The 230686-nt window shown below is 53.7% G+C and carries 161 protein-coding genes and 1 pseudogene; 76 read left to right on the top strand and 86 right to left on the bottom strand.

Going from position 1 to position 230686, the window contains the following annotated elements; translation table 11 throughout:
• The first annotated feature begins 274 nt into the window (after positions 1–274).
• From sufB to ABD851_RS05850, 6 genes are all read left to right on the top strand, one after another.
• Positions 275–1720 carry a Fe-S cluster assembly protein SufB gene (gene sufB / locus ABD851_RS05875; RefSeq protein WP_344976927.1) on the top strand — a complete coding sequence of 482 codons (1446 nt, stop codon included), beginning with the start codon at positions 275–277 and terminating at the stop codon, positions 1718–1720.
• Positions 1721–1782: 62 nt separating this feature from the next.
• Positions 1783–2544 (top strand): Fe-S cluster assembly ATPase SufC, encoded by a 762-nt coding sequence (gene sufC / locus ABD851_RS05870; RefSeq protein WP_344976923.1) that lies wholly within the window; start codon positions 1783–1785, stop codon positions 2542–2544.
• A 91-nt stretch (positions 2545–2635) separates the two neighbouring features.
• The gene (gene sufD, locus ABD851_RS05865) at positions 2636–3979 is read left to right on the top strand and encodes a Fe-S cluster assembly protein SufD (RefSeq protein ID WP_344976921.1); all 1344 of its coding nucleotides are present in this window, start codon (positions 2636–2638) and stop codon (positions 3977–3979) included.
• A 54-nt stretch (positions 3980–4033) separates the two neighbouring features.
• Complete coding sequence (locus tag ABD851_RS05860; protein ID WP_344976918.1) at positions 4034–5284, top strand: aminotransferase class V-fold PLP-dependent enzyme; 1251 nt, start codon at positions 4034–4036, stop codon at positions 5282–5284.
• Positions 5281–5715, top strand: a complete 435-nt coding sequence (locus ABD851_RS05855; protein ID WP_344976915.1) for a SufE family protein — start codon at positions 5281–5283, stop codon at positions 5713–5715. Before ABD851_RS05860 ends, ABD851_RS05855 begins: the two co-directional genes overlap by 4 nt.
• A 54-nt stretch (positions 5716–5769) precedes the next feature.
• Complete coding sequence (locus ABD851_RS05850) at positions 5770–6117, top strand: iron-sulfur cluster assembly protein (protein WP_344976911.1); 348 nt, start codon at positions 5770–5772, stop codon at positions 6115–6117.
• On the opposite strand, the gene ABD851_RS05845 is transcribed toward ABD851_RS05850, so the two are convergent.
• A complete protein-coding gene (locus tag ABD851_RS05845; protein ID WP_344976908.1) occupies positions 6110–7318 on the bottom strand; it encodes a DUF763 domain-containing protein in 1209 nt (402 codons plus the stop codon). The genes ABD851_RS05850 and ABD851_RS05845 overlap by 8 nt on opposite strands.
• A gap of 81 nt (positions 7319–7399) precedes the next feature.
• Here ABD851_RS05845 and murI point away from each other — a divergent pair, with 81 nt between their 5' ends.
• Positions 7400–8221 (top strand): glutamate racemase, encoded by an 822-nt coding sequence (gene murI / locus ABD851_RS05840; RefSeq protein WP_344976905.1) that lies wholly within the window; start codon positions 7400–7402, stop codon positions 8219–8221.
• 74 nt (positions 8222–8295) lie between these two features.
• Here murI and ABD851_RS05835 read toward each other — a convergent pair whose 3' ends face one another.
• Positions 8296–9120 carry a DUF4382 domain-containing protein gene (locus tag ABD851_RS05835; protein ID WP_344976902.1) on the bottom strand — a complete coding sequence of 275 codons (825 nt, stop codon included), beginning with the start codon at positions 9118–9120 and terminating at the stop codon, positions 8296–8298.
• Positions 9121–9456: 336 nt separating this feature from the next.
• Between ABD851_RS05835 and ABD851_RS05830 the strand changes: the two genes are divergently transcribed.
• The 9 genes from ABD851_RS05830 to ABD851_RS05790 all read left to right on the top strand — a co-directional run bounded on the left by ABD851_RS05830 (position 9457) and on the right by ABD851_RS05790 (position 17022).
• Positions 9457–9648 (top strand): cold-shock protein, encoded by a 192-nt coding sequence (locus tag ABD851_RS05830; protein ID WP_344976899.1) that lies wholly within the window; start codon positions 9457–9459, stop codon positions 9646–9648.
• Between the two features lie 91 nt (positions 9649–9739).
• The gene (locus ABD851_RS05825) at positions 9740–10015 is read left to right on the top strand and encodes an Rdx family protein (RefSeq protein WP_344976896.1); all 276 of its coding nucleotides are present in this window, start codon (positions 9740–9742) and stop codon (positions 10013–10015) included.
• Positions 10016–10266: 251 nt separating this feature from the next.
• Positions 10267–10479 (top strand): hypothetical protein, encoded by a 213-nt coding sequence (locus tag ABD851_RS05820; RefSeq protein WP_344976893.1) that lies wholly within the window; start codon positions 10267–10269, stop codon positions 10477–10479.
• Positions 10480–10610: 131 nt separating this feature from the next.
• The gene (locus ABD851_RS05815; RefSeq protein ID WP_344976890.1) at positions 10611–11987 is read left to right on the top strand and encodes a dipeptidase; all 1377 of its coding nucleotides are present in this window, start codon (positions 10611–10613) and stop codon (positions 11985–11987) included.
• Positions 11988–12471: 484 nt separating this feature from the next.
• Complete coding sequence (lysA, locus tag ABD851_RS05810; RefSeq protein ID WP_344976887.1) at positions 12472–13695, top strand: diaminopimelate decarboxylase; 1224 nt, start codon at positions 12472–12474, stop codon at positions 13693–13695.
• A 36-nt stretch (positions 13696–13731) separates the two neighbouring features.
• Entirely contained in the window at positions 13732–15135 is a 1404-nt protein-coding gene (locus tag ABD851_RS05805) for an MBL fold metallo-hydrolase (protein ID WP_344976883.1), read from the top strand.
• A 105-nt stretch (positions 15136–15240) separates the two neighbouring features.
• Positions 15241–15645 carry a hypothetical protein gene (locus ABD851_RS05800; protein ID WP_344976880.1) on the top strand — a complete coding sequence of 135 codons (405 nt, stop codon included), beginning with the start codon at positions 15241–15243 and terminating at the stop codon, positions 15643–15645.
• 133 nt (positions 15646–15778) lie between these two features.
• Complete coding sequence (locus tag ABD851_RS05795) at positions 15779–16522, top strand: hypothetical protein (protein WP_344976877.1); 744 nt, start codon at positions 15779–15781, stop codon at positions 16520–16522.
• 89 nt (positions 16523–16611) lie between these two features.
• Entirely contained in the window at positions 16612–17022 is a 411-nt protein-coding gene (locus tag ABD851_RS05790; RefSeq protein ID WP_344976874.1) for a VOC family protein, read from the top strand.
• Between the two features lie 13 nt (positions 17023–17035).
• Here ABD851_RS05790 and ABD851_RS05785 read toward each other — a convergent pair whose 3' ends face one another.
• Positions 17036–17887, bottom strand: coding sequence for a class I SAM-dependent methyltransferase (locus ABD851_RS05785; protein ID WP_344976871.1), 852 nt, complete (start codon positions 17885–17887; stop codon positions 17036–17038).
• 275 nt (positions 17888–18162) lie between these two features.
• Between ABD851_RS05785 and ABD851_RS05780 the strand changes: the two genes are divergently transcribed.
• The 5 genes from ABD851_RS05780 to ABD851_RS05760 are packed head-to-tail and all read left to right on the top strand — an operon-like array spanning position 18163 to position 20552.
• Positions 18163–18486: an ArsR/SmtB family transcription factor gene (locus tag ABD851_RS05780; protein WP_344976868.1), complete on the top strand. Its 324-nt coding sequence runs from the start codon at positions 18163–18165 to the stop codon at positions 18484–18486.
• A 6-nt stretch (positions 18487–18492) separates the two neighbouring features.
• Entirely contained in the window at positions 18493–18960 is a 468-nt protein-coding gene (locus ABD851_RS05775; protein WP_344976865.1) for an SRPBCC domain-containing protein, read from the top strand.
• A gap of 7 nt (positions 18961–18967) precedes the next feature.
• Complete coding sequence (locus tag ABD851_RS05770) at positions 18968–19366, top strand: DoxX family protein (RefSeq protein ID WP_344976862.1); 399 nt, start codon at positions 18968–18970, stop codon at positions 19364–19366.
• A complete protein-coding gene (locus tag ABD851_RS05765) occupies positions 19363–19953 on the top strand; it encodes a YdeI/OmpD-associated family protein (RefSeq protein WP_344976859.1) in 591 nt (196 codons plus the stop codon). Before ABD851_RS05770 ends, ABD851_RS05765 begins: the two co-directional genes overlap by 4 nt.
• A gap of 35 nt (positions 19954–19988) precedes the next feature.
• A complete protein-coding gene (locus ABD851_RS05760; protein ID WP_344976856.1) occupies positions 19989–20552 on the top strand; it encodes a DUF4256 domain-containing protein in 564 nt (187 codons plus the stop codon).
• A 5-nt stretch (positions 20553–20557) separates the two neighbouring features.
• On the opposite strand, the gene ABD851_RS05755 is transcribed toward ABD851_RS05760, so the two are convergent.
• The 3 genes from ABD851_RS05755 to ABD851_RS05745 all read right to left on the bottom strand — a co-directional run bounded on the left by ABD851_RS05755 (position 20558) and on the right by ABD851_RS05745 (position 23316).
• Complete coding sequence (locus ABD851_RS05755; protein WP_344976853.1) at positions 20558–21166, bottom strand: UbiX family flavin prenyltransferase; 609 nt, start codon at positions 21164–21166, stop codon at positions 20558–20560.
• A gap of 279 nt (positions 21167–21445) precedes the next feature.
• Positions 21446–22318, bottom strand: a complete 873-nt coding sequence (locus ABD851_RS05750) for a hypothetical protein (RefSeq protein ID WP_344976850.1) — start codon at positions 22316–22318, stop codon at positions 21446–21448.
• A gap of 80 nt (positions 22319–22398) precedes the next feature.
• The gene (locus tag ABD851_RS05745; protein WP_344976847.1) at positions 22399–23316 is read right to left on the bottom strand and encodes a collagen-like domain-containing protein; all 918 of its coding nucleotides are present in this window, start codon (positions 23314–23316) and stop codon (positions 22399–22401) included.
• Positions 23317–23680: 364 nt separating this feature from the next.
• On the opposite strand from ABD851_RS05745, the pseudogene ABD851_RS18010 reads away from it, so the two are divergent.
• From ABD851_RS18010 to ABD851_RS05735, 3 genes and pseudogenes are all read left to right on the top strand, one after another.
• A pseudogene (locus ABD851_RS18010) lies at positions 23681–23833 on the top strand (two-component regulator propeller domain-containing protein); the annotation flags it as partial.
• 363 nt (positions 23834–24196) lie between these two features.
• Positions 24197–26701, top strand: coding sequence for a sensor histidine kinase (locus ABD851_RS05740; RefSeq protein WP_344976843.1), 2505 nt, complete (start codon positions 24197–24199; stop codon positions 26699–26701).
• Between the two features lie 8 nt (positions 26702–26709).
• The gene (locus ABD851_RS05735) at positions 26710–27474 is read left to right on the top strand and encodes a LytR/AlgR family response regulator transcription factor (RefSeq protein WP_344976839.1); all 765 of its coding nucleotides are present in this window, start codon (positions 26710–26712) and stop codon (positions 27472–27474) included.
• A gap of 103 nt (positions 27475–27577) precedes the next feature.
• On the opposite strand, the gene ABD851_RS05730 is transcribed toward ABD851_RS05735, so the two are convergent.
• Positions 27578–28435 (bottom strand): RNA polymerase sigma factor, encoded by an 858-nt coding sequence (locus tag ABD851_RS05730; protein WP_344976836.1) that lies wholly within the window; start codon positions 28433–28435, stop codon positions 27578–27580.
• A gap of 94 nt (positions 28436–28529) precedes the next feature.
• Positions 28530–29333: an SDR family NAD(P)-dependent oxidoreductase gene (locus ABD851_RS05725; protein ID WP_344976833.1), complete on the bottom strand. Its 804-nt coding sequence runs from the start codon at positions 29331–29333 to the stop codon at positions 28530–28532.
• A gap of 213 nt (positions 29334–29546) precedes the next feature.
• On the opposite strand from ABD851_RS05725, the gene ABD851_RS05720 reads away from it, so the two are divergent.
• The 3 genes from ABD851_RS05720 (at position 29547) to ABD851_RS05710 (ending at position 32654) form a co-directional block, all read left to right on the top strand.
• The gene (locus ABD851_RS05720) at positions 29547–29966 is read left to right on the top strand and encodes a DoxX protein (RefSeq protein ID WP_344976830.1); all 420 of its coding nucleotides are present in this window, start codon (positions 29547–29549) and stop codon (positions 29964–29966) included.
• A 241-nt stretch (positions 29967–30207) separates the two neighbouring features.
• A complete protein-coding gene (locus ABD851_RS05715; RefSeq protein ID WP_344976827.1) occupies positions 30208–30759 on the top strand; it encodes a dihydrofolate reductase family protein in 552 nt (183 codons plus the stop codon).
• Between the two features lie 224 nt (positions 30760–30983).
• A complete protein-coding gene (locus ABD851_RS05710) occupies positions 30984–32654 on the top strand; it encodes a sulfatase family protein (RefSeq protein WP_344976824.1) in 1671 nt (556 codons plus the stop codon).
• An 18-nt stretch (positions 32655–32672) separates the two neighbouring features.
• Here ABD851_RS05710 and ABD851_RS05705 read toward each other — a convergent pair whose 3' ends face one another.
• Positions 32673–33095, bottom strand: a complete 423-nt coding sequence (locus ABD851_RS05705; RefSeq protein WP_344976821.1) for a VOC family protein — start codon at positions 33093–33095, stop codon at positions 32673–32675.
• Between the two features lie 506 nt (positions 33096–33601).
• Here ABD851_RS05705 and ABD851_RS05700 point away from each other — a divergent pair.
• A complete protein-coding gene (locus tag ABD851_RS05700) occupies positions 33602–34096 on the top strand; it encodes a sugar O-acetyltransferase (protein WP_344976819.1) in 495 nt (164 codons plus the stop codon).
• Positions 34093–36777 carry a carboxylesterase family protein gene (locus ABD851_RS05695; RefSeq protein WP_344976816.1) on the top strand — a complete coding sequence of 895 codons (2685 nt, stop codon included), beginning with the start codon at positions 34093–34095 and terminating at the stop codon, positions 36775–36777. The genes ABD851_RS05700 and ABD851_RS05695 overlap by 4 nt, the downstream gene beginning before the upstream one ends.
• A gap of 21 nt (positions 36778–36798) precedes the next feature.
• On the opposite strand, the gene ABD851_RS05690 is transcribed toward ABD851_RS05695, so the two are convergent.
• The 3 genes from ABD851_RS05690 to ABD851_RS05680 all read right to left on the bottom strand — a co-directional run bounded on the left by ABD851_RS05690 (position 36799) and on the right by ABD851_RS05680 (position 38695).
• Positions 36799–37332, bottom strand: coding sequence for a carboxymuconolactone decarboxylase family protein (locus tag ABD851_RS05690; protein ID WP_344976813.1), 534 nt, complete (start codon positions 37330–37332; stop codon positions 36799–36801).
• A gap of 97 nt (positions 37333–37429) precedes the next feature.
• Positions 37430–38299 (bottom strand): AraC family transcriptional regulator, encoded by an 870-nt coding sequence (locus ABD851_RS05685; protein WP_344976811.1) that lies wholly within the window; start codon positions 38297–38299, stop codon positions 37430–37432.
• A 9-nt stretch (positions 38300–38308) separates the two neighbouring features.
• Positions 38309–38695 (bottom strand): winged helix-turn-helix transcriptional regulator, encoded by a 387-nt coding sequence (locus ABD851_RS05680; RefSeq protein ID WP_344976808.1) that lies wholly within the window; start codon positions 38693–38695, stop codon positions 38309–38311.
• Positions 38696–38805: 110 nt separating this feature from the next.
• Here ABD851_RS05680 and ABD851_RS05675 point away from each other — a divergent pair, with 110 nt between their 5' ends.
• Complete coding sequence (locus tag ABD851_RS05675; protein ID WP_344976806.1) at positions 38806–39402, top strand: FMN-dependent NADH-azoreductase; 597 nt, start codon at positions 38806–38808, stop codon at positions 39400–39402.
• 16 nt (positions 39403–39418) lie between these two features.
• On the opposite strand, the gene ABD851_RS05670 is transcribed toward ABD851_RS05675, so the two are convergent.
• The 17 genes from ABD851_RS05670 to gyrA all read right to left on the bottom strand — a co-directional run bounded on the left by ABD851_RS05670 (position 39419) and on the right by gyrA (position 69036).
• Positions 39419–40396, bottom strand: coding sequence for a PorP/SprF family type IX secretion system membrane protein (locus ABD851_RS05670; protein ID WP_344976803.1), 978 nt, complete (start codon positions 40394–40396; stop codon positions 39419–39421).
• A gap of 26 nt (positions 40397–40422) precedes the next feature.
• Positions 40423–46212: an Ig-like domain-containing protein gene (locus tag ABD851_RS05665; RefSeq protein ID WP_344976800.1), complete on the bottom strand. Its 5790-nt coding sequence runs from the start codon at positions 46210–46212 to the stop codon at positions 40423–40425.
• Positions 46213–46618: 406 nt separating this feature from the next.
• Positions 46619–47434: a 3-keto-disaccharide hydrolase gene (locus ABD851_RS05660; protein WP_344976798.1), complete on the bottom strand. Its 816-nt coding sequence runs from the start codon at positions 47432–47434 to the stop codon at positions 46619–46621.
• Positions 47435–47486: 52 nt separating this feature from the next.
• Positions 47487–48638, bottom strand: a complete 1152-nt coding sequence (locus ABD851_RS05655) for a Gfo/Idh/MocA family protein (protein ID WP_344976795.1) — start codon at positions 48636–48638, stop codon at positions 47487–47489.
• Positions 48639–48678: 40 nt separating this feature from the next.
• Positions 48679–49437 carry a 3-keto-disaccharide hydrolase gene (locus ABD851_RS05650; RefSeq protein WP_344976793.1) on the bottom strand — a complete coding sequence of 253 codons (759 nt, stop codon included), beginning with the start codon at positions 49435–49437 and terminating at the stop codon, positions 48679–48681.
• The gene (locus ABD851_RS05645; protein WP_344976790.1) at positions 49434–50480 is read right to left on the bottom strand and encodes a sugar phosphate isomerase/epimerase family protein; all 1047 of its coding nucleotides are present in this window, start codon (positions 50478–50480) and stop codon (positions 49434–49436) included. The genes ABD851_RS05650 and ABD851_RS05645 overlap by 4 nt, the downstream gene beginning before the upstream one ends.
• Before the next feature lie 43 nt (positions 50481–50523).
• Positions 50524–51732, bottom strand: a complete 1209-nt coding sequence (locus ABD851_RS05640) for a hypothetical protein (RefSeq protein ID WP_344976788.1) — start codon at positions 51730–51732, stop codon at positions 50524–50526.
• Between the two features lie 24 nt (positions 51733–51756).
• A complete protein-coding gene (locus tag ABD851_RS05635; RefSeq protein ID WP_344976784.1) occupies positions 51757–52818 on the bottom strand; it encodes an aldose 1-epimerase family protein in 1062 nt (353 codons plus the stop codon).
• Positions 52819–52849: 31 nt separating this feature from the next.
• Entirely contained in the window at positions 52850–55549 is a 2700-nt protein-coding gene (locus ABD851_RS05630; protein WP_344976781.1) for a c-type cytochrome, read from the bottom strand.
• A 151-nt stretch (positions 55550–55700) separates the two neighbouring features.
• Positions 55701–57206: a RagB/SusD family nutrient uptake outer membrane protein gene (locus tag ABD851_RS05625; RefSeq protein ID WP_344976779.1), complete on the bottom strand. Its 1506-nt coding sequence runs from the start codon at positions 57204–57206 to the stop codon at positions 55701–55703.
• A 135-nt stretch (positions 57207–57341) separates the two neighbouring features.
• Positions 57342–60452: a SusC/RagA family TonB-linked outer membrane protein gene (locus ABD851_RS05620; RefSeq protein WP_344976777.1), complete on the bottom strand. Its 3111-nt coding sequence runs from the start codon at positions 60450–60452 to the stop codon at positions 57342–57344.
• 387 nt (positions 60453–60839) lie between these two features.
• Positions 60840–61694, bottom strand: coding sequence for a glycoside hydrolase family 16 protein (locus tag ABD851_RS05615; protein WP_344976774.1), 855 nt, complete (start codon positions 61692–61694; stop codon positions 60840–60842).
• A gap of 54 nt (positions 61695–61748) precedes the next feature.
• Complete coding sequence (locus ABD851_RS05610) at positions 61749–62774, bottom strand: cytochrome d ubiquinol oxidase subunit II (protein WP_344976771.1); 1026 nt, start codon at positions 62772–62774, stop codon at positions 61749–61751.
• Positions 62775–62780: 6 nt separating this feature from the next.
• The gene (locus tag ABD851_RS05605) at positions 62781–64091 is read right to left on the bottom strand and encodes a cytochrome ubiquinol oxidase subunit I (protein ID WP_344976766.1); all 1311 of its coding nucleotides are present in this window, start codon (positions 64089–64091) and stop codon (positions 62781–62783) included.
• Positions 64092–64268: 177 nt separating this feature from the next.
• Positions 64269–64952 carry a rhomboid family intramembrane serine protease gene (locus ABD851_RS05600; RefSeq protein WP_344976763.1) on the bottom strand — a complete coding sequence of 228 codons (684 nt, stop codon included), beginning with the start codon at positions 64950–64952 and terminating at the stop codon, positions 64269–64271.
• Positions 64953–65213: 261 nt separating this feature from the next.
• Positions 65214–66503: a hypothetical protein gene (locus tag ABD851_RS05595; RefSeq protein WP_344976760.1), complete on the bottom strand. Its 1290-nt coding sequence runs from the start codon at positions 66501–66503 to the stop codon at positions 65214–65216.
• Positions 66504–66522: 19 nt separating this feature from the next.
• The gene (gene gyrA, locus ABD851_RS05590; protein WP_344976757.1) at positions 66523–69036 is read right to left on the bottom strand and encodes a DNA gyrase subunit A; all 2514 of its coding nucleotides are present in this window, start codon (positions 69034–69036) and stop codon (positions 66523–66525) included.
• Positions 69037–69429: 393 nt separating this feature from the next.
• On the opposite strand from gyrA, the gene ABD851_RS05585 reads away from it, so the two are divergent.
• Positions 69430–70755 (top strand): saccharopine dehydrogenase C-terminal domain-containing protein, encoded by a 1326-nt coding sequence (locus ABD851_RS05585; RefSeq protein WP_344976754.1) that lies wholly within the window; start codon positions 69430–69432, stop codon positions 70753–70755.
• Between the two features lie 6 nt (positions 70756–70761).
• Here the strand turns inward: ABD851_RS05585 and ABD851_RS05580 are convergent, their stop codons facing one another.
• The 5 genes from ABD851_RS05580 to pdhA all read right to left on the bottom strand — a co-directional run bounded on the left by ABD851_RS05580 (position 70762) and on the right by pdhA (position 74546).
• The gene (locus ABD851_RS05580) at positions 70762–71172 is read right to left on the bottom strand and encodes an EVE domain-containing protein (RefSeq protein WP_344976751.1); all 411 of its coding nucleotides are present in this window, start codon (positions 71170–71172) and stop codon (positions 70762–70764) included.
• Positions 71173–71291: 119 nt separating this feature from the next.
• Positions 71292–72023: a (Fe-S)-binding protein gene (locus tag ABD851_RS05575; RefSeq protein ID WP_344976748.1), complete on the bottom strand. Its 732-nt coding sequence runs from the start codon at positions 72021–72023 to the stop codon at positions 71292–71294.
• 141 nt (positions 72024–72164) lie between these two features.
• A complete protein-coding gene (gene ribH, locus ABD851_RS05570) occupies positions 72165–72650 on the bottom strand; it encodes a 6,7-dimethyl-8-ribityllumazine synthase (protein WP_344976745.1) in 486 nt (161 codons plus the stop codon).
• Positions 72651–72715: 65 nt separating this feature from the next.
• Entirely contained in the window at positions 72716–73399 is a 684-nt protein-coding gene (locus tag ABD851_RS05565) for a tetratricopeptide repeat protein (RefSeq protein ID WP_344976742.1), read from the bottom strand.
• A 49-nt stretch (positions 73400–73448) separates the two neighbouring features.
• Positions 73449–74546: a pyruvate dehydrogenase (acetyl-transferring) E1 component subunit alpha gene (gene pdhA / locus ABD851_RS05560; protein WP_344976739.1), complete on the bottom strand. Its 1098-nt coding sequence runs from the start codon at positions 74544–74546 to the stop codon at positions 73449–73451.
• Between the two features lie 124 nt (positions 74547–74670).
• Here pdhA and recF point away from each other — a divergent pair, with 124 nt between their 5' ends.
• Both recF and ABD851_RS05550 read left to right on the top strand, forming a co-directional pair.
• Positions 74671–75804, top strand: coding sequence for a DNA replication/repair protein RecF (gene recF, locus ABD851_RS05555; RefSeq protein WP_344976737.1), 1134 nt, complete (start codon positions 74671–74673; stop codon positions 75802–75804).
• A 16-nt stretch (positions 75805–75820) separates the two neighbouring features.
• Entirely contained in the window at positions 75821–76111 is a 291-nt protein-coding gene (locus ABD851_RS05550) for a DciA family protein (protein ID WP_344976735.1), read from the top strand.
• A 1-nt stretch (position 76112) separates the two neighbouring features.
• Here the strand turns inward: ABD851_RS05550 and ABD851_RS05545 are convergent, their stop codons facing one another.
• From ABD851_RS05545 to ABD851_RS05525, 5 genes are read right to left on the bottom strand one after another with little or no spacing between them, the layout of a single operon-like run.
• Positions 76113–76640 carry a DUF4252 domain-containing protein gene (locus tag ABD851_RS05545; protein ID WP_344976732.1) on the bottom strand — a complete coding sequence of 176 codons (528 nt, stop codon included), beginning with the start codon at positions 76638–76640 and terminating at the stop codon, positions 76113–76115.
• 5 nt (positions 76641–76645) lie between these two features.
• Positions 76646–77176, bottom strand: coding sequence for a DUF4252 domain-containing protein (locus ABD851_RS05540; RefSeq protein ID WP_344976729.1), 531 nt, complete (start codon positions 77174–77176; stop codon positions 76646–76648).
• A gap of 18 nt (positions 77177–77194) precedes the next feature.
• Positions 77195–77746, bottom strand: coding sequence for a hypothetical protein (locus ABD851_RS05535; RefSeq protein ID WP_344976726.1), 552 nt, complete (start codon positions 77744–77746; stop codon positions 77195–77197).
• Positions 77733–78245, bottom strand: a complete 513-nt coding sequence (locus ABD851_RS05530) for an RNA polymerase sigma factor (protein ID WP_344976723.1) — start codon at positions 78243–78245, stop codon at positions 77733–77735. Before ABD851_RS05530 ends, ABD851_RS05535 begins: the two co-directional genes overlap by 14 nt.
• Positions 78246–78294: 49 nt before the next feature.
• Positions 78295–79257 (bottom strand): helix-turn-helix transcriptional regulator, encoded by a 963-nt coding sequence (locus ABD851_RS05525; RefSeq protein ID WP_344976720.1) that lies wholly within the window; start codon positions 79255–79257, stop codon positions 78295–78297.
• A gap of 225 nt (positions 79258–79482) precedes the next feature.
• On the opposite strand from ABD851_RS05525, the gene xerD reads away from it, so the two are divergent.
• Positions 79483–80388: a site-specific tyrosine recombinase XerD gene (gene xerD / locus ABD851_RS05520; RefSeq protein ID WP_344976717.1), complete on the top strand. Its 906-nt coding sequence runs from the start codon at positions 79483–79485 to the stop codon at positions 80386–80388.
• Here the strand turns inward: xerD and ABD851_RS05515 are convergent.
• From ABD851_RS05515 to ABD851_RS05475, 9 genes are all read right to left on the bottom strand, one after another.
• Positions 80385–80900 carry an outer membrane beta-barrel protein gene (locus ABD851_RS05515; protein WP_344976714.1) on the bottom strand — a complete coding sequence of 172 codons (516 nt, stop codon included), beginning with the start codon at positions 80898–80900 and terminating at the stop codon, positions 80385–80387. The two genes, xerD and ABD851_RS05515, sit on opposite strands and share 4 nt — an antisense overlap.
• A gap of 48 nt (positions 80901–80948) precedes the next feature.
• Positions 80949–81554, bottom strand: coding sequence for a PIN domain-containing protein (locus ABD851_RS05510; protein WP_344976711.1), 606 nt, complete (start codon positions 81552–81554; stop codon positions 80949–80951).
• Positions 81551–82006, bottom strand: a complete 456-nt coding sequence (locus ABD851_RS05505) for a helix-turn-helix domain-containing protein (RefSeq protein ID WP_344976708.1) — start codon at positions 82004–82006, stop codon at positions 81551–81553. The genes ABD851_RS05510 and ABD851_RS05505 overlap by 4 nt, the downstream gene beginning before the upstream one ends.
• Before the next feature lie 106 nt (positions 82007–82112).
• A complete protein-coding gene (locus ABD851_RS05500) occupies positions 82113–83639 on the bottom strand; it encodes a TolB family protein (protein ID WP_344976705.1) in 1527 nt (508 codons plus the stop codon).
• 78 nt (positions 83640–83717) lie between these two features.
• Entirely contained in the window at positions 83718–84020 is a 303-nt protein-coding gene (locus ABD851_RS05495; RefSeq protein ID WP_344976702.1) for a DUF1330 domain-containing protein, read from the bottom strand.
• Between the two features lie 2 nt (positions 84021–84022).
• Positions 84023–85738, bottom strand: a complete 1716-nt coding sequence (locus tag ABD851_RS05490; RefSeq protein ID WP_344976698.1) for a sodium:solute symporter family transporter — start codon at positions 85736–85738, stop codon at positions 84023–84025.
• Complete coding sequence (locus ABD851_RS05485) at positions 85735–85869, bottom strand: hypothetical protein (protein WP_344976694.1); 135 nt, start codon at positions 85867–85869, stop codon at positions 85735–85737. Before ABD851_RS05485 ends, ABD851_RS05490 begins: the two co-directional genes overlap by 4 nt.
• 41 nt (positions 85870–85910) lie before the next feature.
• On the bottom strand, positions 85911–86075 hold the full coding sequence (locus ABD851_RS05480; RefSeq protein ID WP_344976691.1) for a hypothetical protein: 165 nt from the start codon (positions 86073–86075) through the stop codon (positions 85911–85913).
• Between the two features lie 45 nt (positions 86076–86120).
• Entirely contained in the window at positions 86121–88586 is a 2466-nt protein-coding gene (locus tag ABD851_RS05475) for a PIG-L family deacetylase (RefSeq protein WP_344976686.1), read from the bottom strand.
• Between the two features lie 267 nt (positions 88587–88853).
• On the opposite strand from ABD851_RS05475, the gene ABD851_RS05470 reads away from it, so the two are divergent.
• From ABD851_RS05470 to ABD851_RS05460, 3 genes are all read left to right on the top strand, one after another.
• Positions 88854–91604, top strand: coding sequence for a DUF1553 domain-containing protein (locus ABD851_RS05470; protein ID WP_344976682.1), 2751 nt, complete (start codon positions 88854–88856; stop codon positions 91602–91604).
• Between the two features lie 3 nt (positions 91605–91607).
• On the top strand, positions 91608–93101 hold the full coding sequence (locus ABD851_RS05465) for a DUF1501 domain-containing protein (RefSeq protein ID WP_344976679.1): 1494 nt from the start codon (positions 91608–91610) through the stop codon (positions 93099–93101).
• 99 nt (positions 93102–93200) lie between these two features.
• Positions 93201–94634, top strand: coding sequence for a c-type cytochrome domain-containing protein (locus ABD851_RS05460; RefSeq protein ID WP_344976676.1), 1434 nt, complete (start codon positions 93201–93203; stop codon positions 94632–94634).
• Between the two features lie 89 nt (positions 94635–94723).
• Here the strand turns inward: ABD851_RS05460 and ABD851_RS05455 are convergent, their stop codons facing one another.
• The 23 genes from ABD851_RS05455 to ABD851_RS05345 all read right to left on the bottom strand — a co-directional run bounded on the left by ABD851_RS05455 (position 94724) and on the right by ABD851_RS05345 (position 136759).
• The gene (locus tag ABD851_RS05455) at positions 94724–96859 is read right to left on the bottom strand and encodes a sulfatase-like hydrolase/transferase (RefSeq protein ID WP_344976672.1); all 2136 of its coding nucleotides are present in this window, start codon (positions 96857–96859) and stop codon (positions 94724–94726) included.
• Positions 96860–96971: 112 nt separating this feature from the next.
• A complete protein-coding gene (locus tag ABD851_RS05450) occupies positions 96972–98624 on the bottom strand; it encodes a RagB/SusD family nutrient uptake outer membrane protein (RefSeq protein WP_344976667.1) in 1653 nt (550 codons plus the stop codon).
• A 13-nt stretch (positions 98625–98637) separates the two neighbouring features.
• Complete coding sequence (locus tag ABD851_RS05445; RefSeq protein WP_344976664.1) at positions 98638–101535, bottom strand: SusC/RagA family TonB-linked outer membrane protein; 2898 nt, start codon at positions 101533–101535, stop codon at positions 98638–98640.
• Between the two features lie 29 nt (positions 101536–101564).
• Positions 101565–103322 (bottom strand): RagB/SusD family nutrient uptake outer membrane protein, encoded by a 1758-nt coding sequence (locus ABD851_RS05440; protein ID WP_344976661.1) that lies wholly within the window; start codon positions 103320–103322, stop codon positions 101565–101567.
• Between the two features lie 19 nt (positions 103323–103341).
• A complete protein-coding gene (locus tag ABD851_RS05435; protein ID WP_344976658.1) occupies positions 103342–106773 on the bottom strand; it encodes a TonB-dependent receptor in 3432 nt (1143 codons plus the stop codon).
• Positions 106774–107045: 272 nt separating this feature from the next.
• Positions 107046–108104, bottom strand: a complete 1059-nt coding sequence (locus ABD851_RS05430; protein ID WP_344976655.1) for a FecR family protein — start codon at positions 108102–108104, stop codon at positions 107046–107048.
• Between the two features lie 124 nt (positions 108105–108228).
• Complete coding sequence (locus ABD851_RS05425; protein WP_344976652.1) at positions 108229–108807, bottom strand: RNA polymerase sigma-70 factor; 579 nt, start codon at positions 108805–108807, stop codon at positions 108229–108231.
• A gap of 109 nt (positions 108808–108916) precedes the next feature.
• Entirely contained in the window at positions 108917–110317 is a 1401-nt protein-coding gene (locus ABD851_RS05420) for an arylsulfatase (protein WP_344976647.1), read from the bottom strand.
• Positions 110318–110430: 113 nt separating this feature from the next.
• Positions 110431–111747, bottom strand: coding sequence for a Gfo/Idh/MocA family protein (locus tag ABD851_RS05415; RefSeq protein WP_344976645.1), 1317 nt, complete (start codon positions 111745–111747; stop codon positions 110431–110433).
• Positions 111748–111778: 31 nt separating this feature from the next.
• Positions 111779–112654, bottom strand: a complete 876-nt coding sequence (locus ABD851_RS05410; RefSeq protein WP_344976642.1) for a sugar phosphate isomerase/epimerase family protein — start codon at positions 112652–112654, stop codon at positions 111779–111781.
• Between the two features lie 26 nt (positions 112655–112680).
• The gene (gene pafA / locus ABD851_RS05405; RefSeq protein WP_344976639.1) at positions 112681–114396 is read right to left on the bottom strand and encodes an alkaline phosphatase PafA; all 1716 of its coding nucleotides are present in this window, start codon (positions 114394–114396) and stop codon (positions 112681–112683) included.
• A gap of 10 nt (positions 114397–114406) precedes the next feature.
• Complete coding sequence (locus ABD851_RS05400; RefSeq protein WP_344976636.1) at positions 114407–116752, bottom strand: sulfatase-like hydrolase/transferase; 2346 nt, start codon at positions 116750–116752, stop codon at positions 114407–114409.
• Positions 116749–118389 carry a RagB/SusD family nutrient uptake outer membrane protein gene (locus ABD851_RS05395; protein WP_344976633.1) on the bottom strand — a complete coding sequence of 547 codons (1641 nt, stop codon included), beginning with the start codon at positions 118387–118389 and terminating at the stop codon, positions 116749–116751. The genes ABD851_RS05400 and ABD851_RS05395 overlap by 4 nt, the downstream gene beginning before the upstream one ends.
• 25 nt (positions 118390–118414) lie before the next feature.
• Complete coding sequence (locus tag ABD851_RS05390; RefSeq protein WP_344976630.1) at positions 118415–121882, bottom strand: TonB-dependent receptor; 3468 nt, start codon at positions 121880–121882, stop codon at positions 118415–118417.
• A gap of 206 nt (positions 121883–122088) precedes the next feature.
• On the bottom strand, positions 122089–123630 hold the full coding sequence (locus tag ABD851_RS05385; protein WP_344976627.1) for a sulfatase family protein: 1542 nt from the start codon (positions 123628–123630) through the stop codon (positions 122089–122091).
• Between the two features lie 76 nt (positions 123631–123706).
• Positions 123707–124552: a 3-keto-disaccharide hydrolase gene (locus ABD851_RS05380; RefSeq protein WP_344976624.1), complete on the bottom strand. Its 846-nt coding sequence runs from the start codon at positions 124550–124552 to the stop codon at positions 123707–123709.
• 108 nt (positions 124553–124660) lie between these two features.
• Positions 124661–125896, bottom strand: a complete 1236-nt coding sequence (locus ABD851_RS05375) for a CehA/McbA family metallohydrolase domain-containing protein (RefSeq protein WP_344976621.1) — start codon at positions 125894–125896, stop codon at positions 124661–124663.
• 35 nt (positions 125897–125931) lie between these two features.
• Positions 125932–127443 (bottom strand): sulfatase family protein, encoded by a 1512-nt coding sequence (locus ABD851_RS05370; protein ID WP_344976619.1) that lies wholly within the window; start codon positions 127441–127443, stop codon positions 125932–125934.
• A 54-nt stretch (positions 127444–127497) separates the two neighbouring features.
• Positions 127498–129624, bottom strand: coding sequence for a prenyltransferase/squalene oxidase repeat-containing protein (locus tag ABD851_RS05365; RefSeq protein WP_344976616.1), 2127 nt, complete (start codon positions 129622–129624; stop codon positions 127498–127500).
• A gap of 241 nt (positions 129625–129865) precedes the next feature.
• Positions 129866–131380 (bottom strand): RagB/SusD family nutrient uptake outer membrane protein, encoded by a 1515-nt coding sequence (locus ABD851_RS05360; RefSeq protein ID WP_344976613.1) that lies wholly within the window; start codon positions 131378–131380, stop codon positions 129866–129868.
• Between the two features lie 19 nt (positions 131381–131399).
• Positions 131400–134918 carry a SusC/RagA family TonB-linked outer membrane protein gene (locus tag ABD851_RS05355; RefSeq protein WP_344976610.1) on the bottom strand — a complete coding sequence of 1173 codons (3519 nt, stop codon included), beginning with the start codon at positions 134916–134918 and terminating at the stop codon, positions 131400–131402.
• A 180-nt stretch (positions 134919–135098) separates the two neighbouring features.
• Positions 135099–136055, bottom strand: coding sequence for a FecR family protein (locus ABD851_RS05350; protein WP_344976607.1), 957 nt, complete (start codon positions 136053–136055; stop codon positions 135099–135101).
• 125 nt (positions 136056–136180) lie between these two features.
• A complete protein-coding gene (locus ABD851_RS05345; protein WP_344976604.1) occupies positions 136181–136759 on the bottom strand; it encodes an RNA polymerase sigma factor in 579 nt (192 codons plus the stop codon).
• 215 nt (positions 136760–136974) lie between these two features.
• Between ABD851_RS05345 and ABD851_RS05340 the strand changes: the two genes are divergently transcribed.
• The 29 genes from ABD851_RS05340 (at position 136975) to ABD851_RS05200 (ending at position 190657) form a co-directional block, all read left to right on the top strand.
• Positions 136975–138072, top strand: coding sequence for a formylglycine-generating enzyme family protein (locus ABD851_RS05340; RefSeq protein WP_344976601.1), 1098 nt, complete (start codon positions 136975–136977; stop codon positions 138070–138072).
• A 13-nt stretch (positions 138073–138085) separates the two neighbouring features.
• The gene (locus ABD851_RS05335; protein WP_344976598.1) at positions 138086–139360 is read left to right on the top strand and encodes a hypothetical protein; all 1275 of its coding nucleotides are present in this window, start codon (positions 138086–138088) and stop codon (positions 139358–139360) included.
• 104 nt (positions 139361–139464) lie between these two features.
• Positions 139465–140049, top strand: a complete 585-nt coding sequence (locus ABD851_RS05330; RefSeq protein ID WP_344976595.1) for an RNA polymerase sigma factor — start codon at positions 139465–139467, stop codon at positions 140047–140049.
• 89 nt (positions 140050–140138) lie between these two features.
• The gene (locus ABD851_RS05325; RefSeq protein WP_344976592.1) at positions 140139–141317 is read left to right on the top strand and encodes a FecR family protein; all 1179 of its coding nucleotides are present in this window, start codon (positions 140139–140141) and stop codon (positions 141315–141317) included.
• A gap of 299 nt (positions 141318–141616) precedes the next feature.
• Positions 141617–144928, top strand: coding sequence for a TonB-dependent receptor (locus ABD851_RS05320; protein ID WP_344976589.1), 3312 nt, complete (start codon positions 141617–141619; stop codon positions 144926–144928).
• A gap of 11 nt (positions 144929–144939) precedes the next feature.
• Complete coding sequence (locus ABD851_RS05315) at positions 144940–146790, top strand: RagB/SusD family nutrient uptake outer membrane protein (RefSeq protein WP_344976586.1); 1851 nt, start codon at positions 144940–144942, stop codon at positions 146788–146790.
• 55 nt (positions 146791–146845) lie between these two features.
• Positions 146846–149719 (top strand): DUF2961 domain-containing protein, encoded by a 2874-nt coding sequence (locus ABD851_RS05310; protein WP_344976583.1) that lies wholly within the window; start codon positions 146846–146848, stop codon positions 149717–149719.
• A gap of 33 nt (positions 149720–149752) precedes the next feature.
• On the top strand, positions 149753–151921 hold the full coding sequence (locus ABD851_RS05305) for a DUF6259 domain-containing protein (protein ID WP_344976580.1): 2169 nt from the start codon (positions 149753–149755) through the stop codon (positions 151919–151921).
• Positions 151922–151945: 24 nt separating this feature from the next.
• The gene (locus tag ABD851_RS05300; RefSeq protein WP_344976577.1) at positions 151946–152878 is read left to right on the top strand and encodes a U32 family peptidase; all 933 of its coding nucleotides are present in this window, start codon (positions 151946–151948) and stop codon (positions 152876–152878) included.
• A 24-nt stretch (positions 152879–152902) separates the two neighbouring features.
• Entirely contained in the window at positions 152903–154012 is a 1110-nt protein-coding gene (locus ABD851_RS05295) for a mandelate racemase/muconate lactonizing enzyme family protein (RefSeq protein WP_344976574.1), read from the top strand.
• 20 nt (positions 154013–154032) lie between these two features.
• Positions 154033–154998, top strand: coding sequence for a Gfo/Idh/MocA family protein (locus ABD851_RS05290; RefSeq protein ID WP_344976571.1), 966 nt, complete (start codon positions 154033–154035; stop codon positions 154996–154998).
• The gene (locus ABD851_RS05285; RefSeq protein ID WP_344976567.1) at positions 154995–155867 is read left to right on the top strand and encodes an amidohydrolase family protein; all 873 of its coding nucleotides are present in this window, start codon (positions 154995–154997) and stop codon (positions 155865–155867) included. Before ABD851_RS05290 ends, ABD851_RS05285 begins: the two co-directional genes overlap by 4 nt.
• Positions 155864–157195 (top strand): sugar porter family MFS transporter, encoded by a 1332-nt coding sequence (locus ABD851_RS05280; RefSeq protein WP_344976563.1) that lies wholly within the window; start codon positions 155864–155866, stop codon positions 157193–157195. Before ABD851_RS05285 ends, ABD851_RS05280 begins: the two co-directional genes overlap by 4 nt.
• Positions 157196–157230: 35 nt before the next feature.
• Positions 157231–160773, top strand: coding sequence for a PVC-type heme-binding CxxCH protein (locus ABD851_RS05275; protein WP_344976561.1), 3543 nt, complete (start codon positions 157231–157233; stop codon positions 160771–160773).
• A 2-nt stretch (positions 160774–160775) separates the two neighbouring features.
• On the top strand, positions 160776–161963 hold the full coding sequence (locus tag ABD851_RS05270; RefSeq protein ID WP_344976558.1) for an FG-GAP-like repeat-containing protein: 1188 nt from the start codon (positions 160776–160778) through the stop codon (positions 161961–161963).
• A 219-nt stretch (positions 161964–162182) separates the two neighbouring features.
• Positions 162183–165308 (top strand): SusC/RagA family TonB-linked outer membrane protein, encoded by a 3126-nt coding sequence (locus tag ABD851_RS05265; protein WP_344976555.1) that lies wholly within the window; start codon positions 162183–162185, stop codon positions 165306–165308.
• 21 nt (positions 165309–165329) lie between these two features.
• On the top strand, positions 165330–166820 hold the full coding sequence (locus tag ABD851_RS05260) for a RagB/SusD family nutrient uptake outer membrane protein (RefSeq protein ID WP_344976552.1): 1491 nt from the start codon (positions 165330–165332) through the stop codon (positions 166818–166820).
• Between the two features lie 57 nt (positions 166821–166877).
• Complete coding sequence (locus tag ABD851_RS05255; RefSeq protein WP_344976549.1) at positions 166878–168509, top strand: sulfatase family protein; 1632 nt, start codon at positions 166878–166880, stop codon at positions 168507–168509.
• 54 nt (positions 168510–168563) lie between these two features.
• On the top strand, positions 168564–170474 hold the full coding sequence (locus ABD851_RS05250; RefSeq protein ID WP_344976546.1) for a sulfatase-like hydrolase/transferase: 1911 nt from the start codon (positions 168564–168566) through the stop codon (positions 170472–170474).
• A gap of 53 nt (positions 170475–170527) precedes the next feature.
• Positions 170528–171844, top strand: coding sequence for a glycoside hydrolase family 27 protein (locus ABD851_RS05245; RefSeq protein WP_344976543.1), 1317 nt, complete (start codon positions 170528–170530; stop codon positions 171842–171844).
• 29 nt (positions 171845–171873) lie between these two features.
• Entirely contained in the window at positions 171874–173433 is a 1560-nt protein-coding gene (locus tag ABD851_RS05240) for a sulfatase family protein (protein ID WP_344976540.1), read from the top strand.
• A 5-nt stretch (positions 173434–173438) separates the two neighbouring features.
• Positions 173439–174728 carry an MFS transporter gene (locus ABD851_RS05235; RefSeq protein ID WP_344976537.1) on the top strand — a complete coding sequence of 430 codons (1290 nt, stop codon included), beginning with the start codon at positions 173439–173441 and terminating at the stop codon, positions 174726–174728.
• A gap of 86 nt (positions 174729–174814) precedes the next feature.
• The gene (locus ABD851_RS05230) at positions 174815–175405 is read left to right on the top strand and encodes an RNA polymerase sigma-70 factor (protein ID WP_344976533.1); all 591 of its coding nucleotides are present in this window, start codon (positions 174815–174817) and stop codon (positions 175403–175405) included.
• Positions 175406–175617: 212 nt separating this feature from the next.
• A complete protein-coding gene (locus ABD851_RS05225; RefSeq protein ID WP_344976530.1) occupies positions 175618–178884 on the top strand; it encodes a SusC/RagA family TonB-linked outer membrane protein in 3267 nt (1088 codons plus the stop codon).
• 18 nt (positions 178885–178902) lie between these two features.
• Positions 178903–180624, top strand: coding sequence for a RagB/SusD family nutrient uptake outer membrane protein (locus tag ABD851_RS05220; RefSeq protein ID WP_344976527.1), 1722 nt, complete (start codon positions 178903–178905; stop codon positions 180622–180624).
• 251 nt (positions 180625–180875) lie between these two features.
• Positions 180876–182069 carry a FecR family protein gene (locus ABD851_RS05215; RefSeq protein ID WP_344976524.1) on the top strand — a complete coding sequence of 398 codons (1194 nt, stop codon included), beginning with the start codon at positions 180876–180878 and terminating at the stop codon, positions 182067–182069.
• 207 nt (positions 182070–182276) lie between these two features.
• Positions 182277–185639: a TonB-dependent receptor gene (locus tag ABD851_RS05210; RefSeq protein WP_344976521.1), complete on the top strand. Its 3363-nt coding sequence runs from the start codon at positions 182277–182279 to the stop codon at positions 185637–185639.
• A 9-nt stretch (positions 185640–185648) separates the two neighbouring features.
• On the top strand, positions 185649–187445 hold the full coding sequence (locus tag ABD851_RS05205) for a RagB/SusD family nutrient uptake outer membrane protein (protein WP_344976518.1): 1797 nt from the start codon (positions 185649–185651) through the stop codon (positions 187443–187445).
• Between the two features lie 152 nt (positions 187446–187597).
• Positions 187598–190657 carry a PVC-type heme-binding CxxCH protein gene (locus ABD851_RS05200; protein ID WP_344976514.1) on the top strand — a complete coding sequence of 1020 codons (3060 nt, stop codon included), beginning with the start codon at positions 187598–187600 and terminating at the stop codon, positions 190655–190657.
• Between the two features lie 24 nt (positions 190658–190681).
• Here ABD851_RS05200 and bglX read toward each other — a convergent pair whose 3' ends face one another.
• The 9 genes from bglX to ABD851_RS05155 all read right to left on the bottom strand — a co-directional run bounded on the left by bglX (position 190682) and on the right by ABD851_RS05155 (position 208593).
• Complete coding sequence (bglX, locus tag ABD851_RS05195; RefSeq protein ID WP_344976511.1) at positions 190682–192973, bottom strand: beta-glucosidase BglX; 2292 nt, start codon at positions 192971–192973, stop codon at positions 190682–190684.
• A gap of 281 nt (positions 192974–193254) precedes the next feature.
• Positions 193255–194880, bottom strand: coding sequence for a glucoamylase family protein (locus ABD851_RS05190; protein WP_344976508.1), 1626 nt, complete (start codon positions 194878–194880; stop codon positions 193255–193257).
• Positions 194881–195132: 252 nt separating this feature from the next.
• A complete protein-coding gene (locus tag ABD851_RS05185) occupies positions 195133–196674 on the bottom strand; it encodes a RagB/SusD family nutrient uptake outer membrane protein (protein ID WP_344976505.1) in 1542 nt (513 codons plus the stop codon).
• A gap of 23 nt (positions 196675–196697) precedes the next feature.
• Positions 196698–199715 carry a SusC/RagA family TonB-linked outer membrane protein gene (locus ABD851_RS05180; RefSeq protein WP_344976502.1) on the bottom strand — a complete coding sequence of 1006 codons (3018 nt, stop codon included), beginning with the start codon at positions 199713–199715 and terminating at the stop codon, positions 196698–196700.
• A gap of 243 nt (positions 199716–199958) precedes the next feature.
• The gene (locus tag ABD851_RS05175) at positions 199959–202823 is read right to left on the bottom strand and encodes a helix-turn-helix and ligand-binding sensor domain-containing protein (protein WP_344976498.1); all 2865 of its coding nucleotides are present in this window, start codon (positions 202821–202823) and stop codon (positions 199959–199961) included.
• Positions 202824–202880: 57 nt separating this feature from the next.
• Positions 202881–203825 carry a dihydrodipicolinate synthase family protein gene (locus ABD851_RS05170; RefSeq protein ID WP_344976495.1) on the bottom strand — a complete coding sequence of 315 codons (945 nt, stop codon included), beginning with the start codon at positions 203823–203825 and terminating at the stop codon, positions 202881–202883.
• Positions 203815–205386 carry a sodium:solute symporter family protein gene (locus ABD851_RS05165; protein WP_344976492.1) on the bottom strand — a complete coding sequence of 524 codons (1572 nt, stop codon included), beginning with the start codon at positions 205384–205386 and terminating at the stop codon, positions 203815–203817. Before ABD851_RS05165 ends, ABD851_RS05170 begins: the two co-directional genes overlap by 11 nt.
• Before the next feature lie 71 nt (positions 205387–205457).
• Positions 205458–206576: a sialidase family protein gene (locus tag ABD851_RS05160; protein ID WP_344976490.1), complete on the bottom strand. Its 1119-nt coding sequence runs from the start codon at positions 206574–206576 to the stop codon at positions 205458–205460.
• A 55-nt stretch (positions 206577–206631) separates the two neighbouring features.
• A complete protein-coding gene (locus ABD851_RS05155) occupies positions 206632–208593 on the bottom strand; it encodes an FG-GAP repeat domain-containing protein (RefSeq protein ID WP_344976487.1) in 1962 nt (653 codons plus the stop codon).
• A gap of 207 nt (positions 208594–208800) precedes the next feature.
• Here ABD851_RS05155 and ABD851_RS05150 point away from each other — a divergent pair, with 207 nt between their 5' ends.
• On the top strand, positions 208801–209673 hold the full coding sequence (locus ABD851_RS05150) for an AraC family transcriptional regulator (protein WP_344976484.1): 873 nt from the start codon (positions 208801–208803) through the stop codon (positions 209671–209673).
• Positions 209674–209687: 14 nt separating this feature from the next.
• Here the strand turns inward: ABD851_RS05150 and ABD851_RS05145 are convergent, their stop codons facing one another.
• Positions 209688–210017 (bottom strand): DMT family protein, encoded by a 330-nt coding sequence (locus ABD851_RS05145; RefSeq protein ID WP_344976481.1) that lies wholly within the window; start codon positions 210015–210017, stop codon positions 209688–209690.
• Positions 210018–210168: 151 nt separating this feature from the next.
• Between ABD851_RS05145 and ABD851_RS05140 the strand changes: the two genes are divergently transcribed.
• The 9 genes from ABD851_RS05140 to ABD851_RS05100 all read left to right on the top strand — a co-directional run bounded on the left by ABD851_RS05140 (position 210169) and on the right by ABD851_RS05100 (position 225971).
• A complete protein-coding gene (locus ABD851_RS05140) occupies positions 210169–211185 on the top strand; it encodes a zinc-binding alcohol dehydrogenase family protein (protein WP_344976477.1) in 1017 nt (338 codons plus the stop codon).
• A 58-nt stretch (positions 211186–211243) separates the two neighbouring features.
• A complete protein-coding gene (locus ABD851_RS05135; protein ID WP_344976474.1) occupies positions 211244–212800 on the top strand; it encodes an alpha-L-fucosidase in 1557 nt (518 codons plus the stop codon).
• Positions 212801–213319: 519 nt separating this feature from the next.
• Positions 213320–216409, top strand: a complete 3090-nt coding sequence (locus tag ABD851_RS05130) for a SusC/RagA family TonB-linked outer membrane protein (RefSeq protein ID WP_344976471.1) — start codon at positions 213320–213322, stop codon at positions 216407–216409.
• A 54-nt stretch (positions 216410–216463) separates the two neighbouring features.
• Complete coding sequence (locus ABD851_RS05125) at positions 216464–218353, top strand: RagB/SusD family nutrient uptake outer membrane protein (protein WP_344976468.1); 1890 nt, start codon at positions 216464–216466, stop codon at positions 218351–218353.
• Between the two features lie 85 nt (positions 218354–218438).
• Complete coding sequence (locus tag ABD851_RS05120) at positions 218439–219620, top strand: Gfo/Idh/MocA family protein (protein ID WP_344976465.1); 1182 nt, start codon at positions 218439–218441, stop codon at positions 219618–219620.
• 8 nt (positions 219621–219628) lie between these two features.
• Positions 219629–221722 (top strand): DUF2961 domain-containing protein, encoded by a 2094-nt coding sequence (locus ABD851_RS05115; protein WP_344976462.1) that lies wholly within the window; start codon positions 219629–219631, stop codon positions 221720–221722.
• A gap of 171 nt (positions 221723–221893) precedes the next feature.
• Positions 221894–223900 (top strand): discoidin domain-containing protein, encoded by a 2007-nt coding sequence (locus tag ABD851_RS05110; protein WP_344976459.1) that lies wholly within the window; start codon positions 221894–221896, stop codon positions 223898–223900.
• Between the two features lie 276 nt (positions 223901–224176).
• Positions 224177–225025, top strand: coding sequence for a 3-keto-disaccharide hydrolase (locus ABD851_RS05105; RefSeq protein ID WP_344976455.1), 849 nt, complete (start codon positions 224177–224179; stop codon positions 225023–225025).
• A gap of 7 nt (positions 225026–225032) precedes the next feature.
• Positions 225033–225971 (top strand): sugar phosphate isomerase/epimerase family protein, encoded by a 939-nt coding sequence (locus ABD851_RS05100; RefSeq protein WP_344976452.1) that lies wholly within the window; start codon positions 225033–225035, stop codon positions 225969–225971.
• Between the two features lie 36 nt (positions 225972–226007).
• Here the strand turns inward: ABD851_RS05100 and ABD851_RS05095 are convergent, their stop codons facing one another.
• The 5 genes from ABD851_RS05095 to ABD851_RS05075 form a co-directional block, all read right to left on the bottom strand.
• On the bottom strand, positions 226008–227687 hold the full coding sequence (locus ABD851_RS05095) for a GMC oxidoreductase (RefSeq protein ID WP_344976449.1): 1680 nt from the start codon (positions 227685–227687) through the stop codon (positions 226008–226010).
• A 38-nt stretch (positions 227688–227725) separates the two neighbouring features.
• Positions 227726–228439, bottom strand: a complete 714-nt coding sequence (locus ABD851_RS05090) for a 3-keto-disaccharide hydrolase (RefSeq protein ID WP_344976446.1) — start codon at positions 228437–228439, stop codon at positions 227726–227728.
• 166 nt (positions 228440–228605) lie between these two features.
• Complete coding sequence (locus ABD851_RS05085; protein ID WP_344976443.1) at positions 228606–229574, bottom strand: YeiH family protein; 969 nt, start codon at positions 229572–229574, stop codon at positions 228606–228608.
• A 222-nt stretch (positions 229575–229796) separates the two neighbouring features.
• Entirely contained in the window at positions 229797–230321 is a 525-nt protein-coding gene (locus ABD851_RS05080) for an NADPH-dependent FMN reductase (protein WP_344976440.1), read from the bottom strand.
• Between the two features lie 47 nt (positions 230322–230368).
• On the bottom strand, positions 230369–230686 hold a 318-nt coding region (locus tag ABD851_RS05075), incomplete at its 5' end, for a hypothetical protein (RefSeq protein WP_344976433.1).

Genomic DNA, 230686 nt, shown 5'->3' with positions numbered 1-230686 from the left:
TACCGGAGGCGGCGGATTCCACCCAAAGATGCCGGCCGGGCGTCCCGGCGACATACCGGCCGCTTTGATCCGGTAGTCAGGACCCGGCTGGCCGGCAGACAGGCGTGGAGGAAGCCCGCGCTCGATCTCCGGGCAACCCGTTTTTTGCAAAAAACCGTTTTCCTGTTTTCGCAAGCGGGAAATTCCCTGATCCGATCCGGTAATATTTTCAAAAAAACAAAGTTACGGATGGTTTGTAGTAGTAATAAAGCTAAAATAGCGGTAAATTTGCACCATGAGCGAACAGCAGACCATATTAGACGAAATCACGCAGTCCGAGTACAAATACGGGTTCACCACCTCCATCGAAATGGAGCGTGCACCCCTCGGGCTGAATGAGGATACCATTCGCTTTATTTCGGAGAAAAAAGGAGAGCCGGCCTTTATGCTGGAGTGGCGACTGAAAGCCTTCCGGCACTGGTTGAAAATGGAAGAGCCCTCCTGGGCGAACATCCATTATCCCCCGGTGGACTACCAGCAGATATCCTATTATGCCGCCCCGAAGAAGAAGCCCAAGCTCAGCAGCATGGACGAGGTGGACCCCGAGCTGAGGGCCACGTTCGAAAAGCTGGGCATTTCCCTGGACGAGCAGAAAAGGCTTTCCGGCGTGGCTGTGGACGCGGTATTTGACTCCGTTTCCATCGCCACCACCTTTAAGGAAAAGCTGAAGGAAGCGGGGGTGATCTTCTGCTCGGTAAGCGAGGCGGTAAAAGAGCACCCCGACCTGGTCAGGAAATACCTGGGGTCGGTAGTGCCGTATTCTGATAATTTCTTTGCCGCCCTGAATGCCGCGGTGTTCTCGGACGGCTCTTTTGTATACATCCCCAAAGGGGTGCGCTGCCCCATGGAGCTGTCCACCTACTTCCGCATCAATGCCGAAAATACCGGCCAGTTTGAGCGGACCCTCATCATCGCCGACGAAGGCGCCTATGTGAGCTATCTGGAAGGCTGTACCGCCCCGATGCGGGACGAGAATCAGCTGCATGCCGCCGTGGTGGAGATCGTGGCGCTGGAGCAGGCCGAGGTGAAATATTCCACCGTGCAGAACTGGTATCCCGGCGACAAGGAGGGAAAAGGCGGCATCTACAACTTTGTCACCAAACGGGGCATCTGCGCCGGGGCCCATTCCAAGATATCCTGGACGCAGGTGGAAACCGGCTCCTCCATCACCTGGAAATACCCCAGCGTGATCCTGAAAGGGGATTATTCGCACGGCGAATTCTACTCCGTGGCCGTTACCAACAACCGGCAGCAGGCCGATACCGGCACCAAGATGCTGCATATCGGTAAAAATACCCGCAGCCGCATCGTTTCCAAGGGCATTTCCGCCGGCAGGAGCAACAATTCATACCGGGGGCTGGTGCGGGTCAGCAAAAAGGCGGAGAAAGCGCGGAACTATACCCAGTGCGACTCCCTGCTGATCGGCGACAAATGCGGAGCCCATACCTTTCCCTATATAGAGGTGAAAAACAAAACGGCGCAGATCGAGCACGAAGCCACCACCTCCAAGATCGGGGAGGACCAGATCTTTTACTGTAACCAGCGGGGCATCGGTCCCGAGGAAGCCGTCAGCCTGATCGTAAACGGCTACGCCCGGGAAGTACTGAACCAGCTGCCGATGGAGTTTGCGGTGGAAGCCCAGAAGCTGCTGTCGGTAAGCCTCGAAGGAAGCGTGGGATAAGCACAACTTTACGGGCAGGACATGCCCGGCAAAAATCAAAAACAGAGAAGCAAGCGATAATTATGTTAGCCATTAACAACTTACAAGCAGCAATCGGAGAAAAGGAAATCCTGAAAGGCATCAGCCTGACCGTGAACCCGGGTGAAGTGCATGCTATCATGGGACCGAACGGATCGGGCAAAAGCACCCTCTCTGCCGTGTTGGCGGGCCGCGATACCTACGAGGTGACCGGAGGACAGGTTACCTTCAACGATAAAGACCTGCTGGAGCTGCCCCCCGAAGACCGGGCGCGTGAAGGCATTTTCCTGGCCTTCCAGTATCCGGTGGAGATACCCGGCGTCAGCACGACCAACTTTCTGAGAACGGCGGTGAACGAAAAACGCAAATACCGCGGCGAAGCCCCGCTGGACGCCGTACAGTTCCTGAAGCTGATGAAGCAGAAGATGGACCTGGTAAAGATAGACCAGTCGCTGCTGAGCCGCTCCCTCAACGAGGGATTCTCCGGCGGCGAAAAAAAGCGCAACGAGATCTTCCAGATGGCTATGCTGGAGCCCAGCCTGGCGATCCTCGACGAAACCGATTCCGGACTGGACATCGACGCGCTGCGTCTGGTGGCCGGCGGGGTCAACCAGCTGCGCAGTAAAGACAACGCCTTCATCGTCATCACACACTACCAGCGTTTGCTGGAATATATCGTTCCGGATTTTGTACACGTCCTTTACAACGGCCGTTTTGTAAAATCCGGCGGCAAAGAGCTGGCGCTGGAGCTGGAAGAACGGGGTTACGACTGGATCAAGGAGGAGGCCGACGCCCTCATCTCCTGAAAACAGGAGACGTCCTGCCCGGATTTTATATCCGCTCCGCCAACCGGCCGCAGCGCGGCAGGATACCATCAAACGTATAAAACAGGAAGAGGTGAACCAGATAGAAACTGCATTGAACCTGAATAACCAGGCCAAAGGCTGGTGGAATGAGCTGCAAAAGACCAGCGGACTGGGTACTGCGGAAGCCAGGACCCGCAAATCCGCTTTCAGCCGCTTTCAGGAGCAGGGATTCCCCACTACCCGGCAGGAAGACTGGAAATATACCGACGTACACCGCATACTGGACATACCCTATGCCTGGCCGGTAAAAGATGAGCAGGAGCTCAGCGCGGAAATATTCAGCCGCCTGCCCCTGTCCCCGCTGACCGGCGAGGACGGGTATCATATGGTGTTTGTGAACGGCTACTTTATGCCCGACTACAGCACCCTGCCGGCTGAAAAAGCCAAAGGCATCACGCTGAAGCCGCTGCGCAAAGCCTCGGGAGAAAAGGCCTGGCAAACCCATCTGGCCACCGTAGCGGAAACCGCCACCGGCTTTATCTCGCTGAATACCGCCCTGCATACCGACGGGGCATTTCTTCACCTGGAAGCCGGTGCGACGCTCGACAAGCCGCTGTTTCTCTGGTTTGTCGCCCAGTGCGAACAGGATGCTTACTTTATACAGCCGCGCAACCTTATCGTGGCCGAAGCCGGCGCATCCGCAAATATCGTCGAGCTATTCGTATCCGCAGGGGAGGAGCCCTCGCTGACCAACGTGGTTACGGAGATCGTGGCCGGAGAGCAGGCAAAGGTAGACTATACCAAGCTGCAGCTGGAGACCCACCAGAATTATCATGTGGGCACCGCGCACGTGTCGCAGGAGCAGGGCAGCCGGGTAGATACCCATCTTATTTCCCTGGACGGCGCCTTTATCCGCAATAACCTCAACTTTTCCATGAAGGGCAAAAGCTGCTCGTCCATCCTGAACGGGCTGTACCTGCTGCACGACGAGCAGTTCCTGGATAACCATACCCGCGTGGATCACGCCCGCCCCGAGTGCTTCAGCGACCAGCTGTACAAGGGCATCATGGACGACAAGTCCACCGGCGTATTCAACGGCAAGATCTATGTGCACCCGGATGCGCAGCAGACAAACGCCTACCAGCGCAACGTAAACATCCTCCTGTCCGACGACGCCGCTATCAATACCAAACCCCAGCTCGAGATCTATGCGGACGATGTGCGTTGTACCCACGGCGCCACCACAGGCTACCTGAACGAAGAAGCCATCTTTTACCTGCGCTCGCGCGGCATCGGGGAAGAAGAGGCCCGCCTGCTGATGATGAACGCCTTTGCCGGGGAGATCGTGGAGAAGCTGAACATAGCGGCGCTGAAAGAACCGCTTACCCGGCTGATCGCCGACAAGCTGCGCAACCGGCAGGAGCTGGCCGGATAAGCCGGTCCGCCGCGCAATCTGTTTTTGCCAAAAGCCAAACAAAAGTCTTATACCATGCAGGATACCACCACATCCAATGCCCCGTCAATAGATATCACGGCCGTGCGGGCCCGGTTTCCCGTACTGCATCAGCAGGTGAACGGTTATCCGCTGGTTTACTTCGACAACGCTGCCACCACTCAGAAGCCGCAGCAGGTGATCGACGCGCTGACGCGGTATTACAATGACTACAACGCCAATATCCACCGCGGCATCCATACCCTGGCGGAACATGCCACCGCCGATTTTGAAGCCACCCGTAAAGCTGTACAAGCGTTTATTCATGCCCGTGAGGCAGAAGAAATCATCTTTACCAGCGGCACCACCGGCGGTATCAACCTCGTGGCGCAGACCTACGGCCGCACTTTTCTCAAAAAGGGCGACGAGGTGATCATCTCCACCATGGAGCACCATTCCAATATAGTACCCTGGCAGCTGGTTTGCGAGCAAACCGGCGCGGTGCTGAAGGTGATCCCCATCACCACCTCGGGAGAGCTGATCCTGGATGAATACAAAAAGCTGCTGAGCGATAAAACGCGCCTGGTTTCCGTGGTCTACGCTTCCAATGCGCTGGGGACCGTGAATCCGGTCAACACCGTTATCCGCCTGGCGCACGAGGCCGGGGCGAAGGTGCTGATCGACGCCGCCCAGGCAGTGGTGCACTGCCCGGTGGATGTACAGGAGATGGATTGCGACTTCCTGGTCTTTTCCGGACATAAGCTCTACGGCCCTACCGGTATGGGCATCCTCTACGGCAAACGCGAGCTGCTGGAAGCCATGCCGCCGTATCAGGGCGGGGGAGAGATGATCAGCGAAGTCACCTTTGCCCGGACCACGTTTAACGAGCTGCCCTATAAATTCGAGGCCGGCACTCCCAATATCGGGGATGTCATCGCCATGAAACGCGCCCTCGAGTTTGTCAGCAACCTCGGCAAGCCGGCCATTGCCGCGCATGAGGCACAGCTGCTGGAGCGAATAACGGCAGGTCTGCAGGACATTCCCGGCATCCGCATCATCGGAACCGCCCCGCATAAGATCGGCGTGGTATCCTTTGTGGTGGAAGGGCTGCATCATTTCGACCTGGGCATGATGCTCGATGCAAAGGGCATCGCCATCCGCACGGGTCACCACTGCACACAGCCGCTGATGGACTTTTTAGGCATCGAAGGCACCAACCGTGCCTCCTTCGCGGTGTATAATACCCCGGAAGAAGTGGATTATTTCCTGGACACGGTGGGCCAGATTGTGAGAAAGCGAAAAAAATGAACCAGACGATCAACGATATCCAGGATGAGATCATAGATGAATTCTCACTGCTGGGCGATGATATGGAAAGCACCATTTTTTATATCATGGAGCTGGGCGGCAAGATGCCTCCCCTGGAAGAAAAATACAAGACGGAAGAAAATATTGTAAAGGGCTGCCAGTCCAAGGTATGGCTCACCACCGCCCTGGAAGACGGGAAAGTGCATTTTATGGCAGACAGCAATACCGATATCACCAAGGGCCTCATCAGCCTGCTGATCCGGCTGTGGGATCGCCGCACGCCCGGCGAGATCCTCGGTTCGGACCTTTACTTTATCGACAGGATCGGCATGAACCGCGTGATCGGCTCTCAGCGCTCCAACGGCTTTGCCGCGATGATCAAAAAGATGAAGCTTTACGCCCTCGGCTACCGGCAGCAGCTGGAAAAGTAAAAACCGGCAGGCAGCGACCGGATAAAAACCGGAACGCGCCGCCCCAAAAGCATCATGGAAGAACAAACGAAAAATACAGCAGCAACCGGCAGAAGCGGGGACCAGATCAGGGATGAAGCCATTTCTCTGATCCAGACCTGCTATGATCCGGAAATACCCGTCAACATCTGGGAGCTGGGCCTGATCTACGAGGTCAATATCGGCGAACACAACAGCATTCAGGTGGTGATGACGCTCACCTCGCCTTTTTGTCCCGCCGCACAGAGCCTTCCCGAGGAAGTAAAAACCAAGCTCCAGGGTATCTATGATGCCGGGGAAGTAACGGTGGACATTGTCTTTGACCCGCCCTGGACCCAGGACATGATGAGCGAAGAAGCGAAGCTGCAATTGGGGTTTATGTAAATAGCGACAGCTGTCCGCCCGGTGGCTGCGCCTTTCCCATCACCGTTCTTCCGCCATACCGGTAAGACTCCCGTCGTTCACGCTCCACCAGCTCCCCAAACCGTTCGTTGGGCACAAACTCTTTTTCTACCTCCTGCGCCATCCCGTGCAGCTTATGAATCGCATCCTGCTTTTCCCGGTCCCCGATACGGGCTTTCCGGATACCGGTTTCCAGCACGCTGATCGTTTCGTCATACGTTTTCAGGGGCACCGGGAAAGGATGTCCGTCCTTGCCGCCATGTGCAAAGGAAAAACGCGCCGGGTCCCGGAAACGGGAAGGGGTGCCGTGGATGACTTCACTGACCAGCGTCAGCGACTGCAGCGTACGGGGACCTACACCCGGCAGCAACAGCAGCGCGGAGAAATCGCCGGGAGGCTGCGCCTGCGCCAGGGCCAGCACTGCGCCCAGCCTTTTGAGGTTTACATCTCCGGCCCGGACGTCGTGATGCGCCGGCAACCGCATGCGGGGTATCTCGCTGAGCAGCTGCTCCGGCGGCATCTCCGTAAGGGTCTGCAGGATACCCTGCTGCGCCGGCAGGGCGGCGTGGTCCACCAGGTTGAGGATAGGATGTCCGGCGGGACGGCCGAAAACGGCTGCATGGGGCGTATCGGTAAATGAACGGATACCGGCAGAATGCCAGTGGTAGCGCCGGGCCAGCCCGGTAGCGCCGTTCATACCCTGCTGTACGACCGCCCACTCGCCCTCACGGGTAAGGATAAACGAATGCAGATACAGCTGAAAACCGTCCTGTATGGCCGTATTGTCCACCTTAGCCGCCAGCCGGCTGCAGTGCACCAGCCGGTCACCGTCCAATCCCGTCCGACCGGCAATCCGCAAAAGCTCTGCCGGCGTATCCCGGGAATGCTGTCCCCGCCCGCCGCAGATATAGATGCCAAGCTCCGCGGCCCGGGGATTGAGCGCTTTTTTCAGCGCGCCCATCACCGAAGTGGTGATGCCCGAAGAATGCCAGTCCATCCCCAGCACACAGCCAAGCGACTGGAACCAGGCAGGATGGCTGATCCGTTCCAGGAAGGCCGAAAGACCGTACTCCATCACCACCGCCTCCACAATAGCGCCGCCAAGCCGGGCCATGCGCTGGGCCAGCCAGGGAGGCACCTTGCCATAATGCAGGGGCAGGTCGGCAGTTCCGGAATGTCTCATCAATGGGATTTTGCTAATGAAATTAGCAAAAATAAAGCAGCCGCCAAACAGATGACGGCAGAAAAATGCTAATTTGCAGCCATGACAGCGGGACCTATAGGCGTTTTTGATTCCGGCTACGGCGGTCTGACCGTGCTGAAATCCTTTATCCGGCACCTACCGGAATACGATTACCTGTATCTGGGCGATAATGCCCGGGCGCCCTACGGCACCCGCTCCTTCGACACGGTTCACCGCTTTACGCTCGAATGCGTAAAATACCTTTTCGAACAGGGCTGCCACCTGGTGATCCTGGCCTGCAATACGGCTTCTGCCAAGGCACTGAGGACCATACAGCAGCGTGACCTTCCCCTGCTGGATCCCTCCCGCCGGGTGCTGGGCGTAATCCGGCCTACCGCCGAGATCGCCGGCAACCTGACGCGCAGCCGGCAGATAGGGGTGCTGGCCACGGCAGGGACCGTCGCCTCGGGATCATACCCGATAGAAGTCGGTAAGTTCTTTCCCGATATACAGGTCTTCCAGGAAGCCTGCCCCATGTGGGTGCCCCTCGTGGAGAATGGCGAGGCGGAAAGCGATGGCGCCGATTATTTTATCCGCAAAAAGCTCGATGACCTGCTCGGGAGCGCTCCCGGGATAGACGCACTCCTGCTGGGCTGTACCCATTATCCCCTGCTGCTGCCCAAGATAAAGCAGTATCTGCCGGAAGGAGTAGAAGCCTATGCTCAGGGAGATATCGTAGCGGCGAGCCTGGCCGATTACCTGGAACGCCACCCGGAAATGGCGGCCCGCTGCAGCCGCGGGGGCACCCGTACCTTCTGCACCACAGACGACCCTGTCATGTTTGACCGGCAGGCGGAGATATTTTTCGGTGCAGCTACCCGGTCTGTCCACGTAGACCTATAAAAAAGTCTGCCCCGGCAACACCGGGGCAGACCTGATCAAATTTCTATTCTTGTCTCGCTTTAAAGCGCCAAAACTCAACGGGTCAGCCAAACCGTATCGGCAGTAGTTACCTCCCCGGTATTCACCTGGACGCCGGAAAGGGTATCGCTCCGGAAACCGGTAGCGGTATCTGCGGCAAAGATAAGCTGATAGCTGCCCGCCGGTATACCCCACAATTTATAGGCCCCTGCATCATCCGGTATTGTACCGAGGGTATCCGTACCCACAACAGCCGTAACCACCGCATGGGCAGAATCGGGAAGCACCACGCCTTCAATAGCCCCTCCGGCTGCTTTGGCAAAGGTCCTGATCACGGGTTTGAGGAGATACTGTCCGCTCTTTCCGGCCGATACGATGGATCTGGCTGCATCGAAATCCAGCACCAGGGCATAGGGTATACCGGGGGTAAGATCGGCATTCACATTCAGCTTCAGCCCGGACTGTTGTGCCGAAGGTGTTTTCAGGGGTACTTCCGTGCCGTCCTTGAGAACCAGCAGGTTGCTATCGCCCAGCACCAGCCTGATCTGCGAGATCCGCCCGGCGGGAAGGTCTACAGCAGCCAGGATCGTATCCGTACCGTTGCGGAGATCAAGCAGGTTGTAAAGACCCGGACGGAGCAGGGGAGCCTCAACCCACCCGCTGCCTTCATCTGAAGTATCACTGGAGCTGTTCACCATTACCTTTTGTACATCAATCCATACCGCCTGATAATCTCCAGGGGAATCCGTCAGATAAATCTCCAGACGGGAATTCCCGCCCTGATCTTCCGATTTCTGACAGCCCGTTATACCGGAGATCGAGACAGCCGTCAGTAGCAGGAAAGCCGCAGCTCCCCATGCTGTAAGCGTTTGCTTTTTCATGGTCGATGTTTTTGTGTTTTAATGGCCGCATGAAACCTCCATAAACTAAAATATCCCCATAGTATAGGGATATCAGACTCGGTTTCATACCAACAGGCTTATATAACGCATGCCCTTTTGCAAACATTGTGCCTATTCTTCCAGCCCCCCCGGGGGCAGCCCCTTCCGGATGTCTATTTCCCTTAAAACGCCGTTTTTCTTTTCTCAGGCCGGGACCGTCGCGCTGGGGCCAGAGACGTATGCCCGGCAACAATTTCCCGGAACCGCAATAAACATTTGGACGGACCGGTTTTTTTAACCTATCTTTGCTCCTCATTTTTTTATCAAATTTTTATAATGCAACAAGGAATCGTAAAATTCTTTAATGACGCCAAAGGTTATGGCTTTATTAAGGACACCGCCTCCGGAAAAGAGTACTTTGTACATGTATCCGGTCTGGTTGAAGAAATCAGAGAAAACGACGAAGTAACATTCGAGCTGCAGGAAGGCAAAAAAGGCCTGAATGCCGTGAATGTGAAACTGGCATAAAAGCATTTATGCAAAGCGTTTTGTTTTTAGTCCCGCCTGAGGCGGGACTTTTTTTATGAAATGATTTATCTTTAAGGAAACCATACTCCCGATGCCCAACCAGATCGTTATAGAATACTGTCCCAAATGCGGATGGCTGCTGAGAGCCGCCTATATGGCGCAGGAGCTGCTGACTACCTTTACCACGGAGCTGGACAGCGTAACCCTCAAACCCAGCGCAACCGGCGGCCGCTATCATATCTACCTGAACGACGCCCTCCTTTTTGACCGGCATGAAGCCTCCGGCTTCCCCGAGATCAAAACGCTGAAGCAATGGGTGCGCGACCGCATCAGCCCCGGGAAAGACCTGGGTCATTCGGACCGGTAAAGAAGGTAAAAGGGTAAAGGCGAAAGGTGAAAGGCATTTTAAGTTTAAAGTTTAACGTCTAACGTCTAAGGTTCCATTCCAGGCAAATCAACTTTAGACTTTAGACGTTAAACTTCAGACCAATAAAACCGGAAACTGAGAAACCAGAAACTTCAAACCCGCATTAACGACCCGTTAACGCTTCTTAACAGGTACTTAACGCCGGCATATCCGGAGGCATCCTACCTTAGTATCATCATTATCACCCAAAAATGTTTATGATGAAAAAGATCATGTTGCTCGTAGCCTTTACTGCCTTTGTGGGGGCTACTGCGTTTGCCCAGACCGGCACTCAGCAGGCAAAGAAAGCCAAGGCCACCACAACGCAGGTAGCCAAAAAGCATCACGCCAAGACGCACCACAAAAATGCGCAGAAGACGGCGAAGAAAGCTTCTAAAAGCGACGCTGCAGGAAGCGGCAAGTAGGCAGGCAAAACATCAACCGGAAAGCCATCGTTCTCCCGAACGGTGGCTTTTGCTTTAGGAAGGGGTGTTTATTTTTTTATTTCTCCCAAATCCGTTAAACTTGCCCGTCTCTTTACCAAAACATCTCCATTATGCAAGCCTGGAAAACCTATCAGGAAAAAAACAAGGACCGCTTCCTGCAGGAGCTGCTCGAGCTGCTGCGCATCCCTTCGGTAAGCGCAGACAGCCGTCACCGTGAAGATACCCGGCGCTGCGCCGAAGCTGTAAAGAAGCGCCTGCTGGAAGCGGGGGCCGACAAGGCGGAAATCTGCCCTACGGCCGGCCATCCCATCGTCTATGCCGAAAAGATCATCGGTCCCGGACACCCGACCATACTCGTGTACGGACATTACGATGTACAGCCGCCGGACCCGCTGGACCTATGGCACAGCGGTCCTTTTGAGCCGGTCATCAAAGACGGCCGTATCTATGCCCGCGGGGCCTGCGACGACAAGGGGCAGTTTTATATGCACGTCAAGGCCTTCGAAACCCTGGTACAGACCCAGACCCTTTCCTGTAATGTCAAATTCATGATAGAAGGAGAGGAGGAGGTGGGCTCCGAAAGCCTGCCGGACTTTTTACGGCAAAACAAGGAAAAGCTGCAGACCGATATCGTGCTGATCTCCGATACCTCCATGCTGAGCATGGAACACCCTTCACTGGAAACGGGACTGCGCGGACTGGCTTATATGGAAGTGGAAGTGAGCGGACCCAACCGCGACCTGCACAGCGGCGTCTACGGCGGAGCGGTCGCCAACCCGGCCACCGTGCTTTGCCAGCTCATCGCTTCGCTTCACGATGAAAACAACCGCATTACCATCCCCGGTTTTTACGACGAGGTAGCCGAGCTGAGCGCGGCAGAGCGGGCAGCGCTGAACAAGGCTCCCTTTGATGCGGAGGCCTATAAGGAAGATCTGGGCATAAAAGCGCTCTGGGGCGAAAAAGGCTATACCACCCTGGAGCGTACCGGCATACGGCCGACGCTTGAAGTAAACGGCATCTGGGGCGGCTATACCGCGGAAGGCGCAAAGACGGTGCTGCCGGCCAAGGCTCATGCCAAGATATCCATGCGCCTGGTGCCCAACCAGACCTCCCATACCATCGAAAAGCTGTTCACCGATCATTTCAACCATATCGCCCCGGAAGGGGTCACCGTAAAGGTGAAGGCCCTCCATGGGGGAGAACCCGCCGTAACGCCGGTGGATTCCGTGGCTTACCGGGCGGCCGGCAAAGCCATCGAAACCACTTTCGGGAAAGAACCTATCCCTACCCGCGGAGGCGGCAGCATACCCATCGTGGCCCTTTTTGAAGAAGTATTAAAGACAAAGAGCGTGCTGATGGGCTTTGGCCTGGACAACGACAATCTCCATTCGCCCAATGAGAAATTCGACCTCTTCAATTATTACAAGGGCATCGAGACGATTCCCTATTTCCACCGGTATTTTGCCGAGATGAGCAAAGAAGGATAACAAGGCGGGATAACAACGGCATACAATAAAAAGAGGGCGACCTTTTCAGGCGCCCTCCTTTAATACATTTAAGGCACAATTGCTTAGAGACCGCCCAGAGCTCCGCCCAGCAGGCCGGACAGGGTAGCCAGAATAGCAGCAACCAGTGCTTCAACATTCAGGTTTACGTTAACCATGACAAAAAAATTAACTGTTACGCCTACTCTAATACTGGTTTTCGGCATTCCCAGCAGTCATGACCCCGAAACTACTACCGATAGGGCGTGGCCATAACTTGGTCGTAAAGATAACTTTGCTTCCCCTGTAGCGTCTATTCATTCTGTTCAGTTCTGCACCCTTCAGGGCTTATGGCTTTTTAGTCACAGGATTGATGTCCGGCGCCGTAGGCTGCTTACCGTTCAAGATCGGGGGCTGAAGCGCCCGTCTGTAAAAAATTGCCTCAACTGTCTCGTTTTTAGTAATTTCGCGCCAAATTATCGGACGAATGTCACATCATACGGATACCCTGTCTGACCGGCAGCTGGTAAAACTGGCAGAAAAATACGGAACACCACTATATGTGTACCATGCGGAAAAGATAATGGCACAGCAGACCCGCCTGCAGCAGGCCTTCAGCAAGACGCGCGTGCGCTTTTTTTACGCCGCCAAGGCGCTGACCAACATCAATATCCTGAAGCTGATGCAGCAGGCCGGCTGCGGACTGGATACGGTATCCATACAGGAAGTACAGCTGGGGCTGAAGGCCGGCTTTGCTCCCCAGGATATTATCTTTACCCCGAACAGCGTGGCGCTGGATGAAATACTGGCAGCCAAAGACCTGGGGGTACGTATCAATATCGACAACATATCCATCCTGGAGCAGTTCGGCAACCGTTTCGGCCGTTCCTACCCGATATCTATCCGGCTGAACCCCCATATTATGGCCGGGGGCAATTACAAAACCTCCACCGGACATGTGGACAGCAAATTCGGCATTTCCATCCATCAGCTACGGCATGTGGAGCGGATCATCAAAAGCACGCATCTGCACGTCAACGGACTGCACCTGCATACCGGATCGGAGATCAAGGACGTAGATGTGTTTATCCGCGGCGTGGAGATCATGTTTGAGATGGTGCAGCATTTTGAAGAGCTGGACTTTATCGACCTGGGCAGCGGCTTCAAGGTGTCCTACCGGCCCGGGGATATGGCTACGGATGTGGAGCTGCTGGGAAAAAAGCTGACCACCGCTTTCAATGACTTCTGTAAAAAATACAAGCGTCCCCTGGAGATGTGGTTTGAGCCGGGCAAGTTCCTCGTGAGCGAGGCCGGTTATTTTCTCGTACGGGCCAATGTCATCAAGACCACCACGGCTACCGTCTTCGTGGGTGTAAACTCCGGGTTCAACCACCTGATCCGGCCCATGTTTTACGACGCCTTCCACCTGATCCGGAATATTTCCAATCCGAAAGGAGTGGAACGCATCTATACCGTGGTCGGCAATATCTGTGAAACGGATACCTTTGGATGGGACCGCAAGCTGAACGAAGTGCGGGAGGGGGATTACCTGGTATTCCATAATGCCGGAGCATACGGATTTGAGATGTCTTCCAACTTCAACTCCCGACTGAAGCCGGCTGAAGTGCTGATAAAAGACGGAAAATCCTACCTCATCCGCGAAAGGGATACGCTGGACGACCTGCTCCGGAAGCAGGTAGAGGTATTGTAAGCGCATATTTAACAACAATATAACGCCACCGTACATATGAAAATCGCCTTCCACGGAGCAGCCCGCACGGTTACCGGCTCCAAGCATCTGCTTACCTTAAAGAATGGTAAAAAAATACTGCTGGATTGCGGTATGTTCCAGGGACTGGGCGACGATACGGCGCCGCTGAACAAAGAATTCGGATTCGAGCCTGCCGAGATCGACTGCCTTGTATTATCCCATGCCCATATCGACCATTCCGGACTGATCCCCAAACTGGTCAAGGAAGGGTTCGAAGGACCTATCTATTGTACCCCCGCCACACACGACCTCACCCGGATACTGCTCTTTGATTCGGCAGAGATACAGGAGTCGGATGCCCGTTTCCTCAACAAGCGGCTGTCACGCGAAGGCCGTCCTTCGGTAGCTCCCCTGTACCGCGAGGCCGATGTGCAGCGGGCCCTGTCACTCATACGGGAGGTAGATTACCAGCATCCCTTCTCCATCATGGATGGGGTGGAGCTGCTGTTTACCGATGCCGGTCATATCATCGGCAGCGCGGCCGTCCACTTAAAGATACAGGAGGAGGGGAAAGAGGTCCGGCTTAGCTTCAGCGGGGACGTGGGACGGTACAAAGACATCATCCTGCGCTCTCCGGAGACCTTCCCGCAGGCCGATTTTATCCTGCTCGAATCTACCTACGGCAACAGCCTTCATCCGGCTCCGCAACCCGCCCGCGAAGCGCTGCTGCAGCATATTATCGAAACCTGTGTAGAACGGAAGGGCAAGCTGATCATCCCGGCCTTCAGCGTTGGCCGCACCCAGGAGCTGCTGTACGACCTCAACCGGCTGCAGCTTGAAGGCAAGCTGCCCCGCATCCCCTTCTATGTGGACAGCCCGCTGTCTATGGAAGCCACCGAGGTGGTAAAGCGCCATCCCGAATGCTTTAACAAAACGGTGGCCAAGCTGCTGGAGATAGACGACGATCCCTTCAGCTTCCCCGGTCTGCGCTACATTAAATCGGTGGATGAGTCCAAGGCCCTGAACTATCATAAAGACCCTTGCGTGATCCTGTCGGCATCCGGTATGGCGGAAGCCGGAAGGGTAAAACACCATATTGCCAATAATATCGACGATCCCCGCAATACCATCCTGATCGTCGGCTATTGCGAGCCCCATTCCCTGGGTGGCCGGCTGATGCGGGGTGCCCAGGAGGTCACAATATACGGGGAACGCTATTCCGTCAACGCCAATGTCGGCGTGATCCGCTCCATGAGCGCGCATGGCGACTATGAAGACCTCTGCCAGTTCCTCGCCTGCCAGGATCCCCGCGCCGTACAGCGCCTGTTTCTTGTCCACGGGGAGTATGAAGTACAGCAGGATTTCCGCGATCGGCTGATCAAAAAAGGTTTTACGGACGTGGTGATCCCGGAGCAGCATCAGGAGTTCGGGCTGGGATAACGAAGGGGGAAAAGGAGATCAGAGAACGGGGGATGTAACATTTTTCTAAAATTATGTAACATCATATCATCGCGGTTCTCATAGCTTTGGTAAAAACTTTTTCCCATGAAACTCCAAACACTATTTACGATCGCTTCGGTCTACATGATGCTCGTAGGCCTGGGCTTTATCCTGTTTCCTCACGCCTTTGGCAAAGGCGCCGTCCCCGAAGATGCTTCCCCCGCACTGATCGCCTATCTGAGGCTCTGGGGCAGCCCCCTGCTGGGCATTGCCGTCATGGACTGGATGGTCAGAAAAGCGGGCCCTTCCAGCACACGGAACGCTATCATCGTCGGCAACACGATCGGCTTCGCCGTTATAGGCCTCCTCGATGCATGGGGCACGTTCAGCGGCGGCCGGCCGGTCACAAAGATATTCGTGGTCGTTCACCTGCTCCTCGCCGTGGTTTTTATCCTGGTAGGACGCAAGAACTGGTCCACCCAAAAAGATCAGCAAGACCTGTCGATATAAACCCTGCGGGATGCTTTCAGCAAGATAATATTGTACTTTAGTTTCCAGAACCACAGGCAGGAGCGGATATTGCCGGCGAGATCACCAGAGACGGCGTTCAGACACCGCCTTTATAATTAAATTGAAAGGAAACATGCAAGAGGAAACAGTCCCGGAGGGAAAGTTGCGGCAAGAAGCTTTCCGGTTTCCCGGCCGCTGGGTAGGCGGCACGTCTATGATACTCGCGCCTTTGCTGCTACTTGCCGGCATACTGTTGCGGATGCATTATCCCTTCTTTTATACCTATCAGCTGACGGCCTTCAGGGAACAGCCGGCCCTTATCACCACTTCATACAGTCTTTTTGCCCTGGGGAATGTATTGCTTGGACCGGCCATTATTACCCTTGCCCAACGGATCGGAACCCGCAGACCAGTCTGGGCCGTTTGGGGTGCCACCTTAACCCTGCTGGGGCTGTTTGCCCGCACTTTCCACGCCGGTGTGGATCACCTTGCATTTCAGCTGACCCGTTCCGAGAGTTTGGAAGAGGCCACACGGCAGATCGGCGATGCCTATGGCGCTTTTCATGTATTTCATGCATTCAACCTCTTCATCCTTTGCGGATGGATAGTGCTGGCAGCAGGCGCTTACCTGTCGCGTACACTGGGCCTCATCGGCGCTATCGCGCTGGCATTGATGAGCGTCTTGATGATCGGCGTGCTGAAGGGCACCGGCATTACTTCCATTATAGCTGCTGCAGGACTTTGCATAGCACTGTTGCCATTGGGGATAAAAGTGTTGTGCGAAGGACCGCGACCGTCGTTCAGGTCCCTAACAGGTTGGCTGCTCCTATTGGCTGCCTTGGGTTATCTGTGCTACTTCCTCGGAGAAAAGGGTTAGATAATCGTCAACGCCATTTAAACCTGCCGGGCATTATTTTTGTTTTTAACCTTATTGAAAGACCCTTTTTTAAACAAAAAATCCTCAAAATGGCATTGCTAAAAAAGATCGACGAAAACACCAACGTCGTAACCTGGTTTGAGATCCCTGTGAATGACCTTACCCGGGCCAGAAAATTTTATGAAACCATTCTGGATATTAAAATGACATTGCGGGCCGACGGGAATAACGAGGCCGCCTTTTTCCCTTTTGACCCAAACGTAGTCCAGGCCACGTCCGGCCGGGTAACCGGAGTACTCTCAAAGTCACCTGACAATACCCCTTCGGACCACGGTACAGTAGTTTATATCAATGCAAGCCCTGATCTTCAGACCGTGCTGGACAGGGTTGCGGCAGCGGGGGGTAAAGTGCTGTCTCCCAAGATATCCATTCCCGCCGGGTTTATTGCCATCATTACAGACTCCGAAGGAAACAGGGTAGGGCTGCACGCAGAAAAATGACCGGCTGATCCGGTTATGTTGCGGCCACCAGAAATATTTCCCCGCTGGCAGGAAGAAAACCATCGTTCCGGTTGGCAAAATAGGTTTGTTCCAGATCTTTTGTCGATATCGTTCGGGCGTTCTTGAAACCCGCTTTATCTGCCAAAGCCAATATTTCACCGGGAGCAAAAAAACTTACAAAAGGCGTTCCGGCTTCGCGGGCGCCTTTTTCCGATATCTGCTGCAGAGGCTTATCTTCCTCATCCATCAACTCCATGGGCAGATAAAAGGTCATGGCCAGCGTGGAACCGGGCGCCAGCGACGCCATATGTTTTAAAGTAGCCATGATGGCCTCTTCTGTAAGATACAGGCTGACGCCGGTACAAGCCGCTACAGCGGGCCGCGCGGGATCAAAGCCGGCTTTTAACAGCGCTTCCCACCAGGAGGCCGTTTCAAAATCCACAGAGACGAAATGCAGCCCTTCCGGAATACCCAGGCCGAGTTCGGTTAACCGCTGTTGCTTCCAGGTTTGAGTACCGGGCTGATCAATTTCATAGATATGAAGCCGGGAAGCGATATCCGGTCTGCGCTGGGCAAAGGTGTCGAGCCCCGCGCCAAGAAGGATATACTGACGGATGCCCTGCCGGCTTTTTTCAATAATCAGATCCTCGATAAAGCGGGCACGTGCCACAATAGATGCCCGGAGACGTTTGGTAAATTCCGGATGCATGTCGGGACGTTGCTGCCATCCTTCATCGGGGGCAATCAGCTGTAATCCCACTTCGTCCTCAATGATATGGGGCGGCAGGTCGATCTGTGCGTGCAAAGCCCTCCACAAAGCTGTTCGTACGGCCGTGTTGTCCGGCTGGATGTTATTGGTTTCCATATTATGCTTCAATCTGTTTTCAGGTTTTCCCGTCGTACAACAGGCCGGCTATTCATTTCTTCTCCGACGGTATATTTAGTAAAATTACCCGAATTTGAGAAGGGGGACAACTTTTTGCGAAGCCTGTATGCCCCGGTAAATGAAGGCGGGCGGCTGCCAGGCGCAGCTTGTTTTTGAAAATCCTTTATACCGTACGAGGTAGATCGTAAGATACAGGTAAAAAAATTTGCGTAGTTAAATAACTACACGTATATTTGTAGTCAAATAGCTACGCAATGAATTTAAGACGCGACGTATTTCAGGCCATAGCCGATCCGACAAGACGGGCAATATTGCTGCTGCTGACGTCACAATCGATGACGGCCGGAGCGATCGCCGCCAACTTCGATACGGCAAGGCCGACGGTCTCCAAACATCTTCAGATACTCACCGAATGCTCATTACTTAAGCAGGAGCAAAACGGGAGAGAAATATACTATCACATCAATGCAAAAAAAATGAAAGAAGTAGCCGATTTCATCGAACCCTTCCGCAAAATGTGGGACGACCGGTTCAACAAGCTGGAAGCCATTATGAAACAATATAAAACAAAAAAATAGCAGACCATGGAACAGAAAACAAAGGTCCTGGCCGAAAAAGGCCAGCAGGAAGTCGTCATCACCCGGGAATTTGACCTGCCGGCAGCGCTGGTGTTCAAAGCCTACACCGATCCCGATATCCTTGCGCAGTGGATGGGAACAAAGGTGCTGAAGCTTGAAAGTAAAGATCATGGCAGCTACCGGTTTGAGACCCGGGATAAGGAAGGAAAGACGGTGTTTCAGGCCAACGGCACCATTCATGCCTGCGTTCCGGACCGGAAGATCATCCGGACATTTGAAATGGACAACACGCCTTACGGCGTTCAGCTCGAGATCATTGCCTTTGAGGCGCTGACGGAAAATACCAGCCGGCTGATCATACACTCCGTTTATGAGTCCGTTACCCAGCGGGACGAGGTGATGAAGCTGCCTTTTGCACAGGGCATCAACTGGGCCCATAACCGGCTGCAGGACGTTGTAAGTCAGTTAAAATAAATATACCATGACAAAAGGACGAAAGATCATCTACTGGATCGCCACCCTGTGGCTTTCCCTGGGAATGGTATCCACAGGAGCCGTACAGTTACTCAAAGCAAAGGAGGGACCCGGGGGCGTGGACAGCATGACCCACCTGGGCTATCCGCTTTATCTGGTTACCCTGCTGGGCATCGGGAAGATACTGGGCGTGATAGCCATACTGATCCCCAGGTTTCCTTTGATCAAGGAATGGGCCTATGCCGGTTTTTTCTTTATCATGTCGGGGGCCATATTTTCGCATATCGCCGCGGGCGATCCGGCGACGGAGCTGTTTCCCGCGCTGCTGCTGCTCGTCCTGACGGCCTTGTCCTGGTATTTCCGGCCGGCGGACAGAAGGATTATTTCCCTTAATTTTAACGTATGAACACGACAAACCCCAAGGTTGATTTCTATTTCGAGAAGGACCGGAAATGGCAAAAGGAAATAGAGAAAATGAGGGTAATTCCGCTGGATTGCGGGCTGACCGAAGAATTGAAGTGGGGCTGTCCCTGTTATACATTTCAGAAAAAGAACATTATTTTGATCCATGTATTCAAGGACTATTGCGCGTATTTGTTTTTCAAGGGTGCCTTGCTGCAGGATACCGAAGGCATACTGATCCAGCAAACCGCGCATGTGCAGGTGGCCCGCCAGGTCCGGTTCACTTCCGCGCGTCAGATCGACAAGCTGAAAGCCGTCCTGAGAGCTTATATTTATGAAGCCGTTGCCGTGGAGGAAGCCGGTTTAAAGGTTAAGCTGAAAAAAACTGCAGATTTTGAGGTTCCCGGGGAATTTCAGCAGAAGCTGGACGAGCTTCCGGCGCTGAAAAGGGCGTTTAAAGCCCTGACGCCGGGACGGCAAAGAGCCTACCTGTTTCATTTTGCGCAACCCAAGCAATCCAAAACCCGGGCTTCGAGGGTGGAAAAATCCATTCCGCAGATCCTGAAAGGGAAGGGGTTGAATGATCAATAACTGCCGGCAATTCTTCGGGCCGAAAAAACCGTAACATGGATAGCAAAAAGAAACTGTCTCCCGAACAAGCTGAAGCGCTGCTCAGCACGCTGAAAACCCGCTTTGAGAAAAACATGTCCCGTCATAAAGGTCTGAAATGGGCCGACGTACGGGAAAGACTGGAAGCCGGTGCAAAAAAGCTATGGTCGCTGTATGAGATGGAAAACACCGGCGGCGAGCCGGATGTCGTCGGTCAGGATAAGAAGACGGGGGAATATGTTTTTTGTGATTGTTCGGCGGAAAGCCCCAAAGGCCGCAGAAGCCTCTGTTATGACCGCAAAGCGCAGGAGGAGCGGAAGGAGCACAAGCCGAAAGACAACGCTGTCGATATGGCGGAAGCAATGGGCATTACGCTGCTGACAGAAGAACAATACCGGGCCCTGCAGGAGCTGGGACCTTTCGATACAAAAAGCTCCAGCTGGGTACAAACGCCCGCAGATATCAGGAAGCATGGGGGCGCCGTCTTTTGCGACTACCGCTATGGCAGGGTCTTCCTCTACCACAACGGGGCGGAATCCTATTATGCCGCCCGGGGCTTCCGCGGTACGTTAAATGTGTAAGCGGATCAGTCGCCGGCTTCACCCTCTTCCTTCCACCGGAACATGCCGGGCATTTCCAGGTCAAACAAATCAAGGGTCCGGCCGACGGTATAATCCACAATATCGCCGACCGACTGGGGCTTGTTATAAAACGCGGGAACAGGCGGCGCAATGATGCCGCCGTTTTCGGTAACGGCAAGCATACTTTTCAGGTGCCCTGCATGAAGGGGGGACTCCCGGACGAGGAGCACCAGCTTTCTCCTTTCTTTCAACACGACATCCGCCGCGCGGGTGAGCAGGTTCCCGGTAGCGCCGTTGGCAATTTCGGACAGGGTTTTTACCGAACAGGGGGCCACGATCATGCCCATGGTCTTAAAAGAGCCGCTCGAAATAGCGGCCCCCATATCCTGGACACCATAATTGAAATCCGCCAGCTTTTTCAGCTCCTCGGACGATAGCTCCGTTTCATAGGACCGGGTCATTTCTCCCGGCTTGGTCACCACCAGGTGCGTTTCAACGCCGATTTCCCGCAGCACCTGCAGCAACCGGATACCATAGATGATGCCGGTCGCCCCGCTGATGCCGATGATGATGCGGCGCTTGGGAGTAGGGTGGGGGGTGGAATGTTTGCTCATTTTCTTGATTACACCAGTAGTTAACCTATTTAGTCACAAAATTCCTATAAATTTAGGATAAAAACGAATAGGGGTGACAGACCTGATCATTATAAATAATGAGCTATGGATAAGATTATCGGATATAATGGGAAAGAAATAAGCTTGCATAGCTTAACGCCGCCTGGAAAACTATGCCCCTGCCCAACTAAAATCAATTTACAATAGGGCAGGAGGCATGTACTGATTACAAACAACATAGCGCTTCGCGGGCATTGTCCATAAACCAACCGCGGTTAATTAAAGAATAATGACGGGAGGAAGGACTCCCTTTTTCACATGAACAAAAACCTGGTAATAGCCTGCATTATCTTCAAACTTCCAATCCCATGCAAGCAAATATACCTGACCTGAAATAGTTGCCTGTTGTCTGTTGTTCGCACTGTCTCCCTGGCGCAGGAAAAAAGACCCGTAAACATGCGGCGGGTAATTTTCAGGAACGCGGTCGCCCGGCTTTTTAATCCAACGACCTGTATGGTCGTCATCTCCGCTGGTAAAGGTTCCGCCGGCTTGCGGCAGGCAGACCAATACGCCGCCCTCTTCTCTTGCTTTTAATCCGGAGCCGGGTTCAACGCCGAAAGCATCTCTTTTTTTGGCAGCTGCTCCTGTCGGCTTCAACTTATCCTGGATATATTTTGCCCCTAAGTTTACAAATGCCGTTACTTCCGGATGGCCGTACAAAGTTGCGGCGATGCCTACTCCTTCGCTTATTAAACCAATTATCCCCGAAATAGCCGAATGCCCCGTATCCTTTGAAAAGGAGCAGATACCTGTCGCGCTGGTGATCTCTATCCAATCTCCTGCATGAATGCCGTCTATGTAAATGCCGACAGGGTTTTCCGGACTGATAAATGCGACAAATAAAGCTTCATCAGCTCCTCTGTCCCATACAAAGCCATTGGTAGCATAACCCTCGGGAGGCGTTCCAACGGTGGTGCTGATCAGTTGGGAGTTACCCGCCTGGACAAAAGAAAGCTTGTTGTTGGCCCAAACCGGTTTTAATGCCGGTTTTTTGTTTAGTGGTCCAAACAGCGCCTGGGTATGTTGCAGAAATAAATGGCTTTCCAAACGTCCATTGGCAACAACTTTTTTGATTACATCTTGTTTTTCCATAAAAAACTCCTTGGTTTTAAGTGTTTATAAATAGATAGATGCTGAAAAGGCTGCTCGTTTACTTAAATGCGCTGGTTCGGTTAATCCGCCAGGCGAAACGCTGCTTTTACGGCATTATAATCTTTGAGATTGATAGTGCTTGTCGCTTTTACGCCTCCCGGAATGATCACATAGCGGAACTGATGTGTAGTGGCGATGGCGGTATAAATGTTGTGATCATCTATAAAACGGATTTTGATATTACCCGGTGTAATTAATGCAGACCACGTATCCGTCATCGTTGTTGCTCCCTGAACATACGTAAGCTGTATGGGCAGCTGCGCTACCTGAGAGCCGGGCCATATCGCTGAGTTGTATCCCAGAAGCTTGGCATATACCAGTACGGAACCTTTGTCGATGACTGCTTGTGTAAGCTGCGATACCGGTTTGGTGTAGCTGAATCCCCATATGCCAAACACGGTGTCTTTAGTGTATGAATTAGGAATAAACCAATCAGAATAAATTACATTGGCCGTCCCGCGATCACCTTTATCTCCTTTTAAACCTTTCAGGCTGACCGGAGTTCCCCAACTGCCTGAAGTTTTGGGTCCGTAGAATAAAGAATTGGTTTTATCGAGATAATAATCTCCTGTAGTGCCGAGGCTTAATGCTGGGGCACCGTTTCCGGAAAGTATTGCACTGCCGTTTTTACCTGCCGCTCCGGTGGCGCCGGTTGAACCTTTGTCTCCTTTATCTCCTCTGAGGTTTATAGCGCTTCCCCAGCCTGAGCCAGTTTTGGGTCCGTAGAGTGCATCGGCATTCAGGTCAATATAGAAATCCCCCACATCGCCAACGGATGCAGACGGCGCGCCTTTTCCGGACAAAACGGTATTACCGTCTGCGCCCTTGATGCCTTGCTCGCCTTGAGGTCCCTGAGGACCTATGTCTCCTTTTTTACAGGAGAAAAGAAATGTGAGCAAGCATAACGCTAAGGCAATCGGTTGAATAAAATTTCTCATACAGAATTTTTTATTGAATAATTTCAAGGTTGTTTTCAGGACCGGTCATAACCAGGGCGGGAAAGAAACTGCCAGCCGGCGGACGCTGATAAGTTTGTTATTTTCATAAGTATATTTTTGCCTCCTAAATTATTTACATTACGAACTGCGAGCAACCTCCATCTTGCAAATGGCAGCATTGGGTTTGTAAGTGGCGGGCGGGAATAAACAACCGGTAAAACGCCTGCCGGGAAGAGAGGTAGCGAATAAACAATGTTTCCAAAAAGAATTACCGAGCCGGTCTTTTTTAATACATTTGGGCACTGTTTTGCCTGATCAAAACTGTTGCAAAATGTGCTTTTCTCATTAGATTATTGAACACATTATGCGCCATGTATTGTTATTGATATTATTGTTTAACGCTGCAAGGCTCCGCTCCCAGTCCCTGCTGTTTGAAAATTATTCTTCGGAGCAGGGACTTTCTCAAAATAGCTGCTACAGCATAGCACAGGATGAAAACGGCATTATGTGGTTTGGCACACAGGACGGGCTAAATCGCTATGACGGACAAGAATTCAAAGTGTACCTGCCGCAAAACATCGAAGGAAAAAAGCTTCCGTCTAACTATATTTCTTCGTTGCTTTTTAGCAAAAGCGAAAACCTGCTGTGGGTAGGCACCATGGGCGGCCTGTGCCTTTATCTGCCCATAGGCGATTCGCTGGCCGGTATCGATGAAGTATACCCGTTTGCGAAACCGTTAAAAACAATTTCGATAAAAGAAATTGCTTCATTTGCTCCCAACGAATATTGGATTTCCACCCACAACAGCGGGCTTATCTACATCAATACCAAAACACAGATCCTCCAATTCTATTTTTCCGATACCGGATTTAAAAATCAGGTGAGCAGCGTTGTTTTGCACGAGGAAAAAATTATTGCGGCAACATTGCATCATCTTTTTGTGCTTACTAAAACCGGTAACGGTTTCAGACCGGAAGCATTATTCCCATCTTATTACTTTCCTGAAATAAAGGCCCTGCACTCGTTCAATGGCGCGCTATGGATAGGTACGCTAACAGGCGGCTGCTATTATATCGAAGATCCAATAAACGGTGTTTCCAATATCAAACATTTTAAAACAGGGGCCGGCGGCATAGGTTGCTTTGCCACAGATGACAGTGGAAATTTATGGATAGGCACACGCGGGTTTGGCATTATGCGCTATACCCCTGCAAACAGACAGCTTGTCACAGCCGTGCATAATCGATATGACAGCCGCTCACCCGGAAAAAACTTTGTTCTTTCGCTCTTTACGGACCGGCAGGGCATTATATGGTGCGGCCTCAGCGGTTCGGGTCTGGCAAAATACGATCCGCTCAAATACCAGATACATACTATTCAGAATGAGGAGGGCAACCTGGCATCATTGCCTGATAACATGATATTTAATATTTTTAAAAGCAGCATGGGCCACTACTACGTTGGCACGCAGAATAAAGGTATTGCAGAATGGAACAGGCAAACCGGCTCTTTCATTCAAATTCCCGGCACATCCCGGTTCGGAGCATCGGCGAACACTATTTATGGCATTACCGAAGATGATCAAAAAAATTTATGGATCGCAAGCTGGGCCGGGCTGATGCGGTTAAATCCGCGTACCAAAAGAATTGTTTACTTCAAAGGCAAAGAAAACCTGCCATCGGAAAAATTCTATACCCTCATTAAACTTAAAAATGCCGACAGTCTGCTTCTAATGGGAGAGGAGGGCGCTGCATTTTTTTCACTAAAAGATTATAGCTGGCAGGCCTGTCCGGAAAACACGCTTCATAACAATTTATTTACCGGCCGTTATATTTATGAGGACAGCAAAAATATACTATGGATATGCACCACCGGTGCAGGGCTTGTAAAATATGATACCAGGGATCAGACCTTTGAAATAGTAGAACCGGTAAGGACCATATCTGTTAATGCCAGGTATTTGCTGCAGGATGGAAATCTATTTTGGATCGCTACCGACAACGGCGTCGTAATCTACGATGCAAAAAATAAAACAATAGTAAGGCGTATCCTTCCCGGTAGCGAAAATGCTTCCAACGTATGCTATGCCATTCAAAAAGATAAAAGCGGAGATTTTTGGGTGAGCGCTAACACTGGGCTGTACCGGATATCCCCCAGAGCTTACACCATAGAGAAAAACTACAACCTTGGCAACGGGCTCAGTTTCCTGGAATACAATACAGCATGTGCATTCACCGATGACGACGGCACGCTGATGTTTGGCGGCATTGGCGGCATCACCGAATTTATTCCGTCATCGCTAAAGGAAAACACATTTAGCCCGGCCCCGCTGATTACCGCCATAAAAGTAAATGAAAAATCCGCCCGCATTGCCAATATCCATCTTAAATACAATGAAAATTTTATAACAATCAATTTTACCGCTACCAATTTTTCCAACGAAGCCAACAATCTCTTTATGTGGCGGCTGAAAGGGCTCAACGATAACTGGAGCAGCCCGGCGCCGGTGAACAACGCCATATTCACCAGTCTGCCGCCGGGCGAATATATTTTTGAGCTGCGGGCTGCCAACAGCGATGGTAAATGGGCGAAAAGCATGACTTCATTGCCCATTACCATAAATCCACCCTGGTGGCAAACCTGGGCTTTCAGAATAGCGGCAGCATTGTTATCTGCCATACTGGTATTTTATTTTGTAAGCAGAAGGGTGCAGTCCATTCGCAAGAATGCGGCATTAAAACAGCAAATGGCCGAGCTGGAAATGAAGGGTCTGCATGCACAAATGAATCCACATTTTATTTTCAATTCGCTCAACAGCATTAAGGAAATGATATGGAACAACGATAAGCAAAATGCCAGCCGCTACCTTAGTAAATTTGCACAGCTGATACGTACCAGCCTGGAACAGTCGAGGCAAACTTTTATTACTGTGGAGCAATGTGTTGACCATCTGCAGCAATACCTCGAAATGGAAAAATTGAGGTTCGAAGCGTTTTCTTATTCCATAAATATAGATGAAAAATTAAATATAAGCGAGGTAAAGATAACGCCCATGCTGGTACAGCCCCTGGTGGAGAATGCCTTATGGCACGGACTGAGCAATAAAGAGGGAGACAGACAGCTTTTTATCCGCTTTTTTGGCGATAGCAATAGCCTGACCTGCGAAATCGAGGATAACGGAATAGGCATCAGGCAATCGGTAAAAAACAAAGAAACTGCCATCCGCACCCACCATTCGCTGGGTATTGTGAACATCCAAGAAAGGCTGGTGGTGCTGAATGAAAAATACAACATGAAATGCTCATTAAATATAACGGATAAATCGGATCTGCCTGTTAAAGCCGGGAGCGGCACTATTGCGGTTCTACGATTATCAACTAAATAGATATAATTATGATACGCACAATATTGGTAGATGATGAAACCAGGGGATTGAATGCGCTGAACAGCATGTTGCAGGCGTATTGCCCCGAGCTGAGCGTAGTTGCATCCTGCCGGGATGTTGCCGAAGCAAAAGAAAAAATTCAGCTACTGAACCCGCAATTGGTTTTTCTCGATATTTCCCTGAAGGATAAAACAAGCTTTGACCTGTTGGCCGGACTGGAACACCTCAATTTTGAGATCATCTTTGTTACGGCACATAACCAATATGCCTTACGGGCCTTTCAATACAGCGCTATAGACTATCTATTAAAACCTATTGACGAAGACCTGCTGGCAAGTGCCGTAAAGCGGGCAGCAAAGCGTATATCGGACAATAATACGGCCGGCAACAATATTTCAACGCTCCTGTACAACCTGAACAAAATCAATACACAAAATGAAATGAAGCTGTGCATACCCTCATTGAAAGGATTTGACGTAGCGGATATAAAGGATATTATTTATTGTGAAGCATCCGGTGTTTATACCCATATTCATTTTGCAGGCCAGCCGCTTATTTGCTCATCTAAAGGACTATCCGAATACGAAAAATTATTAACCAGTTCGGGTTTTATCCGGGCACATCATTCTTACCTTGTCAACCTGCTTCATGTCAAACAATATGTAAAAGGTGAAGGAGGCACACTTATTCTTTCAGACAATAAAGAGATTACGGTAAGCCGCCGAAAAAAAGAAAATATTATTAACAGGATGAAAGAATTTTACAAATTTTAATACCTGAGCGCACAGTCTTTAAATTAAAGCCGCGTAATTCTTTTTATCTTTAAAGAACTAAAAGGGTAGAAGCCGACTGATCCTTACCAGTTGCGGAAATGTATTACTCTACTTTATCTGCATCCCGGTCAAAAAAATCACTTTTTTCGCCAATGGCCGTTCTAAGACACCTCATGATTTCCTCATGAAAGTCGGTACCTGCTGCATGCAAGGGATCAATTGCCTTCACCAGTAAGGTTCGCAATGTAAAAAGCTGATCCCGGTTATATTTCTTTGAAGCCTTCACCAATTCCAACTTCATCAGCTCTTCTTGCTGATGCTGTTTGGGGTTGAAAATTTCATTTATATGGCTGCATTGATGGCAAACGCCATTCTTATTGATTAAGGCGCACCTCTGCTCAAAAATATCCGTCATGATATTCCTGGCATCATTCAACAGGTGTTTTATTACCCCTTCCGTCTTATCCAGGATAAGACAAATTTCCTTCACCTGGAAATCGTAGATATGCTTTAAGATCAACGCTACCTGGTTTTCTATAAGCAGGGTTTTTGAAATACAGGTGAAACAATAGTCGATATGTTCTCTCATCTCATATGCCCCGGCAGGGGAGGTATCGTGAACCATCCAAAAGACTTCCCTGATCTCCTCCGAGCCTATGGCCAGGTCCGCCGCCCGGTCCTGGGCATCCGCCTGCCATCTTTTTAATTTCCGTAAATGATCATAGGCAAGGTTGGTGGCTATCTTAAACACCCAGGTCTTCAGAGAAGAATCCCGATTAAAGGTCGATATCCTGGTAAATGCCCTGATAAAGGTATCATGCGTCAGGTCATCTACATCGTCACGATCGGTAAGCAACCGATACAGATAAGATTTCAATTGATTTTGAAATTCAGCAAACAATGTTTGGAATGCATTGATATCACCGGATATAGCCAATTTGAGGATCTCTTCGTTTTCCATTCCATTCAATTTCATCCATGAATAAAAATGAGGTTGCAGCCTTCCGCCGGAGGGCTGCAACCGCGAATGTACCATAAAAGAAATGCTTAATGTATCATAAAATGTTCAACTTACCACAATCGACATCGACAACATGGCTGTTGAAGACCGTCCCTGTTTCAGAGGCAAGAAAAGCCGCCGTTTCACCCACTTGTTTTAATGTCGGGCTCGTCTTTAATATATCAAAAGCCTTATACTGCATGACTAATTGATCCGCAGGTATTTCGTGCTCTTTTGCAAAAGCATTGATCCATCCGGAGATCCTTTTTGTTTCCATTAAGGCACCGGGACAAATGCAGATCACTTTTATACCATTCCCGCCCCATTCTGCGGCCATCACCCGTGTCATGCCTTCAACCGCTGCACTGGCAGCCGTGATGCCTGCTAAATTGGGCATTTTGCTCCTTGATAATGCTGCTGTTAAAAGCAAAATAGTTCCTTCGGATTGCGTTTGCATCATATACTTTGCCGCTACCCTCGAAGTAAGAAACTGTGACCCGCATATCCTTTCCATCGGGGCCATAAATTGTTCAAAAGTGGCTGTTGTTGTAGGTGGACGCCCGCCCATCTCACTATAATCGGCCCCGATACCGTTGAATACAATATCCAACTTTCCATGGTCTGAAACGACTTTCTTTAAAAAGAGGTCAATTTCGGTTTCATTCAGCGCATCAACTTTGGCGGCTTCCGCACTTCCGCCGCCGGCTTTGATTTCTCGGGCCAATGCCTTTACGGCATCAAGGTTCCGGGCGGTAACATATACCTTTGCCCCATGTTGAGAAAACGATTGAGCAACAGCTCCCGCGATATCACCGGATGCGGCAAATACAACGGCTACTTTGTCTTTTAGATTTTTCATTTTGTTTACATTTATCTTTTGACGAATGAGCCGGGCAAAACGGTCGGGACTTCTCAAAAAATAAATATCGGATCATAATTTATTGATTATAAATATTCTTTATACTTTTAGGCATGGCGACAAATCCGGAGAAATAAAAATTTCCTTTTCTGTAGGTAATATCTTTATTTTTCGCTGACTTTTTATATTGAAAGAATCCTATATATTTTAACCATGGAAGCAAAAATCATAAAACTTTTTCTGCGTCTTTCTATTGCTGCCGGATTCCTGTCCGCAGTGGCAGACAGGTTCGGTATATGGTACAAGGAAGTGTCGTCCTGGGGGAATTGGAATGCGTTTTTGGAATATACCCAATCCCTTAATCCCTGGTTTCCGGCGGCCATCATTCCTGTAATCGGGGGAATTGCAACGGCAGCGGAAACCGTTTTTGCGCTTTGTCTGATAGTCGGTTATAAAACTGAATTGTTTGCCAAACTGACTGGATGGCTATTGCTTTTGTTCGGCCTTGCAATGACTTTCTCAATCAGCATCAAAGCTCCGCTTGATTATTCTGTATTTGCGGCTTCCGCTGCAGCTTTTGCTTTGAGTCTGTTAAAGGAAAAGTTCTGCGAAATCGATATCTTGCTTTCTTAAGCTATCGTTAAAACCTGTTTTTTGAAAAATTTACCATAACAAAAAGAAGGGGAGGGGCTCTATTTATCAGTTATTTGTTCTTTTTATACTTAACCAACCTCACTCCCGATCTATAACCTTTCGTCTCTAACAGAATTAATGCGTGCTTTTGTTCCATATTCCGAAAAAGAGATTTTCCCTTTCCCAAGATTACAGGATGTATGGCAAGTCTTATAAAGTTTCTTAATGATAAAAACAAAATATGAAAAAGGTAATTGCAGCATTCAATATGACATTAGACGGATATTGCGACCATACAGCAGGGTTGCCTGATGAAGAAATACATCAACATTATACAGAATTATTGGGTCAGGGAGAGGCTATTTTATATGGCAGAACAACATATCACCTTATGGAATTTTGGCGAACGTTTTTAGAAAATCCGTCGGAAGAAAAATCAATGAACGACTTTGCCAAGGCAATTGACAAAATTCCAAAGATCATTTTCTCTCATACGCTTAAAAATGTAGATTGGAAAAGTGCAACCATAGCAAATCGTGATTTAAAAGAAACTGTTTTAGAACTCAAGCAGCAATCAGGAAACGACATTTTTATTGGCAGCCGCAGTTTAATTATACAATTGATGAACCTTAACTTGATTGACCAATACCAAATTTGTATCCATCCGGTTGTTGCAGGAAATGGTTTGCCTTTATTTGAAAACATAAACGACAGGACTATTCTTAAACTCGTGAAAACTAAAACCTTTACCGGTGGTGCTGTAATTCTTTACTATGAACCGAAAACCGAATAAAAATAACACTGTTCGGCATATTTGACTGGAGAAAGATACCCCGGTGACTGATGCGGTCCTCTCAACTCTAATTCTTGTGGCCGAATTTCGGGAAAGCTTATAAATCAAAATATAGGATATTCAGGAGCTGAAAGCAACCTTCCGCCACAGGAGAAACTACCTGGAAAATAAATATAGTTGGATTAGATCAGCATAAGAAAATTCCAATGGTTATTATGTTAAAAATGAAACTGGACAGGCTATTAAAACGGAGGACGTTTTATCCTTTTGTATTTATCGGATTATTTTCCTGTAATACGATGGTCCATAAAGATACAAGCGGACAAAGCAAACGCCCCAATATCTTATTTGTTATCAGTGATGACCAGGGATATCCTTATGCTTCGGCCTATGGTTGTAAGTTTGTGAATACCCGTAATTTTGACAGCATCGCGCATGCGGGTATACTGTTCACTCGCTTTTTTGTGGATGCGCCTCAATGTTCTCCCTCGAGGGCTTCTATTTTGACGGGAAAACACATATGGCAAATAGGCCCCGCAGGAACGCATGCCAGCATTTTTCCGGCAGGTCTTCCGGTCTATACGGATATATTGAAAGACCACGGTTACCAGGTGGGTTATACCGGCAAAGGCTGGGGGCCGGGAAGTTGGGAAGATGGAGGAAGAGCAACCAATCCTGCCGGTATCCTTTACGAGGATACTGCAGAAAGGTATACTAAAAATTATCCCGAAAAGCGATGGGCAAATGGGATCAGTATGGATAATTATGCAGCGAGCTTTCAAATGTTCCTTTCGAAGAGAGATAAAAATAAGCCCTTTTGTTTTTGGCTTGGCGGCCGTGAGCCTCACAGGCCCTATGAAAAAGGAAGCGGGATCAGGCGCGGCGGAAAATTATCTTCTGTAACGGTGCCCCCGTATCTGCCGGATACCAAAGAGGCAAAAAGCGATTTCCTGGATTATGCCGTTGAAATAAATTGGTTTGACATGCAGGTGGGAAGAGCTTTGGAAGCGCTGAAGAAAGAGGGTGAATTAGATAATACGCTTATCATTTTTATGGGAGATAACGGCATGCCGTTCCCCCGTGCCAAGGCATTTAGCTTTGAAGCCGGAGTGCACACGCCGTTAGCCATTTTATGGAAGGACCATATTAAAAACCCGGGCCGAACTGTGAATGACCTGGTTTGCGCGGTGGATATTCTCCCTACTATACTGGAAGCTGCCGGGGTAAAAGACACCATTTCCAATACGCAGGGAAAGAGCTTACTCAATATTTTTGAAAACGGGAGATCCGGTGTCACCGATCCTGCCCGTAAATATGTCTTTTTCGGGAGAGAGCGCCATTCAGATGCAAGATGGCATACCCTGGGGTATCCGGAACGGGCCGTAAGGACAGATCACTATCTGTATGTATGGAATTTAAAGCCGGAGCGGTACCCGGCAGGCGCACCAAAAAAAATTGTGCGTGATACGCTGGACTGGGCCTATGAGGACATTGACGGTTCCCCGACAAAAACATACATGATCCAACACCGGGATGATCCCTCTTTAAGCCAGAGCATTGAGGTGCCGTCGAAAAGTGCAGGATCGGCTAAACAAGCAGAAAACAGTATTTCTTTATTTAATTTATCATTTGGGAAATTTCCGGAAGAAATGTTATATGATATTCAGAAAGACCCTTATTGCCTTTATAACCTGGCGGGAGATCCCCATTATGATAAGATCAAAGCACATCTTTCTTCGGTACTAAAACAAAAACTAAAAGAAACGCATGATCCCCGTCTCGGAGAAACGCCTGATGTATGGGAGAGCTACAGGCGCTATGGCCCTATGAGAGAATTCCCAAGGCCGGCCTGGGCGGACAGCATTATTAATAAAAGCCATGTTGTAGGTAAATAGTTATTGACTTTCCTAAAATTATTTTTCCTTTTCTCCCTTAAAAATCCACTGAATACCATATTTATCGTAAAACTGCCCATATATTCCAAATGGCAGTTCATGTAATTCCTGTAGCCTTTCATTATTGTTTCCGTCCCTGAGTTTATCAAAAACTGTGCTTAGTTCGTCAAATGTTTTTCCAATAATGAATATGGCAAACGTATTGCCTTTTATCGGTTCAAAATCAGGAGAAGCCATCCAATCTGTGGCTGATATTTCAATATCGCCACTTTTCAGATACGCATTGATAATTCTGTCGTGCTTTTCAGGTGGCAACATGTCTTTCATAGGACTATCACCAAGTTTGGTAAGCGTCAACTCACCGCCAAAACATTCATGATAGAAGGTCATTGCCTCAGCACAATTTCCATCAAACAAAAGGAAAGGCGTACAGTATAACATTTTCTTTTAATTTTTTTGTTGATGTTTTATTAAGATACAAATCTCGTCAACAAATATGGTGTCATTACAGGGCAAATACGACAATATCAGTGGCCGAATACGACAGGTATGGATAGTCCTCTTAAAAATCAATATTTCTGCAATAAATTTGTCCTATAATTAATATTATGTTAAGTAATGTTTATGATTAAGCCTCGTCAATACCATTCTATCCGAGCGACTTGTAATTTCGCTCATCCCCTTCATGCACCTTTGGTACTCAACAATAGAGATCATCTCTTTCCGCATAAGTGAGGCCAGCCTTTTATGGCCGGATGTTCCGGGGCGAACCCCTCCGCCGTAAAACTCGCAGAAGATTCTATATCTCGTAATGGCGGCAGGGAGCATTCCTGAAACGATATAGACTTTATTTTATACCTTGAGCTCATGACAAATCCTGAATTTGAGCAATGGTAAATGACGGTCGCACCAAGATAATTCCCAGGAGAACGCCGGAATCGGCAGCCATGCAGGCCAGCGTCAAACGCGCTATGGCGATCACCGCTAATCTTAACCGTTTGACGTTCGACGATGCGGATGAGATCCGGGCCTTGTTCAGCCACCTCATTGGCAAAAAGGTCGACGACGGCTTTTTACTGATCCCGCCCTTCTACACAACCGGTGGAACCGATATCCGTCTGGGACGCAATGTTTTTATCAATCAGAATTGTACCTTCTATGACCTTGGCGGGCTCGATATTGCCGACGATGTGATGATCGGGCCGAATGTAAGCATCCTCACGTCCGGCCATCCCCTGGAACCGGCTCAGCGGCGCGCCTTTGTCGTCGCAAAGCCCGTCGTGATCGAAAGAAATGTCTGGATCGCCGCCGGCGCAACGATTATCGGCGGCGTAACCATCGGCGAGAACTCAGTGGTTGCAGCGGGTTCGGTAGTCACCAGGGATGTCCCTCCCAATACCCTTGTCGGAGGAAATCCGGCCAAAGTTCTTCGTTCGATATGAAAAAACATGTCTTCATCCTTTTCTCATGGTTATTGCTGCCGGCAACGTCCCTGACCGTAGCGGCCCAAACGACCCTGGTCAGGCTTAATGACGGGCTGATACGCGGCAGCCGCGAAAACAATGCGTTCGTCTTCAAAGGCATCCCCTATGCGCAGCCGCCCACCGGCAAGCTCCGCTTCAAACCGCCGCAACCACCCGAGTCCTGGAACGATACGCTCTCCTGCGAAAAGTTCGGAAGCCCCGCTGCCCAATACGGCGAATCTCAGCACCCGCTGAAAGGAAACGAAAACTGTCTTACGCTCAACATCTATACTCCCAAGCTTTCCGCCAACCTGCCGGTCCTGGTCTGGATCCACGGCGGCGCCATGCTGGCGGGTGCCGGGATGGGCGAAGACGGTCATGCCTTCGCCGACCGGGACAGCATCATCACGATAACGATCAACTACCGCCTGGGCATATTTGGCTTCCTGTATCTTGACGACCTCGACCCTGCCTATCGCTCCTCGGGTAATAACGGTCTGCTGGATTGCATCATGGCGCTGAAATGGATCAGCAAAAATATCCGCCGCTTTGGCGGCGATCCTTCAAAGGTCACCGTTATGGGCGAATCCGCCGGGGCGAAGCTGGCCTCCACCTTGGCCGTTGCTCCTGAAGCAAGAAATTACTTCTCGCAGCTGATCCTCGAAAGCGGAGGTCTGCAATGTATCCGGGATACCGTCACGGCAAAAGCCATCCGGCAACGGTTTATGGAAGCGCTCAATATCCGGGATCCCCGCGCCTTGCTCAGCATGCCCGCTGAAAAGCTGATCGCCGCACAGGGAAAAGTCTGCCAGGGCGCCCAGGCTACCAATTACTTCGGACCGGTTATCGACGGACAGATCATAAACGACGATCCTTATTCATATCTCAAAAAACATCCTCCCTCCGGCATCCGTTTTCTGATCGGCACCAACCGGGAAGAAAGCCGGCTGTTCATGGACATGGATAAACGGCTGTTTCATCCGGATACTACTGTGCTGCAGGCCTGGTTTGGAGATAATTTCCGCTATGTCCTGTCCACCTACCGGCACATGCCGGGCAAAGACAGGACGGCCGCCGCTACCGCTACCCTTTCACAATACATGTACCAGATGCATGCTTACCGGCTGGCAACCCAACTGGCCAGCACCGGCGATCATGTCTGGATGTACCGTTTTGATTACCGCAGCGACGGCCGGCCAGCTACGCATGCCGACGAGCTTCCCTTTGTCTGGTTCCTGCCCGAACGGCATGCTTTTACTCCGGCAGCACTTCAGGTCGGCCGGCAGGTTCATCAGGCCTGGGTACATTTTATCAGGCATGGAACACCGGGAGCAATAGCCGGAAAAAGCTGGCCGCGCTACTCCCCGGCTTCGAAACCGGTTATGGTACTGAATAATGCATCTCATGTCATACGGCTCGACAGCGTATTTGATGATCCCCGCGCTCCTTCTTCCTGTTTTGTAATCAAAAAGCCGGCTCCTCTCCTGCCATCTGCGCAACATACCGGGTGGAAGCACCTTTCCTCCGTCAGCGGAGATCTGCCCGTTCCCGGTAAAAGCACCCAACAGACGGCCCTGGTGGTTCATGATTTTGACCACGATGGGATAAATGATTTTATCATGGGCTTCCGGCAACAGGCTCCCGCCCTGGTCTGGTACCGGAGGATGAACGGAGCATGGAAACGATATGTGATCGACAGCAGCTTCCTGACCATTGAAGCGGGAGGAGCCGTATACGATATCGATGGCGACGGCGATCCTGACCTCGTGTTGGGGGGCGACTGGCAGAGCAACCAGCTCTGGTGGTGGGAAAATCCCTTTCCGCATTACGCTCCTTCCGCAGGCTGGAAACGTCATATTATCAAAAACAGCGGCGGAAAACAACATCATGACCAGGTATGGGGCGACTTTATGCAAACCGGAACCCCTCAGCTTGCCTTCTGGAACCAGGGCAGTAAAACACTCTTTCTCACTTCAATCCCGCATGATGCCACCCGGTCTCCCTGGCCCCTGCAGGTTGTCTTTAAAGGGCCTGCCGGCGCACAAAACTCCTGGTATCCCGAAGGGACCGCAGCCGCAGATATCGACGGAGACGGACATACGGATCTTCTGGCCGGAAACTATTGGTTCAAGTACAAGGGCCAGGGAAAGTTTATCCCCGTGCGTTTTGGTGAAGCCGGCGGCCGGGTAGCCACAGGGAAATTCATGCCCGGGAAAACCAGCCAGATCGTTGTCTCACCCGGAGACGGAAGCGGTTATCTGGAATGGTATTCCTGCACCGGCGATCCGCAAATTCCCACAAGCTGGCAACCGCACCGTCTGATCGATACGCCTCTGATCCATTGCCACAGCCTGGATGTAGCGGATATTGACCACGACGGAAACCTGGATATCTTTGCCGCTGAAATGTCCCAATGGACCGAGGACTCACCGGTTCCCGACCAGCAGGGCCATGCTTTTATCTTCTTCGGCGACGGGAAGGGGCATTTCAGAAAAACGCTTTTTTCAACCGGCTTTGATTTTCATGAAGCCAGGCTGGCCGATCTCGACGGCGACGGAGATATGGATATCATTGACAAGCCCTATACCTGGAAAACCCCGCGCATCGATATCTGGCTGCAAAACGGCACCTCCCCTCCTGCCCGCCCAAAGCGACCTTAGCCTTTTCTCCGGCCTTATCCCTTATAAAGCAGGGGCTGCCGGCCAGTCCACCGGAATATCGGTCAGGGCATGCAGGTAATTGGAGATCATCTTATCGCCGATCACCATCACTACGTCCACCAGGGAACCGTGAGTATAACCGACGCTGTAAAAACTATCGAGCAGCTCCTGCGACGCATGTCCTTGGTTTTCCACAATGCCCTTCACCAGCCCCGCCAGCGCTGCCAAACGCGGGTCAAAGGTAATGGCAGCCCGGCGGATCTCCAGTATCTGCTCTTCGCTGAAGCCGTTCATCTTTGCAATGGCCGTGTGCGCCGCCAGACAATAGACACAATGGTTATACTGGCTGACGACCAGATTGATGACCTCGCGCTCTTTTGCCTTCAGGGAAGTCTTGCCGTTCTGAAAAGCCAGGTAGTTGCCCAGGGCATTTTCGGAATGCGCATAAACGGCAAACAGGTTTGGCACAAACCCTACCATCTTGTTCAGATTGTCAAAAATAGCCTGGTTGGAAGGCGATACCTGGTCTCGTTGCGGAACGGGAAAGTTTTTCATTTGGATAACCTTTTGTGTTTAATGATGAATAACCACGCAAAGGTCATCTTTGGCAAGCCCGGGAAAAATAGAAGGATTTCCCCAATCCTTGTAATAATTAACCTCTATGTATCCGTACAAAGTCTGCCTTGCTTTTCCGGAATGCCAGGGGCGACAGGGATGTGATGCGTTTGAAAAAGTTACTGAAGTAGGCCATATCCTCAAAGCCCAGCTCATAGGCAATCTCCTTGGATGTCTTGTCCGTATAGATCAACAGGCGTTTGGCTTCCAGAATAATCCTTTCCTGGATCACCGTCAGGGGCGATTTGTTATTATACAAAGCAAACAGGTTGGACAACGTTTTTGGGGAACGGTTCAGGCTGCTGGCATAAAATTTTACCTGATGTTCGGTTTTGTAATGGATCTCCACCAGCAAATTATATTCGCGGATAATATCCAGCTTTTCTGCCGTCAGCTCCTCATGGTCTATATACTGCTCTTTGGCAATCCGGGTGATAATGATGACCAGCCGTTTTAAAAGCACGCGCAGCATGTCTTCCTGGATATTATCCACCGTTTCAAACTCTTCCAGAAATACACGGAGCAGCAGATCCGCTTTCTGCTGTCCCCGTTCTTCCAACCGGATAAACATCATTTCCCGGGAGCCATAAAATAAGAAACCAACGCAGCTGACCTCCTTATCGTGCTCCATGATGCAATAAAACTCCCGGTTGAACTGCCACGCTATAATGTCCTCCGGATGCGAAAAGTAAAAAGATTGATTTATCATCAGACAAAGCACGCTGTTCTCCGGAAAATCATAGTCGATGCTATCCACCGACACGGTCTGACGCGGCCCCCGGTTCCAGGCAATGGTCAGCAGCTTATCCCGGCGGTCTTTCCCATAAAAGATCCGGTCCAGCTCCCGTTCATTTGCAACAAGCCTGAACTCTCCCGAGGTTTGGTTATTTTTATAGGTATGCTTCATATCTGTTTTCTATTCCTGGATGGATCTCTCCGTCTGGGCCTGCTTCCGCTTTTTTAAAATATATTTCCGGTGCTGCTGTCCCCACACCACCAGCGAATGGATGATCTCTCTAAGAGAATCGCTGTGCGGGGTAAGCTCATAGGTCACCTTCACCGGGATGCTGTCGTAAACCTTTCTTTCAACAAATTCATTCAGCTCGAGCTCCCGCAGCTCCTTGGAAAGCACTTTTGGCGTAATGCCCTCGATAGAACGCTCTATTTCCTTAAACCGCCTGGGACCTTCCGACAGGGCGATGATGACAAGGATCTTCCATTTTCCGTTAAGGACATACAGCGAATCCCTTACCGCATTTATGCTTGCCTGGCAGGTAGGCGTATCCACTTGCTCTTTTTTCATGTTACTGATTTGACAGGCCGCTATACTGCAGGATACCGGTATCCTTAAGTATAGTAGTATAGTTTGTATACTAAAGGTACATAATTTTGCCTTTACAAAATATCAGCACCATGAAAATATTACATCTGATTTCAAGTCCAAGAGGTAATTCCTCTTTCAGCATCCGTCTGGGTCGGGAAATCGTGGAACGCCTGCTGGAAAAACATCCGGGCAGTACCGTCAAGACCCACAATCTTACCCAAACGCCGTTTCCCCATCTGGAAGAAGTGCATCTTAACTCATTTATGACCATGCCGGAAAGCAGGACACCGGAACTGGCCGCAGCCATCATGCATTCCGACCAGGCGATCACCGAGCTGAAGGAAGCCGACAGCATCGTCATCGGGGTGCCCATGTACAACTTCGGGATACATTCCACGCTGAAGGCCTGGCTGGATCATATCATGCGGGCGGGGGTAACTTTCAGCTACACCACAGACGGGCCGGAAGGGCTGATCAAAAACAAAAAAGTCTATCTGGCCATCTCTTCCGGCGGCATCTATACCGACGGGCCGATGAAGTCGTACGACTTTACCGAACCTTACTTGCGGAAGGTCCTCAGCTTTATCGGGTTAACCGATATCACCACTTACCGGGTGGAAGGGGTTAATCTTCCGGACACAAAGAACCATGCTTTTGAAGATGCCGTTGAGCAGATCGCCGTATGAAAGCGACAGGCAGGGCCTAATCATGCAAAAGCTCAATCTTGTTATGAAAGAGCCGGACATGCACATCGATTTCATATTTTCCTGAAAAATATGTCTTCAGTCCCGAGGTCTGGGTGGTATACAACCCCTGTATGGCAACGGTGGAAGCAATCGTAAAACCTGCTCCTGCGGTAAAATTACCGGAGCTGTGGTACATCCCGAAAAGATTGATCTGGTCGCGAAGGAAAGCGGCGTTCACCCCCATATCGGCAATCCCTTTTATGCCCTTTATCCCGCGGTAGCAGACCTCCGGCTCGAGACTGCTCAGCGCTCCGTCAAAAAAGAACCGGTAGCTTGCTGCTGTGTAAAAGGAGGCTACATCGGCCTGGTTATAAATATTCTTTTTAAAAAAACCAACCAGATTAGGCAGCGCAGCTTGTATGGTCCAGTGGGGATCGGTATAGGCTATTCCGAAGTCTCCTTCAAAATAGGTGCCGTTACGGTTGTACTCCCCCACTTCGGGATCGTCTGCATCGCCCTGTACTTTCTGGGGATCGATACGGGTATTCAACAAAACCGCAGAGATACCCATATGCAGCTGCTGCCGGTCGCTCAGCGGAAGATGATAGGCGTAGCTCAGCGCCACGCGGTTGCGGTTGATCAGCCCGGCATTGTCCTGGTTGACCGTCACCCCCGCTCCCACCCGTTTTCCGAAATAGACATCCGCGGCAAAGGTGGCAACAACCGGCGCACCCGGGATGTCCTGCCATTCGTTCTGATAAGCCGCTGTCAGGTTCAGCGAGGAATCAGCGCCGGCCATAGCCGGGTTCCCGATATAGCGGTTGAGGTAATATTGCGCCCCCGGCGGGTCCATCGGCTCCATCGTAATGCCCGCCCGCTGCGCGAAGACCGGCGATGCGGCGAAAAAGCTCAGTATGATTATCCCTGTAGTGATGCGGAAAACAGGAATGATCCGGCGACTACAGGAGCGGCAATATATTATTAAGTAATGCATGACTTTAGGATTTGACCAGGTAATAATCAAGGGTTATTGCGGATGATAGTGATATAGCCTCTAAAGACTTTCTTACCGGCATCCACGTTCACGATATAATAGTAAGTGCCGGTCTGCAAGGGCTTACCGTTCAACGTCCCATCCCACCGGTTCTGGTAATTTTTCTGATGAAATACCAGCCTTCCGGAGCGGTCATAGATAAACACCTCATTATCCGGATAAACATCCAGGTTGCGGACATTCCAGGTATCATTCCGGCCATCTCCGTTCGGGGTCAGGATGTTGGGGGCCTCGAGCGCCTGGTAATCTGCCTTCACCTGAAGATTGATTTCCTGTCGGGCGCTGCAGCCGTTTGCATCGGTTACGGTTACCGCATAGGTGGTAGGTTCTTCCGGACGCACGGTGAGCACCGCTGTTCCTGCACCGTCCAGTATGCCGTCAGCCGGGCTCCATGCATAAGTGTTGCCGCCGGTAGCGGTCAGATGGACAACGCGGCCCTTCGAGATATCGGTACCCATATCGGAAGTGATGGTAGCCTCGGGAACGGGATTGACAGTCAGGGTAAAGCTGTCGCTGACCTCATCTACGCCGCCGTGATCCGTTCCTCCGTTGTCTTTCACAGTCAGGGTTATCAGGGCCTGTCCGGCCACGTCTTTGCGGAGCTTGTAATGCAGCTTGTTTCCGGACACGAAAATCATATCAAAGAAGTCAGCCTTATCAGCCGCTACCGAAACCGCAGTGGTCTGGTCTTTGTCTTCTCCCGCAGTGATGCTGCCCAGGGTAATTTGCTGCTCATCGGTAGTATAACAGATGGCCAGGTCAGCCGGTACTGTCAGCGTGGGAGCTTCGTTAACGTCAAGGAGACGAATCGTTAAGGCCTGCTCAAAAAAGTCGCCGTGCCGGGTCGTCGTACGCACCCGTATCTTATAGCTGCTCTTCTGTTCATAATCCAGCGAAGATGTGGTTAAAAGACTGTCATTCCGGATACCAAACAAGTGATTGTCTCCTCCCCCTTCACCGCGTACAAGCGTATAGGTGAAAACATCCTGGGGATTGGCGGAAACGGAGCTGAGCACACCTGCCAGGGTCCCGGATGGCCGGTTCTCATACAGGTCTGCGGAACTAAAGCGGATCGCCGTTGGCGCTTCGGGCACATCCTCAAGCTGTATGGTTACCGTTGCAGGTTTGGAAGTATGGGTGCCGTCGCTCACCGTTAATGTCAGTGTATAAGACGGTGTTGTTTCATAATCCAGCTTGCTGCTGTCGGCTACTGTGATCTTGCCGCTGGCTTTATCGATGGCAAACGCATTCCCGGCATTACCGCCGGTGATCGTCCAGTTGCTGAACGTAGTGCCGGCGTCGATATCTGTCGCTTTCACCGCACCTACGATGGCACTGTCGGCACTGTTCTCGTTTATGTCAAAGCGCTGACCGGGGGCAATCACCGGCGCATGGTCATTGACGTCCTTCAGACGGATCGTCACCGTTTCGGGCGTCGATGTATTCACTCCATCGCTCACCGTTAAAGTCAGCGTATAAGACGGCTTTGTTTCATAATCCAGCTTGCTGCTGTCGGCAACGGTTATTTCACCCGCTGCCGCATTGATGGCAAAAGCACTATCTGTATTACCGCCTGTAATCGTCCAGCCCTGCAAGGTATTGACCGAACCAGGATCTGTGGCATTCACCGTTCCGACGCTGGCGCCGGGGGCGCTGTTTTCCTCCACGGTAAATACCTGTCCTGTGGCAATGACCGGTGCCACAGCATCCACCTTCACATCATTTGTGGCGCCGATATGGTGTAATGCCGGATCGGCATTATTGCCCACTGTATCCCTGACGCTTGCGTTGTTCAGCGACAAGTCATTCACCGTAATGCCGTCTGTGTCCAGATCGCCGGCCTGCACCGTATAGCTGAAGACCATGCTGTTCGCATCGGCAGAAACATAGCCCGCCTGTTTTGCAGCGGCGCCGACGATCAGCCTGAGCGTTGCATCTGATCCTGTTACAGCAATATCTTCACTGAAATGCACTGTAAAAGATAATACCTCTCCCGCCTTATAGGTCTTATCCGCCGGCACATCCACCGATGTTACTACCGGCGCGGTACCATCATGAGTGAAGCTGATAACATTGGATGCCGTATTACCGGTACCGGCGATATTCGCGGCTGCGCCGGCCGGCACCTGCAGGGTTATTGTACCGTCTCCCTGCGGAGTAACCTGCAATGTATAGATCGTATTGTTTGTGGTTTGCAGGTTACTGAGATCCGCATTCGTGGTGGTAAGGTCACCTAATGTAAATCCGGTCACCGCTTCGCTGAACGTAACGGTAAGGGTAAACGGCTTATCGGATGATGGGGTACCGGACAACCGTACGGCAGGCCGCTTACTATACACAAAAACATTCCGGGTACTGCCCACGTGGCTCAATACCGGGACAAGATCATTCCCGGCAGCATCCACTAAGGTTCCTCCGTTCAAGGCAAGGTCATTCGTGAGGGCGATCCCGTCCAGATCCTCGTCGCCTTCCTGAACAATGTAGCTGAAAACAAGCGTGGCCGTGCCGCTGCCGCTTAAGGGCGCCCGAACGTGCCGGGTACCGATAACCAGCTCGAGGAAGGGGTTACCACCCGCCGTGTCTATCCGTATCTTCTCACTGAGCCGCACGGTAAAACCAAGCGTATCTCCGGTTTTGTAATAACCATCAGCCGGTACATCCACCGCAGTAACGACCGGCGCTACCGCATCTACAAGCACCGTATTTGTGGCGATGTTTTTCAATTCCGTACCGGCATTGTTACCCGCCGCATCCCGTATGCTTCCGCCATTGGTCTGCAGGCTTGCACCCAGGCGAACGCCATCGTCATCTTCATCACCCGGCGCTACTGTATATTGGAAAGATAATGCGTCGGTGCCGGTACCCGCGGTATAAGCTGCATGTACCGTGTCACTACCTATCACCACTTCCAGATATGGCATACCACTGGCTGTGACATTTTCACTATATTTTGCCGTAAAGTTCAGCACATCACCGGCCTTATAAGTTCCCGTGGCGGGCAAGCTTACCGCCCTGATTTCCGGACGGGTGCCATCATAACCAAGGTTGAGCGTATTAGAACCCGTATTGCCGTTATTCCCGATATTTACCGCCACATCAGCGGGCACCTGCAAGGTTACCGGTCCGTCTGCCAGCGGAACGACCTCCACCGTATAGGTAATATTGTCTGCAGTTTGTAAGTTGCTGAGTCCCGCATTGGTGGCCGCAAGATCACCGAGCGTAAAGCCGGTCACCGCTTCGCTGAAGGTTATGGTTACCGTAAACTGTGTATTCACCAGCGCAGGAGCGTTGGTAGATAAGGTTACGCTGGGTAGAGCGGTATTAACAAATATACCCCGGGTATTGGGCACACCGCTCAGCGCCAGGTTTCCATTATTCCCGGCAATATCTCTGAAGGTACCCCCGTTGAGGTTCAGGCTACTACCCAGCGCGATCCCATCCATATCCATCTCGCCCGGCTGCACGGTGTAGCTGAAGGTCAGGGCATTTGTACCGCTGCCGCCGGTATAACTTGCCTGCACGGTAGCTGTCCCTATTGTGACAGCCAGAGAAGGCGTACCCGTAATAATCACGTTTTCACTGCAATGAACCGTAAAATCAAGCACATCCCCGGCATGATAATATCCATCAGCGGGCACATCTACCGAAGTGATCACCGGTGAGTTCATATCAGTTATATGAAAGAGCACCGTCGCCGTATCGCAGCGGCTTGGCGTGCCGTTATCGCAAACCTGGTAAACCAGGCTGTCGGAACCCACATAGTTCGCATTCGGCGTATAGGTAAAGCTCCCGTCGGCATTCAGCACTACCGTGCCGTTCACCGGCGCGGTGACCAGTGAGGCAGTGAGGGCATTCCCCTCTGCATCCTGGTCGTTCGTCAGCACATTTCCCGTAGCCGGAATATCTTTTGTAACCTGAATGATGTCCGGATAAGCCTCGGGGGCGTCATTGACGTCCTTCACCTGGAAGAGCACCGTCGCCGTGTCGCAAAGACTGGGTGTACCGTTGTCGCAAACCTGGTAGATCAGGCTGTCGGAACCCGAATAGTTTGCATTTGGCGTATAGGTAAAGCTGCCGTCGGCGTTCAGCACTACCGTGCCGTTCACCGGTGCGGTCACCAGCGACGCCGTCAGCTGGTTGCCTTCCGGATCGTGATCGTTCGTTAGCACATTCCCTGTTGCCGGCACATCTTCGTCTACCTGTAGGGTATCCGGATAGGCTTCGGGGGCGCCATTGACGTTCTTCACCTGGAAGAGTACCGTTGCCGTGTCGCAGCGGCTCGGCATGCCGTTATCACAGGCCTGGTAGATCAGACTATCGGCACCGGAATAGTTCATATTTGGCGTATAGGTAAAGCTCCCGTCCGCATTCAGCACCACGGTGCCGTTCACCGGCGCGGTCACCAGCGAGGCCGTCAGCGAGGTACCGTCCGCAGGCTGGTCGTTCGTCAGCACATTCCCTGTAGCCGGAATATTTTCGGTTACCTGTATGGTATCCGGATAGGCTTCGGTGGCATCATAAATCGTATATACTTCCCCGTCAGTGTAGGGTATATTAGAGAGGTTGTTCATGACACCGATGCCGTTTACGCCCAGCTGCAAGGTGCCCGTTCCGGTACCCGTATTTACGGTAACGGTATAGGTGGTTCCGCTACCGGTTACATTTGTTGTATAAGGACGTCTGATGCTGCCGGTAGTGGTGATGCTAAAAGCTGACGCGGTCACATTGGATACCGGCGCGCTGAACTTTACCGTAAAGTCCACGGTTGGCGCAGCCGTAGGGTTGGGACTGGCGCGTGTTACGCTGGTTACGGCAATCGGATCGCTGGTCAGTTTAATGAATTTTCCGGTTCCGGCGTTGGCGGCGGGGTCGTTCACAAATACATTGCCATGGCCGTCAACCGCCAGCCCCCAGGGATAAAGGAAGGGGGCAATGCTGAGGCCGGTATATATTTCCATACCCGACGTAAGCGCCGGCGCGGCATATTTCATCACATGATAAGTGCTTCCGCCCGCGAATTCTGAGGTGTACAGGTTTCCTACAGCATCAATGGCGAGGGAAGAATAATTTTTACCGGAAAGAAGCGTGGTGGGCGTATTATATCCCGGAGCAGCCAGCTTGATCACCCTGCCGTTTGAAGCATTGTAGGGAAAGTCGAGGATATAAATATTATGCTGCTTGTCCGTGACAATCCCCCAGGGATAAGTTCCCGAACCCGCTGCCAGAGGGAGGCCATTGAATAAAATCGTTCTGGCGCCACCGTTGGCATCATATCTTACCACCTGATAATTGTGCGTCGATGAATCGTACTCCATCGTCAGCAGGTTATCATTGGCATCGGTAGTGAGCGCGGTATAATAATTGCCCTTCAGTATGACACTGGGTGTACGGGTGCCGCCCTCCAGCTTGATGACCTCCCAGTTGTCCGATGTATTCGGATTGGTCACATAAATATCTCCGTGACTGTTTACCGCAATGCCCCAGGGAAAATCTACGCCGGGATTCGCTAAATCACTGTAAATAGCACTATGCCCTCCTGTCGACCCTGCCGGATAAAGATCCACCTCATACTTGTCGCTCCCCGCATTGTACGCTACTACATATGCACGATCCTGCCGGTCGGTGGCCACAGCGGTATAAGTTCCGCCGGTTGATATCACAGCGGGAGTATACTGCGCCAGGCTCCGGAAGGACGTAAACAGGCCTCCTGCAATCAACAATAATAAATGTAACCGCTTCGTGTAAAAACGCGTCATAATGATTTAGTTAAACAGGGAAAGAGAATTCTTTGCATCGGCATCCGGCACATGAGCTTCATCGGGCCGGGACAGGTGGACAAAATAACTTGTAGAAAGAAGCTGAGGGGTAGCGTCCACGTCATAGGGTCGTGATGTCGGGTTAATAAATAAAGCAATAAGAGAACAATATTAATATTTAAAAACATATTGTCCGGCTAAAATTAGGAAGACCGGCCAGGGGGACAGTTAATACAAATAACAAATATCGATGATAACAATTTATCCTCAATGTGATATAATTATAAAATTTTTAGTTTATCAGTGATCGATCGCGCCGGCAAGGCCTAAAAAAGCCGGCTTTACTCCGGGTAGCATTCCCAAAATAAAGCCGGCTGAGCTTTACAGGCTGTAAAATATATTGTCCTTAGTCCTGCTTCAGCATAATATTCCGGTACTCCACCTTCATGGGATGGCCGGCATGGATCTGTATGCCGATCAGCCCGGAGGTCTTCCCATTTACCGTATCGTTGTCGGTTACGTCGCTCATCAGCACACCGTTGATATAATGCTGAAGGTGATTCCCCTTGGCCACGATGCGGCAGGTATTCCAATCATCGGCTTTGATCAGGGTTTTCAGGGAGTCTGAGCTGCCCAGCGACCCGTCTACCACGGCAGCCGTCCATGCATTATTCTTGATACCCGACCGCAGGTCGCCTCCGCCATAAGGAGGCAGCGTGGTCTTCTGTCCCCGGTAAGCCAGCGTAGTACGTTTGCGCTCCTCATAGTTCTGACCGGTATAGTTGTTGGCCCCATCCATATCCGCCTGGTATCCTTTCAGGGCGAAGGGGACGCCGTCCACCTCATCGCTCCGGTACTGGATACCGCTGTTGGATTCCGGGGAAAGCTTAAATTCGGCCGTCAGCTCAAAATCGCCGGGGGTACCGCCCTGCCAGATCAGGAAGGAATTCGCCTTCAGCGGGGTTGAGCTCTCGGTCACTTCCCCGATGATCTCGCCGTTCTCCGCACGCCATACGGCGGTATCTCCTTTCCAGCCATTGAGTGTTTGCCCGTCGAAAAGCGATACAAAGCCGCTTTCCGCTGCACCGGCCGCGCTGTCGCCGGCCCCGCTGCTGTCGGCATCTCCGGCAGCGCCGTTATTACCGGCGGAATTACAACCGCCCAGCACCAGGGCGGCCAGCCCGAAAGCCAGGGGAATGTGTTTTACATATCTTTTTAGCATATCAGTTTTTTTACAGGTTACAGATTAAAATAGGGACATCGCTTACCGGGCTTCACTGATCCGCTACGGTTTTCCAGTTGGCCGAGGCTGCCGAGTCCAGCACAGCCTGACATACCTGCTGGGTTTCATAAGCTTCCCTGAAGGTAGGGGAACAGGGTGTTCCCGTTTCCAGGCTTTTCAGGAAATCAGCTACCTGATGGATAAAGGAATGCTCATATCCTATGCTCAGACCGGGCACCCACCACTTGTCCATATAAGGCTGATCGCCGTCGGTGACATGAATGGAGCGCCAGCCGCGCACAATAGATTCGTCCCGGTGATCAAAATATTCCAGCCGGTTCAGGTCGTGCAGGTCCCAGCGGATGGAAGCATGCTCCCCGTTGATCTCAAAAGTATAAAGCGCCTTATGACCGCGCGCATAACGGGTGGATTCAAAAAGTCCCAGCGATCCGTTTTCAAAATGACAATGGAAAATACAGGCATCGTCAATGCCGACCTTCTCGACCTTGCCCGTCAGCTGATGCACACGTTCTTTGATAAAGGTCTCCGTTACCGCAGATACGTCTTTTATGCTGCCGTTCAGCCAGATGGCCGTATCTATGCAATGAGCCAGCAGGTCGCCCGTAACGCCGGAGCCTGCCACGTCGGCATCCATACGCCACAGCGACTCCCCTCCCTGCGGGAGGTCTGCGCTGATGGTCCAGTCCTGCAGGAAATTGGCGCGGTAATGAAAGATGCGGCCCAGCTTTCCCGCATCGATGATCTGCTTGGCGAGGGTCACCGCCGGTATCCGCCGGTAATTGTACCATATGGTATTGTTAACGCCGGCTTTCTCCACCGCCTCTACCATACGGCGTGATTCTTCCAGACCGCGGGCCAGCGGTTTTTCACAGAGCACCATCTTACCGGCCGCTGCTGCAGCGATGGCGATCTCTGCATGCATATTGTTGGGCGTACAGATATCCACCGCATCAATATCATCGCGCGCAATGAGCTTCTTCCAGTCTGTCTCCACAGAAGCGTATCCCCATTGCTCGGCAAACGCCTTCACCTTGTCTTCGCTGCGGGAGCAGACCGCTTGTAAAACGGGCTTATAGGCCAGCTCAGGAAAAAAGTTCCATACCCGGCGGTATCCGTTGGAATGCGTCCTTCCCATGAAGCCGCAGCCGATCAGTCCTATTCTCAGTTCTTTCTTTTTTGACATAACAATAAGCAATTAAAAAGCTTTGATAAAATGTTTGTTGCTAATCCAGCCGCTTCAGCCGTATATTGCGATACTCTACTTTCATCGGCGGTCCTACATGGACCTGAACGCCGAGTAGTCCTGAGGAGCGACGGTGTTCCGGATCATTGTCCGTGACCTCGCTCATCAGCACGCCGTTAACATAATGCCGGAGGTGATTCCCTTCTGCAATAATATGGCATTCATTCCAACCCGGACGGATATACGATTTTAAAGCATCTCCCTTTCCCAGCGAAGCCGTCACCTGTGAAGCGGTCCAGGCATTCTGCCTGACCAGGGCCGCCAGGGACTCTTTTACCGGCGGCAGCACCACCTGCTGCCCGGGATAAGCCAGGATACAGCGGCCGCGTTCCTCATAATTCTGGCCTGTATATACATTCCTGCCGTCTATGTCTTCCTGATACCCCTTCAACGCATAGGACAGACCTTCCACGGGCACGCTGCGGTAGTTGATGCCGCTGTTCCCGTCCTGGGTGATCCTGTACTCCAGCTTCAGCTCAAAATCGCCGGGGGCGCCGCCCCGCCAGATCAGAAAGGTATTCCGCTTCAGCAGCGTGGCGGGGGTAACCACGCCTACAATCTCACCGTTTTCCACGTGCCAGTAGGTGCTGTCTCCCTCCCACCCTTTCAGGGTTTTCCCGTCAAATATCCTGGCGAAGCCATCTTCATCAGGCACGGTCTTACCGGGCTTAAAGCTGCTGACCAGCAATCCCGCCGTTACGCAGACGCAACACAGGCCGATGACGAAGAACTTTTTCATTTCGCATCATGCCAGCCATGCTGACGGCGCACCTCCACCATCGCCGCCAGGATATCGTTCCAGGTTTGCTGCTTCATCATCACCTCGTTGGGAAACATACATCCGTCCCAACAAATATGTCTTACGGCTTTGGTCAGGGAACCGTCTTCATTCCTCAGCCAGTAGCCGGCATCTTTGGCGATGTTCAGCCGCCCGTTCGGATCCGTAGCCAGGCAATGCCGTCCGGTTTTATCATGCGAACCGGTACCGTGTACGGTGCCGTCATTCTGAGCCACGTGGAAGTCGATGGTCCAGGGCCGCAGGGCGCGAGTCAGGGTTTTGAGCCCTTCCTCCAGGGCCGGACGGTCTTCCCACTTGAAATCCGCCGGCAGGATCCGGTCTTCCGGCTCATTATAACCCAGCAGGTAAAGCAGGGTATGCGCCATGTCCGCCTGGAAACCGATATTGGGACGATCCACCGCTTCGAGCGTTTCGATCATGGTTTTCCAGCTGTGCATGCCGCCCCAGCAGATCTCTCCTTCCGCAGCCAGCCGCTCGCCGTAATCGGCAGCCACGTCGCAGGCTTCCCGGAAGGTCTGTGCAATAAGGCGGGTATTGCCGGCAGGGTCTTTCGACCAGCTTTCGGGATTGGTGGCCGAGTCGATGCGCACCACGTTACCATGACGGATGCCCAGCTCGCGCAGCTGTCTGGCTACATGACAGGCCTTGCGAACCTGCTCCACAAAGCTTTTCCGCTCTGCTTCGCTCCCCATGGCCGATCCGCCGTCCGGCGGCCATATCGGCGCCACGATGCTCCCGATCTCCAGGTTATAGGAAGCTACCTTATCGGCCAGCTTTTTGATCCCCTCATCCGAGCTGTTGACATCGAAATGGGGATTGAAAAGACCGATATCGATCCCGTCGAATTTATTACCGTCCACCTCGGCGGCAGCGGTCATTTGCAGCATGGTATCAAAGGGAATCACCGGTTCGGAGCCCTCTCCTTTTCCTACAATGCCCGGCCATGAGGCATTGTGCAGCTTGGGATAATTGTTCTCTTGCATAGCATTCAGTTAATACAGCAATTTAAAAAAATAGTTCCATAACTCATAATACCAGGTCCGGATTCCCGGGACCAAAATGTTTCAGCATGACAATCGGATCCGTGGAGGAAGTGTTGACGATCTTCACGCCTTCCCGGGCAGCCTGCTCGCTGACGAAGAACTCGTCGTAGGTCAGCTGTCCGTAACGGATAAGGGCCGGCGTTTCCACTTCCCAGGCGCCCATCTTTCCATGTCCCTGCATCATGATCATGCCATAAGCGGCGCTGTCCTTTATGGTAACGGTAGCGCCGGGATGAACGGTCAGCTCCTTGGCGCTGAAGGCGTCCGAACGGTAGCAGACCCAGTTTTCGGTATACCCTGTCATCTCTGCGGCCGGCCTTACCGGTTTCGGCGCCATGAACCGCGTTTCCAGGATATTGGGATTGGTATTCAGCTCCCAGTCGATGATATCCATCAGCGCGTCGAAATCTCCTTTCTTATCCTCCGGAACACCCTGCCACAGCAGCTCTTCGGGGATGATAGCTTCATTCACAAGCGATTGGTACATGGCGAACACGTCGGAGGCTTTCTGCGGCTCATAGGTGCAGAGGCTGCCCGGCGCATGGAGCATGCCGGGAGGCACATCCCAGCCGGTGCCGGGCTCGAGGCGGAAGGCCTGGGAATAGTTGGTGATCTTGTTATCGCCCTTGGTAAAATTTACAAGGCATTCCCGGATCTGCTCCTTCGTGGTTCCGGGAGCTATGCCGAAAAAGGTATAGGGAAAATCGCCCCCGTGGTTGTTCAGCTGAGGAGGGAAATAATAAGCTTCGGGTTTTCCCTGCTGACCGATCAGCGCCGCCTTCTCGTCGTTATGATGGATATGATGCGGCAGGGGACCCATGTTGTCAAAAAACTTGGAGTACATCGGCCAGCCGCCGTATGCTTTCCACAAGCGTTCTCCGATGAGCGCGCCCTTCAGCTCGTCAACCGCATCGCGCAGCAGGAGGCGTTCCTCTTTCCCGGATTCGCCGACCATCACGAAGCTCAGCCCTTCGAACTCCCCGGTAAGCGGGCCATTCTTAGCCGGCGTGGTGGAAGAGAACCAGCGTTCGTCAATGCCGCCGCGGACACCGCCCAGTACATAATAATCGTCGGGATGCAGCTTGATTCGCCGTCCCGGCACACAGAATGACCGCGGTACCCAGTTGGGGGCCAGACGCAGAATCCCTTTTCCCTGATCCAATGCCTTTTGCGCTAAACTTAATTTTTCCATAAGAATTTTAATTGAGACTGGTTTTTAATCGGATTGCTTGGTTTCTTTTAAAAACGGGTCAATTTTCGCCTTATCGGTCATCACTTCCATTTCCAGGTCGTAGCTCCGCGACTCTCCCGGCTCAAGCAGGATCAACGTTCCCGCTTCACGGGCCGCCGCCTGTCCTACCGGCGGATGCGTTCCCGGTTCAAGGCCGGTAACGTACTCCCCTTTTCCCCAGTGCTGCCAGTTGGTCAGCCAGGGCAGCTGCGCCTTGCTGAACCGAAGGGCCAGGGCCATACCTTGTCCTGCATTATACAGCCCGCAGGAGCAACGTCCGTCAGCATCGGGCTGAACATCGACAAAGGCGGCTGCCTCTCCGGCACCACTGTGATCCGCCCTCACGGGAGGGCATATACGAAAATTGTTCTCTCCGTTAAAGATGGCTATGCTGGGTTCATCCCTCGGCTTCCAGGAACCCTGCCAGCATATCTCCGTTCCTTCATCAGCCAGGGGCCAGCCAAAGTTGCAATGATAGAGCAGCATATGCGGGGCCAGTGTATTTCCCCGGTTGGTCACCTCATCATGTATCCGGATGACGGCTTCGCCGATGCGTCCGGAGAGAGTCCGCCTCAGCTCCAGGGACGGTCCGAAGATCCGGGTCTGCCGCATAATGCCGGTGATGCTCATCTCCATCTGGCCCCGGAGCGGATCCGGTTGTACCACGGATACGATTTCGGCGGGCAGGTTGCTTACGGCTCCATGCAGACCGCGTTCCCCATGATCATCCTGTTCGGGGCCGCCCACGTGGTCGAGTCCGCAGGTGACCAGCAGTCCGCCGCCGAAGGTGCTCAGCCAGTCCACTCCCCTGCCGGACATCCGCTGGGGAGGCACAACGCCGAGGCTGCTCAGCCAAGACAGGCTATGCCGGTTATAAAAGGCATCGGCGATATCCATGGCCCGGTCGATCACCACCTTATAGCGCAGGCCGGCGCCCGTGTTGATCCATGCTATGCGGGCGCCGCGTCCTGCCCCGTTATCAACCAGGTAGGTTTCTATGCCGCCCAGCTGCGCGGCATGGGATATCTTATCGCTCCAGGTGCTCACAATCGGTTACTCTTTTTATCTACGTCAACGGCTACTGGCCGTTGGCCTGGTATACCTTATTGTTTTCATCGCCACCCGACATCAGATAAGCCATCAGGTCTTTCAGCTCTTCCGGGTTCAGCCGGTTGATGAGACCTGCCAGCATAATCGAGGATTCCGAATTCTTCACGGAAACGACTTCACTCTTCGACACCTCGCGCAGCGTCTGCGGGGCAAAGGGGTTCTGGGAAACATAATATTTCCCGTCGTCCTCCCGCACCAGCCTGCCGAGGACGGTGCTGCCGTCTTTCAGGACAAAATTCTTAGCCGCATACTGGTCGGATATTTCCTTGCTGGGATCGATGATGGATTCCAGGATATCCTTGTCGGAAAACCGGGTACCCAGCTGGGTCAGATCGGGCCCGATAGATCCGCCTTCCCCGCGCATGCTGTGACAGGAGCTGCAGAGGATAGCAGAATACAGTTCCTTTCCTCTTTTAAAGTCCCGTTTGCCCGAAGGATCCTGAACCACCTGCACGGCTTCGTCCAGCTTCCAGTTCCTGCCCGGCCCCTTGGGCGCGCCGGCGGTAACCGCCCTTCTTCTTCCTCTTTCCCCGACTGCTACCAGCGAATCACCTGAAATGGTGTTGTAATGCGCAAGCTGTGCTTTGGGAACGTTTTCCAACGCAGCCTTCCGCGCTTCATCCATATAACCGAGATAGCTGTTCCCGCCTTTGCGGCTCAGGAAAGTACCGTACAGCTTAAAGTATTTTTCCCGGAGCTCAGGCGTCCAGCCGTTCTTGGCCTTGCTGAGCACCGACGCCAGGTATATCTGCTGGGCGGGAGGCGCCTTGGCCAGCATATTGGCCACATCCATCCCGTATTGCGGGTTCCGTAGAATAAGGTCGGAAGAGCGGGTAGCGGTTTTCTGTACCGAATCGTCGTCCTTGGCTTTGGCGATCAGGTCCATCGTTTTGCTGACTACCTGCGGCGCATCCACGAAAACCAGCACCTTGCTCAGCTCGCGGTCCAGCTCGTTTTCATTGGCCGGATAGTTGGGGTCCAGGTACGAAATCAGCTGAGTGCGGGTTGCCGCAGCGGGCTGGCCCATCCGCGAAAGGGTCACTTCGATGGTGCGCACCAGATCTATCTTCTGCGAGGCGGACAGCTGCTTGTAATCGATCGAAGTGAGGGCGCCGATGATCCGGCCTTCGAGACTTTTATCGCCATCGCGTGCCAGCGCCAGCATGGACTGGATCAGCGTTTCAGGGTCTTTTTCAGACAGGGCTTTATCCTGCCACTCGCTTACGGGCTGATGCTCCACCGCTATACGGGCGGCGTACCGGATAAAACGGTCTTCGTCTTTCAGGTAAGGCCATGCCACATCCAGCGCGGTGGGATCCGGCTTTTCCTGGAATGCTTCCAGCTTCTGCCGGGTCTTGCGGGCGTCCATTTCCTTGGAGCTGCCGTTTGAAGACAGGGGCTCGTTCTTCAGGTCGTTATCGCCGTAATAAACCCGGTAAAGATCAGACTGGATACGGCGACCACCGACGAGGAAATAAAAAGCGCCGTCCGGTCCTATGGCGCCGTCGGTCAACGGAAGCGGGGATCCGGAGATAAACTCTTCTGCCTTGGCGGTATAAGAAGCCCCTTGGGGCTCCAGGTCGATGTGATAAATAATGCCGTAGCTCCAGTCGAAGGCGTAGATGCCCCGGCGGTATTTTTCCGGAAAGCGGGCATTGTTGCCGCTCATGACGTTGGTGGGAGAACCCGGCCCGATGTTCAGGACAGCCGGCAGGTTGTCCGGATAGGTGGGCGACCACTTTCCGTCGTTTTCACGGTAACCGAAATCGCTGCCGCTGGGAACATGGCATATCCGGGTGGGGCGGTACCAGGGGGTTCCCATATCCCACTCCATATCCGAGTCATAAGTAAACAGTTCCCCGTCCTCGTTAAAGGCGATATCAAAAGGATTACGGAACCCTGCGCTGATCAGCTCCCATTTTGAACCATCGGCATCGGTCTTGGCGATCCATCCACCCGGCGGTTCCCGGTCGTTACCAAACCCGTTAGGATCCAGCATCAGCGGAAAGAGGTTGTCATTTTTCCAGGTGTTGGGCAGCCGGTAGTTGTCCATCTCGGGCAGATCGGTAAAGTTGCCCGCAACAATGTAAAGCGATTTCTTATCGGGCGATAAGATAACGCTGTGCGGACCATGCTCGCCCTGCCCTTCCAGCCGCTTCATCAGCGTGATCTTATCAAACTGATCGTCGCCGTTAGTATCCTGCAGCCGATAAAGTCCGCTGGGCCGCGTGACATCGGTACCCTCTCCTTCATCGTTCACCGTTACATACAGACTGTTAAACGCATACAGCAGGCCATGCGCCAGACCCATCTTTATCTTTGCATGCGAGGTATCTCCCGGCATGTTGATCTCCAGCCTTTCTACCTTCGGCTTTTCTGTAGTATCGGCGCCAACCGGGGGAAGGGTAACCCGGTAAAGGTAACCGTACTGATCGCAGGCGATCATCCTGCCCTTGTCGTCAAAGGTCATGGCTACCCATGAACCCTGATCGTTATCCGTAGGGCTGTATAGGTGTTCTGCATGGAAGCCCTTCGGTAATTTGAGCTTGGCTACTTTGGGATCCGTCTCCCCCTTATCTCCGGCAGACTGTTTACAGGAAGTTCCGAAAAGGATAAATCCGAAAAGAGCCAGGAATAAAGAGAGCATTGAACTGCTGTACTTGTTCATAAAGCTGTTTATTAAAAGAAATAAGTTTTCAAGACAATAATAATATAAAAATCAAAATAGCTGGCAATTAAATGATGAACGTATTGTAATCGTATTTGCGGTCATACGAAACAGGTCGCCTTTGTACAAGGCGACCTGCCTGATCTGCCGGTCAGAAATACGGGCTCAGGGCTGCCTCATCCGCGGGAAGCGGATAAACGGTCTCCAGCTGGGTAAAGGCATTGTTGGGGGGAACGGATCCGCTCGGATAATAATAATTCTCCGGATGGGATTTCACCCTTTCTCCATAGGCTGTGATGACATCCTGCACACGACCGGTTCTAACCAGATCGAACCAACGTTTGTTTTCAAACGCCAGCTCTACCCTTCTTTCCTTGTAAATGGCCTGACGCATCGCATCCTTGCCGGAAGCGGTCGTGGCCGCCAGCCCTGCCCTCTTCCGCACTTCGTTCAGGTAAGGCGCTGCATCCGAAGTCTTACCCTGCTCGTTCAGCGCCTCGGCGAGGAACAGCAATACTTCCGAATACCGGTATACCGGCCAGTTGGTTCCGGTATTACCCTGGAGCGCATGCTTCTTGGCGTATTTCTTTATGTAGGGAAATACCTTGTTGGTACGCAGGGAGGTGCTCAGGGTGATATAAGCAATGGAGGCGTCCTTTCTTTTATCCCCCGGCTCGTACGCTGCAATGATGTCCGGCGTAGGTATGTTATTTCCTTCTTCGGAAAGCGGCTGGGGGTTGGAGGTCCCGGTAATGGTCTCCACCTCATCGGCCGTCATGGGGCGGGGCAGAAAGCTGTACAGGAAGTTGCCGCTGTATCCGGCCGAACCTTCCATAAACTGTACCTCAAAAACCGATTCCGCATTGTTCTTGTTGCCCGTAGACGTGGAAAAGGCATTGTTGTAATCGGGCATCAGCGAATATTCCTTGCTGTCCACCACTTCTTTCAGGAGCTTCTCGGCTTCGCTCCAGTTTTTCCGGACGATATAAACATTGGCCAGCAGGGTCTTTGCCGCTCCGGAGGTAGCCCTCCCCGCCTGCTGTGTGGACTTGGGCAGCAGCAGCGAACCGGCTTCGCCCGCATCTTTGATGATCTGCATGTATACGGAGTCCACCGACGAAAGGGGCAGTGCCGCATCCTGCCGCGCAGCCACCGGCTCCAGGTGCAGGGGCACTTTCCCGAAATACCGGACCAGCTCAAAATAGGCATAAGCGCGGAGAAAGAGGGCCTGTCCTTTCAGGTTGTTCTTGGCATCCTCATCAAAATCGGCATCATCAATGCTGGAAAGGACCTGGTTGGCTCTCGAAATGATCAGGTAATCCTGCCGGTACTGGTTCAGGACGAAGGAATTGGTGGTGATACCGTTGGCCGTCGGCACGGAAAAGTCGGCCAGGTTCTCGGTATTATCTACCGCGCCGAACAGTGGATTGCGGGCATAATAGCTGTTATCGGAATGCAATTCGCCAAGCCCCCAGGCATAGCTGTTGAAAATGGTACGCAGGGGAACATAGGTGGCATTTACCCCCTGCTCAAAATCTTTTTCCGTTTTAAAAAAGACGACGGAACTTAAAGAGGTTTCGGGAATCACCTCCAGAAACTTGCTGCAACCGGCCATGGTAAAGCCGAGCAGAGCTGTTATGATGATTTTCGTTTTCATCCGTAAATATTTTAATTTATGAACGGTCGGACGAAACCTGGCATAATGAACATCTCGTTGTGCCAAATATGATCATGTCCGGTTTCATCGTATGAGAATAAAAAGGTGAAAAAGATGGATAATGCATCCTGACGATCAGAAGTTCAGGTTAATGCCCAGCGTATAGGTCCGCGGAACCGGATAGTTGGACAGGTCCACGCCCTGGCTCAGGTTGCCGCCGTCGCCCTGACCATCGCCCTGGGCGCTGGTTTCGGGATTCGGACCACCCCAGTATTTGGTGAACACATACACCTGCTGCACCGAGGCATACAGCCTGGCCGACTTGATCGTCTTGCTCTTTAGGCCCAGGTTATAACCGAGGGTGACATTCTTGATGGTAAAGAAGGAAGCATTGGCCACAAAATGACTATTGTTCCAATCCCTTTCCACACCGGTGAAGTTGCCGCCGCCGACCGTAGTGCCGAAGAATCCTTTACCCGGATTTTCTTCGGAACGCCAGCGGTATTTCACCCCTTCCACCATGTTGAACACCCCATCCAGGTTGGCCGTGCTGTACAGGTGGCGTACCCACAGTTCGTTTCCGTAAGAGCCTGAACCTACGATGGAAAGATCGAAGTTGCCGTACTGCAGGTTATTGGTGATACCATAGGTAAACTTGGGGAACGGACTGCCGATAATGGCGCGGTCGTCCTGGTCGCCGCCGTAGGTGATCACACCGTCACCGTTGACATCCTTGAGCTTGATGCTGCCCACCTCGGAGCGGCCCGGGATAACCGGCGAGTTGGCCAGGTCTTCCGCATTCTGGTAAAGGCCTTCGGCCACCATGCCGTAAAACTGACCGAAGGGGTGTCCGACCTCGGTGATATGAAAGGTGCCGTACACCCGGTCGATGCCTTCTGCGAGGGACAATACCATATTACGGGGAAAAGCAATATTGGCGTTAGTGGTCCACCTGAGCCTGCCGTCCGTATTTACGGTGGAGATGGCAAACTCATGACCCCAGAATTTAATTTCGCCGATATTATCATTAAAGTTGGTAAAACCCGACTCCTGAGGCACCTGTACGCTGTACAGGAGGTTGGTGGTATGCTTCAGGTAGTAGTCGTAAGTAAACTGGATGCGGTCGTTGAAAAGACCCAGGTCTATGCCGAAGTCAAACTGCTTGGTAGTTTCCCATCCCAGGTTGGGATTGGCCAACGAGGTAACCGCTGCCCCCGGTGCCTCATCCTCCCCAAACACTGCGTTTACGGTATTGTTGACCAGCGCATACTGGGTATAGTTACCGATGTTGTTGTTCCCGATCACGCCGTAGCTGGTCCTGAACTTGGCAAAGGAAACGGCTTTCAGCGGTTTCATGAAGTTCTCATCAGAGATGATCCAGCCCAGAGAGGCCGAAGGGAAGGTCCCCCAACGGTTGTTCGATCCGAAGCGGGAGGAGCCATCGCTCCGGATAGCCGCCGTAGCGAGGTATTTGCCTTTATAGTTATAAGAAAGGCGGGAAAGGAAGGAGGTCAGCGTCCATTCGTTTACCTGATTATTGGTGCCACCACGGTTAATATTGAGTGCGCCCTGTATGGTCGGGATCCGGTCATCCGTATAGGTATCCGCCTGGATATTGGTGTAGTCCTGCCGAAATTGCTGGTTGGTGAACCCGGCCAGCAGTTCAAAATTATGATCGTTAAAGCTTTTGGTATAGGTAGCCAGGTTTTCATTCAGGATGGAAACCTGCTCAAGGCTCTGCCGGGAGGAAACCGCGGTAGTGGGAATGGGAACGTTCATGGCGCTGGTGGCCGTAGAGGGATTGAAGAAAAAGAAGCGATGACCCTCATATTCCACGTTCATCGTGGATTTCAGTACCAGCCCTTCTATGGGCTGATACTGGATATAGGCGTTGGAAACCAGCTTGGTGGTCTTGGTTTCATTGATCAGCTCATCCGCCGCCCGCACCCAGTTGGGATAGGCGTAAATGTTACCCGTGCTGGCCGGGAACTGGTTGAAGAGGGTAAGCTCGCCGTTTTCATCATAGATGGGCATGATGGGCCAGGTATGCAGGGCGTTGAAGAGGATGCCCGTTCCCCGGTCGCCATCCGTCCGCGGGGTATTGTCAAAAATATAGGACGGGGCCAGGTTAAACCCGAGCTTTATACGGTCGGACAGCTTATAGTCCATGTTCATGCGAAGGGAGTAGCGTTTGTATTTATTGTTCCGCACCACCCCCTGCTGGTCCAGCACACCTCCGATCAGCGCGGCGTTCAGCTTTTCGGTGCTGCTGGTAACGGTCAGGTTGTAGCTCTGTATGGGCGCAGTTCTCAGCAGCGCGCCGTACCAGTCGTTGTTCTTGTTATGGTACTGGGACGGGTCCTGGAATTCTTCCGGGACGGGCTGCCCTTCATCTTCATAGTATTCCTTTTTGAACTGGGCAAACTCTTCCGCGTTCAGCATTTTTATCCGGCCCCGCATCGGTACCTTCTGAATGCCGGCGTAGGTGTTGAAGCTGACGTTCGTTTCCCCGGGCTTCGGCTGCTTGGTCGTGATCAGCACCACGCCGTTGGCCGCCCTGGAACCGTATAGCGATGTGGATGCGGCATCTTTCAGGATGGAGATGTCCTGGATCTCATCCGGGTTCATCGTGGCGATGTTGCCGGTGATCGGAAATCCGTCCACCACGTAGAGCGGATCGCTGCCCGCCGAAACCGACAGCTGTCCGCGGACACGAACAGACATGCCCTGTCCCGGCTTGCCGGTGGTCTGGTTGATCTGCACGCCGGCCAGCTTCCCCTGTAGCTTCTGGGTAATCTGGGTTACCGGGATATCCCGCAGCTTCTGGGCGTCGATCGTCTGGACGGCGCCGGTTACCTCTCTTTTCAGCTGCGTACCGTAGCCGACTACCACTACCTGGTTCAGCAGATTTTGATCTGATTCCAGCTGAATATTGATCTTACCGCTATTGCCTACATGCACGGTTTTCGCCTGATAACCGATAGAGCTAAAGACCAGCGAATCATTGGATGAAGCCGGTATCGCATAACGGCCGTTCGCATCGCTGACGGTGCCCTGGCTGCTTCCCTTGATACCGATCGTTGCACTGGGTATGGGTGCGCCGCTGGCCGCATCGGTAACCTGGCCGGTAACCTTCACCTGCTGGGCAAAACCGGATGTGCAAACAAGAATGAAGAGAAATAAAATTGGTACGGCCCGCATGCAACAGACCAGCCGTTTACAGTAAAAGAGATGGGGATTGAGCATGGAAATAGATTTTGGAGGTTGAGGAAGAATATGATTATTACAAACCTAATAGAACGATTAAGTCTTACCATCCTGTGCTGTCCTGCGCCATCCTGCACTGTCCTGTACTGTCCTGTACTGTCCTGTATCGCCTCTCTTGCCGCGCAAAACCAACAAATTGGAAGACCTGTAGCCGGTACAACCCTACACCGGTACAGCGGGTTCTATGGACGCCGCATCATAGAGCGTCATGTATCACTTCATGCCAGGCGTCAGGCTTTCCGCCGGTGATACGGAGATAGTATGGGGAAGCCGTCGCGTATTATCGCATGGATGCCGGGTCGAACGGGAAGAAGCGCAGTATAACGGCGTTGAATATATTAAAAGTAAAAATCTCCCTGTGACCGGCTAACGGTAGACCCGCACATAATCTATCAGGAAAGACTGCGGAAAGATGGCGTCGTCTATCTCCCGGCCCCAGCTGCCGCCGAGGGCCAGGTTCAGCAGCAGATACTGCGGTTTGCGGAAGGGATTATCTGTTCCTTTCCCGGCCTTGTCCAGCAGAAAGGAATTATATTTTTTGTCGTCGTAGTAGATGTCGATACGTGCGCTATCCCATTCTATGGCATAGACATGAAAATCGTCATACGGATGCGGATCGCTGATCTCAGCGCCGGCGGAAGCGTGCTTTTTATCCACGGGTCCGGCATAATGGATGGTACCGTGTATATGGGTAGGGTCGTGACCCACAAACTCCATGATATCGATTTCCCCGCAGGCCGGCCAGCCCACCTGCTGTTCATTGTCGCCCAGCATCCAGATGGCGGGCCATACGCCAAGGCCATGCGGGATACGGGCTCTTACTTCTATCCGTCCGTATTTCCAGGCGGCTTTCCCGCGGGTGATCAGGCATGCCGAGGTATAGGAGGAGCTGCCGGCCTTTTCGCGCCAGTCGCTGCTTCCCGCGTGGTAAGCGGCATTGGGATAGCTTTCCTTACGGCCTTCGATAACCAGGCACCCGTTTTCCACGCGGGCATTTTCCCGGCGGGCGTAGGTATAGTACTGGGCTTCGTTGTTCCGGACAAAGCCGGTCTCATAACTCCATTTTGAGGAGTCGGGCAGACCGTCGCGGTCAAATTCATCCGACCATACCAGGAGGCGGCCGTTCTTCCCGGCCGGGGTCTGCGCACAGGCGGTTTGCGACAGCAGGAACAGCATCCCGCATAAGATGGGAGCGGCTATAAACTTCCGGTGTGTGGTCATGGCGATGGAGTAATGATGACAAGATAATAAAAATACGGGTGAAGCTACGGCTTCCTATTCCGGCTGCTCCGCCTCCGCCGTTTCTGCACGGGTAAAGTTATAAAACAGGTAACCCAGGAAAGGCAGGATAAACACGCTGCCCGACAACAGGGCCCAGCCCAGCGCCCGCAGGGTGCTGACAGGGGCCGCGTCCTCCCATAGGGACAGGCGGGTACCGTCCTGCAGGATGAGAAAATCCGGGAAGTTATGATGGGCAATGGCCAGCAGGATCATGGTGACCTGAAAGCCGGCCAGCACCCGGAGCCGGAGCTTCCTGCCCTGGAACAGGTAATACCAGAGCAACACCAGGGAGGCGCTGGCGGCCAGGATGGCATAACGGCTTACCGGGTCCCCAAACAACCAGCGCCACAGGGGAATATGCTCCGTTTCCGCCGCCAGGAAAACCAGCCCCCCCGCCAGCACAGCCAGCAGGTTGGTGATGCCGGCTTTGTGAATAAAGCGCCGCTTGTCATAATCATCCTGCGCCTCCCCGATCAGGTAAACGGCAGCCAGAAAACCGCAGAGGGCCACGGTAAACAAACCTACCGCCAGCGAAAAGAGGTTGCACCAGGGCGCCATATAAATGTCATAAAAGCTGCGGGCTTCGGGATCGATCTTTCCGGAAAGCATGGTACCGGCAATCATACCCAGCAAAAGCGGGGTGATAAAGCTGGAATAGACGAATATCTTGTTATAAAGCTTCTGAAAATTGTCCCTGACTGCATCGTAATGCCGGAAGATAAAAGCCGTGCCCCGCGCCACGATACCCAGCAGCATAATCAGCATGGGGATATGCAGGTAGATGGACATGGTAGTATAAATAAGCGGAAAGCCCACAAACAGAATCACGATGGCAATGATCAGCCACATATGATTGGCTTCCCAGACCGGCCCGATGGCACGGTAGGTGATACGGCGGGTACGAGGCTTGTTTTTATAGGAGGTAAACAGCTCGATGATGCCGGCGCCGAAGTCTGCCCCGCCGAGCAGCAGGTACAGCAGGATGGACAGGCAGAGGAATATGACGACTACAAGATGCATAACCCGTTATTCGGTATCATAAAGCACCGGCACCATTTTGATCTGCCGGTAAAACAAAAACACCACCATGGCGGATAACAAAATATAGACTGCAGTAAAAAGGTAAAAAGTATAACGGATGCCGGGCATGGGGGTAACGGCGTCGGCTGTACGCATAATACGATAGATGATCCAGGGTTGCCGGCCCACCTCGGTAACGATCCAGCCGGCTTCGATGGCCAGGAAGCCTGCCGGGATGGCCACGACGCAGGCCTTCAGGAAACGGGGCGACCGGAGCCAGCGCCTGCGCCGCCAGCTGCCGTAAAAGTATACCAGGCCCAGCACCAGCAGCCAGATGCCCAGCGCCACCATCAGCTGGAAAGAAAAATGCACCACGGGCACCGGCGGCTCCTCGTGGTCCGGCACCTGGTCCAGTCCCGCTACAGGCGCCCTGAAATTGCCAAAGGCCAGAAAGCTGAGCCCGCCCGGCACACGCAGCCCGTAACGCACTTCCCGCTTCCGGCTGTCCGGCCAGCCTCCGATGAGCAGCGGGGCGGGCTGTTCGGTATGGTACAACGCTTCCATGGCGGCCAGCTTGGCCGGCTGCCGGCGGGCAATGGACTTTGCGGCAATGTCGCCGCTCAGGGGCTGCAATACGGCTGCAAGTGCGCCAAAGGTGATGGCTATCCGGAACGACTTCCAATGAAAGTCCCGGTTCCTGTTTCGCAGCACCATCCAGGCATGTACTCCGGCCACGGCAAAACCCGTTGCCACAAAAGCCGCAAGGATCATATGCAGGGCCTGCGCTGCCCAGGCGGCATTGAACATGGCTTTCATGGGGTCGATGTTCAGGAACTGCCCGTTTATATAATCAAACCCCGAAGGGCTGTTCATCCAGGAATTGGCCGAGACCACCAGTATACCCGAAGCCAGACCGCTGAGCCCCGTCACCAGACCGGTGAACCAGTGAAACCACCTGTTCAGCCGCTGCCAGCCATACAGGTAAAATCCAAGCGCGATGGCTTCGATAAAGAACGCGGTGCCCTCCAGGGAGAAAGGCATGCCGATAATAGGACCGGCGTATTCCATAAACCGCGGCCAGAGCAGCCCCAGCTCAAAGGAAAGTACGGTGCCGGATACGGCCCCGGTGACAAAAAAGATAGCCACGCCCTTGCTCCAGGCTTTGGCAATATGCAGATAGCGGCTGTTGCCCGAGCGGAGCCACTGATAATGGGCAACGGCCATGAAAAACGGCATGACCATACCGATGCAGGCAAAGATGATGTGAAAACCCAGGGATACCCCCATTTGCGACCGGGCAGCAAGAAAATCGTCCATGGCGGATCGTTTTGTCGTTGATCACACCGGCCGGTCCGGCCTGTGGTACACCGTGTTACGGCGACGCCGCAACACGGCTTACGATAAAGCTGGATAGCCGGCTGTCCGGTCATTTCCGGAATGGAAAAGACCACGTAAAGATACAACAGGAACCGCCGCGGGAAAAATAAAATAAGGTCAGGCTGCCGGAGAAGGCTGGCTTTTTAGCAGGTATACAGCATACTGGTAGCCAAAATACATGCTGATCAGATGAGCGGTAATGCTGGCCAGGTCGTGCTTTATAATCAAAAACAAAGCTGCCGTCAGCGAGATCACATATACCTGCAGCAGGGACACGCTGAACCGTTTTGTAACGCGGAACTCATGATGGCTGAACATCACAACGGCAGCGGTCATCACCCCCAGCACTCCGCAGAAGGTACCTTCAAGCATGCCCTGCTCTCCCGAATAAATGGGAAAGATCACATAGGCCAGCAAAAACACGCCGGCTGCCGCCAGGCAGCAAACGAGATAGAGTCCCAATACCTTCTTAGCCCCCAGCCTCAGAGAAAGGATGTTCCCGAAAAGCCAGAGCATGCTGCTGCTGAGCAGCACCTCCCAGACATTAAAATGAACAAAGGGGTAGGTAAATATGCTCCAGAGATGGGACAACCGGTCTTCCGGATGCGCCGAAAGGGCCAGGCTGTGGCGGGTAACGATATCTGCCTGCGCACCGATGTTGCTCCAGTGCAGGATTTGATAGACCGCAAAAAGGAGGATATGCGCAAACACAAGAATATTAATATCGGTCTTCAACTGTGGCGTAAAGCTGAATACGCGCTCCTGTCTTATATACTTCCTGTCCATATTATCCATCATCATCTGTTTAAGCTATGTTAACTTTTTTTTATTTAATGCAGTTAGCATTATCCTCTTAAAGACAAAAACCAAGCCAGGATACCGGCAAGGCATACACGAAGGACAGGGGCGGTAAGGAAGAAGGGCGAAGAAGGATCAGGAGGTCAAGACGAGGGTCAGGAGGTCAAGACGAGGGTCAGCGTCAGGATGAAGATGAGGGTCAGGGTAAAAAAAGCACGGTCCCGCCTGGGGCGGGACCGTGACCTTTAAAAAGCGGTAGCGGCATTACTGTCCTGCCTTGCTGTCGGCAGCGCTCAGCTTCTGCTTATATTCATCCAGCTTCGTGGAATCGTTCTTACGTGCGGCGATACCCTGCAGACCCATGAGGGTATTTTTATAGATCGCCACTTCATTCTGGGTCAGCTTATCTTTTGCATCGAGCACCTGGTAGGACTTTTCAAGGTAAGGCAGCGCTTTTTCCAGGTACGCGTCTTCCTGTTTCGAAAGGGAATCAGCCTTGGCCATATCTTCCTTGGAAGAGCCCAGCTGACCCAATTGCTTTCCGACGGCGGCGGCGGTGTTGTATTCCATCAGCCCCAGGTTGAAGTTGGCCGCATAATCCTCAGGCTTCAGCGCGATGGCCTTTTTATAGGTTTCAATGGCCTTGTTGTACAGCTCGTCGTAATTGGCCGGCTTCTCCGCCTGGCTGTTTCCGCTGGCATCCTTGGGGTTGGCCATATTATCATAAGTAATGGCCAGGTTCAGCATCATATCATAATTACTCGGGTCTTTCTGCACGGATTCTTCCAGCTTCTTCACCAGCTCGTCCTGCTTGCCGGTCTCGTTGAAGTAGCTGATCTCCTCGTTGTTGAAATCGTTGTCGCTCGGGAAAAGTTCTTTGCCGACAGCCAGGGTCTTCTGATAGTTGGCATCGTCTTTTTTCTCGCGGTAATACTGGAGCAGCACCTTGTAAACGATGGGATCTTCCTTGTATTTGATATCGGCCAGCTGCTGGTATCCCTTGGCGGCTTCTTCCTTCAGGCCGGCGTTAAAGGCTGCGTTGGACATGTTTAAGATGGCCATGGTATCCATGGGAGCGCCCATGCCGGAGTTCACGGAATGCATGTAGTCATTCACCGTTCTTACGTCGTTGAACTTTTCGTAGGCCAGCTTATAGTCTTTGGCATTAAAGGCATCCGCACCCTGCTTGTAAAAAACGGTATACAGGTCGGTAAGGTCCTTATAATTATTCAGCAGCATGCTGGTGAATTTGGGATCCAGCTTCAGACATTGCTGAAAGGCCGCCAGCGCGGTATCGCCCGGATGATCCACCGGTACCGACTTGGCGGAGTCGGCCGCGATAGCGGCATAAATCTGCCCTTTGAGGTACCAGGTTTTGGCTTTGTCGCCGGTTTTGCTGTCTGTGGTGGCGGGGTTGATCAGGTCGCGCGCTTCGGCCAGCTTTCCGTCTTTCAGCGCACTCTCCGCTTTATTGACGTTCTTGTTCTGGGCCAGGGCCACCGTCCCGAAGCCTAAAAGTAACAACAGCGTACCTGATAATTTTTTCGTGTACATGTTATGTATGGGTTTATTTTTACGATCCGGAATTTTCTGCCGCTTCTTCTTCCTGCTCTGCTGCCTCTTCTTTATCGATGCGGGCTACGGCGGCAATCTTGTCTGATTCGTCCAGCCTTATCAGCCTTACTCCCTGGGTGGCCCGGCCTGCTTCGCGGATATCGGATACGGCCATGCGGATGGTGATGCCGGAGCGACAGGTGATCATCAGATCGTCGCTGTCGTCCACATCCTTCATCGCAATGAGCGCTCCTGTTTTTTCGGTGACATTGATGGTTTTCACGCCTTTTCCGCCCCGGTTGGTAATGCGGTAATCCTCGATACCGGTTCTTTTGCCGAAGCCTTTTTCGGAAACCACCAGGATGGTTTTTTCCGTATCCCCCTTTCCTACACAAATCATACCAATCACGTCATCGTGGGCCGTGTCCACTTCTATGCCGCGCACGCCGATAGCGCCGCGACCGGTATGCCGCACCTTTTCTTCCGGGAACCGGATGGCCCGGCCGCTTTTTACCGCCATCATAATATGGGAGGAGCCGTCGGTGAGACGCGCTTCTATCAGCTGATCCCCCTCATTGATGGTGATGGCGTTGACCCCGTTCTGACGGGGCCGTGAAAACTCTTCCAGCAGGGTTTTCTTGATGATACCTTCCCGGGTACACAACACAATGTAATGGCTGGTCACAAAATCCTTGTCGGCGAGGTTCCTGACATCGATGATCGCCCTTATCTTGTCGTCGGGAGGCAGGTTCACCATGTTCTGTATGGCCCGGCCCTTGCTTTGCTTTTCCCCTTCCGGGATCTCATATACCTTCAGCCAGAAGCAGCGCCCCTTCTCGGTAAAGAATAGCAGGGTATGATGCGTGGAGGCCACAAAAAGGTGCTCGATATAATCCTCTTCCCGGGTACGTCCCCCGATAGCGCCGCGGCCGCCCCGCTTCTGCTGCCGGTAGTCGTCTGCGGCGGTACGCTTGATATAGCCGAGGTGGGAGATGGTGATCACCACATCCTCTTCGGCAATAATATCTTCTATACGCATTTCGCTGGCCAGGTATTGTATTTCCGTCCTGCGCTCGTCCCCGAATTTCTTCTTTACATCCAGCAGCTCATCCTTGATGATCTGCATACGCAGGCCTTCATCGGCCAGCACGTTACGGAGGTGCTCGATCAGCTTCATTACCTCGGCATACTCTTCCCGGATCTTATCGCGTTCCATGCCGGTAAGGCGCTGCAGACGCAGCTCCAGGATGGCCTTGGCCTGTATTTCGGAAAGCCCGAACTGGCTCATCAGCCCGTCGCGCGCCTCGTCTGGCGTCTTGGAGCCGCGGATCAGGGCGATGATCTCGTCAAGATGATCCAGGGCTACCAGGTAGCCTTCCAGGATATGCGCCCGCTTTTCGGCTTCCCGCAGCTCATAGCGGGTGCGGCGCACGACCACCTCGTGGCGGAAGTCCACGAACTCCGACAGCAGCTCTTTCAGGTTGAGCTGGCGGGGACGGCCATGTACCAGGGCGACGTTGTTCACCCCGTAAGAAGTCTGCAGCTCGCTGTATTTATACAGCTGGTTGATGATGATATTGGCAATGGCGTCCTTCTTCAGATCGATCACCAGGCGCATTCCATCCCGGTCCGACTCGTCGCGCACGTCGCTGATCCCTTCGATCACCTTATCGTTGACCAGCTGGGCGATCTTCTGATGCAGCACAGCCTTGTTGATCTGATAGGGCAGCTCGTAGATCACCAGGCGCTCCCGGCCGCCCTTGGCGGTCTCCACATTTATCTTGCCGCGGACCACCACGCGGCCCCGCCCTGTTTCAAAGCCCTGTCTTACCCCTTCATAGCCATAGATAATGCCGCCGGTAGGGAAATCCGGCGCCTTTACATGTTTGATGAGCTCTTCTATGGTGATATCCCGGTTGTCGATATAAGCCACCGCTCCGTCCACCACCTCGCTGAGATTGTGGGGCAGCACGTTGGTGGCCATCCCCACCGCAATGCCCGAAGCGCCGTTTACCAGCAGGTTGGGAATGCGTGTAGGCAGCACCGTGGGCTCTTCGAGGGTATCGTCAAAGTTCAGCGTAAAGTCAACCGTCTCCTTGTCGATGTCCTCCAGCATGGCCTCTGCCATGCGCTGCAGGCGTATTTCCGTATAACGCATCGCCGCCGGGGAATCCCCGTCCACAGATCCGAAGTTACCCTGCCCGTCCACCAGCACGTAGCGCATGGTCCAGTCCTGCGCGAGGCGGACGATCGTATCGTAAATGGAAGCGTCTCCATGGGGGTGGAACTTCCCCATCACCTCCCCTACGATACGGGCCGACTTTTTATAGGGCTTGTTGCTGTTGTTGCCCAGCTCCTTCATGCCAAACAGCACCCGGCGGTGCACCGGCTTCAAACCGTCCCGCACATCCGGCAGCGCCCGGCCCACGATCACAGACATGGAATAGTCTATGTAGGCCGTTTTCATCTGTTCCTCGATATTGATCGGGATAATCTTGCCTTCCTGGGAGTTGTCCTGCTGGTTTTCGTCCATCTTTTGTTTTTATAATGTGTGTTCCGCCTGATACCGGATTCCCGCCTGTAAATCAGCGGGTTCCTCAGCGCCTGGATAAACGCAAATATACTGCATTCGACGGGGATTTTTTAGGCCCGTTCCACGAACGGTTACAGATTTTTTTCAAAAAATTTCTTTCATGTATTTGATATATGAAATATATTTAGGCCCTTGTTTCTCCGTGGGATAATGAGAATTGAATTATAAGCTGCTCCTTCTTTTTTCGAAAATAAAATAAAACACATACAGATTTTTTCAAAAAACCAAAGAATTGGAATTTAATTTGCAGTTATACCTATCAATTTTGAAAACCCTGGATTTCGCGATCGCAAGGATCGTGGGTCCGTATCCTTAATCATTAGCTTATTTTTTATGAAAAAAATTTTATTGTTCGGAGCGGGAAAATCGGCGACAAGCCTGATAGACTACCTTATCGAACATGCGCCGCGCCAGAAATGGCAGCTGACCGTTGCGGACCGGGACCTGATGCTTATCCGCATCAAGATCGGGAAATCCTATTACGCCACTCCCGCCGCCTTTGATGTGCATGACGCGGAAACGCGACAGAACCTGATCAGCGAATCGGATGTGGTGATCTCATTGCTGCCGCCGGAACTGCACCTGCTGGTCATCAAAGACTGCATCCGCTACCGGAAACATATCCTGATCGCCTCCTACCTCACTCCTGAAATGTATAAGCTGGAAAAAGAGGTACGGAAAGCCGGCATCCTCTTTATGGGGGAGATGGGTCTGGACCCGGGGATCGACCATATGTCGGCCAAGAAACTGATACATTCCATAGAAAGCAAGGGCGGGACCATCTCCTCTTTCCGGTCCTTCTGCGGCGGTCTGATCCCCCCGGAATGCGACGACAACCCCTGGCATTACAAGGTAAGCTGGAACCCGCGCAACGTTGTGCTGGCCGGCCAGGAAGGCGCTTTATACCGGGAAAAGGGCAAAGACTGCAAGGTGGATTATGCCGATATCTTTTCGCATTCCCGGAATGTAACGGTGCCGGGTCTGGGCAAGATGGACTGGTATCCCAACCGGGACTCGCTGTCCTATGCCGCCCGCTACGGGATCGAAGATGTGCCCACCTTTGTGCGGGGCACGCTGCGCTATCCCGATTTCTGCGAAGGATGGGATGCGCTCGTCCGCCTGGGACTGACGGACAACAAGACGGCCGTCGACACCGATACGCTTACCTACCGGAAGTGGGCCCTGCAGAATTGTAAGGCCTCCAACCGTAAAACACCCGAAGAAGCCCTTATCGCCTGCCTGGATATCAAGGAAAGGTCGAAGGTCATGAAGCAGCTTAAATTCCTTGGACTGACCGACAACCTGCCCATCAACCGGGGCAAGGCTACCAATGCCGAAGTGCTCGGATATCTGCTGGACAATAAGCTGCCGATGAAGCCTGAGGATAAAGACATGGTGGTCATGCAGCATGAGCTCTCCTTTGAGCGGCGCAATTTTTCGGCGCGCATCACCAGCTATATGATCATGATCGGGGAAGACAACCTGCATACGGCCATGTCACAGACGGTAGGCTATCCCCTGGGCATTCTTACGCGGCTGCTGCTGACCGGAAAGGTCAGCACTACGGGTATACATATCCCAATTCTTCCCGAAATATACAATCCGGTGCTCAAGGAGCTGGAGCAATATGGTGTCCGGTTTGCGGAAGCTTTTGAATAGAAGGGCTTATCCAAGACCGGCCAGCCCGAGAATTACCTGCCACTCTTTTTCGGTGACGGGCGATACCGAAAGACGCGGCTGCCGAAGCAGCGCCAGGTGCTCCAGCCGCTTATCGGCCTTCATCTGCTCAAGGGTGACGGGCTTCGGAAGGGTCTTTACCGGCTTCAGGTCTACCGCTACCCAGCGGGGATCCGGGGTGGTAGGGTCCGGGTAATGCGTTTTCGCGACCGCGGCGATACCGACGATCTCGAGGCCTTCGTTGCTGTGGTAGAAAAACACCTCGTCCCCTTTTTCCATATCCCGGAGGTTGTTCCGTGCCTGGTAATTACGGACGCCGTCCCAGAAGGTTTTTTTGTCTTTCCGGAACTGGGTCCAGGAATATTTGAAGGGTTCTGATTTAACGAGCCAGTAGGCCATGGTTGATTTGATGATTTGATGATTTGGAGATTTGGAGATTTGATGATCTACTTCGTGCACAGCACATTATCAAATTAGCACATCATCAAATTGCCCCCTTTTGGGGGCCGGGGGGTGGGTCACCATCCGCTGGCCAGCACGTCGGCAATGTGCATGGTCTTAAGATTGATCCCCTTTTTCTTGATATAGCCTTCCAGGTGCATGAGGCAGGAAACGTCGGTTGAGATCAGGTATTCCGCTCCCGTATCGAGGGCATTTCCCACTTTCTGATCCGCCATACCGATGGAGATGGGCTCATACTTTACGGCAAAGGTGCCTCCGAACCCGCAGCAGGTCTCCACCTGGTCCATCTCCCGCAGCTCCAGGCCTTTTACCTTTTCCAGCAGCTGCCGGGGGCCGGTCTTGATGCCGCATTCCCGCAGCCCGGCACAGGAATCGTGATAGGTGCAGACACCATTGAGCGTGGCGCCCACATCGGTGGTTTTGAGTATGTCCGTAAGAAACTCGGTAAACTCAAACAGGTTTTTCCGGAGCAGCTTTACATCGTTGTGCACGGCGGAATTGTCAAAAAGCTTTCCGTAATAATTCCGTACATACCCGGCGCAGGACGCGCTGGGGGTGACGATATAATCATACGTATGAAAATCCTTGAGGAACTTCTGCCCTACCGATTTGGCCTCGTCCCAGTAACCCGCATTAAAGGCCGGCTGGCCGCAACAGGTCTGATCCGGGTTGTAGTGCACCCGGCATCCCAGCTTTTCCAGCACCTTCACCATATTGAAAGCGGTATCCGGATACAGCTGATCTACAAAGCAAGGTATAAAAAGATGTACGTTCATCGTTAATTTCATCCGTTAATTTCCGTCTTTTAAGTGGTCGGATGACTGGCGAAGCTGCATCGAGACCTACTAAATCAGTTATGCCCGAGATAAACCTCACATATTTAAAATGCCGCTTTGAAATAAGCCATTGTCATGTTCGGTTGCTTGTCTTCAAACGTTCTCGTTGAACCGGATCATCTTGAGCGCCGTAAGGGCGGCTTCATCCCCTTTGTGCCCATGCGCGCCGCCTACCCGGGCCTCCGCCTGCGCCGCGTCATCGACCGTCAATATACCAAAAATTACCGGCACCGGCAAGGTCAGGTTCAGCCGGGTCACGCCATCCGTGACCGACTGGCAGACATAATCAAAATGAGGAGTATCCCCCCGGATCACGCAACCCAGGGCAATGATGGCATCCGGCCTGGGGGCGGGGCTGGTCTCATAGGCCTTTTTGCAGGCAAAGGGCAGCTCGAAAGCGCCCGGCACCTGGAGGACCCGGATCTTTTTCACACCGTATTTTTCAAGCGTGCGTACACAACCGTCCTTTAAGGCATCGACAATAAAGGCATTCCATTCGGTATGGACAATAACGATACTGGCATTCCCCGTATCGGGAATGCCAGCGTCATTCAAAAAGGTATCGTTGTGTACGGACATCTCTTTCTTGTGTTAGCATTTTTCTGCCGCCTTGCCCGGTGAGGGGCGTGGACGGTCCTGCCGCATTATTCCGTATCCCCGGCCCGGGCCAGGTATTTGTCGATATCGTGCCCCTGCAGGCTTTGCGGATATTTTTGCTTGATCTGTCTGTAGATGGCTACGGCTTCCTTGTTTTTGCCGGCCTTTTCGAGGGCCAGCCCGGCGCGCATCAGGTACAGGGGGGCAATCAGATCATTATCGCTGTAATAACCTGCCTTTTTATAGGCCGCAATGCCCTGCCCGGTCTTGTTGAGCTCCATATAGGCATCCCCCAGCAGTCCGTAAGCGAGGGGCTGCATGACGCGGTCTTCCACATGGAATTTCTCCAGCAGGTCAATCCCCTTCTGGTATTCTCCCAGCCGCACATAGCAAATGCCGGCGCTCAGCGCGGCCAGCTTGCCTACCTTGGTGCCGCCATAGCGCTGCATCACCTGCAGATAGCCGTAGTTGTTACCATCCCCCTCGAGGGCCAGCCTCAGGGAATCTTTCTGAAAATACTGCTGAGCCTTGAAGATCATAGCCTGGGCCTTGCCTTCCCGGGGCGCCAGGTAAAGGTATTTATAACCAAAGTATCCTCCGATGAGCAGGATAATGACAATGCCCACGATATTGATGATGCGGGCATTATTCCGGTAATAATGTTCCGCCTTGTTGACGGTGTCCTGTACTTGAAATTGGGTGGAGGGACGTTTTTTCTGCTGAACTGCCATATTGAATGATCGGATAAAAAATAAATAAGGAGCGCTTCGTGCCCCGGTCTTAATCGGTAATGAACGGGTAATCTTCCTGTACGTATACGTCTTTATAAAGTTCGTCATCATCCGGCCAGGGAGATGTTTCGGCAAACTCCACAGCCTCGTCCACCTGCTGTTTTACACGGTCGCTTATGGCCGTCAGCTCTTCCTCGGTGGCGAATTTGTTCTTATGAATGATGTTGAGCACCCAGTTCAGCGGGTCCTGCTCCTTGTACTTTTCCAGCTCTTCCTTGGTGCGGTACTTGGCCGGGTCGCTCATGGAATGCCCTTTATACCGGTAGGTCTTTACTTCCAGCAGGGTCGGACCGCCTTTTTCGCGTGCCCGCTTTACCGCCCGCTCGATACCTTCATGCACTTCCTCGCACTTCATGCCGTCTACCGAATCGCCGGGCATCTCGTAGGCTGCGGCCAGCTTGTAGATGTCCAGCACATTGGACGTGCGCTCAACCGAAGTACCCATGGCATAACGGTTGTTCTCACAGATAAATACTACCGGCAGCTGCCAGAGCATGGCCATGTTAAAGGTTTCATGGAGCATCCCCTGCCGGGCCGCGCCGTCGCCAAAAAAGCAAAGCACCACATCGTCGGTTCCCTTGTATTTCTCCGCAAAGGCCAGCCCCGCGCCTACTCCTATCTGCGCGCCCACAATGCCGTGCCCCCCGTAAAAATGATGTTCTTTTGAAAAGAAGTGCATGCTGCCTCCCTTCCCTTTGGAGCAGCCGGTAGCCTTGCCAAACAGCTCAGCCATACAGGCCTTGGCCGGAATGCCCTTTGCGATGGCGAGGGCATGATCCCGGTAAGCGGTGATAAACTTGTCTTCCGGGCGGGTAGCGCTGATAGCGGCGGCCGCTACCGCCTCCTGCCCGATATACAAATGACAGAATCCCCGGATCTTCTGCATACCGTACAGCTGCCCTGATTTCTCCTCAAAGCGGCGCAGCAGCAGCATTAGCTCGTACCATTGCATGTAGGTTTCCTTGCCGAAACGGGTAGCTTTATTTCCGGAGGACGCAGTCTGCTTATTTCCGGCCTGTTTATTTGATGTAGCTTGTTTATTCTTCGCGGCGGGTTGTTTATTCCGCGTAGCTTGCTTTGTTTGCACGATACCTTAATTTTGCCTGCAAACCTACGTGAATTTTAGCAATTGGTCAATGCTTTTATTGCTAAATTGTCCGTCAGTAAACACATCTAAACCCCTGCCATACATTTTGTTCTGATCCGTGTCCATGCCCGATTCCCGATTGATACCCACCCTGCCCCCGCTGTTCCTCAGCCGGCTTTCCCTCACCCAGTTTAAGAATTACGGGCAGCGGCAGTATGCATTTCACCGGAAGATCACCGGCATTACGGGGCCGAACGGAGCCGGCAAAACCAACCTGCTGGACGCAATTTATTATCTTTCTTTTACCAAAAGCTATTTTAGCGGTAATGACACCCAAAATATTAAATACCAGACAGATGGATTTAGAATACAGGGTGTCTTTTCCCGACAGGAAACCAGCGAGGAGGTCAGCTGTGTCCTGAAGGGCGGGAAGAAGACGGTCGCCCTGAACGAAGCGCCTTATACCCGCTTTTCGGAGCATGTGGGCAGCTTTCCCGCCGTCATGATCGCCCCGGACGACGCGGTAATCATCCAGGGTGGCAGCGAGGAACGCAGAAGGTTCCTCGACAGCCTGCTTTGCCAGCTCCATCCGGACTACCTCCGTCATCTCATTGACTATAATAAGATATTGCAGCAGCGCAACAGCCTGCTGCGCGCCTGCGCCGAAAAGCAGACCGCTCCCGGCCTGCTGCTCGATACACTGGACGAGCAGCTGGCCGCCGAGGGACAGCCGGTGTTCCATTTCCGCGCCTCCTTCCTCCGGGACTTTTCGGACCAGGTACAGTCCTGCTACGATTACCTCTCCGGCAGCGGGGAAACCGTCAGCATCGGTTATGAAAGCGACCTGTCACAGGCCGGCTTCCCTGACCTGCTCCGCAGCAACCGCCAGCGGGACCAGCTGCTGCTGCGCACCAGCGCCGGCATACACCGGGACGATCTGCGGTTCCGGCTGAACGGCCATGCGCTTAAATCTTCTGCTTCGCAGGGACAGCGGAAGAGCTTCCTGTTCGCCCTCAAGCTGGCCCAGTACGCCGCCTTACGGATCCACAAGCAGCTTCCTCCCCTCCTGTTGCTGGACGATCTCTTTGAGAAGCTGGATGAGCAGCGGATGCAGCGGCTTATCTCGATGGTAACGGGGCCGGAATTCGGACAGGTCTTTATTACAGATACCCATGCCGGCCGGCTGGAAGAGGCCTTTAAAGACCATAAGGACCTGTTCCAGCAGATCGATGTTGCAGCGGAAAAGCAAGCCGGTTAATTTGTACATTTGCTTTATGATGAGCCATAACGGGATGAGCATAGGAGACGCGCTGCGGATATATCTGCGCAAAAGCCCGCTGAAACCCAGGCTGGATGAATACCGTATCCAGGAAAAATGGGAAGAGGTGATGGGCAAGACCATTGCGCGCTACACATCGTCCCTGCTGCTCAGGGGCGGACGGCTCATCATTACCACCAATGTGGCCCCGCTGAAGCAGGAGCTTTCCTACTCCAAGGAAAAGATAAAGCAGCTGCTGAATGAAGCGATCGGCGAGCCGGTCGTGCAAGAGGTAGTTGTACAGTGACTTAAAAATGATACATCCCCTTGCCGGCGCGGGACAATGTCCCGATATCATCGGCGGTGACTACTCCCTTGAGCTCCACCATCACCAGATCACTTTCGTCATTGATCAGAATCAGCGGATCCCTGAACTCTTCTTCGCTGCCGCGGGCCCAGATATGAATATGGTCCGCTCCGTCTCTTACGGTCACCAGGGAAGCATAATGATCGCGCTGCAGGGAACGGTCCAGCCGGTCCACGTCGGCCGCATCGAACTTTATCCGCTTCAGGGGAACCGCATGCACCTCCACACCGCGGAACTTACGCAGACAACGGATCAGGGCAGCCGCATCCTCATCATCTTCAGTGGCACGGGCGGCAATGCCCGAACCCCATTTAAAAATCGCGCCGCCCACTTTTACATTCACACCGTCGCCCGCATAGCGGGATTTGAAATCATCCCAGCCGCTGACCTTGCTGGAGGTGCGGCAGGATACCATTAGTAAAATAGCCGATAACAGGCACAGTAATTTGATTGTCACATTATTTTTCATAAAAATTATTTTTTCTTACGCGTGTCTTTTACCTGCTTCAGCTGATCAAACCCATCAATGTTCATGGCTCCTGATATCTGGGAAACTTCTTCGAGATTGATGTTTCCGGTGAGGCTCAGTGCGAAGAACTGCTGCGCCCCTCCGATAAGCATGACCAGCTCGCCGATGTTGCCGTTGGGCAACTCCTTTACCATAAACCGCAGATCGTTATCCTGCTGCCGGACCGTCATCAGCTCTTCATATTCCCCGGAAAGCAGGGCATTGGCCTCTTTGAAGAGCTTTGTGCCGTTACGGGTATGCTCATTGGCCAGGATATGCAGCCCTGTCAGCTTTTTGGCCACATCCATGATCCTGTCGGCTTCCGGGTCGCCGGTCTCCACCTTGCTGAAGAGGCTGAACATTTTCGGGGAAATGGAAATGATGGTAAAGGAAGTATCTTTTTCGTACCGCTGGAAAAAGCGGGCAAGCGTATTTGCCTGCGCCTGGGCGCTTACGTATCCCGTAACAATCAATAAGCTGATAATCAACTTTTTCATATCTCTTATTTTATATTATTAATCAGTTGTCACCCTCTTCTTCGTGGCGGGGGAATCCTGTATTTTTTGTTCCGCTTCATGGAATTTGGACAGCTTTTGCATTTCCTGTTTTCCTTTATTCAGGTTAGCCGCCATCAGCATAAGCACCTCGCGGGTCATCGCATAAGCCTTTTCGGGATCATGATAGGTATCCTTCGCCAGGGGCGCAACCGGCCGCTGGCTTTGGGGAGGACGGGGATGACGGTACAGCAGCCAGCTGCCGGCCAGCAATGCCACGATTACCGCGGCATATTTCCACCAAGAGCGCATTTTTGTCCGGGAGGCCGCCTGCTTCCCGGGCATACCTCCCTCGCGGATAAGCTGCTCCAGCTGCGCGTTCCAAACCGGGTCGGACAGGGTTGCGCCGGCTTCTTCGTACAGGTGACCGAACAGCAGGGCAGCCTCCCTGAGGTCCTCCGGCAGGTCCGGACGGAGCACGCTGAAAAAGCGGCGCAATTCCTCCTCCTCCTCGAGCGAGGTTTCACAGTCCCAGTATCTTTCAACCAGCAAACGTATCTCACGGTATTCCATACAGATCGATTTGGGTCAGTTTTTCTTTTACGGCTTTCCTGGCGCGAAACAGGTTTACCTTTACCTCGTCCAGGCTCATCCCGGCCATGCCGGCAATCTCCTGGTAGCTGTATCCCTCCACATCACGCAGGTGCCATACTATGCGATGCTTTTCTGGCAACATGGCCACCACGCGGCGAAGGTAATCCCGTTGCTGCCGGTACTCGGTCTGCTGCAGCGGGGTTACCGGCGCATGCTCCCGCCGGCTGATCTCGGGGATGGCCGCCTTCCGCACCTTTCCGGCCTTCAGCTTGTCGAGACAGAGGTTCCTGGCCATCCGCATACACCAGGCTTCGACATGATGGTATTCGGGCAGCTGCTCCCGGCTGCTCCAGATCCGCAGCAGCACCTCCTGCACCACGTCCCTTGCCTCTTCCGGATCCCCCAGCAGCTGCAGCGCCAGGCGATATAGCTTATCGCGGGCGGGCAACACCTGCTGCTGGAAAATCTGAAGATGCATACAAAAAGGAAGACGAGCGAACGGATATTTTGTTACAGCGGCAAAAAAATTACCGGCTGCCGGCCATATAATGCGCATGGATTTCCCGGGCCAGGTCCCGCATCTTCTCCTGGAGGGCTTCCGGACCGAGCACGGTGACGCCGTTCCCCCAGGTAAGCAGCCAATGCGCAATTCCTTTGAGGGAGCCGGTCAGGAACTGCATGGTGATGCCGGCGGCGTCCTGCTGCTCGCCGCACCAGCCCCAGAGGTACTTCTGATCGCCGACGTACCGGCTGCAATCCGATGCAAAACGCACTGTGACCTGGTATTTCTGTTCCATGTTCCGGTAATGCGAAAAAAAACCTTCCAGGGTATGGGGATGAGTAGGCGGCAGCATCTCCGCGGTGCCCTCATACTGCCGGATACGATCCAGGCGAAAGGTCCGGTAATCCTGCCGCAACCTGCACCAGCCTGCGAGATACCAGTGGTTACCCTGCTGCACAAAGCCCAGGGGCTCCACTGTGCGGCGCAGCGGCGCATCCCCTTTTACCCCGGCATATTCCATGTTCACCACCTGGCTGCGGTAAAGACATTCCTGCAAAAAGGAAAATACCGTCCCATGGCCGACCGAAGGTTTTTGGCCCGGGATGTGATAGACCTGCATTTTTTTGCGGAGCGTTTCCATAAAATCCCGGTCCGGTCCACGCAGCACAGCACGTACCTTTTCCATGGCCAGCCCGTACTCCCGTTGCAGCAGATCGCTGTTCTGCTTGACGAGGAGCTTCTCTCCGGCCAGCAGGGCGGCGGCTTCGGAGCGGGTGAACATCACCGGGGGAAGGCGGTAGCCCTCCATCAGGGAATAACCCCTGCCCGCCTCCGAAAGCACCGGCACCCCTGCGGCTTCGAGGGAGCGGATATCGCGGTATACCGTGCGAATGCTGATGCCAAAGCGCTCGGCAAACGCTTCGGCCGTATGCCAGCGCCCGCTTTGCAGGGTGGTCAGTATCGTGGTAAGACGGTCAAGACGGTTCATATAAAAAAGGCAAAAGGTAAAAGGCGAAAGGATAAAGGTAAAAGGAAATATATTTGTTACCGCTAACCCCCTGAAGGGGGAATAAGGCGAAAGGTTAAAGGTGAAGGGTTAAAGGCATTATAATTTGATGATGTGCCGATTGCTTCATTATCGAATCATCAAACGCGCAGCGTCCACTGAGACAAATAAAAAATCATTGTGCGCGAAGTAAATCATCAAATCAACATGTGGCATTCCTACATAAAAGGCTTTAAGGCCTACCTGGAGCTGGAACGTTCCCTTTCTGCCAACTCGGTAAAGGCCTACCTGCAGGACGTGGAAAAGCTGACCCAGTATCTTTCCGCCGGGGAACGGACCGGCGCAGGGCCGGAAACGCTGAACCTTGAGGACCTGCAGCTGTTTATCCAATGGGTGGCGCAGCTGGGCATGACGCCCGCCTCCCAGGCCCGCATCATCTCCGGGATCAAAGGCTTCTATAAATACCTGCAGCTGGAACATGTTGTGCAGAAAGACCCCACCCGCCTCCTGGAAGCGCCCCGGCTGAAACGCCGGCTGCCGGATGTGCTGACCTTCGAAGAGATAGAACGGATCATCGGCAGTATCGACCAGAGCAAACCCGAAGGGGGACGGAACCGTGCCATACTGGAAACCATGTACAGCTGCGGACTGCGGGTCAGCGAGGTGATATCCCTCAAAATATCCCATCTCTATCCTGACGCAGGTTTTATCCGCGTTACGGGAAAAGGGGATAAAGAACGGCTGGTGCCCATCGGGAAAGACGCCCTGAAATATATCGGTATCTACTGCGAGCAGATCCGCTGCCACCTTACGGTGCAGGCGGGCAGCAGCGACACGGTCTTTCTGAACCGGAGGGGCGGACCGCTAAGCCGCGTCATGATCTTTCTGATCATCAAAGATCTGACCCGGAAGGCGGGGATCACCAAAAATATTTCCCCCCATACCTTCCGCCATTCCTTTGCCACCCACCTCGTGGAAGGCGGGGCGGACCTCCGCGCCGTACAGCAGATGCTGGGCCACGAAAGCATCACCACCACCGAGATATACACCCATCTGGACCGGGAGTATCTGCGGGATACGCTGCAGCGGTTTCACCCGCGGTTCCTGGCCTAAAAATTATAGCCGGCCTTCAGGCCGAAGAAGCCGTGGGTACCGTCTTTGAACCAGGCTTCGTACTTGGCTTCCACATCCAGCCCGATGATCCGCAGACCGATACCGGGTGCAAAAATAGCTGCAGAACCGTCGTTCTTACCGGTAAAATTGGCTACGCCGCCCTCGACTTTTACATAGAGCAGGGGTATGAATTTGTATTTCAGTCCCACGCGAACCGGCACAGCGGTCAGCGCCGGTACCTTTGCCGTGCTTCCGTCGGATACCTCCACCTCTTTGCCGCCAAAACGCATATAGCCTACCGATCCTGTAACGCCGAGGCCGGCAATCAGCTTCACATCCGCACCCAGCCCCACGCCGATCCCCGTTTTATAAGAATCCCCGAAATCTCCGGCAGGAAAGCCGGCTTCCACATAGGGGCCGATGCTGAATCTTTTCAGCTGCGCGGTGGAAGACTGATGCGAAAAAACGAGCAGCAGGAACGCTGCGGAAATACCGTAAAGGAGCTTTTTCATATAACTGTTTTTGAGGTTGCTGATCCGGGAGTAAATATAGGTATAATTCTATTTATCCGTAGCGGCTTGCTTTGTACTGCGATAAGGAATTATCGTTCGCAATCTGGCTACACTCTTGGTTAATCCGCAACGTGCTAAATTTTCTAAAACCCTTTCTATAGGCATCGGAGGATTTTGCAGCCGTTTAACTTGATTTTCCAAAGCAATAACTGCCCTTTCCTGATCTATATCTATAAGATTTAAGACAAACTTATCCGGATGGCGGGCTACAACAGCATAATCCTGCAATTTAGCAGCCGGAAAGTCCTTTACATTGGCGGTGACAATTACCTGTGCCTTCGCACTAATCGCTGCAGCCAATATGGGCCTATCATCAGGATCCGGCAAGGACAGGCTATTGATCCCTTTTTGATAATAAGCAATATTGGCATCCGGGAAAGCCCTGTCCATTGCTTTTTGGGTCTTTTGTAAATCCTTTCTCTTTAAGTCTTTCCTGTTCTTCAAAAGGTTGTCTATCCATTCCTCTTGAATGTAATCTGTCCATTTAGGTCGGTATAATTCCAATTCTGCCAGATGCAACAAATAATCCCGTAAGGGTGCCGGATATAAGACATTGGCATCTAATACGGCTATCAGGACAACCTGGCGATTCATGAATAGCCCAAGTTAAGGTCCTGGGCCTGCTTGGTGAGGAAATCCAATTGCTTGCCCCGGTTCACCTTAAGCTTTTTCTGGTAAGCGAGCAGATCGTTAAGTTCAATTCTGCGGTGAGTCCCTGCTTTTATAAACGGAATCTCTCCTCTTTCCAGCAGCTTTACCAGATAGGGTCTGGAGATATTTAAATAATCCGCTGCGGCCTGGGTGCTGAGTATGGTATCAGAAGGCATCAATACCATTGATTTTCCTTCCGCCATATTGTTCACAATAACAGATAAGAGGTAGAGCGCCTTTTGGGGAATTTTAACAGATTCACTACTTTGCAGGAATTTTATCTCGACAAATCCCCGAGTATGCTTTAGTTTACCAGAGTTTTTTTTCAGCTTGCCAATGGAGGATTTAGCAATCCGTTGCTCCTCTCTCGTCGTTCTTTCTACAATGGTATCCATAAGTTCATTTTATATTACAAATATACATAAACGAAATAAACGAAACAAATAATCAATAGCCACAGCGTAATAATATGAATATAATTAAACAATACATTATATATAATCACAATGTCGTATAGCTTACAAAAGACAGGTGCCGGCTGTCGGGCGACCAGGAATTTTCATCAAGGCTTCCCTGGCCGCCGTAAAGGTAGGCGATCACCCGGGCTGCACCGCCGGAGACGGGCATCAGCCTGATCGTTACGGAAGCATAGGCAGGGTGCACATTGGGCCTTGTCTCCGGCGGAAATGAGATAAAGGCCATCCACTTCCCATCCGGCGAAATATGAGGGAACCAGTTGTTGTAAGCTCCGAAAGTAAGCTGCTCCTTGCCGCTGCCGTCGGGTCTCATCCTCCATATCTGCATGGTACCGCCACGCTGCGACGCATTGTAGTAAATGTATTTCCCATCGGGCGAGTATTCACAACCGTCTGCAAATTCATATCTTTTGCTGTCTGTCAGCCTGACGGCCTGACCGCCGTTTACCGACTTTTTATAGATATCATATACCGCCCCGGGCATGTCCTTACGCGGCGCCGTAAAAACCACGGCCTTATTATCAGGCGAGAGCCCATGCAGATAAGCCGGCATTTCATTTACCACTGTTTCGGGCGTTCCGCCGCTGAGCGGTAAAAGAAGGATATTGGGCCATCTTCCGTCGCTGTTACCGATGCCGAGCATTTTCCCGTCTGAGGAGATGCAATGGGCTCCGTTAATTCGTTTGGCCAACCCCGTATTCAGCACTTCCGCTGTTGATCCGCCGGCCACAGGAACGGTAAAAAGCAGGCCATCCGCATTGAATAATATTTTCTTCCCGCCGGGCATCCAGTTGGGCGACTCCAGGCGGCCGACGGACTGATATACTATCTTACGTTTCCCGTTAAAAATATCTATGGTTTCCAGACGGCTGCCGACCCGCCATGCGCGGTTGGGGTTGGGATTATTGTTCATGGGAACGGGATCGCATATACGCACATTCGATACGCGGGCTTCCGCTATCGCATTGGAATCATGTGCGCAGACAAACAAACCGACAAGCACCTCTCCCGCCATGTTTTTCATTTCATGATAGCCTACTATCTGCAAAGGCTCGCCGTACCCTGCGGCCCGCATGATAAAGACGTCCCCCCTTCGCTCCAGCTGCATGACCTGCACATTTCGCTTGGAAAAAAATCGTTCGTCCTGCGGGACGAGCATGTTAGCCCCTGCCTCGGGGCGCCATTGCAAAACCGTAAGACCGTCTCCGTGCAGGGCAGTACTGATATGGGCCGATGCAGGATCGCCTTCTTTACGCACCATCCACCCGACCTTGCTCTGGGCATTACCTTCCTTTCCCGTCAGCTCAAAGTTGGCGGTAACAATAAAGTCATACGTCATCTTTTTCCATAGATAACGAAATTCATCCCGGTTGTACCATACATCATAGCCTCCGCCCTTCAGCGTATAGGCCTGGGCAACGCCGTCATATGTGGCAGAGCCCTTCATTTTGGGGCTTCCTATGTCTTTGTTAAACGGGAATATGCCTATTGTATCCTGTGCATGAACGGAGAGGGCAATAAAGGAGGAAAGGAGTAAAAAAAGCTGCTTCATAGGTTAAAGTTTAAACCGGAGGAGTAGATCCGGCGATATCCAATTTAGTCCTTTTTACCCGGTCCGCAAAACGCATTTTCACAGCTTCGTTCCTTGAATTAATACCGAAGCCTTTATGGATTGCTCCTTTAAATATAAAAAATTCTTTCGTTCTTTATCTTGCTTGAAGTTTTCAAAGTCCTGTTCGCTGTCAAACTCAACGATATGTATTTCGTAAGGTCTCTCAAAGCAACCTTCGATAAAAGAATTTTCGTCAGGCCTGATCCGCAATAAAAGTCGTCCGTTGTATTTTGAAATTGCAGGCATGGCAAGCGCTTCAAATTGGTGAAACACCTTTTCCTGCCCTTCTTTAAGATAAATCAATTGCGTTATGTAAATCATTTCTATAACGTTTTATTTTCCTGTCTTCCCGGCAGATTCTTTTTATAAAAATATTGGATCGCCACCGCCAGCAGCAGCACCATGGCGCAGCCGATGACATTCAGCCAGAGAAAGGATACAATATTCCACCAGTAGATCAGGATGATACAGCCCTCCGTGATAAGGGCGGCCCAGAAGGTAGGCGTTCCGGTTACCTTCTTCAGGTAAAAGGCCACCAGGAAAACGCCCAGTATGGTACCGTAAAACAAAGATCCCAGCACATTCACCGCTTCTATAAGGCTCCCCATCCTGTTGGCGAACTGCGCCACGAGAATGCAAAAGATGCCCCAGAACAGCGTGCACCAGCGGGAGACGTTCAGATAATGGATATCTGTGCGGTCCTTCCGGTACAGGCGCTGGTAAAAGTCTACGATAGTCGTCGACGAAAGGGAATTGAGCGCCGCCGCAATAGAGCCCCAGGCAGCCAGGAAGATGATGGCGATCAGCAGGCCCACCAGCCCGGCGGGAAGCTTGTCCAGCACAAAATACAGGAAGATATAGTTCGTATCGTTGGTGTCCGCTGCCGGATCGGCCTGCTTGATAACGTGCTGCGCATCGGCCCTGAGCTGCGCCTCGCGGTCGCGCGAAGCGCCGAGCTGCCGCTGCATGCCGGTTACGGCCGCTTCGTCACCACGGTGAAGGGCCCCGATCATCTGCTGCACCTCCTCCTTTTTTTGCCGCGCCAGCTCGTCGTATTGGCGTTGTATACCATTGAGCTGCCCCGCATAGGGAGAATGCCGGACCTGCTGCAGCTGCGCCTTGTTAAACAATACCGGCGATTCATAAAACTGGTAAAATACCAGCAGCAATGCCCCGATCAGCAGGATCAGGAACTGCATCGGCACCTTGACCACTCCGTTCATCAGCAGGCCGATGCGGCTTTCCCTTACCGACTTTGCCGTCAGGTAACGGCCCACCTGCGACTGATCGGTGCCGAAATACGACAGGGCCAGGAAAAAGCCGCCGATAACGCCGCTCCAGATATTATACTTATCCTTCCAGTCGAAATCGGTGACGATCACATTCAGCTTTCCCAGCTTTCCGGAAACATGCAGGGCGTCGCTGAAGCTTACTCCTTCCGGCAGCAGCTTCACCACCATATACCCCGCCAGGAACATCCCGGCGAAGATGATAAAGAACTGCAGCTGCTGCGTGCGGGCAACGGCTTTGGTGCCGCCGGAAACGGTATAGATGATGAGCAGTCCGCCCATGATCACATTGGTCCAGTATATATTCCAGCCCAGCAGGGAAGAAAGGATGATAGACGGGGCATAGATGCTGATGCCGGTAGACAGGCCCCGCTGCAGAAGAAACAGCAGGGAGGTGAGCGCCCGCGTCTTTATATCAAAACGGTTCTCGAGAAATTCATAAGCGGTAAAGACTTTAAGACGGTGAAAGATAGGTACGAAGGTCACGCACAGCACGATCATGGCCAGGGGCAGCCCGAAATAATACTGCACAAAACGCATACCGTCGGTAAACGCCTGACCCGGCGCGGAAAGAAAGGTGACCGCGCTGGCCTGTGTGCCTACGATGGAGAACAGCACCACATACCAGGGGAGCGACTGGTTACCGAGGAAATAGCCTTCCATGCTCCGCTGTCCCCTGCCCCGCACCACCCCGTAGATGATAATGCCGGCCAGCGTAGCGATCAGTACGATCCAGTCGGTCAGCCTCATGAGAAGTGTTTCGTGAACAGATAAAACAATACGATCAGCAGCCCCAGCCAGCCGGCGACCAGCAGGTACCATATCCCCCAGGCTTTAAATACCGGCGGCTTATCCTCAGTCTTGTTGGGGTCATGGGTCATGGGTCAATAGTTAATGGTCGGCAGGCAAACCGGAAACTCCCCTATCTTCTCCAGCGGCTGATAAGGCCCCCGCCCAGCAGTCCGAAGGCCAGCCCGAGCAACAGGCCCACCTTCATATTCTTGATCACCAGGCTGAGCAGGATACCGACCACCACGCAGAGCCCTGCGCTCATGGAAATCCTCGTATTACTTTCCCTTTTGTTCATAGTTTAAACACTGTATTGATGCGCTGCAGGAGGCAGCTTGTCTTTTTATTTTTCCTGGCTGAGCAAGTTGGCAAACAGCCGGAATGCGCCGGGTATGCCCGCCGGCAGCTCACGGAAGAAATCCAGGCTGGTATAGACATATTTTCCTTTGCCGTAACCGGTGACCAGCAGGGAACCATCCAGCGGGTCTTCGCCGGGATCATGCATGGAAAGCGGTTTCTGGTAATGACTGTCTGCATCTCCCGCAAAGTAAAGCCCGCGCTCCTGTATCCAGTCGTTAAAATCGGCCGGGCCGATCCTGTTGGGCGTGTTCAGCACGGCGGCGTCCGGCTTGAGAAAGGCGACCGGGGCGGTTTCGTCGGTAACCCGGTCCCGCGAAAGACTGAGCGGATAAGGGCCGAGCTGATCGGTAACCAGCCGGCTGTTGGTATTGTACTGCACAACCAGCGTGCCGCCGTTCTTTACATATTCCAGGAGGCGGCTTTGCGTATTCCGCAATACTTCCCGGGTATTGTAGGCACGCACGCCGGTAACGATGGCATCAAAGGACTGCAGATCGCCGCTGCTCAGCTGCGCGTCGGTAAGCAGCGTCACCCGGTACCCCACCTGCCGCAGGGCGTCCGGCACCTTGTCGCCCGCCCCCATGATATAGCCGATGTTGCGACCGGAAATCCGGAGCGGCATGCTTACCACCGCCGCCGTCGCCGGGGGAAACAGGGTGATCGCCGGGATATGATCATAACGGATCTCATGGATGCCGCGGGTATATTCCTTTCCGCCGGCAGACAGGGCTATGGACAAGGTTTCATGCCTGTTCTCCCGGACTGCCGCGGCCGGCCGGATCATAAAATGCACCCACTGCTCCTCTCCCGCTTTCAGCGTAAAGGGGATTTCATTACGCAGCGCTTCAAATCCTTCGGGCACCGTTATCTGCACCTTCCCCGACGTACCGGCAAATCCCCGCAGCCGGACATATACCGCCTGGCTGGCCGTATCGGTAAAAACGTATACCCCGTTCCGTATGTCCGCTGTTACGGGCGGCGTCACGGACAACGGCTGCCGCACCTCTCCCCGTACCGGATCGGTATACCGGTACATCACCGGCTGCTCAACGGTAAAGGGCACGCCCTGCAGCGTAATGTTCCACGCCACCTTTGCGGGCGCAGGATTCCAGGGTTTTCCTACGAGCTGCTGCGCGCCGATATGATAATAGCCGGGGTCATGTTTTTCCTGCAGCCAGTAAGGCTGCGACACCGGAGTATTTTCGGGCAGTGTAAGCTGTTCCGTTACGGTCTTTTCTTCATGGGCTGTCAGCTTATGGCCCTCTTTGTGTACATTGCCGTTAAAGGCCACAGACTGCAGCGTCACGGGGATATCGCTTTGTGACATGATGCGCGACTGTATCTGCAGGGTGCCGCCGGGGGTAACATAAGGACCTTCGGCATCGGCCTCCGTCCATACCCCGGCGCAGTTCAGGATAACGGCCTGCAGCGCTTTTTGCTTTTCCGCTTTCCAGTACCCCTCCGGTAACGCCTGCACGGCCTTGTAGACAGCCAGCAGACCGGATACCGACCGGGCCGGATCATCCACGTCAAAATGCGCCAGCACATCCTTCAGCAGGCGATCTACCTGCTCCCCGCCCTTCAGCCGGCTCCAGCCGATGTCGACCCCGTCCATGAGCGACTTCCGCGGCGGATCTCCGGCGATGGTCTTGAAATATTCCCATCGGTGACCGCGCGAAGGCGATGAGCCCATCCCCTGGCTTTTGTGCATCGAGCGGCTTTCCGCGGCAATTTCCCCGTAGCTCTTACCCAGCAGGGCATTGAAGCCGCCGGCATCGATATGGAACTGGCCGGCGGCCGTCGTATTGTTTCCCCCGAAGTTGAAGGTATTCCAGAGCACACGCCTGGCCTTCCAGGGCTGCACATAGGCCAGCTGTTCGGGAAATTTCGAAGGATCGGCGGCGGCGGTAAAAGCTTCATGCGCCAGGATGGCCGAAGCCCAATGGTGACCGTGACCGGCACGGCTGTCTTCGGGAAAGCGGCAGATGATGATGTCGGGACGGAAGCGCCGGATCACCCACACCACATCCGCCAGGATACGGTCGTGCCCCCATATCTTCAGGGCCTCCGCCGCATTTTTCGAAAAGCCGAAATCATTGGCTCTTGTAAAGAATTGCAATGCGCCGTCATTCTCGCGGGCAGCCAGCAGCTCTTCCGTACGGATGGCGCCCATCTCCTCGCCCTGCTCGTCGCCGATCAGGTTTTGTCCGCCGTCGCCCCGCGTAAGCGAAAGATAGGCGGTGCGGTATTTTTTTTCATTCACCAGCCAGGCCAGCAGCTGGTTGTTCTCATCGTCCGGGTGCGCCCCTACGTAAAGGACGCTGCCCAGCACATCCAGCGTCTCGAGCTGCTGCTTTATCCTGGCCGCATTCCGCTCCGGCAGCGGCTGCGCCCGGAGGGCGGTTGCAAAAAGGATCAGAAAAGCCAGGGTAAGAAAGTGACGTTGCATGTTTGTGAGAACTAATTCGCTCAAAAATAACAAATTAAGCTTTGCATCCTGCACCGTCCGTCACAAAATAACCCCGCCTCCCGTCGACATCCGCACCCGGAAAAAGCATACCCCGCGGGAAAACCCTTAGAAACATGCGGAAAATTTCGTACTTTGCTGACGGTATGCTTCCCCGCACCCGGCCTGCCCGTCCGGATGCACCGGGATTGCATACGGCTGTTTATAGAATCGCAGAAACCATTGCGCTCATCCGTCATTCTAAAAGCGATGCGTCATAAAAGGAAGCTGATCATTACCGCTGCCGCTGTTTTGTGTACCGTGATAGTCATCGGGGTTACCCATAAATCTGAAAAGGTAGATTTCAGTACCGAGGTAAAGCCCATCCTGAACCAACGTTGCATCATCTGCCACGGCGGAGTGAAGCAGAGCGGCGGCTTCAGCGTACTGTTCCGGGAAGAGGCGCTGGGGAAGACCAAGTCGGGCAAGCCCGCCATCATCCCCGGGGACCCTGAGCACAGCGAGTTCATGCGCCGCCTCACCACCCATAACGTGAAAGAGCGCATGCCCTATAAAAATCCTCCCCTGTCCAAGAAGGAGATTTCCATCCTCAGGCGCTGGATAAAGCAGGGCGCCAAATGGGGGAAACACTGGGCCTATGAGCTCCCGGAAACGGTAGCGGTGCCCGGCAGTCAGGGCAAGCAGGCCGGCTTCGGCGGATCCGGCAGCAGCGACTGGGGAGAGAATGAAATAGATGCTTTCGTATTGAACAAGCTGAAGACGGAAGACATGAAGCCTTCGCCCGAGGCCGACAAGTATACCCTGCTTCGCCGCGTATCGCTGGATATTACCGGCGTGCTGCCGGATCAGGCTACAATTAACCGGTACCTCAACGACAAAAGCGACAAAGCCTATGAACGGCTTGTAGATACCTTGCTGGCCTCCCCGCAGTACGGAGAGCGCTGGGCCGCTCTTTGGCTGGACCTCGCCCGCTATTCGGACACCAAGGGATATGAAAAAGACCTGGGACGCAACGTATGGCGGTACCGCGACTGGGTGATCAGGGCATTTAATGCCGATATGCCGTTCGACCAGTTTACCATCAAACAGCTGGCCGGCGACCTGCTGCCCAATGCTACGGACGACGACATGATCGCCACGGCTTTTCACCGCAACACGATGAACAACGACGAGGGCGGAACAGACGACGAAGAATTCCGCACCGCCGCGGTGATCGACCGGGTGAACACCACCTGGGAAGTATGGCAGGGCACGACCTTTGCCTGCGTGCAGTGCCACAGTCACCCCTACGATCCGTTTAAGCATGAGGACTTTTATAAGTTCATGGCTTTTTTCAACAATACCCGCGACGAAGATACGCCCGCCGATTACCCCAACCTCCGGTTGTATGATTCCCTGGATAGAGAGAAGGTGAGGGATATCGTCAGCTGGGTAAAACAATACGGCGAAAAAGAAGAGGATAAAAAAATGCATCTCTTCCTGAAAACCGTTGAGCCCAAGATAAACGCCCATGTGTGCGACGACTACATAAACGGAGCCCTGGTGGATACCAAATACCTGGGTATCCGATCCGACGGAAGCTGCCGCATGAAGCAGGTCCAGCTCGACGGTAAAACGCACCTTCTCATGCGCTACTGGACAGGCAGAAGCGGCGGGTCCATGGAGATACATGCCGACAGCCTGAGCGGGCCGCTGATCCTGCGGACGTCGCTCCAGCCTACAAACGGAGCGCAGATCACCAGCATACCGCTGACCCCTGTTTCCGGTACCCACGATATCTATTTCAGATTTAAAAATGCCGGCATCAACCCCGAAGAATCCGTTTGTAGTGTGGAATGGTTCGCCTTCCGTAAAGATCTTCCCGGGAAAGGACAGCCGGGGTATGCGGAAAAAGAACAGGAAGTGCTGGATCTGCTGAACAGCAGTCCCGACCGCATCCCTGTTATGGTGGATAATCCTGCAGACCAAACCCGTCCTACCTATGTCTTTGAACGCGGCAACTGGATGGTGCACGGCGCCCGCGTTTCACCCGATGTTCCCAAATCGCTGAACCCCTTTCCTGCAGGCGCCCCGCGCAACCGCCTGGGCCTCGCCCGCTGGCTGACGGATCAGAAGAACCCGTTAACGGCGCGTGTAACGGTGAACCGTTACTGGGAGCAGCTGTTTGGAAACGGCATTGTGGAAACGGTGGAAGATTTCGGCTCGCAGGGCTTTGCCCCTACGCATCCCCAGCTGCTCGACTGGCTGGCGCTGAAATTCATGAAGGATTACAAATGGAGCATGAAAAAGCTGCTGAAAGAAATGGTGATGTCCGCTACCTACCGCCAGGATTCAAAGGTAACCCCGGAAATGCTGGAAAAAGACCCCGCCAATCATTTCTTTGCAAGGGGTCCCCGCTTCCGGCTCACGGCCGAAGAGATCCGCGATGAAAGCCTGCGTGCGGCCGGCTTGCTCAGCCATAAGATGTACGGCCCCAGCGTAATGCCCTACCAGCCGGAAGGCATATGGCAGTCCGTATACAGTGGTGCAAGATGGATCAAAAGCAAAGGAGAAGACCAGTATCGCCGCGGGGTATATACCTATATGAAGCGCACCAGCCCCTATCCTTCCATGATCACGCTGGATGCCTCCAGCAGGGAAGTCTGCCTGGCCAGGCGCATCCGGACCAATACCCCGCTGCAGGCCCTCACCACCCTGAACGATCCGGTATTTATGGAAGCGGCCGGACACCTGGCGCAATGGATGGAAAAACAGGGGCGCAAGGATGCCGCCGCCTGTATCCGGGAGGGATATAAAAGAGTGATGGTAAAAGATATCAGCAGCGGGAAGCTGGCGGTCCTGCAGGACCTTTACCGGCAAACCTTGAAGGAATACCGGCAGAAGCCTGCGGAAGCGGCGAAGCTGACCGGGGAGAGCGGCGAAGATGCCCCTCATCGCGCCGCCCTGACCGTGGTGGCCAACGCCCTCCTCAACCTCGACGAATTCATGACTAAATCTTAAATGATGGCGGATAAAATCATCAACGAAGCCAACGAACATTATCTCCGGTATGTGACCCGCCGGCATTTTTTGCAGAACTGCGCAACCGGCCTGGGCGCTATGGCGCTGGGATCGGTATTCGGCGGATGCAACTGGCTCAGCAGCGGAAGCAGCAGTGCTTCCGTAGCGGATGCGCTGAATCCGCTGGCGCCCAAACCGCCTCATTTTCCGGGCCGGGCCCGCAGCGTCATCTACCTGCATATGGCCGGAGCGCCTTCGCAGCTGGAGCTTTTCGATTATAAACCGGAGCTGGCCAAGCTGAATAACCAGCTTTGCCCGCAGTCATTGCTGGAGGGGAAAAAATTTGCATTTATCCGCGGCGTGCCCAAGATGCTGGGCCCGCAGGCTGTCTTTAAGCAACACGGCGAAAGCGGGGCCTGGATATCCAACTACCTCCCCCACCTGGCCACGGTGGCGGACGAGGTAAGCTTCCTGAAAGCGGTGCATACCGACCAGTTCAACCACGGGCCCGCTCAGCTTTTTGTTCATACCGGCAACGCCCGGCTCGGTCGTCCGAGCATCGGCTCCTGGGTCACCTACGGCCTGGGATCGGAAAACAGCGACCTGCCCGGCTTTGTGGTGCTGACCTCGGGCGGCAAAACGCCGGATGCCGGCAAAAGCGTCTGGGGAAGCGGTTTCCTGCCTTCCGTATACCAGGGGGTACAATGCCGTTCCAAAGGCGACCCGGTGCTTTACCTGAGCGACCCGGACGGCATGAGCCGCGATATCCGCAAGATGAGCATCGATGCGATCAACAAGGTCAACCACGAAGAGCATGCTACCTTCGGAGATCCCGAAACCATCGCCCGCATCTCGCAGTACGAAATGGCTTTCAAAATGCAGATATCCGTTCCCGAGGTCATGGATATCAGCGACGAGCCCGAGTATATCCATAAGCTGTATGGCACCGAGCCCGGCCGCGAGTCTTTTGCCAACAATTGTCTCCTGGCCCGCAAGCTGGTGGAAAAAGGCGTAAGGTTTGTACAGCTTTTTGACTGGGGCTGGGATTCGCACGGCACCAACAAAAACTCCGCTATCAACCTGGGCCTGCGCAACAAGTGCCGGGAAATAGACAGGGCGCAGACCGCTCTGCTGGTAGACCTCAAACAACGGGGCCTGCTGGATGAGGTACTGGTGGTATGGGGTGGTGAGTTCGGACGCACGCCCATGCAGGAAAACCGCGACGGAAAAGAGATGCCCTTCCTGGGTCGCGATCATCATGTGGATGCATTTACCATGTGGATGGCCGGCGGCGGCATAAAAGGAGGAGTGAGTTACGGAGAAACCGACGAAATAGGATTTAATGCCGTAAAAGGCAAGGTCGGCGTACACGACGTGCAGGCCACCATTCTGCATATGCTGGGATTAAACCACGAGAAGCTCACCTACCAGTTCCAGGGAAGACCTTTCCGGCTTACGGACGTGGAGGGAAAAGTGATCCAGCCCCTGCTCGCCTGAAAAAAGCCTGATTAAAGTATACCGCATTTGCCGGATAAAAATTTTATCTTGTAACGGATAACCGGAGCGTATACCAAGGCTTTAACAACAATGGATTTTTTGCAGGTTTCCCAAATCGGATGGAACGAAATGATCGGACGTTGGCATCCGCTGCTCGTGCATCTGCCCATCGGCATTTTACTGATTGCCATTATTCTCGAATTCCTGGGAAGGTACAGCCGCTTCCCAGGCCTCAAGGCAGGAGTGCCCGTCGTGCTTTTTATCGGCATGCTCAGCGCTGTGGCCAGCTGCGTCGCAGGCTATTGCCTCTCTTTATCCGGGGGATACGATGAAGCGCTGCTCAGCAGGCACAAGTGGCTGGGTATAGGCGCTGCCGTTATATCCGCGGCCGTTTACCTTCTCTACCGGAAGAAAAACCACCTGCGCTTCAAACGCCTCAATGTGCTGGATACCTCCCTCTGGGTGCTGATGCTGTTCCTGCTGACAGCAGCCGGACATTACGGAGGCTCGCTCACCCACGGATCGGAATACCTGGCAGAGACGTTTCCTTCCTTTCTTCAGAAATGGATCTACGGTCGGGACCTCTCTTCCCGCAGCGCCCGTATCGACAACATACAGGAAGCTTTTGCCTATCGCGATGTAGTGCAGCCCATACTGACCACCAAATGTTACTCCTGTCACAGCGCCGGGAAAGAAAAAGGCGCGCTGCGGCTGGACAGCATAAAATTTATCCGCGAGGGCGGGGAAAACGGGAAAGTGCTCCTCCCCGGCCACCCGGAACAAAGCGAGCTCTTCAAGCGCATTATGCTGGCAGAAGACGATGATGAGCACATGCCGCCAAAAGGCCGCCCCCAGCTTTCCATCCATCAGGCCCTGCTGCTCCGGTGGTGGATCGAACAGGGCTGTCCGTTCGACAAAAAGGTGGGTGAGCTTTCCCAGCCTGCCGACATAAAGCCCCTGCTGGAAGCCCTGCAATCCAAAGGGAACGGGGAATCAAACATCTTTGTCCCGGAAACCACGGTCCCGGAGGCCGATACAAAAGCTATTGCCGCACTGGAAAAAACGGGGATACAGGTGCTGGCGCTTTCGGACAACAGTCCTTATCTGAAAGTCGACGCCATCAATGCCCGTACATTCGATGACGGCCATACCGCCCTGCTGCTGCCGTTGAAAAAGCAGCTGGCCTGGCTGAAGCTTGGCAATACGCAGATAACAGACAAGGGCCTGAAGAACCTTTCCGGGCTATCTTCCCTTACAAGATTAGAGCTGGAAAATACCGCCGTATCAGACAGCGGCCTGACCTACCTTCTCCCGCTGAAGCTCCTCAAATACCTGAACCTTACCGGCACGCGGGTCAGCGACAAAGGCCTGGAGCAGCTTGTCCGCATGAAGCAGCTGACCGAGCTGTATCTGTACCGCACCCGGGTCAGCGCGGAAGGTGTACGGCTGCTACAGCAAAAGCTGCCCAAGCTGTATATCGACACGGGAAATTATCAGCTGCCGGCATTGCCTACGGATACGATAGTTTTTTAACCCAGGCGACTGATCTTCCTTCCGGTTGATTAAGCGCCGGCCTGGAAACCCCGGTTTTAAAAATCCTTCAGGGAATGTTAATCAGATAGCTACCGCTTCCGGAAAAAGACGCCGGCGGGTATCCGTTGCCGTTGTATACCCGGTCCGCTCCATTCCGGATGCGGCAAACCGTCTCCACCCGCAACATAGTATAGCCGGAAGGGATGCAGCCCTGCTTTCAGCAGCAGGCTACCGCTGTGCGCGGCCGATGCAGGGTAATCCGCGTCGATCACTTTCGCATCATGGATACGGAGCACGGCCCTTGCCGAAGGGTCCAGAAAGAAGGTATATGCGCCATCTTCCGGTACCCGGATGTATCCTTCAAAATACAAGAGGCTACCTGCCCGGATGTTGTCCGCACCGGGATAAACGCTGCGCCCGGTGGCTGCAGGCTGAAGCCCCGCCACCTGCGGGATCCAGGAAAAATGTCCGCTATAGCTTTCCCAGCTGATGCCGGGGCGCACCTTTACGTCGACGGCGGGTATCAGGGCGCTGTCATAGGGACGGGCAGCGTCGGTATCCGGCCGTCTCGCCTGCAGGGCTGCCGCTTTCAGCTGCTGTTGTAGAGCTGCAACGGATCTGCCGCCGGCGAGCCTTCCGGTACCGGTGGCAAGATTATGTCGCTGACCGGGGTCCTTTACCACGTTATAGATCTCAAAATCGTCATCCGCGGTTTTTATATCATAGCGCACGCCCACATAATCCCCGAGCCGGATGGTCTGCATCTGGTTACGCTGCCGGCCGCGGTGTCCGGGGGCAAAGTCGGTAAAGTCCGGCGTTTTACCCTTCACATAATACTCGATGTAAATCGGGCGGGAACGCAGTGTCCCGGTGCCGGTAAGCAGGGGCAGCAGGGAACTACCGTCCATGGCGGCAGGCGCGGGCGTACCGGCCATAGCCGTAAAGGTCGGAGCCAGGTCATAGGCGATACAGGGAGTGCTTACCACCTTCCCCGCCGGGATATGTCCCGGCCAGCTGACGATGGCGGGCATCCGTATCCCGCCTTCCCAGTTGTCCCGCTTGATACCGTCGAAGGGGCCAAAGCTGCCGAAAAATACCGGAAGATGCTTTTCCTCCCACTTTTCTTTTTTCAGGTAGGTCTCCACGGAGGGCCCGTTATCGGAGGTATAAACGATAACGGTATTGGAATCGATCTTCAGGTCGCGGAGCAGCTGCATGATATCTCCTACCCCGTCGTCTATACGCCGGTTGGCGGTAGCATAGCGCTTGTAAGTATCCGGCCAGGACACCTCGGGCGTGGCCGCATTATCATCATTGTCGTAAGTAGCGCCGGCATAATCCGGGTATATCCAGGAATCGGGCTGTCCGCCGGCAGTATTGATCATGCGCCCCGGCGTACCTGTCCACTGCAGGCCGCCGTGGAGCCCCCCTCCTTTCGGATAGGCCTGGGTAGGCAGCTCGTCAACGGCATGGGGTGTGTCATAAGCCAGGTAAAGAAAAAAGGGCTTATCCGCATCTTTCTTTTCGTGATCTGTGATGTATTTCTTGGCAGCGGCCGTCCATAAGTCGGCGGTATAGCATTTGTCCAGCCCCGACACGACGTTGGTATAATTCTCCCATACTTCTTTCGGTCCGTCGTATAGTCCTTCTTTGGGATAATGTTCGTGCCCGTCGCTGTGCCGCATATAGCCGTAAAAGAAATCGAAGCCCCGCTTCAGGGGATGGGCCGGCCAGTTTTTACCTTCGGGTCCGTCAAAGCGCTTATCGCCCTGCAGACCCCATTTCCCGACGATGGCCGTGCTGTAGCCCAGCTGCCGGAGCGTGGAGGCCATGTTATAGTTGTTTTCCAGGGCCTTGTCAAACTGGTTATCCCGGACGTTGGCATGACCCTGGCTTTCCCCCAGCATCAGCGAAGCACGTGAAGGCGCGCAGACGGGAGCGGCGCTGTAATACTGCGTCAGGACCGCCCCTCCGGCAGCCAGCCTGTCCAGCTGCGGAGAATATTCCCAGGGCTTACCCCGGTCGGCGGCTTTGGCCCGCTGGTTCTGGAAGAAAACGCCCAGATCGCCGTAGCCCTGGTCATCGACCAGGATAAAGATGATATTGGGCTTTGCGCTCCGGCTTTGTTGCGCCGAAACACGGCCTGCAGATATAGCGGCGAGCACAAACAGTGTTATGCCGGCATATAGACGGTAACGGCATCCCCTGCCAGGTTTGATATTCATCTTTCTTGCTTTTGCAGTGACGTACTTTTTCACCCCACACCTTCCCCCGCTGACCTTTTACCTTTTACCTTTCGCCTTTTACCTTTCGCCTCCCCCTCAGGGGGACTGTGGGTTATTCCCATCCGGGGTTCTGGGTAACAGCCGGGTTTCCGGCTATCTCTTCGTAAGGGATGGGATAAAGATACATTTTTGGTGCAGTAAAGAGGATATCAGATATACCAACGGTCTGGTAAGTAAAAGACCCGTCCGCATTTTTTTCGATCTTCATCCCGTGGAGCGTGCCATCAGCGACATCCCCGGCGATCTTCCAGCGCCGGATATCCCAGAAGCGCTGCTCTTCAAAAGCCATCTCAATGCGACGCTCCAGACGAACGGCCTTCCGCATCTCCTCTTGTGTCATTCCGGCTTTCAGACCATACATCTCATCTGCTCCGGGATCTATGCCGGCCCGTTTGCGTATTGCCTTCAGCTGTTCATACGCTGCATCCTGGTCTCCCAGCTCGTTGGCAGCTTCGGCATAGTTGAGCAGTATTCCGGCATAGCGGAAGATGGGAAAGTTATGATCCTGGTTCCCGTATGCGGTGCTGCCGGAATAATCGGCCAGGAACTTCCGCATGTAATATCCCGTGCGGGTCTGCCGCTGGATGAGGTTGGGCTTATCCAGTCCTCCTTCAAATGTCTCTACCGGACGGCTTAGCCAGGCTGCGCCGTTGTAGAATACCGTGGCGCCCAGTCGCGGATCCCTGCTGGCATAAGGGTTTGCAGGGTCGTAACCTGACGCAGCATCGTCCACCGGCAGCCCGTTCCGCATGGGGAATGCATCCACCAGCTCCTGAGTCGGGCTGACATAGCCGTTGCTCTGGTTGGGCTCCGCATAGCCTACCGGAGCATTATTACGTTCCACGTCGGTGGTCTGAGCCCGCTGATAAGCCAGGATCACCTCCTTGTTCTTGCGTTTGACGAATAGCGATACGTAATTGCTTTCCAGGCTGAATACATGGAGGTCCATTACCGCCTTTGCCGCGTCTGCCGCCTGCTGCCATTTGCCGGGATCATTATCCGGATTATTCAGGGGACTGGCGGCATAGAGCAGCACCCTCGATTTCAGGGCAAGCGCGGCCCCCCGGGTGATACGGCCCAGGTCCAGATCTTGAACCGGATCCTCACGAAGGGAATCGCTGATATGATCCAGCTCATCCACGATATACTGCACACATTCGCCGTAGCTGCTCCTGGGCAGGCTCACTTCATCTTCCTGCGAGAAAAGCTGGTCGCCCAGCAAGGGCACGCCGCCGTACCGCTTGATCAGCTCAAAATAATTCATGGCCCTGATAAAGCGGGCTTCTCCCTTCCAGTACTGCTTTATCTGGGCCGTCACCGGCACATTGTCGATATGAGCCAGGAACTGGTTCACATCACGTATAGCAGCATAACCATCGTACCAGTATCCGTCGGGGTTAGTGCTTACGGCATTTATCCTGGACTTGGAAAGCAATTCAATAGTGCTGTAATTATCCGAGGACACGGCGTCATCGGTGGCCGCATCCAGCACGACATGATCGATCCTGTTGTATCCGTTGGGGAGATAGGTATACAGGTGATTCAGCACCTGTTTGGCATAATCCCCGTTTCTGTCCATCTTATCATATACATAGTTTTTTGTCAGGAACTCCACGGGCTCCGGCTCATATTTTTTGCAGGCGCCCAGCAGCAGGAACAAGGCCAGCGCGGTGGCGCCGCTGTATATATTGTGCTTCGAATACATGATAAGCAGGTTTTTAAAATTTAACGGTGATGCCTCCGTTCACGATCCGCTGCAGGGGATAGCTGCCGGGCAACGTTTCGGGATCGGACTGTTTGAAGGGTGAGATCGTGAGCAGATTCAGCCCGTTGAGAAAGATACGCAGGCGGCTTACCTTGATCTTTCCCAGGCGGATATCATCAAAGGAATAGGCCAGCTCCGCATTTTTCAACCTGACGTAGCTGCCCGTGCGTACCCAGAAGCTGGAAACGATGTCATTGTTCACATTGGTGCCCACGGAAACCCTGGGATAAGCTGCGGTGGAAGCCGTAGCCGGCGTCCAGCGATCCAGGTTATGCTGCCAGGCCTGTCCCTTGCCGTCGTTCTGGAATGCCCATTCTCCGGGGCCGGTCAGTACAATATCGCGATGGGCTGCTCCCTGGATCAGCAGGCTCAAGCTGAAATGTTTCCAGGAAAATCCCAGGTCGGCTCCGTAGAAAAGCAGCGGTTTCTCATTACCAATGGCCTGCTGGTCATACTGGTTGATGATTCCATCGCCATTCAGATCCCTGTACCTGAGGTCGCCCGGTACGCCGCGGTATCCTTCTACTACAGGGCCTTCCTCTGCCTGGGTAACAAATCCATCGGCCACATAACCATAAATCCCGTTTACAGCGCGACCGGTCCGCTCCATCCAGGAGTAGGGATAAGCCGGCTCGTCGTTGAACAGCACCTTGCTGTCGCTCAGGGAGAAGTTACCCGAGATATAATACTGAAAATCGTTTATCTTATCGCTCCAGCCCGCAGACAGCTCCAGTCCCGAATAAAGATCCTTTCCCAGGTTACGGACAATGCTGTTGCCATACCCCAGCGCGGCGGAGCTTTTACCGCGGGATATAACGAGATCAGTCAGCCGGTTCCGGTAATAGTCCACGCTGAAGGCGCCCCTGTTTTCAGCAAAGCGCATGTCCATCCCAACATCCAGCTTCTCCCCTTTTTCCCAGGTAGTGATGTCCCTGGGCTGGTTTTCCGTAATACCGCTCTGTGATGCTGCGGAAGCACCGAAGTAATATCCTCCCGCTCCGACATAATGATCGATATAATCATAATATCCTGCCACGGCATTTCCCGTAAGGCCATAAGTAGCCCTTAGCTTCAGGGTGTTGATGAATCCGTCTTTATTGAAAAAATTTTCCTTGTCGATGTTCCAGCCTATGCCTGCTGCGGGGAAAAACCCGAAGCGGTTCCCCTTTGGATAATAGTTGTTGCCTCCGTAAGAGGCCGACACCTGAACGATGTATTTGTCGCGGATACTGTACTGTACGTTCCCGGCCAATGTTTCAAAGCTTTCCGGAAGCTGGGAGGCGGTCGTGTTGATGGTATTGTGATCCAGGCTGTACAGCAGCATAGCATCCAGGGTATTGCCGTTCCGGCTGTGCGTATATCCGGTGGCGGCTTCCGCATATATCTGATGCTCCCGCCTGGTGACGGTGGAGGTGTTGTTTTGTTCAGCCTTGGTTCCGAAACGCTGGTAAGTGGTGTCGCCCGTTGCGGGATCAATATGCATCTGGAAAGTCTCGAAGGCCTTGCTCCTGTCTATGTTTTGGTATAACGTCAGCACATAAGACAAGGTACCTTTTACCCACCAGCCCTTGAGGACGTCGTCCATATTCCTTTTCAGCACAAGGTCTGCATAACCGTCGCTGAATACGTCCTGGGTATAACCGGACATAATGCTTTGCCCGTACAGGTTATTGCTGTAATTGATATTCCCTCCGAGCGAACCGTCGGGGTTCTGTATGGGATAGGCGTTGGCGGGCGTCGCCAGCAGGGCATCGAAGATGCTCTGTGTGCCGGCGCCGGGAGCATTCTGGTCGCGGATACGCCCAAAGACATTCAGCGACATCGAAAGCCGCCGGGACAGGTTCACGTCTACATTGCTCCGGAAGATATACCGCTGGTATCCGCTGTTGGTGCTGTAGGTATTGATATCGGATTCCCTGAACAGGCCTTTCTGGTTCAGATAGTCCAGGGACACAAAATACCGCATAGCCTTGTTGGCGCCTTCGGCATTAAGGGTGTAACGGCTGAAAGGGGTTTGTTCTTTCAAGATCTTATCATACCAGTTGATATCCGGATGCCCCAGCGGGTCGGTATGGTTTTTATAGGCATCCAGGTCGGCCTGTGTATAAACGGGCGGCCTTCCGTCATTGACCAATGCTTCGTTGTAAAGATTGGCATAGGAATAGGCCGAAAGCGGTTCGGGAAATTTAACCGGAGTGGAAATACCGGTCTGTGCGGTAAAGTCAAGATGGAGTCCCCGCTGCTGTTCTCCTTTCCGGGTGGTGATCAGGATGGCCCCGTTCATGCTTCGCATGCCCAGCATGGCCGTGGAAAGCGCATCTTTCAGCACGGTCACCGAGGCGATCTCCTCGGGGTTTATGGACCAGGGCGGAAGTGTCCGGGGAATACCATCTACCAGTACCAGGGGGCTTCTTCCCCGGAGAGTACCGGAGGCGCCGTCGTTACCCGGCTCTCCGGAAGATTGCTGCAGATAAAGTCCGGCTATCCTTCCCGTAAGGCCGGTACTGATAAATGTCGCCGGGGCGGAGCCCAGGCTTTCCCCTTTGAGGAAACCGATCGCTTCTACGGTTTTACTTTCGGCATCCTGCCGGTATAAAGCCGGGTAAACCGGCGCGTAATTAGGAAGCCGGTAGGCGCCTGCAGCAGGCAGCGTATCGGTATTGTAGGAGACCGTATCGCGATGCGCGACCTGTGCAGCAGCAGGTTGCATGAGGGCCGATAAAGCCGCCGCACACAGCAGCTGCCGCATAATGCAGCTATTGGGAAGAAGCCGTTTTTTTCCGGCATCCTTGCTGCCGGATCGCCCGGTCAGGTATAAGAAACCATTGTATATATCGTATGTATTTTTCATTCCTGCATATTTTGTTGTGGATTGTGGATCTACCATCCCGGGTTCTGGAGCAGCGCGGGGTTCACCGATACCTCGTCAAGCGGAATCGGGAAGTAGTAGATCAGGTTGCCAAAATACCGGTGGCGGGTCTCGATCCTTTTATAGCTGAAGGAACCATCGTCGTTTTTGGTGACCTGCATGCCGTGCATCATCTGCCCGTCCAGCCAGTCGCCGGCTTTCCACCGCTTCAGGTCCCAGAAACGCTGCATTTCAAAGGCCAGCTCTATAAAGCGTTCGTTGCGGATCAGCTCGCGGGCCTCATCCTTCGAAGGGGCGGCGGGCAGCCCGTAGCGGTTGTCTCCGCCCGGATCGATACCGGCGCGTTTGCGCAGCGCAATGAGCTGCTGCAGGGCCAGGTCCGTATTTCCGGTCTCGTTTGCGGCCTCCGCGAGATTGAGGAGGACTTCCGCATAGCGGAACAGGATCGGCGCGCAGCGATCGGTCCTGGCCGTGCCGTTGGCGGTCACCTGATCGTCCATCATCTTGCGGACATAATAGCCCGTATTGGTAGCCGTATTTGACGTTACCGGCTGCAAGCCGTCCTGGGGAGCTCCTTTATAGGTCCATACCGGTTCCATCTGGTTACTGGTCTTGTTCATCAATGACGCCCCGTTGTATACAACGGTATAATAAAAGCGGGGATCGCGGTTGTCGTAGGGATTATCCTGGTCGTAACCGGATGCGTTGTCACCGATGGCCCGGCCGTTTTTCATCGGAAAGGCATCCACCAGCTCCTGGGTCGGATAACGGCGGTAGTCCCCTCCCCGGCTCTTGGGCTGTTCGTGCTGCTCAATGTCCTTATTCGGTCCCTGCATCCTGGCCAGGATGATCTCGTCGCTTACCCGCTGCAGGAACATATGGTAGAATCCGTAGCCGGGCTTTGTATCATTATCCGTTTCGAGGTGATAGGCGCCAAGGCTTACCACATCCTGCGCCGCCTTTAAGGCCTTCTGCCAGCGGGAAGCATCATAGGTAGGATAGCCGGTCAGCGGTTTCAGGTTTCCGTCTTCGGCAGGACTGCCGCCGTTATACAGGGGACTGGCGGCAAAGAGCAGCAACCTCGACTTAAGCGCCAGGCAGGCGCCCCGGGTAATGCGACCGTAGTCCAGCCCGCTGTACCGTACCGGCAGCTGCGGGGCTATGTCATCCAGCTCGGATACCACATAGTTGACGCAATCCTCCCAGGAGCTCCGGACCTGTACGTTCAGCGAAGCCAGACCGTAGACGGTATCCCCCACGATAGGCACCCCTCCAAAGCCTTCCATCAGCAGAAAATAATGATACGCCCTCAGGAAGCGTGCCTCCGCCTTGGTACGTTCTTTCAGCACACCCGACAGGGGCGAGCGATCCACATTCTGCAGAAAGATGTTGCACTGACGGATACGCGTATAGAAATGGGTCCAGTCGGACTGGATATAGTTGTAAAATTCGGTGCCGAAGGTTCCTTCAAATACCTGGTTGGGAATATTATGCCCGCCGGGCCAGCGGGTTTCCGCTTCATCGGTCATCTCGTCCCAGGGACCGTTGGAGCTGTTGGGAGTGTTGGTATTGTACCAGAAATACAACCCTTCGTAGATATCGGCCAGGTTATCCATGGTATAGGCGCTGTCGGAAAACACGATATCCTCGTTGAGCGAAGCACCTACCTTCTGGTCCAGGAAGCTGCCGGTCTTTCTGCAGCCTTCCTGTATGACGAACAGCAGGATAAAGGCAGGGAATATGAAATATCTTATCAGGCTCGGTTTCATGATCAAATGATTTTGTGCGCTAAAAAGTAAGATCCAGTCCGAAATTCACGATCCGTTCCGTAGGATATACGAAATGATCCGATCCTTCTTTTACCTCAGGATCGAACTGGTATTTCTTTAGCATCTTGGACCAGGTAAACAGGTCGTATCCGTTGACGAATACCTGGGCGCTCTGCAGCCCTACCTTTTTTACCAGCGAGGCGGGGAACTGATAGGCCAGCTGCGCGGAGCGAAAGCGGAGGTAATCCCCGGACACGCTCCAGAAGGTGGAGGGATTGCCGTTGGGATTCATATAAGTCCCTACAAAATTGTTGGTAAGCGCCGGAAAAGTAGCCGTAGCAGCCGTTTCGGGCGTCCATCTGCCGAGGTGGATGGGCTGCGGTACCGCCTTGTCTATGGGAACAGCCAGATCGAAACCGGTGTATACATCGAAATGCAGGGCGGCCTGCAGCAGCACGCTGAGACTGAAGCCGTGGTAGCTGACACCGAGCGTGAGCCCGATATTGGTGTTCGGAAGATTGGGATTGCCCACGTAAGCCATATCATAGACATTCACGATGCCGTCGCCGTTCAGGTCCTTGTACTTGAGCCATCCGGGTTTTATGGCATCAGCCGAACCGGTAGGCATGGCGCTGGTATCGATATCCTTCTGATCCTGGTAGAAGGTACCAGTCCAGACATATTGCAAAGCGGTACCGATCGGCCGGCCTGTGCCTTTCTGCCAGGGATATCGCGCGGGAGGCTCGTCCTGATAGAGTATCTTGTTCTTGGCATAGGAAAAGTTTCCGCTTACATCAATGCCGACCTTGCCGATCCGGTCGCGGTAGGAGATATCTACCTCATAGCCTTTGTTGGCGACCTTGCCGATATTGACAAATGGAAGATTGGCTTGCGTTACCCCGAAATACATGGGAACCGTATTGCGCTTGGTCAGGATATCATAGCGGTAATTGTCGAAGTAGTCGAAGCTGCCGCTGAGCTTCCCCTCAAACAGGGAAAAGTCCAGTCCGATATCCGCCTTTCTTTCGGTCTCCCAGGTCACATCGTAGTTGCCCTGCGCACTTTCCTCTATACCGCTGATGTTGTTATGGGTTTCTCCGAACGAATAAGCGCCGGCCCGGACATAGGAATCCTCGTAGAGATATACGTCGCCGGCCAGGCCGATATCGTCGTTCCCCACCCAGCCGTAGGAACCCCTGATCTTGAAGCCGTCCACGAAAGGCAGTATCTTTTTAAAGAAAGGTTCCCGTGCGAGGTTGTAACCCAACGAGACCGCGGGGAACAGGTTATACCGGTTCTGGGTGACAAAGCGGCTGGATCCGTTGTAGGCTCCGCTGAGCTGCAGCAGGTACCGGTCGCGGAAGTTATAACCCATGCGGAAGGTATAGCCCCTGAAGTTCACCGGGGGATTGGACATGATCAGATCGCTGGTCTGGTTGAACAGTAACAAACCGCTCACATTGTGCGGTCCGAAGGAGCGCTGGTAGTTCACCGCACCCTGCACATTGATCCGCCGGCGGGGAAAGCCATCCCGCGACTTCGTATAACCCAGGCTGTAGGGGAAAATACGGGCTATGTCCGGGTCCTTCGGCGTATAGGAATCGTCTGCGGGATTATAGTAGTAAGAAGGAAAATTCTGCCCGCGGGTGAGGCTGCGGGTGGCCTTGTTCTCCACAGAATAAGAAGCCACACCCTTCAGGGATAATCCCGGCGTAAGATCGTCCAATGTCTGGGTGCCGGAAAGATGCACGTTCAGGAAATCGTCCATGTACCGCCGGTAGCCCCCGAGGGCAATATGACCGGCAATGTTGTTATAATCCCTCGGCTCTCCCCAGGTGGAATTCCCCCATCCGAAGCTGCCGTCCGGGTTATAGATCGGATAGATATAGGGGTTCAGGTATTCCATCTCATAGATATGCTGCATGGCGCCGGCGTTGGCTTCGGGCTCGTTCTCCTCCTCATAGGTGCCGGCGATGTCCAGCTGGAAGCTGAGCGTATTCGTAGCTTTTATATCCAGGTTGGAACGGAACTTATACCGTTTCATGTAATAGTTATTGTTGACATCGGCCGCCGATTTTCCGCCTTCCGGATCGTTACCCTTGTAGGGCAGCTGACGCAGGAAACCGTCCTGCCACATATGCCCGAGCGTAATAAAATAACGCACTCTTTCACCCCCGCCGGAGATATCAAGATTGTTATTGGTGATGAGCGCGTTTTTCTTGAACAGCACATCGTTCCAGTTGATATCCGGATGCCCGTAGGGATCCTGGTGATTCCGGAACAGCTCGAGGTCCTGGTCAGTAAACTTCGGCTCCAGGCCGTCATTCATCAGCGCTTCGTTCTCCAGCAGCGCAGTCTGGTAGGCATCCAGCGTTTTGAGGCGGTGCACGGGAGTCTGCACGGACAGCTGGCTTTTGAAATGAATGGTCGGCTTGCCGATCTTGCCGCGCCGGGTGGTTACCAGGATAACCCCGTTCGCGCCCTTGATGCCGTAGATGGCAGTGGCGGCGGCGTCCTTTAAAATAGAAACGCTTTCCACCTCGTTGGCATCGATCAGGAACAGCTGGTTCAGCGTATACTCCACATCGTCCACGAGCACGAGGGGCTCCTTGCTGGCAGAAGTAAAGGTGGCGATGCCCCGGATGTAGATACCCGCCGCGCTGCCGGCGCCTGGCTGACCGCTGCGCTGTTGGGTAAACAGACCCGGCAGCTTTCCGCTGAGGGCGTTCTGCAGCGCAGTAGCCGGCGTGGCCCTGATATCGTCCCCACTGACCTGGCTGACCGCGCTGGTCACCTCGCCTTTCCGCTGCGTGCCGTACCCGACCACGATAACCTCGTTGAGACCGGATTTCGCCGGTTTGAGACGAATGCGTATCTGCTTCCTCCCGTTTACCGGTATTTCGAGCGGCGCATAGCCGATATAGGATACTTCGAGTATGGCATCATCGGGCACTACCAGCCTGAATTCGCCGCGCTCGTCCGTGACGATACCCAGCTGCTGTCCTTTTATCTTCACCGTTACCCCCGGCAGCGGATTGCCTTCGGTATCGGTGATGAGACCGCTGACTTCGTGCTGATCATCCAGTCTGTCCTGCGGGGAGATCACGACCATATTATCTCCCACGATCTTGTAAGAAAGCTGCTGGTGAAGCATCGTCTGCATGATCTCGGGAAGGGTGGCATCCCTGACGTTCAGGGATACCTTGCCCAGCTTCTGGATATCCTCTTTCAGATAAAAGAACCGGTAGCTGCTTTGCTTCTGCATACGGGTAAACACCTTTCCGGCGTCCACCTTTTCGAACTGGAGCGTAAATCTCTCCTGCGAGTAGCTGTGGGCCGAAATTTGCAGGAAAGGAATCAGTAATAGCGGGATACTGATCTTCATGAAAAGAAAAAGCTTGGGAATAAGGGCACGGCCACGGAGGGGCTGTCCAAATTCACTTTTTTTCATAAATTTGGCTTGAAAGGTTAAAAGAGGGGTAAGCACCTGTTTGCGACAACAAGCTTACTCCGGCAGACATTAGCCTGGTGAGGGAAGAGGTGACACTCTTCCCTTCGTATTATGACAGCGGTTATGTAAATACTGGCATGTTCGGCGGTTTTAGAAGATTTAAAAATGACTTTAGACACGGCTCAATACGCCGCCCGTCAGACAGTCCGGCGCAAATGTAAGATCAATTTATTTCCCTACAAAACCCATAGACTAAATATTATAATTCAATTTTACCTTTTGATATACACATCCCCATTATCTATGGTATAGCGGAACTTCCCGATCAGCTGAAGCACATGCAGCGCCTGCCCGATACTCTCGTGCTCGAAAGCCCCGCTCATCACAAGCTGTTTCAGTCCTTCGTCCCCGAAATGGATGCGGACATCATACCAGCGTTCCATCCGCTGCGCCACTGATCCGAAAGGCTCGTCCTGGAATACCAGCTTATTGACGGTCCAGGCCGTTTCTACAATCAGGCTGCGGTCTTTCCGGTCATAGGTTACCGGCTGCAGCCGGTAATGGCGGGCCGTGCTGCTGTCCCGTCTTTTTTCCGGCTGCTGCTCCTGCTCCGTAACGGTAAACTTCTCCCGGGGCGACAGCAGGATATGCTTTTCCGGCTCATCTTCGAGGCTCACCTGTATCTTTCCTTTTACCAGCGTAGCTTCGATTTTTCCTTCATCGGCGTAGGCCCTCACGTTGAATGCGGTACCCAGCACCTTCACCCTGAGCGTCCCCGCTTTTACCAGGAAAGGCCGCTTTTCATCCTGCGCCACTTCAAAATAAGCTTCACCCTCCAGCTGCACCTCGCGGTTATTCGTTCCGAAGCCGTCCCGGAGCATCAGGCTGCTGCCGGCATTGAGCCATACCGCCGTGCCGTCGGGCAGCTGTACGAACTTGCGGGCGCCGTTTTCCACGGCAATGACATGCCCTTTGTTCCCATGAATATTCACAGGCATTCGCAGGCGAAAGACCAGCCACCCTCCTGCAAGCAGCAACGAAGCTGCGGCGGCCCAAAGCCAGACCGGCAAGCGACGACGCCGCCGGGATTCTTCCGGCACAATCCCCCCTCCGGCAATCCTGCCGCTGACCCTTTCCCAGCTTTTTTTCCTGCCGGAAATCTCTTGCTCGGCAGCCGGCTGCGGCTTCCGCCATACCTCCTCCACCAGCTCTGTGAGATAAGGCGATACCGGAGCTTCCCTGAGCATTTCTTCCAGCAGGCGCAACTCGGCAGGCGTAGCCGAACCATTCCATTTTTTACCCAGCAGCACCCATACATCCGGTTTATTCATCCGAAAGATTTATAAATGAAGGACACAAAAAAAGCCGCCATCCCTTAGTGAGACCAAAAAAATAATTATGCGGAGAGAAAACCGCCGGTAAGCGGTGGCGATGCCGGGCAGGCGATATGGAGTGTCAGCGGCTGACGACCGCAGCCCCGGTTTTCAGATCTATGCTTATCGCCGCCGCGATCTTTCGCAGGGCCGCAGCCACATGGTTTTCCACGGTACGGGGCGAAATATTCAGGATATCGGCCACCTCCCGGTAGCGCAGGCCGTCTTCCTTCGTAAGCTTGTAGATAAGGCGGCATTGCGGGGGCAGGTCATGAATCGCGCGGTTGATACGATGCAGCGTTTCCGTGGCCACCATCAGATCCTCCGGTGTCGGCACCAGGGTGGCGCAGTGCATATCGGTTTGCTCCAGACTGTCCGTACAGGAGTCCCCAGACCGGTTTATATAATTAATGGAAAGATGTCTGACAGATACGTAAAGGTAAACCTTCAGATTACTGATGGCCGGCAGCCGGGTTCGCTTTCTCCACACATTGACAAACAGGTCCTCCACAATTTCCTCGGCGGCTTCCCTGTTTTTTACAAAAGACTGGGCAAAGCGGAATAACGGTGTGTAATAATGATCGAACAGTATCCTGAACGCCTGCTGATCATCAGCGTCGGCCACCTGCAGCGCTAAGTTCCGGATATCCTGTTCGGTCATAGAAAGATGGTTTCCTGCCCACGCACCCGGCCTGTCCGGCCAAGGTGTCCGTCCAAAAGTAATAAAAAATCCAGCGCATGGAAACAATTTCGGAAAGCGGCACCTTTAATTAATTGTGAACCGCGCGATAGGGAAAATAGGGCGGATCCGGCGTGCTGCTGCGGGCAAATATCGTCTTTATCCGGCTTATGATATCCGGGTGTTCCGCAGCCGCATCATGCTGCTCGCCGGGATCTTTTTCCAGGTCGTACAGCGCTATGGCAGCTTGTTTGTCCTTATATACATTATTCTGTATCCCTTTCCATTTTCCCATCCTGACGGCCCGGCTCTGCAGCCAGTTCCGTGGTAAGCGGTTGCCCGGTTTCTGCCAGTTGTAGTTGTAATCGTACAGCTCCCAGTATAAAAAGGGGTGCTGCGGCTGTTGCCCTTTGCCCAGCAGCGCCGGGAGAAAAGAAATACCGTCGACAGGAACGGAAGGCCGCACGCCCGCGATCTGACAGAGCGTAGGCAGCAGGTCCCAGGCTGCGGTCACATGCCGCGTTACCCGTCCGGCCTTTATCCTGGCCGGCCAACAGGCAATAAACGGCTCCCGGATACCCCCTTCGTACAGGCTCAGCTTTGCCCCGCGAAAGGGGCCGTTGGCGCGGAACAGCTTTGCCGGTCCGGCGTTGGCGCCGTTATCGCTGGTAAATAAGATCAGGGTATTTTCTGCCAACCCTTTTTCCTTGAGCAGACTGAGAATACGTCCCACATCACGGTCCAGCAGGGATACCATCGTGGCATAGGTCTTCAGCGCCTCCGGCCAGGGCTGCTTTATATACGGCGTGTCCGGCGGCAGCATATAGTCGCCGTGCGGGATGGTATAGGGCAGATACAGGAAAAAGGGCTGCCCGGGCCGGCTTTTACGGATGAATTCCAATGTCTTTTCCACAAAAAGACTATGGCTGTATACGCCGTGTCTGCCTCCTTCATTGGCCTCCAGGGGTAGTCTTTTGTCGTCTTTCCACAGGTAGGGCGGATAATAGTTATGGGCCTTCATCTGGTCCATATAGCAAAGCGACTCGTCAAAGCCGCGGCTGCCGGGGCCGGTCAGAGAATCCCCGACGCCCCATTTGCCAAACAGGGCCGTACGGTATCCCTGTGATTTCAGATACTCCGCAAGGGTGGGATGGTTTGCGGCCATGGGCAGGTTGCCGTCGTCGACCGCCAGTCTGAAGTTGCCCCGGATAGCGGTGTGTCCGGTATGCATTCCCGTCATCAGGGCTTCCCGGGAAGGGGCACACACGCTGCAGCCGGCATAATAACCGGTAAACCGGATGCCGCGGGCGGCGAGGGTGTCGATGTTCGGCGTGCGTACGATCTGCTGACCGTAACAGCCCAGCTGGCCGTAACCCATATCATCCGCGAGGATCAGGATGATATTGGGGGGCGTCTCTGCAGGCTGCTGTGCAAACAGCTGCAGGCAAAACAGGCTCTGCAGACAGCCCGATAGTATAATATGTTTGAACATCACGTTGCGCCTTTCCGGTTGTTTAAGGTTTAAAGTTCAAAGTTTCATTCCAGGCAGTCAACCTTAGACGTTAAACTTGGACTTTAAACTATATACCTTTCGCCTTTCACCCTTTACCTTTGGCCTCTATCCCATTCCTTCCGCATCTTCCTTCCGAGGAGCTTGTCCGCATCCGGATCGTTTTTAAAGGTCTCCTTCACCGGGTCCCATTTCAGGGGACGTTTGACGGCATAGGCGATATTGCCCAGGTTGCATACGGTGGCGGAGCGGTGACCCGTTTCAATATCACATACCGGCAGGCTGCGCTTACGGATAGCATCCAGCCAGTTGGTATAATGATTTTCACTCTTATATACCCGTTTTTCATCCGGACCGATCACCTTATCCTTCAGCGAATCGGGAGTGGTCTCGAGCTTGTGCCGGCGGATATCGATCTGCCCTTTTGATCCGATAAACCGGACCGCATGCGCTTTGCCGAAGTCTTCATGGGTAACCGTAATACCATTGTCATAGCGATAGGTCAGGAAGGGATGGTCTTTCCCATCCGGCGGAATGATGTCCACCGGTCCGCTGCTGTCTTTATCGAGCGCCCACTGCACAATATCAAACATATGAGCGCCCCAGTCCGTCATATCGCCGCCTCCGAATTCCCGGTATTTTCTCCATTCGGCCCAGAAGTTGGCATCCAGTGCGGGAGCAATGCGATTGTTATAAGGATAATGTTCGTCCGGCCCGAGCCAGAAGTTCCAGTCCAGCCCCGCGGGCAGGGGCTCCCCCTGCAGGTCGTACGGCACCGGCGGGCCCCCGACGCTTACCTTCACCGTCCGGATATCTCCGATATAGCCGTTGCGGACCAGCTCTACTGTCTGCCGGAATTCCGGCCAGGAACGCTGCATGCTGCCCGTCTGAAATATCCGTTTGTGTTTCCGTACGGCATTGACCATGGCCCGACCCTCCCGCACCGTCAGGGAGAGCGGCTTCTCGCCATAAATATCCTTTCCGGCTTCTGCGGCATACACCACATGCACGCTGTGCCAGAAATCCGGCGAAGCCACCACTACAGCGTCGATGTCCTTACGGCCCAGCAGCTCCCGGAAATCGTTGTAGGCGGTGCAGCCCTTGTAGCCGTTTTGTCCGGATTGTTTTGCATAAAAGGCGTCTACCTGGTTTTTAAAATGCTCGCGTTTTGCCGTATAGACGTCGCAGTTGGCCAGCACCTGCACCTGTCCGGTCTGTAAAAAGGAATGCAGCAGCCCGTGTCCCTGGCGGCCGTTCCCGATAAAGCCGAGGGCCAGGCGGTCGCTGGGGGCAGTAAAGCCGCGTCCGCCCAGTACATAGCGGGGCACGATCATAAAGGCGGAAAGGGCCGCTGTCCGGCCGATGAAGGCCCTCCGGGTGAGCGGCGCGGGCTTGTTATCTTTCTGTTCCATCAGTAGTTTTTGGTAGAGAAGATACGGAGTTTTATTTAAGCAAAGCCTGTTTCTGCTTGTTAAAATATGCTGCGCTGGCTTTTACTTCCGGCAGGTTATTTTCCCAATGGTATTCGTATTCTATGGATACTACTCCTTTGAAATGCTGTTTTTTCATCTCCTGCATGACGGCGGGCAGGTTGCTGATACCGGTGCCCCAGGGAAGGTCATGCGCCTTTCGCACTCCTTTTTCGTTCAGGTCCTTCATATGAAACTCAATGATATGCCCTTCCAGCTTCCGCATACATTCCACCGGGTCCAGCCCGGACCGCAGCCAGTGGCCGATGTCCGCACAGGCGCCGATACGGGGGCTGGCCTCTTTAATGGCTGCCAGCAGAATATCCGGGTTCCAGTAATGCGAAGGCCGGGGATGGTCATGGATCGCTACATTGATCCTGTATTCATCGCAAAGCCGGGAGATCAGCGGTATTTGCTGCTCTTCGGGCTCGGAGACGATATTACGGATATCCATTGCCCTGGCAAACCGGAACAGCTGTACCCATTCGCTGTCGGTCTTGGGCTTTACCACGCCATAGGACAGCATCTTTATTCCCTTCCGCCGGAGCAGCTGCTGTACCCGGCGCCGTTTTCCGGCATCCATGCGGTAGTCCATCTTTCCTTCCACCCCGCCTCCGATCTCCTGGTTGGGGAACCCTTCCACATATTTTACCCCGGCAGAATCTATCTTATCCAGGGCTTCGGCAAAGGTGTATACATGAAAGGTCCAGGCTTGTACCGCCAGCTTCCAGTCGGAAGGCTGCAGCTTTTTCTGGGCCGTGGCGGGACGGGTAATGCTGAGCAGCAGGAGCAGCATACAGAAAGTGAGGGTGGAAACGGTACGGAAAACGGCTTTGGATAAAAGGTTCATCGGTTGCATTTCTGAAAGTTAGGGATTCAACGGTTAACAGACGGCTGAAAATGATCGGCGATCTGCAGGATAGGCCGGCCGATACATCCGCTGGGCAGCTGGATATGCAGCAGGGCGGCCAGCGTGGGCGCAATGTCCGTCATATGCAGGGTACGGTGGGTATATCCCGGCGATATGCCCCATCCCATAAAGATCAGGGGAATATGGGTATCGTAAGGATTCCATCCGCCATGCGTGGTACCGGTACGGCTATACGCCGCCAGCCATCCGGTGGCGGGGATAACCTGCACGGGGCCGCTCCGGGCAGCGTGATAGCCATTGATCATGGCTTCCTTCAGCACCGCCGGCACCGGCGCGTCGCCGATATGCATCATGTCCTCGGCATACAGGATACCCGGCTGCCCGCGCAGAAAAGCCACCGTACTCTTTTTTATCTGCTCAAAGTCGAGGTGATGGGCGGCGATCTTTCCCCGGTCGTAGTTGATCTGGTAACTGGCGCCAATATTGCCGTCCTTCCGCACCAGCTCCTTCACGCCGTATCTTTTTTCAAGCAGGGTATTGAGATCTGCGGTAAGGTCTTCATCCCAGAAGCCTGTCGGCATATGATGCGCTTTCATAAACCCTTCCGCATGCGCACCACCATGGTCCGCCGTCAGAAAAACGAGATAATTGCCTTTGCCGATCTTTTCATCCAGGAAACGGAAGAAGGCGGACAGGTCCTTATCCAGACGCAGGTACACGTCCTCCACCTCTATGGAGTTGGGTCCGAACATATGCCCTGCATAATCCGTAGATGCGCAGTTGATGGTGAGGAAATCAGTAGCTCCTTCCTGTCCCAGGCGGTAGCCGTCCACGGCAGCGCGGGCAAAGTCCAGCGTGAGCGTGTTCCCAAAGGGGGTAGAGCGGATGATCCCGTGATTATGCCGGTATTTTCCGGCGATATCATAGGGAAAAACCGGAGCAGCTTTTCCCCCGAGATGTCCTTCCCAGGCGACGCTGTCCTGCGTGCTTTCGGTATATTCCGCGAGGGGATAAAGCGTATGCCATCCTCCGGCAGTCAGCTGCGCCGGCAGATTACGGGCATTGAAGGCCTTTACCCAAGCCGGGAGCGACTGCATATAATAGGTGCTGCTGATAAAGCTGCCCGAGGTATTGTCGAACCAGAAAGCGGCATTGGCGGTATGCCCGGCCGGCAGGATGGCGGCCCGGTCCTTCAGGGAAACGCCGACCACGCGGGACCGGAAGTTAGTGGCCAGCCGCAGCTCATCGGTGACGGTGGAGACCAGCAGATTGCGGGGCGACATCTTTCCTTCCTTTGAATCGCTGCCTACCGTCTGTACGGTGGTATCTTCCGTACAGTACCATTTCCTGCCCGTACGCTGGTCGATCCATTCGTTACCGGCAATGCCGTCGATGGCCGGCACCGAGCCGGTGAAGATCGTGGAATGTCCGACCGCAGTCGCCGAGGGCAGGTAATTGATAAACGTGTTCTGACAACGGAAACCTTCCGTCAGCAGCCTTTTAAAGCCGCCTTCCCCATATTTTCCGTAATACCGGTACAGATAATCCCAACGCATCTGGTCCACCACGATGCCTACTACCAGCTTCGGCCGGGACAGGCCCTGCTGCGACCGCAGGGGTACGCGCTGCTGCCCTGCCGTAGCGTGCTGCTGGGCCCGGGCGGTAAGACAAAGGAACACAGCTCCTGAGAAAAGGATAAAACGCAGTCGGATCACCAACATGCTTACGGGTTTATTGAGCAGCATGATCAAAAAACTTTTTCTTTGTACCCTGCATCACCTGGATCGGCCCCAGTCCCTGCCCGGCCTCGATGCCCAGGTCGGCCTCTACGATATCGGCGCCGCTGCGGATGATCCTGCGGTAACCTTCCAGCAATTCCTGTTTACTGATTTCTCCGCCGGTATACTGCTTGTCGATATTCCGGGAGCTGCCCCGGATCGCCATTACACCGCGCTCGTGCAGGTAACGGAATACGCCGCTGTCCTTCGGCTCGCCGTGGGTGACAAAGGCCACTACATTGCTCCAGGGTACGCCGGTCTTTTCAAATTTTTCGGCGGCGGCGCGGTCCGGGATAAACACCTCCATCATGATATCCTTATCCAGCGCATAGCATTTTTGGGCATCTTCAAAAGTATAGGCCATGATCAGCACATTGGCCTCGGCATGATGCTCCATGATCTTGCGGGCACGGACTTCCACGCTCACATCTTTCTGGTCCATGATGAGGAGCGTTTTGCCTTTGGCCCATTCGAGTACGGCATCCAGGGTCGGTATCTTGTATTGCGTCACATTGCCGTGCACATCCTTCAGCTGCAGCTGCTGCAGCTCGGCCAGGGTATGATCGGATATTTTGCCGTGGCCGGTGGAGGTCCGGTCCAGCGTCGGATCATGCATAACGACAATGGCGCTGTCCCGGGTATAGTGCGGATCCATTTCCATGATGGACCAGGTATGCCGCAACGTGTTCCGGAAGGTAGCTATTGCATTCTCCGGATATCCCAGCGTGGGGCCGCCGCGGTGGGAGCTGACAAAAGGAATGCGATCGGGCGTGTAATGCAGCAGCGCCTTTGTTTCCGCGGGGCTGCTCACCCTGAAAACGTGCAAAGGGGCAGCGGTATCCGGTGCATAGGGAAAATACGGCGGATCGGCTATGCTCGATGAACGGAAAAACCGCTGAACCCGCGCTACGACATCCGGATGTTGCGCGGCCACATCTTTTTTCTCGCCGGGATCCGTTTCCAGGTCATAAAGCTGAACGGGAGCATCCGGATTTTCCAGGAGGTTGTCCCGGATGGCCTTCCACTTTCCGTAACGTACCGCTGCATTCAGCAGGTAGTTTCGCGGCAGCTTGTTGCCCGGCTTATACCAGTTGTAATTATAATTGTAATATTCCCAGTAGAGAAAAGGGTGCTCGGGCTGCCTGCTGTTTTTCAACGCCGGCAAAAAAGAAATACCGTCTATATTTCGGGGCGCGCGGGTGCCGCTCAGCTGGCAAAGGGTGGGTAAAAAGTCCCAGGCTGCGGTAACATGCGATGATACCTGCCCGGGCCGGATCTTGCCCGGCCAGTAAGCGATCAGCGGTACGCGGATACCGCCTTCATACAACCCGAACTTAGAGCCGCTGAATTTTCCGTTACTCCCGAAGAAGCGGGCAAATCCCATGTTGGCCCCGTTATCGCTGGCAAAAAAGATAATCGTATTGTCGGCAAGACCTTTCTCCCGGAGCAGCTGCACGATGCGGCCCACATCCCGGTCAAGCTTCGAGATCATGGTGGCGTAAACCTTGAATTGCTGCGGCCAGTCTTTTGCCGCATAAGGCGTATCCGGAGGCAGCGTATAGGCGCCGTGGGGAATGGTATAGGGCAGGTAAAGAAAAAACGGATCCGCTCCGGGCTTGCTGCCGCGGATAAAGTCCAGTGTTTTTTCCGCAAAAAGATCATGGCTGTAAGTGCCGCGGGCCTCACCGGCATTGCCCGGCAACATGACCCGCCGCCCGGTTTCATAAAGATAGGGCGGATAGTAATTGTGGGCTTTTATCTGGTCCAGGTAACAGAATGAGCTGTCGAACCCCTGGGTTTCCGGGCCGTGACCTTCCCCGCCAAGGCCCCATTTTCCAAAGAGCCCCGTACGGTAGCCGGCGCTTTTCATCAGCTCGGCCACCGTTTGTTTTTCATCCGGCATGGCAGGGTCCTCCTCATCGTCGGTCAGGAAATTACCCCGGATATAGGTATGACCGGTATGACGGCCGGTAAGCAGCGCTTCCCGGGAGGGCGCACAGACGCTGCATCCCGCATAGTAATTCGTAAAACGCATCCCGCCGGCAGCCAGCGAATCGATATGCGGCGTACTGATCATCCGCTGTCCATAACAGCCCAGGTCGCCATAGCCCAGGTCATCGGCAAGGATCAGGATGATGTTGGGCTTCTGCTGTCCGTAGCTTTGCAAGGTCAGTAAAAATAAACCGGCCAGGAACAAAAATCGTCTGATGGGTATCCGCATGGTCTTCATGATTTTTACAATATTGGCGATGATCCGCCGGTTCTCAGGGCGGCTTTTGCAATAGGTGTCTTTTATCAATAGGACGGGTTCTGGGTAAGCTTTGGATTCTGATCGATGGCGTACTGCGGCACCGGCATCAGGTAATTTTTGGGCGCATCAAAGGTTACCTTGCGTACCTCGATCTTTTCATAGCGCAATTTACCGCTTACTTCCGTGATCTTCATGCCATGGATGGGGCGGCTGAAGATGTCTGCTGCGGTCTTCCAGCGCCGGATATCATAAAACCGCTTTCCCTCGAAGGCCAGCTCTACACGGCGCTCGCGCCGGATGCGTTCCCGCATGGCGTTTTGATCCAGCCCTTCCGGCAGCGAAGGCAGACCGGCGCGCCCGCGGATTTCGTTCAAAGCGCTGTAGACGGAAGCATCCGGACCCGCCGCTTCGTTTTGGGCCTCGGCATAATTCAGCAATACCTCCGCATAGCGGAACACGATCACATTGGTGCCGTCCAGGTCGCTTGGCGTGGAGGCGATGGTGGAATCCTGGAGCTTCTTCATAAAATAACCGGTGCGGCCGGTGTTCCCGCTCTTGCCGGTGATGTTGATCTCATTGGGATTGTTGGGAACGCCGAGGCGAGTATAGATCGTCTTGCCGCGCCATATGGAACCGTCGTATATAACGGAGGCGTAAAACCGTTTGTCACGATGGGCATAGGGATGATCCGGATCATACTGCGCCGATCCCTCTCCTGCCGTTTTTCCATCGAGATACTCATAACAGTCCACCAGGTCCTGGGTAGGATCGCAGTTGCCCCAGCCGCCGCCTTTGGATACCTCTACCACTCCCCAGTACTGGTTGATATGCTTGGGACGGACATTGGGGGCAAACTGTATATCAAAGATCACTTCCTCATTGTTTTCATGGTCCGCATAAAACAGGCCGGCATAATCGGAGAAAAGCGCGTAGACGCCGGCATCCATGATAGCCTTGTTGGTGGCAGCGGCATCCTGCCATTTGCCGGCATACAGCTCTTCCTCTCCTTTCAGGGCCATGGCGGCGCCCCAGGTAGCGCGGCCTACATCCTTGCCGGTCCATTGCTGCGGAAGGTCGGCCGCAGCAGCGGTGCATTCAGACTGGATAAAGGCCACACACTCGGGATAAGTGCTCCGCGGATAAAAAAGGGAATCAGCGCCCGTATTGTTGTCCAGCACCTTGGTGATCAACGGTACCCCCCCATACAGGTCGATCAGGGTTTTATAGAAATATACCCTGAGAAAACGGGCCTGGGCGACCATGACCCGCTTGGTGGCGTCCGAAAAATCCGAAGCACTCACTTTCTGGATCATCAGGTTGCATTTCCGGATATTGGCATACATGATCTTCCAGGTGTTGGTAAAAAGCAGGTTGGAAGGACCGTAGCTGCTGTTGTCAAACAGCTGGTAGGAGGGCGTTCCGCTGGCCGCGCCGTAAGTAGCATCGTCGGTATAGTCATCCAGTCCGTCGTTGCCGATCTGCGTAGGCAGGTTCAGCCAGCTTGAGCCATAGGGCCCTGCATTGAGACTGTTATAGATATCATTCAGGAACAGGTTGGCCGAAGAAGAATCCGTCCAGACCGTGGCATCGCTCAGCTGATCGGAAGGCAGGATATCCAAATCTTTTTCGCTGCAGGAGGCCAGTACTGCTCCCAGCAGGAACAGCGCCAGATATGATTTCATCATATTCATCTTTACCTTTTTCATAAAATCAAAAACCGATATTTAACCCGAACGCATATACTTTCTGCTGGTAATAATACCGCCCCCGGTTATCGTCGCCCAGCTCGGGGTCCATGTATTTGAACTGCCGGATAGTAAGCAGGTTCTGACCGGACAGGTATACCCGTACAGACTTCAGCTTAATCGTCTCCAGCACAGCCGGCGGCAGGGCATAGCCCAGCTCCAGCGTTTTCAGCCGCAGGTAGGTCCCGTTTCTTACCCAGAAGGAAGACTCCTGCGAGTTATTGGTGGTTACCGAAGGCACCAGCCGCGGGAAGGCGGCGTCCGTATGATCCGGGGTCCAGTAATCCATCTGGTATTTGGCGATCTTCGCGCGGTTAAAGAAAGGATAGGCCAGCTCATTGCCGAGGTAAATATCCGCACCGGCAGCGCCCTGCCAGAGCATGGACAGGGAGAGACCTTTCCAGCTGAGATCGGCGTTCAGCCCGAAGATGATCTCGGGAAACAGGGGCTTGCCGATCACCGTATAATCGTTGATATCGATCTTGCCGTCGGGACCGGTAGGTTTACCGTCCGGTCCGGCGGGGCCGGCGAGGTCGGCATATTTGATATCGCCGGGAGCAACGGGTCCGTAGGTCGGCACCGCCTCGCCTTCTTTCAGGTTGCCGTCGGCATCGAAATCGCTCTGCTGATACAGTCCCAGCGATTCCAGGCCGAAGCGGGTATCCAGGGGCCGGCCGGTCTGCCGCCGGTTGGGGTTGTTATAGGTGGCCGGGGTCTCGAAAGTCTGGATCAGCTTGTTGCGGGCATAAGTAAAGTTAAAGGCGGCATTCAGCCGCAGATCATGGGTCAGCCGCTGCTCGGTGGTGACGCTGAAGTCGATGCCCGCATTTTCCATCACCCCGGCGTTGACCTGTGAAATGCCGATACCATATTCTGCGGGCACGGTAGCGGTAGGCTTCAGCAACATATCCGATCTTTTTTCGCGGAAATAGTCGAGGCTGAACCCAAGCTTGCCATTCCATAGCAGGGCATCCAGCCCGATATCGGCCTTCTTCGCCGTTTCCCAGGTGATGTTGGGATTGGGCTGGGCATTTTCAAAAATCCCCTGCACCTGGTAAGGGGCGGTGCCACCGAAGACATAGCTGCTTCCCAGTCCGTAAGCCGTCAGGTACTGAAAGGGGCCGCCGGCCAGGTTGCCCGATTTGCCGTAAGAGCCCCTGAGCTTGAGGTTATCGATCCAGGAGAAGTTATCCCGGAGAAAGGGCTCTTCCGAAAGCAGCCATCCCAGGGAGGCCGCCGGGAAAAACGCATATCGTTTTCCGGGAGCAAAATAATAATGGCCGTCGTACCGGCCGGTGAGCTCGGCGAGATACTTGCCCGCATAGGCATAGCTCAGCCGGTATACCCAGCCGATCTGCGCTCCCTTTGCAGAGGAGCCTCCGTTATCAAAATCATTCTTATCACTGCTGCCGAGGGAAAGCTCGTCCATGTTCACGGCATAGTTGATCCGGGCTGCCGTCAGCGTATCGAATATGGCCGGCCGGTTTTCGTATACGCCAAGGAGGCTGATATCGTGTTTTCCAAAAGTGCGGTGATAGGTCACATATCCCTGCATGGTGATCTGCTGTCCTTCGCCAAAGGCTTCCGACAACGTAGGCGTGGGCGGTCCCGCATGCTGCGGAACCAGCTGGTCCGATGCATCCAGGCTGTAAAAGGTAAGCGGCAGCTGCCAGGCTTTATCCAGGTGATAGCTTTTATTATAGGCATATACTCCTTTCAGCGACAGACCCGGAACAAAGGGAATGCGCTGTTCGATCTGCAGCTTGCCGTTAAAGATATTGCTCTTGTCTTTGTTATACCCGCTTTCATACAGCGAAGGCAGCATCTGGTGCGCCGGCTGACCGTTGCTGTATTGCAGGGGAAAGATCGGCGGTATCTCGGTGACATCGGTAAAGATGCCTTTGCCCGAAGCGCCGCCCGGTTTATGACTTTTGGTCAGTGCGGCATTGATATCGAGGGAAACGGTGGTGGTGGGCGTTACGTCCGCATCCACGTTCACCGTCATGTTATACCGTTTGAAGTTGATGACCTTCACTACGCCTTCCTGATACAGATAGCCCAGGTTGCTGTAGATGCGGACCTTTTGTGTTCCCCCGGTAAACGACAGGGTATGCCGGGTCATGGGCGCCTGGAAGTTGAGGATGCGGTGCACCCAGTCCGTATTGGGGTAATGATCGGGATCGCTGCCGTCCCTGAATTTCTGCAGCTGCTCGTCGGTATAGGCGGCCGGCAGCCCTACGTTCTTGTTTGCGGTATTGAGGGCGCTGGCATAGCCGTAGGCGTCCAGGTATTCCGGGATGGCGGTGGGCTGCTGAAAGCCGTAATATCCGTCGTAGTTAAAGGCAAAGGTGCCGGCCTTCCCTCTCTTGGTGGTGACCAGGATCACGCCGTTGGCGCCGGCCAGACCGTAAGGGGCCACCGCTGCTGCATCCTTAAGCACGGTAATGCTGGCCACTTCGTTGGGGTTGAGCTGGTTGTAATTCATCGGAATGCCGTCCACCACCACCAGGGGACCCGCATTCCCGGTGGTGCCGATGCCGCGGATGTGTATCTCATCCGCGTCGCTGCCCGGCTCTCCGCTGTTCTGCCGAAAGAGCACGCCGGATACCCTGCCGCCCAGCGTATTGCTGACATTGGCGACCGGGGCCTTGACGATCTCATCCCCACCTACGGATGATACGGCGGCGGTGACGGAGGTCTTTTTCTGTGTGCCGTAGCCCACGACGACCACCTCGCTCAGGCCTTTGGCGTTGGGCAGTAGGGCAACATGAGTCGAAAACTTCCCGCTCAGGGTCACAGTCTGCGGTTCGTAGCCTACAGAGGAAAACACCAGCGTAGCGCCCAGGGGAACCCGGAGTGAAAACTGTCCTTTGGCGTCGGTAACGGCACCCAGCGCCGTACCTTTTATCTGTATGGTAGCGCCCGCCAGCGGCGTGTTGCGACTGTCAGTAACCATACCTTTTATAAGGGTATCTGCAGGAAGCGCGGGAGCAGCGCCGGGCTGCGGGGAAGCGGCTGTTTCCTGCTGCCGGGCACGCGCTTCAGCTGCCTGATTGCGCGGCGGAGCCGGCCGGGCAGGTCTTACCGAGAAGGCATTGTTGATCTGCTCAAATTCGAGCCCCGTTTCACCGGAAAGCTGCAGCAGCGTCCAGGTCACAGATTTCCGGCTGACCTGCAGGCTGACCAGCTGCTGTATGTCGATGCTGCTGGCATTGTAAAAAAAATGAAAAGGGGTCTTTTTTTCAATATCCCTGAAGACGGCTTCCAGCGGCTGACGGGCTATCTCCAGCGAGAGAAAGATTTTTTCCGGATCGGGCTTTTGGGTATGGTTTTCCTTTGCGGCTGACTGCGCTACGGCGGCTGTAATGATCCAGGAGATCAATACGGCATAGCGACAGCCCTTCGCTGCCGCGTACCTGAAATTTTTCTTCATGCTGACGCACGGTTTTAAGGATAAGCAATCTCAAAATGGCAGGCGTGCTTCGGCGTATCCCCATACGGTTCCCGCATCGCCTTTGTTATTATGGTATGCTGTTTTCTTCTATCAAAGTTCCCTTTCGGGGAAGATACCCTAAAGCCGGGCACTATTTTATTTTTCCGGCGCCTGTACGGCAGTACCGGCGGGCTGTTAACTGAAGATTATTTGCGGCTGCGCCCATCTGACCGGATCTTTTCAAGCTTCGCGGCCATTTCTTTTACCCGGTCGGGCTGGGCGGCAGCCTGGTTGTTCTTTTCCGCGAGGTCGCTTTTCAGATCGTACAGCTGCGGCTGCATATCATTCCCCAGCGCTATGTTCACATTCTTGGCTATCTTGGGTCCCTTGTGCGGCGCAATGTATTTCCAGTTTCCCTCCACCAGGGCCAGCCCGTTGCCCTGCTCTACGAGCGTGCTCCTTCCCTGTTTTGATTTTCCGGTGAGGGCATCCATGACATTGTAGCTGTCAGGTGCATCGGCGCTATTCAGGGACTGACCGGTAAAGGCGGCAAAAGAGGCCAGCAGGTCTACCTGGCTCACCAGCGCATCGGATACGCCCGGTTTTATGGCGGCAGGCCATCTTACAATAAAGGGAACGCGGGTTCCGCCTTCCAGGATACTGTATTTGCCGCCGCTCATTTCGCCGGCCGGCTTGTGCCCGTTGGCCATCTCCACGGCTCCGTCCTGATAACCGTCGTCCAGCACGGGTCCGTTGTCGCTGGTGAACAGCACAATGGTATTTTTGGCGAGGCCCAGCTGATCCAGGGTTTTCATAATCCGGCCCACGGCCCAGTCCAGCTGCAGGATGGCATCTCCGCGGTAACCCAGTCCGCTTTTCCCCTTAAACCGGGTATCCGGCATACGCGGAACATGGATATCGGTAAAGGCCAGGTACAAAAAGAAAGGCTTGGTACGGTGATCTTCGATAAACTCCTGCGCTTTTACCGTAAACACGTCTTCCACTTCCTCATCCGCCCAGCGTGCGCGCTGTCCGCCCTGCATAAACCCGATGCGGCCGATGCCGTTTACGATCGTACCGTCGTGGCCATGCGAATATTTCATCTTCAGCAGCTCGGGATGCTCCCGGGCAGTGGGCTCATCGCCCACCTTTTCCTTATAGCTTACGGTTATCGGATCAGCGGAGTCCAGGGCCACCACTTTATGATTTTCGATAAACACGGTCGGCACGCGGTCGGCGGTCGCCGGGAAAAAGAAAGCATAATCGAATCCCGTTTCATTGGGACCGGGACGGATCTCGCTGTTCCAGTCCGGCTCGCCCTGCGAACCCAGGCCCAGGTGCCACTTTCCTACCGCGGCCGTAGCATAACCCGCTTTTTTCAGCATGGACGGCAGCGTGGCCCTGTCCAGCGGGATGATCAGCGAGGCATCGCCGGGCAGGATGCCTGTGCCCTTTTTACGCCAGGCATATTCACCGGTAAGGATGGCATAACGGGAAGGTGTGCAGGTTGCCGCAGCGGCATGGCCGTTGGTGAAGCGCAGTCCTTCGGCCGCCAGCCGGTCGATATTGGGGGTATGTATTTTTGTGGCGCCGTTGCAGCTGATGTCCCCGTAACCCAGATCGTCTGCATACAGCAGAATGATATTCGGCTTCGCACTGGTATCTGCGGCGGCGGTTTCCCCGGCAGTGCCATTTCCCTGGCAGGCCGTCAGGACCAGGCTGAGCAGCGCAGAAACGAGGAGGGTCATACCGGTTGTTTTATAATTGTTCTTCATCATTCGGTTTTTCTGAAAACGGCGTTAAAAATGAAATCGGGGAAAGCTTTCAATGATCATTCCGGTGCTGCAGCTGGTGGATGACCTCTGCCAGCTTTGCCGGATCGTGCATATAAGGCTCCAGGTTGTACAGCTTCACTTCGCGGAACTCTGTCGGCATACTTTCGCTCTGCAAGGCAATATATCCCTCCTTCAGGGGCGTTCCGTCTTTCTTGTAGGCGGGATCATAGTCATTTACCGTGCCGCCGCCGACCCTGGGCTTCTTATAAACCAGCACCGTATCCGTACCTACGATATGCTTGATGATCGAGTCGCCCAGCACCAGGGCTTCCACATGGGTCCATTCGTGGGCGGGACTGGGTTTGGAATCGGAGTTGGTACAATGACTGGGCGCTGTCTGATCTCCGATGACCACTTCGGTACCTGGCGTACATACGTTAGCGTTAGTACGAGTTGCAATACTGTCGCTTCCCAGCAGCTGACACTCTATAGAAATGGGATAGTCCTGCTTGACCGTCATCGTCTGCGGAGACTGGCAGTGCAGCATGATCCCGTTGTTGAGATAGGCCCATCCGGGGCCGTCTTTCACCTGGCTGCCGTAAAACCGGTAGTCCACCGCGATCAGGTAGGCAGAGTATTTCTGCTTGTAAAAAATATGACCGTACCGCCCTTTCAGCAGGCTGTCGTAACCGTCGTAGCTGACCTTCAGGAGACCGTCTTCCACGCGGAAGGTATTGGCGAAATTGTCGTTCAGGGGATAGCCGGCAATTTTGACGGTCCAGCCGTCGAGGTCTTTTCCGTTAAACAGGGATATCCATTCTCCGTGAGGCTCCTGCTGTGCGCAACCGGCCAGCATACCCGTCAGGGACAGTAAAGCGAGGATGAGTTTGTTCATGATTTTGGTCTGAGTGAAATAACGATAAAATCAGCAACAAAATATAGATTTCTGCGCTATCCGTCATGAAAGTTTTTTGCCTGTCTGTACCGGTCGGCATCCTACCTATTATTTTCCTGTCCATACCGGGGCCAGCCAGGCAACGGGCTTTTTCGGATCCGCATGGGGAGCGTCTCCGCCGCCGGCGTTCCATATCCTGACAAAAAAGTATTTCGCGGCTGCATCACGGATCACCGGCTTCCAGCGGACGGAATGACCGGGAGCGGGAGTATAGGTCTGCACCACCTGACCGCCGTCTTTGACGATATCCACTTTCGTGATCCGGTCACCGGGGTTACCCGTATCGGGATCGCTGATCTCGATATCAAACTGATAAGTATCTGCCGGCTTCAGCGTTGAGCCCATTATCTCGTCATTTACCGTGTACGCGCAACGGATATTCTGCTCCAGGGAAGCATAGGTTCTTCGATGCTTCATGGCTTCCAGTATGGCAGATTTTGTTCTTTTCTCCGCCAATACAAAGGTGCGGGAAGTGTTATCGGCAATGCCTTCGGTGCCGTGATTATCATTCCCGCAAACGGGAGAAACCTTCCATCCCCTGTCCAGGGCATTGATAAAGCCGGCATAATGAATGTGATTATTCGAATTGATCACTTCAAGCATGGTGATCACATCGGTCACCCCGGGTTCCCGGCCCGACCAGTCGTCATACTGCCGGGCGCCGGGATGGTTGAAGGTGGCTACGACGGGGCCGTCGCCGTTCGCAGAAACCGTATCCAGCCAGCGGTAGAAATAAGCAAGATCGATGCCCGGTTCGAGCGCATTGATGTAAGTGGCGCTGTTGATCACATTGATGTGCCCTTTTCCGCCCGGCCCGTCGTTTTCGGAATGTTCATATCCCCGCAATGCGACAAACGAGCTGTCCGTTGCTTTATCCGCTTCCTCCTGCGTGGCCAGCCAGGCTGCACTGAGCGGGCTGGTCGGATGAAAGCCGGCTTCCTGCGAATGGTCCGCCGTCACATAGAAATCATAGCCATTGTCTTTGGCTAACGCATAGTGCATGGCAGGCAGGCCCTGGTATTTTTCCCATCCGGGTTTCAGTGTGGTATTTATGGTTGTGCTTACATGGGTGGAAGAGTCGACAAAAAGAATCTTTTTTGTTCCCGGCTTACGGTCATACTGTGCACCGTGAGACAGCGTAAAAATGGTATGGGCATGTGTGCTGCCGGCATAAATACCATACCGGGAAAGCGGGTCTTCCGACTGCCCGGCAGCAGGAAGAAAAGCCGCCAGCATGCCGCCGAGCAACAGCATGGCACATATCTGTTTGGTCTGTTGTTCCATGGCCTTTTCCTTTATCGCTTTACGCTTTTTTGCGGTTAGTAGGTATCCTGATAGGGAATATGATTGCGTTTGGCGTCATTTTTCTTCAGGGGTATCTCCATCCCCTTGGTTTTATCCAGCCAGTCCCACAAATCTTTTTTCAGGCTTTTGGCAATGGCATGGTACTTCGGGTCCCGGATAAGATTATTCATTTCTTCAGGATCGTTTTGCAGGTCATAGAGTTCGTTAATATCCCACACGCCCCAGTTATAGATATACTTGTAACGATCGGTCCGGATACCGAATATGGTCGGCGTCATGGGGAAAGCCCATTCCCAGTAGTATTCATAAAATATCTCTTTTCTCCAGGCTGTCTGTTTTCCTTCGAGCAGGGGCAGAAAAGATTTACCCTGCATCTGAGCCGGCTCTGCAATACCGGCGAGGTCCAGCACCGTAGGCGCGATGTCGATATTCTCCACCATCTGCTTCACCTTTGTGCCCGGCCGGATCAACGAAGGGCACCACGCCAGCAGCGGCACGCGTATGGAGGTCTCATACATATCCCGTTTGTCGATCAGTCCGTGCTCCCCGAACTGAAAACCGTTGTCCCCCATATATACAACCAGCGTATTCTTGTCCATATGATGATCCTTCAGCCATTGCAATACCCGGCCTATGCTTTCATCAATGCCCAGCAGGGTCTCGCAATATTTACGGTAAAAGGTTTCAAACTGCATATTGCCGTCATATAAATGATCCACACCGTGCCAACTGTAACGCTGACGCCTGACCCAAACGGGGATGTCGGCATAATTGACCGGCGTCTGCGGACCGGTTTGTTTGCCGTAGTAGCGACTGGAATCGGTTGCGGTCAGGTACATGGAAGGAGGACAGATAATGGGCATGTCCTTATAGACGCCGTCGTATTTTTTCCCGGGATTGAACATGGCATGTACCGCCTTATGCGACAGGTAGAGGAAGAAGGGTTTGTCCCGGCTGATGGTATCCAGCCAGCCCAGCGCGTAGTCCGTCAGCAGATCGGTGATATATCCCTGCTTCTTTACCGGTTTGCCGTTGATGTTCAGCGCCGGATCCATGTATACGCCCTGCCCTTTAAAGCTGATCCATTCATCAAAGCCGGGTTGGGGAGCCCCATTGGTATTGCCCATATGCCATTTACCCAGAAAAGCGGTATGATAACCCGCTTTCTGCAGGTATTCCGGAAAAAACACCAGTCCTTTCGGCATCGGCGCCTGGTTATCCACCACGGTGTGGGTATGGGCATATTGTCCCGTGAGAATGGACGCCCGGCTGGGCGAGCAAAGCGAGGTGGTGACAAAAGCATTCTGGAGATGGGCGCCTTCAAGCGCAAGACGATCCATGTTCGGCGTTTTCAGCCCGGGGACCTTATGCATAAAACCCATAAAGTCGTACCGGTGGTCGTCGCTCAGTATGAAGATTACATTGTATCTCCCCTGCTTTGCGGTCTGTGCTTGGGCGTCGCTTATCCCCAAAGCAAAGGTCAGCAGGACCAGCAATCCTTTTTTGAAAAAATACTGTTTGATCATTTCCCTGTTTTGTTAAGGTCCTTCTGATGCGGCCGTCGCGGTCCTGTTCTCCGGTTACCAGCTATAATATAAAGTGCGCTTAATTACACGCTGCGCTCCGTCTTCCTTCCGCATGAGGATAGCGCTGATCTCATACTTCTTTTCCCGCGGAGCGGGGACGGTATAGAGATAGTAACTGTCTGTAAGCCTGCCGCGCCGGTCCTTTTTCTCTACATACAGCGGCTTGACCGGCGTGCCGTCAATGCGCAGCTCCTGCAGCGTCACCAGGGGCCTCCGCAGCACCGGGCGGGTGGCCTGCCACCAGCAGCGGATGCGTATAGCCATTCCCGTATCAGGCCGCGCCGCCTCAAAGGAGTCTGCAGGGGTAACCATGGTAATGATCGCCCAGGGGCGTTCCGGAACTGCAGGGTCTTTTCCGCTCCACCATTTCCATTTGTCCTGCCGGGCCTTGATATAGGCCTGTACGCCGGGGGCTCCGCCCAGCATCCGGGTCTTATAACCGGTGAGCGAATCATGCCGCACCGCCACCACCCGGTTGGCCTTCAGGGCCTTCATCATTTCCGCATAGGTAGGGGCATTGCCCAGGAAAAGGGTGCGATACGCAGTAAGCTCATCAGACCACCACCAGGCTTCGGTACCATGGGCATCCTGTAAAGCCACGAAGGGATACTGGTACCGGTACTGGTACAGATAGGGATTCCAGAACAGAAAGTTTTGTATAAAGTGTATCGTGCTGATGGCCGCATATCCTTTGCGCTTTACCGACTCGTCCAGCAGCATCCGGGCCAGCGGCTCGTTGTTGGATATCTGTAAGAGCAGGGCGCCGCCATGATCCAGCAGCGGCTGTACAAATCTTTTCCGGTACTGCGCCCAGGCGGGGTCCTCCCCGATATCCGGCAGCTCCAGGCCGGCGGGGGCGATGAAATCGAGGATATGACTAAAGGTTCCCATGCCCGTTATCGTTACATTTTTTCCATAGGGCTCGTCGGTGGTAAAAAAAGTCACGGGTACCTTTTTACGGTCTGCGATCCGCTGGGCCGCCGCCGTCCATCCCGCCGGTCCGTTTTTGGATCCCCAAAGCTGGATATGCAGGCTGTCTGCCAGCTCCACCGCTTCTTCCGGACTACCCGACCCCTGGGCTTCGAACTGCACCGTGAATACCTTCAGACCCGAAAGATCAGCAGTATCATCCGGCGGAAGCTGCCGGACCGTTTTTGCCGTATCCAGCGCCGAAAAAGCATTCAAGGTCTTTAAAGCATCCACCGCATAATACGTGGATATGGGTGTGGAGGGCAGTCCGGGCCGGTTGCCGAAACCGCCGTCGGCGTTTCGCAGGGAAAGCAGGTAGCGGATACAGGCATCCCTGTCGGCAGGAGCTGCCGATAGCAGCTGCAGGGTCTTTACAGCCGCCCAGGTATAGGCCACCTCGTCATTGGCCCCGATCAGCGGGTGCGGCTGATGGGTAAAGCCGCCGTCGGCCAGCTGGCAATTCCGGACCCAGGTTATGGTTGCCTGCTTTTGGGTTTCGCTTTTCCCGAGGATATGCAGTACGTATATGCTCCAGTAGGTATTCAGCACATTGCCATCCCCGCCGTCAGCCGCAGGCGCGTTATTAAAGCTGCCGTTCTTCCGGCGGCGGGATTGGAGATAGATCAGGACGGAGTCCCGGTCCGGATGTGGAAGGCCCAGCAAATCGCGGCATACCGGCGTCATCATATCCTGTATCAGCACGGGATAGCCGTGCTTTTCATAATTGGCGATATCACCGGCCTGGGAACGCCATTGGCTTACCGGCTCCCTAAAGCTGCTGACATCGCCGCCCAGCCAGCGGATGGCCCTGATCTGCTGGTAAACGAGGTTGCGCATCTCCGCACCGCTGGGACCGGCCTCGTGGTTGGGACCGTGCTGCGGATGATGGGTAAGGATAAAGGCGGCAAGCGCGGCTTTGTTCTCCGGTAATGCGCCGATATCGTTGAGGATGCCGGTAACGGCATAGGTGGGGGTAAGATGCGAATCAGGCTGATCTTCCCAGCCATAGCCCCCGTCGCTTTTTTCCAGCCTGGTATGAATATAGGACAGCAGTCCTTCCTTCCATATTGACTGAGCGCCGGCCGTAGCGGCCATAAGCACAAGCACCAGGCTCAGCGCCGCCCGCATTCCCGGCAGAGCAGTATTTTTCATCCGTTAGTCTTTTACCTTTTTAATGATCGCCCGCCTATTTACGTTCTCGCTCTCTCCATTCACCTCTCCCCTTTTACCTTTCGCCTTTTACCTCATTTCCTCCTTCAGGTGGGGGCCCCAACTTCTACCTTTTACCCTTAATCTTTTACCCTTCGCCTCCCCTTTCAGGGGCCTCGGGGGCACCCTTCTCTTTTTCACCTTTCCCCCTTTAGAGGGTTAGGGAGTTGAGGGACACCGGGGCTTAATAACCCGGATTCTGTACCAGCTTGGTATTGTTCAGCTCCGGCAGCGGTATGGGCAGCAATTCGTTCTTACCGGCCACAAATCCCTTGGAGGCCAGCACCTGCGCCGCCCTGCCCGTACGCACCAGGTCGTACCAGCGGTGACCTTCCGTGGCCAGCTCCAGGTGGCGTTCGTTATAGATATGCTCCAGCGTGGGGGTAACCGGCGACAGTCCCACCCTGGCCCGCACGGCATTCAGCAGGGCGCCTGCCCGCGTCATATCCCCGCCGCTCTGTACCAGCGCTTCGGCTTCCATGAGGTAGGTATCGGCCAGACGTATCTCGATATAGTGCTGCGGATAGTTGATGGTAGGCGGACCGGCGCTGGTATTTTTAAATTCCTCCAAGGGAGCAAACTTCTTTACAAAATGACCGGTATTCTGATAGCCGGGGACATAGCTGGCGAGGTCCAGCTTTACCAGGCTGTCCACGTCGGATATGGTGGTGCCATACCGGGGATCGTAATGGATAACGTCAAAAAGTTCCTTGGTCACCGGGCATCCGCCCCAGCCCGAGTAATAAAGCGGGCCGCTGTAGCTTCTGGGGCCGAACATGGTAGAAGCTATAAATCCTTCTACCTTGGAAGTGTTGCCCCAGCCGGAGGCTGCAATAGAGGTATGGGTGATCTCGAGGATAGACTCGGTATTGAACGGGTTGTCCGGGCGGAAGATCTTGCTGAAGTCGGCCAGCAGATGATAACCATATTTGCTGGTGCCCCCCGGGGTTCCGTTCACCTCCGCAAACTGCTTTGCCGCCGCCTCCCATTTTTTCTCATAGAGATATACCTTACCCAGCAGGGCATGTGCGGCGCCTTTCGTGATGCGTCCGCCTTCCGTGGCGGCAGGTACGGTATCGGGAAGCTCCGGCGCGGCAATAGCGGTCATCAGATCCGACTCGATCTGCATATATACGGAGTCCGGCGTGGCTTGCTCTACCTGGTAAATCTCTTCTTTGGATAGCGGCGCAGTAAACAGCGGAACATTCCGGAACAGCCGCACCAGCTCAAAATAATAATATGCCCGCAGGAAATGCGCCTCGGCAACATACCTTTTCTTCACGGCCTCCGTCAGATCCGGGATATCGGCATCCAGCTTCTGGAGGATGGTATTCACACGGGAAACGCCGGCAAAATCCTTTTGCCAGAAATCCAGCTGCGGGCCATTGGCCGCATCCACATGATAGCTGTCCCAGGTGTTCAGGTAGGGCACATCGGAGGAGCTGCCTCCGCCACCGTCGCAGTCGTCACCCGCAGCTTCCAGACAGGCAAAATTGGCATAGGCATTTATGCCTCCCTCCCATCCCATAGGATCATAAGCCGCCACCAGGCCGTTAAAGGCTTCCGCCGCATTCTTATAATAGTTGGACTCGACCTGCGTGCCCCTGGGATCCGCTTCCAGGAAATCTTTGCTACAGCCCTGGAAGATCAGGCAGGACAGCAACAGACCGGTCACATATTGAATCGAAAATTTTTTCATCATATCTGTTTTTGTATGATCAGAAACCAATGTTCAATCCCAGCAGGAAGGAGCGCGACTGCGGGTAGATGCCCCTGTCGATACCATAATTATTGCTGCTGCCGCCGATCTCCGGATCAAAGCCGGTATAAGGAGTAAAGGTGAACAGGTTGTTGCTGCTGAGATAGATCCGTACCTGTTGCAGATGGGCTTTCCGGACCAGCGCCTCCGGCAGGGAGTACCCGACCTGCAGGGTCTTCACCCGGAAATAGCTGCCGCTGGACAGGTGAAAGTCCGAAGGGTAAGCAAAATTCTTGTTGTCATCCTTTGTACTCAACCGGGGATAGGTATCGGAGGTGCCTTCCCCGTGCCAGCGGTCCTCTACCGTGGTCTGCCAGTTGGCCGTGGGGATATCCAGCCGCCGCAGTCCCTGGAATATCTGGTTTCCCGCCACCCCCTGTCCGAACACCAGCAGGTCGAAATTTTTCCAGGAAGCATTCAGCGTAAAGCCATAGGACCAGTCCGGTATGGGATTGCCGATAAAGACCCGGTCGGCGTCCGTGATCTGTCCGTCATGGTTGGCATCCACCCAGCGAAAGTCGCCCGGCACGGCCTTGGGTTGGATGGGCTTGCCGTCCGGACCGGTATAGTCGGCGATTTCTTTTTCGTTCTGGAAGATACCGTCGGTCTGAAATCCGAAGAAAGCGCCGATGGGATGTCCGAGGGCGGTACGGTTCAGCTCATAGGTGCTGCTCTGCAGCGTGGCATCCCCTTCCAGAAAGTCCTTGTCTTCGCCCAGGTAGGTCACCTCATTTTTCAGATGCGAAATATTGCCCCTGACGTTCAGGTTAAACGCCCCGAAGCGCCGCTCATAGCCCAGCTCCAGCTCCATACCCCGGTTTTCCATATCGGCGACATTGCCAAAGTAACTACCGGTGGAACCGACATAACCGGGGAAGGTTACGGGTTGTAAAATGCCGGTGGTCTTTTTGGTATACCAATCGAAGGTGAGGTTCCAGTTGCGGAACAATACCGCATCCAGACCGAAGTTGAGCTGGCTGGTCTGCTCCCATTTCAGATCAGGATTGGCAGGGGCATCCGGGCTGTAGCCGATAGTGTAGTTATTATCACCCAGCGTATAGTTCCTACCGCCGCCAACCGTGGAAAGATACCTGAAATCGCCGCCTAACTGATCATTCCCGGTGACACCATATGAGCCGCGAAGCTTCAGGAAATTGATTGTTTTTTTTGCCGGCCAGAAATTTTCCTGTGTGGCCACCCAGCCTACCGATGCAGAGGGGAAGTAGCCGTATTTATGACTGGGGCCGAAACGGGAGGAGCCGTCCCGGCGGATCACGCCGGTAAACAGGTATTTGCCCTCATAGTCGTAGTTCAGCCGCCCGAACAGCGAGCTGACCGTATGCCAGATGCCTTCATACCCGTCAGATGTCTTATCATCTGCCGATATGTTGTAATTCATTGAGGCCTCTTTGAAGCTGGTCGCCGGAATGTTGAAATAGGTAACGCTGAGGCCGCTGCTGTTGTTATCCAGGTAAGCGCCCTGCCCGAGGAGGACGGTAAAATCGTGATCGCCGACCTTATGGTTATAGGAGATGGTGTTTTCTATGTTCCAGTTCAGCGACTTCTCACGGTCCCGGGCAAACGAAGTCTGCGTAGACATCTGGTTCGAGTTCAGATAATACAGCGGCGTGAAGTTCTCGCTGCCCCAGTAGGAAAGCGTGGTTCCCAGGGTGGACCGCAGCTTTAACCCCTTTAGCGGTGAGGCTTCCAGGTAAGCGTTGCCCACGATGTCGTCGGACCAGTTATAATTTCCTTTCCGCGTCTGTATATAGGCCAGGGGATTGGTCACCTGCTGGGCCACCTCCTTGGAGATACCGTAAGGGTTTCCATGAGCATCCCGCTCTACCGCCTGGTCGGCATAGGGCGGCGCATCGGCTTCCGCAGGATCGGTGATCACGGGCAGGGTGATCGGATCCAGCATAATGGCGCTGCTGAGCGGCCCTCCGAAATCGGTGTTCCCGCTCACCCCGCCCAGGTTTTTGGTGTGGGAATACCCCAGGGTCTGCCCGAAGGTGAGCCACTTGGTTATCTTGTGCGAGGAGTTGAGCCGGATATTGTACCGTTTGAATTCGGAGATGGCCGTCGCCACGATGCCCTGCTGATCAAAATAGCCGAAGGAGGAATAAAAGGTGGATTTCTCGCTGCCGCCGCTGATGCTCACCTCGTGGTCTTGCACCCATGCGTTATTGTTGAACACCAGGTCTTGCCAGTCGGTGCCTTTTCCCAGCGAGGAAGGGTTATCAAACTTGGGTTGTCCTCCTCCGTTTACCGATTGCTCGTTGATCATCCCGGCGTATTGAGATGCATCGAGCAGCTTCAGCCGCTTCGCAGGCGACTGGGTCCCGAAATAGCCGCTGTAGCGCACATGTATCCCGTTTTGCCCACCCTTCTTGGTCGTCACCAGGATCACACCGGCAGCGGAACGAGCGCCGTATATGGCAGCGGAGGCCGCATCTTTCAGCACCTCGATGGAGGCGATATCTGCGGGATTCAGGTAATCGATATTGCCGGTGCCCACCACGACCCCGTCTACCACATAAAGCGGATCGCTGGCGCCTTCGTTCAGGGAAGTGATGCCCCGTATCCTCACGGTGGAGACGGCACCCGGTGCACCGGAACTCGAGGCAATGGTCAGCCCGGAGGAGCGACCCTGTAAGGCCTGCTCAACACGGCCGATCTGCTGGTTTTCCAGGTCGCCCGCCTTGATGCTTGAGATGGCGCCGGTAACCACGCTTTTTTTCTGCGTGCCATAACCCACCACCACCACTTCGTTCAGCCCGCTCGTATTGGCAGACAGGCGGATGACCAGCGGGCCATTCCCCGCGGAGAACACCTCTTTCTTTTCATACCCCACATAAGAGCAGACCAGGGTGGCCCCGGGGGGTACGCTAAAGGAGAAATGTCCTTCTACATCCGAAACGGTACCCCGGTTCGTGCCTTTTATCTGGATCGTGACACCCGTCAGCGGCGTTCCTTCCTCATCGGTGACCGTACCCCGGATCAGCGTGTCCGCTCTAAAAAAGGCGGAAGCGGAAAACGGAATGATCCGGTCCGGCATCCGCAACTGCATAGCGCTGCTCCAGGCGGGCCTGGCGATTACAGGGCGGGGCGGCTCGGTTTTCGTACGGACTGAGAAATAATGATCGATCTGCTTGAACTCCAGTCCGGTCTGACCGGAAAGATGCAGCAGGATATCGTGCAGCGATTCACGGCGGCCGGAAAGCGAAACCATCTGTTGCACATCGAAGCGGCCCGCGTCATAAAAAAAATGAAATTTCGTCTGTTGCTCGATGGTTTTGAAGATCTGCTCAAGCGGTTTGTCTTCTGCCTGAAGGGTCAGGAAAATTTTTTTGGCATCCTTTTCCTGTCCAAATCCGTCTTTTGCTGATAAAAGAGAAGTAGAGGCTACGATAATGCTGAATATCAATATAGAATAACCACCCATCATTATCGTATAATGGATAAAGTTTTTTTTCATAAATTTGAAAAGTTTTAAGGATTATCATCTTTAAAATGGCAAGGTTGTGTCTGGCGCGTATCCCCATACTTTACCAACACTACCTTACTGGTACGCTGCCGGTAGCTGTAAGGCTACCGGCTTTTTTTAAGCTGTACTGAAAAGCTGCATCGTTATTTTATCATTAAAAAGGTTGATGATTTATCTGGTCAGAATAAGGCTGTCTCCTTTTATGCTATAGCTGATATTACAGGAATAGGCGATGGCTTTCATGACAATATCAAGAGGCTGTCCCGCAAATTCCCCGGACACAGACCAGCGCACCTGTTTCAGGGTTTCATACCGGACATCGACATGATAATACCGGCCCAGCTTTTCCACCACCTCCCCGATACCGGCATCTTTAAAATACAACACGTTGTGCCGGTAATCAAACCGCTGGGGAGCAGCGATCTTCTTGCGCATATTCCCGCTGTTCTTATCGTAGGTGATCTCCTCGCCGGGATCCAGCAGAAAGCCCTTCTTCCCCTTTGCCACCGAATAATCCTCCACCCTTACCCTGCCATAGGACAATAGCACGTCTATTTTATCCTGTCTGGCCCGGTTCACTACCTTAAACGAAGTGCCCAGCGCTGTGGTATGGACGGCGCCGCTGATGACGGTAAACGGACGTTGTTCATCACGGGCTACTTCAAAGAACGCAGCGCCTCCTTTCAGGATGAGCTCCCGCCGGTCCGCGGGAAAAGGCTGCATTACCTCCAGCACCGATCCGGGATTCAGAAACACCACCGAGCTGTCGGACAGCATGATCCTTTTCTGCTCTCCCGGCCCCGTGGCATATACCCGGGGCTGGCCGGTCTCAACCCCGGCCCGTCTTATAAAATAAGCCAGGACCACCGTAGCCGCTACAACCAGCAGGGCCGCCGCCATACCCAGCCATTTCAGGCCGTGCTTCCGGATCAGCGTGGACGGTGCAGCTGCCTTGATACCGGAGTATATCCTTTCCCATAATTTATTCTTCAGCTCCGGAGGCAGCCTTTCCGCATCTTCCGGCAGGGGCCATTCGCCATCCTCCAGCCAGGCTTCCACCCGTTTTTTCTCTTCTTCATTACACCGGCCTGCGCTGTATCGTTGCAACAAAGCCCTGTTGATCTGCATAGGTTATGTCCGGTTTTAAAGTTAGCTAAGCCCAGCCGGTACAGATAAGTTCCCTGAAAACCGAAATACCCTAAAAATCCTTCGGAAATAAAAGTTTTTCCGCCTGTACCGGAAAAGGCACCCGGTCAATGCAGGGGAAGATAGAGTAGAGAAACCGCCAGCAGCAGCGTGTATTTGTTCAGCGTACGGATCGCTTTTGAGATATGGTATTCCACGGTTTTCACCGACACGCTGAGCCGGGCGGCAATCTTTTCGTAGGTAAGGCCGTCCTCGCGGTGCAGCAGGAATATCCGCTTTGTTTTTTCGGGAAGGGATTGCACATCATGATGAAGCTGCAGGGCAAGCTCCTTAACTTCGAGACAATATTCCGGCGAATCCGTTTCGATGACCGGAAACCGGCCGCTGTGATCCGGCATGTTAAGCTGGCCGCGCTGACGCTGACGGCGGATGAGACATTTCAGCGCATTGTTCTTGACCGCCTTTACCAGGTAGGCATCCAGCCGCTCCACCGTAACCTTGTACCGGTTGTTCCAAAGAGAAAGATAGACGTCCATGACGATGTCCTCGGACTCTTCCCGGGAGCCTGTATAATAATATCCCAGCTTATACAACCGCTCCCAGTAACGCTCATAAATATCCCGGAAGGCTTCCTCATCTCCTTCTTTGAGACGGCTCATCAATATTTCGTCCAGGGGATTGTTCAAGTGACCGGTTTTGCAGAGGTTTAAATTACTACTTTTTCCATTTATTCCTAATTTAACGGCTAAATTAGAAAAGAATAACAGCGGAGACGGGCTTTACATTTGAAGTTAATGTTAACTTTGGACCTTCCGGCTCTATCCGGAACGCTTTGTTTCATGAATAATAAATGATCACAGCAATGCGCCTGAAATTTTCGCCAACCTCCAATACTGCATCAATGATACTGGCCGTGGCCCTGTTCGCCTCCTGCGGACAGACCGCTTCGCATCAGAACAGTCCTCCGGCTGATTCCATGTTGTCCTGTCATAACAATATGCCGGAACGTTTCGGCGCTGCCCCGGGAGATACTGCTTCGCATATCCCCGCCAAAGGCAAGGTCAGCCACGAGGGGATGAAGTTCATTCCCGAAGGCACCTATCGCATGGGCGATCTGGACGGGGAAGGAAGGCCGGATGAATCGCCTGCGCATACCGTAAAGGTAAACGGCTTCTGGATGGACACCCACGAGGTAACCAACGCCGAGTTCCGGGAATTTGTAAAAGCCACCGGTTATGTTACCACCGCCGAAAAAGCGCCGGACTGGGAAGAGATAAAAAAGCAGGTGCCCCCCGGCACGCCGAAACCGCCGGACAGCCTGCTGGTCGCCGCCTCCCTGGTGTTTACTCCCCCGGACCATCCGGTACCGCTGGACAATGCCGCACAGTGGTGGCGCTGGGTAAAAGGAGCAGACTGGCGGCACCCCGAGGGACCGAACAGCAATATCAACGGTAAGGATAACTATCCCGTGGTGCAGGTATCCTGGGACGATGCACAGGCTTATGCCCGCTGGGCCGGCAAGCGGCTTCCCACGGAAGCGGAATGGGAATGGGCCGCCCGCGGCGGCCTGAAGGATAAGTCCTATCCCTGGGGCAACGAGGGTATCGAAACCGGCAAACCCAAAGCCAACACCTGGCAGGGGCATTTTCCCGATCGCAATTCGGACTGGGACGGCCACACCGGCCTGGCCCGTACCGCTTCCTATGCCCCTAACGGATACGGACTATACGATATGGCCGGTAACGTATGGGAGTGGTGTGCGGACTGGTACAATGCCAATTATTACCAGACCATAGCGGGCAAGGTGTCCGACAATCCCACCGGTCCCGCCGCCAGCTATGACCCGATGGAGCCCACCATCCCCAAAAGAACGATACGCGGCGGCTCCTTTATGTGCAATGCCTCGTACTGCAAGGGCTACCGTGTAGCCTCCCGCATGAAAACCTCCCCGGACAGCGGACTGGAAAACCTGGGCTTCCGCTGTGTCTCGTCGGAATAAAACGATAAATAAGATGGCATCCTCAAAAACGGCAATGACCGTTCTTCTCGTACTGGGCGGTATTTTCCTGTTTGGCTTTACGCTGATCCCCTCCGGCAGACCCGTCTCTGCCGACGGAACAGCAGCCGCCCCCGCAGGATATACTTTCGACCGCACCATATCAAGGCCCGTGCTTGAAAACTATCTTTCCCGCGCCATCACCATGCAGGACTTCCTGACCGACGAGGACGATTTTGAGGACAACCTCCGCATGCTGAAAAACATCCATGCCAAATTCATCGGGCGCAGCATCTGCCAATGGGCCGGCGAGGACCAGCTGCTGCACAATTTTGAAGTGGAAAAGAAGCTGATCCCGCGGGCGCATGCCGCCGATCCCGAAATGATCCTGGAGGCCTGCATCTTCGAGATCGTCACCTCGCGCGTCGATGAAGTGCCCGTTCCCTCCTGGGTGTTTACGGCTTTCGGACTGCCGGCGGAAAAAAGAAACTTCCGTTATGCCGATATGCTTTTCCCGGACGGACGCTTTAAAGATCATTGGAAAAAAGATGCTTCGGTGCCGGATGTAAGCCGGGAGGAAACAAAGCTCTGGTTTTATTTCCTGGCCGCATCCTATATCGATATGGGCATAGAAGCCATTCACTTCGGACAGGTGGAACTGATGGATCAAAATGACCCCAACCTGGATAATTACGAGCAGGTGTTCCGCATGATAAGGGCTTATGCAGCGAAACATGCCCGCCGGCACTTGGTGCTTTGCGACGCTCATGTGCCCGGCGGGGGACTGATACGCAACGGGAAGCTGCTGCTGGATTTCCATGCCTTCCCGCTAAGGATAAAGGAAACGCCGGACAGCCCGCAGCAAGCCATCCTGCAAGCCGGATTTTCAGATGGCATCTATAACCGGAGCAAAGGCGGACTTACCTACAGCGGCTGGAAATGCGACCACCTTCCCTACCTGGTGGAGTTTGACAACTATGGGGTGAGCAAACACCCCGGCGAGGCCCATGCCAGCAAAGGCGGTTTTCTCTGGATATGGGGATACGATGAGATCACCTGGTTTGCGCAGCAACCCAAAAAATACCGCAGCTACTGGCTGCATTATGCCTGGAGCTGGGTACGAAAAACCGATCCTGCAGGCTTTCTGGAAATGCCGGGAAGCCGCGTGATGACTTCTCCCCTCGATCATAAACGGTGGTATCATGCCAACCCGCCCGGCAACGCCATACCCGACGGATACGGCGATGCGGAAACGATCCGCGCCATCTGGGCCGGCGACCCGGTACGGTAGTTACACATCCGGGCAGGACACCGGAGAATAATTCAAAAATGATTATCTTGGTCTTTACTTGAGATTGTTTCTGAACTCATCCGGTTGGTCCTAAACTCATGCATATGTCTCCTCTTTACCCTGACCAGGACTATCTGCTGCTACGGCAGCTGCGGGAAGGATCTATTCAGTCGTTTAACCTGCTGTATGAAAAATACTGGGAGCCTGTATATGATCAGGCCTTCCGGCGGCTAAAAGACCGCGACCGCGCACAGGATATCACGCAGGATATATTTACCCGGCTATGGATAAAGCGGAATGAGCTGAGTATAGATAACCTTCCGGCCTATCTGCATGTCTCCGTACGCAACCGGGTGCTGAACCTGTTCGAAAAAGAACGGCGGTACATCCCTTTTGAAGAACTCCTGGCCCGTAATATGCATCTCTATGGAGACAGGGCCGATGCGGAAGCGCTGCGGCATGAGTTCCTGAAGGCCTATCATGCGCTTGTAGAAGCCATGCCTGCCGGACAGCAGAGCATATTCCGGTATTATTATGAGGAAGGGCTTACTACAGCCGAAATTGCAGATTGCCTGCAGATTTCCCGCAAGACCGTCCAAAATCAGCTCGGCCGGGCTGTCGCTACCCTGCGTGCCAATCTTTCCCATTTATTTTTCCTGTTGATCATTCTCACCTTCACCGGTCAGTGATCATCTTTCCGGAACATTTTTTCCGGTCGCGTGGGAGTTTTCCGTTCCCAGCTGTCATTATCCTATACGGCTTGCTGTAATCAGCCCTCATGACGAAGAAACAATTTATCCGGATCCTGCATAAATACAGGCGGAGTAAGGCTACCGAAAAGGAATGCAGATTCATCGAAACCTATTATGCGCTGTTTGACGGCGAGCCCGGTACGGAGGACGACCTGACCCGGGAAGAAAGGGAAGAGCTGAAACAGCGGATAAAAAATCAGGTTTGGGAAAATATTTACAACCATGAGGCGTCGCAGGCAAAAGAGAGGAAACTGTTTGTCCGGCCGGCGAGGATTGCCGCCGCCGTGCTTATGCTGCTGGCAGCAGGTGTCTTCTGCTATCTGATGACAAGAAGGGCGCCCGGGCATAAAAATGCCTTAGCGAAAAGAGAGACCGGAAGATATGAAAACAACGTATCACCCGGCGGCCACAAAGCCGTGCTCACCCTCTCCAACGGACAGCAGGTAACGCTGGGTAACTCATCCGCAGGAGTGCTGGCAAAACAAGGAGGCGTAATCATCCGGAAGCAGGATAGTGGCGAGCTGGTTTACCATAATGCATCCGGCGAGGCGGCTACAGGTCAGGTATATTACAATACCATAACCACTCCTCAAGGCGGAGAATATAAGATTGTGCTGTCCGATGGTACAAAAGTATGGTTGAATGCCCGGACCGTTTTACTTTACCCCACCGCATTCACCGGCAATGTCCGCCGGATAACCCTGAGCGGAGAAGCCTATTTTGAAGTAGCGCAGGAGGAACATACTCCTTTTATAGTAGAAGCCGGTCACACAAAGATACAGGTGTTGGGTACGCATTTCAACGTGAATGCCTATGAGGACGAAGGAGCGGTCAGGACTACGTTATCAGAGGGAGCTGTCCGGGTTTCAGCCGGTAAAGAAAGCCGGCTGCTGAAGCCGGGCGAACAGGCCAGCCTGAATAATCGTACGGGCAGGTTAAAGGTAAAGCCCGCCGATGTAGATCGTGCGCTGGCCTGGAAAAACGGGTTGTTTTATTTTAACAATACGGATATTCAAACCATACTGCGGGAAGTAGCGCGATGGTATGACGTGGAGATCGTGTATCAGGCAAAAGACCTTGAAGGGAAACGCTTCAGCGGAGTAATGTCTCGCTACGCCGAAGTATCGGCCCTGCTCGAAAGGCTGGAGTTGACCGGGACGGTGCATTTTAAAGTGGAGGGAAGAACAATCATCGTGCTGGACTGATATCCCTCTTGCATATATTATAACAACTTTATGAATAATTAGCGAGATTGATTTTCTCCGGGGAAAATCTCCCGGATGCTATCTGACCACGCTATTATCACCATGTAAGACGCAGGGTCCACAATAAAAACCGGAAGCATTCGCGGTGCTTCCGGCGGATGTTTGGGCAACCCTATCTTACAGACAGGACCATTTAGACGATTAAACCTAAACCCAAACCTGACAAAGTTATGCAATTAATCTTTACAGGCCTCCCTGTACCCCAAAAAGGGAGACTTCTTCCTCAGACAATGTTGGTTATGAAACTTACCATCGCGTTATTACTGGTCGCATGCGTGGAAACAAGCGCTGCAGGATATGCACAAAGCATCTCATTTTCCAGGAAACACGCGTCCTTCGAAGAAATCTTCAGGGAGATCAGGAAGCAGACCGGATACGATTTTCTGTACAACAGTCCGATGCTGAAAAGGACAAAACTGATCAATGTAGCGTTCGATCACACTCCGCTTTCCAAGGCGCTGAACGAGATGTTCAGCAACCAGCCCCTCACCTATACCATTATAGGGAAGACCATCGTCGTCAAAGAAAGAGGCCAATCTCCGCCGTCCGCACAAAAAAACCTTCTTCCGCCGGTAAATATCCAGGGGACGGTCGTGGACTCAGCCAGCGGAAAACCCCTGTCCGGGGTAACCGTACAGGTAAAAGAGGGTACGGCGGGTGCAACTTCTGATGAGCACGGAAGGTTTGAGCTATCCGTGCCTGATAACGCAGTACTCATCATTTCTTATCTGGGTTATAATAAAAAAGAGATACCGGTAAGCGGAAGATCAGTCATCAATATATCCCTGTCCTCCTCTGCCACCGGCTTAAGCCAGGTAGTAGTGGTGGGTTACGGCACACAGAGCAAGGCCACCATGACGGGAGCTGTTGTCTCTACCGAAGGAGATAACATCAGACAATCTCCTGCAACGAATCTCTCAAACAGCCTGGTAGGGCGCTTGCCGGGCCTGAGCGGCGTTACCCGTTCCGGGGAACCCGGGAGCGACGAAACCTCCCTTCTCATCCGCGGCTCCAATACATTGGGAGACAATACCCCCCTGATCGTTGTAGACGGAATCCCCAACCGTGACTTTTCCCGCATTAACCCCGCTGACATTGAAAGCATCACCGTTTTAAAAGATGCTTCAGCAGCCATCTATGGCGCCCGGGCTGCAAATGGCGTCATCTTGGTGACTACTAAAAGGGGAAAACTGGGCAAGCCCCAGATTTCGGTCAATCTGAATGCAGGCTTTCAACAGCCCACTGTCGTTCCCGCAATGGCCAATGCCGGGCAATATGTGACCATGCTGAATGAAATTGCTTACTACAGAAACGAAAGCCTGGGCCGCTATCAGGTTTATTCAAAAGACGATATACAGGCTTATAAAGACGGTTCCGACCCCTGGGGACATCCCAATACAGACTGGTTTGATGCTGTATTCAAGCCCTGGTCCAGCCAAAATTATGAGAACGTCTCTATTTCCGGAGGCACAGAGAATATAAAATATTTCCTTTCTCTGGGCGTGCACAACCAGGATGGCGTCTATAAGAACAGCGGCACAAAGTATTCCGAATATAACTTCAGAAGCAATATTGATGGAAAAATATCCAAAGACATCTCCGTCTCATTAGATTTTGCAGGCAGCCAGGAAAACAGGGACTATGCTGTCAAAGGCGTAGGAAGTATCTTCCGCAGCATCTTTCGCGGCAAACCTAATTCATCGGCATATTGGCCGAACGGAACGCCCGGACCAAGCCATCTGGAATTCGGCGATCAGCCCGCTGTTACCAGTACGAAGGCTACAGGATATAACCTGGATAAATGGTACAGGCTGCAGACGAACGGGAAGATAAATATCATTATTCCCTGGGTTGAAGGGCTGTCTATTCAGGGGAATATTGCGGTTGATAAGACAATTCGAAATCAAAAAATATTTCAAAAGCCCTGGTATCTCTACACCTGGGACGGGAACCCGGATCACAAAACAGTCCCCGGAAAAGTGGGATTGGAAGCCCCCGATCTGACACAGTCCCTGAGCGACGGCCAACAAATCACGCTGAACTCATATGCCACATACGAACACACCATCGGACAACGGCATAATGTAAAGTTTATGGCCGGGGTGGAAAGACAAACCGGCGAAACCGGCAACTTCAGTGCGCATCGTCAGAATTTTATTTCAGCGGCTATCGACGAATTGTTTGCCGGGGCCGCAGACCAGTATATGACCAATACCGGTAACGCAAGTGATGTGGCAAGGCTGACCTATTTCGGCCGGGTAAACTACGATTACAGCCATAAGTACCTTCTCGAATTTGTCTGGAGGGACGACGGATCCTATATCTTCCCAAAAGACAAAAGATTCGGCTTTTTCCCCGGTGTATCCGGAGGGTGGCGTATCTCTGAAGAAAAATTCTGGAAAGATAATATAAAGGTCATAAATGACCTGAAGCTCCGCGCCTCCTGGGGACAGACCGGCAATGACCGTATTGTTCCTTTTCAATATCTTTCTACCTATGGATTCAGCGGGAACTATGTATACAATGTAAACGACATAGCGCCCATGTTGAACGAATTGAGAATTCCTAACCCGAATGTAACCTGGGAAGTGGCCAACCAGTCGGGTGTCGGCATTGACGCCGCGCTGCTGGACAACAAGGTAATAGTGAACCTTGATTACTTCTACAATATCCGTTCCCAGATCCTCTGGCAAAGGAATGCCTCCGTACCCACTTCCACCGGTTTAACCCTGCCGCCTGAGAATATCGGCAAGGTCAGCAACCGCGGCTGGGAGGCTACCGTACGGTATATGAACCAGGCCGGCGACTTTAAATACGATATTTCCGCAAGCGGCAGCAAGGTCAAAAACAAGATCCTCTTCTGGGACGAGACGCCCGGCGTGCCGGAATACCAGAAATCAACCGGACGTCCGATGGGAAGTGCATTGTACTATGTGTCAATGGGCGTATTCAAGGATCAGGCGGAAGTGGACAAGTATCCGCACTGGAGCGGAGCCCGCCCGGGCGACGTCATTTTCAAGGATGTAAATAACGATGGCAAGATTGACGGACTGGACATGGTAAGAGACACCAAAAATGATCTGCCCACCTTTACCGGAAGCTTTAACGTCAGCCTGCAATACAAACAATTTGATCTCTCCCTGCTTGTTCAGGGAGCGGCCGGATCTCAGAAATATATTACCATAGAAGGAGGAGAAACCGGAAATTATTACAAGCTCTGGGCAGACAACCGCTGGACGCCCGAACATCCGAGCAGCACCTATGCCAGGGCATGGGATTATAAGGATCCCTACTGGGATGTCCAGCCCAATACCTATTGGCTCTACCCATCCGATTATATACGCCTGAAAAACATAGAGCTGGGATACAGTCTCCCGGAAAAGATCAACAGCAAGATCAATATTGAAGGGCTCAGGATCTACATCAACTCTCTCAATCCGTTCACGATATCGGATCTCACCAGGAAAAAACTAATGGACCCCGAAGCATTGAACAATTACTCCTATCCGCTTCAGCGGGTGATCAATATGGGTCTGACCTTAACCTTTTAAATTTAATTCCGATGAAAAGGATCATTCTGAACAGGATAATAGCACTACTGTTTCTTTCCACTATACTGTCATGTAACAACAATTTTCTGGAGGTAGCTCCCTCCAGCGAGTATTCTGAAGATGCCGTATGGTCCGATCCCGCCCTGATCGAGCCATTCGTAAGCAGCATGTATTCAGCAAATTTCGGCATGCCCTATGCCGACCGCCAGCTAAGCGACTTCTCGGATGAATCGCGCAGCACCTGGTCCACCACCTATAATTTTAACAAATCCCTGATGAGCCCGGACGGGCTGCAGGAATGGGAAAGCGGGTTCGGACCGGAAGCCACGCTGCCCTTACGGTGGCAACCGCTGTATGCCAATGTAAGAAGGGAAAATATCTTCTTTTCCAAGATCGGTTCTGTACAGGCTACCACAGATGCAGATAAGGCCCTGGTAGAAAGGCTAAAAGGAGAAGTTTACTTCAACCGGGCCCTGACCTATCATTTGCTGACTGCCTTATACGGAGGGGTTCCGATCATTACAAAGGCCTATACCCTGAGCGACAGCTTTACTGTTGCGCGGAATACGTATCAGGAATGTATTGATTTCATCACCGGCCAGCTGGATTCGGCAGCTGCCTATCTGCCGTTGCAAAATCCGGCCGACCTGCAGGGACATGCCACCAAAGGAGCTGCTTTGGCGCTCAAATCGAGGGTACTATTATACGCGGCAAGCGATCTGCATAATTCGGAAAAGAACGGCATTGTATCCGACGGATATCCGCATCCTGAACTATTGGGCTATACCCAGGGCAATGCGGCAGACCGGTGGAAAGCGGCCAAGGATGCCGCCAAGGCAGTCATTGACCTCGGCCTATACGACCTGTATAAAAAAGACCCTGCCCCTACGGATTATGTGGCCCAGAATTTTATAGATTATTTCTCCTCCTACGGCGGAAACGAAGAGGACATCCTGTTACAGTATTTCACACCGACCTATGGCGGAGCCGGCTATGTAGCCGGGGTGGTCAGTGATCCGAACGGCTACAATTGCTGGGGCAATCAGACTCCGCTCCAGGAACTGGTGGATGATTATGAAATGAGCGACGGGAGCAAGTTTTCCTGGACCAATCCCGCAGAGAAGGAAAATCCTTATGAAAACCGGGAACCCCGCTTTTATGCGACCGTGCTTTATGAAGGAAAACAATACAGGAAACGCCCTTCCGGCTATCAGACGATAGATCCCTTCGATAAGATACAGGTGGGAAAGGTATATCATACCAGCGGAAAGCTGCTCGTGGCCGGCATTGACACCCGGGATGGCCCCGTGAACACGGCCAACGGAGGGTATACGGGATATTATAACCGGAAAATGACGGATACTACCGTAGAAGCTGAATTTGTGCGTCAGGACATCCCTTTCAGACAGTTCCGCTATGCAGAGGTCCTGCTGAACTATGCCGAAGCCTGCACCGAATTGGGAGAATATGCCGAAGCCCGTACCTATATCGACATGATCCGCCACCGGGCCGGACTGCCCGACCTCCCCGGTACGCTGACGGGGAACGCATTGCTCCAGGCGTGCCGGCACGAGCGGCGTATTGAGCTGGCATTTGAGAATTTCCGGTTCTGGGATATCAGGCGGTGGCTTATCGGAAAGGAGGTCATTCATCAGACGCATGCCATAGATATCCGGTACACGACCGATCAAAACGCTTCGACCTACCGCAGGAGCGATGGCTCTACCTGGGGGAAGCCCGTTTACAAGGTGATAGAAACTCCCGGAGATCTCCGGATATGGGAAAACAAGGATTATTTCTTTCCCATCATGAGAGACGAGATGAACAAGAACACAAAACTGATTCAGAACCCGGGGTATTAACAGCATTCCCGCCCCGGACTTCCATAAGGCCACATGAAAACCAATCTGTCAGATTATGAAAAAACCAAGGATATCTTTTGCTTTATCACTGACGATAAACCGTCTGATCCGCGCAGTCATTCCAGTGTTATGCGCTGTGCAGCTTATCCCCGGCGCCGCGTCCGGCCAGGAGACTACCCGGATGGAAAAGGAACATTTCACGCCGGGCCTGCCCGGCATGCAGGATATTGCAGGGCTTCCTTTTATACATAAAGAAGGTACCGAAACCAGACAGTTCAGCTCGCACGATCCCAGCGGCGGCAACAACGACGGCAATTTTACCAAGTCCTATACAAAGTACATTGACAGCAACGGAGAGTATGTGATCTTCGATGCCTCCGGACCAGGCTGTCTTTACCGCCAGCAATACAACATATGGTGGATCGGCCGCTTTAAAGACCCCGGCAAGACCCATATCAAGTATTACTTCGATGATGAGTCCTCACCCCGTATCGACGTTCCCATCAATGATTTTTTCGGAGGTAAGATATCCCCCTTCACAGCTCCCTTTTCATTTCTGGACAGCAGCTTCCGGTTTGGGAACCTCTACTATCCGCTGCCCTTCAGGAAGCGGCTGAAGATCACCACCACCTACGACCTCAACCGGCTGAGCAAAGACGGCAGCTTTTATCCGGCCTCCTGGTACCAGTATACCTACCTGACCTATGCAAAGGATACTGACGTACAGAGCTGGTCAAAGACCTCCGCGAAGGCCCCGGACGAAGTGATCCGGCAATGGGAAAATACCGGTGCCGATCCCAAGTCCGAAGATGGAAATATCAACCTGACAAAAACCGTCAAAATACGAGCCGGCGAACACGCGACGATGGCGGAGATCAAAGGCGAAGGCGCTATTGCCGGGATCCATCTCTACCTGCACCCCTACAACCGCGACCTGTTTTACCATACCCATCTGCGTATATATTGGGACAATGCAAAGACCGCAGCTGTGGACCTGCCCCTGTCCAGCTTTTTCGGGAGCGGCGGAGAGACTTACAAAAACTGTGAGGATATACATACCAGAACGCTGAAAACCCTCCTGTACGGTTATAACGGTCAGGCGCATACTTTCTATTCTTACTGGCCGATGCCTTACTGGGAATCGGCCCGGATCGAGTTGTGGAACGACAGCCAGACCAACATAGACTCCCTGCAGCTGAATATCGCATACAAGCCCGCAGGTGCGCGTCGGTATCCCAGGGAAAGCGCCGGCTACTTTTATGCCAAACGCACGATTGCACAGGATACCGGAAAGGGCACATTCGCCACTGTCTTCCGCGAAAACGGCAGCGGTCATGTAGTAGGTCTGTCCTTTTATTCAAATAACTATGCCATGGACGGAGACGAATTCACCTATATTGACGGCAGCCATACCGCTCAGATCCACGGCGACGGAACGGAAGACGACCATAACCAGGGCTGGGGAGGCGACGCTTATCAGAAACCGCTCTGGGGCGGGCTCATCAACGGATACCAGGGGGCTTACCGGCTATACCTCAACGACGCCTATATCTTTAATCACGATATAAAGATAAACTACGAATATTCCTATGTAGGAGGACATGATTACGGCGGTCAGGTGGACGCCGTGGTATATTATTATAAATCAGCCCTGCCGGGGGATCTGGTGCTTACCGATGCGCTGGATATCGGCGATCCGAAATCAGAAGCGGCGCACGATTATAAGATATCCGGTAAAACATGGGAAGACACAAAGCTCAGCGGGTATGACGGCTATGAGCGCAACTACGAATATGACCGGGTCAGGGACGACGGTTACGGCTATAACGGGTCCGGCGAATTCGTCGCCCGCATTTCCCCCGACAATAAGGGTATCAGGATCCGCAGACGTATCTACCGCTCCGGTAACGGGATCCAGCGCGCCAATGTGTATGTAGACGGCGTCAAGGTAACGGAGCGGCCCTGGGATATCTGCACCTTGTCCTCAGCCCCCTATTATCAGGGCTGGTATGATACCGATTTCGAGATACCGGCTTCCTATACCCGCGGAAAACATGCGGTGCGCATCAGGATCGAATACCTGAAAGGCGACGGAAGCGGCGCCGATATCAACGCATTTTACTACTGGATATATTCCTATTCCGGCGATATGCCGGCGGCCGGGAATCCTGTCATCAAGAATCTGCGCGTTGCCTCCGGAAAAGATTACGGGGTCCGGCTTTCCTGGGAAACGGACCAGCCCGGCCTCCCGGGCCGTTACTTCCGGATATTCAGGAGCTCAAATCCGGATTTCTCCGATCCTGAACCGGTAGGCTCCAGCAATACTTATAACTTTACCGATAAGCGCGTACTTCCGGAGACCCGTTATTATTACCGGATCGCCGCAGGGCCCGAACCGGAACAGGATCGTTCCCAAACAGTGAGCATAAAGACCGCTGCGCTGCCCCTGCATGCCACGGCCCAATTTCTTCAGACAGATACGTCCACCAGGGAAAACTGGTTCTGGAAATACGGATCAGAAGGTTTTCTTGCTTTTAATTTTTCATTTGAGCGGAACGCCCGGGCGCTTCCCGATTATATCTCGGGCGTGGAGTACGGGAATTTTGAGAACCATCCGGGCTCATTCGTTTCTGTAGGCGGACTGGAAACGAAGGATACCGGCTCCATCACCCTTTACGTAAACGATAGCCGGCAGCACAGCCTGGGCGTTTATCTTTATGATTTTGACAAAAAAGGCCGGAGCCAGCAGATCGAGATAAGCGATCTGAAGGGAAATCCTGTCGCCCCACGGCAGGTAGTGGACGACTTTAAAACCAGCAGGTGGCTGCTTTACCGGTTTTCCGGAAGCATCAGGATAAGACTGACCAACCGGCAAGATCAGGGCACAGCGGTCATTTCTGCGCTGACATTCGACCAGCCCAATCCGTAACCCAAAAAATACCATAGCTAAAAAGATAAAGACATGCAGAAAAAGATTTTGCGGAGCATGCTGTTGTGGTGCTCCCTATTGAGCAACACGGCCCTCCTTCATGCCCAGTCCGAGGTCATACTGGAAAACCAGGCTTTCAGGATAGCGGTAGATAAGTCCACCGGCGCTTTGTCCTCTTTTCTGGTAAAGCAAAACAATGCCGACCTGGTTAGTGAAAAACGCCTCATGGCCAATTTCAGGATAGGCCTTCAGTCGAAGGATAATTTGTCCAACTACATAGACGGCATGCAGCAACATGCAAAGTCGGTCGTCCGGGAAAATAATGCGATCAAGGTTATTTATGCAGGCATGAGCTCTCCGGAGGGCTCCTACCCTATCGAGCTTACTTATTGGATCCGTCTCAACGGGGATGAGGCTTCTTTTGAAGCAAAGCTCGTCAATAAGGCCGGAGACCCCGTCTCCGAATTCTGGTTTCCCCGCATCGGCGGATGGAAATCATTCGGAGACCGGCAGGCCAAGCTCGCCGTCCCGGGATATGCCGCGGACTGCGCAAACAATATCAGCCTGTTCGACAATTACCCCGGGAGAAAAGGCCTTGGCTCCGAAGCGGCAGAGTGGTCGACAGACTACCCCGGCGGCATGTGCATGCCCTGGTGGGATATCTATGACAAAGACAGGGATGTGGGTCTTTATATGGGTTACCAGGATACCATTTGCCGTTACACCACCTGGCATACCTATCTTATGCCGGATATTTCCGGGGAGAGAGAGGGCGCATGGCTTTCCGACAGCCAGGCTGCCGGTCAGCCGGTAGGCATGGTTTTCTCCCATGTTTTCTATCCTTTTATACATTCCGGGGAAGCCTTCAACACCGGAAAATTTGTGATCAGCGTGCACAAAGGCGACTGGCACAGCGGATCACAATCTTACCGGAAATGGTTCATGGCCCATTTCCCGTTTGATAAATCAAAAAGCTGGCTGAGGAAAGAAAGCTCCTGGTTCACTTCCATCATCTATCAGCCGGAGGACAAAGTGGTAACAGATTATAAGGGCTATGATCAATGGACCCGGGACGCCAAAAAATGGGGAATAGGCTGTTATGAGCTTATAGGATGGGACAGCGGAGGTCTGGAAAGAGATTACCCGATCTACATCCCTGAGAAAAAGATCGGGGGGGCAGAAGGGTTCAAGACCCTCTTGAGTTCCATTAAAGAAAGGGGCGACCATTGCCTCGTCTTCGTCAATTACAATATCCTGGATCAGAATACCGACTGGTACAGAAAAGAGCTGCACAAATACCTGGCGCAGGACCAGTTCGGAAACGCATCCTGGTTTGGCGCCTGGGGAGAAAGCACCCTATTGGCCCGCAAGGGCCTGAGCAGCCGGCACCATGCCCGGGCATCGGTAGTTCCGGAACTGCAGCATATCCTGGAGCAATACCTGGTCCAGCTGGTCAAAGATGGCGCGCAGGGATTCCAGATCGATAAGGTCGTAGCGGGTTACGGGCTGGACTTCAACCCGCTCAACAAAGCAAAGCCTGATGTGGCCTTATGTGAAGGACTTGTACAAGGCATAAGCCGCCTGCTGGAAAAATGCAGGGCCGTAAACCCCGACTTTTGTCTGGCCTCCGAGTTCGGGCTCGACAGGCTGATCCCTTATATTGATATCGGATACCGCAACTCGGCCGGCTTTGCCGGTATCTCTCCGCTGCATTATGTCTTTCCGGAGTGGACAGCCTGTCAGCATATCCCTACCCCCCGGGATTTCAACGGGGTGAATGCGGCCGTCATGACCGGCGCCGTGCTGTGCGTGGAGCCTGAAGAATATCAGGGATCCCTGGACCAGCCCCTGTACCGGGACCTGGCAAAATATATCGGGGCAGTAGAGCGTATCCGGAAAAAATTTGCCGATATCATTTTCCTGGGGAAATATGAGGACAATCTGGGCGCTGCGGTGAAGGGAATCGACTCCAAATCCGCATCCAATCTGCACTACAAGGTATGGAGCGATACAAAAACCGGCCGAAAGGCGGTCATCGTAGCCAATGATTCTCCCCATGCTATCCAATACACCTGGGAATTTGAGGATAAGGATATAAAGCAGGCCACGCTGTATACTCCATTCGGAGAACCCCGGGACATCGCACAGGGCGCTACCCTGAATATCCCGGGTAACGGGCTCAATATCATAATCGGGAATTAACGTAACAGATAAAAAGGATATCGCATGCAACAGAGCAGGGAATTTCTAAAGTCACTGGGGTACCCCTCAGGAGATCTGTATGAGCTGCCGGATTCGGCCAAGCGCTTCCCCGACGGGGCGCAGTACAGGATAGAGCTGCCCAGCGTGGAAGGGCCGGCAGCGCTCGAAGCCATTCTGGAAGAGACAGACAAACACGGGCTGTTGATACACCGCATCTCCCAGGGCAGCGGCATCATGCTGCTGACCGATCAGGAAATAGAAGCCATGGGCCGTATGTGCGCCCGGCAGGGCATGGAGCTCAGCTTGTTTGTCGGTCCCAGGGGCACTTGGGACATCAGCGCGCTGCCTTTCACCCCGGCTGGAAAAGCGCAGGGCGTCCGGCATGAAGGGGCAGATCAGCTGATCTACGCCATGGAAGACCTCAAGCGCGCCGCCGCGCTGGGGGTAAGAGGTGCGCTTGTGGCGGACGAAGGATTATTGCTGCTGACCCGGGAAATGAAGCAACGCGGTATTCTGCCGGCAGATTTCGTCATCAAATGCTCCGTGCAGCTGATGGCCTCCAATCCGGTATCCGTACGGCTGATGCAGGAGCTGGGCGCAGACACCTACAATGTACCCACGGCCCTGACCCTGCCCCGGCTGGCCGCCATCCGGCAGGCGATCGATATCCCCATTGATCTTTATGTAGAGGTACCCGATAATCTGGGCGGCTTTATACGGCTTTACGAGATCCCTGAATTTATCCGCATCCTGTCGCCCGTATATATCAAGTTCGGGCTGCGCAATCATCCGGATGTATATCCTTCCGGCAAACATTGGGAATCCACGAATATCTCCTTGTGCCGGGAACGGGTTCACCGGGCACTCCTGGGCAGGCAAATGATCGAACGGTATTATCCCGATGCGGTGACCTCTGCACCCGGGGCCGCAGGACTGGGACTGCCGGCAATTAAATAACACAGGATTAAACCGAATCTACAGATGAACATAGCACAGATCGAAGTAGCACATTATTCCGTCCCGTCTTCCTTATTTGCCAAAAACGAAGTAACGGATACCACCCACCATATCCCCTCCCTGGAGATCATCATGGCCCGCATTCACACCGACACCGGTGTGGAAGGCATCGGCTATACCTATACCACGGGACATAACGCGCTCGCCGTGAAACAGATGATCCTTGAAGAGATCATCCCGGTCTATCTGCAACAGCCTGTGCGCCGCTATGACTACCTCTGGAACAAAGCCTGGTGGAACACCCACTGGGCCGGGCGCGGCGGCGTATCCACCCTGGCCATGGCCGCCGTGGATATCGGCGTATGGGACGCCCTGGCCAAGGCAGCAGGGATGCCGTTGTATAAATTCATCGGCGAGCACCGGCAGGCCATTCCCGCCTATGGCAGCGGGGTCAATCTGTCCTATTCGTTGGAAGAGCTGCTGGAGGAAACCAGGGAACATCTGGAGTGCGGCTTTGCCGGCGTAAAGATCAAGGTAGGCAAGCCGGATATGGCGGAAGATGCGGAGCGTTTGAAAGCCGTCAGAAAGCTGGTGGGCAGTAAGGTCAAAATCATGGTGGACGCCAATATGGGCTGGCAGATGAACGAGGCCCTTATCCGGGCAGGGGCGCTGAAAGAGATCGGGATGGCCTGGATAGAAGAACCGTTCATACCGGAAGACATCGATGCCCACGCTCTGCTTGGAAAGATAGCAGGCATCCCCATCGCGGCCGGCGAGAACCTGTATTCCAGGTTTCAGTTCAAGGATTATTTTGCGAAACAGGCGATCCAGGTGGTACAGGCGGATGTTATCCGCTGCGGCGGTATTACCGAATGGCTCAAGGTAGCCCGGCTGGCCGAGGTATACAACCTGCCCATGGCGCCCCATTTCGTGGTGGATCTGCATGTAAGTCTGCTGTGCGCCATTCCGAATGCCTATATCGCGGAGTACCTGCCCTGGTTCCATCCCATACAGATAGATCCGGTAACTACTACCGACGGTATTTTACGGCCCAAAGACCTGCCCGGACACGGCATCGAGTTCAACTGGGCGCTGCTGAAGTCCTACCGGGTGGACGATAGCGCTGCAGAATAACCCTTTAATCCCCTTCGTATATGCGTCAGTTGAAAATAGGCTTTATCGGCTGCGGCGATGTCGCTGAGCTGCATTATCAGGGTTTATCCTCCTGTTCCGGTGCGGAGCTCGGCGGCATTTACGATACCCACACCGGACTGATGCATAAAAGAGCACGGCAATGGGGGGTAACTGCCTTTGACAGCCTGGAGGACATGCTGCGGGAAAAGCAGATCGACGCCGTCTTTGTACTGACGCCGGCGGAGCGCCATTATACACATGTGATGGCGGCGCTGGAAGCGGGCAAACATGTACTGGTAGAAAAACCCGTGGCGGATGAGATGCAGCAGATCGAAGAAATGGAAAAGCTGGCGGCCGCACGGGGTCTGCATTGCATGCCGGCCCACAACTATATCTATGCTCCCGACATGTACCGGCTGAAAAAAAACATCGCGGAAGGAAATTTAGGACAGATCGCCGTTTCCTGGATCCTGTACCATATCCGGCACAGCGAAGAATTGTGCAGGCGCTATCCGGGCATCATCCATCAGATCGGGACGCATCTGCTGTATGCCCACCGTTATCTGTTCGGAGCCCCGGTCTCCATGTCGGCCCGCACTACCCGGCTGTTGTACCCCCATCTGCAACGAGATGACCAGGCCATCATCACGCTGACCATGCCCGACGGCTCGATGAGCAACCTGTTTGCCAGCTTTGCCGTATCGGACCATTCCACAAACCCTTGGAGCTTCGTCGTCAAGGTGCTCGGCACAAAGGGAAGCGTACAGCTTTCCTGGCAGGATGTGGTGCTGGATCGGGCGCTGGGAACCTTATCGCAGTCTTACGGACGCTATGAGGAGACCTATGAACATGAGATACGATATTTTATCCAGGAATGCATCTTATCCGGTAGGCCCCCGCTGTCCACCTTGCAGGATGCCCGGGCCGTATTGCAGCTGGTGCATGAAGCCGAACAGGATGCCGAAAATCACAAAAGAAGCTTATGAAAATAGACGCCCATCAGCATTTCTGGTCTACCCAAAGGCCAAATGATTACGGGTTCCTGACACCAGACGCCGGCGTGCTGTATAAGGATTACCTGCCTGCCGACTTAAGGCCCCACCTTCAGGACAACGACATCGATTATACGATCCTGGTTCAGGCCGCCGAAACCGAGGACGAGACCCGCTGGCTGCTGGAGCTGGCAGAAAAAACCGGGTATGTGGCCGGCGTCGTGGGATGGGTCAACTTTGATACCGATCCGGAATCCTTCCAAAAGGCCTTGAACGGCTTCCGGAAGCACGAAAAATTCGTCGGGGTCCGGCCTATGCTACAGGACCTCCCCGACGACCGTTTTATCCTGCGGCCGCGGGTTCTGGAAAATCTCCGCACAGTGGCCAACCTGGACTTCCCCTTTGAGCTGCTGGTCTATCCCCGCCACCTCCCTTATGTATATGAGATGCTGCAGCGAGTGCCAGGGCTGAGGGCCGTCATCGATCATCTTGCCAAGCCTGATATCCGTAGCGCGAAGCTCGACTTATGGCTTTTCTGGATGGAACAGATCAGCACTTTCCCCAATGTATGGTGCAAGCTCTCCGGCATGGTCACGGAAGCGGACCACAAAAGCTGGAAACCGGAAGATTTCAAGCCGTATGTATTCCCGGTCATGGATTGTTTTGGTGCCAACCGCCTGATGTTCGGCAGCGACTGGCCCGTCTGTCTGCAGGCCGCAACATACGGCGGGGTCTACCGGCTGCTCCATGACCTGCTGGAGCAGCGGGCGGAAAAGACCGGCAGCAATGCCTGTAAAGCCATCTTCGGTGAAAATGCGGCAGCCTTCTACAAGCTTTCACCCTTAAACAATAAAGCCGGATGAAAATATACCTGATATTGATTTGTCTTGCCGCAGCCGCCGGAGGATTCCTGTTCGGCTTTGATACTTCGGTCATCTCAGGAGCCATTGAATTTATCGCCGGGCCCGGGGTCTTTAATCTGGATGAAGTAGAAAAAGGCTGGACCGTAAGTTGTATTATCATTGGGTGCATGATCGGATGCATCTTTACCGGCCCGCTAAGCGACAAATACGGCAGAAAAAGGATATTGATCCTCACCTCCCTCTTATTCATCATCTCCTCGCTGGGATGCGCCTTTGCCCGGGAGCATGCTGTATTTATCCTGAGCCGGATTGTCGCAGGGATCGCGGTAGGCGCCGCCTCCATGCTGGCGCCCATATATATTGCGGAAGTCTCTCCGGCCAGACACCGGGGCAAGCTGGGAGCATTAAACCTCCTGGCCATATTCATAGGACAATCCACCGCCTTTATCTCAGATTTTCTTTTAAAGGATTTCGGGGGACTGAATAACTGGAGATGGATGATCGGTATCATGGCCTTACCGTCGGCCATACTGTTTATATTGTTGTTCTTTATACCGGAAAGCCCCCGGTGGCTCCTGGAAAAAAGAAAAAGGAACAAGGCATTTCTGATCCTTACCAAGATCAACGGAAAAGAAACAGGCGAAAACGAGCTGACCAGGATCGAAGCCGCTGTAACAGCCACCCCCAAAGGGAAATTAGGTGAATTGTTCAAAGGCAAGCTGCTGAAGCTGCTCCTGATAGGCATCGCGTTAGGCATTTTTCAACAGGTAACCGGGATCAATATCGTCATGTATTATGCTCCCCTGATCTTTAAATCTGCCGGCTTCGGAACAGATTCCGCTTTATTCCAGACGGCTGTAATGGGATTGGTCAATCTGACATTTGCCATAACAGCAATGTTCTTTGTGGACAGGTCCGGCCGGAAGCCGCTGATGATCATAGGTTCGGCGGGAATGGGGATATCCCTGCTGCTGCTGGCAATTACATTCATCACCCAAAACCATCATGGATATTTTGTGCTGTTCTGCATCATGGGTTTTTTAGCTTCATTCGGATTTTCTCTTGGCCCGGTAGTATGGATACTGATTGCTGAAATATTTCCCAATAACTTCAGAAGCCATGCCGTAGCGGTCTCGGTTTTTCTTTTATGGGGAGCCAACTTCGTGGTATCGTTTACGTTCCCCTATTTGCTGGCCCACCTGAAGGGATATTCATTTTTGATATATTCTTCTTTATGTTTTGTATGTTTAGGGTTTGTAATAAAATTCTTAACCGAAACCAAAGGCAAATCCCTTGAACAGATAGAAAAAGAACTGACCAGATCCTAATCGCCAAGTATTCCATCTTCATCACGACCCTAATTATGAACAAGCTTAATTTCCGAGTTCTTATTTATTCGCTATGTATTCTTGCATGCCTGCAGGAAGCCTGCAAGTCAAAAAAAGGCAGCTCCGGCGAATCACAGACCAGTGACCACGATATATTCTCCGATAACGTACGCATTACCGATTTTCAAACGCCGGAAGAAGAGCGCAAAGGATTTAAGCTTCCTCCTGGCTTCGAAATAACGCTTTTTGCATCGGAACCCGATATCGGCAAGCCCATCAATATGGCGTTTGACGCACAGGGACGGCTGTGGGTGACCAATACCACGGAATACCCCTACCCTGCGGCTCCGGGGAAAGGACACGATAAGATCACCATTCTGGAAGACAGCGACGGCGACGGCAAAGCGGACAAATTCACCACATTTGCCGACAACCTGAATATCCCGATCGGGATCACCCCATTCAGGGACGGCGCCATTGCGTACAGCATTCCTGACATTTACCGGTTCAAGGATACGGACGGAGACGGCAAATCCGACAACAGGAAAATATTACTGGGGCCGTTCGGCTTTACGGATACCCATGGCATGCAGAACAATTTTACACGGGGTTTTGACGGCTGGATATACGCTTGCCACGGTTTCACCAACACCTCTACCGTCGCCGGAACAGACGGAGATTCCATAACGATGATCTCCGGAAATACCTACCGGTTCCTACCGGATGGAAGCCGTGTGGAACAGACCACCTACGGACGCGTCAATCCCTTCGGATATGCTTTTGACGATTGGGGTTATCTCTATTCCCTGGATTGCCATTCCAAGCCGATCTATCAGCTGATCCGGGGTGCGGAATACCCGCAATTCGGAAAAAAAGCGCCGGCCATCGGTTTCGCCCCCGAAATGATGAGCTACGAATTCGGCTCTACGGCCAACTCAGGGCTGGTTTATTACACCGGTTTGCAGTTCCCCGAGGAATACCGACATAACTTTTATTCCGGCAATGTCGTCACCAGCAGGATAAACCGGAATATCATGACCCTCCACGGCTCATCGCCAAAGAGCAAACGGGAACCGGATTTTCTCGTCAGCTCCGATCCCTGGTTCCGTCCTGTGGATATCAAAACAGGCCCCGACGGGTCGCTGTACATCGCCGATTTTTACAATCGCATTATCGGCCATTACGAAGTACCGCTCGATCATCCCGGAAGAGATCACCGCAGCGGACGTATCTGGAAAATCACCTATACCGGCAACAAACCGCATCAGGATATTGCTCCGAAGAACTGGTCAAAGCTGCCGCTTGACGAGCTTATAAAGGCGTTGAACTATCCACAGCTGGATATCCGTATGAATATCGCCAACCAGATCGTGGATGCCTACGGGGACAAAGCGGTTCATCCGGTCATGCAGATGATGCAATCGGAAAACCCCGACCACAAGTCGTTTATCCAGGGGTTATGGATATTGTACCGGTTAAAGTCCCTGCCGGATAACCTTTTGGATAAAGCGCTAACCCATGCCGATCCGATGATACGGGTGCACGGCTTAAGGGTGCTGACCGAAATGAAATCCATCAGCTCAAAACAATATGACCAGGCGCTGATCGCGTTGAACGATAAAAATCCCCAGGTACAGCGTATTGCTGCAGAAGTACTCGGCCGTTTTCCAAAGCCCGGCAATATGACGCCGCTGATGAACATGTACACCGGGACTTCCGATGAGGATATGCACCTGAAATATACGATCCTGCTGAGCATCCGGGAACACCTCAAGAACACGGCCGTCATGCAGGATGTAGCGCATCGGAAATGGGATGATACGCAACTGGGAATATTGATGAAAGTGATGCCGGATGTGCCTTCAAAAGAAGCCGCCTCCTTTGCGCTGGACTACCTGCAGACCCACCAGGTCTCCCAGGAACAGCTGATCGCCTACCTGGGATATATCGGCCGGTATATACCCGACGACCATTTTGATCAGGCCATTACCCTGATCCGGAAAAAGGTATCCGACGACCTGGATGCCCAGTTTGCCCTGTACCAGACCATAAGACAGGGTGTCGCGCAAAGAGGGAGCCCGGCAAATCCGCGGTTGCGGCAATGGGGGATCGACCTGGCCAGGAAAGTGCTCGAACACGCCGCGGAGGGATCAGATACCTGGAGCAGCAGATCCTTGACGGAAACCGGGGACCCGGTAAATCCCTGGAGTGTTATCAACAGACCTATCGTCCGGGAAATCCCGAAGTTCAAGCTGGTCTGGAGCGAGTTCAAAGGATATCCTCCCCTCAGCAGCCTGCATTCTCCGGTGTTTAAGCTGCCGTCTGCTTTGCAGATGAAGGTCTTTGATAACGATATCCAGAACTCTGAATCCAAAGTAGGCACATCCAAAAACGCCATCCGTATAAGGCTCAGGGGAAGTGATAAGATCATCGGGGAATACCGGGCCCGGTTCGTCCGTAAAACATCGAACAAAGAATTGGTTAACATCGCAAAATTTGACCTGAGCGGTTATCAGGGGCAGGCGGGCTATATAGAAGTGATGGACAGCACCGCCACCGGATCGGTGGGGATAGGCGAGATCAGCCCTGCCGTGCTGAATATTCCGGATAAGGGACCGGCGGAAACAGCGGTTCGTCAGGTACAGGCGGCGGAGATTGCGGCAGATTACCACGCCGTCTCGCTGGAACCCGGGTTAAGAAAGCTGCTTGCCAACGCCGGCGCCGATGATCAGGCCAGGACAACGGCGGCAAGTACCTTAATGAGCCTTGCCCCGCAACAAAATACCGCCACGCTTGAACGTGTATTCAACCGGCAAGCCGAATCTCCTGCCATACGCGGGAAAATAGCCATGGCGCTCGGGCAATCCTCTGCTCCGGCGGTACTCGCCATATTGGGTAAAGGACTGGCAGGCGCGCCGCGAGGCCTGCAGGTCATTATTGCAAGCGTGCTTTCCAATTCCGGGGCCGGTATCGGTTATTTGTTAAAAGCCGTAAAAGCAGGAAATATCAACGGAGATATTCTGTCTGAGATCGCCGTTAAAGAGCGGCTTGCGGCCAATATCCGGAAGGAGCAGCAACAACAGCTGGACCAGCTCCTCAAAGGACAGGCGTTACCTGAAGATCGCCGGAAGCTGATACAGGAGCGGCTGGCCAGCTTTGACTCCTCCGCGGTCACGGCTGAGAACGGGAAGACGGTGTTTATCCGGAACTGCAGCATGTGTCACCAGATCAATGGCCAGGGTGGCGTGGTGGGCCCGCAGCTGGATGGTATCGGCAACTGGGGACAAAAAGCGCTCACCGAAAAGATCCTCAATCCCAACGGGAATATTTCACAGGCATTCCGTACCTATAATATAACTTTGAAAAACGGCCAGGTGCTGACCGGGTTATACCGCCGGGAAGAAGGAAACCTGCTGATCTTTGCCAACGCGGGAGGCCAGGAGTTTTCTGTCGCCCAAAGCGATATCAAAGAAAGAAGAGCTTCCCGGTATACCTTAATGCCGGACCAGTTCAGTAAGATCATCGCCAAAAAAGATTTCGATGCGCTGATCAAATTTTTACTCACCGCAAAGGAATAAGCATGACAGCCATCCCGCATAGTTTAAAGACCGCCGCCCTCGCCGGCATGCTGCTGATCTGTCAGTCCTGTACCTCCCAGACGCCGGGCGACAGGCCTGTGAAGTTTAAAAAACATACCCTCACCCATACCTATATCTCCGGAGGGGTGGCCGTGGGTGATATCAACCGGGACGGGAAAACGGATATCATCGCCGGGGCATACTGGTTTGAAGCCCCCGGATGGAAGCCGCATGAGATCGCAAAACCGGATACTTTCTCGGTAGATAACGGATACAGCAATTCCTTTCTCAACTTCTGCATGGATGTTAACCAGGACGGCTGGGTCGACCTGATCCGGGTGGACTTTCCAGGCAAGGCGGCCGTATGGCACGAAAATCCGGGCAACCGGAAGACAGGATACTGGAAAGTCCATCCCGTTTACCCTGCCGTAGGCAACGAATCGCCGGCACTTGTAGATGTAGACGGCGACGGAAGGCAGGATCTTCTTTGTAACGATCCCGGAAAAAAACAAATGATATGGGTGCGTGCCCCGGAGAAGGGAGATACGCTGTGGCAGCCTTTTGTGATCGGCGAAGGCGAGGGTACAAAAGGCACTCACGTATTTACGCACGGACTGGGACTGGGCGATATGAACGGCGACGGGCGAAAGGACGTAATTATAAAAGACGGATGGTGGGAAGCCCCGGAAAACCGGCAACAGCCCCACTGGACCTTTCATCCGGCAGACCTGGGAGGGGACTGCTCCCAGATGTATGTGACGGATGCGGATGAAGACGGGGATCCGGACGTGATCAGCGCATCGGCCCACAATTACGGCGTCTGGTGGCACGAGCAGAAAAAAGACCGGCAGGGAAATACCAGCTGGGAACATCATGACATCGACACATCCTTCTCCCAGTCGCACGGCATGGCCTTTTCGGATATCAACGGGGACGGCTATCCCGATCTGGTAACGGGTAAGCGTTATTATGCCCATAATGGTCACGATCCCGGGGCGCACGAACCCGCCGTGCTCTACTGGTTCGAATTCAAACCCGGTAAGCAACCCGCCTGGATACCCCATAAAATAGACGACAATTCCGGTGTAGGACTGCAGGTTGACGTTCAGGACCTCAATAAGGACAAGCTGCCCGATATCGTCATAGCCAACAAGAAGGGAGTATTCTACTTTGAACAGTTGAACCGCTGACATGCCCGGCCGACGGATCCGGCCGATAGATATACTAAGGGTCGCTTGCTCAGAAAGCACGGGCTACGGTGCATTGCCTTCGAAACCTGCGGGCTGGGAATTTATACGGGCGCAATAAAAACCGGAAACATCCGCGGATCTTCCGGCAGGCGTCCAGGCAACCCATCCTGAGGACCGGACACTTTAGACCATAAAATCTAAACCCAAACTCAGTAATGTATGCAGCTAAATTCTACCAGGTTATCCCTACCCCAAAAGGGAAGACGCTTTCCCCAGATATTGCTGGCCATGAAGCTTACCGTCGTATTACTGCTGACGACCTGTATCGAAACAAACGCCGGGGGATATGCACGCCCGCCGGTACGTCTGCCGCCTCCGCCCGTCAACATCCGGGGGGCCGTGTCGGATTCCGCAACGGAAAAACCCCTGTCGGGCGTTACCATACAGGTAAAAGGAGCAGCAACGGGAACGACTACCGATGCAACAGGTAAATTTGAGTTGTCTGTCCCCGATAACGCCGTCCTGCTCGTCTCCTTCCTCGGCTACAACAAAAAAGAGATACCCGTAAACGGCCGTACCCACCTTACAATATACCTTTCGCCTTCCGCTACCGGGCTGGACCAGCTTGTCGTGGTAGGATACAGCACCAAGCGACAGTCCGAATTGTCCTCTTCCGTGGCCGTGGTCAATGAAAAACAGCTGAGGGGCATAACGACACCGGATATCGGTACCATGCTCCAGGGAAAAGTTCCGGGACTCGTAGTATCCAATTCCAGAGGCAGGCCCGGCAACAATACGGACATCGTTATCCGCGGAGTGGGGTCCATCGGGGCCGGCCATGCGCCGCTCTATGTCGTTGACGGCATGATCGGCGGATCGGTCGACCCCAACAATATTGCCTCCGTTACGATATTAAAAGATGCAGCGGCTACAGGGCTCTATGGTTCCCGGGCCGCCAACGGGGTGATCGTGATCACGACAAAAAGCGGACAAAGCGGCAAAACAAGGATAAGCTACAACGGCTCATTTGGCCTGACCAGACGCCAGCGGGGCAACATCAGGATGATGAATTCGGCGGAACTGTATGCCATGCAGGGGGAAGGATACCGGAACTATTACGATGAGCAGGTCGCCGCCGGCGATCCGGCATTTACCGGAACCGAGTTCGACGACTATCTGGAATCCGTATTGCCTTCCGCATTAATGAATACCCGCACGGACTGGCAGTCGCTGCTTTCGCGAACCGGTTATGTAAACAGCCACCAGCTGGCTGTTTCCGGCGGCAATGAAAAGACGACCTTCTACGTCAGCGGCAATTACTACCGCGAATTGGGGACCATGCTATCCACGGATTACCAGCGAATGGACCTGCGGGTGAATCTGAAGCACAGGATATCGGACCAGTTTACCCTGTATACCCGCATCAGCGCAGGCGGAGACAAAAGTCCCAATGATCCCCTTACGGGACAGGAAGGCGAGATGAGCCAGTTTTATAACAACATGCCCTGGGATTCCGCCTTCGAAGCAGACGGCGTTACACCGTATAACCCGCTGAAAGCCGGAAGCCACTGGATCGGGAATGCCAAATCCAATTACTTCTACAATATCCGGCATCAAAATGACATTACCCGGAACGGGCATCTGAATGCGGACCTCCAGCTGGATATAAAGCTGGCCGACTGGATATCCTTTTCCACCAAGAACAGGATCGGCTTTTCGGGATATGACCATACGCAGCTGCTGGACAAGTATCACCAGCTGGCCAGCACGGTAAACGGTCAGATCACACAGGACTATTCCTATCACAGCGCGTTCCTTACCTCCAACCTGCTGAACCTGGAGCACAGCTTCGGCAATCACAATCTCTCCGGTATTTTAGGAGAGGAATACAGCTACAGCAGAAACTCCAACACGCTGGCGGTGGGGAAAGACATTCCGGTAGGACTGAGCGCGCTGAATGCCGCAGGAAGCCCCAAAAGCATTTCGGGCAACAAGACAGAAACAGGGTTCCTTTCCTACTTCGCGGAAGCAGACTATAATTATCTCCACCGGTATTTTCTGGTGGGTTCCGCCCGCCGCGACGCCTCTTCGCTCTTCGGCGCCAACAACCGCTGGGCCTCCTTCTATTCCATCGGCGCATCCTGGATCGCCAGTAATGAACAGTTTCTCAGCAGGCAGACATGGATAGACCTGCTGAAGCTCAGGTTCAGCTACGGTACAACAGGTAATGCCAATATCTCGCCCTATCTTTCGCTGGGCACCTATGCGTTTTCCCAGAACAGCACCTATGATGCGATATCGGGAGCCTGGCCCGCCCGAGTCCCCAATCCGGACCTGACCTGGGAGAAAGGATACACGACCAACATCGGGCTGGAGTTTGCCATACTGAAGCGTTTTAACCTTGAAGTCGATCTGTACAACCGGACCAACAAAGACCTGCTGCAAAACGTTCCCCTGTCGGCGGCAAGCGGATTTTCCGGCCAGCAGAGAAATGTGGGTTCCGTAAGGAACAGGGGAATCGACGTCAGCTTCACCTCTACCAACCTGAACGGGAAGCTGCGCTGGGAGACCATGCTGAACGTGAATGTCAACAGGAATAAAGTACTGGCGTTGAACGGACATGAAGATATCGCTTCCGGGAATATGAGAATCCGGGAAGGACTTCCCCTCCGGTATTTTTATATGAAGCAATGGGCCGGGGTAGATCCCCAGACCGGAAACCCGCTATGGGTGAGGTGGGAGGATAAGGACGGCAATATTATCAACGGGGCCGACAAGAAGGACCCGGTCGAGGTGAGCACCACCGGCAATTACAACGAGGCCAGCAATCTTTTCATCCGGTCCGCCTATCCCGATTTTACGGGAGGCATCCGGAACGATCTGTACTACGGGAATTTTTCGCTCAGCGTATTGTGCAACTTTGTTGCCGGACAAAGCATCTACTTCTCCGCACGGGAACGCAGGGATGCCGACGGAAACAGCCTCAATCAGAATCAGATGAAGCTTCAGAAAGGATGGGTCCGCTGGGAAAAGCCCGGAGACATCGCTACCCATCCGAAATTACTGGCAGGAGGCACTGCCTCTAACAGCACATCGTCCCGCTATCTTGAAGATGCCGGTTATTTTCGCATACAGAATATCAGGCTGGGATACAGCATTCCGCATGTGTATAGATTCTCGGATTTCAATGTGTATCTCAGCATAGATAATCTTGCAGTATTCACACCTTTCAGCGGGGACGATCCGGATGTGGATATGGAAAGTCCGGTAATATCGCAGAATTCAGACAATTCGACCTATACGACGAACCAGAAGATCATGATAGGGCTGAACATTACGCTGTAACCATACAAAAGAACAATCGTTATGAAAATAAATATAAATAAAAGCATCATCTGGGTGATACTTCTCACCATGACAGCCTGCCACAAGCTGGAATACCTCCCGGCTGACCAGCTGGACATCAGCCAGGTGGCCGGCTCCCCCGAAGGGCTTCAAAGCATACTGAACGGCGTATATGCGCGGCTGAAACAACGAAATTATGTAAGACACCGTGTTGTCATGCAGGAATATCCGAGCGATCAGGAAGTATGGGTTAAAAACAGCGGGGATCATTCACAGCAGATATACAGCTACCAGTGTACCGTAAACAACTCCGTGGCCAGCCAGTTCTGGAAGCAGGCCTATTACGGCATATACGAAGCAAATGTACTTATCGCCGCCATAAAAGACGATGCAGCCAAAGAGCAGCTCCAGATAAAGGGAGAAGCGCTTTTTCTGCGGGCGCTCATGCATTATGACCTGGTACGTGCGTTTTCAAGGCCTTATTCCCAGGATCCCGAAAAGAACCTGGGCGTTATGATAAGGGACAATACCGATGTAAATGCCCTGCCTCCCCGGAGCACGGTGAAAGATACCTATGCATTCATCGAAGGCGATCTGTTAAAAGCCGCGGAGCTGATGACCGTACACAAGCCATCCATTTATGCTTCCAGGGAAACGGCCCGGGCGCTGCTGGCCAGGCTATATCTCTATATGGGAGAAAATGACAAAGCCATACAGTATGCAGACATGGTGATCAATTCCGGCCAGTATCATTTGCTGGAAACGGAAGCTTTCGGCGCATATTTTACACAGCTGCCGGAGAGCAATCCCGAAACCATCTTTGCCATAAAGCTGACGGAGAATGAAAACATGGGAAAGACCGCGATAGGCTCGCTCTACACCTCGGACGGAGGCGGATGGGGAGAAATAATGGCGTCCCCCACTTACCTCCGCCTGATCTACAAGAACAAGAATGACGAACGGATCAAATTCCTCAACCCCGTCTACGTCCATGACCAGAGCGGGCAAAAGATACCGAGCGCTACGGAGCCCTCGGGCTATGAGGTCGAAAAAAGGGATGGCTATTCCAAATACTACATCGAAAAGTATTCCAACGAGGGAGGAATACCGCTGTTATCCTCCCCGATTGTGATAAGACTGGCCGAAATGTATCTTATCAAGGCGGAAGCGTATGCCAAGCTTGGCCAGGATGAAGACGCCCTGGATATGGTAAACCTTATCCGGAAAAGGGCCGGCCTGTCCGGAGATCAGCTGTACACCGCCGGAGACCTGAAGGGTTACCCTACCGTTCTGGATGCGGTGCTGGGAGAAAGAAACCTGGAGCTGGCCTGGGAAGGTCACCGCTCGTTCGACCTGTTCCGGAACGGCCGTTCGCTGGACAGGAGCTATGTGCCGGCTGTCGGCTGGAGCGGTCCCCGCGGGCTTATCCCGCCCGATGCCCGCAGCATCGTCATCCCCATTCCCGAAGACGAGATAGCCCTCAATCCCAACCTGGTCCAAAATCCGTTATAGACGGGAAATCCCGCCTTCAGTATTTTGTTTCTCAGCAGAATGCCATACATTAACAAGATGAAAAAAAATCAGGTATATATAGCCGCCATCGCCACCCTGCTTTTTTCACTGCCCTGCGGTTTGCAGGCGCAGACCCCTCATCCACCCGCCCGGCTGCCGAACATCCTGTTCTGCATCGCCGACGACGCTTCCTATCCGTTCATGAGCGCATACGGATGCCAATGGGTGCATACGCCGGGATTTGACGAGGTTGCGCGCAACGGAATACTTTTCAATAACGCCTATACGCCAAACGCCAAATGCGCTCCGTCGAGGTCCTGCATCCTCACCGGCCGGAATTCCTGGCAGCTGGAGGCGGCCGCCAACCATGTGGCCTATCTTCCCGCCAAGTTCATCACCTATGCGGAAGCCCTGGACAGCGGACGGTACTTTGTCGGCTATACCGGCAAGGGATGGGCGCCCGGTGATGCCGGCACGGTAAACGGGAAAAAACGGGAACCGGCGGGCAAACCGTATAACCGGATCAGGACCGTTCCCCCGACCCGGCAGATCAGCCCGATAGACTACGCCGCCAACTTCAGGGCCTTTATGAAAGAAAAACCCCGGGGGCAGCCTTTTTGCTTCTGGTTCGGCGGCTTTGAGCCCCACCGGCCCTATGCCTTCCGCTCGGGCATCGAAAAGGGAGGCAAATCGGTGACGGCAATCGATAAAGTTCCGCCATTCTGGCCCGATAATGACACCATCCGCGCCGATATGCTGGACTACGCCTTCGAGCTTGAGTATTTCGACAAGCAGCTGGTGAAGGCCCTGCAGATATTGAAGGAAAGCGGGGAGCTGGATAATACGATTATCGTGGTAACGGCGGATAACGGCATGCCTTTCCCCCGCGCCAAGGGGCAGGAATACGAATATTCCAACCATATTCCCCTCGCCGTCATGTGGAAAAACGGTATCCAGCATCCCGGCCGGATCGTAGACGACTTTGTAAGCTTCATTGATCTTGCCCCGACCTTCCTGGAAGTCGCGGGAGTGGATCCCGGCCGGACCGGCATGCAACCCATAACGGGGAAAAGTCTCACCGATATCTTTTATTCCTCCCGGGAAGGAACGGTAAACCCGCAGCGGGATCATGTGCTGATCGGGAAAGAACGGCATGATGTAGGCCGTCCCCACGATGAGGGTTATCCGATCCGGGGAATCATCGCAAAGGGATTTTTATATCTGCATAATTTCAAAACCGACCGCTGGCCCGCCGGCAACCCGGAGACAGGATACCTGAATGTAGACGGCAGCCCCACCAAAACGCAGGTCATACAGTCGCGCAAGACCCCGGATACCCGTAAATACTGGGAATGGTCGCTTGGAAAGCGGCAGCCCGATGAGCTTTACCGCCTCCAATCGGACAGGTCCTGTCTGAACGACCTCTCCGCCAATCCGGAATACCGGCACATCCTGGATACGCTCAGGACACAGCTGTTTACCGAGCTGAAGGCACAGCAGGACCCGCGGATGTATGGCAGGGGCGATATCTTTGATCAATACCCCTACGCCAATCCCGACGTGCGGAACTTCTATGAAAAATACAGCCGGGGAGAAAAGGTTCGCGCAGGATGGGTCAATCCGACGGACTTCGATACCCTTCCGGAATTTTTGCCGGCCCGCATGAAAAACAGGGCTTCCGGACAATAAACGACAGCCCTGTCTTACACGTTAAGACACGCCTATACGCAGCAAATTATGATTATGTTACGCACAACCCTCGTTATCCTGATCATCGCCGGCGCTGCCGGCAGGATCCTCGCCCAGACATCCCCGCCGCATCCGCAGCCGAACATACTCTGGGTCACCATCGAAGACACCTCGCCGGAATTCATCGGCTGCTATGGTAACCCGAACGCCCATACGCCAAATATAGATAAGCTGGCTGAAAAAGGCGTACGGTTTACCAATGCCTTCTCCACCGGTACGGTCTGCTCGCCCAGCCGGTCCACCATTATCACCGGCGTCCGTACCTACAAAACAGGGACGGGCAACCACCGCAGCCAGTACCCGCTGCCTTCCTTTATCAAGGGATTCCCTTATTATCTCCGGCAGGCCGGGTATTATACCACCAACAATGCCAAAACGGACTACAATATCGCCGATCCGAAACCGTTTATCGCCGAAGCCTGGGACGAAAGCTCGGGAAAAGCGGGCTGGTGGAACCGGAAACCCGGTCAGCCTTTCTTTGCCGTCTTCAACTTTATGGACTCCCACCAGTCCCGCACCATGACCTGGTCCTACGATCAGTACAAGACCCAGGTATGGGATAAGCTCCCTCCCTCCGACCGCATCGGGGAACAGGATTTCGACATGCCGCCCTTCTTCAGGAACAGCCCGGAAATGCGCCGGCAGTTTGCCCGCGTTTATAATTCCCTGTCCCTGACAGACCGGAAGATCGGGGCGCTTCTGGAGCGGCTGAAACAGGACCATCTGACGGACAGCACGATCATTTTCTTTTATTCCGATCACGGCGAAGGCGTACCCCGTGGAAAAACCAACGGTATCGACCTGGGTTACCGCGTGGCCTTTGCGATCTGGGTTCCACCCATGTACAAAGACCTTTCCCCCTGGGGCAGCGGCGTGGTCTCCGATGAGCTGGTGGATTTCGAAGACCTGGCGCCCACCCTCATCAGCCTGGCCGGCGGTAAGATACCCGCCTATCTGAAAGGCCGCATATTCATGGGGCCGCAGCGCACCCCTCCGCCGGATTATCTGGTGCTGTCCTCAGACCGTTCCGATAACGGGATTGACATGATCCGCAGCATAACCGACGGCCGGTACATGTATTCCCGCAACTATATGCCTTTCATGCCGGAGGCCCGTTACATCCGTTATATGGAAATAGGCGACATCAAACAGCAGATGCGGAAAGACCTGGCTGAAAACAAACTGGACGCCCTGCAAAGGAGTCTCTTTGAGGACCGTCCTGCTGCTTTTTTATTCGATACCCGGCAGGATAAATGGGAAACCCGTAACCTGGCCGGCCTGCCCGCCTACCGGTCCCTGGCAGAAAAAATGCAGCAAAAGCTGGATACGGCGCTGACGGATGCGCGGGACGTGATGTTTCTTCCGGAATATGAAATAGGGCTGATCTCACAGAAGACCTCCCCCTATACATTCCGGCTCGATAAAAAAGCATATCCTTTTGAAACCATATACGCGGCAGCCTCGCTTTCGGGAAAACGGGGGAAGGACATTACCGCGCAACAGATCCGTCTTTTGAAGAGTCCGAACAAGATCGTGCGGTACTGGGCAGCCCTCGGGCTGCGTTCGCAGGACAGCCTCGATCTGCTGGCTTACCGCCCCGAGCTGACCCGGGCCCTGCACGACAGCTATCCTCCCGTAGCCGTTACCGTGGCGGCTATCGATTACGGGCTGTTTGGCGACAACGCTGCCCGGGACAGTCTTATCCGTTTTATTGGAAACGACAATATGGACCTGGCCCTTATGGCAGTCAACTATCTGCTGTATATAAAAAATACTGCGCCTTTTGTCCGCGCGGTCGAAGCGGCAAAAGCAAACAAGGCCGTTAATTATAATGTAAAGGCGGCGTGCAACGATTTCCTGGGCAGGCTCGGGCGCATCCCCAATGATTTCTCGCACGAAAGATAAGAACCTGAATTTTTTATATTTTACACAGCTATTGGCAGGCATTATATATTACTATGAAAAACATACTCACTCCCGCAGGCCGGGCATCTGTCCTTTCCTTATTCATACTCGGCATCCTGATCTCCGGGTATCAAACGGCCCGGGCGGAGACGCATCGTGCGCCTGTGCGCGTGGAGTCCAACCGCCCGGCAGCGAAGCTCGACATCCCGGCCAAAGAAGATACCCTCCCCGCATCGGCTTCCGGCCCGCTGGCGCCGGCCCCGCCGATGGGATGGAACAGCTGGAACTGGTTCGGTAAGAAAAACATCAATGAAAAAGTCGTCCGGGAGGTCATCGACGCCATCGTAAAAGAAGGGCTGCGTGATGCCGGTTACCGGTATGTGATCGTAGACGGAGGATGGAGGGACACTGTGCTGGATGCCAACGGGGGACTCCGGCCCAACCCCATAAGATTTCCCCATGGCATAAAAGCCCTGGCCGATTATGCCCATGCCAAAGGACTGAAGTTCGGCTTGCATACCGTACCCGGTACACGCGACTGCGGAGGCGATAAGGTTGGCGGCTATGGGCATGAAGCGGTTCAGATACAGCAATTCGCGGACTGGGGAATTGATTTTATCAAACTGGACAAATGCCGCATGCAGGGCAACTGGGACGAAGCGCAGCTGAAAGCGGTTTACTTCAAATGGGCCGGCCTGATCCGGAAAAGCGGAAGGGATATGGTCTTAAGCATCAGCGCATACAAGTTCCGGGACTGGAACCCCGAAGCGGGACAGATGTCGCGTACCACGCCGGATATACGGGCAAAATGCAACGGCGGAGCGGTTTTCGAAAATCCGCATGATGGCCGGAAGGCCCCGCTGAGCGTAATGGATATTGCCGAAATGAACAGTCTTTCCGCACAATATGCCCGCCCGGGATACTGGAACGATCCCGATATGCTGGTGACGGGAGACCAGGGACTTACCCCCGGAGAACAGCGGGCGCATTTTGCGCTTTGGTGCATCATGTCCGCTCCGCTTTTCCTGGGCAATGATCCCATCCACATGTCCCCGGAAGAAAAATCAATCATCCTGAACAAAGCAAGCATTGCCGTTGACCAGGACCCGACCGAACAGGGAAAACGGGTAAAGGTTACGGGAGATACCGAAATATGGGCCAAGAAGCTCAAAGGGGGGAAAGCGGCCATACTGCTTTTGAACCGGAACAGCAGCGAAAGCAAGCCCGTTACCCTGAAATTCAGGGATATCGGTCTTCCGGAAAAGGTAAAAGTAAAAGAGGTTTACTCCGGAAAGGATCTTGGCGCTTTTACCGGTAATATAACCCGGGAAATAAAACCCCATAGCGGGCTGTTTCTCGTGACCGAATGATATTTCCCGATACCATCCAACGATACCTCATGAATAAATGGCTGTTCCTGATCTTTATTTCCCTGCTGCTGGGCCAGATGTCCTGTAGGCAAAAACCGGCAGCCGCGGAAAAGCCGAATATCATTATCATCTATGTCGACGACCTGGGCTATGGCGATGTGGGTTGCTATGGCGCCGGGGGGGTCAGCACACCCAACGTCGACCTGCTGGCCAGCAAGGGTCTGATGCTCACCGATGCGCATGCCACAGCCTCTACCTGTACCCCGTCGCGGTTTTCCCTGCTCACGGGAAGCTATGCTTTCCGGAATGATGCCGCCATACTTCCGGGAGATGCGCCTTTGCTGATCCGGCCCGGAACGCCGACCTTGCCCGGGATGCTGCAGAAGGCGGGATATACCACCGCGGTGATCGGAAAATGGCACCTGGGTCTGGGCAACGGTACGCCGCAATGGAACGGTATATTAAAGCCCGGTCCGACGGAAGTGGGATTCGACTATTCATTTATTGTGCCGGCTACGCTGGACCGCGTCCCTACGGTATATGTGGAAAACCATCGTGTCGTGAACCTCGATGCACAGGATACCATTGCGGTAAGTTACGAACATCGCATCGGCAATCTGCCCATAGGCCTTGAACATCCCGAGCTGCTTAAGTTCAAAGCCGATTCGCAACACAGCGGCACCATCGTAGACAGCATCAGCCGCATCGGGTTCATGTCCGGGGGACGGTCGGCCTGGTGGAAGGACGAGGACATCGCCGACGTACTGGTCAAACAGATGGATGCGTTCATCCGCAAGCATCAAAAATCTCCCTTTTTCCTCTATTTCTCATTGACCGATATCCACGTCCCCCGCGCCCCGGCTTACCGTTTCAAAGGGAAAAGTACCATGGGCTCCCGCGGAGACGCTATCGCGGAAATGGACTGGTCTACCGGAGCGGTTTTAAAAACGCTGGATGCGCTGGGCCTGACAGACAATACCCTGGTGATCTTCACCAGCGACAACGGCCCCGTGCTGGATGACGGATACGACGATCATGCCGAGCAGCTGGTCGGCGCGCACAGACCGGGAGGTCCCTTTAAGGGTGGCAAATACAGCGCCTTTGAAGCGGGCACACGGGTGCCTGCCATTGTTTACTGGCCGGGGAAGATAAAGCCCGGGACCAGCAATGCCCTGGTCAGCCAGGTAGATTTCTTTGCTTCTTTTGCCGCCCTCACCGGTCAGAAACTGGATGAAAGGGATGCTCCGGATAGCTTCAACATGCTGGATGCGCTAACCGGAAAATCAGATACGGGAAGAACGACGCTGCTCGAAGAAGCCTATACCTTTGCCTTGCGTTCGGGAGCGTGGAAATATATCGCTCCCCAGACCCGGCCGACGCCGGGCTGGATGAGCAATAAAAAGATACCCACCGGCCTGGAACCCTTTCCCCAGTTATACCGGTTGGATGCCGATACGGCAGAGCTGCACAATGTCCGGGAGCAGTATCCCGACAGGACAGCAGAAATGAAAAATACGTTGACGAAAATCATTCAGGACGACGGTACCCGGCCGGGATTTAAAAAACAAAATCAGGCAGCAAACAGATGACAAGTATGAGCACCGGAAAACCGCTGGCCGGGAAACGCTGGTACCGCCTGATCCCTGTTGTTTTTATCACCTACAGCTTCGCCTACCTGGACCGCGCCAATTTCGGCTTTGCCGCGGCAGGCGGTATGGCGGACGACCTGAATATCACTCCCGGCATACTGTCGCTGCTGGGCTCGTTATTTTTCCTCGGCTATTTTTTCTTCCAGATACCGGGCGCCCATTACGCCGCCAGCAAGAGCGCCAAAAAGCTGATCTTCTGGTCCCTGATCCTGTGGGGCGGCCTGGCGATGGCTACGGGTCTGATAAAGAATGTCACCCTGCTGATCGTTATCCGTTTTGCGCTGGGCATTGTGGAAAGCGCAGTGATGCCGGCCCTGCTGATCTTATTAAGTCAGTGGTTTACCCGGGGAGAACGCTCGCGGGCCAATACCTTTCTGATACTGGGTAATCCCGCTACCCTGCTCTGGATGTCGATCCTCTCCGGCTATCTGGTGGATGCGGCAGGATGGCGGGGTATGTTTGTCATGGAAGGTCTGCCGGCCGTGGTCTGGGCATTCTACTGGTGGAAGAAGATCGATAACAAGCCCCGGGAGGCGCAATGGCTGACAGCCGGAGAGAAACAGGCCCTGGAAGACCGGCTGGAGGCGGAGCAGCAGCACATCCGGCCCATCAGGAACTATGCGGCGGCCTTCAGGTCCCGGACCGTTGTCCTGCTCAGCCTGCAATACGCCCTGTGGAGCATCGGGGTATACGGATTCGTGATGTGGCTGCCCTCCATCATAAAGGCGGCTCCCGACATGGGCATCGTGGAAACGGGTTGGCTGGCTGCCGTACCGTATATTTTAGCGATCCCGGGAATGCTGGTCGTAGCTTATTTTTCGGACATGCGACTGAACCGGAAAGGATATGTCTGGCCCTTTCTGCTGTTGGGAGCATTGGCCTTCTACGGATCTTACCTGATCGGGCCCGGCCATTTCTGGACTTCTTTTGTCCTGCTTGTCATCGCCGGCGGAGCCATGTATGCCCCTTACGGCCCTTTCTTCGCGGTGATCACCGAAGTTTTGCCCCGGAATGTGGCAGGCGTATCGATGGCGCTGATCAACAGCATGGGTGCGCTGGGTTCATTTATCGGTTCCTATATCGTCGGCTACCTGAACGGGGTTACCGGAAAATTCGGTCCCTCTTATATGTTTATGGCCGGCGCGCTGCTGCTTTCCGCCGTCCTGACCATCGTGGCGGTAAAGCCCGGAGCCGGCGCAACGGAATCTTCCGGCTGCGCGAAATATCCCTCCTGAAGGCCCGCTGCGGCTGAACAGCTCCCCCCTATTGGATTTGCCGTCTTTTTTTCCAATATTAGCTGCGTAAAGTGTGAATCATACCATTGCAAAATCTTGCGAAATATAATCCAAAGGCGCTTCTCCGGGATGTAGCCGCGGGGAATGTATCGGCTTTCAGGACCCTGTTCGATATGTACCGGGCAAGGCTGTATGCCGCCGCCCTCAAGATCACCAAGTCTCCTTATGCCGCCGAAGAGATCGTCCAGGAAATATTTGCCAGCCTCTGGGAGCGCCGCGCCTGCCTGGCTGATGTGGATGACGCCTCCGCTTATATCTTTACCGTCGCCTATCATCAATCCTTCCGCTACTTAAAAAAAGTGGCCGCCGATGCCCGGCTGTTCCAGTCTCTCATGATCCGGCTGCAGGAAGCGCGCAACGAAACGGAAGAGCAGGTGGAAGTCAACGAAACCCGCCAGCTGATCGACCACGCTGTGCGCGAGCTGCCCCCGCAAAGACAACGGATCTATAAGCTCAGCCGGGAAAACGGCCTGACCCATCAACAGATTGCCAGCGAGCTCCGCATATCGCCGCTGACGGTGAAAAAGCAGCTGGTGCTGGCCTTAAGAAATATCCGCGCCGTGCTGCTGAAAGTAACGCCCCTGCTCGCCCTTTGTATGCCGCGAATGTTCTTTTAGAAAAAAATATTCCGGCCCCGATACTCCCTTCTCCCGTTTTTATGCTCTGTCTTATATGGAGCGGACTATCCCGTTCCCTTCATCCCCTCCCCGGCTGTAAACAGTCTGTAACCCTGTAACGCCAGTATAATATCATGATGTCAACCATACACTCACCTCCGGGGAAGGAATAGCCCCCTATGCCAGTTATTGTTTAACCAAAATCTAAAGAAATGTACCTGCGACCTTCTTTTAAGTCCCGGCCGTTTTTGCTGGCCGTAAAGCTGACCGCTGCGCTGCTCCTCACGGGCTTTCTGAGCACAAGCGCCAAAGGTCTGGCCCAGACCATCACCCTGTCCGGTAAAAATATGCCGCTTCAAAAAGTGCTTTCGCTGATTGAGCAGCAAACGGACTATGCTTTTTTTTACAACAATGCCATGATGACCGGCAGCAGCCCGGTGACCATAACCCTGAAAGACGCTTCCCTGAAAGATGCGCTGGATAAGGTTTTTGCCAACCAGCCCCTGAGCTATACCATACAGGGAGAAACCATCTTTATTCGGGAAGCCGCGCACGAAAATGCCCCTCCGGTCGTCAAAGCAGATATCGAGGTCCAGGGAACGGTGGTGGACTCCATTACGCATAAGCCCTTATCCGGGGTAACCATACGGGTAGCCGGCACCACCAGCGGCACCGCTACGGATGCGGACGGGAAATTCAGCCTGTCTGTTTCCGGGAATGCCACGCTGGAAGTTTCTTACCTGGGCTACCGGCAAAAAACGGTAGCGATCAACGGAAAAACAACCCTGACCATTGCGCTGGCTTCTTCCGCTACCGGTCTCGACCAGGTGGTCGTAGTGGGTTACGGTACGCTGGACAAAAAAGAAGTCACCAGCGCCATCACCCACCTGTCTTCCAAGGAGCTGCTCAGCGTCGGCGGGAACAATGCGCTGATGTCCATGCAGGGGAAGGTGGCCGGCCTGAGCGTTGCCAACAAAGCGGATGCCGATCCCAACTCTTCGCCCAGCATACAGCTCCGCGGAGTCTCATCCCGGAATGCGGGGCTGGGACCACTCTATGTCATCGACGGGGTAGCCGGCGGCAATATCGACAACATCAACCAGAACGATATCCAGTCTATCGATGTGCTGAAAGGGGGCGCCGCCTCGGCCATCTATGGTACCCGGGGCAGCAATGGCGTGATCGTGATCACCACCAAAAAGGGAACCAGCGGATACAGCATGACCTATAATGGTTATACCAGTTTTGACCTGCCTACGAACCAGCTGGAAGTACTTTCCCCCGAGGAGTTCCTGGCGCATGACCGGGGGCTGGACTACGGGCACAAGACCAACTGGCTGGATGCTATCACCCGCGATGCGGCCTTTTCACAAAAACATACGCTGCAGTTCTCCGGGGGCAATGAGCATTCCAACTATTTTGCATCTCTTGACTACCGCAATTCCCAGGGGATGGATCTCAGGGCCGGCAAGCAGGAATACGGCGGAAGGCTCAACCTGACGCACAATGCTCCCAGTAAATTATATACCATATCGCTGAACATCGCCCCGCGTTTTATAAAAAGCAACGATGCCGATTACGGAGCGTACAGCCAGGCGTTGACGGTGAATCCCACCATGCCGGTAAGGGACACGGTCAACCCGCTGCGGTATTTCAACGTCCATACCGGATTCACAGGCGCCTTCAACCCGGTGGAAGATATCAACACCATACTCAGCGGATCGGAAGGCAAATATCTCGATATGAGCGGCACCTTCAAGCTGAATATCATGGACAACCTCAACACACAGGTTACCCTGGGGGAATCCATTCAGGACTGGTTTGACTTCGATTTTACCCCCTCCACCAATACAACTGTCATCAACAACAACGGGGGAAGGAATACAGCCGGCAGAAAGTACTATAAAAATGACCTCAAAAGCTTTGAATGGACCGGCAATTACTTTTTCGACGTAAAAGGTCATTCCTTCAAAGCCCTCGCCGGCTACTCCTACAGCTATTACAACGCCTCAGGTATGGAAGGATCCAATCAGGAGCTGCCCTCCGACCGGCTGACCTACAATAACCTGGATGCAGGGCTCTGGAACCGCGAGGAAGGCCAGAACAACATCAGCTCCTATAAGAATGATTCCAGGCTGATCGCCTTTTTCGGAAGGATCAATTATGATTATAAAGGAAAGTATTTCCTCTCCGCCAGCCTCCGTCATGAAGGCTCTTCCAAGTTCGGCACCGAGCACAAATGGGGCAACTTCCCCGCCGCCTCCGTCGGATGGATGATCAGCGAGGAAAGCTTTATGCAGGGCGTTCCCTGGATCAGCAGCCTGAAGCTGAGGGGCGACTACGGGGAAACGGGAAACCAGAATTTTGACAACTATCTGTCGCTTTATACCTATTCCGGCGCCGGCTATTACCTGTATAACGGCACCTATTACCAGGTATGGGGACCGGGCCAGAACCCCAATGAGGACCTGCACTGGGAAAAGGCCGTCAATTTCAACGTAGGGCTGGACTTCTCCCTGCTCGACAACCGGATCGGCGGCAGCCTGAACTACTACATCCGTACCAACAAGGACCTGCTGGGCAGCTATAATGTGCCCTTCCCGCCGAATGTGCAGGGCAGCATCTACACCAACGTAGGTACCATGAAAAATTCGGGTATCGAGCTTCAGCTGAGCGCTCCGCTGGTACAGACAAAGAACTTTACCTATACGCTTTCGTTCACCGGCGCTACCAACGACAATAATTTTATCTCGTTCTCCAACAAGAAATATCACGGGCAGGACTACCTCGATGTGGTTGGCATGCCGGCTCCCGGAAGCCCCGGCACCGCCCAGCGTATAAAGGAAGGCCGGAGGATCGGCAGCTTCTATATGCTGCATGCGGCCGGGGTGGACAGCAGCGGCGCATTGCTGGTCTATAACAAAGACGACAAGATCATCCCCGCCAATCAGGCTACTGCAGACGACAAACGCTTCGTCGGAAACGGGCTGCCGAAATTCACCGCCAGCCTGGGCAATGATTTTACCTACAGGCAGTGGGATTTGAGCATATTCCTCCGCGGCGCGTTCGGATACGATCTGTATAATACGACGGCCTTCTATCTCGGCACACCGGCTACCCAGTCGGGCGCCAATGTGCTGACCTCCGCCTACGGCGACAGCAAGTACGCCAGGCTCAGCAATCCGGCCACCACGTCCTCGCTTTCCGATTACTTCCTGGAGCCGGGCGACTTTGTAAAGATCGACAACGTTTCGCTGGGGTATACCTTTAAGTCGAGGATAAAATACTTCAGCTCCGCCCGGGTGTATGCAACGGCAAGAAACCTTAAAACCTTTACCAAATGGACCGGCGGGGATCCGGATTATGTCAGCATAAACGGACTGTACCCGGGTATCAATACGAATACCGACAACAGTGGAACGCTGTCCTATTACCCCTCCACCATACAGCTCCTGGTGGGACTGCAGGTTAACTTTTAATTCAAAATGACTACCGATATGAAACCGAATAAAATATTTACCGGTCTGTCCCTGACCCTTTTTACCACGCTCCTGATGGGCAGCTGTACCAAGCTGGATGAAACGCCCTACGATAAGGTGATCGCCTCCGAATTTCTGCAAACCAAGGACGATGTGGTCCGGGACTTTCTCCGTCCCTTTGAGCACGCCTACTGGAGCATCCAGGGCAACGGGGAGCTCTTCTACCTGAACGAGGATGCTTCGGACGAGCTGATGACCCCCAGCCGCGAGGGGGACTGGTTTGACGGGGGCACTTACCAGCGGGTGCATTACCATACCTGGACCTCGCAGGACGGTTTTACCAGCTCTGCCTGGAATGCGCTTTACCAGGGCGTAGACTTTGCCACCAACTCCCTTGAGGACATCGAAAAGATCGACCCCGTAAAGTTTGATATGACCGAGGCCGAAAAAGAAGATTTTGCAGCGGAGCTGAGAACGTTAAGGGCCTGGTTTTACCTGCGGCTTTTTGACTATTACCGGAACATCGAGATCATCACCAAGGTACAGGGCGAATCGCAGGGCCAACCCCAGTCCACCCCGCAGGAGACCTTCAACTTCATTGAAAAAGAGCTGAAGGATGCCATTCCCAAGCTGCCCACGCGGCAGGACCTGGGCGAGAATGCGCTGGGGCGCTGGACCAAGGCAGGCGCTGCCGCCCTGCTGGTGCGCCTGTACCTGAATGCCGAGGTATATATCGGGCAGGATAAGTTTTCCGAATGCGCGCAGCTCTGCCAGGATATTATCGACGGCAAATACGGCTCCTACACTCTCGAGGATACCTGGGATGCTCCCTTTGCCTGGGACAACGGGGAATCCCCGGAGAACATCTTCGCATTTCCAAGCAGCTTTGGCTATACCCACTGGCAGTATACCAGCGGAATGTACTGGTGGATGGGCCCCTATAACGCGCCGGATTATTTCGGCTTCACCGACTGGGGCCAGATGAACACCCGCTATGCCCTGCAGCCCGGCCGGGATGTGGACAGCGTGGAATATCCCTTCCAGCTGGGCAAGCCTTTTATAAAATTCCAGAAGTATCCCGATGATCTCCGGCTGAAGAAATACAAGAACCTGGGCAACAGCCGCCGGGAAGGCATGTTCCTCTATGGCTATCTTACCTATACCAATGAGAACGGACAGCCGGACACGGTAAGAAGCACCCGGGGCTATACCCTGTTCTGTCGCGATCAGGTCGGTCACTTTTTCTATACACCACCCGGAAAGGCTCCCTCGGATAAGGAATCCAATATGAACCATGCCGATCAGAACTCCGGGGTATGGCCGGTGAAGTATCCCTACTACCCTTCCGGCGACGATCACAAGATCAGCTCCGCCTATGCCGAGATCCGGCTGGCTGAAATCTATTACTCCCTGGCTGAATGCAAATACCGTACAGGCGATAAAGCCGGCGCCGCCGCATTGCTGAATGCCGTGCGGAAAAGGAACTACCCCGCGGGCTCTTCCAGCCTGTACAAGGCAGACGGCAGCCAGCTTACCGACCAGGAGATGCTCGACGAATGGGGAAGAGAGTTCCTGGTGGAAGGGCGCAGGAGGATAGACATGATCCGCTGGGGCGTATTCACCACCGGTACCTGGTGGGATAAGAAACCGGATGCAGACAAGCATACCGAGATATTCCCGATCGGCATAGATGTCCTGAACATCAACCCTCAGCTCAAACAAAACCCGGGATACAACTAAACAGCGCAGGCATTCCATACCGGCATTCCATGCCGCTATACCGATGCCCTGCATATTCCAAGACCCGGACAGCTGCCCACACGGCAGCTGTCCGGGCCTTCTTTTTTCCTCCATCCCTGCTTTTCCCCAACCCTGCCACCCCTCCTGCTCAAAAAATTTCGGAACGGCATACTCCCCTCCCGCCTTTTTTTGCTCAGTCTATATATACGGCGGTCTGCGGGGTAAAGGTCACCACACATACTCAATAACGGATGCGCATACTTAACGATAACCGGCTATCCGATCTGTTTCATAAATATATTGAAGGATCAGCCTCCCGGGAAGAGCTCCGGGAGCTGTTTGATCATATCCGTGAGTCGGGGCAGGACGATCTGCTCCGGGAACAGATCATTGCCCTGTTCCGCCAGGGTCATACGCAGGAAGATGCCGACGGAGTGGATTGGGAGGCTATGCTGGCCCGTATCACCGGGGATGCGGCTTCCCCTGTAAAAAAGCCCCTCATCCGGAAGATAGCGAAATGGGCCAGCGTGGCAGCAGCCGTTCTTGTGGTGATCGCCGGCGCTACCATAGCCTTTATCTATCTTCGGGGAGCCGGCCCCATCGCCGGCCCCGTCGCTTCCATCCGGGACACCACCGGAAAAGATATCTTACCCGGCGGCAACAAGGCGGTGCTCACCCTGGCCAACGGCGCCACCATCCTGCTGGACAGCGCAGGCAACGGCACGCTGGCCCGGCAGGGCGGCAGCAGGGTGGTAAAGGTGAAAAGCGGGCAGCTGGCCTATAATACAGGAAAGGAGCGACAAGCCCCGGAAGGCAATACCTTTAACACCCTTACCGTTCCCCGGGGCGGACAATACCAGCTGATCCTGCCTGACGGCACCAAGGTATGGCTGAACGCCGCTTCCTCCCTCCGGTATCCTGTCGCCTTCACCGGAAAGGAAAGAAAGGTCGAGCTGTCCGGGGAGGCTTATTTCGAGGTCGTCCACAAGACGGAGCGCCCCTTCAGGATACAGGTCGGCAAGGAGATGATCGAAGACCTGGGTACGCATTTTAACGTACATGCCTATACGGAAGAGCCGCTTATGAAAACCACGCTGCTCGAAGGATCCGTAAAGGTGGGAAATACCATTCTAAAGCCGGGAGAACAGGCCAGCGTCGATAAAGGAGGGCGGATTACCGTCCTGAAAGACCAGGATGTAAACGATGCTGTGGCCTGGAAGAACGGCTTCTTTGCCTTTCAAAATGACAATCTTCAAACTGTGATGCGGGAACTTGCGCGGTGGTACAATGTAAGCATCGTTTATCAGCCGGGAGCAGGAAATCAGCAGCAATTTTCAGGGAGGATAGACCGTAGCCTGACCCTTACCCAGGTGTTAAACGGATTGGCGCAGACAAAAGCGCACTTCAGGATAGAAGCAGACCGGAAAGTGGTCATACTTCCCTGACCACCCGCTTACTTTTTGCTTATTCAAGGGAATATCCCAAAAAAAACCAGGAATGTTGGCGCATTCCTGGAATGTGTTTGGGTCAATCCAATAAAAGCCCGGAACGGCATTATTGTTTAACCAAAACCTTGCGAAAGTATGCATTTTTTTTACAGCCGTAAAAGGAAGTTTTTGCTCCCTTTTACCCTCCGACAACTCCTCCTCCCTATGAAACTGACGGTTGCCTTTCTCCTGTTTGTTTTTCTGGGGGCAAGCGCCCGGGGTCTCTCCCAGGAAGTTATCCTCTCCGGCAAGAACATCTCGCTCAAAAAGATCTTCTCGGACATCGAACAACAAACGGGCTATGCCTTTTTTTACAACAACAACGACATCGGCGAAGCGCTGGTGTCGGCCGTATCCCTGAAAGAAGTCGGCGTCAGGACCGCCCTTACCAAGATCCTGAAAGACCTGAAGCTGGCCTACGACATCCAGGGCAAAACCATTTTTATCCGGGAAGCCCCCCACCTCGACCCTTCCCCTCAGCCGACTCCAGCGGCAGTCGCGAACCTGGACATCAGCGTTCAGGGCGCGGTAACGGACTCCGTTACCGGCACCCCGCTGAGCGGTGTGACCATACAGGTAAAGGGCAGCACGCGGGGCACCACCACCGGCCCGTCGGGCAAGTTCAGCCTGTCCGTTCCAGAAGATGCCGTACTGATCGTGTCCTACCTCGGATACGACAGGAAGGAGATAAAGGTCGGCGGCAGAAAGCTGATCAACATCGCCCTGGTCCCTTCCCAAACCGGGCTGAACGAGGTGGTGGTGCTGGGCTACGGCGTCACCAAAAAGAAGACGCTGACCGGCTCCGTAGCGTCGATAAAAGGCGAAGATATCATCAAAGCCCCGGTTATCAACGTCAGCAACAGCATCAGCGGACGCCTGCCCGGCGTCACTGCCGTCACCCGCAGCGGTGAACCGGGAAAAGACGGATCCACCATACGGATACGGGGATCCAACACGCTGGGCGACAACAATGCGCTGGTGGTGATAGACGGTATTCCCGGCCGCTCGCTGGAACGGGTGGACCCCAACAGCATCGAATCAATCACCGTGCTGAAAGACGCCTCCGCCGCCATCTACGGATCACAGGCCGCCAACGGCGTCATCCTGATCACCACCAAACGGGGCAAGATCGGGAAGCCCCAGGTATCGGTGAACGTAAGCAGGGGCTTTACCCAGCCTACCCGTATACCCAAGATGACCAATGCCGCACAATATGCGACCGCCCTGAACGAGCTGGACCAGTATGCCGGCATCTCGCCGAGATATACCGAGGACGATATTCAAAAATTTGCGGACGGATCCGACCCCTGGGGACATCCCAATACAGATTGGTTTGATGCCGTACTAAAAAACTGGTCCGCACAGCTGCAGGGAAACGTTACCGTATCCGGCGGAAGCGAGTTCATGCAGTATTTTGTTTCGCTCGGCGCAAAAAGCGAGGACGCCTTTTATAAACACAGCGCCACCAAATACAACCAGTATAACCTCCGTACCAACCTGGACATCAACGTCACCAAGGACAAAAGCATCACCCTCGCCCTGGATGTGGCCGGACGCCTGGAGAACAGCAACTTCCCCGGCAGAACCGGCGCCGGCACCGATATCTTCGGCGCCCTGCAAAGGGGCAAGCCCACCATGCCGGCCTACTGGCCCAACGGCCTGCCCGGCCCCGATGTGGAAAGAGGGGAAAACCCGGTAGCGCTCGCTACCAACATGACCGGGTTTACCGATAATAAATACTATGTCTTCAACTCCAACTTAAAGCTGAACATTAACATCCCCTGGGTGGAAGGGCTTTCCTTAACCGGCAACGCAGCGCTGGACAAGGGTTTCCGGTTCAATAAAAATTTCCAGCAGCCGTGGTACCTCTACTCCTGGGACGGCCTTTCGTATGACGACAAAGGAATACCCGTGCTGGTAAAAGGCAAGAAGGGCATAGACGATCCTAACCTGAACGAATATATGGAGGACAACTATGACTACCTGCTCAACGGTCTTGTCAATTATACCCGTACCATCGCGACAAACCACCATATCGGCTTCCTGGCCGGAGCGGAGGCGCGCGCCGGAAAAGGGGACAATTTCAGCGCCTACCGGCGGTACTTCGTTTCCACCGTGCTGCCGCAGCTGGACGAAGGCGGCTCCAATGCGCTGGACAATGCCGGCTCGGCCAGTCATGATGCCCGCTTGAACTACTTCGGCAGGGTCAATTACGATTATAAGGAAAAGTATCTGGCCGAATTCGTATGGCGGGTAGACGGGTCCTACATCTTCCCGCAGGCCGGCCGGTATGGCTTTTTCCCCGGTCTCTCGGTGGGCTGGCGGCTTTCCGAGGAAAATTTCTGGAAAGACCATCTTTCTGCCATCAGCGACAACGTCAAGCTGCGGGCGTCCTACGGGGAAACCGGGAACGACCGGATCGATCCCTACCAATACCTCTCCACTTATAGCTTTAACACCGCCAGCTACATATTCGACATCGCCAACGAGTCCAAAGCATTAATGGAAACACGCCTGCCCAACCCCAACGTGACCTGGGAGGTGGCCAAGCAGGCTGATGTCGGCATAGACGCCAGCTTCCTGCAGGATAAGCTGTCGGTGACGTTCGACTATTTCGATTATCACCGGTCCAACATCCTGTGGGCGAGAAACGCTTCCGTGCCGGCCAGCACAGGGCTTACCCTGCCGCGTGAAAATATCGGTAAGGTCAGGAACCGGGGATTTGATTTCTATGTCGGTTATGACAATGCCGCAGGCGATTTTAAATATACAGTTGCGCTCAACGGAGGATATGCCAAAAACAAGATTACCTTCTGGGATGAATCTCCCGGCGCCCCGGCATACCAGCGGTCTACCGGACATCCCATGCCCACCGATCCGAACAATCCCAATAACGATCTGTACTATCAGGCAATAGGTATCTTCAGGGACCAGGATGCCGTGGATAATTATCCCCACTGGCCCGGTGCCCGTCCGGGAGATGTGATCTTCAAAGATGTCAACGACGACGGGGTCATCGATGCCAATGACAGGGTCAGAAGCGATAAAAACGATATACCTACCCTCACCGGCGGGTTAAATGCACAGCTGCAGTACCGGCAATTCGACCTTTCCATACTCTTCCAGGGAGCGGCGGGCGCCGTCCGTTATCTCCGCTTTGAGGCCGCAGGCAATTTCGGGAACTATCTTTTATCCGACTTCACTGACCGCTGGACGCCCGATAATCCGGACGGGACAAAGCCCAGGATGTTTGACCGCACCGATCAGTATTACCGCTCCGAAAGGAGCACTTACCTGGTGCACAACACCGACTTCGTCCGGCTGAAAAACCTGGAGCTGGGCTACAGCCTTCCGCCCGCTTTCCTGAAAAGAATAGGCATACAGCAGTTCCGCATCTATGCCAGCGGCTACAACCTCTTTACCTACAGCCCCGGCATTAAGGACTTTGACCCGGAAGACAACAACCAGGGAGGCATCAACTATCCGCTCCAGAGAATTGTCACCTTCGGATTAACCCTTACCTTATAAACCTGTACTATGAAAAAGTCATGTTATATATACCTGGTCGTCATCCTGCTGACCGGCACATTCTCCTGCAAACGGGATTTCCTCGAGTTAAAGCCGCTGGACCAGTATGATTTTGATGCGGTGTGGAACGGCAGCGACGCATCTCTCATACAGACCTTTATAAACAACATCTACCTGGGACTTCCCGAGGGCTTTAAGGGCGACCGGATGCTGGCCAGCTTCGTGGATGAATCCATGCTGGTATTTAACTACAGCACCAGCTCGGTCAACCTCAGCCTCATCAGTCCGAGCGCCTATTATGGCTTTGACGGCAACGGCAATTCCTGCGGCGACTATGTGTGGGAAAATGCGTACAAAAACATACGCGCCTGCAATCTCTTTTTTGACAACATCGATAATGCCAAATCCGTCAGCGCAGAACAAAAGGACCTGTTGAAAGGCGAGGTGCATTTTCTCCGCGCCTATCTCTACCAGATGCTGGTGTCCATGTATGGCGGAGTGCCCATCATTACCAAATCCTACGCGCTCAACGAGGACTACGCGGTGGCCCGCAACACCTACGACGAATGTATTCAATTTATCACCGGGGAATGCGATGAGGCAGCTGCCGCCCTGCCCCTGGTGGCCGCCGAAAAAGGCCGGGCTACCAAAGGCGCCGCGCTGGCCCTGAAATCAAGGGTGCTGCTGTATGCCGCCAGCGACCTCCATAACGCCGATGCTTCCTGGGCGCCCGGCTATGCCCACCCCGAGCTCGTGGGCTATGTCGGGGGAAACCGCTCCGCCCGCTGGCAGGCCGCCAAAGACGCGGCAAAAGCGGTAATGGATTTGGGCATATACGCCCTTTATAAAGCCGAGCCCCAGCCGGGCGACAGCATCCCGCAGAATTATGCCGATATCTTCCTGCTCAAGGAAACCTCTGAAGATATCTTTGTAAAATTCTTTCTTAAGAAAAACGGGATAAACAACATCGCCCGCTACGACGCGCCCAACGGCTTTCATTGCTACGGCGGAAATACTCCCGTAGGTCAGCTGGTGGATGATTATGAGATGAAGGACGGCAGCCAGTTTTCCTGGTCCGATCCGGAAAAAGCCGCCCATCCTTATGAAAACCGGGAACCCCGGTTCTATGCTTCCATCCTGTACGACGGCGCTTATCTGCGGCCGCGCCCGGTGGACATCCAGGCCAGCGATCCCCTGGGCGTGGTGCAAACCGGCAGGTTTGAAAAATGGAATTCCACGACCAACAAAATCGAAATCATCCCCGGCCTGGACACCCGTCAGAGTCCCATTGAAGACTGGAACGGAACTTATACCGGGTATTACCTGATGAAATTTATGGACCGCGCTGTGCAGGGGCAGTTCGACTGGCAGGAGAATCCCTGGCGTTTTATCCGCTATACCGAAATACTCCTGAACTATGCCGAGGCCTGTCTGGGTCTCGGACAGGAAGAGGAGGCCAGAACCTATATCAACATGATCCGGAAAAGAGCCGGCCTGCCGGGCGTAACGCAAAGCGGACAGGCGCTGGTAGACCGCTACCGGCACGAGCGTCGCATCGAGCTGGCTTATGAAGGACACCGGTTTTTTGACGTTCGCCGCTGGATGATCGGCGAAAAAGCCTATACCAATGTCCAGGGTATCGATATCCTGTACAAGCTCAACCCGGACAAGGTCACCACCACGCCTACCTACAAGGTCATCCCTTCGGTGATCGAAAGAGCCTGGAAGCCCAGCTTCTATTTTCTTCCGATCAAGCTGGATGAAATGAATAAAAACGCCAAGCTGATCCAGAATCCGCTATATTGAAAGGTGTCTACCGGGAAACCCTATACGCTCCGGAATGTACTGCCGGCATCACCGCCGGCAGAAACATCCGGAAAAAAGGGGGAAAAGCCCTATTTTGTAGTCCACACCGTATCCTCTTTCGTTAAACAGCAACCAAAATTGATATCGTACCCATGAAACAGGTTGATCTCCATCATCTCAGATTCTCCTCGCTTATCGTATGCCTGGCCGTCCTGTCCCTGGCTTCCTGCAAGCAGGCCCCGCCTGCGCAACATCCGGAAAAGCTGCCGGACGAGCAGCAGCGGCTGGCGCAGAACGCCCTGAAAGGATTACAGATCGACGAGGGACTATATGCTACCCTCTTCGCCAGCGAGCCCATGATCACCAACCCCACCAATATGGATATCGACGCCAGGGGCCGCGTCTGGATATGCGAAGGTTTTAACTACCGTCCCCAGTACAATCCGGGTCATCCCGTAAAGGAAGAGGGCGACAAAATCCTGATCCTGGAAGATACCGACGGGGACGGCGCGGCGGATACCAGCAAAACCTTTTACCAGGGTATGGATGTAAACGCCGCCCTCGGCATCTGCGTACTGGGCAACAGGGTGATCATCTCCTGCAGCCCCAAAGTCTTTATCCTGACGGATACCGACGGCGACGATAAGGCCGACAAAAAAGAAGTGCTGTTCGAAGGCATAGCCGGAGAACAGCATGATCACGGCATACATGCCTTTACCTTCGGCCCGGACGGAAAGCTGTATTTCAACTTCGGGAATGCGGGAGACAGCATCCTGGATAAAAACGGCGACATTGCCCACGATATCGAAGGCATTCCCATCAACAATCACGGTAAGCCTTACCGGGAAGGCATGGTATTCCGCTGCGACCCGGACGGCAGTAATATAGAGGTGCTGGGCCATAATTTCCGGAACAATTACGAGGTGGCGGTAGATGCCTTCGGCAATCTGTGGCAGTCCGATAATGACGACGACGGCAACCGGGGCGTGCGGATCAATTATGTGATGCAGCACGGCAACTACGGCTATACCGATGAGATGACCGGGGCCAACTGGCGCACCCCCAGGGTGAACATGGAAGACTCCATTCCCTACCGTCACTGGCACCTGAACGATCCCGGCGTGGTGCCCAACCTGCTGCAGACGGGCGCCGGCTCTCCCACCGGCATGTTGGTCTATGAAGGCGATCTTCTGCCGGCGGTTTTCCGCAACCAGATTATCCATGCAGACGCCCTTCCGAATGTAGTCCGGTCTTACCCCGTGGAAAAGAACGGGGCCGGCTATACGGCAAAGATCGTCAACATCGTGGAGGGCATCTATGACAAATGGTTCCGTCCTTCGGATGTATGCGTGGCGCCGGACGGATCGTTGTTTATCGCCGACTGGTACGATCCGGGCGTGGGCGGTCACCAGGTGGGCGACCTGGAGAAGGGCCGTATCTACCGCATTGCCCCGCCGGGAACCTCATATACGGTTGCGCCACCGGAGCTTGGCACTCCGGAAGACGCTGTCAAAGCCCTGGAAAGCCCCAACCTGGCCACCCGCTACCTGGCCTGGGAAAGACTGCATGGCTGGGGAGAAAAGGCCGTTCCCGCACTGGAGAAAATGTTTAAGTCGGATAATCCCCGCTACCAGGCCCGTGCCCTGTGGCTGCTGAGCAAGCTGCCGTCCAAGGGAATGCAGTATATACAGGAGGCGCTCAGGGATAAAGATGAAGACATCCGCATCACGGCTATACGGGCGGCCCAGGAGCTACGGGGAGATATCACAGCGGTCGTAAAGCAGGTGCTGCGCGATCCCTCGGCACAGGTCCGCCGTACCGCCGCGATCGCTCTGCGGCACAGCCGTTCCCCCCAAGCGCCCGCGCTGTGGTCAGCGCTGGCCGCACAATACGACGGCAAGGACCGCTGGTACCTGGAAGCGCTCGGCATCGGCGCCGACCGGCAATGGGACAGCTATCTGGCGGCCTGGCTCCGGCAGATGGGCAATGAATGGAACTCCGCCTCGGGCCGGGATATCGTATGGCGCGCCCGTACCCCCGCCGCCCTCCCCCTGCTGACCCAGATCATCGAAAATCCCCGCGTCGATCCGGAGCAAAACCTGAAATTTTTCCGGGCGCTGGATTTCTATCCCGATCCGGACAAACAACGGGTATTGAATACCCTGCTGCAGGGTCATCATCCCAAACAATCCTTTATCGACGCCATTGCCCTGCTGCAGATGGACCCGGACCAGGCGCCCCGTACGGCCGCTTTCCGCGAGCGTATCAGCCGCAGCCTCCAAAGCGTGCAGCACCGCAAAGAATTTATTCAGCTGGTGGAGAAATACCATATCCGCGACCAAGGTCCCCAGCTGCTGGATATGGCGCTTACCGTCCCTTCGGAAGAAATGCGCATGGAAACGATGGAAACCCTGCTCAATACCGGAGGTGAAAACCTGGTCCGCAAAAAGCTCCGGGGCGATACGGCTGCCGCGCATAACCTTATTACCCTGCTGGGACACAGCAGGTCTCAGGAAAGCAAAGACCTTTTGCTCTCCCTGCTGCTGGACAAGTCCTCCGATCCGGGCCTGCGCAAACTGGCCACAAAGGAAATCGGCCGGGGTCGCCGCGGCGAGGACATCCTGTTGAAGCTGATGGATACTCACAAATTACCCCATCTCGTAGATACGGTGGCGGCGGACGTCCTGCTGCACGCCTACCGGGATGAAGTGCGGGAAAAAGCCGAAGCCTATTTCCATACCGGCAGCGGCGCAAAGTCGGCTCTTCCTCCCATTGCCAGCCTGGCGGGTATGAAAGGCGATGCCGGCAAAGGAAAGGAAGTTTTCCTCAGCTACTGCAGCACCTGCCATATGGCAGCAGGACAGGGTACGGACTTTGGCCCTAACCTTTCGGAGATCGGCGGCAAGCTGGCCAAAGAGGCGATCTATAAATCCATCATCACCCCGGATGCGGGTATCAGCTTCGGGTATGAAGGATATACTTTTACCCTCAAAGACGGAAAAACAGTGCTGGGGTATATCAGCAGTGAAACGCCGGAAGAGGTGGATGTAAAGATGATCGGAGGAACGGTGGAAAAAATCCCCGCTAAAAACGTCGCCGCCCGCAAGGCTTATGACCACTCCCTGATGCCGACGGGCCTGGCCAGCAGCATGCCGCAGGATCAGCTGGTGAACCTGGTGGAATACCTGAGCACGCTAAAGAAAAAACAGTAACGGTTCACTGCAGAGACAAACGGGTTATTCCGTCAGCGTAAAGGCTGCCCGCTGCAGGTCCCTGGAGTTGCCGCCGATGAATATTTCAAAATCCCCGGGCTCCGTAACCCATTGCATGTCCCGGTTGTAAAATTTCAGGTCCTCCGGAGTAAGGGTGAAGGTCAGCCTTTTGCTTTCACCCTGCTTTAAAAATACCTGCCGGTAATCTTTTAGCTCCTTTACCGGCCGGGTAACGCTGGCCACCCTGTCCCGGAGATAAAGCTGGGCGGTTTCGGTACCGTCATAATGGCCGTCGTTGGTAACGGTTACAGCCATACGCAGAATTTCTCCCCGGCGCAGCTTACGGGTGCTTAAAACAATATCGCCATAGCTAAAATGCGTATAGCTCAGTCCATACCCGAAGGGGTAAAGCGGTTCGTTGGGGATGTCCAGGTATTTGGAAGTATATTTATTCCCCGGATCCGCAGGCCTGCCGGTGCTTTTATGGCTGTAATAAACGGGTATCTGTCCCACGCTTACGGGGAAAGATATGGTGAGCTTTCCGGAAGGGTTATAGGCTCCGAAAAGGACGTCCGCGATGGCGGCGCCCGCCTCGGTGCCGCCGAACCAGCTTTCGAGGATGGCGGGGATATGGGCATCTTCCCAGGGGAGCGTAAGCGGCCTTCCGTTCATCAGCACCAGCACAACCGGCTTCCCCGTAGCATATACGGCGCTTAGCAACTCCTGCTGGTTCGGAGTAAGACCGATGTCGCTGCGGCTGGCCGCTTCTCCGGTCATCGCTGCGGATTCACCCAACGCCATCACCACCACATCGGCCCTCTCGGCCGTTGCGACGGCCTCGCGGATCAGCTGTTCCGGACTTTTGGCATCCACGGTAATATCTGCTCCGGCAGCATTCAGCTTTCGTAAAAGCGCGGTATCATCCACGAGGTTGGCCCCCTTTGCATAGTATACCTTTGCCCGGCCTTCTACGGCCGCCTTTACCCCGCTCAACAGGCTCACTGCCCTGTGCCAGTCGCCCGCCGCGCTCCAGGCGCCGATCAGATCGCGCCGGTCATCGGCCAACGGACCGATCAGCGCAATAGACCCGGATTTCTTCAGGGGGAGCAGCTGTCCGGCATTTTTTAGCAGTACCATGGACTTCCGGGCCATCTCCCGCGCAAAGGCCAGCTTGTCCGGGCTCATGATCACCTTATCCGGGTTTTCATGGACATAACGATAAGGATCGCTGAACAGCCCCAGCCTGTACTTGGCCTCCAGCACATGCCGTACCGCCGTATCGATATCCTGCCGGCTTATCTTTCCCTCCTGCAGCAATGATTTCAGCTGCGTGACATACACCTCTCCCTGCATATCCATATCCACCCCGGCCTGTAAAGCCTGCGTCCCCACCTCCGACGTGTTACGGCCGACACCATGACTGATCATTTCGGGTATGGCCGTATAGTCGGTCACCACCAACCCGGAGAAACCCCATTGCCGACGCAGCAGGTCCTTCAACAACCAGCGGTTGCCCGTAGCCGGAATGCCGTTCACCTCGTTAAAGGAGGTCATCACCGAACCGGCGCCGGCATCGAGGGCCGCCTTATAAGGAGGCAGATAGGTTTCAAACATCCGCCGCCGGCTCATGTCTACCGTATTGTAGTCGCGCCCGCCCTCGGCAGCTCCGTACAAAGCAAAATGTTTTACACAGGCCAGCACGGTATGGGATGCCGAAAGGTCATTGCCCTGGTAACCTTTTACATAGGCGCGGGCCATCAGGCTACCCAGCCGGGGATCCTCGCCTGCGCCTTCCATAACGCGGCCCCAGCGCGGGTCACGGGCAATATCTACCATCGGTGAGTACACCCAGTTGATGCCGTCGGCCGAAGCTTCCTCCGCGGCAATCCGGGCCGCCTTCTCAACCGCCGCGGTGTCCCAGCTGGCCGCCATGCCCAGGGGAACAGGAAAAATGGTTTTATGACCGTGGATAACATCGTAGCCGAACAACAGCGGTATATGCAGACGGGTCTGCTTCACCGCCATATCCTGCAGTTGCTTTACATATTCCGGCGTATAGGCGTTGAAGATAGCCCCCACCCGACCCTTCCGGATATCTTCCGCATAGTTCTTCCGCATAGACGGACCGGTAACGTCCATATCGCTGGTGAGGAGATTCAGCTGCCCGATCTTTTCATCCAGGGTCATCCTGCTCATCAGGCTGTCTATAAAAAACGCCATCTGACGGTCATCCCCCGGCTGCTTTTCCTGCGCAGCAGCCGGTGCTTGCGGCAGGCAGGCCGCCAGCGTCAACAGGAATACAATTCGTATTAGCATGTTTCCGGTTTGAAGTTCAATAGCATAACGTCTAAAGTTTACTTCGTGCACAATGTTTTTTCATAGGCCTCAGTAAAACGCAGTTCGGCAACACTATTTAAAAAGAAATCAACTCCGTTGCCAGTGCTACGCATTTAACGTCTAACGTTCATCTGCCTGGAATGAAACCATGGACTTTAGACTTTACTCGTCCAACGTTCATCTGTCTGAAAAGGAACCTCAAACGTTAGACTTAAAATGCCTTTCACCCTTCACCTTTTACCTTTTACCTCTAAACGGGGTCAATGCAAAACCAACCTCAGCGAGTCCCGGACCCGGCCGGCCGACTCCAGCAGCGCGGTATAGATGCCGGGGGTAAGGCTGTCGCCGAACACGATCTCCCGGGCGCCGCTGCCCGTCTTCCCTTCAGCAAGGGTGATCCGGTTGCTGCCCGTCTTTCCCCGCAGATACAGGGAAACGGGGGTATCTCCTTCCCGGACATAATAGGCAAGCCGGTAACGGCCCAGGTCAGGATGCCGCATCAGCTCCAGGCAGCCGCACTGCCGTTCGGGCACAGCCAGATAAAACCCTGTGGGATACGACGGACTACCGATACCGGCTCTCTGCAAACCCTGCCGGATGTCCGGCCGCTGCATAAAAAGCCTCCAGATCAGTCCGCTGCGGTAATTCTCGATCATGACGGGTATCGTTCCCTCATCAATGGCCAGATACTGATCGGAAAACCAGCTGTCTTTCAGGTTAAAGGCATCGTAAAATCCGTAAGCGCCCCAAAGGCGATCGCCAAGCCCGTTATAAAAATACCGCAAGGCCTGCATGGAATAATAGGGAGTATAGGGAAAAGCCGACAGGGCGGCGGTAGGCGTGATGGTGCCGTTGTCATTGTCCGGCGCATGGGCGGAATAACCCTGCGGCTGGTCGCTGGCGGTGAGCCCCCAGACCTGCTCCGAATACCGGTAGCCGGCCGGAGCCTGCACTATGCAGTATGCCCGGTTGATCAGCGTGTGACGTACATTGTGCTGCCAGTAGTTCACATATTGATCCTGCATCTGCCGCGGATCCAGTCCCAGAAAGGAATAATGGCTGAAAAAGAGCGGACCGCCGTAAGGAAACCCGATCTTAAGCGTGTAGCCGATATAGTTATTTCCGTTCCGGAAATGCGGGCCGCCCGTCCAGGTGTTCCGGTAGACCTCCGGGGGAATAGGATGGGTAGGCGAGGACAAGGCGAGGATATAGGTGATGAGGCACTCGTTAAAGCCCTGTATGGGCATATTCATTGCCCAGCCGTAACGAGGCGACCAGTGCCAGTAAAGCTTTCCGCTGTGGTTGCGCGTGTACCAGTCCCACTCCACGGTTTCCCAGAGGTGCTGTATCCGCTTCCGCAAAAGCGTCTCCGGAGCATTACCGCCGTTAAAATACTGCTGCGCCACCAGCAGTCCGTTGATGAGAAAAGAGGTTTCCACCAGATCGCCCCCGTCGTCTTTCGGGCTGAAGTGGCAGGCGGCGCCGGTGGCGCCGTTCATCCAGTGCGCCCAGGCTCCGTGAAAACGGGGCACGCTGTCCAGGAAAGCCGTCATTTTCAGGAGCCGCTGTATTACCGAGTCGCGGTTCAGCCATCCCCGCTGTACGCCCACGACAAGACAGCTGATTCCAAAGCCAGTACCCCCCGTGGTAACGGTGTCCGGGGTGGCGGTTCGCTCGGGCGTCATGCCGGAAACGGGATGGGCAAAATCCCAGAAATAACCAATCGTGCTGCGCTGTACCGTATCGAGCAATGCTTTATCGGAGAGTCCGCCCCTGCCGTTGCTGTCGTCGTTTTGCTGTGCAGACGGCGAAGAGGGCCGGCAAGCGGAAATCCAGATAGCTGCGGCCATGCAGACCAACCCTAACGCTGTTTTTTTTACCGCCATGATCCGTTTAAAAGATTTCAAAACCATTTCCTGAAAAATTACCGGAACGCCTTTTACCTTTTACCTTTCACCCTTCACCTTTTACCCTTCACCTTTTACCTTTCACCTCTAATCTTTTACCTTTCACCCTTCACCTTTTACCTTTCACCTTTCACCTTTTACCTTTCACCTTTCACCTTTCACCTTTTACCTTTCACCTTTTACCTTTTACCTTTTGCCCTTTACCTTTCGCCTTTCACCTCTATTCCCCCTTCAGGAGGTTCGGGTCTCCGGATTCTGCGTCAGCTCACCTTTGCTCAGGTCGATCTGCGCCTGCGGGACAGGCAGCAGGTTATCCCTGCTGCCGCTGAAGTTGTTTTTCCCCGCTGCATGAAGCGTATCTGCAGCCACACCCCAGCGCACCAGGTCGAAGAAGCGTTCATGCTCCATCGCCAGCTCCACCCTTCTTTCGTGCCGTATGATCTGGCGCAGCTGATGCTGATCAGTGGTCGTGATCTCCGGAAGAATATTGGCATCATCTCCCCTGGCGCGTGCGCGAACCATCTCCAGCTTTTCCAGCGCTGCGGCCGTATTTCCGGCTTCATTGGCGGCTTCGGCATACATCAGCAGCACATCGGCATATCGCAGTACCCTTACATTCATCCAATAGCCGCCCCGGTTACCTACCTCATTGCGCATAGCGGGATTCGTATATACTTTATTGTTATAGCGCGGGTTGGGCAGTCCTAACGGCGTTACCTCGCCGTAAATGGTCAGACCCGGATGACCGGGAGTGCTGGTGAACAATACGGTACGGGCTTCCCGCGGGTCGCCGTCCTCATAAGCATATAACAGTCGCGTGCTCGGCGTATTCCAGCCCCAGCCGAGATCCCATGAACCGGTACCCCGGACACCCTGCACGCTGGCATATTGTATGCCGTAGTCCGTGGGCGTGGTGGCATCCGCAGTAGCCTGTATTTCAAAAACCGACTCCCGTGTATTTTCTCCATCTTCCCCGAATATCCGGTCATAGGGTGTGGACAGGTCATACTGCCCGGACTGGATCACCAGATCAGCGGCATCCATAGCCATTCCCCATTTTTTTTCCGTAAGATAGACCTTTGCCAACAATCCATTGGCCGCTCCCTGTGTAGCTCTTCCCACAAATCTTGCATCCCAGCTCAGGGGGAGATTAGCGGCGGCATACTGCAGGTCTTTCTCTATAAAAGGATAGATAACCCCGGGGGCGCTCTGCGGGATGTTCGCACTGGTGCCGGTGACCGTATCGATAAGCGGTACCCGTCCGAATAAACGGACCAGCATAAAATAGCCGTATGCCCGGATGAATCGGGCCTCTGCAAGGGATTGCCGCTTTATTTCATCGGAGGCCGTTATTTCTTCGTTGTTGGCGACCTGGTCCATCACGATATTGCATTTGTTGATCAGATCGAAATATCCGGTCCATAATCCGTTGGCCATGCCGTTGCTGGGCGAAACCGGGAAGTTATCCATATCCTGCGCGTCGGCGCCTCCGTCGCCGGGCGTGCTGCCCTTGTCGGCATCGTCGCTGCGGATACTGACGGCCGCGATAAAAGGAGTAGCCGATACGTTATAGCTCCTCAGCGCGCCGTAAGCCGCGAAGACATATTGGTCGAACGGACTGCTGCCCTGGGGATAGGGATAGGTATCCGAGGTATAACGGCCCTGAGGGTCCCTGTCCAGGAACCCTTTCTTGCAGGCTGCTAACGCTGTAACGACCGCTATCAGCATAAAGACCGCCGGATAGTTCTTCTGTATGTTGCCAGATATTTTCATGGTTCGGATGATTTGAGGATCGGTTAAAAGGTAACGTTCACACCCATGGAATAGACGGCAGGCACCGGATAAACGCCGTTGTCTGCACCGCTGGCGATAGGATTATCCAGCGGGGCCTCGGGCGTATAGCCGGTAGCTTTGGTCCAGGTCTTTATATTCTGACCGCTTAGATATACCCGCAATTGCCGGATACCTGTCTTCCATTTCATCTGGGGCCGGAAGGTATACCCGATCTGCAGGGTGCGTAATCTGAAATAATCGCCCGGTTCCAGGAAATAGCTGCTGAACAGCAGATTGTTGGACCGGGTATTGTCCAGTATCGGCTCTACATCTGAGGTGCCCGGCCCCGTCCATGCCTTCAGCCGGTTGGTTTCATAATTCACCACGGCAAAATTGACATTCCGGCGTTGGGTATAGATCTTGTTCCCGGCTACCCCCTGCCCTTCGATAAGCAGATCAAAGCTGCGATAGCCGAAGGAGAGGTTGATCCCGAAATTCAGCTTGGGAAACGGTGTGCCCAGATAGGTGCGGTCTCCCGGCGTTATAGCCGTATCGCCGTCCAGGTTGGCATAGGCGATATCACCCGGACGGGAATTGCTCAGGTGAGGCATCCTGTCGAGGTCTTCCTCCGACTGATAAATACCGGTTTGCTTGTATCCGTAGAAATAGCCGATGGACGATCCGGTGGCGGTCCTGTTCACTCCGCCGTTGCCCAACAGCTCAAAGTCGATCTCGTTCCCGATCGATTTCACCTTGTTCTCATTATAACTGAAATTGGGAGAGATGCTGTAGGTGAAATCCTTTCCGATACGGTCGCTCCATCCCAGACTTACTTCCACGCCCTTGTTGCTGATATCGCCGAGATTGGTATAATAGCTGTAGTTGCCGGCGGTGCCCGGCAGGGTGACGTAGGTCAGGATATCCTTGGTGGTCCTGTTATAGAAATTGATATCGGCGCTCAGCCGGTTGTCCAGCGCCCGCAGCTCCAGGCCGAGATCGATACCGTTGACTACCTCCCAGTGCAGGCGGGGATCAGGGATATACTTGGGTGAAACGGAGGGGTAAACGTTGTCGCCGAACACGCCTACGTCAGCGATATTCAATACCGGCAGGTACAGGTAATTATCGGTGCCCAGCGCATTGCCGACCTGTCCCCAGGCGCCCCGGAATTTTAAAAAGTCGATCCCTTTTATATGATCCTTAAAAAAAGGCTCTTCGCTGGCCACCCAGCCGACGCCCAGGCTCCCGAAATTACCCCAGCGCTGCGCCGGTGAGAACTTGGAGACCCCATCTCTCCTGAAAGTGGCATTCAGCAGGTATTTTTCCCGGTAGGTATATCCCACCCGGCCCAGGAACGACATATAGGCTTCCTCGCCTCCTCCGCCGCCGTAAGTACCGGGGTTTCTCTGGTTACTGATGTCCAGGTACCAGTAGATCGGGTTATCCGGAATGTTCAGCACAGTGTCCTTGCGGTTTCCGGTGAGGTTCATACTGCTGCTGTACAGGGTAGTGAAGCCGGCCAGCACGGTGAGATGGTGCTTATCTGCAAACGTCTCGTCAAAGGTAAGGGTATGATCCTGCTGGAATTTCCGGTTCTGGGTCTGTGTCTGGGCCACGCTGGTTCTGGCGGTTTCATCAAAAGTAGTGTCCGTGGCCGCGTCTCCTTCGGCGATGTTGATATACCGGAAAGGCAGCGGAGTATAGCTGCGGTTGTTATCAAATCCGAGGTCCGCATAAAAGGCGGACTTGAAGGTAAAATGCTGCAGGAACTTTATCTCGGCATACAGGTTCCCGATGGCCCGGTATCCGTTGTTGATGGCATTTCCGGTGTTCTGATCCAGCCTGGCGACGGGGTTACCGACCTGCGCGCGCTGGAAGGACGGCATGCTGTAGTACAGGTGATCGGCCGCTTTAACCGGAACAACCGGCGCCGCCCAAAGCGCATTGTTCAGATCGGCGCCCGGGGTTTGCTGGGACCAGTAAAAGCCGGTGAGGTCTGCGCCCACCTTAATATGTTCGTTGATCGTTATCTCTTCATTGATACGGGCAATGTATTTCTTATAGTTATCGTATTTGAGCACCCCGTCCTGGTTATTGAACCCCAGGCTGACATAGGTGGTGGTTTTATCCCCGCTGTTGGATATGCTGAGCGTATTGGTGTTGATTACCGCATCACGGAGGATCAGATCCTGCCAATCCGTATTCGCGGTATAGTTCGAAAAATCGAAAGGATCATCTCCAAGGTTTTCCCGCTGTGCATTGTAGAGCCGTTTGAATCCTGCGGCATCCGCCACATCGATCTTGCGGGTCACATGTTGCACCCCTACATTACTCTGAAAATTAATGCGCGTTTCTCCCTTGGCCGCCCGCTTGGTGGTGACGATGATCACCCCGCTGCCGCCCTGGAGACCAAAAATGGCGATGGAAGAGGGATCGCGCAGTACTTCGATGCTCTCGATGTCCGCGGGGTTCAGGTAATCGATATTGGACTGGAAGACTCCATCCACCACGTAGAGCGGGTTGGAGTTGTTGGTACTGTTCACGCCGCGGATACGCACGGTCGGGGAAGTCCCTGCGCGGCCGCTGTTGACGATGGTCAGTCCCGCCACCTTACCTTGCAGGGAAGAGACCGGGTTGGTAGCCGGCATCCTGGCGAGGTCCTCTCCCTTGACGGTGGTGATGGATCCGGTAAGATCTACTTTTTTGGCTGTGCCGTATCCGATCACCACCAGCTGCTGAAGTTGGGCGGTGGATGAGGAAAGGGTCACTTTCAGGGTGGTCTGACCGCCGACCGGCACCTCCTTGGTCTGATAGCCGATATAGGAAAATACCAGCACCGCATCTGCCGGAACGCTCAGGGAGAAATTACCTCCGGCATCCGTACCGGTACCGGTGGTGGCGCCCTTGACATGAACAGTCACCCCGGCCAGCGGAGCGCCCGTGCTGTCCTGCACAGTCCCTTTCAAAGCCTGCTGGGCATGAGCATAGCGGTAAAAACCACAAAGGAGCGCAATGATGAGTAAACATTTTCTGAGGATCATCCTTATTGCTTTAGGGCGTGAAGAGGTCTGTCGAGCTGAACCAAAACGTGTGCCCTAAATGTACCCCCTCTCATCCTCCTACCGCAATTTCCGTCCCCATCTCCGGTACATCAGATGATGGCTTTTTATAAAAAACACCTCATCAATTCTACATCATTGATGTTTTTACATATCCATTGTCCATTAATTACCAGCCCTCAATGAAATGATCATGAAAAAGTAATGCAATGAGATGAACCCGGATCAGATATTCATCATGAACTCGGTCAGATTCTGATCCTGGGGAAGATCCAGACGCTTGCGCAGACGGTACCGTTTTATCTCCACTCCTCTTACCGAGATGTTCAGCAGCGGAGCGATCTCCTTGGAGGAAAGGTTCATCTTGAGGTAGGCGGCCAGCTTAAGGTCCTGCGGCGAGAGGCCGGGATAACGTTCCAGCAGCTTCTTAAAAAAGGTTTCATGTACCGTGTTAAAACCCTCTTCAAACAGCTTCCACTCGTCCCTGCTGTCCATATGCTTGTCCAGTGTCCGCATCAGCCGCTGATAATGCTGAACGGGGAAATCCTTCCCCGCTTCCTCGCGGATATTTTTCAACTCCTTCCGGATCTTCTGAAAAAGTTCTTTCTCTTTGATCAGGTTCAGCGTGGAGTTCGCCAGGGCTTCGCTTTTGCGGAGGACATCCTGCTCCAGTTGCTGCTGCTGGAAAAGCAGCAACTTTCGCTCGCTCTGCTCCTGCCCGGCCCTTAACCGTTTTTCCATACGGCGTTGCAAACGGGCATGCTGCCGCCGCAGCTTCAGGCGATGCAGCCGGTAAAACAGCAGGACAATACCGGCGAGCAGCAACAGATAACCGGTCTTCGCCCAGACGCTCCGGTACCAGGGCGGCAATATCTCAAAGGAAAAGCTGACACGCTCGTCCGAAACATCGCTCATGACCCAAAATACATAGCTGCCCGGAGAGAGGTTGCCGTATTCCCGGGTACCGGATCCGGACCACGAGGACCATACCCCGTCTTCCCCGCTGCGTTGCAGCATAAACCTGAAATGGGGTACGCGGTCGTATACCGGTACCGCAACCCGGAAAGACAGGCTGTTGTACCGGTACGCAAGACGGGGATAGCTGCCCGGAGCCGGCAGCAGGCTATCCAGCGGCAGGGTTCTTCCACCGGCGCTGCAGCTGATCTCACGGATAGCGGGCGCAGGAGCTTCCGGTTGCCGGTGAAGCCGCTTTTTATCAAAAAGACCAAAGCCGTCTTCATTGCCGAGCAGATAGCTCCCGTCGCCAACCGGCACGATGGCTTCAAATCCGCTGACCAGCGGGAAGCCCCTGGTATAAAAAGTATAAATATCCGGAGATGACGGATTTTCCAGATATCCCAGCCGGTTATCATCTTTTATCAGCCACCAGCACGACGGGCCTGCGGGGATGATGCGCCGGGAATAAAAATAGCTGCCAAGGGAAGATTTCAGCGCGGTATCCGCCACAAAATGCCGGCGGCTTTCCACCCATTTGAAGATACCGGCGGGAGAAGCCACGGCAACGGCGCCGTCATGCCAAAACAGGTTATACCTGACCCCGGCGGGAAGACCGCTGCTGCGGTCCATCTCCCGGATGCTGGTGACCCGGCCAAGATCCGGCGAGAGGCGGAGGTCGTAAATGCTCTTGTAGACATGCCTGATCCATATCCGGCCGCTCTCATCCTCCTCCAGCTGCTGGACCGGCAGCTGCTGCGACCCTTTTACCTGGTTGGCGAAAGCCCAGTTACCCGAGGCGTCCTTACGATAGATCACCAGTCCGTTATACGTACCTTGTATCAGCGCAGTGCTGTCCTGCTTCAGCCGCCGGATCACCCATCCGCCGCCGATGGTAGATAGCCGGACAATACGATGGTCCCCGATACGAAAAGTTCCCCGGTTATGCCCACAGAGCAGCTGCCCGTCAAAGACAGACAGGTTCCAGACCTGCCCCTTTAGCTCCGGGATCAGCGAAAATCCGTCTGTATCGTTTTGCCCGTCACCGAGGTCTTTTACAAACAACCCGTGGTTGGTACCGATATAAAGCCGGCCATGAAATACCGCCGCTGCGTAGACGGTACCCAGCCGCCCTTTTGTATCCCGGTAATGCAGAAACGGGGAATGCAGGACTACCTGGTCGATACCCTTGTCCATGGCCGCCCACAGATTACCCGCACGATCCCGGAAAAGGGCCAGCACGGTATTGTTCTGCAGTCCGTTGGACTGGTTCAGATGAAAAAGGATATTCCCTTCTCCATCGGCGATCACCAATCCGTTCAGAATGGTTCCAAAAGCGTAGGTATCGCCGTCGAGCTGTATGCCGTTGTTCAGCTCGTTGGCCTGCAAAAAGTCGCTCAGCTCGGAATCAAAAGGACGGAACGAATGGCCGTCATACAAAAACAGCCCCTGCTTGTCCGTTCCGATAAGGAAGCTGCTCCTGCCATAGGGAAGTATTGAGATCACCTCTGCCTTGGCCAGAAAATCGCTGCCCGGTATCTTTACGAGATGACCATCCTGTAATTCGTATAAGCCGTATTGCAGCACCTGGACAAAATCACGGCCCCGGACCCGGAAAAGGTAGAACAGGGAATTCGGCCCCTTTACCGTACTGACCTTTCCGCCCCTTAAGAAATAAAGCGTGGAAAAGGACTGAAAAAAAATTTCCTGCCGGGAAGCCAGTATCTTCCATATCTCTTCCTGCCGGAAAAGCGGGGCTTTGATGCGGGAAGCCAGCGAATGATAGACCAGCTTTCCCCAGGGCTGTCGCTGCCAGTATCCCAGCTCGGCAAAACCACCGGTATATATCCTTCCCTTTCCATCAGACGATACGGAACGTACGATCTGCTTATCGGGCAGCTCGTACAGCTCCCAACGGCTGCCGTCAAAGCTCAGCAGTCCTTTCGAATTGGCAAAATACATGACCCCGTTCTCATCCTGGGTAACAGACCAGTTCTGGTTATATCCCCCGTAAGTTTCGTTGGTATAATTGATGATACGGGGTACACCCGGAAAAGAAAGGTGCCGGGCAGGCAGCGCATTGCCCAGACACAGCAGCCCGAAAAGAAGAAGGATGTTTTTTTGCTTACAGCTCATCTCTCCTTGTAAAGCTAATCAAAAGGGAGCTAAAAACCGCACGGACCGCGGTGCGCATTAAACCGGCATTACCGCTCTTAGTCCGATGTTCTCGCACAGGCGGGCATATTGTGCGGACAGGTGATCTATATCCTGTTTTACGGCGGGTGTGAGCGTCCCTGTGTCTGTCCGGGTAAAGGTGGTAATCGGCAGACCGCGCTGCCGGAGGTAATATTTGGCTACAGGCGGATAAATATGATGCATCACTTCCATGTTATCGGACAGAAACCGCTGTGCCTGATCCACCTTTTCCGCAAAGGCGGCCTCATCAAAATGTTCGCACAACCAGACGATAAGCTCGGGAAAGAAATTGCCCTGTATACAGGAAAGACCGGAGGACCCTGCCTTCAACGAGGCGACGGCATGTGCGGCATAAGCATCGTACAAGCCGAAGGCCGGCCGGCCGGCCGTGGCTTCCAGCTTTGCGGTGATCTGTGTCAGGTCCAGACAGGTATCTTTGTGATAGATGATGCGGCCGGTATCCACAAACTGCCTGAGCTGTGCAGGCTTCAGCACCCGCTTGTAAGGCTCGGGACATTCGTAGAAACCCAGAGGCATGCTGCCGGTCAGCTCAAACAGGCGGAATACCCGCTCCTCGAACAGCCGGTCGGGTTCTTCTTTACCCGCCACCAGGCTGGTCACGATAATGACGGCCTGTACCCCTGTATCATAAATCTTATGCATAAAGTCCGCCTGCCGCTCCGGCGTTTCTCCGAAGTTACCCACCGCCACTACCGGCACTGCTCCGCCGGTTGCCGACAACACGTGTTTTACAACCGCCAGCTTTTCATCGTGATCCAGCGCAAACATCTCGCTGGACTGGCAGTTGGCGAACAGGCCGCCGGCCCCCGCGCGGAGATAGTGCTGCGTGAGGGCGGTCAATCCGCCAAAATCAACCTTTCCCGCTTCGTCAAAGGGGGTAAGCATAACGGGGATAAACTTCTTTTCCGGTCTATTTTTCACGGGCTGCGGTTTTATCTTTTCTGATCCCCGTCAGCAGCATGCCGGCCAGGAAGATCGTCAGCGTGCCGATCACGATCACCATGTTCGTATCCAGGGGGCTGCGCAGAAACGCATATCTTTCCGGGATAATACCCGGCAGCGCCATCCATACGATCACCGCCACCCCGATGATCGTCGCGGTGAGCGCCGCCATATTCCCGGTGCGCCGGCTGATCAGGCCCAGCAGGAACAGGCCCAGCATACCGCCGGCAAAGATCCCCGAGAGGGTCCACCAGACATCCAGCACGCTGCTGATACCGATCATGGCGATGCCCGTACCCATACCGGCCAGGCCAAATACCAGGGTAGCGCTGTAGAGCACCGGGAGAAAACGCTTTTCGGACAGCCCTTTGTTAAAATACCGCTTATAGATATCCACGGTAAAGACGGTGGCCGAGGCGTTCATCCCCGAGCTGATGGTGCTCATGGCGGCCGACAGGATGGCGGAGATCACCAGCCCCACCAGTCCTGTGGGCAGCCGGTTGACCATAAAATGCGGCATTACCTTGTCGCCAAAATCCGAGGGCTTCAGTGCTGCGGCTGTTCGTGCGATAAGCTCCGGGGTGGCGGCATGCGGAAGTCTTTCCGCCGCCGCCTGCAGGCGGATCGCCTGTGTCAGTTCCGGATGCACATCGTAATAGGCATACAGACAGGTGCCGATGATAAAAAATAACAGTGACGCGGGAACGTAGAGCTTTACGCATACCCAAACCGAACGGACCGCTTCCCTGAGCGAGCCGGCCGTATGATAACGCTGCACATAGTTCTGGTCCATCCCGAAATTATTCAGGTTGATAAAAAAGCCATACAGCAGGATGACCCAGAAGGTGGAGGTAGTAAAGTCCGGCGCAAAGCTGCCCAGGCTGAACTTATGATCCTGCCCGCCGATCTCCAGGATGCGGGACATCCCGCCCGGCATATCCTCAATGACAAGATAGAGGATCAGCAGGGCGCCGAGCGTTTTGATCACCGCCTGCACCACCTCGGTCCAGATCACGGCCTCTATGCCGCCCAGCACCGTATACACGATAATACAGATCCCCGTGACGACCATGATCACAGACATGCTGTAACCGGTCAGGGCCTGCAGGCTGAGGGCGATGCCAAAGAAGACCGATCCCATACGCGCCAGCTGGGTCAGCAGAAAGCAAACCACCGCATAGGTACGCGCCCAGGGCCCGAAGCGATGCTCCAGGTGGGTGTAAGCGGATATCTCACCGGTGCTGCGGTAAAACGGCACAAAGTATTTCGAGGCCACCCAGGCGGCAAGCGGCATGGAGAGGCTGAAGACAAAAGCATTCCAGTTGGAACCGAAAGCCTTGCCCGGCACGCCCAGAAAAGTATTGCTGCTCAGAAAGGTGGCATAGATGGAAAACCCGATGGCCCAACCGGGTATCTTACCCGAGGCGCGGGTAAACTGCTCGGCATTCTTATTCTTCCTGGAAAAATAAACCCCCACCGCCACCATGGCGATGAGATAAAACAGGATAATAAAGAGGTCCAGTAACGGCAGGTGCTTCATGTAACAATATGTCCTTTAAAAGATCGTCTCGTCCGCCTGTCTTTGCCCACCGGCGGTGACAGCGCTGTTTCCTATCTAAAGCTTCCGGCGTGCCGGATGATCCAGTCTTTTGTGCCTTCCCAGAAGGCAATCTTTTTCCGCTTCCAGGTATAGGTGACCATTACCGTATCGCCCGCATGGATGACGGCCGGGTAAGAAAATTCATCGTCCTCACTTCCCTTTTCTATATCCAGCTTTTTCGGCCAGGTCCTGCCGTTATCGAAAGAAAGCGCCAGCGATAGCGTGCTGCGGTCGCCCCGCTCCTTATCCGTCGGATTAAGCGCAAGCACCAGGGTGCCGTCCGGCAGCCGGGCCACATCAATGGCGCTGTTGGGATTGGGCAGGTCCGTGGCATAGACGGGCGACCAGGTTCTCCCGTAATCTTTTGAGTCGCTCCGGCATATACGTCCCGAGGCGCTGCGCAGCAGCGCATGCACATTCCCCGGCGAAGATTCCCACAGCGTGGGCTGGATAATACCCTTCCCTTTGATCTTATCCCGGTCTATATCCAGATAGGGGGTTGCCGACCAGGTCTTTCCCTCATCCCTGCTCCGGTCAAAAAAAGCATTCCAGGGACCGTTCTCGTTGGAAGCGCCGGCCAGCCAGGTGCTATCGGAAAGCACAAGTATCTTGTTGCGCACGGGCCCTCTCCCTCCGCGGTCACCCGGCACCAGCTCCCGGGCTTCGGACCAGGTCTCCCCGTCATCGGCCGAGGTCTTTACCCAGGTCTCCCAGCGCGCGATCTCCTTGCCTACTTTAAAAAAAAGATAAATTTTCCCGCCGGGAGCGCGGAACAAAACCGGGTTCCAGTGCGGCTCCTGCCTGATCTTGGCCACTTCTGCAGGCGAACGCCAGTGACCCGGCCTTCCCTTTGTCATCCAGATACCGACATCATCGTCCTTTTCCCGGGTTCCCCCGAACCAGGCGGCCAGAAAGCTTCCGTCGCCCAGCCGTATTAGTGTGGATGCATGACATTGTGGAAAGGGATGATCGTCTCCGAAAAGAAAATCCTTCAGCGGCAGGGTATCGGTATGCGTTACCGGTGCTGCCGCGGTTTTGTCTGACCGGGTATGCGGGCGGGAATGACAGGCCTGTAAGATCAGCGCCGCGAACAGGATACCACTGAGGTTTAAATACGATTTTGGTTTCATCGGATAATGTTTCATCTTTTTTCACCCATATACCCCGGTCGCAGAGCTATACTGCTCAGGGCTTATGCGGATTGAGCAGGTAATAGAAATGTCCGTCCTCCGCACCCACCAGCAGGTCGGGGACGCCGTCCTTGTTCCAGTCCACGATAGCCGGGCTGGTGGTATGCCCGGCCAGGCGGTCCCCCGTCAGCGGCCCCTTATCTTCGAAGAACATTGTATCTCCTTTTATGCCCGTATTCCGCATAAAAGAAATATTGCGGCTGTTGACCAGCAGGTCCGGCCTGCCGTCATGGTCCCAGTCTACGATGCAGAATTTTCTTCTGCCGCTGCCGCCGTACTTTCCCGTGTTCAGCCGCAAGGGGCCCGGCAGACTGTCGGTCACGGCATTATTGGTATCAAAGCCGGCATGCGGCTTACCATAAAATATCCTTTTCCCCGGCTTCACAGCGTCTCCTTGCGGCGTACGTTCAAAAAAGCAAAGATATCCCTCCGGATCCAGCATGATCAGGTCCATGCGGCCGTCTTTGTTCCAGTCGGTGGCAAAAGGAGTGGTCCTCCACTGGGTAACCAGCTCGTTCTTTTCCGGGTTCCACCAGTTCCATGCCGGCTTCGGGGCCGGTCCCTGGATTTTCACCGGACGTGCAGGACTGAGCTGCGGCGCCTGCGGCGTGCCGGTATTTTTGTACCAGGTCACTTTTCCCCAGATCGAATTTACGATCAGGTCCTTACGCCCGTCGCCGTCCCAGTCGGCCACCGTCAGGGTGGTATAGCCCCATTTGGCTTCCGCCGGTCCCTGGATAGAGCCGCTGGGTCCTGCCATGATACGGATGGGTGTTCCCCCGGCCTGCAGCAGCACCGGAGGCGCCCATTTCGGCGGCGTGCCGCCGAGGTTCCGGATAAAGGCGATGTTCCCGGCCGAATTGCCGCAGATGATGTCTTCCCGGCCGTCGCCATCCCAGTCGGCGCTGAAGGGAGTGGATAAAACACCGAACTTCAGCTTGTCCGCCTTTTGCCGGAAGAAAACGGGATCCCGGAATACGGGCATATGATCCCTGACCTGTCCGGTATTTTCAAGAAAGGCTACTCTTCCGTCCTCCTGCCCGATGATCAGGTCGATATCGCCGTCCTTGTCCCAGTCCATTGCTACAGGATTGATCATCTCCAGCGGCATACGCAGCGTATCCCGGCCGCTGACGAGCAGCCGGCCCGGAGCATATGCCGGTTGCGTACGGGTGCCGGTATTTTCAAACCAGGTCAGCTTATCCAGGAACTCGCCGCATATCAGGTCCAGGTCGCCGTCTCCGTCGAAGTCCGCAAAGTTGGGCGAAGGCGCACCGTACTGATCGACGGGTCTGCCGTCGCGGGTGGTCAGCTTTCCGCGGTTGACATAACGGCCCTTCTCGTTTCCGATGAGATAAACATATCCATGCAAGGGGCCGTTCCGCCATCTTCCATCGGCGTCGAAGGCATTGTCCCAGCCATAGTCGCCCCAGTCGCTCAATCCCGCAACAATATCCAGGTCGCCGTCTCCGTCATAGTCCACCCTTTTCCACTGATCTGCCCGGATCTTCTTTATCGCCTTCAGCAGGGTATCCCTGGAAAAGAGCGTTTCTCTTTCCTGGCCGAACGAGACGGAAAAGTTCCTGATCAATGCTCCAGGAACCATCAGATCGGGCTGCCCGTGCACATAAGCGATCTGGAGATCTTTTATCCCGTCGGAAAGCCTTACGGGTTTTTCAAAAACCGGCAGCTTCCCGCCGGCGCTGTTGCGAAAAAAATAGATCCCGTTATACGGCACACCCGAACAGGATACCAGCAGGTCCGTTTTACCATCCCCGTCATAATCCATCGGCAGGGGCTGAGCCCAGAGGCCAGCTCCGAGGTCCGCCACGGCATCCGGATTGCGGTACTCCACCAGCTGAAAGCCCGGGGGCCGCCTTTCCTGCGCGACGGCGACGGCGGTGATAAGAAACAGGGTCAGTATGGCCGGTATCTTTAAAAAGTTCCTGTATAGCATCAATCTTGCCCGTTTATTCCCCATCGGGGTCCTACTTCAGACTTTTACCTGTCAAATATTACACTTTTATCTCTTGTTTTCTTTCCGGTTCTTTTCCAATTATTATACGATCTTATCATAATAATTTAACAGACCGGGAAATTTGAAAAGCGGATTTTTACGCTTATTTTAGCAGGTATGGAATAACTCGTGCCTCATTTCATTGCCATGAAACCGCATTTCCATAAGGTTCCGGCCCAGATACAGGCTTCTTTCAGCATACGGCACGATATTGTGCCCAATTTCGGGCGGATATGGCACTATCACCCCGAGCTTGAGCTGCACTATACCATCAAGGGCGAAGGCGTTCGCTTCATCGGGGATAAGATCAGCAACTTTTCCGCCGGAGAGATCATCCTGCTGGGAGAAAACCTGCCCCATACCTGGCATTGTAAGGAAGAATATTTCCAGGAAGGTTCCAGCCGCGACGTAGAAGCGGTAGTGCTGCATTTTCTGCCCAACTGTATGGGGGACGATTTCCTGCAGCTGCCCGAGGCGCACCTGCTGCCACGGCTGTACGAAAAAGCGAAAAAGGGTATGCTGATCCTCAATGAGACACGGGAACGGCTGTCCCAGCTGTTGTTGCTGGCCACAAAGGCGGAAAACCTGGACCGTATCGTCGCCCTCATCTCTATTCTGAAAATATTATCGGAGACCAGGGATTACCAGACCGTATCTCCTGCCTATACGTTTTATCCTTCCGGGGAGCAGGAAACGGAACGGCTGAACGCGGTTTACAACTACACCCTCTCCCATTACAACAAGGTAATCACCCTGGATGAGATCGCGGCCATCAGCAACCTGACGGTTACTTCCTTTTGCCGGTATTTCAAGCTGATGACCCGGAAAACCTATTACGATTTCCTGACGGAGATCCGGATCAACCATGCCTGCCGTTTTTTAATAGAAGACAAACACTCTATTGCCCAGATATCCGACCGCTGCGGTTTTTATAACATCCCCAACTTTTACCGGCAGTTCAAAAAAGTAACGGGCGTAACGCCGATGACCTACAAACGCAACTATCTGCAGGCGGAATAAATATCAGTTTGAATTCAATTCCGGAACATAAAATACACGGCGGCCAGCACACAACCGAACGAGGCCAGGTAATTCCATTTCAGGGGCTCTTTCAGGTAAAAGACGGCAAACAGGCAGAATACCGTCAGCGTGATCACTTCCTGGATCATCTTCAGCTGGTATCCGTTGAATCCCTCCACAAACCCGATCCGGTTCGCCGGCACCTGGAAACAATACTCAAAAAAAGCAATTCCCCAGCTCACCAGCACGACCTTCCACAGCGGAATGTTCGCAAATTTCAGATGCCCGTACCAGGCGATGGTCATAAAAATATTGGAGCAGAACAATAACAGAACGGTGCGCATATACCCATAGATTAATACCCGTAAAGCTAATATTAAAAGCAATGTTACGCACCTTGCCCTAAAGGACTTCCGGAGAAGACAAAGCAGGGCTGTGCCGCCGGGCTACTGAAATTAATGTATTTTTATCCGTACTTAAGCAATCGATAAACGGATGAAAGTACTCCTCTGTAAAAGGCCCGGTGAGTTTGTCTATGAACAACGGGCAGACCCCATCCTACAAAAAGACCATGCCCTTATAAAAATTGCCAGGATCGGCATCTGCGGAACCGACCTGCATGCCTTTCAGGGCAACCAGCCTTATTTCGAATATCCGAGGGTGCTGGGTCACGAGCTCTCGGGAACCCTCGTGGCCTGTGACAACGCCCCCGGCTTTGAAGCAGGGGAAACGGTGACCTTTATCCCTTATTTCAATTGCGGCACCTGCATCGCCTGCCGCTCCGGCAAGCCCAACTGCTGCACTGCCATACGGGTCTGCGGGGTGCATATCGACGGGGGTATGGCCGAATACCTGTCCGTACCCTCATCTGCGCTGGTGCACGGCGCCGGCATGAGCCCCGAAGAGCTGGCGCTGGTGGAGCCCCAGGCCATCGGCGCACATGCCATACGGAGAGCCGCCGTACGGGAGGGTGAGTTTGTGCTGGTCGTCGGGGCCGGACCGATCGGTCTCGGCGCTATGGCGTTTGCGGGTATCGCCGGGGCAACGGTCATCGCCCTGGACACAAACAGCTTCCGCCTCTCGCTCTGCCGGGGAAAGCTTGATATTCCGCATGTGATCGATGCCCGCTCACCCGACATAACGGAGCAACTCCGGCGGATCACCGGAGGAGACATGCCGGCCGTGGTGATCGATGCCACCGGCAACCTGTCTGCTATCCATACGGCCTTCCGGTACATGGCGCACGGGGGAAGGTATATTTTACTGGGTCTGCAAAAGGGGGATATCTGCTTCAGCCATCCCGAATTCCACAAACGCGAAGGCACGCTTATGAGCAGCCGGAACGCCACGCGTGAGGATTTCGAACAGGTCATCCTCGCCATGAAGCAGGGACGGGTCCGTCCGCTCAGCTATGTCACCGACCGGGTGAAATTCAACCGGGTGAAGGATGAATTTCCCCGCTGGCTGGACCCCGGGCAGCAGACGGTGAAGGCCCTCGTGGAGATGGACTGAATCCATACGATCCGCCGGAACAATACTTCAAACTTCAACCATCCGAAATCTACGCAGCATGACACACAACAGACGACATTTTTTTAAAACAGGCGCCCTCACCGCCCTGGGCATGGCCATGGGCCGTATGGCCGGGGGAAGCATTCCATCCTTTACATCGGCGCCTGCCCTTCTTCCCGATCCCGGCGCAGGACCGTTTCTGCCCACGGTGGAATCCCTGTCCGGGTACCGCTATCCCGATTGGTTCCGGGATGCCAAGTTCGGTATCTGGTCGCATTGGGGTCCCCAGGCCGTTCCCCGCCACGGAGACTGGTATGCCCGGAGAATGTATATCGAAGGCGACGATGATTATAAACACCACCTCGAGCATTACGGTCATCCTTCCAAGTTTGGCTATAAGGACATTATCCCGCTTTGGAAAGCGCAACGGTGGGAACCGGATCAGCTGATGGCGCTGTATAAAAAGGCCGGGGCAAAATACTTTGTAAGCATGGGCAGCCATCACGACAATTTCTTTCTCTGGAACTCCAGGCTCCACAAGTGGAATGCCGTGAATTACGGACCGCGCCGCGACGTCGTCGGCACCTGGCAGAAAGCGGCCCGTAAAGCAGGGCTGCGTTTCGGCGTATCCGAACACCTGGGCGCCAGCTTCACCTGGTTCCAGACCAGTCACGGGGCGGACAAGCAGGGGCCGATGAAGGGTATATCTTACGACGGCGCCAACCCGGTGTATCAGGATCTTTATCACGGGAAAGCCGCTGCGGACGATCATGACTGGCTGAGCAAAAATGCGGAATGGCAACGCGAATGGCTGTTCTGCATCATGGAGCTTATCGACAATTATCATCCTGATCTGCTCTATTCGGACAGTGGGTTTCCTTTTGGAGAATATGGCCGGAATATGCTGGCGCATTTTTATAACGGGGATCTCTCAAAAAACAATGGCACCCTCGACGCCGTGTATACCTGCAAACAATCCTCGGACGGCTATTGGGTGGAAGACCTGGAACGCGGCGTAAAGGACGGCATCAATCCTTCCCCCTGGCAGACGGATACCTCTATCGGGGACTGGTATTACCGTACCGGACAGCCTTACAAAACGGCGACGGACATCATCCGGATGCTGGTAGATATTGTCAGCAAGAACGGCAACCTGCTGATCAACGTGGTCCAGACCCCTGAGGGCGACCTCGAGCCGGATGTGCTCCGGATCGTGGACGATATCGGCAAATGGATCGCCATAAACGGGGAAGGCATCTATGGCTCGCGGCCCTGGAAGATATATGGCGAGCAGCCGGACAGCGCTCCTGCCATAAAGAGCGGAAACTTTAACGAGAACAAGGTCAGGTATGATGCCCGGGATATCCGCTTTACCACAAAAGGAGATACACGCTACGCATTTTGTCTCGGGGCACCGGAAACGGATATACGCATTGCTGCTATGGGCAGCAGCCGGAACTCAGCCGGAAAAGCCATCGATTCGGTCGCCCTCCTTGGCGGAGCGGAAAAAACACACTGGCGGCAGCGGCACGATGCGCTGGTGATCGCCCGGCCGTCCAAAATGCCGGTAGCGCAGGTACCGGTAACCGGATTTCGGATCACTTTTAAAAAATAACCGAAAAATATTTGGACAGAAAAAAAATGATCTTACTTTTGTCTACAAATTTAGTAGACTATTAAAGATCATGATGTCCTTATATCCTGAAATGAGTTTTGGCGTACTGCAACATCTTTCCGTCTCCCATCCGGAGAAACGATGTTGTCTTGCTCTGGAATAACCCTCAAAAGACAATCATCACATTTTAATTTTAGCTGCTGTAAACAGGAATAATTATCCCGGTAATCCGATAGGGTAAACTGCAAAAAACGCACAGAACGCAGCAGGCTTCGGAAAAGTATGGCCGGATAAATCCTCTTCCGGCAATAAAACGCCCTCTCCGATTGAATTCTTAATGGACCATAAGAATTACTTATTGGTGTTTTAAATTAAATTACGATTAAATTTAGCAAAGCAATTCACTATTTTAGCCCCCCTATTTATTCCGGTTTAAAATTGATATCATGTACTGATAAAGATTGATATTTTTTATTGCTAAAACAACGCTAACCATTTAACGTCTAATCATCCATTCTCATGAACGCAGCACTACGAAAGACAAGCGCTCTGCTGGCAATTCTCATTTTCTTTGTTACGATGCAATCACAGGCGCAGCAGCAACAGGTAAGCGGCCGGGTAACAGATGAGACCGGCGCTGCCGTGCAGGGCGCCACCGTTTCCGTCCGGGGAACCGCCATCGGGGCCGCAACAGGGGCCGACGGCAGATATTCCCTGTCGGTTCCGGATACCGCCACGCTCACCTTTTCCTTTACCGGATACCAAACCCAGCAGATACCCGTAAATGGGAAAAAGACCATCAATATCACGCTCGTTGCCGATCTGAATTCGCTGAATGAAGTGGTGGTGGTCGGCTATGGCGCCCAGAAGCGGGCGGATGTGGTCGGTTCGGTGACTTCGGTGTCGGGTGATAAGATCGCCAATATCCCCGTGCCCAATGTCTCCAATGCCATCTCGGGTCGCCTTCCCGGCGCCACAGTAATGCAGGGCAATGGGGAGCCCGGGCAGAACGGGGCGAAGATCATGGTACGGGGACGCACCACGCTGGGAAAAGGCGAGATTACCGACCCGCTGGTAGTGATCGACGGCATTCCCGGACGCGCGCTGAACGAGATCGATCCCTCAGATATTGAAAGCATCTCCCTGCTGAAGGATGCGTCCGCCGCCATCTACGGAGCCCAGGCCGCCAACGGCGTTATCCTGGTGACCACCAAAAGGGGAACAACCGGCAAGCCCCGGCTCAACTACTCGTTCTACCAGGGATTCATGACGCCCACCCGGCTGCCGAAAGCGCTCAGCGCCGGCGATTATGCCACCATGTTGAGCGAATACCAGGATTATGAGGGCCGGCCCCGTACTTTCTCGGATGAGGACATCGCGTTGTTCTACAACGGGAAGGATCCCTGGGAGCATCCCAATACGAACTGGGTGGACGAGCTGGTGTCCAAATGGACCACCACCAGCCGGCACGATATCACCCTGGATGGCGGGACCGGGAAGATGAACTATTATCTCTCTGTAGGATACCGCAACGAGGAAGCGATCTACAAACAGCAGTCTACCAACTACCACCAATATAATCTGAGAGGAAAACTGGACATCCCCATCACCGACTGGCTAAAGGCTTCGGCCGACTATGCCGGTTTTATCATTGACAAATATTATCCTACCAAAAGCGCGGCCGAGATCTATGGCCAGTCCATGCGTCTGCTCCCCACCCAATGGGCGTTCTGGCCCAGCGGGGAACCCGGCCCCGACCTCGAATACGGGGATAACCCGGTGGTGACCTCTACGCTGCAGGGTGGATATAACGATAACAAAAGCTATAAGAACGAGCTCACCCTGAAGTTGTCGATCACCCCGCCCATGATAAAGGGACTGACCATTGACGGCTATTACAGCATGGATATCTATAACCGTTACCAGAAGATCTTCCGCAAACCCTGGACCCTCTATTTCCCGAACTGGGATGAGGCCGTCCGGAACGACGAAGGCTATATTACTTCCATGGAGCTGAGTCCGGCCAAGCGCGGATATACCGAACCCGAGCTCCAGGAAAACTATGAGCGTATTCTCCGCCGGCTGGGGAACATCAACTTTACCTATTCCCGGAAATTCGGGGATCATTCGCTTTCCCTGTTTGGCGCCTATGAGCAGATGCGGGAAGACACCAACAACATCGGCGCATTCAGAAAACATTATATCTCGGATATTATACAAACCATTAATGCGGGATCGCTTACTGACCGGCAAAACTCGGGAACCACCATGTTGTATGCCCGGGAATCCTGGATCGGCCGCCTCAATTACAACTACAAGGACAAGTACCTGGCCGAAGTGCTCTTCCGCATGGACGGCTCGCTGAAATTCCCGCCGGACAGCCGCTGGGGCGCTTTTCCCGCCGTATTGCTGGGTTGGAGGGCCTCCGAAGAAAGGTTCTGGAAAGACAATATCCGCTTTATCAATTACTTCAAGCTGAGGGCCTCCTACGGGAAGATGGGGATGGACCCGGGCGACCCCTTTCAGTATATGAATAAATATGTGCTCAATACCGGGTTAGCCCTGGGGGACGATAAAGCGATCGAAACAACCGTCTTCCAGCAAGGTGTGGCCAACCCCAACATTACCTGGGAAAAGCAGACCACCTATAACGTAGGGTTTGATTCAAAATTCCTCGAGGATAAATTCTATCTGAACGCGGATTTCTTTTACAACGAACGTTCTGATATCCTGGCTCCAAGGAGCGCCTCCGTACCAGCCTATACGGGTCTTGCCCTCCCGGACGAGAACATTGCCAAGGTGGACAACCGGGGCTTCGAGCTGGAAGCCGGTTACCAGCAGCAGGTGAGCAAGGACTTCAATTTCAGTGTGGGGGGTAATATGAGCTACAGCCATAACCGGGTCATCTTTACCGACGAACCGAAGCGGTCGGTCCCCTGGCAACAGCGGACCGGCCATCCTTATGGCGCTACCCTGCTTTACCGCGCCATTGGCGTCTTTGCCGACGACGCAGCCGTGGAAAACTATCCGCACTGGACGGGGGCCGGACCCGGCGATATCATCTTCGAAGACGTGAACAAGGATGGCAAGATCACCAGCGACGACCGGATCCTGCTGGACAGAACCGATGCGCCGGAATTATTCTATGGGATCACCCTGGATGCCCAGTATAAGAACTGGACCTTCTCCCTGCTGGTCCAGGGCCAGGGCTCCTATTACCGGTATAACTATGCCGACCAGCGCCGCGGTGAGGCCGGGAACTATTTCCAGTGGAACTTCGACAACCGCTGGACCCCCGAGAATACCCATACCGATATCCCGAGGGCCTACAACCGGGTAGATCAGTACTGGGGTTTTCAGGTGAACGACAACACCTACTGGTATGCGAATATGGCCTATTGCCGGCTGAAGAACGCCATGCTGAGCTATACGCTTCCCAATAATCTCCTGCACGGTATCGGCGTATCCAGGGCCAATATATACGTGGCGGCAAGTAACCTGCTCATGCTCTACTCAGCCCAGAAGAATTTCGATCCCGAAATAAGCAGCCCGATCGCTTATCCGACCGTAAAAACCTTTGCCATCGGTGCTCAGGTGACTTTTCAATAATCCATAAAGAAACCTGACAGGTTAATCTGAGCAATCAAAATAAATTACCGACAAATGAAAAAAACAATATGTTATATAGTCACAGCCGTCGTAGGGATAATAGCGTTCTCGTCCTGCAAAAAAGTGCTTGACCAGAAGGCGGTGGACTCTTTTAACGAAGAAACCGTATTCCAGGATATCAACGTCACAAAGGCTTATCTCGGCAATTGTTATGCTAATATGGACGGCTCGGTGCTGATAAGCCCCACTAACCCGGCCCTGAGCCTGAACAAGGACCTGCTTTCCACGGCTACCGATGAGATGCTGAACATGCAGCGCCCCAACATCGTCGGCAACATAAAAGGCACCCTTTCGCCGGATAACCTCGGCGCCTTTGGCCAAAACTGGTTTCAGTTTATCAGATGGGACTCCCTATATGGCAATATCCAAAATGTAAATACTTTGCTGGCCAATATCGACAAGGTACCCGCCCCCCTTCCCGAAGACATAGTCCTGCGCGACCGGATGAAGGCCGAGGCTTATTTCATACGGGCCTACGACTATACTTACCTGATGCGGGTCTATGGGGGACTTATCCTGATCGACAAACCCTTCAACCTCGGCGATGATTTCCTGTCGGTAAAACGTTCCGGCGTGGACGAAACGCTGGCCTTCATCCTGAAGGATATCGACAGCGCCATGGCCGGGCTGCCGATGAAACAGGATATCGAGCAGGGCCGCGCTACCCTCGGGGCCGCCGCAGCCCTGAAATCCAAGCTGCTCAGCTTTTGTGCCGGCAAGCTGATGAACGGCGGCTACGAGCCTTCCAATCCTCTGGTATCCTTCCAGAAAGGTTCCCGCGAGGAGCGGCTGAAAGCAGCCAAACAGATCGCTAAAGAGATCATGGAAGGAAAATACGGTCACTATGCCCTCACGGGCTCCACCGACGACCCGCCGGCCAATATGACCGACGAGGACGTAACCGCTTATGCAGATAACTTTTACGGCATCTTTATGCAAAAAGGCGCCTGGAACGACGAGGTAATGTTCGGCATACAGCTCAAGAATGCCGAAGGCAACCAGAAGGATATGAACCTGAGCTGGGCGCCCAACGGGTGGCATAACTTCGGCCAGAACGAACCAACGGAACAGCTTGTTCGCCTTTTCGAAATGAAAGACGGCACGCCCTTCGTATGGGACAAAAACAATCCCGGCAATGATACCTTACGCGACTTTACGGCTGCCCAGCTGGCGGCAGACCCGGAACGAAATCCCTATGTCGGCCGGGAACCCCGCTTTTACGCCTCCATACTGTACGACGGAGCCAAATGGCAACAGCGGCCGAACGACCTGGCTGCCCAGGATCCGGATAACGCCGTGCAGACCGGCTACTACATCGATGCCAACGGTAAGCAACGGGCGGGATTGGATACCCGGCAGACGGCCACCGAAAGCTGGAACGGGACCAAAACGGGGTATTATGTAAAAAAATATGTAGACAAGGACCTCGACGGACAGTACTATAAAAATGACAATGCCTGGATCGAGTTCCGCTATGCGGAGGTGGTCATGGATTATGCCGAGGCCTGCATCGAGCTGGGCGAGGTGTCGGAAGGGGTAAAGGCCCTGAACATGATCCGTAACCGCGCCGGATTGCCGGACCGGGTGACTGCCGATCAGGCCCAGGCCCGGGAATGGTACCGGAAGGAGCGTCAGCTCGAATTCTTTGGCGAGGGCGACCGCTTTTATATGATGCGCAAATGGATGATCGCGCCGGATGCGATTTCCAACCTGTATCCGATGCTGATCTATCATTATGCCGACGGACGTACTAAATGGCAATACAGCGTCTCCTCCACCTCCATAGTAGACAAAAGGGAGTGGAAGGACAACGCCTACTGGCTGCCGATTGCGCGGGATGAGATCAACAAGGCCCCGCAGATAGACCAGAACCCCAATTACTGAATATAGCAAACCGCTTTAGCAGACCGGTTGTGCTGGCGGTATGACCGGCTGCTTATTTATGATCCCTAACTCAGAAAACCATCCTATGAGCAACAAAAAGCATTTTTCCCGGCGCAACTTTATCGGACATAGTCTGATCGGCATGGCCGGCACCGCAGTATTATCCGGCAATCCATTGGCGGCTTTCGCCGGGTCAACGGCCCCTGGTAAAAAATACAAGCTCGGGGTCGTGGGTTGCGGCAACCGCAGCAAGGCCATCATCGGCGCCCTGAACCAGGTACCGGATATCGAGATCGCCGCACTCTGCGATATCGTCCAGCACAAGATGCCCCAGCGGGCGGAGCTGATCAAAAAAGGACCGAAGCCGCGGTTTTACGAGCACCTGGACGATATGTTAAAGCAGGATGACCTGGAAGCGATCGCCGTGATCACCCCGCCTTACCTGCATAAGGAGCATACCATCGCCGCGCTGGAAGCGGGCAAGCATGTGTTCTGCGAAAAGCCCATGGCGTTGACCGTAGCCGATTGTAACGAGATGGTCCGCGCCGTGGAACGCACGAAGAAGCAGCTCCAGATCGGCACCCAGCGCCGCCATTCCCCCGATTACAAGGTGCTGGTGGACGCCATCCGGAACCAGCCCGTGGGCAAGATCCTGTATTCCGACCTGAATGATTACCGGGGCGACTGGCGGGTACCTGCCCCCGATGAATATCCCCCCGGCGTGCAGTATTGGAGGCTCAACCAAAAGCAAAGCGGCGGCGTGATCTACGAAATGGGCGCCCATATCATCGACGTCAACAACTGGATCTTCGACAGCGAGCCCGTATCGGTTTCCAGCATCCAGGGCGTAAACGACCTCGCCCTCCGCAAACGTGATTCGGCAGACCACGGCGGTGTAGTGGTACGGTATGCCAACGGCGCCGTGATGAACTATGGCGGCGTGGTATACAGCTACGGCCCCGCATCCCCTGACACCTTTTTCTGCGTAAACGGCACCCTCCAGTTCGGGGGAGGCCAGCTTTCCATCCACTATGGCTTTCCGCCGGGCGTTCCCGGGCACCACGGAGCGCCTCCCAAACCGGAAATACGCCCCCTCCCCAGAGGCGGCGGCGTGGTCGAAGAAATGGCGTACTTTGCCGAAGTGGTGGCCGGAAAGAAAAAGGCTTATCCCGACGGACCGATAGGACGCCAGACCGTACAGATATGCGAAGGCGCTTTCCGCTCCTCGCAGGAAAGAAAAGAAATCGATATCAGCGAACTCGGATGAAGTAAATTATGAAACAGCTGTTCTTTCTCCTGCTGCTCGCATGCGCCGGAACCCTTTTCTGTATTTCATGCAGGGAAAAAGAAGATAACAGCGCGAATGTGGTCACCGGATTGGAAGCCATGGCCAAAGTGGAACGCCTGCCCTTTCTCTTTCCGCCGGGAACAAAGAAGAACCGGTTTATTTCCTACGATGCCTCCGGAGGAAACGGCTTCGGGCTCCTTCAAAGCACGTTCAAAAAATATATCGACAGCAGCGGGGAGCTGGTCATCTTTGACGCCTATGGCCCCGGCTGTCTGTACCGGCAGCAGATGAATATCTGGAAAGGGATCGGGCAAATGAGCCCGACCCTCCGGATCAGATACTATTTTGACGATGAAGCGACCCCTAAGGTCGACCTGCCGGTAAAGGAATTTTTCAGCGGACAACATGCTCCGATCACCGCCCCCTTCACCCTGCTGGACAAGCACGATAACTTCGGCATCTGTTATTACCCTTTTCCCTTCAGCAAACGCCTGAAGGTCACCCTCTCGGATACCCTGATCACCAGGCTGCTGAAAGAGAATAACGACGACGGGCGCAATTGGTATCAGTATGATTACCTGACCTATCCGCAGGGTACCATGGTCAATTCCTGGACGTCGGAAAGCGACGAATATGAAAAAACCGTAAAAGAACAGTGGACCCATCTGGGCAGCGATCCGAAAGATACCGCCGGTAACCGGTATACGGAAAAACATGTTTCCCTTCAGCCTAATGAAAAAGCCGTTGTCTTTGCCTCCCCAAAAGAGGGCTCCGTCACCGGCATACAGTTAAAGATCAGCCCTTATAGCGCTGAAACATTTTACAACACGTATATCCGTATTTACTGGGATGATCTGAAGCCACCGGCCGTGGACATGCCGGTAAGCTACTTCTTCGGCGGGGGCGGATGGAAAGACAACAAATGGGAAGCTTCCCTGAGCAACCTTCTTTTCGGCTTTGATGCCGGGCAACACTCCATGTACTGCTACTGGCCCATGCCGTTCTGGAAAAAAGCAAGGATCGAGATCGTCAACAAAAGCAAAACGCCGATCAGCGCCCTGACTTCCAGGATCGCCTACAAGCCGGCTTCCGTTTACCGGTACCCCCAGCACAAAGCAGCCTATTTTATGGCCAAGCTGACCAAGGATTCGGCAGACGGAGCCTGGACCCGGAAGTTTGAAAGGCCTTATGTCAACGCTTTCAAAGAAGAAGGACATGGACAGGTGGTATCGGTAAATATGTGGTCGGGCAACTTCCTCGAAGACGGGGACGAGTTTACCTATATAGACGATCAGCACATGCCCCGGATACACGGCGACGGTACCGAGGACGATTTCAACCAGGGCTGGGCGGGCTTCACCTATGCCAAACCGCTCTGGGGAGCGCTGATATCCGGCGTAAAAGGATCTTACCGGATACACATGAACGAGCCTTATATCTTTTACAATTCCATCGACATGCGTTTCGAACAGACGGGTGGAAGATACGGCTACCCGGCTATGCTGGCCAGGAGGCGGACCGGCACCGATACCTCGACCTGTGAGACCGAATTCGTGGTCTGCTATTATAAAGCCGCCGGGGGTAGAACCCTGCTGCTGAGCGACAGCCTCGACGTAGGCGATGCGGTAAGCGAACAATCGCATGCCTATAAGATAACGGGACAGCAATGGAGCGGCACGCTGACCCAAAGCTATGACAGCTATGCCACTGCGGACGATTACAACGAAACCACGGATAACGGCAGGTCCTTTAACGGCTACAGCGAGTTCAGCGTGCATCTCAATCCCCAAAATGAAGGCGTAAGGCTGACCGCCAGGATAAACCGCTCGGGAAACGGCATACAGACCGGGAATGTTTACGTGGACGGGAAAAAGCTGCCCCTCCCCTGGCATATCGTGACCTATTCCGACATGCCCCAAAAAGGAGAACGGTCGTTCGACGGATGGTTCGACAGCGAATACGAGATACCCAAAGCATATACACAGGGGAAAAAGCAGGTAACCGTTAAGATCGAGTATGTTCAATCGGTGAAGCGCGAGCTGAACAGCTTCCGTTACTGGGTTTACTGCTACAGGCAGTAACCGACACCTCCAACCCCGGCTCCATGTTTATTTTTAACAAATACCGGCGGCTACCCAAAGACAGGATCAACAAAAAGCATGAAAAAACTATTCAACGGGATCCGGTTTATCGCGAAGGGAATACCTGCTCTGGCATTGGCGGCAATCTGTTTGCCGGTTTTCGGCCAAAACATGAACAAACCTCTCCGACGGGAACCCCATAAGCTGTTGGAAAAAGGAATATCCTGGCCCCGGGGCCAGGCGTTCTCCCGGCTGTCAATCCCGGCCGACACGCTTGACGGGATCGATGTCGCTAACGGAAATCTTTCTTCCTCCGAAAAAACGATGTTTGCCGCCCTGCAGGGCCTGGTCAACAAAACACAGCCGCGTATCTTCCTGTATGAGGTGGCGCCGGAAGGCAAAAACAAGTGGCCCGGCCATCTTCATCTTAATATCCGGGAATATCCCTCTACCCGGAAATGGCAGCTGCTGGAAAAGTACAGGAAAGAAATAGCAGGCGTCGTGCTGTACACTACGGAAAAAAATGCAGCATACCGCAATCTCGCCAGCACGGTCAGCGGCATCAGGAATGCACTGCCCGTTACACCCGCGGACTATGCAGCATTGACCCGCTACGGCATCCGGCTTCCGGTGCTGGAAGACCTGACCAAGCTGCCGTACACCACCGCTGCAGAGATATACCGTTATCTCTATGATCATTACTGGAAAGCGTGTACCCAGCAATTACTGGTGAGCTTAAGTCCTGGCGTGGAAACCCGCATACGGGATATCGGGATTGCTTCCGGGGCAGCATTCGTCTGGCTGGATCCCCGGAAAGAAGAAGAGAAGCAGGTACTGAATACGTTCCTGGCCGATATGAAAGCCGGAGAAAGTATCATCCTGGGGTGGTGGCCCGAAGAGCGCTCCGGTGTCGGGCTGGGCACATCCCGCGGCATTTCCACTGTCGCCGCCGATTTCTATGAAAATGCAAGCGTCTATGCCGGGATGTCCCATATCATATCTCTACCGGAAGTTCCGAAAATGCCGAAGCTGGAAAACAAGATCTATATCGCCGTTTTCCTAAGCGACGGCGACAATGTACAATACTGCCAGCACGCCATGTCAAAGCTGTGGGACGACAAAAGCCGCGGGATCATCCCGATCAACTGGACCGTTAGTCCTGCCCTGGCGGATCTGGGACCGGGCCTGCTGAATTACTATTATGCGACGGCTACTCCGAATGATTTTTTTGCCTCCGGCCCTTCGGGGCTCGGCTATGCGCTGATCTACGACGCGCTCAACAAAAAATGGAACCTGAGCGGGGAACAGCGGTATATCGACGCGTACACAAAGTTCACCCAACCCTATATCGAAAAAGCCGGTCTCCGTGTGATCACCATCTGGGACGAGCTCAACGGAGCCCAGATGGAAGCCTATACGAATAACTGTCGCTATCTGTACGGTGCAACCCTCGAGGACTGGGGACGAGGGGCTCCGCTAAAAACAGTAACCAAAGGGGGCCGGCTGGCCTTTATACCCAATAGGCCGGGCTATGCGGGCAATGTCGATGACATCTACAAAAAATGGCAACAGCAGATCAAGACCTTTGATGGCTCAAAGCCCCTCTTCTTAGCTGCCCAGGGTATCTCCTGGAAAATGGGACCGAAGGATATCGTCAGGCTGAAAGAAAAGCTGGAAGCATTGTCCCCCGGCAATATCGTCATCTGCCGGGGAGACCATTTCTTTTCCCTCTTCAACAAAGCGCATCAGCTTGACTTTAACCTCACCCTTTCCCCTGAAATGGAAATCTCCTCCAGCCCTGCGGCAACAGATGCGGCTTATGCTGCCGACGGCACCCCGTCGGGGAAATACAAGTGGGTCTCTTCGGGGAACGGTGCCAAATGGATCCGGTTCGACTTTAAGCAGCCCTACCGTATTGACCGTTACGTCATCCGTCATGCCGGGGCAGACGGGATGGACCCGGCATTCAATACAAGATCATTCAAGATAGAGGTCAGTACAGACGGGACAAGCTGGAAAACCGTAGACCGCCGAAGCCATAATACGGATAACGTTACCGATAGGGACATCACACCGGTAACGGCAAGGTATATACGTCTGTCCGTTTTAGATACCGGAAAGGACAAAACGGCGAGGATCGGGGACATAGAGATCTATGGCAGCCGGACGATGGATTAAAAACCAGACCCGTGCCGGAACATTAAGTTTGCATGCAAATATGAATACAATAGGCGACGGGTGTTAAACGTTCCTATAATCACGTTTTAAAGAAAAAGTAATGGCAAATAACAAAATAAAATGGCGGCAGCGGCATACGGACATTTTATAAATTGATTATTTTTAATGCTTATGACCGGCATCGGTTGACATAAAAAACAGGGCCTTCCGGTTTCAGGCTCCGGCCCCCCCCTGTAAGCAAAGAAGATCTGCCTTAATCATTCAAATCAGCAAATCATGATAAAACACAACTATACCCGAAGGGCCTTCCTGACCCGCCTGGCGCCGGCGCTTGCGCTGGTTCCCGGAACGGGGCTGGCCAAAAGCCTCTTCTCCGAAACGGGAAGTGACGGCTTTACCGATCTGTTCGACGGCAAGACCCTCACGGGATGGCATACCAACCGGCAGAAGATCGGCCACGGCACCGGCGGACACTGGCAGGTGGAGAACGGTGCGCTGACCGGCGAGCAGGATCCGCCCGGTTCGGGGAACGGAGGCGTGCTGATGACCGACAAGAAGTACGGCGACTTTGAGCTGCTCATCGACCTGGCGCCCGACTGGGGCGTGGACAGCGGTGTGTTCCTCCGGACCAACAGCAGCGGGGAATGTTTTCAGGTGTATGTGGACTATCATGAAAAAGGGGATGTAGGATTTATTTCTACGGAAAGAGCGCACGGCAAACACCGGATGTATATCCGGCCCTTCTATATCAACAGCATCCGCGACAATGACGGTAACCTGAAGGGCTTTGAAACCCACCCGGATGATCGCAAGGAGGCCTGGGGACCGGATTTTTTGACTTATCATTGTACTCCGGAGCAGTGGAAGAAGACCTGGAAGATCGGCGGATGGAATACCCTGCGCATCCGGTGTGTGGGAAAATATCCGAAGATCAGCACCTGGATCAACGGTACGCGGATCGCCGAGTTCAACGGAAATACCTCCCGGAGTCCGCTGTACAACAAGGAAGAGCTGTTCCAGGCGTTGGGGCGGGAAGGGTCCATCGCCCTGCAGGTGCATGGCGGAAAAGGATGGCCTTCCGGCGCCAAATGCCGCTGGAAGAACATACGGGTAAAGTCATTATAAAAAGCATATGAGCAAACAGCAAAATCATACACGACGCAATTTCATCAAAATGGGTCTGCTGGGCACGGCAGGACTCGGACTCAACAGGGTCACGCTGGGAAGCCCCTCCTTCGCCGGGGCAGAAAATAGCGCAAAACGGCTGCCCTATAAGATCGGAATGCGCCAGGCCAGCATCCCCGATCCGGCGCGGCCGGGGAAAAACATGGTCGCCAATTTTGACACGTTCAGGGTAGCCCGCGATCTGAAAGATATCTGCGGCGTAGAGCTGCAGGTGGCCAGCGGTAAGCCCAACATGCGGGACATGGACGTAGTCAGAAGATACAAAGCCGAATCGAATAAGTGGGGGCTGCCGGTGCCCAGCACGGCCGGCGTATGGACCGGAGCGCCCTGGGGACCTGATGCCGCAGCACAACTGACGTCATCGATACAGGCTACCGAGCTGTTGGGCGCTACGAACATGCTGGTGGCCTTCTTTGGCAAAAGCGCACCGGATATGTCGGATGAAAACGCTTATGGTCCCGTTGTTGAAATACTGCAAAAAGCCGCTCCCCGCGCTGCAGACGCCGGAATCATCCTTGGACTTGAAAATTCCCTGAGTCCTGCCGACAACAAAAAGCTGGTAGACCTGGTGGGTAGTCCCAATGTCCAGGTTTATTACGATCTCGAAAATATGTACGACTTCGGACATGGAGCGGAAGCTGTACCGGGCATCAAATTGCTGGGTAAGGAGCGGCTTGCCGCCATTCACGTCAAAAACAAAGGGAAGCTGATCTCGCACAATTGGCGGATCGACTGGGCGAAGGCCTTTGAAGCGCTGACCGAAATACAGTACGAAGGATGGCTGACCTTTGAAACGGCGCAGGACAGCTTCGCACAGTGCGTAACCGAGACGGCAGAGAACATCCGCTTTCTGAAAAAACATTTCCAGCCCCCCGCAGTGTCCTGAGGCTGCGGCCCGAAGGCCGCAGCGCTTACTTACAAGCTACAGGTTCTGTTTCTTCAGTTCATTCACGGCAAAGTCGGCTGCACGGGCGGTTAATGCCATATAGGTCAGCGAGGGATTCTGGCAGGCCGAGGAAGCCATGCAGGCGCCGTCGGTGACGAAGACATTGGGGGCATCCCAGACCTGGTTGTGCTCATTGAGCACCGACGTCTTGGGATCTCTCCCCATCCTGGCCGTCCCCATCTCATGTATGGAACCTCCGATGAAGTAATTGCCGTCAAAGGTCCTTACATTTTTCACACCGGCGATCTCGAGCATTTCAGCTGCATCATTCTTCATATCCTCCCGCATCTTCTTCTCGTTTTCCTTGAGAGAGGCATCCATGGCCAGCACCGGCAGGCCCCACTTGTCTTTCTTCTCCTTGTCGAGATAGATCCTGTTCTCATGGTAGGGCAATATCTCTCCCCAGGAGCTGATGCCCATCGTCCATCCACCGGGTTCCGCCAGGGCCTCCTTAAGCGGAGCGCCTACGGTCAGCTCCGCGATATCACGTCCCCATCCCTTGCGGCCGGCTCCACCCTGGTAACCGAATCCGCGGATATAATCCCGCTTTTCTTTCGGATCGACATTCCGGAAACGGGGCACGTACACCCCATTGGGCCGGCGCCCGAAAAAGTATTTGTCCTCATAGCCTTCCACCTCACCGCTGGCGCCGCAACGAAAATGATGGTCCATTACGTTATGCCCCAGCTCCCCGCTACTGCTGCCCAGACCGTCCGGCCAGACATCCGTTGCAGAGTTCATCAATATCCACGCGCTGTTGAGCGTGGAAGCATTCAGAAAAATAATCTTTGCCTTGTACACATAGGTCTGGTTGCTTTGCGCATCCAGCACTTCTACGCCTGTTGCCCTTTTTGTATCCTTGTCGTACAATATCTTTGTCACGATCGCCCAGGGGCGCAGCGTCAGGTTTCCCGTTTTCATGGCAGCCGGAAGCGTGGAGGACTGCGTGCTGAAATAAGCGCCGAAATTACAGCCCCATCCGCAGCGGCTCTGGTACTGGCAGTTCGTCCTGCCCTGCAGAGGTATCGTGGTATTGGCCGTGCGGCCGATGATCATATGCCGCTTTCCGCCGTAATGCGCGTTGATCTTTGCAGCAACATCCTTCTCTACACAATTCATCTCCATGGGCGGCGTAAAGTGACCGTCGGGCAGATGCGGAATACCGTCCCGGTTACCGCTTATGCCGGCAAAACGTTCCACATAATCATACCAGGGGGCGATATCCTTATAACGAATGGGCCAGTCGACGCCGATGCCGTCGCGGGCATTGGCGCCAAAGTCGAGGTCGCTCCACCGGTAGCTCTGCCGGCCCCACATGAGCGAACGTCCTCCCACATGATACCCTCTCATCCAGTCAAAAGGCTTTACCTCGATATAAGGGCTTTCCTTCTCATTCACCCACCATTCCAGATTCGTTATATTACCGTAGTGCCTGCTCAGCACAGGATAATCCTTTTTGGTCTGCATGGAGGTCCGGCCCCGGTGCCTGAATTCCCATGGGGGCTGGGCGGTGTGTTTGTAATCCTTTATATGCTCAATATTCTGGCCGCGTTCCAGCATAATGGTCTTTAAACCTTTTTCGGTCAGCTCCTTGGCTGCCCATCCGCCGGAAATACCCGATCCGATTACAATTGCATCATAAACGTTTTCTGCCATAGCCTGAGGTATGTATAAAGTATAAAATCAATTTTCAATTACAGCTCCCGCAGCCAGATATTCCGGAAACTCACCGCATCGCCGTGATCCTGCAATCCCAACGGCTGCTTCAGCGGATGCGGTATATACTTGGGCTCTCCGATAAAAACGGTACCTCCCTTTATCTCCGTATGATTCTGTACCAGCACGCCGTTATGCATTACCGTGACATAGGCCGGTGACTCCAGCGCGCCGTCCGCTTTAAATCTGGGCGCTTTGAAGACGATATCATAAGTCTGCCATTCTCCGGGACGCCGGCAGGCATTCACCAGCGGAATAGCCTGCTTATAGATACTACCGGCCTGGCCATTCACATAAGTCGGGTTATCATAGTTATCCAGCACCTGGATCTCATAACGTCCCGGTAGAAATATTCCGCTGTTGCCCCGACGCTGGCCCTCTCCTTCTACCTTTTCCGGCGCGCGCCATTCCGCATGCAGCTGAATATCCCCAAACTGCTTTTTGGAAAAAATCCAGACCGGCGTCTTTTGCCGTTCCCTGGAAGGCATTACCGTAACGATGCCGTCCTCCACGACCCATTCCGTATTTTCCGGCAGCACCCACTCCGACATATCTTTGCCGTCAAAAAGTACAATAGCGTCAGAAGGCGGCTGGGTACCTGCTCCGGGTGTTACCACCCCGGGCACCGGCTCCCATACTTCCGTATCTTCAGGCCTCAGCATTTCTGTTCCCTCAGTATTGATTGTAGACATGTCCCGATGATTCATAGCGTCCTGCAGCGCGTATGCGGCGATATTTGTATACCTGTCAGTGCAGTTCTGCCAAAGTTAATATTTTAATGCAAAAGTTAATAGCCGTTCATAAATTTCTTACGCCAGAATACCTTGTTTTTTCAGGCTTACAGCCATCCGGAAGAATTTAACCGAGACCCTTGCCCAGCACCATTACCGCATACAATGCGATTACGGAAATCACCATCCACAGCAACACGCCCTGCAACAGCGGTTTTACACCCACCGACCGGATGGTTTTCATAGAAAGACCGGAGCCGATCAGAAAAAGCGTTAAGGTAAGCCCCGCCTTGGCAGCGTTGACGATATAAGGCGCCATAGACCTGGCAAAGGGTATATAGGTATTGGCTACCATAGCCAGGACAAATAAACCGATAAAATAAGGAATGTTCATCTTGGCATTTTTGTTCTTGAACACAAGACCTGCGCCGAACGCAACGGGAATGATCCATAAAGCCCTGGCCAGTTTTACGGTCGTAGCCACCTGAAGGGCCAACGGTCCGTATTGGCTCGCCGCCCCCACGACGGAGCTCGTATCGTGAATGGCGATAGCGCACCATAAGCCAAACTGCGTCTGTGAAAGCTGAAAGGCATGGCCGATGGAGGGGAAAGCAAAAAGTGCTATGGAATTCAGAATAAACACAGTCGCCAGCGCCACTGAAATTTCTTTTTCTCCCGCCCGCATCACCCGGGACAGCGCAGCAATAGCGCTTCCTCCGCAGATGGCAGTTCCGGCAGAGATCAAAAAGGAAACCTTTCTTTCCACCTTCATTAACCGGCCGGCCAAAGCGCCCAGCGCAAGCACCGCGGTAATCGATACAAGCGTTAGCAAAATTCCTTCCCGGCCCGCCTGCATCGCACTGAAGATATTCATACCAAAGCCTAATCCAACAACAGACATCTTGAGCAAAATATCGGTAGCTTTCTGGTTCAGCTGAGGAAACGGATGTTCGAATATCTGGGCGACAACAAATCCGAGCACCAATGCCAGCGGCGGGGACATAAAAGGCATCAGACAAAGGATGGCAAGAAGGATAAAAATGACCTTCCGGCTGGCCGCGCTGAATCTGAAGGCGCTGAGGATATCTCTTTTCATGTCGGCCGTTCTTGCTTTTATAACTGCAAAATTAACCGGCATGCACAGCGGTATCAAATTCCAAATTTTAATCTCACATTACTTTATGTTATAGGGCTAACGGTACCGCATGTTTTAAAATACCATGCTATCGCCTTTACGAAAACCTCATGATCCGTAACCGGCTCCTGTCGGGCTTTCGTTACTTTGTAGCTCATCTTTTCCTGTGAATATCCTGCCGGATCAAAACGCAATCAGCTGCTGCGCCTGATCATGGATGAGCTTCCGTATAAAATCATCGGTGATCTCCCCCTCAACAAAGTTCTTTTTCATGAAAGGGATACGCACCTTCAGGGCAAGCACATGCATGCCCAGGTAGTTAAAGACATCTGTAATATGGCTTAGTCCGAGGGCATTCCCCGAAGTCCCGTCGGAGATACCTACCAGCGCGCATTTTTTATACACAAAGGTGTTGGGATAGCTCATGCCGTCAATAAACGCCTTAAATACGCCCGGCACCGAATTATTGTATTCGGGCAAAACAAAAATGTATTTATCGGCAACCTCTATTTCCTTCCTGATCTCGTTGAACTTCTCGTTTTTCCCGCAATTGTGATACAGGGCCGAAACGATGAAATCTTCCGGCAGACCGGACAGATCAAGTATCTGGCTTTCTGCTGAAAAGCCTTTTAGGAGATGCTGATAGAATTCGGCTACTTTTCTGGATTTTGAACCGGGGCGGTTTGTCCCCACAACAATGCAAATCATGCTCGATACATTTATCATGAAACCGGGACAGGCCCCGGACAATACTGTTATGCAAAATAATACATGATCCAGGTCATGGCAGCGGTGAGCAGGGCGGCATAGAAGATATCCGATCGGTAGAACGGTATCTTTTCATCGGCCCTTTTCAGGTACCACAGCCCCACACCGAAGGTCAGCAGCGCAGCCGGGTAAGCCGCCTGCTGCGCCGTGATCACACCGGTCACCGCCAGCACGATCAGCGGCGTGTGGATGATCAAACCCTTCACCAGCGCATCCCGCATTCCCCGGAACGACACCGACAGCCCGTGCTCCGGCTGCACGCCCTTTTTGCGGTTCAGGTAACCGCTCAGCACCACCAGCAGCAC

Origin of the sequence: Compostibacter hankyongensis (assembly GCF_039541075.1) — a bacterium.
Taxonomy (GTDB): domain Bacteria; phylum Bacteroidota; class Bacteroidia; order Chitinophagales; family Chitinophagaceae; genus Compostibacter; species Compostibacter hankyongensis.
This window is presented reverse-complemented; position numbering and strand designations above follow the sequence as displayed.

What these genes read in the sequence shown, in the direction of transcription:
- recF (WP_344976737.1), top strand. Translation starts at nt 74,671, where the DNA reads ATGCCCGATTCCCGATTGATACCCACCCTGCCCCCGCTGTTCCTCAGC.
- ABD851_RS05185 (WP_344976505.1), bottom strand. Translation starts at nt 196,674, where the DNA reads ATGAAAATATCTGGCAACATACAGAAGAACTATCCGGCGGTCTTTATG.
- ABD851_RS05135 (WP_344976474.1), top strand. Translation starts at nt 211,244, where the DNA reads ATGACACACAACAGACGACATTTTTTTAAAACAGGCGCCCTCACCGCC.
- ABD851_RS05650 (WP_344976793.1), bottom strand. Translation starts at nt 49,437, where the DNA reads ATGAAAAAGTTCTTCGTCATCGGCCTGTGTTGCGTCTGCGTAACGGCG.
- ABD851_RS05800 (WP_344976880.1), top strand. Translation starts at nt 15,241, where the DNA reads ATGAAACTCCAAACACTATTTACGATCGCTTCGGTCTACATGATGCTC.
- ABD851_RS05530 (WP_344976723.1), bottom strand. Translation starts at nt 78,245, where the DNA reads ATGCATCTTCAGATTTTCCAGCAGCAGGTGTTGCCCGCCCGCGATAAG.
- ABD851_RS05705 (WP_344976821.1), bottom strand. Translation starts at nt 33,095, where the DNA reads ATGTTATACTGTACGCCTTTCCTTTTGTTTGATGGAAATTGTGCTGAG.
- ABD851_RS05825 (WP_344976896.1), top strand. Translation starts at nt 9,740, where the DNA reads ATGCCCAACCAGATCGTTATAGAATACTGTCCCAAATGCGGATGGCTG.
- ABD851_RS05225 (WP_344976530.1), top strand. Translation starts at nt 175,618, where the DNA reads ATGTACCTGCGACCTTCTTTTAAGTCCCGGCCGTTTTTGCTGGCCGTA.
- ABD851_RS05820 (WP_344976893.1), top strand. Translation starts at nt 10,267, where the DNA reads ATGTTTATGATGAAAAAGATCATGTTGCTCGTAGCCTTTACTGCCTTT.
- ABD851_RS05355 (WP_344976610.1), bottom strand. Translation starts at nt 134,918, where the DNA reads ATGAAAAAAAACTTTATCCATTATACGATAATGATGGGTGGTTATTCT.
- ABD851_RS05835 (WP_344976902.1), bottom strand. Translation starts at nt 9,120, where the DNA reads ATGAAAAAGCAAACGCTTACAGCATGGGGAGCTGCGGCTTTCCTGCTA.
- ABD851_RS05165 (WP_344976492.1), bottom strand. Translation starts at nt 205,386, where the DNA reads ATGAAGCACCTGCCGTTACTGGACCTCTTTATTATCCTGTTTTATCTC.
- ABD851_RS05105 (WP_344976455.1), top strand. Translation starts at nt 224,177, where the DNA reads ATGATAAAACACAACTATACCCGAAGGGCCTTCCTGACCCGCCTGGCG.
- ABD851_RS05420 (WP_344976647.1), bottom strand. Translation starts at nt 110,317, where the DNA reads ATGTTCAAACATATTATACTATCGGGCTGTCTGCAGAGCCTGTTTTGC.
- ABD851_RS05645 (WP_344976790.1), bottom strand. Translation starts at nt 50,480, where the DNA reads ATGCAAGAGAACAATTATCCCAAGCTGCACAATGCCTCATGGCCGGGC.
- ABD851_RS05265 (WP_344976555.1), top strand. Translation starts at nt 162,183, where the DNA reads ATGCAGCTAAATTCTACCAGGTTATCCCTACCCCAAAAGGGAAGACGC.
- ABD851_RS05280 (WP_344976563.1), top strand. Translation starts at nt 155,864, where the DNA reads ATGAAAATATACCTGATATTGATTTGTCTTGCCGCAGCCGCCGGAGGA.
- ABD851_RS05275 (WP_344976561.1), top strand. Translation starts at nt 157,231, where the DNA reads ATGAACAAGCTTAATTTCCGAGTTCTTATTTATTCGCTATGTATTCTT.
- ABD851_RS05380 (WP_344976624.1), bottom strand. Translation starts at nt 124,552, where the DNA reads ATGAACAAACTCATCCTCGCTTTACTGTCCCTGACGGGTATGCTGGCC.
- ABD851_RS05505 (WP_344976708.1), bottom strand. Translation starts at nt 82,006, where the DNA reads ATGGATACCATTGTAGAAAGAACGACGAGAGAGGAGCAACGGATTGCT.
- ABD851_RS05155 (WP_344976487.1), bottom strand. Translation starts at nt 208,593, where the DNA reads ATGCTATACAGGAACTTTTTAAAGATACCGGCCATACTGACCCTGTTT.
- ABD851_RS05565 (WP_344976742.1), bottom strand. Translation starts at nt 73,399, where the DNA reads ATGGCAGTTCAGCAGAAAAAACGTCCCTCCACCCAATTTCAAGTACAG.
- ABD851_RS05780 (WP_344976868.1), top strand. Translation starts at nt 18,163, where the DNA reads ATGAATTTAAGACGCGACGTATTTCAGGCCATAGCCGATCCGACAAGA.
- ABD851_RS05490 (WP_344976698.1), bottom strand. Translation starts at nt 85,738, where the DNA reads ATGAGGCTGACCGACTGGATCGTACTGATCGCTACGCTGGCCGGCATT.
- ABD851_RS05830 (WP_344976899.1), top strand. Translation starts at nt 9,457, where the DNA reads ATGCAACAAGGAATCGTAAAATTCTTTAATGACGCCAAAGGTTATGGC.
- ABD851_RS05860 (WP_344976918.1), top strand. Translation starts at nt 4,034, where the DNA reads ATGCAGGATACCACCACATCCAATGCCCCGTCAATAGATATCACGGCC.
- ABD851_RS05745 (WP_344976847.1), bottom strand. Translation starts at nt 23,316, where the DNA reads ATGAGAAATTTTATTCAACCGATTGCCTTAGCGTTATGCTTGCTCACA.
- ABD851_RS05085 (WP_344976443.1), bottom strand. Translation starts at nt 229,574, where the DNA reads ATGAAAAGAGATATCCTCAGCGCCTTCAGATTCAGCGCGGCCAGCCGG.
- ABD851_RS05325 (WP_344976592.1), top strand. Translation starts at nt 140,139, where the DNA reads ATGACGAAGAAACAATTTATCCGGATCCTGCATAAATACAGGCGGAGT.
- pafA (WP_344976639.1), bottom strand. Translation starts at nt 114,396, where the DNA reads ATGTTGGTGATCCGACTGCGTTTTATCCTTTTCTCAGGAGCTGTGTTC.
- ABD851_RS05720 (WP_344976830.1), top strand. Translation starts at nt 29,547, where the DNA reads ATGGAAGCAAAAATCATAAAACTTTTTCTGCGTCTTTCTATTGCTGCC.
- sufC (WP_344976923.1), top strand. Translation starts at nt 1,783, where the DNA reads ATGTTAGCCATTAACAACTTACAAGCAGCAATCGGAGAAAAGGAAATC.
- ABD851_RS05110 (WP_344976459.1), top strand. Translation starts at nt 221,894, where the DNA reads ATGAACAAACCTCTCCGACGGGAACCCCATAAGCTGTTGGAAAAAGGA.
- ABD851_RS05215 (WP_344976524.1), top strand. Translation starts at nt 180,876, where the DNA reads ATGCGCATACTTAACGATAACCGGCTATCCGATCTGTTTCATAAATAT.
- ABD851_RS05610 (WP_344976771.1), bottom strand. Translation starts at nt 62,774, where the DNA reads ATGCATCTTGTAGTCGTCATATTCCTCTGCCTGTCCATCCTGCTGTAC.
- ABD851_RS05425 (WP_344976652.1), bottom strand. Translation starts at nt 108,807, where the DNA reads ATGACCGAACAGGATATCCGGAACTTAGCGCTGCAGGTGGCCGACGCT.
- ABD851_RS05750 (WP_344976850.1), bottom strand. Translation starts at nt 22,318, where the DNA reads ATGGAAAAACAAGATGTAATCAAAAAAGTTGTTGCCAATGGACGTTTG.
- ABD851_RS05855 (WP_344976915.1), top strand. Translation starts at nt 5,281, where the DNA reads ATGAACCAGACGATCAACGATATCCAGGATGAGATCATAGATGAATTC.
- ABD851_RS05470 (WP_344976682.1), top strand. Translation starts at nt 88,854, where the DNA reads ATGCGTCATAAAAGGAAGCTGATCATTACCGCTGCCGCTGTTTTGTGT.
- ABD851_RS05550 (WP_344976735.1), top strand. Translation starts at nt 75,821, where the DNA reads ATGATGAGCCATAACGGGATGAGCATAGGAGACGCGCTGCGGATATAT.
- ABD851_RS05595 (WP_344976760.1), bottom strand. Translation starts at nt 66,503, where the DNA reads ATGTACACGAAAAAATTATCAGGTACGCTGTTGTTACTTTTAGGCTTC.
- ABD851_RS05270 (WP_344976558.1), top strand. Translation starts at nt 160,776, where the DNA reads ATGACAGCCATCCCGCATAGTTTAAAGACCGCCGCCCTCGCCGGCATG.
- ABD851_RS05320 (WP_344976589.1), top strand. Translation starts at nt 141,617, where the DNA reads ATGAAACTTACCATCGCGTTATTACTGGTCGCATGCGTGGAAACAAGC.
- ABD851_RS05115 (WP_344976462.1), top strand. Translation starts at nt 219,629, where the DNA reads ATGAAACAGCTGTTCTTTCTCCTGCTGCTCGCATGCGCCGGAACCCTT.
- lysA (WP_344976887.1), top strand. Translation starts at nt 12,472, where the DNA reads ATGTCACATCATACGGATACCCTGTCTGACCGGCAGCTGGTAAAACTG.
- ABD851_RS05475 (WP_344976686.1), bottom strand. Translation starts at nt 88,586, where the DNA reads ATGCAACGTCACTTTCTTACCCTGGCTTTTCTGATCCTTTTTGCAACC.
- ABD851_RS05335 (WP_344976598.1), top strand. Translation starts at nt 138,086, where the DNA reads ATGGCATCCTCAAAAACGGCAATGACCGTTCTTCTCGTACTGGGCGGT.
- ABD851_RS05205 (WP_344976518.1), top strand. Translation starts at nt 185,649, where the DNA reads ATGAAAAAGTCATGTTATATATACCTGGTCGTCATCCTGCTGACCGGC.
- ABD851_RS05360 (WP_344976613.1), bottom strand. Translation starts at nt 131,380, where the DNA reads ATGAAAAAATTTTCGATTCAATATGTGACCGGTCTGTTGCTGTCCTGC.
- ABD851_RS05365 (WP_344976616.1), bottom strand. Translation starts at nt 129,624, where the DNA reads ATGAAAAATACTGCTCTGCCGGGAATGCGGGCGGCGCTGAGCCTGGTG.
- ABD851_RS05540 (WP_344976729.1), bottom strand. Translation starts at nt 77,176, where the DNA reads ATGAAAAAGTTGATTATCAGCTTATTGATTGTTACGGGATACGTAAGC.
- ABD851_RS05710 (WP_344976824.1), top strand. Translation starts at nt 30,984, where the DNA reads ATGAAACTGGACAGGCTATTAAAACGGAGGACGTTTTATCCTTTTGTA.
- ABD851_RS05680 (WP_344976808.1), bottom strand. Translation starts at nt 38,695, where the DNA reads ATGAAAAAAGAGCAAGTGGATACGCCTACCTGCCAGGCAAGCATAAAT.
- ABD851_RS05255 (WP_344976549.1), top strand. Translation starts at nt 166,878, where the DNA reads ATGAAAAAAAATCAGGTATATATAGCCGCCATCGCCACCCTGCTTTTT.
- ABD851_RS05660 (WP_344976798.1), bottom strand. Translation starts at nt 47,434, where the DNA reads ATGCTAAAAAGATATGTAAAACACATTCCCCTGGCTTTCGGGCTGGCC.
- ABD851_RS05815 (WP_344976890.1), top strand. Translation starts at nt 10,611, where the DNA reads ATGCAAGCCTGGAAAACCTATCAGGAAAAAAACAAGGACCGCTTCCTG.
- ABD851_RS05220 (WP_344976527.1), top strand. Translation starts at nt 178,903, where the DNA reads ATGAAACCGAATAAAATATTTACCGGTCTGTCCCTGACCCTTTTTACC.
- ABD851_RS05250 (WP_344976546.1), top strand. Translation starts at nt 168,564, where the DNA reads ATGTTACGCACAACCCTCGTTATCCTGATCATCGCCGGCGCTGCCGGC.
- ABD851_RS05580 (WP_344976751.1), bottom strand. Translation starts at nt 71,172, where the DNA reads ATGGCCTACTGGCTCGTTAAATCAGAACCCTTCAAATATTCCTGGACC.
- ABD851_RS05480 (WP_344976691.1), bottom strand. Translation starts at nt 86,075, where the DNA reads ATGAACAAAAGGGAAAGTAATACGAGGATTTCCATGAGCGCAGGGCTC.
- ABD851_RS05140 (WP_344976477.1), top strand. Translation starts at nt 210,169, where the DNA reads ATGAAAGTACTCCTCTGTAAAAGGCCCGGTGAGTTTGTCTATGAACAA.
- ABD851_RS05735 (WP_344976839.1), top strand. Translation starts at nt 26,710, where the DNA reads ATGATACGCACAATATTGGTAGATGATGAAACCAGGGGATTGAATGCG.
- ABD851_RS05640 (WP_344976788.1), bottom strand. Translation starts at nt 51,732, where the DNA reads ATGGAAAAATTAAGTTTAGCGCAAAAGGCATTGGATCAGGGAAAAGGG.
- ABD851_RS05655 (WP_344976795.1), bottom strand. Translation starts at nt 48,638, where the DNA reads ATGTCAAAAAAGAAAGAACTGAGAATAGGACTGATCGGCTGCGGCTTC.
- ABD851_RS05395 (WP_344976633.1), bottom strand. Translation starts at nt 118,389, where the DNA reads ATGATGAAATCATATCTGGCGCTGTTCCTGCTGGGAGCAGTACTGGCC.
- ABD851_RS05665 (WP_344976800.1), bottom strand. Translation starts at nt 46,212, where the DNA reads ATGACGCGTTTTTACACGAAGCGGTTACATTTATTATTGTTGATTGCA.
- gyrA (WP_344976757.1), bottom strand. Translation starts at nt 69,036, where the DNA reads ATGGACGAAAACCAGCAGGACAACTCCCAGGAAGGCAAGATTATCCCG.
- ABD851_RS05245 (WP_344976543.1), top strand. Translation starts at nt 170,528, where the DNA reads ATGAAAAACATACTCACTCCCGCAGGCCGGGCATCTGTCCTTTCCTTA.
- ABD851_RS05150 (WP_344976484.1), top strand. Translation starts at nt 208,801, where the DNA reads ATGAAACCGCATTTCCATAAGGTTCCGGCCCAGATACAGGCTTCTTTC.
- ABD851_RS05340 (WP_344976601.1), top strand. Translation starts at nt 136,975, where the DNA reads ATGATACTGGCCGTGGCCCTGTTCGCCTCCTGCGGACAGACCGCTTCG.
- ABD851_RS05200 (WP_344976514.1), top strand. Translation starts at nt 187,598, where the DNA reads ATGAAACAGGTTGATCTCCATCATCTCAGATTCTCCTCGCTTATCGTA.
- ABD851_RS05130 (WP_344976471.1), top strand. Translation starts at nt 213,320, where the DNA reads ATGAACGCAGCACTACGAAAGACAAGCGCTCTGCTGGCAATTCTCATT.
- ABD851_RS05210 (WP_344976521.1), top strand. Translation starts at nt 182,277, where the DNA reads ATGAAACTGACGGTTGCCTTTCTCCTGTTTGTTTTTCTGGGGGCAAGC.
- ABD851_RS05430 (WP_344976655.1), bottom strand. Translation starts at nt 108,104, where the DNA reads ATGAATAAACCGGATGTATGGGTGCTGCTGGGTAAAAAATGGAATGGT.
- ABD851_RS05410 (WP_344976642.1), bottom strand. Translation starts at nt 112,654, where the DNA reads ATGAACCTTTTATCCAAAGCCGTTTTCCGTACCGTTTCCACCCTCACT.
- ABD851_RS05515 (WP_344976714.1), bottom strand. Translation starts at nt 80,900, where the DNA reads ATGAAAAAGCTCCTTTACGGTATTTCCGCAGCGTTCCTGCTGCTCGTT.
- ABD851_RS05145 (WP_344976481.1), bottom strand. Translation starts at nt 210,017, where the DNA reads ATGCGCACCGTTCTGTTATTGTTCTGCTCCAATATTTTTATGACCATC.
- ABD851_RS05385 (WP_344976627.1), bottom strand. Translation starts at nt 123,630, where the DNA reads ATGACCCTCCTCGTTTCTGCGCTGCTCAGCCTGGTCCTGACGGCCTGC.
- ABD851_RS05775 (WP_344976865.1), top strand. Translation starts at nt 18,493, where the DNA reads ATGGAACAGAAAACAAAGGTCCTGGCCGAAAAAGGCCAGCAGGAAGTC.
- ABD851_RS05535 (WP_344976726.1), bottom strand. Translation starts at nt 77,746, where the DNA reads ATGGAATACCGTGAGATACGTTTGCTGGTTGAAAGATACTGGGACTGT.
- ABD851_RS05695 (WP_344976816.1), top strand. Translation starts at nt 34,093, where the DNA reads ATGAAAAAACATGTCTTCATCCTTTTCTCATGGTTATTGCTGCCGGCA.
- ABD851_RS05585 (WP_344976754.1), top strand. Translation starts at nt 69,430, where the DNA reads ATGAAAAAAATTTTATTGTTCGGAGCGGGAAAATCGGCGACAAGCCTG.
- ABD851_RS05315 (WP_344976586.1), top strand. Translation starts at nt 144,940, where the DNA reads ATGAAAAGGATCATTCTGAACAGGATAATAGCACTACTGTTTCTTTCC.
- ABD851_RS05485 (WP_344976694.1), bottom strand. Translation starts at nt 85,869, where the DNA reads ATGACCCATGACCCCAACAAGACTGAGGATAAGCCGCCGGTATTTAAA.
- sufB (WP_344976927.1), top strand. Translation starts at nt 275, where the DNA reads ATGAGCGAACAGCAGACCATATTAGACGAAATCACGCAGTCCGAGTAC.
- ABD851_RS05730 (WP_344976836.1), bottom strand. Translation starts at nt 28,435, where the DNA reads ATGGAAAACGAAGAGATCCTCAAATTGGCTATATCCGGTGATATCAAT.
- ABD851_RS05415 (WP_344976645.1), bottom strand. Translation starts at nt 111,747, where the DNA reads ATGGAACAGAAAGATAACAAGCCCGCGCCGCTCACCCGGAGGGCCTTC.
- ABD851_RS05375 (WP_344976621.1), bottom strand. Translation starts at nt 125,896, where the DNA reads ATGGAACAACAGACCAAACAGATATGTGCCATGCTGTTGCTCGGCGGC.
- ABD851_RS05795 (WP_344976877.1), top strand. Translation starts at nt 15,779, where the DNA reads ATGCAAGAGGAAACAGTCCCGGAGGGAAAGTTGCGGCAAGAAGCTTTC.
- ABD851_RS05180 (WP_344976502.1), bottom strand. Translation starts at nt 199,715, where the DNA reads ATGATCCTCAGAAAATGTTTACTCATCATTGCGCTCCTTTGTGGTTTT.
- ABD851_RS05440 (WP_344976661.1), bottom strand. Translation starts at nt 103,322, where the DNA reads ATGAAACCGAGCCTGATAAGATATTTCATATTCCCTGCCTTTATCCTG.
- murI (WP_344976905.1), top strand. Translation starts at nt 7,400, where the DNA reads ATGACAGCGGGACCTATAGGCGTTTTTGATTCCGGCTACGGCGGTCTG.
- ABD851_RS05100 (WP_344976452.1), top strand. Translation starts at nt 225,033, where the DNA reads ATGAGCAAACAGCAAAATCATACACGACGCAATTTCATCAAAATGGGT.
- ABD851_RS05455 (WP_344976672.1), bottom strand. Translation starts at nt 96,859, where the DNA reads ATGAATATCAAACCTGGCAGGGGATGCCGTTACCGTCTATATGCCGGC.
- ABD851_RS05670 (WP_344976803.1), bottom strand. Translation starts at nt 40,396, where the DNA reads ATGCATTACTTAATAATATATTGCCGCTCCTGTAGTCGCCGGATCATT.
- ABD851_RS05630 (WP_344976781.1), bottom strand. Translation starts at nt 55,549, where the DNA reads ATGAACAAGTACAGCAGTTCAATGCTCTCTTTATTCCTGGCTCTTTTC.
- ABD851_RS05125 (WP_344976468.1), top strand. Translation starts at nt 216,464, where the DNA reads ATGAAAAAAACAATATGTTATATAGTCACAGCCGTCGTAGGGATAATA.
- ABD851_RS05465 (WP_344976679.1), top strand. Translation starts at nt 91,608, where the DNA reads ATGGCGGATAAAATCATCAACGAAGCCAACGAACATTATCTCCGGTAT.
- ABD851_RS05575 (WP_344976748.1), bottom strand. Translation starts at nt 72,023, where the DNA reads ATGAAATTAACGATGAACGTACATCTTTTTATACCTTGCTTTGTAGAT.
- ABD851_RS05390 (WP_344976630.1), bottom strand. Translation starts at nt 121,882, where the DNA reads ATGAAGAAAAATTTCAGGTACGCGGCAGCGAAGGGCTGTCGCTATGCC.
- ABD851_RS05545 (WP_344976732.1), bottom strand. Translation starts at nt 76,640, where the DNA reads ATGAAAAATAATGTGACAATCAAATTACTGTGCCTGTTATCGGCTATT.
- ABD851_RS05760 (WP_344976856.1), top strand. Translation starts at nt 19,989, where the DNA reads ATGGATAGCAAAAAGAAACTGTCTCCCGAACAAGCTGAAGCGCTGCTC.
- ABD851_RS05370 (WP_344976619.1), bottom strand. Translation starts at nt 127,443, where the DNA reads ATGATCAAACAGTATTTTTTCAAAAAAGGATTGCTGGTCCTGCTGACC.
- ABD851_RS05310 (WP_344976583.1), top strand. Translation starts at nt 146,846, where the DNA reads ATGAAAAAACCAAGGATATCTTTTGCTTTATCACTGACGATAAACCGT.
- ABD851_RS05500 (WP_344976705.1), bottom strand. Translation starts at nt 83,639, where the DNA reads ATGAAGCAGCTTTTTTTACTCCTTTCCTCCTTTATTGCCCTCTCCGTT.
- ABD851_RS05495 (WP_344976702.1), bottom strand. Translation starts at nt 84,020, where the DNA reads ATGATTTACATAACGCAATTGATTTATCTTAAAGAAGGGCAGGAAAAG.
- ABD851_RS05450 (WP_344976667.1), bottom strand. Translation starts at nt 98,624, where the DNA reads ATGTATTCGAAGCACAATATATACAGCGGCGCCACCGCGCTGGCCTTG.
- ABD851_RS05715 (WP_344976827.1), top strand. Translation starts at nt 30,208, where the DNA reads ATGAAAAAGGTAATTGCAGCATTCAATATGACATTAGACGGATATTGC.
- ABD851_RS05615 (WP_344976774.1), bottom strand. Translation starts at nt 61,694, where the DNA reads ATGACCACACACCGGAAGTTTATAGCCGCTCCCATCTTATGCGGGATG.
- ribH (WP_344976745.1), bottom strand. Translation starts at nt 72,650, where the DNA reads ATGTCCGTACACAACGATACCTTTTTGAATGACGCTGGCATTCCCGAT.
- ABD851_RS05755 (WP_344976853.1), bottom strand. Translation starts at nt 21,166, where the DNA reads ATGAGCAAACATTCCACCCCCCACCCTACTCCCAAGCGCCGCATCATC.
- ABD851_RS05300 (WP_344976577.1), top strand. Translation starts at nt 151,946, where the DNA reads ATGCAACAGAGCAGGGAATTTCTAAAGTCACTGGGGTACCCCTCAGGA.
- bglX (WP_344976511.1), bottom strand. Translation starts at nt 192,973, where the DNA reads ATGCTAATACGAATTGTATTCCTGTTGACGCTGGCGGCCTGCCTGCCG.
- ABD851_RS05510 (WP_344976711.1), bottom strand. Translation starts at nt 81,554, where the DNA reads ATGAATCGCCAGGTTGTCCTGATAGCCGTATTAGATGCCAATGTCTTA.
- ABD851_RS05765 (WP_344976859.1), top strand. Translation starts at nt 19,363, where the DNA reads ATGAACACGACAAACCCCAAGGTTGATTTCTATTTCGAGAAGGACCGG.
- ABD851_RS05685 (WP_344976811.1), bottom strand. Translation starts at nt 38,299, where the DNA reads ATGAAGCATACCTATAAAAATAACCAAACCTCGGGAGAGTTCAGGCTT.
- ABD851_RS05120 (WP_344976465.1), top strand. Translation starts at nt 218,439, where the DNA reads ATGAGCAACAAAAAGCATTTTTCCCGGCGCAACTTTATCGGACATAGT.
- ABD851_RS05785 (WP_344976871.1), bottom strand. Translation starts at nt 17,887, where the DNA reads ATGGAAACCAATAACATCCAGCCGGACAACACGGCCGTACGAACAGCT.
- xerD (WP_344976717.1), top strand. Translation starts at nt 79,483, where the DNA reads ATGTGGCATTCCTACATAAAAGGCTTTAAGGCCTACCTGGAGCTGGAA.
- ABD851_RS05080 (WP_344976440.1), bottom strand. Translation starts at nt 230,321, where the DNA reads ATGATTTGCATTGTTGTGGGGACAAACCGCCCCGGTTCAAAATCCAGA.
- ABD851_RS05435 (WP_344976658.1), bottom strand. Translation starts at nt 106,773, where the DNA reads ATGAAAAAAAGTGAATTTGGACAGCCCCTCCGTGGCCGTGCCCTTATT.
- ABD851_RS05690 (WP_344976813.1), bottom strand. Translation starts at nt 37,332, where the DNA reads ATGAAAAACTTTCCCGTTCCGCAACGAGACCAGGTATCGCCTTCCAAC.
- ABD851_RS05770 (WP_344976862.1), top strand. Translation starts at nt 18,968, where the DNA reads ATGACAAAAGGACGAAAGATCATCTACTGGATCGCCACCCTGTGGCTT.
- ABD851_RS05850 (WP_344976911.1), top strand. Translation starts at nt 5,770, where the DNA reads ATGGAAGAACAAACGAAAAATACAGCAGCAACCGGCAGAAGCGGGGAC.
- ABD851_RS05190 (WP_344976508.1), bottom strand. Translation starts at nt 194,880, where the DNA reads ATGGCGGTAAAAAAAACAGCGTTAGGGTTGGTCTGCATGGCCGCAGCT.
- ABD851_RS05175 (WP_344976498.1), bottom strand. Translation starts at nt 202,823, where the DNA reads ATGAGCTGTAAGCAAAAAAACATCCTTCTTCTTTTCGGGCTGCTGTGT.
- ABD851_RS05330 (WP_344976595.1), top strand. Translation starts at nt 139,465, where the DNA reads ATGTCTCCTCTTTACCCTGACCAGGACTATCTGCTGCTACGGCAGCTG.
- ABD851_RS05620 (WP_344976777.1), bottom strand. Translation starts at nt 60,452, where the DNA reads ATGCTCAATCCCCATCTCTTTTACTGTAAACGGCTGGTCTGTTGCATG.
- ABD851_RS05525 (WP_344976720.1), bottom strand. Translation starts at nt 79,257, where the DNA reads ATGAACCGTCTTGACCGTCTTACCACGATACTGACCACCCTGCAAAGC.
- ABD851_RS05790 (WP_344976874.1), top strand. Translation starts at nt 16,612, where the DNA reads ATGGCATTGCTAAAAAAGATCGACGAAAACACCAACGTCGTAACCTGG.
- ABD851_RS05295 (WP_344976574.1), top strand. Translation starts at nt 152,903, where the DNA reads ATGAACATAGCACAGATCGAAGTAGCACATTATTCCGTCCCGTCTTCC.
- ABD851_RS05625 (WP_344976779.1), bottom strand. Translation starts at nt 57,206, where the DNA reads ATGAAAACGAAAATCATCATAACAGCTCTGCTCGGCTTTACCATGGCC.
- ABD851_RS05090 (WP_344976446.1), bottom strand. Translation starts at nt 228,439, where the DNA reads ATGTCTACAATCAATACTGAGGGAACAGAAATGCTGAGGCCTGAAGAT.
- ABD851_RS05350 (WP_344976607.1), bottom strand. Translation starts at nt 136,055, where the DNA reads ATGCAGATCAACAGGGCTTTGTTGCAACGATACAGCGCAGGCCGGTGT.
- ABD851_RS05805 (WP_344976883.1), top strand. Translation starts at nt 13,732, where the DNA reads ATGAAAATCGCCTTCCACGGAGCAGCCCGCACGGTTACCGGCTCCAAG.
- ABD851_RS05095 (WP_344976449.1), bottom strand. Translation starts at nt 227,687, where the DNA reads ATGGCAGAAAACGTTTATGATGCAATTGTAATCGGATCGGGTATTTCC.
- ABD851_RS05305 (WP_344976580.1), top strand. Translation starts at nt 149,753, where the DNA reads ATGCAGAAAAAGATTTTGCGGAGCATGCTGTTGTGGTGCTCCCTATTG.
- ABD851_RS05605 (WP_344976766.1), bottom strand. Translation starts at nt 64,091, where the DNA reads ATGGACGATTTTCTTGCTGCCCGGTCGCAAATGGGGGTATCCCTGGGT.
- ABD851_RS05845 (WP_344976908.1), bottom strand. Translation starts at nt 7,318, where the DNA reads ATGAGACATTCCGGAACTGCCGACCTGCCCCTGCATTATGGCAAGGTG.
- ABD851_RS05445 (WP_344976664.1), bottom strand. Translation starts at nt 101,535, where the DNA reads ATGAAAAATACATACGATATATACAATGGTTTCTTATACCTGACCGGG.
- ABD851_RS05285 (WP_344976567.1), top strand. Translation starts at nt 154,995, where the DNA reads ATGAAAATAGACGCCCATCAGCATTTCTGGTCTACCCAAAGGCCAAAT.
- ABD851_RS05290 (WP_344976571.1), top strand. Translation starts at nt 154,033, where the DNA reads ATGCGTCAGTTGAAAATAGGCTTTATCGGCTGCGGCGATGTCGCTGAG.
- ABD851_RS05700 (WP_344976819.1), top strand. Translation starts at nt 33,602, where the DNA reads ATGCAGGCCAGCGTCAAACGCGCTATGGCGATCACCGCTAATCTTAAC.
- ABD851_RS05260 (WP_344976552.1), top strand. Translation starts at nt 165,330, where the DNA reads ATGAAAATAAATATAAATAAAAGCATCATCTGGGTGATACTTCTCACC.
- ABD851_RS05600 (WP_344976763.1), bottom strand. Translation starts at nt 64,952, where the DNA reads ATGATGATGGATAATATGGACAGGAAGTATATAAGACAGGAGCGCGTA.
- ABD851_RS05235 (WP_344976537.1), top strand. Translation starts at nt 173,439, where the DNA reads ATGAGCACCGGAAAACCGCTGGCCGGGAAACGCTGGTACCGCCTGATC.
- ABD851_RS05675 (WP_344976806.1), top strand. Translation starts at nt 38,806, where the DNA reads ATGAAAATATTACATCTGATTTCAAGTCCAAGAGGTAATTCCTCTTTC.
- ABD851_RS05725 (WP_344976833.1), bottom strand. Translation starts at nt 29,333, where the DNA reads ATGAAAAATCTAAAAGACAAAGTAGCCGTTGTATTTGCCGCATCCGGT.
- ABD851_RS05240 (WP_344976540.1), top strand. Translation starts at nt 171,874, where the DNA reads ATGAATAAATGGCTGTTCCTGATCTTTATTTCCCTGCTGCTGGGCCAG.
- ABD851_RS05160 (WP_344976490.1), bottom strand. Translation starts at nt 206,576, where the DNA reads ATGAAACCAAAATCGTATTTAAACCTCAGTGGTATCCTGTTCGCGGCG.